This window comes from Faecalicatena contorta (assembly GCF_022835095.1).
In the GTDB taxonomy this organism is placed as follows: Bacteria; Bacillota; Clostridia; order Lachnospirales; family Lachnospiraceae; genus Faecalicatena; species Faecalicatena contorta.
In genome coordinates, this window is record NZ_BQNQ01000001.1 from 1038089 (window position 1) to 1268774 (window position 230686).

The following is a 230686-nucleotide window of genomic DNA, read 5'->3' on the forward strand; positions in this document are numbered from 1 at the left end:
TTTATCTCTGTGCCCAGAAACATATTGTTAAGGGCGTGGTGGCAGGAGCAGTAAAATAGAAAGTTAGGCGGTGTAAAGATGCGGCATTTATATAAAGCGGACTTTAAAGAGGCGGATAATGAAAAACTGCTGTTGCAGGAGACCATATTCCATAATGCAAATGGCTATATTGGAGTCCGGGGATGTCTTGAGGAAGGGACACGAAAAAATTATGACACGATCCGGGGAACCTATATCAACGGATTTTACGATTTTACCAAAATGAATCAGGCCGAAAAATTGTGCGGGCTGGTGGAAGAAAAACAGACGATAGTAAATGTAGCAGATACCCAGACAATACATCTTTGTATTGATGGAGAAATGCTTTCACCTGATACAGGAAAATTCCTGGACGGTGAGAGGGTGCTGGATATGGACGGCGGTTTTACGCTGCGCAGGTTCCGATATGAAACTTCCCGGGGCAAGCAGGCGGTTATAGAGATCAGACGCATGACATCCTTTGCTCTGCCGTCCCTGTTTACGATCGAATATAAGGTAAAGGCGGTAAATTTCAGCGGCCCGGTGGAGTTTATTTCCTGGCACAGCGGAAAGGTACAGAACTACTGCAATCCGGATGATCCCAGAGTGGCGGGAGAAAGCGTCCAGTATCTGCGGACAGAGGCCTGCTTTGAAGAGAATGGGGTATCTTATATTCTTTCCCGTACAATGAATTCCGGTCTCGGGGTATGCAGCGCAGCGGCTCATAAGATCAATGGGATACATGTCAGGGAGAACGGGCATGTGGACATGGAAAAGGGGCAGGCTAAAAAGACCATTCCTGTTTTTCTGGAGACCGGACAGGAGGCGGTACTTGAGAAATACAGTATTTTTACGGATTCCATCCGTAATCCGGACTGTCTGGAAACAGCGAAGCAGAATATGCAGAAGGTTTTGGAGACGGGACTTGCATACTATAACCTGGAGCAGGAACGCTACTTAAAGCATTTCTGGGAGAATTCTGCTTTGGAGATCACGGGAGATGCGGAGCTGTCCAGCGCAGTTCATTATAATTTGTACCAGCTGGTTCAGTCAGTCAGCAAGGATAAGTACGGTAATATTGCGGCAAAAGGATTAAGTGGAGAGGGGTATGAAGGCCACTACTTCTGGGATACGGAAATGTATATACAGCCCTTTTTTGTACTGACAAACCCTGAAATTTCCAGAAACCTGCTGTCATACCGTTATGAGATACTCCGGGAAGCCAGAGAAAATGCCAGGATTTTGGGGCATAAGAAGGGTGCGCTGTATCCTTGGCGTACCATTATGGGGAAGGAATGCTCCGGATACTTTCCTTCGGGCAGTGCACAGTACCATATTAACGGTGATATTGCCTATGCTGCCGCAGCCTATTATCTTGCCACGCAGGATCTGGAATTCATGGCAAAAAAGGGTGCGGAGATCCTTTTTGAGACTGCCAGGCTGTGGATGGATGTCGGGAACTATTATAATGGGACTTTCCAGATCCATACAGTGACAGGACCGGACGAGTACACCTGCCTTGTAAACAATAATTATTATACCAATGTTTCGGCGCAGTACAATCTGCACTGGGCGGTTGCCATATACCAGCTCCTTAAGGAAGCCGGGCTAGAACGGGACGTTGTGGACCGAATCGGCCTGACAGAGGAGGAACTCCGGGAATTCCGGGAGGCGGAGGAGCATATGTACCTTCCTTATGATGAAATCCTAGGGATTAACCCCCAGGATGACTCCTTCCTTTCAAAAGAAGTCTGGGATTTAAAAAATACAAAGGTGGAGGAATTTCCTCTTTTGCTGCATTACCATCCCATGTATCTGTACCGCTATCAGGTATGCAAACAGGCGGATACGGTACTGGCACATTTTATATTTGAGGATGCCCAGAGCCTGGAAACGATTCGGAAGTCTTTTCTGTATTATGAGAAGATTACCACCCATGATTCCTCTCTGTCTACCTGTATATACAGTATTGTGGCTTCCAGACTCGGCATGAGGGAGAAGGCCTACAGTCATTTTGGTGATTCTGCCAAGCTGGATTTGTACAATACACATAAGAATACAAAGGACGGTATCCATACGGCCAATATGGGGGGGACCTATATGGCAATTGTCTATGGTTTTGCAGGACTCAGGCTGAAAGAGACGGGTTTGCACCTTTCTCCTTATCTGCCTGAAAAATGGGACAGCTACCGGTTTTGTTTCCTGTACCACGGGAGCCAGATTGAGGCGGAGACGGATAAAGAAGGCACGCGCCTGGCACTGAAGAGAGGGGCGCCGGTTCAGATCTTTCTATACGGAAAAGCTTATACAGTACGGTAATGCACCTTTTCTATTATTAGATACAGGGCATCTCAAAGTTAAGAAATGCCCATGAACAGCAGGAAAGACAGAGGACTGGTGAATAGGTAAATTTTATAAAGGGACAGATCAGAGGATATTATAATATGGAGCATATTAAAGCGGTTATATTTGATTTAGACGGGGTCATCTGCGATACGGCAAAGTATCACTATCAGGCATGGAAACAACTGGCGGTTAAACTCGGCATTGATTTTACACAGAAAGATAACGAAAGGCTGAAAGGCGTAAGCCGTATGGAGTCGCTGGAAATATTGTTATCCATCGGCGGTTTACAGGCAGGGGAAAGCCAGAAGAGGGAATGGGCAAAACAGAAAAATGAGTGGTACATAAAGTACATATCCGGGATGACAGAAGATGATATATTACCGGGGGTAAACGAATTTATGGAAAAGCTGTGCCTTGCGCGGGTTAAAACGGCCCTTGGTTCCGCAAGTAAAAATGCCGGGATGATATTGGAGCTTTTGAAGATCAGGCAGTATTTCGACTGTGTCGTGGATGGAACAATGGTAAAAAGGGCGAAGCCGGATCCGGAAGTATTTTTAAAAGCAGCAGAAATGCTTGGCGTAATGCCGGAAGTCTGTCTGGTATTTGAAGATGCGGAAGCAGGAGTAGAAGCAGCAAAAAGGGCAGGAATGAAATGCGTGGGAATTGGAAGCGCTGCTGTTCTGGCGGGGGCAGACTGGGTCATAGACGGATTCGGAGACAGCAGGTTGGAAGAGATTTTCAGTTATTTAGCAAAATATTAATTGCAAGCAAAGAGGAAAAGTATAGGACTGCGGCAGAATAGCGGGCAATCAGCTATCTGGCGCAGTCCTGCTTTTAAACGGTAGAATAAGAAAGTGCTGTCCGCTCATCAGCGGACAGCACTTTCTTTTTGGTAGAAATAGCAGAAAAACAAAAGAAAAGATTAGTAAAAAAGACGAATTGACAAAAGTAAAGAAAATCACTATAATACATTTATAAAATAATTTAAACAAAGTATTTTGCTTTATGCGGAGGTGTATAATGAGCGGAACATCGAGAGAAAGATTTCTACAGACAATTAACCACCAGGATCCGGGAGATGTGGTGGTGGATTTGGGCGCTGCTTCTACTACTGGCATTCATGCAGAGGCTCTCTCTAATCTGCGGAGATATCTGGGGTTAAGTCCTAAAAGGGAGCGGATCAGCGAACCCTTTCAGCTCTTAGGCGAGGTGGACGAAGAGATGAGGAAGGCGCTTGGAATTGACATAGTGGGGATCGGCACGAACTGGACCATATATGGATTTGAGAATACAGGGTGGAAAACCTGGCATCTGCCGCAGGGACTGGAGGTGGAGGTGCCGAAAGATTTTGTCTATACGGTGGATCATAAGAATAATACATACATGTACCCGTGTGGAGACATTCATGCAAAACCGGTGGCTAAGCTGCCGGCGGGCGGATATTTTTTCGATAATGTGGATCACACTGCGGGAGAATTTGACGAAGAGACAGCCAGTGCCAGAAAGGACTTTAGAGATGATTATGCGGTTTATACAGACAGCCAGCTCCGGTTCATGGAAGAACAGATAAACTATTATTACAAAAATACAGATTACGCCCTCTTCGGCGCCGCTGCGCTTACGGCTATGGGAGACATGGCCTATATCCCGGGGCCGGCGCAGAAGCTTCCCAGGGGAATCCGTTCCCCGGAGGACTGGCTGGTAGCCCATTACACCGTTCCGGAGTATGTACATGAATGCTATGAGATGCAGTTAGAGACTGCCATGAAAAATGTGAAGCTTTTGAAAGAAGCTGCGGGGAATAAGATCCAGGCTGTGTTCGTCAGCGGAACAGATCTGGGTACACAGAGGTCACAGTACATATCCAATGATATGTACCGGGAGTTTTACCTCCCTTACCATAAAAAACTGAATGACTGGATTCACCAGAACACGGAATGGAAGGTCTTTTTCCACTCATGCGGTGCAATTGAAAAACTGATGCCGGAATTATATGAGGCGGGCGTTGACATACTGAATCCGGTACAATGTTCTGCCGATGGCATGGATCCTGTGATGCTGAAAGAAAAATGGGGAGATAAGTTTGTTTTCTGGGGCGGCGGAGTCGATACACAAAAGACACTGCCGTTCGGAACGCCGGAAGAGGTCTATGCGGAAGTGCTGGAGCGGCTGAAGATCTTTGCACCGGGCGGCGGATTTGTCTTTAATACAATACACAATATCCAGGGGCCAACCAAGCCTGAAAATATTTATGCAATGTTTGAAGCCGTCCGGGACTACAACCGGATGACGAAATAGGGAGGATGGCACATGAATGAGCAGTCAAATGTCCAAAAGAAAGAATCAGTCAATAAGTTTACAAGTACAAGCGAGTTTGGAGTCATAATCGCACTGGCATTATTATGTATTGCGATGTCATTTTTAAGCTCTTACTTTTTAAAAAGCTCTAATATTATAAACATTTTGTATCAGGTTTCCCAATATGCGATTCTGGCAATCGGCATGGGTTTTGTCATACTTACAGGCGGAATCGATCTGTCTGTCGGCTATACTGTGGGTATCTGCGGCTGTATGCTGGCCAGCATGATCAGCAAGGGCGCCAATATGTGGCTGACGCTGATCACCGTGCTGCTGACGGGAATTATAATTGGCGCAGTAAATGGCGTACTGGTTACCTATATGAAGCTGGCCCCTTTTATTGTCACACTGGGAACAGGGAAGATCATGCAGGGGTTGATCTTATTAATCACGAACGGAATGCCGATCAGTGCGGATACCCCCCTGAACTGGCTGGGAAACGGAAAGGTAGGGCAGATCCCGGTCGCGGTTATTATCATGGCGCTGGTAATTATAATTGGAACAGTTTTTTCAAAATACACATTGTCCGGAAGGAATATTTATGCGGTTGGAAATAATGAGAGGTCAGCAAAGATTTCCGGGATCAGGGTGGAGCGCATAAAGGTACTTGTCTATATCATTCAGGGATTTCTGGCAGCCTTATGCGGTATTATTGCGACCGGGAAGCTGAGAAGCGCAGACTCTCAGCTTGGAAACGGTTATGAGATGGATGTCATTGCTGCCGTAGTGATTGGAGGCTTCAGCATGAGCGGAGGTGAAGGGAAAATCTGGAGCGTTATGGTAGGCGCAGCAATTATGGGGGTTCTGAAAAACGCCTTTGTATTATTGGGGCTGCCCTCATACTGGCAGACCGCGAGCATTGGGATCGTAATTATTATTGCGGTGTCAATTGATCCGGTAAAAGCATTTTTTAAACAAAGGAAAATCAACAAAGGAAATTAAAGGGAGGAAGTTTTTATGAAGAAAAGAATGTTAGGATTCATTTTGAGTGCAGCTATGGTAATCTGCCTGTGTGCGGGATGCGGAGCAGATAAGGCGGCAGAGGGAAAGGACACTAAAACAGAGAAAACGGAAGAGACAAAGGAAGAGGCAAAGAAGGACGATGCAGAGGAAGAGGCAGGGGATGACAATATTCTGGACGATGTTGTTGTCGATACTTCCAGAATCACAGTAAAACCGGTGGAAAATACTTCCGGGGATGAGATAAAAATCGCAGCATTATGTGTTCCCTACGGGCCATTCTGGCTGGAGGTAGTAAACGGCATGGAATCTGCAAAGAAATTACTTGCCGATTACAATTGTACGGTAGATCTGATACCCCTGGAATCTCTGGACGGCCAATTGTTCTATGATGCGATCCAGACCTGCATTGTAAAGGAATACGATGTTATCAGTACATTTGGCGTGTCTGATTCGATCTGTCCGATCGTGGATGAGGCAACGGATGCCGGCATCGCAGTCTATTTCTATAATTCCGATACGGCTCAGGAATGTTCAAGGGTAGCCTTTGTGGGACAGGACTTATACGCAGCGGGACAGAAAGCGGCGGATCTGATGGCTGATATTCTCGGTGGAAAAGGTACCGTGGGTATTATAACGGGACTTTTTAGTGTTAACGCCCATGAACTGCGCAGAACGGGAAGCGAAGACCAGTTTAAAGAAAAATATCCGGACATCAAATTACTGGAAACAGTAGAATGCAGCGATAATGACCAGGTAGCCTATAATGTGGCAACAGATCTTCTGACAGGAAACCCGGATCTGAGCGGTATTATCTGTACTGCAAACGGCCAGATCGGAACAGCCCAGGCAATCGAGGATCTGGGGCTGGAAGGGAAAGTAAAAATTGTCTGCTATGACTATATGGATGAAGTCATTGAATTCCTCAGAAAAGGTACAATCAATGCGACGATCAGCCAGGGTCCGTTTGACCAGGGAGCAAACCCGATTGTTTATGGCTACAATCAGGTAATTACAGGGAAACCGGAAGTGGCAGGAAATGTTTTCACTGCTTTAGATGTAATTACACCAGAGAACGTAAACGAATATTTTCCGGAGTAAATAATATGGCAGGTGATAAGAATACTGAAAAGCTGGAGGAGTACAATGGAGCAGAAAGCAATCTATAAAATTCAGAATATCTGCAAGTACTTTCCTGGTGTCAAGGCGTTGGATGACGTCAGTTTTGATATTATGGAGGGGGAGATCCATGCTATAGTTGGAGAAAATGGGGCGGGCAAGTCTACACTGATGAATATCATGTCAGGAGTATACCAGCCTTCATCGGGCAGCCTGATATTTGAGGGGGAAGGCTTGGAACTGAAAAGTGTAAGCCACGCGCAGGACATAGGGATATCCATGATCCATCAGGAACTTTCACTGTCGCCGGCACTGGATATTGCCGAAAATATATTTGCAGGCAGGCTTCCCAAAGGCAAGGCCGGTTTCCTGAACATCCGGAAGCTGTATACCGAGACCGAAGGGGCGCTGAGAGAAGTCGGGCTGGATTATTTGAATGCCCGTACCCTTATCAGGGATATTAGTACATCCCAGCAACAGTTGGTGGAGATTGCAAAAGCGCTGGCACTGAAATCGAAATTGATTATAATGGATGAGCCCACGAGTTCTCTCACGGCCAGTGAGGCAGATTTTCTGGAAAAAATCATACGCGGGCTGAAAAAATCGGGGGTGACAATTCTCTATATTTCACACAAACTCGATGAAATCATGAGGCTGGCTGATAAAATAACTGTACTCAGGGACGGACGCCATATCATTACAGATGACAAAAGCAGCATGACGATTGAAAAGATGATCTCATATATGGTAGGCCGGGAATACAGCCAGATAACAGTGCGGGACAGCTTTATTCAGGATTATGAGAGCCGCAGAGTGATTCTGGATGTAGAGGATCTGTGCGTGGGAAATAAAGTGAAAAATGTCAGCTTCAAGCTCTATGAGGGAGAAATACTGGGGATAACCGGGCTTGTGGGAGCCGGCAGAAGCGAAGTTCTGCAGGCGGTATATGGGGCTGACACAAGACGGAGCGGAACCATAACAATTCAGGGAAAGAAATGTCCTCTGCACAAAACAGGTGAAGCCATCGAACAGGGAATGGGGCTGGTGCCTGAGGGGAGAAAGACCCAGGGACTGTTTTTGAAGCTGAGTGTTCAGGATAACGCAGCGGTAATGTACCTCAGGAAACTAAGGTCAAAGACGGGGCTCCTGAATATAAGGAGATGCAAAAGCCTTACGGAGCAGTATATTAAGAAGCTGAATATCAAAACTCCTTCGCAGGGACAGATCATTGAAAACTTAAGCGGCGGCAATCAGCAGAAGGTTGTGATTGCAAGATGCCTGATGAATAATCCTAAAATACTTTTTATGGATGAACCTACCCAGGGAATCGATATAGGCGCTAAGGAAGAGATCTATCAGATTATGAATGAGCTTGTAAAAGAGGGAGTCAGTATTGTAATGGTGTCATCCGAAATGCAGGAAACCATCTCACTCTGCGACAGAGTTATTGTAATGTATGAGGGGCAGATTACTGGTGAGCTTCTGCATAAGGATGTCAGCGACGAAAAAATTCTTGCCCTGGCATCTGATAAAAAGGTATACCCAAAGGGCACCACGTAATTCATGCCCTTGCGGGCGGGTCTGCAGCACAGCTGCAGAAAAAGGTATACCCAAAGGGCATCCCGTAACTCATGCCCTTCGGGCGGATCTGCAGCTAAGCTGCAGAATAAGGTATAGGAGGTTACTATGAAGGCAGCAGTTATGAAGAAAGTAAAAGAGGTAGTAATTGAAGAGCGGGATATCCCCGAAATCGGGGATAACGAGGTCCTGATTAAAGTGAAGCACTGCGGAGTCTGCGGTTCTGATATCCATTATTATGAACATGGACGGATAGGCGATTTTGTTGTAAACCAGCCGATGGTATTGGGGCATGAGTGTGCGGGAGAAATCTGTAAAGTCGGAGACTCGGTAAAGAATCTTAAAATAGGAGATATTGTGGCAGTGGAGCCGGGATATACATGCGGAAAGTGTGAATACTGCAAAAGCGGTAAATATAATCTGTGCCCTGATGTCGTATTTCTGGCAACTCCTCCCTATGACGGGGCCTTTACAGAATATCTGAAATATCCGGCAGATATGGTTTTTAAGCTTCCGGAGGGCATGGATACAGTAGAGGGCGCGCTGATTGAGCCGTTTTGTGTGGGAATGCATGCAGCGATGCAGGCGGAAGCCAGAGTGGGGCAGACCGCGGTGATTCTGGGAGCAGGCTGCATTGGACTGTGTACGCTGATGGCCTTGTCTACAATGGGCGTGAAACGGGTTTACATGGCGGATATTATTCAGAGCCGTCTTGATATGGCGATGGAATTAGGAGCCGTTAAGGCAATCCGGGCAGATAAAGAGGACGTTGTACAGGAAATCATGGAGGCGACCACAGGCCGAGGCGTCGACCTGGTTTTTGAAACAGCGGGAAGCCAGCAGACCGCGCAGCAGACAGCTGAACTGGCGGCAAGGGGCGGCACTATAGTGATGGTGGGGATGGCAGCAGATCCGGTCTTCCAATATGACTTTGGGAAAATCATGAACAAAGAAGTAAAGCTGCATACTGTATTCCGCTATCGGAATCTGTATGAAGCTGCGATACATACGGTAGCCGACTGCCATCTGCCGATCAAAAAGATTGTAACAAATATGTATGCATTCGAGCAGACAGGACAGGCGCTGGAAGACAGTATCAGTCACAAATCAGAGATGGTAAAATCTGTAATAGAATTTCCATAAGAGAAGGCCGCCGGATCTCCTGCGGCCTTTAACTTAGAGGAAAGCTTCCTAAATCAGCCTCCTAAGCTGCTGATGTTCACACCCTGCGGGCACGCACAGTAACCCGGAGTTAACGAATGACTGGTTCTGCCATGGAATAGGGATTGTATTGAATAAAAAAATATGTTAAAATTAATACATTACTAAAATACTTTTATAAAACAGGAGAATGATATGACGGAAAACATGCTGAATAATATGGATGTAAAGCGCAATAACAGAAGCAGGGTTTATCACCTCCTTTATGAGCACGGTCCGGAATCACTAAAGAATATTGCAGGGATTTTAGACATGAGTATGCCGACACTTTTACAGAATGTAAAAGAACTGAAGGCAGAGAATCTGATCATGGAGTTCGGAGTAAAAGAATCTACAGGAGGGCGCAGGCCAAAAGTTATCGGATGTAATTTTAATGCTAAAATTTCGGTTGGCCTGGATATAACGAGGAATCATGTGGTTTTTATGCTGATCGACCTGAAAGGCAATATCCTTCAATACAGCAGAATCCGTTATACCTTTAAGAATGACAAAGAATACTTTGACAACCTGGTTTTAAAACTGGAAGATTTTTTAGATAACTGCAATGCCTCCCGTGATATGATCCTGGGTGTCGGAATCTCGCTGCCAGGTATTATCGATGCTGACTCACGGTATATGCTGGGAGGAAAGGTGCTTGACTTTGACGGCGGAAATCTCGAAGAATTCCGGAGCCGGATACCTTATCCGTGCCTGTTCAGCAATGATGCCAATGCCGGCGGATTTGCAGAGCTCTGGCGGGCAGGGAACCTGGAAAATGTGATTTACCTTTCCCTGAGCAACACGGTAGGAGGCGCGATTTTGATCAATGGGCAGAATTACTATGGAGAGACCCAAAAAGGCGGAGAATTCGGACATCTCATCATCCAGCCGGGAGGGCGGGAATGTTACTGCGGGCGCAGAGGATGCGTGAACGCATACTGTTCTGCCAATAATCTGCGTTTGGACGGGGAGACTCTGGAAGATTTTTTTGAAATGCTCTCAAAGGGCGGAGAGGTTCAGAAAAAGGTGTGGATTGAATACAGGGAGTATCTGGTGCTCGCGATTTTAAATCTCAGGACTTCCTTTGACTGTGATATCATCCTGGGCGGCTATGTGGGAAGCTTTCTGCGGGATTATGTGGATGAAATCGCGCAGGAGGTACAAAAAAACAGCCTGTTCGGCGAAGATGTAAATTTTATCAAAACATGCCACTATCAATATGAGTCCGCGGCAGTGGGGGCCGCACTGATGCATGTAAAAGAATTTTTGTCGGGGATATAGAGAGGGGAAAGTATGGCCTCAAATGTGCAGGCTGGAAGGGAATTTGGAAAATGCAAAGAATAGAAGACTGCATATAAACATGAAGGAAGGGGTCCGCTTCTGCAGAATCCTTCCTTCATACTATCTGGTAAAATTCTTTTAAACTTATTATGTACGTGGATGTGGCTCCTTTAACCTGACGGCTGTTTATCTTTGGTTATCGCGTATTTCCTGCTCTTTTGCAAGCTGCTTGCCGCATGCTGTTGTACATAGTCCTCCTTTACACGTGCAGCGCAGTTCTCCGGGCAGCTGCTTTCCGACACGAAACATGGTTTCGGCGGCCTGATCCAGCGGGATTAAGGGGTTAAAGCCTCCCATGACCAGGTTTGCGCTCACAACAGCATTGGCTGCGGACAATGCATTCCTGTTGATACACGGGATTTGGACTAAGCCTGCTACGGGATCGCAGATTGTGCCTAATATGGGAGGTTGCTGGTTATGTGGATATCCCGGTCTTCATGTCAAGCCTTTTGCAGGTTCCGATGATACAGCAGACGATTGGTAAGAACAGAAGCGTGGGAATTGTTGCTGCTATGGGCAAATTCCTGACAGAGACACACCTGAAAAATGTAGGCATTGCTCCGGACAGTAATTATTTTATTGCCGGCGCACAGGGAATATGGCTGCACCGAATTTGATAATCTCTGGAATGCACAGGTGCGTAAGGAGGTTCCGGAGGCGTATTACTCAAAAGCAGAGAAGCAGATGATTGAGATGTGCAGGGATCTGGCGGATAAACATCCAGAAATGGGAGCAATTATGCTGGAATGTACGGGTATGCAGCCTTTTGCCAGAGGAATTCAGCGGGAGCTGGACCTGCCGGTATATAGCTGGGGGACACTGCTTGATTATGCTTACTCTGTTGTAAACCATAGAGATTACTATGGGCATGTCTAAGAACACTTCAGGTCAAAAAGAAAGGGATATGTAGAGAAGCAGATGGTGTTAACTGATGCAGAAGCAACCATGCTGCATTTGTAAAATGGCTCAGGGGCAAAGCCCCCGGAGCCATTTTATATACTGATTAAATAAATAATTCGTTTTTCTTCGGTACTTCCAACATTTTTTGCATCTTTTGAACGAGCCCGTTTACCATATCAGGGTTAACCTGCCTTGCATTCTCGGGACAGACCTGGATACACCGCATACAGGAGAAACACTTTTCCGGATCCGTAGTATACGGAGCTTCCGATGAGATGGCCTCTGCCGGACAGGCTTTTACACATATGCCGCAATTACTGCATGCTTTGGTAGTGAAAGGTTTCATCGGCGAACCATTGAATACTTTATAAGGACGGTTTCCCGGTACCTGAATCTCTTCTCCGCCTTTTGGACCGGCTAATTTTTCGGAAAGCTCTTTTGAAAACTCTTCTAATTCTGTTATGTCCTGTTCATCGGGCCTGCCCGCAGCAAACTGGCGCATAATGGAATGTTCCGCGATTGCAGCAACGGCTCCAATGCATCGAAAACCGCAGTCCTTTAAGGTATCGTATAATTCGATAAGCGTATCCTCATAGGCTCTGTTGCCATATACAGCCGCTAGTACCGCCCTTGCTTGATTGCCTTCCAGCTTTTTGATCCGTTCAATCGCAAACGCCGGCACTCTTCCCCCAAAAGCAGGAGCTCCAATAATACACACGTCCTGCTCCGTAAATACAGGCAGCGTGCTGCCGTCATCTGCCTTGCATAACTCGATTTCCCTGTAGCCCTCGAAGGCGCTGGCTAATGCGTTTGTAACCTTTTTGGTTCCCTGTGTGGGGCTGAAGTAAATAGAATATGTACTCATAACAGTATCCTTTCCTTTCTAATCTTTCTGCATAGTTACAAAATCCTTTTTAATAGTATTCTTGTTTCACGTTGTGGTATGTTAACTATTATAAACCTTTCCAATAATCAAAACAACATTGATATGGAACTTCCATATATAAAATCCGAAAAACATCCCGCCCGACATTAAAAATTTTTGCGGCAGCAACCCATAGAAAAACTGCATCCGAAGCACCCCGCTGAAGATTATGGAAAATCTTAAATTGCGAAATATGACATTATATAGTATAATGTCTGAACAGATACTATTCCAGGAGGGAATTAAGATTATGAATTTGTACTTAAGACGAAGGTTACATAAGGGACTTGCAATTGCATGCACACTTGCAGTGGTATGTCCTCTGATCCCTGTCCGGGCAGAAGATTCCGCATCCTTAAGCCAGAAGACCGCTGAGCTGCAGACAGAGCTGGAGGGGATCAACCAGGAGATGCTGTCGATCAGCGATGAGATTCAGTCCATCGAGATGCAGTCAGCCATTATGTCAGGCGAGATCCTCCGTACGGAAGAAGCTCTTTCTAGTGCGAAAGCCAACGAGGAACAGCAGTACGAGGATATGAAAGCGCGCATTAAGTATTTATATGAGACAGGCAATGCGTCCTTGTTAGAATTACTTTTCTCAGCAGAGAGTATGACCGATTTCCTGAACAAAGCGGAATTTATCCAGAATATCAGTGATTATGACAGAGAGATGCTGGAATCCTTAAGCGCAGTCAGGGAAGACATTGCCACAAAGCAGGAGACACTGCAGAACCAGCAGAAAGCATTGGGTGATCTCCAGGGCAGGCTGACAGCCCAGCAGGATGAGTTGAGGATAAAAGCGGAGGCTACGTCAACGGATCTGGAGGCGTATACTGCAAGGCTTCAGCAGGTACGCGCCCAGGAGACGGCGGCACTGGGGTACCCGAGCGGTACGGACGGATCAACCGTGCGTGCAGAGGCGCTTCAGGTATCTGAGGAGGAGGAACGGTTGCTGGCGGCGATTATCGAGTGTGAAGCGTATCAGGATTACAATTCATTGCTGGCGGTTGCCACGGTGATTCTGAACCGGGTGAATGATCCCCGCTTCCCCAATAGTATTACAGAAGTAGTCTATGCATCCAATCAGTTTGAACCGGTAACTAAGGGGAGCCTGGATGCGGCCCTGGATAGAGGTCCGAGGGCGCTTTCCTGTCAGGTGGCAAAAGAAGCGCTGAGCGGAGTCAGGCTGGCAGCGGTGGCGGATTGTTATTATTTCCTCTATGCCGGATCAACGGACAGGCCCGGGGTGAATATCGGCAATAACTTATTCTTCCGGAGCTGGTAATATAACTGAATATAGAAAAGAGATGCCTCAGAGCCATCAAGAAGACTTTGAGGTATTTTTATGCTCAAAATATCAACGTGGATATCTGGGGGATGCAGATATTATTCTGCAGGAAGACGTCTTAATGGATATCTGCTGGTTACAACATATATGAAACTGAAAAAGGCTGTATAAAGTAAAAAACATGTCCGGATTTATCAAGACAGATTCCTTGCAGACACAGTATGATTATGAAGTAAAGGATATAGCATAGTATGGATGAAATTAAGGCAGTAAGACACATGCAGGATTATATAAAGGAACATTTTCAGGAGGAGGACTTTACCGCGGAAAAGGTATGCAGGGCAGCCGGATATTCCAGGCGCCATGCCGACCGTATTTTCAAGCATCAGACTGGCAGGACGCTGCAGGAGTATGTGAATGCGGTATGCCTGACCGAGAGCGCCAACGAACTGGCAGGCACAGGCAACAGTGTGCTTCAGGTTGCGCTGAACAGCCATTTCTCTTCACATGAAGGGTTTACCCGTTCTTTCAGCAGGCGTTTTCACGTAACCCCCTCTGAATACAGGGAAAAGTTGCTCCCTATTCCTCTGTTTGTTCAGTACCCGGTTAACCATTACTATGCATTACTGAAATATAAGGAGGAAACAAATATGAGCAAAGATCTGAGTCTGTGTATGATAACTGCGAAAGAAAGGCCCCAAAGGAAATTGATCTGGCTTCCCTCCCGAAGCGCAGAAGACTATTTCTCTTACTGTGAAGAAATGGGATGTGAGTGGGAAGGGCTGTTGAACAGCATCGATGAGAAATTCGATACAGCCGCCCTGATGGAACTGCCCAATTTTCTGGCAGAGGAAGGTTTTTCAAAAATGGCGGCAGGAATAGAAGTTCCCCTGGACTTTGACAAGCCACTGCCTGCGGAGTACAGAACCGCAGAACTGGAGCCATGTGTTATGCTGTATTTCCAGACCGAACCATACGAGGATGAGGAAGACTTCTGCGCGGCAATCGAGAGTGCATATGCGGCGGTGGGAAGATATAATCCTGAAGTATACGGCTACAGGATGGCCTATGATAAAGCGCCCAGCTTTAATTTTGGAGCTGATACAGGTATGGGGGCAAAACTTTCCGTCCCCGCAGTAAAAATCTGAGGATGCTGCTGCGGATATCGGAGTCAAAAGGAAAGCCGGCATTGCAAGCGGGAGCGTGCCGGAAGGGGAACAGCAGCTAGTTCCCTTTCCGGCCGCTTTTTCTCTGATTTTAATCTTGACATTTTTGGTCCAGTATGGTAGTCTAGCACTATAGAAAAGAGGTGTTGCGATGCTTATCACAAAGGAAGCTGATTATGCGATTCGTATTATGCGTTCTCTGAAGGATAAGGAGAAGCATACAGTAAAGGATATATGCCAGGCCGAGGAAGTGCCGGAGTCATTTGCATACAAGATTATCGGCAAGCTGCAGAGGGCCGGATATATTATCGTGGAGCGGGGCGTGGCCGGAGGGTGCCGGCTGGCGGTAGAATTGAAAGCCCTTACGCTCTATGATGTGGTGACCGCAGTGGATGAGGAACCTATGATTACGCCGTGTATGAGCCAGTCATGCAGCAGGAACGAAGGCGGAGATGCCTGCAGAGTACATGCGGAACTGAAAAAAGTGCAGAAAGTACTCGTTGATGCACTCAAATCCACCACATTGTATGATTTGTTCTGATCCATCATATAACGAAGAGTCTTTAGATGTACTCTGAAAAATATTCCTTTCAGGAGGAAAGGGATTTTTTTATAAAACTAAATTAGACTAAAATAGTCATGTATTAAGGAGGAAAAGATTATGAATCAATGTTATGGATGCAATACCTGCAAAAGCGCTGATAAGCCGCTGGAGGACTTTATTGCAAAACTGCCCGTGGAGACATCCCATCACAGAGTGGATGCACAGAGTACAAAGTGTGGATTCGGACTGCAGGGTGTGTGCTGCCGTCTGTGCGCGAACGGCCCCTGCCGTATTACACCCAAAGCGCCTCGCGGGATTTGTGGAGCGACCGCAGATACGATCGTGACGAGAAATCTTTTGAGGGCTGTAGCTTCCGGTTCCGGATGCTATATCCATGTAGTGGAGAATACAGCTCTGAACGTAAAGAATGTGGCAAAGAGCAAAGGCGAAATCAAAGGTGTTGAGACACTGGACCGTCTGGCTTCCCTTTTCGGTATTGAGGAGACAGACTTACATAAAAAGGCAGAAGCGGTCGCAGATGCAGTTCTGAGAGATTTATACCTGCCGGAGTATGAAAAGATGCAGCTTACAGAGAAGATGGCATATAAACCACGCTTTGAGAAATGGAAAGAGCTGGGGATTCTTCCGGGAGGCGCAAAGTCCGAAGTGTTCCATGGAGTCGTAAAATGTTCAACCAACTTGAATTCCGACCCGGTCAATATGCTGCTTGATTGTCTCAAGCTGGGGATTTCCACAGGAATGTACGGGCTTGTGCTTACGAATTTACTCAACGATATTGTGCTCGGAGAACCGGAAATCCGTTTTGCACCTGTAGGGCTTAGAGTCATTGACCCGGATTATATCAATATCATGATCACCGGACATCAGCACTCCATGTTTACCTTCCTGCAGAACAGGCTGACCGATGAGGATGTGATTGCAAAAGCAAAAAAAGCAGGTGCAAAAGGATTTAAGCTGGTTGGATGTACCTGCGTGGGGCAGGATCTGCAGCTGAGGGGCGCACACTATACGGAGATTTTTGACGGCCATGCCGGCAATAACTTCACAAGTGAAGCCATTCTGGCAACCGGAGGAATTGATGCCGTTATCTCAGAGTTTAACTGTACTCTGCCGGGAATCGAGCCGATCTGTGATGAACTGCAGATTAAGCAGATCTGCATTGATAATGTAGCGAAAAAAGCCAATGCGGAGTTAAAAGAATTTGATTTTGAGAACCGTCCGGCTGTAACGGAAGAAATTATTGACGAAGTAATCGAGGCTTACAGTGCACGCAGAGGCAACGTGTCTATGAATCTGATGGAAGATCACGGTTACGAGAACACACTGACCGGTGTCAGCGAAGTCTCCCTGAAAAAATTCCTCGGCGGAAGCTGGAAACCATTGATCGACCTGATCGTATCAGGCGATATCAAGGGAGTTGCAGGAGTAGTCGGATGTTCAAACCTGACTGCAGGAGGTCATGACGTACTTACTGTCGACCTGGTAAAAGAATTGATTTCAAGAGATATTATTGTACTGACCGCAGGATGTTCTTCAGGCGGTATCGAAAATTGCGGGCTGATGACACCGGAAGCAGCCAAATATGCAGGCCCGAAACTGCGCGCAGTCTGTGAATCACTGGGAATTCCGCCGGTGCTGAACTTTGGACCGTGTCTGGCAATCGGGCGCCTGGAAATCGTGGCAACCGAGCTGGCAGAGGCACTGGGAGTCGACCTTCCTCAGCTTCCGCTTGTACTTTCCGCGGCACAGTGGCTGGAAGAACAGGCGTTGGCAGACGGATGCTACGGCCTGGCGCTGGGACTGCCGCTTCATCTGGGACTGCCGCCGTTTGTTACCGGAAGTCCGGTAGCGGTTCAGGTACTGACAGAAGATATGAAGACTCTGACCGGAGGACAGGTCATCATCAACGGAGATGCAAGAGAATCCGCAGACATTTTAGAAAAGATTGTACTGGAAAAACGCCAGGGACTGAATATTTGAGAGAGGAGCCTTAGTTTATGAAGCGTATCATGATTGAGTATGAAAAATGCGATGGATGTAAAAACTGCTCCGTAGCCTGTATGCAGGCTCACAGAGAGGGCGAGGGTACAGTCTATGACTTGGATCTGACAGACCCGGTAAATGAGTCCAGAAACTTTATATTAAAGGATTCCAAAGGAAGATATAAACCGCTGTTCTGCCGTCACTGTGACGACCCGGAGTGCGTCAAATCCTGTATGAGTGGTGCGCTCAGAAAAGATCCCGAAAGCGGTCACGTGTTCTATGACGAGGACCGCTGCGGTTCCTGTTTTATGTGTGTGATGAACTGTCCTTTTGGAGTACTGAAGCCTGACAGTGTTACGAACAGTAAAGTCATCAAGTGCGATTTCTGTGTAAATGCAGGGGGCGAGCCATCCTGTGTGGCGGCCTGTCCAACGAAGGCGATTTATGTGGAGGAGGTATAGCGGATGAAGTATGTAATTATCGGCGCCGGAGTTGCAGGCGTAGAAGCTGCAAAGGTCATAAGAGCGCAGGAAGAATCAGCGGAGATTGTCATGATTTCTGCGGACACACAGATTCATTCCCGCTGTATGCTGCATAAATATATTGCCGGGGAGAGGGACGAGAAGGGCCTGGATTTTACAGAGGAAGACTTCTTTGGCAGATATAACATCCGTTGGATGAGCGGCGTCAGGCTGTCCAAAGTCTGTCCGGATCAAAAGGAAGCCGTTCTGGATAACGGAGAAACCGTCCGTTACGATAAACTTCTGCTTGCAACGGGGGCGAACAGCCTGATTCCTCCTGTTGGGGAACTCAGGAAAGCGTCCAATGTATTCGGGCTTAGAGATCTGCCGGATGCCCAAGCAATTGTCAGGGAAGCAGGGCAGGCACAGGAAATCCTGATTATCGGCTCCGGGCTGGTAGGCCTGGATGCGGCATACGGACTTCTGGAGTTGGGAAAGAAAGTGACCATCGTAGAGATGGCGCCTCAGATCCTGCCGGTTCAGCTCGATGAACACGGAGCAGCAGCCTATCAGGAATTATTTGAAAAGGCAGGGGTACGTTTTTTCCTTGGAAGAAAGGCGGATCAGGCGGTATGTGAAGCCGATGGCAGGATTCATAAGGTGATCCTCGATAACGGTGAAGAAGTGGCCTGCGACATGATCATTGCTGCGGCTGGTGTGCGTCCATGTACAGCATATCTGGAAGGCAGCGGCATTGCCTGTGAGCGGGGTATCGTGGTAGACAGCCATTTGCAGACCACTTCTGCGGATGTCTATGCGGCAGGAGACATGACTGGTCTTTCAGGAATCTGGCCAAATGCGGCGGACCAGGGGCGTATAGCCGGAAAAAATATGTGCGGCATTGAAACAGAATATACGGATACATATGCGGCTAAAAATACAATCAATTTCTTTGGGCTTGTCACACTCTGCATCGGGAAAATCCGTGCAGAAGAGGGCGACGACGTACAGGTCAGAGAAGACAGCGGGCATTATGACAGAGTGATTCTGCGGGATGGCAGAGTAGAGGGGATTCTCCTTCAGGGAGACATCTCCAACGCGGGAATCTGGCAGTATCTGATCAAGAATAAGGCAGATATCAGCGGAATAGAAAAAGATGTATTCCATATTAATTATGGGGATTTCTATCAGGTTGGAGAACGCGGAAAGTATCTTTGGGCAGGAATATAAGAGATAATGCTGATGGACGTGAGGAATCGTCCATCAGCATTCATTTTGCAGCATTCATTTATATATGATGCACCGCAGAAACCGTTTTTTAGGTGTTACGATCTCCGCGGCTTCCGGCAGTCCGCATGTGACCATGAATTCCCTGACCACATTCAGGACATGGCAGTAACATTGGGCAAGCTGCATAGAGAAATCCCTGCAGTTTCGGGCTTCCAGGGTTTCAAATGCTTTTAATCCCATCTGGTTTACAGGATTGGATAATTGATTTCCTTCGGGATAAAAGGAAAAATAATAGCCCCACTGGAGGATGCTCCGGACTTCCTGCATGATGATCCTATAGGGGCGCAGAGGCAGCAGCCTTATAATCTCATCCATGATAATGTCCAGGGGAATTGCGCCTGGCTCACGGAATCTGCTGCGCATACTGTCCTGCATAGAGGGCGTAATGTGCGAAAATGCCAGAGCTGCTGCAGATGGTGCGGAGAGGGCCATAAACTGCAGGCCGCTCAGGTAAAGCAGGGTATCTCTTTTGAACCTTCTGATCTTCATACATGCTTGGGTTGCCTCAGCGGTATCGAGCATGACACGGGTACCTTTGGGGGTGAATGTCTGTCCGAATCCAAGCTGGTTCAGGGTGGCAATGGCTTTGCGTATCGTGGAACGGGAGGTGCCGTACTGATCTGCAAGTACCTTTTCGGAGGGCAGAAAATCCCCGTCTTTGTATGTTCCCAGGCCGATTTTGTCAATTAGATCCCGAACAATCTGCATATAATAATGATCTCTGCCAAGTTCTGCGCACCAGGTGTAAATATCCTCACTGTGATCCGAAACCATCGGATATTCTCTGGAAAGCTGATCCAGATACTGGCTGACGGTCTCTGCCGACAATTGGTAGGAATAGGTAAAATGCCGGTAGATTCCTTCATGATTTCTGGCTTTTAAAGTTTCAATGTTCCAGAATTGTCTCCTGCAAGCCTCATATGCCGGGGTGGTCGGGAATTCTGCCCTGTGCTCCCAGAAGAAGGGTACCTGGGCATAGATTTCGAGACTTGTATACAGATCTCCGAACAGCAGGTTGTGCGAAGCTGCCAGCAGACCACGGAGATAGTCAGAATGGCTCTGCCATAATTCCCGCTTCTCATGACGTTCATGGATAAGCGGCCAGAAGCACTGCTCCAGTTTCTGTGGGCTGCATAGGCTGGCTGAAAAGGAAAAAAGCGGCGGCATCAGTATGGACATAGTTTGATAAACCGTGAGAATAGAGCTGCGCTGTCCCAGGACAGCATAGACGGGATTGTCTGTGCCGGTCTGCGGATGCCGGTATATAACAATGGACGGGCGCCTTTGCTCTGTATGGATAAGCCCCTCCTTCTTTAGGGCTTTGACCACATCTTTTGAGGTTCTCACTCCCACATTGTATATATCACAGAGCTGAGTTATGGAAGGAAGATGGGCTCCGTAAGGCAGGATACCTGTCAGTATCTGCTCCCTTAGGTTCTGGTATAAGTAATCAAATAACGTTCTTTTCTGTTCCATAGCCGGAACTCCTTTTTATTTTTTGCAATAGTATATCATAAATCATATTATTTCATAAAGACACTATCTGTATACGTACACAAATATTGGTTTGCATTGCAAAAAAACTCCATAGTAAAATGAATAACAAAGGTAAAAGTATATATTTTTGTAAACAGGAGTATTTGTCATGAAGAAAAAGTTGAAAGCTGTTACGAATGATCGGCGGCCGTTGAGGTTAAGAGGAGTCCAGATCGTTTTTATATCTGCGGTTGTTATTATTACATTACTTATTTCCATATGGAATGCAGCGGATCTAAGGAGTGTATTGAGCCGCAGCACAAAGCAGTATCTGTACGATGTTACTACACAGACTACAAGAGAAATTAGCAATACCATGAATCACAGGATGGAAGATCTGAAAGCAGTGGCAAATTCCGCCTCCAGGATGCAGGTGGACACCGACATTGTTGAATTGGCAGAATTTTTGAGAAGCAAGGTGGATATATTCGAATTTTCTTTTCTGTTTATTGTTGACAATGAGGGAAAACTGGTCTCCTCCAGTCTGACCCATAGTTTAAATAAAAAGGAATTGGATAGGCTCAGCAGTATTCCTGTTGTAAAGGAAGCCTTTGAAGGTAAGGTGGGGGCAAGTTACCTTGGAGGACAGGAGATCATCTATACTGCGCCGGTTACTATCAATAAAGAGATAAAGGAAGTAGTGGTAGGCATCAGGAATAAGGAAAAGATGCAGGAGATGATCGCAGCCAAAAGCTTTAGCGGAAACAGCCTTAGCTGCATTATCGACAGCGGAGGGAATGTAATTCTCTCTCCAACTGATGTGGAGACCTTTATGCAGCTGGATGATATTTTCAAAAATGACAGGGACTCAAAGGTTGTCGATGATATTTACGAGATGAAGGCCGATTTAAAGCGTGGTAAAAACGGGATTTTGGAGTTTACGTCCATCAAGCAGGAGGAGCTGTATCTGTCATACAATCCTTTGAACATAAACGATTGGTTTCTTCTCACGCTGATACCGGCAGATATCATATCAGAGGGGCTGGATCGGTATGTATTTCGTTCATTTCTGATCCTGGGGTTTGTCGCCGTTGCCTGTTTCGTGCTTTTGCTGAATGTTTACCGACTGTTTCATGAGAGCAGAAAGAGGCTGGAACGTTTTGCATTTATGGATGAAGTGACCGGCGGAATGAATCAGGCGGCCCTCCGATTGAAATTTCTCGAAATAGGGCCGGACATAGCGTTGTCTGACTACTACTTAGTGCAGCTTAACGTGAAGGGATTTAAACTGATTAACGAGCGTTATGGCAGTGAAGAGGCAGATGGGATACTCCGTTACATCTATCAGGTTCTAGATAGAAACATTGACAGGCATAAGAATGAGTTTGCAGCCAGAAGCGGATCCGATCACTTTACTCTCTGCCTGAAAGAGAGCAGGCGTGAAGATATACAAATGCGGCTTGATAAAATGTTTGCAGATATTCATGCATTTGAAGATACAGATATCCCGCGCTGCGAGCTGATTTTCCAGCAGGGGGCATGTATGTTAAACGATCAGTTACAGGATATTACGATTCTGCAGGACCGTGCCCGCCTGGCATATCAATATGCAGAGCCAGGGACGGAGAATGTCTGTGCTTTTTACAGCGGCGATATAGCAAAACAGGTGAAACAAGAGCAGGAACTGAACGATTTGTTTCAAGATTCCATTACAAACCATGATTTTCAGGTTTATCTTCAACCCAAAGCAGGGCTTGAAAGTGGCCGGATCGAGGGCGCAGAGGCGCTGGTGCGCTGGAACCACCCGAAGAAAGGCGTGATTTTTCCATCGGACTTTATCCCGCTGTTTGAAAAAAGCGGCAAGATCTGCCAACTGGATCTGTATATGTTTGAAGAAGTCTGTAAATTGCTGAAGCGATGGACCGAGGAGGGCAAGAATACGGTGCCGGTTTCAGTGAATCTTTCCAGGCTCCATTTTCAGGGCAGCCAATGTTTAGAGCCTTTTATTGAAATGGCAGATAAATATGGCATTGCACATGAGATGATCGAATTCGAACTCACGGAATCTATTTTCTTTGACGACGGACAAATCAGCAGGGTTAAAAATGTGATACGCCAGATGCATGAGCACGGATTCAGCTGCTCTCTGGATGATTTTGGTTCCGGATTCTCTTCGCTGGGGCTGTTGAAAGAATTTGATGTGGACGTGATCAAGCTGGACCGCCTGTTCTTCCTGGATATGTCCAGTGATAAGGCAAAGGCTGTGATTGCCTGCCTGCTCGAACTGGCCAAAAGGCTGCATGTGAAAACGGTGGCGGAGGGGATTGAAGAACCTGCGCAGCTGGAATATCTGCGCTCACTTCACTGCGATATGGTGCAGGGATACGTGATTTCCCGACCTTTGCCGGTGGAAGAATTTGAGAAATGGTCTCAACGGTATGGAAATTAAACTTTGTGAAATACTGATAAAAATAGCTAACTATAATTAGTGAAAATTAATAAAATAAAGCATATTAACCAAAAGCAATTGACAAATAGAAAATGGTGTGAGTATAATACAGTTACAACTTGAGAACGTTCTCAAGTTTTTAAATTCAGAGAAATGAGATCGTTCTCAAAAATGTGAGAGCAGAGGTGTAAGGATGGAACAGAACATTACGATAACAGATGTGGCGAAGCTGGCAGGCGTGTCCAGAGCGACGGCGGGGCGTGTAGTCGGCGGTTACGGCAACGTATCGGAAAAGAGCAGGGAAAAAGTTATGCAGGCTGTGGAAGCTTTAAACTACAGGCCCAATCTGGTAGCGCAGGGCCTTAGGGGCCAGAGCACAAAGACAATTGCCGTGATACTGGGCAGCATTAAAAATAATTACTGCAATAAATTGATCTATGCAGTTGAAAAAGAAGCACAAAAGCAGGGGTACAACGTCATTGTCTGTAACACTCATGAGAATGTGGCGCAGGAGATCGGGCATCTCCAGAATATGTATGGCAGACAGGTGGACGGTGTGATCTTGATGTCTACGGTGAAAAGAGAAGAGGAGATCCGGGAACAGTACAGAGAACTGTATCAGGGCAGCGTACCCGTTGTATTTGTGGACAGAAGAATCCGTGGACTGGATTCCAGGGTAATTCAGAGTAATAACGCGGAGGCATCCTATCAGGCGGCCAGGTATCTTCTGGAATTGGGGCACAGAAAGATCGGGGTACTCGCAACCGACGATTATTCTACTGTAAATGAAAGAATCAAAGGCTATAAAAGAGCACTGGAGGAGTACGGCGCCGAATACCGGGAGGATCTGGTGATGTTTGCCGCACACAATGATAAGGAAAAGATCCGGGAGAAGACGGCGGAGCTGCTGAACGGGGAAGGCCCCACCGCTCTTTACGTGCTGAATAACAGCCTGTGTATCGGTGTACTCATGGAATTGAAGAAAAGACAGATGCACATTCCCAAGGATATTTCGCTTCTCGTCTGGGACGATGAAGAATTAAATGAATTATTGGATATTACGACCGTGGTTCAGCCGATCGAAGCGATCGGAAAGGCAGCAGTGCAGGAGCTGATCGCGCAAAAAGAAAAAGCCCCCGGAGAGCAGGGGGAGAAACGAGAGGTACTGGAGGCCTCCATTGTATTTCGGAAATCCTGCAGAAAAGCCGACTAAACTGGTAGCAGCACCGGAGGGTGTTCTATAAATATCAATTCAAGGAGGGAACAAAATGGATTTAATTATGGGTATGAACAGTGGTTCGTCCTTTGATGGAATCGATGTGATTTTGGCAGAGATCGAGATGGACGGCGATGGTTTTCCCAAAGCGCCCCGCTTTATATGCGGAGGTTCCTACGACTGGCCCGAGGAGGTAACGCCGATCGTGAGGGATGCCTTTGAGAACCGCGTGGATATGGTGGGGATCAACAGGCTGAATTATATCTGCGGAGCAGTATTTGCTGAAAAAGCAGTACAGTTTATGGAAGAGAATCATATCAATCCGTTGGATATCAAAGTGCTGGGGCTGGACACACAGACCATATACCAGGAGCAGCCTGACCACGCGAAGATCGCGTCCATGTCTGAAGAAGAAAAGGGGGACTGGCTTCACAGATGGCTGGACGGACCGTATCCGGCCGGACTTCAGATGGGAGAGAGCTCTGTAATCGCAAACCTGACGAATATTGATACTGTGACGCATTTCCGCCCTGCAGATCATGTATGGGGAGGAGCGGCGGCTCCGTTGATGCCGTATCTGGATTACATTTTATTCCGGAATGAGGAGAAGCCGGTTATGACACTGAATATCGGCGGAATTGCTAATCTGCATGTGGCAGGTAAAGACAGAAGAGACATGTTTGGGTTTGACACTGGTCCGGGGAATGCAGTATCCAACTATCTGTGCAAGAAACTGACCGGGAAGGATTACGACAAAGACGGTGAGCTTGCTTCCAGAGGAAATATCAACGAAGAGCTGCTGGATTTCTTTATGCATCATCCGTTCTGGGACAGACCGGTGCCAAGATCAGGATGGGTAGGAGATTACAATGAACAGTACATAGACAGTGTTTTGGACAAATTCGGACATCTGCCGGCGGAAGATATTCTTGCAACGTCATGCGCATTTACAGGGGCGGCTGTTGCGAAAAGTATGATTGACAATATACCTGCGGAGATCATAGAGAAGACGGACAAACTGTATACAAGCGGCGGGGGAGTAAAGAATCCTCAGATTATGAAAGAGATACGGGAAAGAATTCCGGGAAATATCAAAGTGACGACCTCTGCTGAAATCGGCATCCCGCCGGAATATAAAGAAGCGATTAAGTTTGCGACCATCGCTTATTCAACTATCCACCGTATACCGGGAAATATTCCAGCAGCAGGTCATGCGTCACAGTACTCAATCCTTGGAAAGATTGCTCTGGCTCCCCGCAACATAGCAGGCGGCCCGCAGATCTAATTGAATACGATTTAAATATACCATGAAAACATATAAAATGCCAGTTATAATGGAGGGAATAGATTATGAAAAAAAGAATAGCAGCTCTGCTTTGCGCAGCAATGATGGCAGTCACACTGGCTGCATGTACAAGTGAAGGACCAGGAAAAGAAGCTTCTGAACCGGCGGCAGATTCCGGGCAGGCAAAAACAGAGGAAGGCAAGTCAGCGGAAGAAATTACACTTGGAGTCTCATTCGGACAGAATGTGCACCCCTTCTTCGTAGCGATGCAGAAGGGAATTGAGAAGGCATGTGAAGATTACAACGTGAAAAAGTGTAACGTCCTGTCAGCCGACAGTTCTCTGGAAACGCAGAATTCCCAGCTCGAGAACCTGGTGACTATGGGATGTGATGCAATCCTGCTGAACCCCTATGATTCGGAGGGCGTTGTCAATGCCGTAAGCGATGCCGTGAATGGAGGAGTCGGCGTATTTACAATGGATGTGGACTGTGAAGGTTCCCTTGCATTCGTTGCCTCCGATAATAGAGAAATCGGAAAAATGCTGGCAGAATACGTAATAGAAAAACTCGACGGTAAAGGGAAAATCGCTATCATCGATGGGATAACGGTCAGCTCATTGAAGGACAGGACCGAAGGTTTCATGGAAGTACTCAAAGAAAGCGGGATTGAAATTGTGGCAGAGCAGCAGACCGCGCATGCAAGAGATACGGCCCTGGCTTCCGCAGAGAATATTCTGCAGGCAAATCCGGACATCGATGCGTTTGTAGGGATTAATGAAAATTCAGGTATGGCAATCTTAAGCGCGGCAACCTCCGCAAATCTGAAAGACCTTCTGATCACCACCGTGGATGCAACATCCGAGAACATGGCGGCGATCCGGGACGGTAAAGTGGCAGTAGGCGTATCACAGGATCCATACCAGATGGGATACAAAGCGGTAGAGCAGGCGCTGGCATGGTGTGAAGGAAAAGACGTTGAGAAGTTTATTGAAGTTCCTGTTGAGTATATGGACAAAGATAATATCCAGGAATTCATCGACAGAGAAAAAGGATATGGCGTTGAGGTAGAATAAGTATTCATCTTGAAAGCCGCAAGTACGCCTTGGCGTACCTGAATTGGAACCATCTGCGTATGTGGATGGTTCCTATCATAAATGAAGAGGTGAAGATATGTCCGATGTAATAGTAAAAATGGAAGGAATATCGAAGGCATTTGCAGGAATTAAGGCGCTGGATCATGTACAGATCGAGCTGCGAAAAGGAGAAGTCCATGCACTCATGGGAGAAAATGGGGCAGGGAAATCTACTTTGATGAAAATTATGACAGGGGTATACTCAAAAGACGAAGGCAGCATGTATCTTTTGAACGAAGAAACCGGACAGATGGAAGAGGCAGAGATGAAATCACCGCTAATGGCACAGAAAGCAGGATTAAGCATGGTTTTTCAGGAACTGAACCTCTTGGAAAATATGAATATAGCAGAAAATATTTTTATCGGCAGAGAGCCGGTCGGAAAAAGCAGGCTGCTGGACAGGGACACACTGAATAAAAAGGCAAAGGCAGAACTTCAAAAGGTCAACCTGGACATAGATCCGGGCATCCCGGTATCCGAGCTGAGCTGCGGGCAGATGCAGTGCGTGGAGATTGCGAAGGCATTGTCCTTTCAGGCCAGAGTGGTGGTGTTTGACGAACCTACGGCCAGCCTGTCAGAAAAGGAATCTCAGGTGCTGTTCCAGATCATAGAGGAGCTGAGAAAACAGGGCGTGTGCATCGTATACATTTCCCACAGAATGGAAGAGGTGTTCCAGCTATCCGATCGTATTACCGTCTTCCGAAATGGTACATATATAGATACGGTAGAGACAAAACGGGTGACAGAGCCAGATCTGATTAAAATGATGATTGGGCATGAGTTAGATGGGAGCAAGGCATGTGGAAGTGAATTTGTGAATCGGGAGCATGTAATCATGGAAGTGAAGAACGTGCGGGTATATCCCAAAAGCAGTCCGGTTAGTTTTCAGCTCTATGAAAAGGAGATTCTGGGATTCTTTGGCCTAGTAGGCGCGGGGAGAACGGAATTGATGAGGAAGCTGTTTGGCATCGACCCCATTGGGGAAGGTGAAATATATATAAAAGGGAGAAAAGTCTGCGTCTCTTCTCCAAAGGATGCAATCGGCGCAGGAATCGGCCTTGTCCCCGAAGACAGAAAGGGGCTGGGCCTCATCCTGGGAATGAGTATCCGGGATAATATGCTCATCTCCAAGCTTGGACAGCTGAAAAGCTTCTGGCTGAATCGCCGGGGGCTTAAGCAGATCACGGGAAACTACATCAGCGATCTTGGCATATCCCTGAGAAACGAGGAGCAGGAGGTCAAAGAACTGAGCGGAGGCAACCAGCAGAAAGTGGTGATTGCAAAGTGGCTGGCCATGACGCCGGATATCCTGATTATGGATGAGCCTACAAGAGGAATTGACATCGGCGCAAAAAGTGAGATCTATGCATTGATGCGTAAGCTGACCCAGTCGGGAAAAAGCATTATTATGATTTCATCGGAAATCGCAGAAGTCATGCAGGTAAGCGACAGGATTATCGTCATGCATGAGGGCAGCATTTCCGGCGAAATTGCTGCGGAGGAAGTTTCAAAGAATAGCATAATGCAGGCTGCATTTGGCGGAGGTATGGAAAATGGATAAAACAAAAAAGATAAATCTCAGATCCTTCAGGGAACTGCTTTTAGTTGGCGTAGTAATCGTATTATGTATGATCTGGACGATCATGAACTCACAGTTTTTGTCCGCCAACAATATATCTAATATTCTGCGGCAGGCTTCCTATACGGCGATCGCGGCGGTGGGGATGACCATGGTCATCATCATAGGGGAGATAGACCTCTCAGCGGGTTCCCTCGTATGCGCCGCAGGCCTGGTAGGAGCCGTTGTCTGCAAGAATACGGACAATGTATTCTTTTCCGTGATTGCGGCAATTGCAGTTGGCGCGGTAATCGGAACTGTGAACGGAGTGCTCTGCGCGGTAGGAAAGCTGCCGGGATTCATCGCATCCCTTGCAAGTATGACCGTGCTGCGGGGTCTGGCCTATATTGTAACCGGCGGTAATTCCGTGGTATGGAGCAATGAAAGTTTTACGATGATAGGAACCGGATACATCGCTGGAATTCCAGTCCCTGTTATCATTATGGTAATTGTCATCATATTCGGCGTTATTCTGACATCGAAGACCCGTTTCGGACGCTACATCTACTCCGTGGGCGGAAACATGGAGGCAAGCCGCTGGTCAGGAATCGCAGTAGAAAAAGTAAAAATCCTCGTCTACATGATCATGGGAGTCCTGATCGCCATAGCTGGTCTGATCATCACCACCCGCCTCGGTTCCGGACAGCCCTCAGCCGGCCTGAACTTCGAGATGGACTGCATCACGGCAGCCGTAGTCGGGGGAACAAGCATGTCCGGCGGACGCGGAAAAGTCATGGGAACAATCGTGGGGGTACTCCTGCTTACCGTTCTTACAAATGGAATGACACTGGTGGGAATGAATACATATTGGCAGCAGGTGTTCAAAGGAGTCATAATCGTTATATCCGTACTTGCGGATACTCATAGCAAAAAGTAGGAATTTGGGGGCAGTAAGAGGGATGAAGGGTCGCCTGCCGGAAGGTGGATGCTCCGATGCTGTCCCGGGAGGCTGGGCGCATCAAGACGGTTACTCTAGCCTCGGTGGGGTTCCGGCGGGTGAGGCGGATGGGAACTGGGTGGGCGGGGATGAGAAGGCAGTGTCTGTTATTGCGAGAGGGACTGTTCAGGAGCAATCATTGTATCACCAGTACTGTTTCATACGATGCTCCCGTCTTAATTCCTCCCGGGATAGGGGATTTTGACTTCTGACTGGATGAGTCCAGCTGTGCGGAATTGGAACAGGCATCTCCTGGATGCGTCTTTTAGGGCATAAGCGCCGCTAATCAAAATCGGAACCGGCATGTGAACTTCCTTCAGGCCCACAAGGCCTGAAGGAAAGCAGACCCGCAGCGAGAATTCATCAGAATTCTCGTGAGTGTCTGCGGTGTTCACCATGCCGGCTCCGATTTTGATTAGCGGCGCTTATGCCCTAATTCCGTATCCAGGAGATGCCTGTTCCAATTCCACACAGCGTCCCCTCTGCCAAACTCCCCCCCTAATCAACCTTGATTACGCTGACGGGGCAGTTTTCTGCTGCTTCTTCTGCGGTATCTTCTGCTTCCGGGGTTATTTCGCTGTAGACTTCTGCCAGGCCATCATCTGCCATGCGGAATACTTCCGGGCAGGTAGCGGCACAGAGTCCGCATGATATACATCCTTCTCTGTCAATTTCTGCTTTCATGTAAATAAGGCTCCTTTCATTGTCAGTCTGCATGGCGCCCTCTGGAATTAATGGTGGGGTGGTCCAGCGGACGTGCATGAATATAGTATTGCCTTGTTATTGGAAGTAATACAGTGTTTGCAGGAAAATTATTACAGAGAAGTGCGGTTTTTGGATACCATCCGGTATGCGGAATTTTTTAACGTTTTTATGATAAATGGTAAGCGGATTCCACGGACAATAATTTCTTCTACAATACCCCTGGCGGACATATCATAATAAAATAATTCATCAAACATCCCCAAATCTTTGGACAGGCGTCCCCCTCTTCCACAAAAAGTTACTTACTTGAAAAGAAAAAGTTACTTCCCCTATGCTAGGATTATCTTACAAAAGGTTACTGCAAATGAAAAGTTCATATACAATGCGGGCCATAATTTATAGAGGAAGGGGTTACAAGAGGTGAAAAGAAAAACAAACAGAACTTTATATTATTTTCTCATACCGGCGCTTTTATTGTACGTGATTTTTTGGGTGCTGCCGGTTCTGATGTCATTTTTTTACGGCCTTACGGATTGGTCAGGAGTGGGGGATTACAATTTCGTGGGGCTTAAGAATTTTAAGTACTTATTAAAAGACGGAACGCTGATCAATACGTTGAAAAATACTGGGGTTTATACGGTTTTTACGGTAGTGTTCGGCAATGTCCTGGCGTTAACGCTGGCATTTATCCTGAACATGAAGATGCGCATGAAGGGGGCCTTCCGGACGGTGTTCTACATACCGGCGTTATTTAGTACGGTGGTTGTAGCTTTTATATGGAGTTATGTTTACGCACCATATTATGGAATGATTTACAATGTTTTTGATATCTTCGGAGCAGCGGAAGCTGCACCAAATCTGCTGGGAAGTACAAAGACGGCACTGATTGCCTGTGCATTTGTGGAACAGTGGAAGACCTCCGGAACCATGACCCTGATCTATCTGGCGGGACTTCAGAACCTTCCGGGCGAAGTAATTGAATCCTGTAAGATTGACGGCTGCAAATGGCATCAGGAAATGTTCCGTGTGAAGATTCCTATGCTGGCGAATACGATTGCTGTTAATGTGATGCTTGGGCTGATCAACGGATTTAAATCTTTCGACTATGTATTTACATTGACGGGAGGCGGACCGGGTTCCTCAACGAGCACTTTGATGTACAGTGTCTACAAACTGGCATTTGTGGAATATCAGTACGGCCTGGCGGAAGCGCTGGCGGCCTCGGCATTTATCCTGATTCTGGTAATATCGTGCGTGGTTCTGTTTTTCTTTAAGAAGAGGGAGGTGGAAGCATAATGAAAAAGTCCGTAAAAAAAGAAATTATATTCAGCATTATTATAGTAATCTTCTTTGCCGTCATGTTGTCCCCGCTTTTAATAGCACTGTCCGGATCTTTCCGTTCACCGGATAATGGAACCTCTTTTTTACAGCTGTTCAATGAGTTTTCTCTGGAGAGTTACAAAGAAGCCTTTGAGAAGATGCATTATTTCCGTTCCCTGAAGAACAGCGTGATTACGACCTTCAGCAGTGTGGCAATCCTGCTTGTAGTGGCGGCTCTGGCTGGATATGCATTGGCACGTCTTAAGACGAGAATGGGAGGTTTTTTGCAGATCTTCTTCCTTGCAGGGATGATGATTTCCGCGCAGATGTCGATTATACCGATTTATAATATCATGCGCTATTTTAAGATCAATAACAGCTACATAGCGCCGATCGTAATGTACGTCACCATTTCGATACCATTTTCCATCTTTGTTTATACTAATTTCGTGAAATCGGGTGTGCCTGTAGCCCTGGAGGAAGCTGCCAGAATCGATGGAGCAGGCAGACTGGGAACATTTTTTAAGATCGTAATACCTCTGACCAAACCGGTTTTGGCATCTATTATTATTACCCAGGGTGTGCCGATCTGGAATGACTTTTTCTTATCTATGCTGTTTTTATCCTCGTCCACGAAAAAGACGCTGCCTCTGGTTATGCTGTCTTTCCTCGGGGATATGCAGAAACCGACGCAGTGGACCATGCTGTTTGCCGCATGTTTCCTGAGCGCTCTTCCGATGCTGCTTGCCTACGCTTTCCTGCAAAAACAGTTTGTGGGTGGCCTGACGGTGGGCGCGGTGAAAGGGTAATACTGCGGCCTGGCAGAAGATGAGGCCTGCCAACAGAATGGCAGGAGGGGAGCGGAAACAGAGTTAGGGTATGGAAATAAAGTAAGGATATGGAAACATTGATGAGCAGTGCAGTGTTTTCCGCCGCGTGTACACATGCTACAATAGGGGCATGGTGAATTCCCGGAGGTATAAAAAATGAAAAAAAGTCTAAAAACAAAATTTACGCTGGGGCTGCTGTGTGTTTCTATCATACCCGTCCTGATCCTGTTTTATCTGCACATCAAGAGTTTTTATAAGTTCTACGATGAGAGGACAAGCATCATTGCATCCGGCGAGATGGAAAAGGCGGTTTATCAGATAGATTCCGCCTTTCAGGAGGTGGACGAGCTGGTTGCCTCTCTGATTCACAGCAGATACGATAACAAATACTGCATACAGTCTATTGCAGGCATGGAATATGCGGATACAGATATAACCGCTATGCAGAGGCTTACGAACTACAGGGAGTTTATCTATATTTGCAGCAACCTGATCTGTAATAATAAATATGTGGAAGGGGTATATCTGTTCACTGAGAGCGGATATACCTATTCTTATACAAAGACAAAAGAGTTCTATCTGGAGAAGGATTACCAGGAAAGCAGCTGGTACAGACAGATGTGTGATGAAAATCTTTATCAGCTTGTTACCTTTTGGGACTCCCCCAGTAAACGGGTGACAGAAAAAAATATACTGGAGGTCCGTCCGGTTGCAGATGAAAGAGGAAGGAAGACAGGATATATAGCCGTTGTCTGTAACAATAACATGATGGAAGAGATAGACAGTGATTCTGCGCTGGACAACGAAGCCGTGATTCTCGACGGCGGGGGTGGGTTTCTGTACAGAATTATGGGGGATATGGATTTGACTGCGGCGGAGAAGGAGCGGATCAGAAATGAAGACAAAGGGATTATTGGTATTAAAGACGGCGGTATCATTTTCCATACACTGAGTTTAAATAACTGGAAGATTGTTTCCAGATATGGTGTAGACGAGCTGAGTGAGTTGTATCAAAAAAATATTATGAATCTGGTGATGCTGCTCCTGATCTGTGTCGGTTTTATTATTGCTTCTGTTTTTGTAATTGGCAGGCATTTTATAGAACCAATCGTGAAATTATCGGCCATGATGCTGAAGGTACCGGACGAGGAGCCTGTTTTATCCCCGGCCTTGCAGAAAAGGGATGATGAGATTGGAATTCTTTATAACAAATTCCAGCTGATGGTCATTAAGATTAATGAGCTGATCCAGGAGCAGTATGTCAGCCAGATCAATCTGCTGCGTGAAAAACTAAACGGCCTGATGTCCCAGATTAATTCGCATTTTCTCTTTAATACACTGGAAAATATCAACTGCCTTGCGGATCTGGACGGGAACCGTAAGATTGCGATGATGTCAAAATCGCTGGGAGATATGCTGCATTACAGTATGGAATTCGAGAGGACAGAGGAGACCTTGGAGGCGGAGATGGAAAATATCCGGAAATACGTAGAGATCCAGGAGATCCGCTTTGATAATAAGATTCATGTTATAGAAGAAATACCGGATGAACTGCGGACATCCAGGGTATTGAAGTTTATGCTTCAGCCGCTGGTAGAGAACTCTATTGAACACGGTCTGATCGGTGAGGAGGATGTATGGTGGATCAGAATCCAGGCATGGGCAGAACAGAAGAAGCTTTGCATCCGTGTAGAAAATGCCGGCATGTATATTACACCGGAAGAACTGGAGGAAATCCGGGGCAACATTACCAGGGATAAAATCCGGGAGGCTGCGGAAGCTGAAGAGCTGAAGCGAAGGAGAAACAGTATCGGCCTTGTCAATATCCAACGGAGGATCAAGCTGGTGTATTCGGACAGATACGGACTGGAAATTTATAACAGGGAAAGCGGCGGCCTGGAAGTATTGATCCGCCTGCCGCTTCAAACGGAATAAGGTGGTGGTCTGATGTATTCTTATATAGTAATCGATGATGAAGTAATTATCCGTAAAGGGCTGATTAAGAAGATCAGCGACATAAAAGACAGCAATTACGAATGTGTGGGCGAGGCTGAAAACGGGCTGCGAGGTTTGGAACTGGTAAAAGAGAAGAACCCGGATATTATTATTACGGATATGAAAATGAACAAAATGGACGGGGTGCAGTTTCTCGAGACACTAAAAGACAGCAGGCTGAAACAGCCTGTGATTGTCATCAGCAGCTTTAAGGATTTTGAGTACATGCATAAGGCAATTGAATCCAGGGTGATCGGATATGTGCTGAAACCATTTTCATCGGAAGAGATCGGTAAACAGCTGGAAAAAGCCGTAAAGGAGATCGAGAGCCGCTGCCAGTTAGAAACAATCGAAGCAAAAATACAGTTGCTGGAGCAGGAGGACAAAAACCGGGCCCTCCAGGATTTAATTATGGGAAATCCGGACGGCCTGGCTTTGAATGAGGCGGATTACCCGGTATGTCTTTATGCCCGGCTGGTTTCTGTGAACCATAAAATCATAGGCGCCTACGAAACCTGTTTTTCCATTTGCCAGGAGCATGCACAGAGTATGCGGTGGGCGGTTATAAAAAATACGGTACAGAAATCTCAGTTTTTTATACTTTTATACACTGAAAAGGAGCGGGAGAGCTATCTGAGGCTGAAAACCAACCAGATTGTGAAGTCCCTTGCGGATAACTTCCAGGAAGAAGAAATGGTCTGTGTAATCAGCAGAACCACGAGAAGTATTCACAAATTAAATTCTCTCAGAAAAGACAATGACAAAGCGCTGCACACATTGCTTCCTGGTGTTAAGAGGAGAATTCTGAATTCCGGGGAACCGGTTGAGAGCAGGATGATTTATTCGGCGGAGTGTATGGACAGCTGGTTCGGCAGAATGAAGTACGATCCGGCAGAGGTGACGGCTGTGATGGACAGCTTTTTTGATAATATTGACATTACACAGTTTACAATGGGAGACGTGCGCAAGACATGCGGATACATGGTGAAAAAGGTGAATGAATATGCAGAAGAGCAGAGTATAGAAAAAGATGATATCATGAGATATTTTGACACCAGATATCTGTTTGATGAGAATCTGGACAGAATGAAACGGGAGAATGCAGGTTATATCACACTGATTTTCCAGTCTGTCGATGGGAGAGAAGAACGCGGGCAGGATTTATTCGAAATGATCGACAGTTACATTCACAAAAATTATAACAAAAAGATAACGCTGTCCATGATAGCGGAAAGTATCTATGCCAATCCGGCCATTTGCCGGAATATACTTAGGGAGAAGGGCATCAGCTTTAATGAATATCTTACAGAGATTAGAATTGAGCATGCAAAACTGCTACTTACGGATTCGGATGCCGGCATTGAATATATTTCCAGTGAGATCGGATACACGAATCCAAAGTATTTTTTTAAGGTATTTAAAAAGTCTGTGGGTGAGACTCCGCAGGAATACAGGAAGAACAGGAGGGGAAGCTCTTGATATTGGATGCACACTCCCATTTGGGGGAGGACGTAATATTCGACTGCAGGCATACGGAAGAAGACCTGCTGGAGAATAACCAGAAATACGGAATTGCGGGCGGAATCGTACAGCCTTTCATCGGCAGGCCATATATGGAGGTCACAAGGCAGTACCATGACAGAATAGGACAGTTATGCCGGAACAACAGGAATTATTGGGGGATGGCTTCGATAAATCCTCATTTCAGGCACGAAGAATATGCAAAAGAAGCCAGACGCTGTATAGAGAAATTGGGATTCATTGGCCTGAAGCTCACACCGGTCAGCCATGCAGTGAACCCGGAGTCCAGGGACGGGCTGTTTGTTTTTGAGACGGCCAGGAAACTGGGGGTGCCGGTTATGGTACACACAGGGTATGGAATTCCCTTTGCCGACCCGGAAAAATTAAGAAAAGCGGCCGGGTTATATCCGGATGTGAAAATGGTGATTGCCCATCTGGGCAGCAGTTTTTATGCGTCCCAGGCAATTCATCTGGCGCAGGAGTATGAGCAGGTCTACCTGGAACCAAGCGGCTGCGGGATTGGGGAGACCTACGAGGCGCTTCGCGCGCTGGATGGGAAAAAAGTGATGTTTTCCTCGGATTCCCCTCTTCAGATTCCGACCGAGCTTGCCAAGTACCGCACGATACTGGAGAGGCATCCGGAATGGGAGGAAGATATCTTCTGGCGGACTGCCTGCGGAGTATTTGGCATCCGGCCGGAGGGATGCACTGCACAGTAAAAAAGTTACTCAGATTCATCAAAAAAGTTACCGGTCCCGTGCTAGGATAAACTTAACAAAAGTTACCTGCAGATGTAACAGTTCAGACAAGCTTGAACTGTTACCTGCGGATAGCTGAATATAAAATGAAAGGGAGAAATCGAATGAGGAAAAAGCTAGTCAGTTGTTTATTAGTATTGAGTATGGTAGGAACGGCCTTCTTAACAGGCTGTTCAGGAAACGAAAAGAAAGAGGATGCGGGGGACAGTCAAGAGACCGAAAAGACAGAGCAGGCTTCTTCAGGCACAGATCCGGCATTCACCTACGACGGGGATGACGTAACCCTTAACTTTATGTTTATAACGGGCGGGGAAAACGAATTTTATAATAAGACACTTCCTGAGATGGTAAATAAGCAGTTCCCGAATATTGAAATTGAGGTGGAGGAGCTCCCGAGCGATAACTATAAATCTACAATCCAGATGAAGTTTGCAAGCGGCGAGGGCCCGGATATGTTTGAGTGGTGGCCGGATAAGCAGGCGGAACCTTTAGTAGAGGCGGGCTACTGCCTGGATCTGAGCGACTTAGAATGTATCGGGGATTTCAGGGAAGATATGGTGGAGTCCTTTACATTTGACGACAAGAATTACGCAGTCCCTTTGGGATCCAGTTTCCTGACAACCTGGTATAACCAGGAGCTTTTCAAAGAAGCAGGGATATCGGAGGTACCGATGAACTGGGAGGAATTTATTGCGTGCTGTGACGCATTAAAAGCGAAAGGTATCACGCCAATTGTTATGGGTGATAAGGATGCATATGTGATCCAGTTCGGCACATACATGATGGGGGCATCCTGCATTTACAATGAAAACCCTGACTTTGATGACCAGCTTTATACAGGAGAGACAAAGTTTACAGATGCCGGATGGGTTGAAACGATTGAAAAATACCAGTATTTGTATGACAAAGGATACGTGATGGCGGATACGCTGGGGCTGTCCCATGATCAGGCAAGACAGGCATTTATCGATGGCAGAGCGGCAATGACATTTGACGGAAGTTTTGGCTGGGAGGCGCTGATGGCAGATGGCGCGTCAGAATTTGATAGAGGTATATTTATGCTTCCATCTAACGAGAAGGACGAGGAGCTTGTATACAACCTGACTCCGGCAGAAGGAATCTTTGCTGGCGCCAACGAAGGCCATGAGGATGCGGTAAAGGCAGTGATGAGCTACTGGTTTACAGAAGGCACCCCTCTGTTCGAGGCATGGGCAGAGTCAAACGATAACATTCCTGTACACAATAGCCTCTCTGACGAACGTGAAATGATACAGGAATATATGACAAGATACGACGGTCTTTCCACCATTTACAATCTGAACAATGCATGGCCGAGCGGTGTCAGTGATGAACTAACAGCCAAATTCCAGGAAGTGATTGCAGGAGAGGCTGACGCGGCGGACGTTACCAAGGCTATGGAGTCCAAATTTGAGCAGGTAAAATAAAAGACTGGAATGGGCGTGTCATATTGCAGCAATGAATTCTCAAGCATGCTCTAATACGAGGAGGACGTCCCAAAAGATCTTGAGACGCCCTCCTTTATAAAATGGCGAGGTATGGAAATGCTTTATAGTAGATCAATTGAAGATACACTGGATCCGGAATTATTCGAAAATCCTCCTGCGCAGTACCGTGGGGCCCCTTTCTGGGCATGGAACTGCAGGCTGGATAAGGATGTTCTCCTTTCCCAGATCAGCCAGTTCGGAGAAATGGGAATGGGAGGCGCACATATTCACTGCCGGGTAGGGCTGGATACCCCCTATCTGGGAGAAGCGTTTTTTGATGCGGTATCGGCCTGCAAAGATAAGATGAAACAGGAAGGGCTTCTGTGCTGGCTGTACGATGAAGACCGCTGGCCTTCCGGTACGGCAGGGGGAATCGTTACAAGAGAAGAAAAGTACCGCATGCGTTTTCTTGTTTTCGAGCCTTACGAGATGGAGGAAGAGCAGCAGGACGGGTATATGGCTGCAGCAAAGGCGGTCAGGAGCCGAAAGCGGAAACTGCTGGGATATTACAGGATCACACTGGACTCCAAGGGAATGCTGGAATCTTATGAATGTGTGGAAGACTCTGCAGGCGGGGAAATCTGGTGTGCATGGCTGGAAGTTTCCGGAAATACCCCCTGGTTTAATAATCAGTCCTACGTAAATACGCTGGACAAGTCAGCCATCGACAGATTCCTGGAAGTTACCCATGAAGAATATTACCGGCGCTTCCAGGATGACTTTGGGACGGTGATACCGGCCATATTTACGGATGAACCGCAGACTGCACACAAAGAAAGACTGGAAGATCCCTTTCAGAAAAAAGCGGTCATCCTGCCTTTCACAGATGACTTTGAGGAAACATTTAAGAAAGAATACGGGATCTCCATATTGGCAGGTCTTCCGGAACTAATCTGGGAGAAAAAAAGTAATGGTTACTCTCAAATCCGGTATCTCTATCACCGTCATGTATGTGAACGGTTCTCGGAAGCGTTCGGGGATCGTGTGGGGGAATGGTGCCGGAATCATGGAATCGCGCTGACCGGACATATGATGAATGAATGGACTCTGCATTCACAGACCATGGCAGTGGGAGAGGCCATGCGCCCTATGATGAATTTCGGGATACCGGGAATCGATATGCTGTGCGACAGACGAGAACTTTCCACGGCAAAGCAGGCCCAGAGCGTAGCCCGGCAGATGGGGCGCAGGGGGGTGATGAGTGAGATCTACGGGGTGACCGGGTGGACTTTCGATTTCCGAAACCATAAACTGGCCGGAGACTGGCAGGCGGCGCTGGGGGTGACATTGAGAGTTCCCCATCTGACATGGGTTTCCATGGAAGGGGAGGCAAAGCGAGATTATCCGGCAAGTATTGGATATCAGTCTCCGTGGTACAAAGAATACCGCGAACTTGAGAATCATTTTGCAAGGTTAAATACGGCATTGACCAGGGGAAAAGCAAAGGTAAGAGTCGGCGTCATACACCCCATTGAGTCCTACTGGATCTACTGGGGATGCCAATCCCACAATGCGGATGTCCGCGAGACGCTCGACACACAATTTGAAAACCTTATATCGTGGCTGCTGTACGGACTGATAGATTTTGATTTTATTTCGGAGTCCATGCTGGAGGATCTTGACGGGCAGTTAAGAGATGCTGCTGAGGCAAAAGACGGTGAGCAGATTATAGAGACTGCAGATATTTACAGCCATACTTTCCATGGAGGCTGTCATGCAGCAAACTTTCAGGTTGGAGAAGCCGCATATGAGGTGATCGTGGTGCCAGGTTGCGTAACATTGCGGGAGCATACCTATAAAAGACTGCAGAAATTCCATTCTCAGGGTGGCAGAATTCTTTTTCTGGGAACTGCGCCCTCCTGTATGGAAGGAAGAGAATCTGTGGACATCCGACGGCTGGCGGAAGAATGCGGAGTCATTCCCTTTCAGCGGGAAAGCCTTCTGAATTCCCTGGAGCCCTGCCGCGACATTGATATGTTTACAGAAAATGCAGAGGGGTCAGACCCCTCCAGGATGAAACACCGGGAAAATCAGAAGCGGGCAAAAAACATGTTTTACCAGATGCGTGTGGACAAGGGTGCCGAATGGCTGTTTCTATGTCATGTCAACAAACCGGCAAACGAAGATATTACTTATACCGAAAGACTGACAATTGAGATAAAGGGAGAGTACCGCCCCAGTTTGTATGACACGGTAAGCGGGAATATCACGGAGTGCGCAGCCTGCTATGAAAACGGAAAAACGATGATAACAGCGTATGTTTCAGCCCATGACAGCCTTCTATACCGGTTGGCGCCGGGAAGATACATGGAGGCAGGCGCGGCGGAGACACCCTCATTCCTGAAAAATAAGTGCGGTATCTGGCCTGATGAGGCAAAGAAACTGCTTCCGGAGCCGGAGCATTTTTCATTGGAAGAAGAAAACTGCTGTCTACTTGACCTGGCTGAGTATGCATTTGACGAGGGGGAATGGCAGCCAGAGGAGGAACTGCTCCGGGCCGACAACCGCTTCCGGAAGGCGCTGGGCTATCCACTCCGCATGGAGGCTCTGGCGCAGCCATGGCTGAAGCAGGAGGAAGACGAAGAAGTTCACAGACTGAGGCTGCGTTTCCGGATAGATACAGAGATTGCGATAGAGGATGTATATCTGGCACTGGAGCATCCGGAAAAAGTACAGATCTACTTGAATGGAAACCTGTGCGGCAATGAAGAACGGGGCTGGTACGTGGATCAGAGCATCCGCAGGATCTATCTTGGCCGAATACAAAAAGGAAAAAACCTTCTGGAGCTGTATATGCCCTTTGGCGAGAAAACAAATGTAGAATGGTGCTGGCTTCTGGGGCGGTTTGGCGTAAAGGTGTCAGGAAGGAAAAAACGGCTGACGGCATATCCGGGAGTAATATATTATGGGGATTATGTAACACAGGGCCTGCCTTTTTATGCAGGGAATCTTGTCTATGAAACCTCTGTGGAGACAGAAGCGGGAGAGTTATGGACAGAGATTTCGAGATACCGAGGCGCACTTCTGCAGATTAAAGTAGATGGAAAGAAAAAAGGAAACCTGATATATGCACCTTACAGGATGAACCTGGGAAAGGTCAGAGCAGGGAAGCATAAGATATGCATCCGGGTGTTTGGAAACCGAGCCAATGCATTTGGCCCGGTACATAACGCAGACCGGACAGAAACGTGGTACGGTCCGAATCTGTGGAGGACCCGTGGAAATAAATGGACATATGAATACCGGCTGGAGGAGATGGGCGTTCTGTCGGCTCCGCTGTACTGGCTGGTAAAAGATGAGGAGGAATAGAAAATGAACAAGAAATTTCCAGATGGAGTGTATCCTGTGATGCTGACTCCGTTTACAGAAGAGAACAAAGTAGATTATGAGTCACTGGGGAGGCTGGTAGAATGGTATATCGCCAGCGGTGCGGCAGGCCTGTTTGCAGACTGCCAGTCCAGCGAAATGTTTTTCCTGTCTCTGGAAGAACGAGTGGAGATTGCGCGTTTTGTCAAAGAAAAAGCAGCGGGCAGGGTGCCGGTGGTGGCATCCGGCCATATATCCGATACCATAGAGGCGCAGGCAGAGGAGCTTAACAGGATCGCAGAGACAGGCGTGGATGCGGTTATCCTGCTGACAAACCGTCTTGCTGCGGAGGAGGAGAACGATAAAGTATGGCTTGAAAACCTCAAAAAACTGCTGGAAAAACTGCCGGTAGATATGGCGCTCGGATTCTACGAATGCCCATACCCGTACAAACGGATTATCTCACCCGAACTTCTGAAATGGTGTGCAGACAGCGGAAGGTTCTACTTTATCAAAGACACAAGCTGCGATAAGGAAATCATCAGAAAGAAGTTGGAGGCCGTGAAGGGCAGCAGCTTGAAACTGTTCAATGCCAACTCGTCCACACTGCTGGAAACGCTGCAGATGGGGGCAAGCGGATTCAGCGGAGTTATGGCCAACTTCCATTTGGATCTGTATGCATGGCTTTGCGGCAATTATGAAACGAACCCGGAGAAATCCAGGGAAATCGCCGATTTTCTTACAACCGCCTCTTTGATAGAACGCCAGGTCTACCCGGTGAATGCGAAATATTGCCAGAAGCTGCTCGGAAACTTTACCTCTATACATACAAGAACAAAGGACGCCTCTCTTCTGAATGTAACGGCAATATCAGAGACAGAGCAGCTCATGCGCCTGACGGATTATATCAGGCGGAGTATATTGGGGGAGGAGCAGAGATGAAAGTATTAGTAACAGCAACCAATTATTCGAGGTATTGCCGGCCCGGAAAACAGATTCTGGAGGAAGCGGGCTGTGAGATTATAGAAAACCCCCATGGAAGGCCGTACACTTCTGAAGAATTGAAAGCCATAGTGGGGGATGTGGACGGGGTCATTGCAGGAGTGGACACATGGAATGAAGAAATCTTTCAGCTTGCTCCACGCCTAAAGGTATTAGCCCGGTTCGGAGTCGGCGTGGACAACTTTGACCTGGAGGCAGCGAAAAAACATGGGATTACCGTTTGCAATTGTCCGGGAATTAATTCTTCGGCCGTAGCGGAACAGGCCATGGCGCTGATGCTGGCGCTGCTCAGACGGGTTCCTGAGCTAAATAAATCTATCAGGAGTGGAGAATGGACCCGCCCCATGTTCCACGAAATGAAGAGCAGGACTGTCGGCTTCCTGGGGTTTGGAGCAATTGCAAGAAGTACAGCAGAAAAGCTTGGAGGTTTCCATCCGTCAATGCTGGCGTATGATAAATATCCAAACGTTGAGGCGGCTGAAAAGCTCGGCGTAAAAATAGCTACTCTGGACAGAGTACTGGCTGAATCAGATATCCTGTCCATACATCTGCCGGCTGCGGAGGATACGTTTCATCTGATCGGAGAAGAAAATATCAAAAAAATGAAAGACGGCGTACTCATTGTGAATACCGCAAGAGGCAGCATCGTAGATGAAAAAGCCGTGGCAGATGCAATGAAGAGCGGGAAAATCGGAGGATTGGCAACAGATGTGTTTGAAAGCGAGCCGGTAGACCTGCAGAATCCGCTCTTTGGATTCGACAACTATATCGCAGGCCCCCATATAGCGGCTGAGACATATGAAAACTGTGAAGAGACATCGATCATGACCGCAGAGTCAGTCCTAAAAGTTTTTCGGGGGGAAGCACCGCATAATCGAATGATATGCGGCTAAGATCCTTAGGGTACAGAATAATGCCTGTAGATAACTACATTGTTCTGTATCTTGTTGATAAGGATAAAACAGAGATTCAAATAGATGGAATATTCTACAGCAAATATAATGATAGAAATGACAGGTAAGACTAGAGCGTGTCTGAAAATTTACTGCCGTAATATCCCCTAAAGCGGGACGACATCTTACGGCAAGATATTTTCAGACACGCTCTGGTACATCCAAAAAGGTGCTTTGAAGTGTGAGGGAGCACCCGGGCCAGCGGATTTCCCGCCCAAAATAAAATGCGTACGCATCCAACCTTGCATTAGTTTGCGGCTTAGTGCAATTTGTTACGTGTTTTGTTTTTAAAGAGAACTCTTTACCTTCGTATAGATCCCGTCGGCATCAAGCCCATATTTTGCAAGCAGTTTTACCGCTGGGCCAGATTCCCCAAACACATCGTTCGTACCTATTTTTAGTACACTGGCGGGATAGTTTTCGCTCAGGCAGTCGCATACCGCGCTTCCAAGCCCACCGATGACGGAATGTTCCTCTACTGTGACGATCTTACCGGTTTCCTTTGCAGCTTTGATGACAAGTTCTTCATCCAGGGGCTTAATTGTGTGGATATTGATGACCCTGGCCTGAACACCTTCCTGGGAGAGTCTTTCAGCGGCTTCAAGTGCAGCAGAGACGCACAGTCCGGTAGCGATGATGGTGACATCCCGGCCGTCCCTTAGTGTGATTCCTTTTCCAAGTTCAAATTTGTAGTCAGGCCTGTCATTAATTACGGGGACTGCCAGGCGTCCGAAGCGGAGATATACGGGACCTTCGTATTCATAAGCGGCCTTTACGGCGGCGCGGGCTTCTATGTCGTCGGCCGGATTGATCACAACCATACCCGGGATCGCCCTCATTAGCGCGATATCCTCATTACATTGATGAGTGGCGCCGTCTTCTCCTACGGAAATGCCTGCATGGGTGGCGCCGATCTTGACGTTCAGGTGCGGGTAGCCCACGGAGTTTCTCACCTGCTCAAAGGCACGGCCTGCCGCGAACATGGCAAAGGAGCTTGCAAACGGTACTTTTCCGGCAGCAGCAAGACCTGCGGCCACACCGATCATATTACCTTCCGCAATCCCACAGTCGATAAATCTTTCAGGGAAAGCTTTTTTAAAAATGCTTGTCTTAGTTGCGGCAGCAAGATCTGCATCTAAAACTATGATTTCGTTATGTTCTTTGCCGAGTTCAACTAGTGCGTTTCCATAACTTTCTCGGGTAGCGATTTTCTTTACTTCTGACATAATGTCTCACCTGCCTTTTCTAATTCTTCCATCGCCATTGCGTATTGTTCATCGTTTGGTGCGGTTCCGTGCCAGGAAGCCTGATTTTCCATAAAGGAAACGCCTTTTCCTTTTATGGTTTTCATAACGATTGCGGTTGGCATTCCCTTGATAGTCTTAGCCTCATCAAAAGCAGCTTTCAACTGGTCGAAATCATTGCCGTCGGCTACGTTGATTACATGGAAATTAAAGGATTCAAATTTCTTATCAATGGGATACGGAGAGCATACATCATCGATTGCCCCGTCAATCTGAAGGCCGTTGTTATCGACGATTACGACCAGATTATCCAGCTTATGGTGTCCCGCCAGCATGGCAGCCTCCCATACCTGGCCTTCCTGAATCTCTCCGTCACCCAGCAGTGTATAAATGCGGTAAGACGCATTGCTTAATTTTGCCGCAAGTGCCATGCCAACGGCAGCGGATACGCCCTGCCCCAGGGAACCGCTGGACATATCCACTCCGGGGATGTGTTTCATATCCGGATGTCCCTGTAAGATCGAGCCGATCTGCCGGAGTGTGTTAAGTGTGGTTACCGGAAAATATCCTCTGTGTGCGAGGGTGGCATACAGGCCCGGAGCCGTGTGCCCTTTGGAAAGAACAAAACGGTCCCGGTTCGGCTCCTTTGGATTCTCGGGATCAATGTTCATCTCTTCAAAGTATAAATAGGTAAACAGGTCTGCGGCAGAAAGAGACCCGCCCGGATGGCCTGCTTTCGCACTGTGAACAGAAGTGACGATACCCTTGCGCACTTCGTTTGCGATCTGCTGGAGTTTTTGTTTATTCATGAGTTGCCTCCTTAAATTTTTTATAAAAATTCTCAATATTCATGGAAATATCTTCGTTGAATACTGAGGAGCCGGCCACAATTACGTTTGCACCGGCTTGTATGACCTCTTTTACATTGTCCAGTTTGATGCCCCCGTCAACTTCAATATCTACGGAAAGCCCCATCTCATTGATCATGCTGCGGAGCCGCGCTATCTTGGGCAGCACATTGGGGATAAAGGCAGCGCCGCCGAATCCTGGGTTTACAGTCATAAGAAGCACCATATCCACATCTTCCAGTACATATTCTATAGAAGAAAGAGGGGTAGCCGGATTCAGGACAACACCGGCTTTTATTCCGTGATTTTTAATGGCCTGGATGGTGCGGTGCAGATGGCGGCATGCCTCTGCGTGCACGGTAATAATGTCGGCGCCGGCCCTTACAAAGTCGTCTATATAGCGGTAAGGCTCCTCGATCATCAAATGGACATCAAAAGGTTTGTCGGTATATCTTCGTATAGACTGGATGACGGGCAGGCCGAGTGAAATATTGGGTACAAACATACCATCCATAACGTCGATATGTATATAATCTGCGGGAGAGAGATGTAGGACCGTGATCTCTTTCCTGAGTTCTGCAAAATCAGCAGAAAGAATTGAAGGTGCTAATTTTATCATGAGTTATCTCCCCGGTTTTCTTATTTTTAGTTAGAAAATGCCGCAAAATTGCTGAAGTATTATCTTGTGTAATCGTTTAGAAAGGTCTGCGCATTTACTGCGCAGACCGTACGAAAACATAGTAGCTGCAGTCATCCAGCCTGTCGCCGTGGGCGAATTACAATGGGCTGGATGTGCAACAGTTCAGGCTTGCATGAACTGTTGCAATCTTGCAATTTTGCAGCATGATTTGGTCGGATACCTGGCAGCGGCTGCTAGCGGGCTGCCGGATATCTGACCCTGCACCAGGTTCCATATGTGATACAATACCCATATGGTTCACTGACTGCAGAATTCTAAAGTGAAGGAGTCAATATGTCTATTTACCAGCGATAAAGTCTTCCAGCATTGCGCGGCACTGGTCGTCCGGATGCTGTACCGGTGGGTGTTTCATAAAGTAGGAGCTTGGCTCTTCGATTGCGCCTGCCATCCCTCTGTCTTTTGCGAGCATGCAGCATCTAACGGCGTCAACGCTGATTCCACCGGAGTTCGGGCTGTCGATAACATCCAGTTTCAAGTTCAGGCTTACAGGCGCTCCGCCAAACTTCTGTCCTTCGATGCAGATAATTGCGGTCTTCTGATCTCCCTGGTTGTCAACAAAAGCGAATCCGGGAGCAATCGGCACATCATGTTTCAGAATACTTGCAATCGCGTCATGCTTTGTGACATGTTTTGTCTCACCGCGCATAACCAGGTTGATAAAGTCTGTATTTCCAGCGTAGTTGAGCTGATAAGACTTTGTAATCTTAATTCCTCTGTCCTCAAACAGTTTTGCAAGCGCTCTATGTACGATGGTTGCGCCTAACTGGCTCTTCCAGTCGTCACCGATAACCGGGATGCCAGCCTTTTTGCATTTATCAGCGATGGCTGGTGTGCTGGCGATCAGTTCCGGAATTCCGTTGACAACGCCGCATCCTGCTTCACATGCTGCATCCACGTAAAATCTTGCTGCATCGTGGGAACCTGTAGGAAGGTTGATAAGAATGACATCAACTTTGTAATCTTTGAGTGCCTGAACTACGTCTACCGGCTCTTGAGAGTCATCAATTGTAAAGTAGTCTTTGCCATAGTAATGCTGCAGATGATCCGGTGCTCCGTCCAGGACTGGTCCTTTTAATACCGGCGCCCCGAGTTTCGGAACATCGCAGATCTTGTATGTACAGTTTGGCCATTCCAGAATTGCTTCGCTGACATCCTTGCCAACTTTCTTGGAATCAATATCAAAACCCACAACAACTTCGATATCGGAAGGAACATATCCCCCCAGGTTATAATGCATAAGTCCGCCGGCTTCTTCTGCAATCTCCGGTGTCTTATAGAACTCGATTCCCTGAACGAGAGAGCATGCGCAGTTACCTACTCCGACGAGTGCCAATCTGATTTTTTTCTCTGCCATAGTTTTTTCCTCCTGAGATAATTTGGATTATTATGTATTTGATGCTGGAGCAAATGTTAAAGTTAACGTTTAAGTAATCGGACAAAAAAATTTTTATGCTGTCCTCAGTATGAAAATGTGAAAAGATAAACAAAATGATAGTTAACGTTAACTGTATCATTTGATCTGCTTCATGACCCCATTCTAAATCCAAAAAATAAAAAAGTCAATTGGCATATATGCACAAAAAGTTTATAGAAAATTAGTCAATATTCTCAAAAAGCCTAATACTGAATGAAAAAACGGCTGAAGGAGCAGAAAAAAGCGGATTTTTTTGTATAAAATGTTGGACAATGTTTGAATAGTAAGCTATACTAAAAATTAAGAAAATACAGTTACTGTACCGATAACTTAAATGTTACTTATTATTTTAGTTTATTTCGTTATAGAAAGGCTGTACATAGAAAAATCTCTGCTGTTAAGGAGTGATACTAACTGCCGCCAGCAGACTGAACGGAGGGGATACTCAGTGAAAAATGAAAAGGTAGATATTGTCACCATAGGCAATATTGTAAAAGAGACAATTTTTCTGACGGATAAGATAGTGGGGCCGGTTCTTGGAAGCCCCTGTGCATATACAAGCCTGGCTCTTGCGAAAGCCGGAAAGAGTACGGGGATTGTGACCTATTGCGGCGAGGAGATGCAGAAGATAATAGAAAGAGAACTGCGCATGGTGGATACAACGGGATGCATTCCCTATATGTATACGACAGAGAATCATTTGATTTATCAGGAAGATGCGAAAAACAGGGTAGAGTATTTTAAAGTAGCTCCTGTGATCAGTTATGAAGTAATACCGGAGACATATCTGGATGCCTCTACATTTTTCATCTGTCCCATGGATTATGAAGTGGATATTGAGATATGCCAGAGGCTGAATGCGGCTGGAAAGCGCATTATCGTGGATCTGGGCGGATACGGCGGAACCACCTCCTACAATCATTTTCCGGTAGGAACATACCGGGGAAGAAAACTGGTGGATGATTTATGTGCAAATGCATTTATTATAAAAGCCAGCCAGGATGACCTGCGTTATCTGATGCCGGATCAAAGTGTGGAAGACTGCCTGGAGTATCTGACTGCCAGAGGCCCCCAATATGCCGTTGTTACCATGGGAGAACAGGGTGCGGCATTCCAGGGGGCAGGCGGAAAAGTACTGTTTTCGGACAGTTACCCTACGATGGAAGGAAAGGAAAAAAACCTGACGGGAGCCGGAGATGCATTTTCGGCAGGTTTAATGGCGGCTTTAGATGAAAAACCCGATGATATAGCTTATGCAGTAGAGTATGCCAATAGTATGGCATCACTGATTCTGGAAGAAAACGGCGGATGCGTGGAGAGCAGGATGCCGGTTGAAAGAATGGTCAAGCTGCGGATGGAGGGAAAATTATAGTATGAAAAAAGTAACAAGATTGAAGGATTTGGCAGAGGGGCTTGGTGTAAGTATTACGACGGTATCTAAGGCGCTGAATGACCATCCGGATATATCCGCTAAGAGGAAAAAAGAGATTCTGGACTATGCAAGAGAAGTAAACTATGTGCCGAATCAGGTTGCCCGAAGTTTCCGCCAGCAGCGGACCAACATGGTTGGTATTATTATCAGTGATAACGCCAACCCATTCTACGCAAGGGTGATCCGGGGTATCGAGGAGACGTTATCGGCCCACGGCTATCATTGCGTCGTGATGAACAGCCATGAGGATGTGGATAAGGAGATTCAGCTGGTAGACGAGCTGAGGGGTCTTAACGTGGCAGGTGTAATCCTGACACCGGCGGCGGGAAATAAAAAGAGCTGTGAATTACTGCGGAAATATGATATCCCCTATGTTCTGGTGAACCGTTACCTGGAAAAAGACGAGGACACCTATGTGGTTCTGGATGATTATCAGGCCGCATATATGACAGCAAAGCATCTCTGCAGCTACGGCAATGAAAAGATTTTTTTCCTGAATTTCCTGCCCAGTGTCTCTTCCGCGCAGAACAGGCTGGAGGGCTACAAGAAGGCGCTCGAAGACTGCGGCATCCCGTATGAGCCGAACATGGTCGTATCCGGCTGCACGGATCAGGCGGACGGATACGAGAGCATGAAGCGCATATTGGAGCGCAATAAACCCCCGCTGTCCGTGATGTGTTACAGCGATTATATCGCAATAGGCGCGATCTGTGCAATCCAGGAGAGGGGATTCAACCTGCCCCATGATATCGCACTTAGCGGCAATGACGACATCGGAATACTGTCCTTTGTAAAACCCCGTCTGACAACCATCGGCTCGCCCAAACTAAGAATGGGCATTGAGAGCGCCAGGCTGCTGATAGAATTAATGGATGCAAGGGCAAAGATGGAGGATGAAGAGGAGGAGACAGAACCGGAAGAGAAAAAGCATGTAGTAATGAAACCAGAACTAATACTGCGGGAGACCTCCTAAAAATTGGGATTTAGTCGGCAAGCTTTAGACTTGTCGACGGACGGGGACGCTTCATGACAGGGAGGCCAGGGAGGCGCTGGGGCTGTATATGCCGTTGCGATATGCACCCGTGCTGCTAAGTGCTTCTAGAACAGCCGATGCCGGATAGACGGGTACGCTGAACACATCACGGGAAATCTGATGATTTCCCGCGCTGGGTTCAGCAAAAACTTGATTTGGAGATCAAGTTTTTTCCCGCCTATCCGGCATCGGCTGTTCAAGAATCACTAAGCGCACTCCAGCATATCGCAACGGCATATACAGCCCCAGTGCCTCCCCGGCCTCCCTGTCATAAAGCTGGCTCATCCAATCGGCAGGAAAGCTCGCCAACCGGGTGGGATCTCGGACCAGGGCAGCGGATGTGGATTGGCTATGCGTATCTTTTCATCTTCAAGATGTGTATTGAATTATTTTGATACTGGAACCGTATCCCATTGCTTATGTACACCTGCTGGGGACATAAAATTCCCGCCAATTCAATACCATACGCTGCCCCCGTTTGAGGCCCCACCTTAGGAACGAGTCCTTTTCCTGCCGGTTGGATGCGCCAGCTCCATGAAGGGATAGCTGAAAACCTCCCGGAGAACATCCATGTCCTTTCAAAAACGCTCAAAGCGGATCTTAGAAATTCTTGGTGGGAAACAGCCCGGAAAATGGAGAGATTTTTGGATTCCGAATCCAAAAATCAGCTGACCCAGCGCGAGAAATCATCGGATTTCTCGTGATGTGTCAGTGGTGCTCCATTTTCAGGGCTGTTTCCCGCCTAGAATTTCTTAGGTCCGCGGCCGCGTTTTTGAAAGGACATGGATGTTCTCCGGGAGGTTTTCGGCTATCCCTTTATGGAGCGCCCCCATCCGTGCCGAGACTAAAGCTCGTCACTAAATCCCGATTTGGTAGTTTTGGATAAATTGTGGGGGATGTCTTTGTTGAAAAGTGACAATTGACATTTAGTATTTTTACGGGTACAATTTGAAGCAGATAAGAAGTTAACGTTAAAGTAAACGTTTTATTTTTTATGGTTTAACTTTAACGTTAACTTTATCGGTTGCTTAAATTTAACATTACATTTAGGAGGAAAAGACTATGGCAGGGAAAAAGATCAGACTGGCGCTTGTGGGAGTGGGGAACTGTGCATGTTCTCTTGTTCAGGGAATTGAGTTCTATAAGACTCCGGAGATTGCGGAAGAGGCCGGCGGGCTTATGCATTATAACCTGGGGGGATATGTTCCTTCCGATATCGAAGTTGTTGTAGGATTTGATATTGATTCCAAAAAGGTTGGCAGGGATGTCAGCGAAGCAATTCTGGAATGGCCGAACTGTACATACAAGATCTGCGATGTTCCGAAACTTGGGGCACCGGTATTAAAAGGGCCAGTCCTGGACGGAGCGCCGGATCATCTGCGGCACTATTACGGCAAGGACTACTTTACAATCGATGATGCCCAGGAGCCGGTAGATGTTGTGAAAGCTTTGAAAGATTACAAAGTTGATGTGATACTTATCAATCTTCCGACAGGTTCCCACGATGCGGCAAGATTTTACGTAAACGCGGCTTGTGAAGCAGGATGCGGCGTTGTCAACGGAATCCCGGAACTGATTGCCAGCACACCGGAGATTGCTGACAAGTGTAAGAAAGCCGGTATTCCGGTGATTGGAGATGACTGGAAGAGCCAGTTAGGAGCAACCATCGTACACAGAGCGCTAGCAAAATTGTTCGAGGACAGAGGAATCAAGATCACAAAGTCCTATCAGCTCAATTATGCGGGTAATACAGACTTTATTAACCTGGTTATGCGTGGTGAGACAAAACATGTCACAAAGCATGATGCGATTGCAAGTATTCTGAAGCATGACGTGCCGATTGCTCCCGGATTTGCTTTTGTCGACAACCAGGGTGACCAGAAGACCGCGATTATCTGTATCGAAGGACAGAAGTTTGGCGGGGCTCCTGTAAGCCTGAACCTGAAACTGGACGTGATTGACAGCCCGAACTCCGGCGGGATCAGTGTTGATGCCGTAAGATGCTGCATGCTGGCAAAAGACAGGGGAATGGCAGGTGCAATCGAAGAGCCAAGCTCCTACTTTATGAAACACCCACCGGTACAGCATCCGGACGACCAGTGCCGTGCGATGCTGGAAGAATTTATCGATGGTAAATAAATTAAACTGACAGATAGGCGGGAAGAAAAATGGAAAATAATTTAGATATCGTTGTAATTGGCACAATTATCAAAGAAACCATACAGTTCCCAAACAGGACCATTGGTCCTGTCCTGGGAAGCCCGGCTGCATATTCAAGCCTTGTTATGGCGGCTCAGGGAAGAAATGTTGGAATTGTCACTTATTATGGCAATGATATGGAGGACATTATTTCAGAAATAGATGTTCTGGACAAAAGAGGCATTCTGCCATATGAATATACGACAACAAACCTGCTGGTGTACAGAAATGACGGCACCAAATATGTAGAGTATCAGAAGGCGGCGCCGAATATCGGATTTGGAGATATTCATAAGGACTATCTGGAGGCGGATTATTTTAAAATCTGTCCGATGAACTATGAAGTTGAGCTGGATCTTGTAAAAAAACTCTATGAGAGAAATAAAACAGTCTTTGTAGACCTGGGAGGATACGGAGGCGCAACGAGTGACATCCGTCACTCTGTAGAAGAGACGTATGGGAGAATGGTGATTGACACCTTATGTAAAAACAGTACCATTATCAAGGCAAGCGAGGAGGACCTGCAGTCTATCATACCGGGAAGAACAGCGGAGGAGGCGGTCAGGTATCTGGCAGACGCGGGGGCTTCAAATGTAGTGGTAACGCTTGGCGGCAACGGTGTAATGTTTAAAGAAGGCAAAAAAGAGATCGTCCATATTAAACCGTTTTCTGGATAAAGTCCGTATAATTGTGTAAAAGTAAAAAGGCCATATAACAGTCCTTTTACGGTACAATGTTTTTAACGACAAAAACATACCCAGGAGGACTTTTACATGACCCAAGTACATTTTACACTGAAAAGCGAAGAGATTCAAAGCATTATTGAATATTCTGTAAAGGATGACGTTTCTAAAAATATTTTAACAACGGTATTTAATCAACTAATGGAAAATCAACGAACAGAATATATTCAAGCAAAAGAATATGAACGAACAGAAAACCGACAAAGTCAACGAAATGGCTATTATGAGCGCAGCTTTACGACACGTGTAGGCACGCTAGAATTAAAAGTACCCAGAACACGTGATGGCCATTTTTCACCCACAGTGTTTGAACGTTATCAACGAAACGAAAAAGCCCTCATGGCTTCAATGTTGGAAATGTATGTATCAGGCGTTTCAACTCGTAAAGTATCAAAAATTGTGGAAGAACTTTGTGGTAAATCCGTCTCTAAGTCCTTCGTTTCTAGCTTAACAGAACAGCTAGAACCTATGGTTAACGAGTGGCAGAATCGTTTATTATCAGAAAAAAATTATCCTTACTTAATGACCGATGTACTCTATATAAAAGTACGAGAAGAAAATCGAGTACTCTCAAAAAGCTGTCATATAGCGATTGGAATAACCAAAGATGGCGACCGTGAAATTATCGGCTTCATGATTCAAAGTGGCGAAAGCGAAGAGACCTGGACAACATTTTTTGAATACCTAAAAGAACGCGGTTTACAAGGTACGGAACTCGTTATTTCTGATGCGCACAAAGGATTAGTCTCTGCCATTAGAAAATCCTTCACCAACGTAAGTTGGCAAAGATGCCAAGTTCACTTCCTAAGAAATATCTTTACCACCATTCCTAAAAAAAATTCAAAATCTTTCAGAGAAGCTGTTAAAGGAATTTTTAAGTTCACAGATATTAACTTAGCGCGTGAGGCTAAAAATCGATTGATTCATGATTATATCGATCAACCAAAATATTCAAAAGCTTGCGCATCATTGGATGATGGATTCGAAGACGCCTTTCAATATACCGTACAAGGAAATTCCCACAATCGACTAAAGAGTACCAATCTAATTGAACGACTGAATCAAGAAGTACGCAGAAGAGAAAAGATTATTCGCATCTTCCCCAATCAAACATCAGCCAATCGCTTAATTGGAGCCGTTCTTATGGACCTACATGATGAATGGATTTATTCTTCAAGAAAATACATCAATTTTGATAAGTAGAAATGGTAAAAACATTGTATAGCATTTTACACAGGAGTCTGGACTTGACTGTTTTCTGCGAAGAGCGAAGTAGAAGACGGAAGCCTGGATTTTACCGGTGCAGGCGACTCATTCGGCGCAGGATTTATGGCATCTTATGTAAAGGAACAGGATATGTATAAGGCTGCACTTAACGGAAATGCGACGGCATCCCTGGTAATACAGCGGTCTGGCGGCTGTACATACGGACGCATGCCGTCAAAGGAGAAAGTACAGTTGCGCATCGCGACAGGCGCTTAAAGGGCAGTGACATATTAGTTAGGAAAACACGAATACAAACAAAAGGGGTCAGACCCCGATTGCAAAGGGGTCAGACCCCTCTGCACAGAAAGCAGGAGGATTATGCAATGAAGAATTATACAGATGCGGAACTAGTAAGTAAAGCAAAAGAAAAAATATTGGCCGAAGCAGAGGCTTTAAAGGCAGTTTCTGCTGAGGTGGACGAAGCCTATGCCAAGACGATTAAAGCAATTCTGGAGTGCAAAGGCCGGGTGATTATTACGGGACTCGGTAAGACGGGCCATATCGGGAAGAAGATCGCAGCATCATTTGCGAGCCTGGGCGTGCCGGCTTTTTTCGTGCATAGCTGCGAATCCCTGCACGGGGATATGGGGATGATAACGAAAGACGATGTAGTGATTATGATATCGAACAGCGGAAAATCACAGGAGATCCTGAATATGCTTCCGCCGCTGAAGATCATAGGGGCTAAGACAGTATCTATTACAAAGGATAAACAGTCTCCTCTGGCACAGCAGACTGACATCGCAATACTGGTAGATGCGGGAAAGGAAGTAGACCATATGGGGCTCGCTCCGACTTCGAGTTCAACAGCGGCATTGGCGGCCGGAGATGCGCTTGCTACCGTAGTCTCTGAGATTAAGGAATTTAAGCGGGAGAATTTTGCGCTCAGCCATCCGGGCGGTGCATTGGGCCAGCAGCTGATCAGGGAATATCATGAGAAAATAGGGAAGTAATATAATACACCGGGCTCGTCAGGAAAACCTGATTCAAAAAATGATCCTTTGGCATTTGATCGGGCCAGAGGGTCGTTTTTGTTTAAAAGCGCAGTGGTTAAGGAGGCTGAATGGCAATGAAAAAAGCAGTAATATTTGATATGGACGGACTGATGATTGACAGTGAAAGACTGACCTGGGAAGGGTATCAGAAAGAGTGCCGCAGCAGGGGGTATGAGATGACGCTGGATTTTTACATGCTCATGCTGGGACACCCCATGGCAGCGGTGAGAAAGATGATGCGGGAACATTTCGGGGATTCATTTCCCATGGAAGAGATTATACACTGCGTCCATGACAGGATGGAATTTCTGTTTTCGGCGGAGGGGGTTCCGAAGAAGCCTGGCCTGATGGAGATTTTACGCTTTACAAAGGAGAACAGGTATCTGACGATGGTGGCGACATCCAGTGACAGGGCAAGGGTGGAACGTATCCTGCGCTATGCGGAGATAGAGGCGTATTTTGATGACATCATCTGCGGCGATGAGGTGGTACATGGCAAACCTAGCCCGGATATTTTCCTGAATGGCTGCAATAAGCTGGGGGTACGCCCGGAGGAAGCTTATGTAATCGAGGATTCTGAGATGGGAATACTGGCGGCACACAGGGCAGGGATTGCTGTGATCTGTGTCCCGGACATGAAACAGCCGGAGGAAAAATACAGAAATATGGCTCTCTGCGTGGTTCCTTCGCTATCCGAGGCGAAAGCCGTGCTGGAGTCAGGGGGGCCGCTTATGAACTACCCTGCTGATTAAGAGGCAAAGGGGAAAATCAGCAGCCGCAGTGCGGAGAATTCCAATTTGTTTTGAGTTCTTTCTAATTGGAAAAAATAGATAAATTTATAATCAGCTATTTGTGGAAATATGACAATTGACTTTTTTCGACTTTGCGCGTAAAATTTAGGTTAGAGAACAAGTTAACGTTAAAGTAAACGTTATATTTTTTTAAAGGAAAACTTTAACGTTAACTTTATCGATGCGAAACAGACATGAAGGAGGAAATAAGATGATGAATATGAAAAAGGTTTTAACATTAGTATTGGCAGGCTGCATGGTGTTCGGATTAGCGGGATGTGAGAAAGAAAAAGCTACATCTGCTGCAGACAATGCAGATAACGAAAGTGGCAAATCAGATGCAGAGATCACGATAGGATATTCTTTCCCTGGTTCCAATAATGAATTCTGGGGTACCAATGCTTTAAACTCTGCGAAGCAGGCTGCAGAAGCACTGGGATTCAAGCTGATTGCAGATGATTGTAATTATGATCAGGCGGAACAGGTATCGGATGTCGACAGTATGATATCTTCCGGTATCGATGCTCTTGTTTTGGCGCCCCAGGACGCCTCTGTATGTGCAGGGATCACAGCAGCATGCAAAGCGGCGGATATCCCGGTAGTCATCATAGACAGATGGCCGGGAGACGACCTGAAGGCCGGCGAAGATTATGTATGCTTTATCGGGCCGGATGACGAACAGGCCGGATATGACATCGCAATGTCACTAATTGACTCCGGATGCAAAAACCTACTCGGCGTTGGCGGTGTTCAGGGAACATCCGTTGGTGAAGGCAGGAAAGCCGGACTTGACAAGGCGCTGAAAGAGAACCCGGACGTGAAACTTTTACAGTATGAATATGCAGGTGACACATGGGATGACGGAGATAAAGCGTTCCGGAACCTGTATCAGGCACACCCGGAAGTGGACGGAGTATGGTGCTTTAACGATTCCATGGCTCTCGCGTCCGTAAACATACTGAAAGAAGAAGGAAAGCTGGATACGGTCAAAGTCGGCGGCATGGATCTGCTCAGCAATTCGGTGGAGTCCATGGAAGCCAAAGAGCTTTGGTTCTCAACAGGCGGACATTATATGGAAGCTGGATTTGGTGCAGTTGTAGCCTATGATGTTGCGAAGGGCGTGGAGTATAACGGCCCGGCCAAGGTCCAGATGAGCCTGCTGTGTGTGGATCAGAACAATGTGGGAGACTTTAAAGAACAATTTCTTGATAAAGAACAGTCCTATGACTGGGCAGGAGCCAGCAGGGCAGAGGATCCCGATGCAGAATATAACTTCAATCTGATACTCGAGTAACAGCGGATCATTTCTCCTCCGGTATTGGGCCGGAGGACGATATTTCTAAAATGGAAGGAGGAAAAACATTGGCTGAAAAAAGAAATGCGGTTGTTCTGCGCGGGCTCAAGAAGTATTTCCCAGGGACAAAGGCACTGGATTGGGGCGCTGATGATGCGATTGAGATCAAAGAGGGCGAGATTCACGGTCTGGTAGGTGAGAATGGCGCAGGCAAATCAACGACCTTTCAGATCCTGATGGGGATATATGATAAGACGGACGGTGAGATGGAGCTTTTTGGAAAACCATACAAGCCAAGAAACGTACATGATGCGGAAGAGGCAGGCGTAGCAATCATAATGCAGCAGCCCAATTTTGCCAATAACCTGACGGTTGCCGAAAATATATTTTTGGGACAGGATAAAAGGTTTACAAATAAAGCCGGCCTGATCGACTGGAAAAAACAGTTTGCAGCCGCAGGAGAGATCCTGCACAGATTTAAATATGACCACATTAAGCCTACGGATTTATTATCGGATCTGGGATTTGAGGAGACAAAACAAGTTGAGATCGCCCGTGCACTGTCAACGAATCCAAAGGTACTGCTTGTGGATGAGACTTCGGCAGCCATTTCCAAAAGTTCCGTAGAAAATCTGTATCAGCTGCTTCGGGAGCAGCGGGACAAAGGATGCGCGATTATATACATATCCCATTTTATAGAAGAAGTGTATGACCTCTGCGACAGGGTCAGCATTCTGAGGGACGGGAAACTGATCACAAAGATGGAGGTCAACGAAACGGTCTCTCCGGACATGATTATACAGAATATGGTTGGCCGTGACGTCTCGGATGCGGTTTACAGAAGCGATGACAGCAGTTCTATAGGGGACGTCATGCTGGAGACTAAGGAATTGACGAGAACGGGTGAATTTGAAGATATCAGTATACAGATCCATGCCGGAGAGATCGTAGGGATCGCGGGCATCGGCGGATGCGGTTCGGAAAGCTTTGGCAAGGCACTGTTTGGATACGACCAGGTGGACAGGGGCGTGATTCTTTTTAAGGGCCAGCCGGTGAAAATCAATTCTCCTCTGGAAGCGATGAGAAATGGCATTGGCTATATACCAAAGGACCGGGATAAAGAAGGCCTGTTTCTGATATACGATTCTACTATGAATATTTCTTCTGGCAACATGAAAAATGTCAGCAGGCGCGCGATTATCAACCATAAAAAAGAAAAAAAGATTGCGGTAGACTCTATAAAGAGATTCCTGATCAAGACGCCGTCGGAGGCGACACCCGTATCTGACCTGAGCGGAGGCAACAGGCAGAAGGTAGCTATTTCCAAGTGGGTTGTAAATGAATCGGAGTTTCTGATCGTGAACTCGCCGACAAGAGGTGTTGATGTGGGCGCTAAGTATGAGATATATAAAATCCTGGAGGATCTGAAGAATCAGGGCAAGGGAATCCTGCTGATATCGGATGAGCTTCCGGAGCTGATCGGAATGAGTGACCGGGTGTACTGTTTCAGGCGGGGGAAAGTGTCCGGAGAATTCTCGAGAGATACTTTTACAGAAGAACGGCTGGCAGTACAGATGGTCTGATCCTATAAAGAAAGGAATATTGAAAAATGGAAAATAAAAATGTAGTAGTTAGCTTTATTAAAAAGAATATTTCCTTGGCAGCGTTTGTGATTTTATTTATTCTCTTTTCATTTACGACAGCCGGCAAGTTTTTGAAAATCAACAATCTTTTGAGCGTATTGACCTCCTCCACAGACCTGTTGATCTGTGCGCTGGGCGGAACATTTATTATCCTGATGGGAAGCATCGACCTTTCCGTAGGTTCCATGATCAGTCTCTGCGGTGTTATTGTGGCGAAGATCTACCTGTCGACAAACAGCCTGATTGCGGCACTTCTTGCTACGATAGCAGTGTCACTTGTGTGCTATCTCTTCATGGGTGTGATACACGTGCAGCTGAAGGTCCCCACATTCATTGTAACTCTGGGTATGCTCTCCATTGCCAGGGCGCTTGTTACGATGATCAGCGGCGGTTCCATCACAATGGTGGATTACAATGGGGCCATCAAGCAGGTATTTGGCCTGAGGCCCTGGATACTGATTATTGCAATTGCAGCGTTTGCAGTTGTATTTCTGATCGAACGTTTCACGCTTTTCGGGCGCTACACCAGACTGGTAGGCGGGGAAGAAAATGTAGCCAGATTAAGTGGAATTAATGTAAAGAAACAGAAGGTACTGGTATTTTTATTTGCAGGAGTTCTGACAGCGCTCGGTGGTATTGTAATGGCGGCACGTATTGGTTCCGGCTCTCCCTCTGTTGGAGTTGGTTATGAGCTGGATGTCATCACGGCAGTCGTACTCGGCGGCACATCACAGACCGGAGGTGTCGGCGGGGTAAGAGGCACACTGATCGGTGTATTGACGATCGGGATACTCGCCAATGGCCTGGTACTCTGGGGAATGCCGTCAGAAGTACAGCTGCTGATCAAGGGTCTGGTTGTAATCTTTGCTGTTGCGGTATCGACCGAGAGAAAACCGAATATGATCGTCAGATAGTGAGAGACTGGAGGAAGAAAAAATGATAGCTTTAGGCAGTGACCATGGCGGTTTTGCACTAAAAGAAGAAATCAAAGCATATCTGGCGGAGCAGGGCATCGAGGTCCGGGATTTTGGAAGCTTCAGCCCCCAGGCCGTGGATTACGCGGATATTGCGTATCCGCTGGCAAAAGCGGTAGCGGCAGGAGAATGCGGGAAGGGAATTCTGTGCTGCGGTACAGGGATCGGAATCTCCATAGCAGCCAACAAGGTAAAGGGAATCCGCGCAGCCTGCTGCTCTGACTGCTTCAGTGCAAAGCTGACAAGACAGCACAATGACGCCAACATCCTCTGTATGGGGGGCCGTGTTGTGGGCGCGGGACTTGCGCTCATGATGACCGACCTGTTTCTGAACACGGAATTTGAAGGCGGAAGGCATCAAACGCGGATTGATAAAATAGCGGAGATTGAAAGGAAACAGTAGAAGGAGGAAGCATCATGGCATTGGTAACAACAGCGGAAATGTTCAAAAAGGCATATGCCGGCGGCTATGCAGTCGGGGCATTTAATGTGAATAACATGGAGATTATACAGGGCATTACAGAGGCAGCCCAGGAGGAACAGTCACCGGTTATTCTGCAGGTATCGGCTGGGGCAAGGAAATATGCAAAGCATATTTACCTTATGAAGCTGGTGGAAGCCGCGGTACTGGATGTGGACATCCCGATTGCGCTTCATCTGGATCACGGGGAGGATTTTGAGATATGTAAATCCTGTATTGACGGGGGATTTACCTCCGTTATGATTGACGGATCAAAACACAGTTTCGAGGATAATATAGCGCTGACTAAAAAGGTCGTGGAATATGCACACAGTAAGGGCGTTGTTGTAGAGGGCGAGCTGGGAAAGCTGGCAGGGATAGAGGACGATGTGAATGTAAAGGCAGAAGACGCATCTTACACAAATCCCGATGAAGTAGAAGAATTTGTGTCCAGGACCGGTGTCGATTCTCTGGCGATTGCAATCGGAACAAGCCACGGGGCTTTTAAGTTTAAGCCGGGACAAAAACCACAGCTTCGGTTTGATATCCTGGCAGAGATTGAAAAACGGCTTCCGGATTACCCCATCGTGCTGCATGGCTCTTCATCCGTAAACCAGGAATATGTAGATATGATACGCAGATACCATGGAGTATTGGATGACGCCATCGGAATACCCGAGGAGATGCTCAGGCAGGCAGCGAAATCGGCGGTATGTAAAATCAACATAGATTCCGATGTACGCCTGGCTATGACAGCGGCAGTAAGGAAAGACATCATGGAGAACCCGTCCCATTTTGACCCCAGGCAGTATCTGCGTCCGGGCAGGGACAACGTAAAGGAACTTGTAAAACATAAAATACAGTGTGTGTTAGGCTCATCAGGAAAAGCCTGATTCGGATACGCGGTATCCGGGATAACAACTCTCCGGCTTTGTAAGGGCCGGAGAGTTGTTTTATATAATAGGAAAGTGCCTGGCACTTTCCTATTATATAAAACCCTCCGGGGGATGCACACCCTGTAATGGGGGATATAGCCGCAAGGCGGCATCGCGGCGGCGCCAAAGTGTGCAGGCCCCTTATGAGTGGGGGGGGGAACGTTGAAGTGGGCTTGTCCACTCTATTTTACAGGAGGATCGCATGGAAGAACAAATGACGCGTGGGAAAGACTGCCAACCAGAGTCTGGAAGCTCTGAGAAGAATAGAAAGACTGCACTGGAATTTCACCATATATGCCTGCTTGCGCCGGACTATGAGGAAGCGGTAAGGTTTTACGTAGATTATATGGGATTTGACCTGTACAGAGAGTCGTTTTCCAGTAATAAAAATGCAAGAAAGCTGGAACTGTACAGCGGTGGAAGGTATATTGCCGAACTGTTTATAAAAGAAGGATCTGCAGGCACAGACGGGCAGACAGATGCAGATTTACCTGTACCGGGATTCAACCATCTTTCTTTTCTGACGGAAGATGTGGAACTGATGCTGGAGAAGATGTCGGAAAACGGAGTGCCTGTAACGGAAGTAAAAATAGATCGGTTAACCGGAAAGAAGTACGGTTTTTGCTGGGATCCCATGGGGATAAAAATAGAATTTTATGAAAGGTAGGGTTCGAAAAAATGGAGACATGGAAAGAGGCTTATTTAAAGCTGCAGAATGGAAGCGATGTACGTGGAGTTGCGTTGGAAAGCGCTGTGGGAGAGGAGGTGAACCTGACCGAGAATATCGTGCGCGATATTGCCATGGCATTTGCCGAATATCTGATGGATAAGAAAGAGGACGGAGTCCTGAGAGTTGGTGTGGGGCATGATTCCAGGCTGTCTGCGCAGGAATTAAAAAGAGGGGTCATCAACGGGCTGGGACGAAGAGGATGCCGTGTATATGACTGCGGGCTGACCTCTACCCCCTCCATGTTTATGTCTACGGTATTGGAAGGGTTTGAGTATGACGGGGCCGTTATGATCACGGCGAGCCATCTGCCGCCCAACCGGAACGGCCTTAAATTCTTTACCAGAGACGGGGGGCTGGAAAGCAGTGATATCAAGGCTGTGCTGGAGCGGGCGGCGCTCATATCGAGAATGAATTATGAGACGGAATATCACAGAGCAGAGGACGCGGATCTGACAGGCGCATATACGGAATATCTGAGAAATCTTATTTGTAAGGAAGTAAATGCCGGCGATTATGATCACCCGCTGGAAGGCCTGCATATTGTGATCGACGCATCCAACGGGGTGAGTGGTTATTTTAAAAACGTACTGGAACCGCTGGGAGCCTCGACAAGGGGCAGCATCTGCATGAATCCTGACGGGACTTTTCCGGTACATGTGCCCAATCCGGAAAATGAAAAGGCCATGGAAGTGTTAAAGAGAGCGGTGCTGGCTGCAAAAGCGGACCTTGGCGTTATATTTGACACAGACGGAGATCGGGCAGCCTTCGTATTTGCGGATGGAGAAGAAGTAAATAAAGACGGGGTCATTGCTCTTATGGCCGCAGCACTGTCTGAGAAATACCCCCATACAACGGTGGTGACGGATTCCGTAACCTCAGACTGTCTGACGGAATTCCTGGAGAACCGGCTGAAAATGAAACATCACAGATTCAAGCGGGGATATAAGAACGTAATCAATGAAGCCATACGTTTAAACCAGGAGGGGATAGAAACCCATCTTGCAATCGAGACTTCCGGGCACGGTGCGGTTAAGGAAAATTACTTTCTGGATGACGGGGCTTATATGAGCGTGGTTATCATCAGCCGTCTGGCCGTCTGCCTGCGGGAGGGACGGAGACTGGAGGATCTGACGGCGGAGCTTAAAAAACCGGCGGAGAGCAGGGAAGTGCGTCTGCGGATACTGGCTCCGGATTATAAAGAATATGGAAGAAAGATTCTGGAGGACTTCCGTATTTTTGCGGAGCAGGAAGAGAAATTCCACATTGCAGAACCGAACTACGAGGGCATACGCATCAATTTCCAGGATGATGAAGTGAAGGGATGGATGCTGATCAGGATGTCGCTTCATGACCCGATCCTCCCGCTGAATTTCGAGGCCGACAGAGAGGGAGGCGTGGATGTAATGGCAGAAAGGCTCAAGCCTTTTCTGGAGAGGTATACCGAATTAAGGGGCTGAGATTTGTGCAGATTACAAAAATAGTAACCGACGAGACTCTGAAGGAGCTGAGAGCACACGGGACGGAAAAATTTCCTTTCCAGTACAATCGGGAGGAAATGCAGCAGTTTGATGAAGAAAAGATAGAATGGCACTGGCACCGGGAATTTGAATTTGTAAAAGTCATGTATGGTTCGGTCTTCTGCCTGATCGGAAATCAGCAGATCCAGCTGGAAGCGGGGGAAGGGTTATTCATCAATGCAAGGGTAGTTCACAGTATAGAAAACTGTAAGGACGGGGCCATTGCCAATATCTTATTTTCCTCGGATCTGATTGCGGCGGAAACGTCGGTCATATATGAAAACTGCATCAGGGATTTTATCGAATCCGAATGTTCCCATATTGTTCTTCGGGATGCTTCGGCCTGGCAGGAGAAAATACTTAAGAAGCTGGAGGAAATCTTTGAAATATGCAGCCATGCATCGTTTTGCGAGCTGGATATGCACATCAGAGTCTGTAACCTATGGCTGCTGTTCTGCGGACACCGGGAGGAACTGGTAAAAATGGAGAAGCTGGGAATTTCACTGAGATCCCAGTCCCGTCTGCGTAAAATGATGAGATACATAGAAGCAAATTATTCACAAAAGCTATATCTTGAAGACATTGCCCAGGCTGCAAATATCAGTAAAAGCGAGGCGATACGCTGTTTTCAAATGGGAATGCAGATATCGCCGGTAGAATATCTTAACCAGTACCGCCTCTGTCAGGCAAGGTTTGAACTGGAGACAACGGAGGATTCCATTCTACATATAGCAGTTGCCGCAGGCTTTGATAACAGCAGTTATTTCACCAGAATTTTTAAAAAGACTTATGGGATTACGCCCAGGGAGCTTCGGAAAAAAAAGGAGGACGCAGACAACAGCGGATACTGAACGAAATTGGGCATATTGTGCTAATATATGGATCGATTTTATGGGAATTTGGATAAAAATAACAGTATAATGGAGCTAAGCTTAAGGTTAAGGGAAAAGTTGACAAGCATCCGGAGGGATTACTCTTTTTTTTAAGCAAAACATACAACGTTAACTTGAACTTTAACTGCCATATTACAAATAAGGAGGTAACAATTATGAGACAAATTGGAGTTGGTATTGTAGGAGCCGGTTCCATCGCTGAGATTGGACACTGCCCGTCAATTGCGGCACTTCCAAATGCAAAGCTGGCAGCACTGTGCGACACGAATACCGGGATACTGGAATCAATGGCAAAGAAGTGGGAACCTGAAAAAACTTATACTGATTATGGCCAGATGCTCGAAGACAAGAATGTAGAAGTTGTAATCGTAGGTACGCCGAACCGCTTCCATGCACAGCAGGCGATTGACGCCATGAGAGCGAAGAAACATGTCATTGTTGAGAAGCCGTTTGCCTGCACACACAATGAGGCGTGGAAGATGGTGGAAGTATCCAAAAAAGAAGGCGTCTTTCTTATGGCGGGTACGAATCAGCGCTTCTGGGAGCAGAACAGGATTGCCAGACAGCTGATGGACGAGGGCTTTATCGGGAAACCGATGATGGGCCGTTCTTCACTGCATGAGGGCTGGAACCTTTATCACGAACAGCTGTCTTACACTCCGTTCCGTTCCGACCCGAAGCTGGCAGGAGCCGGCGCTTTATTCGATCTGGGGGCACACAGAGCCGACCTTCTGATGTTCCTGATGGGAAGCAGGCCGAAACGCGTAATGGGTATTATAAAAAGACTGGGAACCCCGGAAGAGTACACACAGCTGGACGACTCCTTCTGGATTACCATCGAATTTGAAAACGGAGCAACCGGCGTGATCAGCGGTGACAGGTATTCACCATGTGTATCCAATATTTCTGAAGTATATGGAACCGAGGGAACCATTTTTACGGGGTCTGAGGCAACCAATCCATATCAGACGGCTCCCCTTGCAGTCTATACAAGCAAAGACTTTAAGCAGAGTGAGCTTCCGGAGATTGTGAAAGAGTATCGCTATCCGCAGTTATTCTGGTCAGAAGATATTATGCAGCCTGACGGAAACGTTCCAAAGCGCTGGGTGCCGATTTATCCGAAGCGGGGGTGGGCTTACAAATCCATGCTTGAGCACTTCCTTGACTGCATAGAAAAGGATGTGCCGCCGTCATTGACACCGGAGGACAGCGCAATTGTCACGGATGTGCTTGTCGGGGCTTATAAGTCCATGGAGACGAATGCATGGGTGGATCTGCCGCTTACGGAGGAATATATTGTGCCTCACTATGATGCACCGGTCATCAAGTAGTTGGAAGACATTTGTGTAATGTAAACCGAGAATCGGGAGGAAAAAATATGAAAAAGGTAATTGCAATACTGTTAACAGGATGTATGATTTTTGGGCTGGCAGCATGCGGTACGGATAAGAAGGCAGAAGGGGAGACGAAAAAAGAGGAAACCACGGATACAGCAGAGAAGACAGAAAGTAAAGAAAAAATAACAATCGGCTATTCTTATCCAACGGCCAACAATGAGTTTTGGGGAAATGCATTAACTTATGTGAAACAGGCAGCAGACGAACTCGGCTTTAATGTTACGGCAGACGACTGCAACAACGATCAGTCAGAACAGATCAAAGATGTGGACAGCATGATTTCAGGCGGTATCGACGCTCTGGTTCTGGGGCCTCAGGATGCTTCCGTATGCGCGGGGATCTCCGCAGCATGCAAAGAAAAAGGCATTCCGCTTGTTATTATTGACCGCTGGCCGGGAGACGATCTGAAGGCAGGAGAAGACTATGTATGCTTTATCGGGCCGGATGATAAAGAGGCCGGATATCAGATTGCAATGTCACTGATTAATGGCGGCAGCAAGAAACTTCTGGGAATCGGCGGATTTCAGGGAACTTCTGTTGCTGAGGGCAGAAAAGAAGGACTGGATAAAGCACTGGAAGAGAATCCTGACGTTGAACTGCTTCAGTTTGAATATGCAGGTGAGAATTGGGATGACGGAGATAAGGCATTCCGCAATCTCTACCAGTCACATCCGGAGGTGGAAGGCGTATGGTGCTACAACGATTCCCTGGCTCTGGCTACCGTAAATGTGCTCAAGGAAGAAGGCAAGATAGATGATGTCAAAGTAGGAGGTATGGACCTCTTAAATCCCGCAATCGAATCCATGCAGGCAGGGGAACTGTGGTTCTCTACCGGAGGCCATTATCTCCAGGCAGCATTCGGTGCTGTGGTAGCTTTCGATGTTGTGAACGGCAATACATACAACGGAGAGAAAAAAGTTCAGTTGGAACTGCCGGCAGTTTCACAGGAAAACATTGCACAGTTTGAAGAAAAATTCATGTCTGGTGACGCTCCGGTAGACTGGAAGAGTGTATCCAAAGTAACCAATCCGGACGCGAAGTATGATTTTGAAATATCGATTGACTAACATATAGATTTCAAGTTGGTCGTAACATGATACAAGGAAAAAAGCAGCAGGCGGCTCTTACCAGGAGCCGCCTGCTGTCTTAATGAATTGAGCTGTTTTGATTTACAGTGTTTTTTTATAATCCGTTCCCCATGCGACCATAGCATCCAGAACCGGCTTTAAACTCAGACCCGTCTCGGTAAGGGAATATTCCACCTTGGGCGGCACCTCGGGGTACACCTTCCTGTTCACAAGGCCTGCGGCCTCCATGGCGCGGAGATGGCTTGTGAGTACCTTCTGGGTAATTCCTTCCACGGAGCGCATCAGCTCATTAAAACGTTTGGTTCCTTCCAGCAGATCTCTTATAATCAGCACTTTCCATTTATCTCCGATCAGCTGCAGGGTTATTTCCACAGGGCATTCCGGAAGTTTCTTTTCAGCATCCATAGCAGGACCTCCTATTAAAAAAATATTTAATAAATATGTTTTCCTTCTATTATAAAATAGGTTAAAATAGTAGTGATATCAACATGGCTTTATCCCGAAAGAAAATCATGATGCAGAGTATGACGCGCGTCCGCCTCATGTACGTCAAGGCGTACTTGAATAAAAAAATATATGCAAAATTTACTTTCCCCAGTTTGTGAATAGGTGTACAGTATTGAATATCCTCTATATTGTTCGGTATCACGAACAGATACGTCCTTCTTAGTATTTATTATATACTGTTAAGATGAGGAAAAGCAAGTACTGACAAAAATGTAACTTAGTATCATTTTAATACTAAAGAACTTTGAGGTGCGTACTTTACATTGTGACTCCAACCGCTTATTATGACTGTATAAAGAAACGAGGGTTGTCATATTTGGAAAGGGATGGGAAAAGCATGAATGAAAAAGCGCGAAAGTACGTCGATATGTTCCGGGAAGTAAAGGTTGCGTCAGCTGCAACCGTTGATAAAGAACGACATCCACACAGCCGGATTATCAATATTATGATAGCGTCAGATGAGGGAATGTATATTGTAACATCCAAAGGGAAACCTTTTTACGAACAGCTGATCCAAAGCGGAGAGATTGCGCTGAGCGCGATGTGTCCGGACTGCCAGTCTCTGAAGTTTACGGGCAAAGTGAAGCTGGCAGATAAGGCATGGCTCCCTAAGGTGTTTGAGGATAATCCGGGAATGAACGAGGTATATCCGGGGGATACGAGAAATATATTGGATGTTTTTCTGATCTATGAGGGATGCGGAGAATGGTTTGACCTTCTTCACCACCCGGTCAGCAGAGAATCTTTTGCCTATGGGAGAGAGGTGGAGAAAGCGGGATTTTTCATAGAGGAGACGTGTATTGGCTGCGGTGCATGTACATATGTCTGTCCCCAGAACTGCATCACAGAAGGAAGCCCGTATCGGATCGATCCGGTGCACTGCCTGCACTGCGGGGCGTGCATGGAGACGTGCCCAGCGGATGCGGTGAAGAAGCTTCACAGATAGCGAAAGGATTCATGGATAGCGTAGAACTTCATGGGCGCAGGATGTACAGGCAACATACAGGAAGAAAAGAAAGGCAGGAAGAACAACAAGATGTCCGAATTATGGATGAACATACAAGCATATTTTACCAGCCGTCTGGATGAATATCTGATCTGTCTGTGGCAGCACATCAGTATCAGCATCCTTGCGCTTCTGGCTGCCGCACTCATAGGAATCCCATGCGGTTATTTATGTATCAGATATGTAAAATGTAAAAAGTGGCTGGTTGGGATATTTCAGATACTGCGTATTATCCCCAGCCTTGCTATACTGATTCTTCTGATTCCAATCATGGGGACAGGGATAAAACCGGCGATGACAGCGCTTGTGCTGATGGCTGTGCCCCCGATTCTCATGAATACGGCGGACGGTTTTGAGGAGGTGCCGGAATTTATGCTGGAGACAGCAGCCGGTCAGGGGATGAAGGAATGGCAGATATTCTGGAAGGTGCAGGTACCGCTTGCCGTACCCTATATGCTGACGGGCACAAGGACAGCAATCATTGAGATCGTTGCCAGTGCATCAATCGCAGCGAAAATCGGAGCCGGAGGGCTGGGCGGGATCATCTTTACCGGATTGGGCCTGAACAGGACAGATCTGCTGCTGATTGGCGGCGTTTCGGTAGCGCTTCTTTCACTGACGGCAGGAATGATTTTCAGCGGGCTGGAGAAAATATTTATACCATGGCGGCTGCCTGGCAGACAAAAGAAACACAAATCTTAAAAACAAGGGAGAAAAGTATTATGAAATTGAAGGTGAAAAAAGCAGTAATCGCGGCAGTGTGCCTGGCGATGATGACATCGTTGGCAGCCTGCGGCAGCAAAGAGAACAAAAAAGCAGGAGACGAAGGAAAGAAAAAAGATGCGGTAATCCGGGTAGGATCGAAAGATTTCACCGAAGGGATGATTGTATCAGAGGTATATTCCCTGGCACTGGAAGATGCGGGGTATGAGGTGGAGCGTATATTTGACATTGCGGGATCTATTATCCATACATCTCTGATCAATGATGAGATCGATATGTATCCGGAATATACCGGAACTGCGCTTCTCTCAATACTTGGCATGGATGTGATCACAGATCCTCAGGAAGTGTATGACACTGTAAAGGAGGAGTATGAGAAGCAGTTTCAGCTTACCTGGCTTGACTACTCTCAGGCCAATGACGGACAGGGGCTGGCAATCCGTACTTCGGTTGCAGAAAAACTGGGGATTAAGACAATATCCGATCTGCAGAAGCATGCCAGTGAGCTGCGTTTTGCGTCACAGGGAGAATTTGACGAACGCGAGGACGGAATTCCGGCGCTGGAAAAAGCCTATGGAAAGATGGACTGGAAATCTTCCAAAGTATATGACAATGGCCTCAAGTATGAAGTTCTGTCAAATGATGAGGCAGACGTAACACCTGTGTATACGACAGAGGGACAGCTGGCAGATAAGGAAAAGTTTACACTTCTGGAGGATGATAAAAATGTATGGCCTCCTTATAATCTGGGGCCGGTAATCCATGATTCCGTGCTGGAGGCACATCCGGATATTGCGGATGTCCTGAACAAAATCAGTGCGGCAATGGATACAGAATCTCTGACAGCATTGAATGCCAGGGTAGATATGGACAAAGAAGAGATCGAGGATGTGGCACTGGAGTATTATGAATCTATTAAATAAGTCAGCCAGAAAGGGGCAACAGTTATGTCAGCAGCAATCACCTTCAGTAATGTAAGTAAACAGTTTCCAGGAACCAGTTATTATGCGGTGGATCAACTGTCCTTTTCCGTGGTGGAAGGGGAATTTGTGACCATCCTGGGGTCATCCGGGTGCGGTAAGACAACATTGCTGAAAATGATTAACCGGCTGTATGAGCCGGATGAAGGAAACATCTATCTGTTTGGTGAAAATACGGCAGAAATAGATGTTGTTCAGCTGAGGCGTGGAATTGGGTATGTCATACAGCAGACGGGGCTGTTTCCTCATATGACAATAGCAGATAATGTTGCGACTGTTCCGAAACTTTTAAAGTGGGATAAGGAGCGGATACAAAAACGTGTCAGGGAACTTCTGGAGCTTGTTAAGCTGGACCCGGATGAGTTCCAGGGACGCTACCCCTCCCAGCTGTCCGGCGGGCAGCAGCAGAGGGTCGGGCTGGCGAGGGCGCTGGCAGTGGAGCCGGAGGTCATGCTGCTGGACGAGCCCTTCGGCGCCGTTGATGCCATTACGCGCACCGGCCTGCAGGAAGAACTGCTTGGCCTGCACCGGGGACTGGGCAAGACCTTTCTGCTGGTAACCCACGATATCCATGAAGCGTTTAAACTGGGAACAAGAGTCATGATTATGAACGAAGGTAAAATCAGCCAGTTCGATCAGCCTCAAAACATCATCGCGAACCCTGCTGACGATTTCACTGCAGCACTGATCCGATCCGCAAAGGAGCAGGAGAAAATGTGGGAGGGATACATATGAGCAAATTGACGGTGTATCTGGCCAGACATTATGATGATCTTTTGGAGGCTTTACTGGAACACCTGCAGATTACTGCGGTCACGCTGCTGTTTTCCCTGCTTATTGCCTCTGCGCTGACGATACTTGCCATATACTCAAAAAAAACCGGTGAGATTCTGGTTCACATCTTTTCCGTACTGTATTCCGTGCCGAGCCTCGCCATGTTTGCATTTTTGATCCCGGTTACAGGACTGGGAAAGACAACGGCAGTGATCGTTCTTGTAGTGTATAACCAATATCTGCTTCTGCGGAACTTTATTTCCGGACTTTACGGTGTCGAACCGGCTGTGGTTGAAGCCGCTGAGGGTCTGGGAATGCGGCGTATGCAGGTGCTGTGTCAGATCCGGATCCCGCTGGCAAAAAGGGCGCTTTTTACCGGGATTCAGCTGGCAGTGGTTTCCACGATTGGTATTGCTACGATTGCCGCAATGATCAATGCGGGCGGCCTTGGCACCATACTGTTTGACGGGCTGCGGACGTTGAATGTCTATAAGATCGTCATAGGCAGTATTCTTTCCGCGGGGCTGGCTGTGGGGATAAATGCTTTGTTTAAGGTGGCGGAGAAGAGGATGTAAAATCTAACCGGGAATCCGGAAACGGCCGTTCTGACCTGATCGGTTTAAAGTGAAATAAAAGTGGGCTTCCGGTTTAGATTGAATCGGTGGTCAAAATATCGGATTCCAGAATTCGGGTAAGCAGTTCCCGGGCTTCTTCAATATTTTTCTCCCTGGAGATATTTTCCGCATGCCCTTCGTTAATAAAACCTACAATGCCATAGCATAAGAATCCTGCGATTTTCTTCGGGGAATACCGGAGGCTGAGGACCCGGCTTTCTTTATTTGTGTGCGTTTCTACGGTTTCCAGTACATAGTTGTAAAAGGCAAATGCCAGATAGGGGTTCTCATCCGGGATGGTATGGCGGAAAAAGTTATGGTTCTTGTAGTATAGCTTCATAATGCTGTCCAATACATTGCAGTAGCTGATGACCGGACTGGCTGAAGGGTTGTTGGCCGCCTGCATTTCTTCATAAACAGCGGTTCCCTCCCGGATCATATCCTGGAAAATATCGTCAACCAGGGCGTACTTATCGCTGTAGTGGGTATAAAAGGTGATCCGGCTTGTGTCCGCCCGGCTGCACAGCTCTGTGATGGACACCTGCTCAAAGGGCATGTCTGACAGCATGGAAATAAGGGTGGTTTTCAGATTCTTTTTGGTTTTTCTGATTCGTCTGTCTTCCATAATAATTTACAATTTCTCCGATCTGTATAAATAACTAACAAAAATAAAATACTGTAAGTTGTTATCAAATTCCGCATTTGCTATAATTTTAACACGTGTTAAAATAATGGTCAACGTGTCAGCTTACCGTATATCAGTGTATCTGTTACTCGCTGTTACTGTTCACCCTGCGGGTGTGCACAGTAATTTAGGTAATGCAACAGATATCTTGATTTGGTGTATGGGCTGGCTTATAGTTGTGAAAAGATTTGAAAGGATGAAGATTATGCCGGATATTGCAATTATGACAGACAGCAATTGCGGAATTCTGCCAGAAGAGGGTAGGGAGATGGGAATTACGGTTGTTCCGATGCCCATCCAGATTGACGGAAAGACATATCTGGAGGGGGTGGATATTACAGCGGACACATTTTACGATCTCCAGGCGAAGGGCGCGTCTGTGACATCCTCCCAGCCCGCGCCCGGAGAAGTGATGGAGATGTGGTACCAGCTTCTGAAAGAACATGAGGAGATTGTCTATATTCCGATGTCCAGCGGCCTTAGTAATTCCTGCCAGAGTGCAAGTATATTCGCACAGGAATTTGAAGGCCGGGTACATGTTGTGAATAACCGCCGGATTTCTATTACACAGATTCAGTCAGTGAAAGATGCGATGTGTATGGCAGAGCAGGGGATGAGCGGGATACAGATTAAAGAGATTTTAGAGGCCGAAGCCATGGATGCAACGATTTATATTGCCGTGGATACCTTGGAATATCTGAAAAAGGGCGGAAGAGTAACGGCAGCGGGAGCAGCGATCGGAAGCGTGCTCAATATCAAACCGGTGCTTACTATCCAGGGGGACAAATTGGATGCATATGCAAAGGTAAGGGGCATGAAGACGGCATTTCGCACCATGTGCAAGGCGTTACATAACGATGTATCTACCAGGTTGAAAGGACTGCACGACAGCCATCAGCTAATGTTTGGAATTGCTAATACGGCTATGGAGCCGGAAGTACTGCAACATTGGATCGCTCAGATGCAGGAGGAGTTTCCGGGAGAGGAGATTACTCACAGTCCGCTGATGCTCAGCATTGGGTGTCATACCGGTCCTGGAGCACTGGGGATTGGGGCATATAGAAAGCATTGATATAAATCTTGATTCTCTGATATCGGGAGCAATTAACAAAAGTTTACAGTCTGATAGCTGATAGAGAGTCTATTAAGAAAATAGGCCGTAGGCATCCTGCGGTAAGGCGGCTAAAATCCGATCTTACCGGCGAGATGACCTGCGGCTTATATTTGCCAGGCTGGTTTCCTAGCCCCTTGCGTTATACCGCATCACAAAGAGCATACTGTTTTACGGCCTCAAGAGGGAACATGGTCCGCTCGGCAATTTCTTCTGCAGACATTCCCTGGCTGAAAAAGCGTTTGAAAACTGTATTCATGTCCTCTGCAATCTCCACGATGTGCAGGTCCGGATCATAGATCCGGATGTTGCGCTGTCCCCACGGGTATTCTTTAATCTCATGGACCCACTGCAGGCCGGGGATGTCTCTCGTCTCGGCGTACACTTTGTCTAAGTCTTCCACTTCAAAATAGACTTGAAAGTTGTGAGATCTTTCTTTCACGCTTTCGGTATCGATACCAACGAGTTCGGCATACCCTTGCTGCAGCGAAAAACCTTCATAGGTTACATGTACGCCAATATCCATTATGGCGTTTTGATGAAGTACCTTTTCATAGAAGTTTTTAGAGACGGAAATGTCCCTGACTGCTAATAAACAACCTTGATATTTCATGATTTATTCCTCCTTTGAGGACATTGTATGATACATCTCCATTCCGTCATAGTAAAAATCAGACATAGTTTTTATATAAGATTGCGGGGGAAGTCCACTGATCGCTTTGAAATCTTTATCAAAGTGGGCCTGGTCGAAATATCCTGCTTTCTGTGATAATTCCGCCAGAATACAGTGAGATTTATGTATGTGCTTTAGCACATAGTTGAAACGGGTTAATCGCGCATAGTTTTTGATACTCATTCCGATTTGTGCAAGAAATAAGCGGTTCAGCTGACGTTCACTATAGCCGGACTGCCGGGCAGTTTCATTCACCTGTACTTGTCCATGGCTGCCGGAAATTACTGATGCTGCTAACAACAAAGCATCAGATATAACGCACTTATCCATGCGCCTATAAAAAATATTATCACAGGCATTTACCAGATCTATGATAGTCTTTGACATGACAAACGCCTGATGCAGCGAATGGAACAGTTCACAGTCGATGTCTGCAAGCGGCATCCGTTTGCCGGCAAACTCAGCCTGGCTTTGGCGGGTGATCTGATACAAACCACAGGGGGACAGCTGAACAAGCAGCATGACACGGTACCGATTTGGCTCCGTCCCTAATGATACAGGAGCCACGGATGCTCCCCATAGTTCGGCTATGACATCGGTTCCATCGAAAGTAAGCGACAACGTCCCGCAGGCGTTGGGCATAAGCGTATACCGTGTTGTGAACGTATCATTCTCCGGAAATACAATGTTGTAATTCAGTATGTATTCTCTCAGTACCGCATGAGCGGGGAACATATTAAACTGCTTATTATTATGAATCATTCTACTTTTTCCTCTGTATTTTGATGTTGAAACTTATTAGATAACAGCTTTCATTATAACACAGGCTCTCTGATGTATCATAGTTCTTTCCGCAGGATAAACCATGTCTTTCGTTTGAAATTTTGGTTAATTTTGGATCAACTATTGACATCTCAATTACAAAGCAGTATTATGTTCTATGTCAAACAGTTGCAGGTAGGACAGTTGATGATAGAACTATACCTAAAGGGCACCCCGTAACATATGCCCTGCGGGCGGATCCGCAGTAAACTGCGGAATAAAGTATACCCGAAGAGCATCCCGTAATGTATGCCCTTCGGGCGGGTCTGCAGCTTAGCTGCAGAATAATGTATGAGCAGGGGTTATAATGAGAACAAAAAGATATATCGGAATCGAGATACGGGCACTGGATAATCAGATCAAAAGACTGATTGACAGCAAGATACAGAAGTCGGCTTTTTGCCGTCTTACGGGTTCGAACGGCTGGATTATTGATTATATTCGGAAGAAGTCTCCGAAGCCAGTCTACCAGAAAGATCTGGAGGCTGAGTTCAATATCACCCGATCCACGGCCTCCAAGGTATTGAACCTCATGGAGGAAAAGGGGTTCATTGTCAGGGAGAGCGTACCCGAAGATGCCAGACTGAAAAAGTTGGTTCTGACGCCGGAAGCAATCGAAATCTCGAAAGGGATGGAAGCAGACAGGGATGCCATAGAGCGTCAGATTACAAAAGGCTTTTCTGAAAAAGAACTACAGCAGTTCTACTCCTATATTGAACGAATAAGAAAAAATGTAACTGATATCTAAGCCGGCCTGTGCCGGCTTATTCTAACCACCAATTGTTTGATGTCTGACAAATTGGGACGAGGAGGTTTAGACATGGTAAAAATATTGGCAAAAAGTATCAGAGAGTATAAAAGAGATTCCATTCTGACACCCATTTTGGTTTCGCTGGAAGTCTTACTGGAAGTTATTATTCCGCTGATGATGGCAAATCTGATTGACTATGGGATTGACAAAGGGGACATGGGCTACATTGGAAAAACGGGGGTTTTTCTTCTGATTGCAGCATTTCTTTCCTTGTTTTTCGGGGCGGCGGCCGGAAAAACGGCGGCACATGCTTCTGCGGGGCTGGCAAAGAACCTCCGGAAGGATATGTACTATAATGTTCAAAATTTTTCGTTTTCTAATATTGATAAATTTTCCACATCTAGTATTGTAACAAGATTGACAACGGATGTCACAAACGTGCAGAACGCCTATCAGATGACCATACGTATGGCCATGAGGGCGCCGGTTATGCTGGTTTTTTCCCTGTTCTGTGCAATCCGGGTAAGTGCAAAGCTGTCTGTCGTATTTCTCATCTGTGTTCCGGTATTGGGAATCGGGCTGTATCTGATTATGACGAGAGTGCATCCCATTTTCAGAAGGGTATTTAAGACATACGACAAATTGAATAATGTGGTACAGGAAAACGTGCGGGGGATCCGAGTTGTAAAATCCTTTGTGCGAGAGGATTATGAAAATGGGAAATTCCGTAATATTTCCGAGAAGATATACAAGGATTTTTCAAAAGCTGAGAAAACACTTGCTTTTAATATGCCTCTGATGCAGTTCTGCATGTATGCCTGTATGCTGGTCTTTTCCTGGTTTGGCGCCAGACTGATCATAGCAAGCGGCGGCAATCCAGATGCAGGCCTGAGTACGGGCGGCCTGATGAGTCTGTTTACTTATACAACACAAGTATTAATGAGCCTGATGATGCTTTCTATGGTATTTGTTATGATCACGATGTCTAAAGCATCGGCAGAACGAATTGCAGAAATTCTGACGGAAACAAGTGACCTTCACAATGGGGAAAATCCGGTTATGGAAGTGCCGGACGGTTCCATTGAATATGAAGACGTTTCCTTCAGTTATTCCAGGAAGGCTAATAAGCTGTGCCTGAGTGACATTAACCTGAAGATAGCCTCGGGAGAGACCATCGGTATTATCGGCGGCACCGGGGCATCCAAGTCCACGCTGGTTCAGCTCATCCCGAGACTATATGATGTGACAGAGGGCGTGCTGAGAGTCGGAGGCGTTGATGTCAGGGATTATGACATTGAAGTATTGCGGAATCAGGTGGCTATGGTGCTGCAGAAGAATGAATTGTTTTCCGGTACGATTAAGGAAAACCTGCGCTGGGGAAATGAACATGCGTCGGATGAGGAACTGATCCATGCCTGTCAGCTTGCTCAGGCCGATGATTTTGTACGGAGGTTTCCGGATGGATATGACACGCATATTGAACAGGGCGGCTCCAATGTATCCGGCGGCCAGAAGCAGAGGCTTTGTATTGCAAGGGCACTTTTGAAAAAGCCCAAGATATTGATTCTGGATGATTCCACCAGCGCAGTGGATACAAAGACGGACGCATTGATCCGGAAGGCCTTTAGGGAAGAGATACCGGACACTACAAAGGTCATCATTGCGCAGAGAATTTCCTCTGTCCAGGATGCGGATAAGATCATCGTATTGGATGACGGGAAAATCGACGGATTCGGCAGCCACGAGGAGCTGCTCCGAAGCAATGCAATCTATAAAGAAGTCTTCGAATCTCAGCAGAAGGGAGGTAGTGAAGATGAATAAGAGCAAGAAAAAACAACAGCTGGATATGCAGACGCTAAAACGTCTACTCTCTTATCTGAAACAATATAAGGCCAGGTTTATCTTTGTACTGATCTGTATATTGGTGAGCGCCGGGGCAAGCGTACTGGCCGCCCTGTTTTTAGAGACCTTAATCGATGATTATATTACCCCTCTGCTTGTGCAGGCAGTGCCGGATTTCAGCGGGCTGCTCAGGGTGATGATTATGATGGGCGGCATCTACCTGATCGGTGTGCTCGCCACGCTGTTTTATAACCGGCTGATGGCAGTGATATCTCAGAGCATATTAAAGGATATCCGGGATGAAATGTTTTCCCATATGCAGACCCTGCCGATCAAATATTTTGACACGCATTCCCATGGGGATGTGATGAGCCATTATACAAATGATACAGACACACTGCGCCAGATGATGTCGCAGAGCGTCCCGCAGCTTTTTTCCTCTGTCATTACCATCGCAGCCGTATTTATTGCCATGCTTTCCATCAGTATATGGATGACACTGTTTGTGCTGGTATTTGTGGTGATTATTCTTCAGGTGGTTAAGAAGGTGGCCGGAAACAGCGGTAAGTATTTTGTGAGACAGCAGGAATCCATTGGAGATGTCAATGGTTATATCGAGGAAATGATTAACGGGCAAAAGGTTGTAAAGGTATTCTGTCATGAAGAGAAGGCAAAGGAAATGTTTGATGAAAAGAACGAAAAACTTTTTGGAGAGGCATCTCAGGCCAATACCTATGCCAATATCCTTATGCCGATCATGAACAACCTGGGTTATATTCTGTATGTTCTGATAGCGATTGTCGGCGGCGCCCTGGGAATATGGGGAGTGACAAATATCAGCCTGGCCGGCGTGGGCGTCATTACGCTGGGAATGATCGCCTCCTTTTTACAGCTCTCCAGAAGTTTTATACAGCCGCTGGGGCAGGTGTCACAGCAGCTGAGCGCGATTATCATGGCGCTGGCGGGTGCAAGGCGTATCTTCCAGCTGATTGATGAGGAGGGTGAAACAGACAATGGGTACGTAACACTGGTAAATGCAAAATACGAGAATGGCGTTCTTACAGAGACGCCCGGGCGCACCGGACTCTGGGCATGGAAGCACCCGCACGAGGACGGCACGCTGACTTATACCGAACTCAAAGGGGAGGTGCGGATGTTTGACGTGGACTTTGGCTACGAAGAGAATAAGATGGTTCTCCACAATATAACCCTGTATGCCGAACCAGGCCAGAAAGTCGCATTTGTCGGCGCGACCGGCGCAGGCAAGACCACAATCACAAATCTGATCAACCGGTTTTATGATATTGCAGACGGTAAGATCCGTTATGACGGCATCAATATCAACAAAATCCGTAAGTCCGATCTGCGACGCTCCCTGGGTATCGTACTCCAGGATGTCAACCTGTTCACCGGAACCGTCATGGAGAACCTAAGGTACGGCAAATTAGATGCAACGGATGAAGAGTGCATCGCGGCTGCAAAACGCGCCAACGCGGATGGATTTATCCGTATGCTGCCGGAAGGATACGACACCGTACTTTCCGGGGATGGAAGCGGCCTGTCACAGGGCCAGCGCCAGCTGATCTCCATCGCAAGGGCGGCCGTAGCAGACCCGCCGGTCATGATCCTGGATGAGGCCACCTCCTCCATAGACACCAGAACCGAAGCCATCGTACAGCGCGGCATGGATGCGCTCATGAAAGGACGCACCGTATTCGTCATCGCACACAGACTTTCCACCGTGCAGAACTCAGACGTAATCATGGTACTGGAACTGGGAGAAATCATAGAAAGAGGAAGCCATCAGGAACTCATACAAAAGCATGGTAAATACTATCAGTTGTATACCGGGGCTTTTGAATTGACTTAGGGTTACATTTCACACCCCGGGAATTATCAGTAAATCGGGATTTAGTGGCGAGCTTTAGTCTCGGCGCGGATGGGGACGCTCCATAAAGGGATAGCCGAAAGCCTCCCTTCATGGAGCTGGCGCATCCAACCGGCAGGTAAAGGCTCGTTTCTAATGAGGAGCCTCAAACGGGGGCAGCGTATGGTATTGAATTGGCGGGACTTTTATGTCCCCATTAAATCCAGTATATTTACGGGTAACAAGGCGATCTAACACTTACACTTATATAAACGAATCACCAATTCTGTTCCATCCGTTGCTACCGTACGAGAGCCCCTCTGGGGAATGAGCTCTTAACTACCGTTTGGATGCAACAGCGAATGACGAGGTGAGTCCGGGAGCTGGCGGGGCAATGTCTGCTGGTGAAAAGTCCATAAAGCGAGCGATTAGAAGCTGTTGAAGAAAACGGAACGGGAAGGGAGGGCAGAATTTGCCTTACCAGGCAAATTCTGATGCCGCCTGCGGCGCGAATGCATCGGCATTCGGGCCAAATGCGGCATGTACCTCCCTTCCCGTTCCGTTTTCTTCTACAGCTTCTTCGCGAAGTGTCAGGACATTTCACCAGCAGACATTGCCCCGCCAGCTCCCGGACTCACCTCGTCATTCGCGTCCGCCATTCGTCAACGAGTCTAAAGCTCGTTAACTAACTCCCGATTTAGATGTTGGCTGGGGTGTGAAGCGTAACGGCTTAGGAGCGGTTCCCATAGTGCATTCACAAATACTATTGTGATTCTTCCAGTCTTCACTTATAATAATAGAAAACAAAGGATGCCTCAGGCAGCTGCAGAATTTCCTGCAGTTTCAGCCGGGTACGATAGGAGAGATGAATGGCAATTAATAATACGGCAAGAATGATACTAAAGGCGCTTTCTTTTGATGGAATTGAAGTGGAGGCTTCACGGCATCTGGCGGATCTGAAAAGGCTGGATCCGATGAAGATTTTTTATAAGAAGATTGACTATAAGATTTATAATGACGGGTACGAGGTGCCGACGAGGATATTTTTCCCAAATGAAAAGGCCTTTAAGAATACAGGCCCCATACTGCATAAGGTGATGCTGCTTATCCACGGCGGCGGCTGGGTGACAGAGAGTGTGGATAATTATGACCGTATCTGCGCCAGGCTTGCGAATGCCACGGAGCATGTTGTGGTCTCTGTGGATTACAGGCTGGCTCCGGAGAATAAGTTTCCGATTGGTCTGGAGGACTGTTATGCGGCGGCAAGGGCTGTATTTATGAAACAGTTTATTCTGAATGTAAACCCGGATGATATTACACTGATCGGGGACAGTGCCGGGGGGAATCTGGCGGCGGCGCTGTCTCTTCTGGCGAGGGACAGGGGCGAATTCCTTCCCAGGCGCCAGGTGCTGATCTATCCGGCAGTCAACAGCGACTATACGGAGAATTCGCCGTTTGAGTCCGTGCGGGAGAACGGGACGGATTATCTGCTTACAGCGGGGAAGATGCGGGATTATATTGAATTATATGCTTCATGCGAGGAGGACAAAAGGAATCCTTACTTTGCACCGATACTGGCGGAGGATTTGACAAATCAGCCGGATACGCTTGTGATTACGGCCGAATATGATCCCCTGAGAGATGAGGGGGAGGCATATGGGGAGAAGCTGAAGGCGGCCGGCAACAAGGTGGAGATCTGCAGGATCAAGGACGCCCTGCACGGATATTTTGCTCTGGGCATCAAAAACTTTCATGTGCAGGAGAGCTTTGACCGTATTAATCAATTTTTGGGATATGAACCAGCTCAGGGGGTGTAAAGTGTGCAGCAGAAACGGGCGTATTGGAGAAAGCTGGATAATGCGGCAAAATTATTTTCAGCTACGAGTAATAAAAAGGACACCAGAGTGTTCCGGTTCTATTGTGTTCTGAAGGAAGAGATAAACGGGGAGCGGCTTCAGGAGGCGCTGGACAGAACGGTTGTTACGTATCCTGTATTTTTATCAGTTATGCGCAAGGGGCTGTTCTGGCATTACCTGGAAAAGAGCAGGCTCAGGCCTGTGGTGCGTGAAGAGTATAAGGAACCGTGCAGCTGCCTGTATGTGCGGGATAAAAAATCACTGCTGTTTGAAGTGACCTACTATGGACGCAGGATTAATTTTGAAGTGTTCCATGCGCTGACAGACGGGACGGGTGCTACGGAATTCTTAAAAGAGCTTGTGAAGAATTATTTGTATATAACCTATAAAGAGGAGGGGCTTGCGGATGTTCCTCTTTTAGATGAGAACGTCACGATCCAGGACCAGGAGAGCGACAGCTTTTCACAGTATTATACGGAAGTAAAAAAGAAAAAGGTAAAAAAACCAAAGGCGCATCAGCTGAAGAAACCCAGAAAAGAAATCGGGCGGCTCCAGGTGAATGAGGCGGTGGTCTCGGTGAAAGATTTGCTTGGACGATCGAGAGAGCTCGGGGTATCTATGACCGTATTTCTGACAAGTGTTTTTCTAATGGCAATTCACCAGGAAATGTCGAAACAGCAGGAAAACCATCCGGTCGTATTGATGGTGCCTGTAAATCTGCGGAAGTTTTTCCCTTCTGATTCCATGCTGAATTTCTTTAACTGGATTGAACCGGGATATCATTTTGGAAACGAAAAGGGGAGTTTTGAGGCTGTACTGCAGCGTGTAAAGGAATATTTCGCATCGGAACTTACGACGGAGCGTGTGGCGGAGCATATGAATGAGCTGATCGCCCTGGAGATGCACCCGATTCTCAGGCTGGCGCCTCTGGAACTAAAGAATCTGGGCATCCGGGCCGGGGCCAGATATGCGGAGCGGGATGTGACGGCTATCTTCTCCAATATGAGTGCAGTCAGGATGCCAGGGGAGTATGAGCCTTATATAGACCGCTTCGGAGTATATACAAGTACGCCTAAACTGGAGTTGTGTGTGTGCTCTTTTGGAGACAAGCTTTCTCTTGGATTTACATCCAGGTTCGATACTTTGAATATTCAGAGGAACTTTTACCGGATACTAAAGGAACAGGGAATCACTGTGGAGAGGATAGAACCGGAATTCCCGCAGCCAGACGTGCCGGGAAAGATGGAACTGAAGGTTTTCCGCTTTTTCTCTTTCCTATGCCTGGCAGCAGCGGTAGGCTTTGTGGCCGCTGATTTTAATTTCCATCCGGATATCCGCTGGCCTATCTTTACGGCGGCTGGAATTGCCAGTATGTGGCTGGCTCTGGCGATTGGTTTCGTGAAGCGGTATAACCTCATGAAGAATGCTACGTGGCAGTTGATTATCGTTTCGGTGGGCTGTATTTTGTGGGATGTTTTTACGGGCTGGCACGGATGGTCTGTGGATTATGTGCTTCCAGCCGTCTGTATGGTGATACTGCTTTCTATGTTTATTATTACAAAGGTGCAGAGGAACACGGCAAGAGAATATATGATCTATTTCGTGATGGCAGCCGGGTATGGCGTGCTGCTTCCGCTGATTCTGCTGCTGACTGGCGTGGTGAAGTTCCAGCTTGTGTGTTCCATCTGTGTGGTGGTGTGCTTTTTGTTTCTGGCGGCCCTTGTTATCTTTAAAGGAAAAGAATTCCGGGAAGAGATGCATAAAAAGTTCCATGTGTAGACAAGGATTGTACTCTCTGCGCCGTTTGTGGTATTATAAATCCGTATGCAGTATTGCAGCAATTATTGATAGGAAGGACAAGACTATATGAAACTTTTGATTCAAAACGGACATGTATTAGATCATCTGACAGGACTGGACAGTATCAGTGATGTTCTGACAGACGGTGACAAGATCGTGAAAGTTGCAAAAGATATCCGGGACACTGCGGATCAGACGATTGATGCATCCGGCTGTTATGTCATGCCAGGCTTCATAGACCTGCATGTGCATTTGCGCGATCCCGGACTGACCCATAAAGAAACACTGGAGACAGGCGGCCGGGCTGCAGCCAGGGGCGGAGTGACTACCGTATGCGCGATGCCGAATACAAAGCCCATAACAGACACAAAAGAGATGGTTGCAGACGTGCATCAGAGAGCTGTGAAAGAATCTCCGGTTCATGTGATCCAGCTTGGGGCTGTTACAAAAGGAGAAGCCGGAAAGGAACTGGCGGATATCAAAGGAATGGCCGAGGCCGGATGCCATGCGATCAGTGAGGACGGCAGGTCAGTCATGAATGCCTCTTTGTACCGAAAAGGGATGAAGCTGGCCAAAGAAAATAATATATCTGTTTTTGCACATTGCGAAGACATTACGATGGTAGAAGGCGGCGTTATGAACGCCGGATCCAAGGCGGATTCACTTGGAGTGAAGGGAATTACGAATGCCGTTGAAGATGTCATCGTAGCCCGAGACATACTTCTGGCAAAGGAAACAGGAGTGCGTCTGCACCTCTGCCATTGTTCCACGGCGGACAGCGTCAGAATGATAGCCGCTGCCAAAAAAGACGGGCTGCCGGTAACAGGAGAAGTATGCCCGCATCATTTCATTCTATCTACAGAGGATATCCATGAGAATCACGGACAATATAAGATGAATCCCCCGCTGCGTGCGCCGGAGGATGTAGAAGCTCTGAGAGAAGGGCTGAAAAACGGCATCATGGATGTGATTTCTACCGATCACGCTCCCCATGCGGAAAAAGAGAAAAATCTCCCCATGGAAAAAGCCGCATTCGGGATCGTCGGATTGGAGACATCCGCCTGCCTGACATACACAGAGCTGGTCGAAAAAGGCGTTCTGACGCCCATGCAGATGGTCGAGAAGATGAGCTATAATCCGGCCCGGATACTGGGATTGGAGGACAAAGGCTCCGTGTCTGAGGGAAAGACCGCAGACATTGTCATCTTTGATCCTTCTACAGAATACAGAATTGATAAAAACACGTTTCTATCTAAGGGGAAGAACACTCCGTTTGATGGATATCCGGTCAAAGGAGAGGTATGTTGTACCATTGTTGATGGAAGAATTGTATATACAAGATAAAAAACGGAGGGCAAAGGGGTCAGACCCCGGTGCACCGGGGTCTGACCCCTTTGCTCATCATTTTCAGAACATTCAGATAATTGAGGAGGTTTTTTCATGATTAACAAGCTGGTAAGTAAGATTAAGAAGACAGGCGCTCCGATCGTGGTCGGACTGGATCCTATGTTGAACTACATTCCGGAACATATCCAGAAGCGTGCTTTTGAGGAGTTTGGTGAGACTCTGGAAGGGGCCGCGGAGGCGATCTGGCAGTTTAATAAGGAGATTGTGGACAAGACGTATGACCTGATTCCGGCTGTGAAGCCTCAGATTGCGATGTATGAGCAGTTTGGCGTTCCGGGATTGATGGCTTTTAAGAAGACGGTCGATTACTGTAAGGAAAAAGACCTGGTCGTGATCGGGGATATTAAACGGGGCGATATTGGATCTACTTCGGCAGCCTATGCCGTGGGGCACCTTGGTAAAGTGAAGGTGGGAAGCAGGGAATATCTGCCCTTTGATGAGGACTTTGCGACGGTGAATCCCTACCTTGGCTCCGATGGTGTGAATCCCTTTATAGACGTATGTAAGGCTGAGAAAAAGGGCCTGTTTATTCTTGTGAAAACTTCCAATCCGTCCAGCGGTGAGTTCCAGGATCAGCTGATTGACGGCAGGCCGCTTTACGAACTGGTCGGCGAGAAGGTTGCCGAGTGGGGCGCACAGTGCATGGGCGGGGAATACAGCTATATTGGCGCGGTAGTGGGCGCTACTTATCCAGAGATGGGTAAAGTGCTCCGTAAAGTGATGCCGAAAGCCTATATCCTGGTGCCGGGATACGGTGCTCAGGGAGGGCAGGGCAAGGATCTGGTTCACTTTTTTAATGAGGACGGGCTGGGCGCGATTGTGAATTCTTCCCGTGGTATTATCGCAGCATATAAGCAGGCGGCCTATGCAGCATATGGCGCAGAAAACTTTGGGGATGCGTCAAGGGCTGCGGTGGAAGCGATGACAGCAGATATTCAGGGAGCTTTACAAGGCAGATAGTAAAGAATATATGAAGTAATACAAAAGGTGGCAGGCCCTGAAATAATAGGGGCTGTCCGGAGAAGGGTAACAGTTCAGTCCTGTCTGAGCTGCTACGGAAAAGGAGTAAAAGAATGTCTAATAAACAAAAAGAATCGGCCTTGATCGTATCTCAACAATGTATCGCCGCAGATATCTACAGTATGTGGATACAGACAGAAAAGATTGCATCTCTGGCAGTGCCGGGGCAGTTTATTTCTATGTATACAAAGGACGGGAGCAAGCTTCTGCCCCGCCCCATCAGCCTGTGTGAGATAGAAAAAGAAAAGAAGCAGATCCGTGTTGTTTACCGTGTAACAGGAGATGGTACAGGGACACAACAGTTCTCAAAACTATCAAAGGGAGACCGGATTGATATTCTGGGTCCTCTGGGAAATGGTTTTCCTGTCGATGAGGCGGCGGGCAGAAAAGCAGTCTTAATCGGAGGCGGTATCGGTGTGCCGCCCATGTTGGAGCTGGCAAAGCAGATGCCTGGTGAAAAAGTGATGGTCATGGGATACCGTGACGAGCAGTTTCTGACAGAGGAATTTAAACGTCAGGGCCGCCTGTATATTGCCACAGAGAATGGAAGTGCGGGAACGAAGGGAAATGTCATGGATGCCATTGCCGAAAATGCTCTTACTGCGGAGATCATATACGCATGCGGACCGTCCCCAATGCTCCGGGCAATCAAACAGTATGCCGAAGAAAATAATATCGTATGCTATGTATCTATGGAGGAGCGTATGGCCTGTGGAATCGGGGCGTGCCTGGCATGCGTATGTCAGTCAAAAGAGATCGATGGCCACAGCCATGTACACAATAAGCGTGTCTGCAAAGATGGGCCGGTATTCTTATCGACGGAGGTGGAAATCTAATGAATACAACAGTGAACCTTGCCGGTGTGGAATTGAAGAATCCGGTTATGACGGCTTCCGGGACTTTCGGCTCAGGGGAAGAGTACAGCGAGTTTGTAGATCTGAACCGCCTCGGCGCGGTGGTAACAAAGGGCGTGGCAAACGTACCGTGGCCGGGAAATCCAACGCCCAGAATCGCAGAGACGCATGGGGGCATGATGAACGCAATCGGACTTCAAAATCCGGGGATTGATGTCTTCTGCGAGCGGGACATTCCGTTTTTAAAAAAGTTTGACACTAAGATTATTGTAAACGTATGCGGAAAGACAACGGAAGAATACTGTGAAGTCGTGGACAGGCTGGCAGATGAGCCTGTAGACCTTCTGGAAATCAATATATCCTGCCCGAACGTAAAAGCGGGAGGTATTGCCTTCGGACAGAATCCAAAAGCAGTCGAGGATATCACGAGAGAAGTGAAAAAACGGGCCAGGCAGCCTGTTATCATGAAGCTGAGCCCGAATGTGACAGACATCACAGAGACGGCAAAAGCGGCAGAGGCAGGCGGGGCGGATGTGCTCTCCCTGATCAATACACTGACAGGTATGAAAATCGACATACACAAACAGGCCTTTGCCCTTGCCAATAAAACCGGGGGCGTATCGGGACCTGCGATAAAGCCCATCGCCCTGCGCATGGTCTATCAGGCGGCCAATGCCGTGAAAGTTCCGGTAATCGGAATGGGTGGAATTGCTACTTATGAGGACGCTATTGAGTTCATCCTGGCAGGCGCTGCGGCTGTATCCGTAGGAACAGCCAACTTTTTCAATCCGGCGGCTACAGTGGAAATTGTAGAGGGGATTGAACGGTATATGGAAAAATACCACTTCCAGAACATCAGCGAGATGGTTGGACTCGTCAAATAAAAGGAGGGGTCTGCCCCTTCTGCAAAGGGAAGCAGACCCTCTGCAGAAGGGGCAGACCCCTTTGCATCTTCATTCTAGAAAAGTATAGGACGGTAGCTATCTTAATTCTATTATGATATACTTTATTTTGTGGCTTAACTGTAGATTTGTGTGTAAGTACGCGCTCTAAGGCAAGCCCATTGTTTCCTATTATAAACTGATTAAAAGAGGTGTAATCTAATGGAAGATATCATGGTACATGGGCTTACTCAAAACAATTTGAAACATGTTACATTCAGGATACCAAAAGAAAAAATCACGGTGTTTACCGGAGTATCCGGTTCGGGGAAATCCAGCATTGTTTTCGATACGATTGCCGCCGAATCGCAGCGGCAGATGAACGCTACCTATCCGGCATTTGTGCGGTCCAGGCTGCCGAAGTATCCAAAACCGGCTGTGGAACGAATAGATCATTTAACTGCTTCTGTGGTAGTAGATCAGTCGCCCCTGGGCGGTAATGCGCGGTCAACGGTGGGAACGATCAGCGGGCTGTATTCCAGCCTGCGGCTGTTGTTTTCGAGAATCGGACAGCCCTATGCGGGGACGGCGTCCTACTTTTCTTTTAATGATCCCAACGGAATGTGTAAAACCTGTTCCGGCCTGGGAAAGATCACAAAGGTGGATATCGAAGCCATGATTGACCCTGATAAGTCGTGGAACGAAGGCTGCATTAAGGATACGTTATATGCACCCGGCTCCTGGTACTGGAAGCAGTATGCAAAGTCAGGGCTGTTCGATCTTGATAAGCCTGTGAAGGAATATTCCCGGGAGGAGTACAACCTTCTTATATATGGTTCCCGTGATGGAAAAGGGAAGCCGGAAAATCCGAAAGTAACCGGATTGCACCACAAATATACAAAAACACTATTGAATAGGGACATCAGCAGCAAAAGCAAACACACTCAGGAAAAGTCGCAGACTCTGGTAACGGAGGTGGATTGTACCGACTGCCGCGGAAAACGGTTGAATGAAGCGGCCCTGAGTTGTAAGATTAACGGATATTCGATAGCGGATATGTGTGAGATGGAGCTGACCCAGCTTCGGGAAGTACTTACGCAGATCACGGATTCAACAGTAGGGCTGCTGGTTCAGACGCTTATAGAAGGGCTGGACAGGTTGATAGAGATCGGGCTGCCTTATCTGCATCTGAACCGGGATACGCCATCCCTGTCCGGCGGGGAGGCCCAGCGGCTGAAGCTGGTCCGGTACATGGGCAGCAGTCTGACCGGAATGACATATATCTTTGATGAACCAAGCGCCGGGATGCATCCGCGCGATGTTTACCGCATGAATAACCTGCTGAAGCAGCTTCGTGATAAGGGGAACACGGTTCTTGTGGTTGAGCATGACAAAGATGTCATATCAATTGCAGACTATGTGATAGATGTTGGCCCGCAGGCGGGACAACATGGAGGAGAAATCGTGTTTGCCGGCAGTTATCCGGATTTATTGAAGTCCGGTACCCTGACAGGCGATGCGATGCTTGCTTCCCTCCCCGTGAAACAGGAACCGCGCCGGCAGTCGGGAAGCCTGCCGATCCGGGGGGCATGTCTGCATAACCTGAAGTATGTGGACGTGGACATACCGCTGGGTATTATGACCGTTGTGACCGGAGTGGCCGGTTCGGGCAAGAGCACCTTGATTTCCCAGGTATTTGCGAAGCGGTATGAAAAGGATATCGTGATGATAGACCAGGGGCCGATCACGGCAACAAACCGATCTACCCCGGCCTCATTTCTTGGTTTTTTTGACCGGATAAGAAAGCTGTTGGCGCAGGAAAGCGGCAAACCGGAAGGGCTGTTTAGCTTTAATTCTGCCGGTGCCTGCCCGGTGTGCAGCGGCAAAGGCGTCATTGTGACCGAGCTTGCATATATGGACCCGATTGTTACAGAATGCGAGGCATGCGGCGGACTACGATATAACGAAGAAGCGCTTGCCTGCACTTATAAAGGAAAGAACATAGTTGAACTGCTGGGACTGACTGCTTCCGAGGCAATGGAAGTATTTGAGGATGCCAAAATCAGGAAGCACTTAAAAGTCATGCAGCAGGTGGGATTATCCTACCTGAAGTTAGGACAGCCGCTTAGCACACTGTCCGGCGGCGAGCGCCAGAGAATCAAGCTGGCGAAGAACCTGGGGAAAAAGGGCAGTATTATCGTAATGGATGAGCCGACCACAGGCCTGCATATGTCAGACATCCAGAATCTGTTAAAACTATTTGATACCATCGTATCCCGCGGTAATACTCTGGTGGTCATTGAACACAATCTCGATGTAATGAAGCAGGCGGACTGGATCATCGATATCGGACCAGACGGAGGAAAAAATGGCGGTGAGGTCGTATTTACCGGAACGCCTATGGATATGATAAAAAATGCTCATACACTGACGGCGGTCAGCCTGCGGACATCATGTCCCAAATGAAGCAGGAGGCCGCTGAATCTATAGCCCGTATGCAGCGGTTAAGTGCCCGGATTGCAGGGGAAGGCATGGAACGATATGTCTGTTTTATTTTCGTGCACCAATGATTCCTTAATTGAAAATATATGGAAGGTGTGGTAAAATTGTAAAGAAATTTACTTGCACTTATTCCGCTTCTGAGGAAAAGGCATCGATGAGAAAACGCAGAGCAATTTTTAAAACACTGGAGCAGTAGAGTTAAAACCATGCGGCTGAGATTAAAAAATCATGAAAGGGGCAGCAAGCCCTGTAAATACGGAGGTTAATAACATATGGAACAGTACAAGCAGGAATTTATTGAGTTTATGATCGACTGTGAGGTTCTAAAATTCGGAGACTTTGTAACAAAGAGCGGCAGGAAGACGCCGTTTTTTGTAAATACAGGATTTTACCGCACAGGTACACAGCTGAGAAAGTTAGGTGAATACTACGCAAAGGCAATTGAGCAGAAGTTTGGCTTTGATTTTGATGTATTATTCGGACCGGCATACAAAGGAATCCCGCTGACCGTGGCTGCAACGATGGCTATCAGCGAGCTTTACGGAAAAGAGATCCGCTACTGCTCAAACAGAAAAGAAGTGAAGGATCACGGGGACAAGGGAATCCTGCTTGGCAGCCCGATGCAGGACAAAGACAAAGTTGTGATTATCGAGGATGTCACTACTGCGGGAACTTCCATTCAGGAGACACTGCCGATTATCAAAGCACAGGGAGACGTATCCCCAATCGGGCTTGTTGTTTCAGTAGACCGCATGGAGCGCGGACAGGGAAGCAAGAGCGCACTGGCTGAGATTCAGGAAACATACGGGCTGGAGACGACGGCGATCGTGACGATGGCCGAGGTTGTAGAGCACTTGTACAACAGGCCTTACAAAGGAAAAATCATCATAGATGACACATTAAAAGCAGCAATTGATGCATATTACGAGCAATATGGCGTAAAGTAAGGAGGTAGTATTATGGAAAAAGCCTACAAGACTATGCAAAGCGCAGGTGTGGGGAGCATCGTGCTGGGGATCATTATGATTGTGACAGGAGTGGCAGCGGGGATTATTTCTATTATTAACGGCGCCCGCCTTCTGAAAAACAAGAATCAGATTACATTTTAACCGAGAATACTCAGTAAATTAAAGGGGTAAAATTTTGAGCCAGAAACAAGTAAAAAAGATCCGTACCCTGGGGAAAGTGTTGTTTGTTCTTTACATTTTCTTTCTCCTTTATTTTCTGATCTTTTCAGACTGGTACGGGCGGACTGGTGTTTCAAGGGAATACCAGTATAATTTAGTACTATTCAAAGAGATAAAGCGATTCATCGAATACCGGGAAGAATTGGGAGCCTTCGCGGTATTCACTAATTTATTCGGAAATATTCTTATATTTATGCCTTTCGGGTTTTTTATTTCCATGGCAAGCAGGGCCAGAGGTTTTTTTATGACATTGTTTTACAGTTTTGGACTGAGCCTGTGCGTGGAGGTTTTCCAGCTTTTGACTAAGGTAGGCAGCTTTGATGTGGATGATCTTCTGCTGAACACGATTGGCGGCGTGCTGGGATATATTTTGTTCTCAATTTGCAATACGATAAGGAGAAGACATTATGGGCATGGCAAAAAGTACTAAAGACAGACAGAAGGAAAAGGAGAAGGACCGCAAGAAGCGGGGTTCCAGAAAATACGGGCAGGCCAAGTTCAAGCACTCCCGCATGGGGATCTATTCCTGCGTCTATGCAGGAGGCGCGCTTACGATCCTTCTGATCTGCATTCTGGCGGCGTTTGTCATGCGCGGCAATACATTCGGGCTGATCGGAGGAATGGGCATTGTCTCTATCGTGCTGGCGGCGCTTGGAATCCGGGCATCGGTAAAAGGAATGCGGGAACGGGAAAAGCGTTATATAACCTGTAAAGCAGGCATGGCGGGAAATATCGTAATTCTGCTGGGCCTGGCAGCGATATTTTTAGGAGGTCTAATGTAATATGGAAGAGAAAGAATGGCAGGCAGAAAGAAACAGTGAGTTCGGAGAACGGCATGAGCTTACAATAGACAGGATCAGAAGGATGGCCGTGGAAGAATCGGTTGGTGTGGCTTTCCAGCCCTTTTTTCAAAGTACGGCGGCATTCTTGCTTCAGCTGGAGGACGTCCGTCAGCTGATCGAAAGTGGAGAGTGGGAGCATTTAAGCCTCAGGCAGATGCAGGATATCAACCAGACTCTTTACGCGGATATTTTGGAGGAGAATTACGGGCACAGTTATGCGGATCCGGCATATGCGGTAAAGAAGCTGGGGGAGGAATACGGGCAATTATTGAGTCTTCTGTACACAGAGCTGCGGGGCGGAATACCTTTTGTTTTTGAGAACCGCCTGGATTATCTGACCATACAGAATGAACTGTTTATTGAAATCTATAACAGTTTTGAAGCTGAGGAACTGCCGGAATATAAGACACTGAAAGACATAATTTACTGGTATGCCAGCGATTACTGTGACGTATTTTTGGCTGACCGGATTGAGGAGCAGATTTGTCCCTGTTATTCCTTTGCGGCGGATATCATAATGGGGGCGGATCTGGATGACGAGAGGTATCTGTACCGCTTTGGAGAATATATTACGGAAAATGAGCTGGGAACAGCCAGACACCTGAACGGGCTGCCCGAGGAGACTCTGCGGAAGATGGCGGATGTGTATACGGAGGGGTACCGTGTCGGATTCATCAACACCGGAAAGGATCTGTCCATAAAATCAGTGGTCAATATCCGCTATTCTCTCGGATTTGAAAAGGTCGTGAAGCTTGCTATTGAGAATTTTGCGAAAATGGGGCTTAAGCCGGTGATTTACCGGGCATCCTCCAGTGTCATAACCAAGAGGGAACATCTGAAGATCGGGTACTGCGGGGCTATTGCCAACAAGCAGTATGAATACGACCACCGCCATGATCAGGCATTATTTATGGACAAGCGCTACATCGAGCGGAAGCTGGATGTCATTAGAAATACTTATGAAAAGAATAAAGAGCAGGCCGCACAGTTTGCAGGCCCGGCCGTGATGGAAATCTTCGGAGAGAAGCCATTTTCTCCAAAGGCGAAGCCGGAGGCAGTAAGCTGTAGTGAGGCACAGCGTTCCCTGGCCCTTCTCTTTGACAGCAGGTCCGGGCAGATGACAAACCAGTATATCAAAGGGGAAGAGAGAAGTTTTACCATTATCGCTTATCCGGTTCCCGAGATCGGGGAGGATTATGCTGCCATTTTTGATGAAGTGATCCGAATCAACACACTGGATGCCGGGCTTTATGAAAAAGTCCAGCAGGTTATGATTGATGCCCTGGATCAGGGCGAGTGTGTCCGCATTCTTGGAAAAGGAGAGAACCAGACGGATCTGACAGTGCAGCTGCGACGCCTGGCAGACCCGGAGAAGGAAACCTTATTCGAGAACTGTGTGGCCGATGTCAATATTCCGGTCGGGGAGGTATTTACCTCACCAGTACTGGAGGGGACAAACGGTGTCCTGCATGTGGGATGCGTCTATCTGAATGAACTGCAGTATTCGAACCTGAAGATTACATTCAAAGACGGTATGATATCAGATTACACATGCACGAACTTTAAGCTAGAGGAAGATAACAGAACGTATATCTATGAAAATATTCTCCATAACCACAAAACCCTGCCCCTCGGAGAATTCGCAATCGGCACCAACACAACGGCGTATGTGGCGGCGAAGAAGTACGGGATTGAAGACAAAATGCCCATACTGATTGCAGAAAAAATGGGTCCTCACTTTGCAGTTGGGGACACCTGTTACAGTTGGAGCGAGGACATCCGGGTGTACAATCCAAACGGCAAGGAAATCGTGGCAAAAGACAACACCGTCTCTATACTGAGAAAAGAAGACGTGGCAAAGGCATATTTCCAGTGCCACACAGATATAACCATACCTTATGAAGAGTTAGAAGAAATAAGTGTAGTGACAAAAGAAGGAAATAATATTATACTATTGAAGGATGGCAGGTTCGTACTTGAAGGAACAGAGGCTCTCAACGAGCCCTTTAATTAAAGAGCGTATCTGCTCGGATGGAACAGATACGGAAGCGTACAAAATGAGAAAGGTGGAAGAGACATGCCAAAAGTAGGAATAGTAATGGGAAGCGACTCTGACCTGAAGGTTATGAGTAAGGCTGCAAGTATGCTGGAGAAGCTGGGAATTGATTACGAGATGACCATTATCTCAGCACACCGCGAGCCGGATGTATTTTTCGAGTGGGCAAAGGCCGCAGAGGGTAAAGGAATAAAGGTAATCATTGCAGGAGCAGGTATGGCGGCACACCTTCCGGGGATGTGCGCAGCGCTGTTCCCGATGCCGGTCGTAGGCGTGCCAATGTCTGGGAAGAACCTGGCTGGAGAGGACGCTCTGTTTTCAATCGTACAGATGCCGCCGGGAATTCCGGTTGCGACTGTGGCAATCGACGGCGGAATGAATGCAGCAATCCTGGCAGCCAAGATCCTGGCTACTTCGGACGAGGCGCTTCTGGAGAAGTTGAAAGCATACTCCGTTGAGATGAAGGAGACTGTGCAGGGAAAGGCAGCCAAACTGGATGAAATCGGATACGAAGCATACCTTGAAAATAAATAGAAGCGGCAGATTGGAGAGAAATAATATGGATTATAAGAACGCAGGCGTTGATATAGAAGCTGGCTACAAGTCAGTGGAACTCATGAAAAAGCATGTGCAGGAGACCATGAGATCAGAGGTACTGACGAATCTGGGCGGGTTCTCAGGCGCATTTTCCCTGGAGAAGTTTAAAAATATGGTGAAGCCCACACTGGTATCTGGCACAGACGGTGTAGGTACAAAGCTGAAGCTGGCTTTTATTTTAGATAAACATGACACAGTCGGCATTGACTGCGTGGCAATGTGTGTCAATGATATTGCCTGTGCGGGAGGGGAGCCCTTATTCTTCCTGGATTACATTGCATGCGGCAAGAATGAACCGGAGAAGATTGCAACCATCGTCAGCGGTGTTGCAGAGGGATGCAAGCAGTCCAATGCGGCCCTGATCGGCGGGGAGACGGCGGAGATGCCGGGCTTCTATCCGGTAGATGAGTATGACCTGGCTGGATTTGCAGTGGGTATTGTAGATGAAAAAGACCTGATTACAGGCAAAGACCTGAAGGCCGGGGACGTGCTGATCGGCATGGCATCCTCAGGTGTTCACAGCAATGGATTCTCCCTTGTGAGAAATGTATTTAACATGAAGAGAGAGGCGCTGGATACATATTATGACAGCCTTGGAAAGACATTGGGAGAAGCGCTCCTTGTACCGACAAAGATCTATGTAAAGGCACTGCGCAGCATCAAAGAAGCAGGGGTAACCATTAAGGCATGCAGCCATATTACAGGCGGCGGATTTTACGAGAATGTTCCGCGTATGCTCAAGGATGATACCCGTGCGGTAATCCGAAAGGACAGCTATCCGATTCCGCCGATCTTCCATATGTTATCCGTGGACGGCGAGATTGAAGAGCAGATGATGTACAACACGTTTAATATGGGACTCGGCATGATCATGGCAGTGGACGAGAAAGATGTGGATAAGACTATGGAGGCCATTAAGGCTGCCGGAGAAGATCCGTATGTAGTCGGCAGGATCGAAGCCGGAGAAAAAGGAGTTACCTTATGCTAAAGATCGTTGTTCTGGTGTCAGGCGGCGGAACCAATCTGCAGGCGGTGATCGACGGCGTCAAAGGCGGCGCCATATCGAATACGGAGATCGTGGGCGTGGTCAGCAATAATAAAAATGCCCGTGCGCTGGAGCGCGCCAGTGCGAATGGGATCAGCGCCTGCTGCATATCCCCAAAAGATTACGAATCCAGAGAGGTGTTCAATGCAAAGCTTTTGGAGGCTGTGGATTCATATGAGCCCGACCTGATTGTATTGGCCGGATTTCTGGTTGTGATACCTCCGGCTATGACTGCAAAATATAAGAACCGCATGATCAACATTCATCCGTCTCTGATACCGGCTTTCTGCGGAAAAGGATATTACGGGCTCAAGGTACATGAAGCGGCCCTGGAGCGCGGCGTAAAAGTGGTCGGTGCAACGGTGCATTTTGTGGATGAAGGGACGGATACGGGGCCGATCATCCTGCAGAAGGCGGTAGAAGTAGAGCAGGGGGACACCCCGGAGGTTCTGCAGCGCAGAGTGATGGAACAGGCAGAGTGGAAGATCCTGCCCATGGCGATCGATTTGATTGCCAATGATAAAGTAAGAGTTGTGGACGGAAAAACAGTAATTACGAAATAGAGGAGGCTGCTATGAAGGTATTGATTGTAGGAAGCGGTGGAAGAGAACATGCGATTGCGGCAAGTGCGGCAAAGAGCAGCAAGGTGGAAAAGATGTACTGTGCACCCGGAAACGCAGGAATTGCGGAGTATGCAGAGTGTGTGGATATCGGAGCCATGGAATTTGACAAGCTGACAGCTTTTGCGAAGGAGGCAGAGATTGACCTTGTGATCGTGGGCATGGACGACCCGCTGGTGGGCGGTCTTGTGGATGAACTGGAAGCCGCTGGAATCCGTACATTCGGGCCGCGTAAAAATGCGGCAATTCTGGAAGGCTCCAAAGCATTTTCAAAAGATCTGATGAAGAAATATAACATACCGACAGCAGGTTACGAGAACTTTACAGATCCGGACAAGGCGCTTACTTATCTGGAAACAGCAAAGTTTCCGATCGTCCTGAAGGCGGATGGGCTGGCGCTTGGTAAGGGCGTTCTGATTTGCAATACCCTGGAGGAGGCGAAGGAAGGCGTGAAGACCATCATGCTGGATAAGAAGTTCGGCTCCGCGGGAAATGAGATGGTAATCGAGGAATTCATGACGGGCCGTGAGGTATCTGTACTTTCTTTTGTTGACGGAAAGAACATTAAGACGATGACCTCCGCGCAGGACCACAAGAGGGCCGGGGACGGAGACACCGGGCTGAATACCGGCGGCATGGGAACATTTTCCCCAAGCCCGTTTTACACAAAGGAAGTAGAAGTGTTTTGTAATAAATATGTCTATCAGGCCACGGTAGATGCCATGGCGGCAGAGGGAAGAGCATTCAAAGGCGTGATCTTCTTCGGGCTGATGCTGACGGAGGATGGACCGAAGGTGCTGGAATACAATGCCCGTTTCGGGGATCCTGAAGCCCAGGTCGTGCTGCCTCGCATGAAGAATGACCTGATCGAAGTAGTTGAGGCTTGCATCGACGGTACATTGGACCAGATTGATCTTCAGTTTGAGGACAATGCGGCAGTATGCGTTGTGCTGGCTTCGGACGGATATCCGGTTCAGTATGACAAGGGATTCGAGGTTACCGGGTTGGAAGAGTTCAAAAAGCATGAAGGGTATTACTGCTTCCATGCAGGGACAAAGTTCGACGGAGATAAGATCGTTACTAACGGCGGACGCGTGCTGGGAATAACGGCAAAAGGAAAAGATCTCAAAGAGGCAAGGGCGAATGCTTATGCCGCAGCCGAATGGGTAAAATTTGACAATAAATACATGCGCCATGATATCGGGAAAGCGATTGATGAAGCGTAATAAAATAAACAGCAGGGTTTCAGGGGAACAGCACCGGGAATCCTGCTGTTTTTATAATATATGATGACTTACCAAAAACTACGGACAGTCCCATTTAGAAAATTATGCTAAGGGGTGCAAAGGAGGAAGAAGCCTCTTTGAAAAGATATTGACAGGGCAGGATTACAAATGTAATATTAAGAGGTAGGTGATGGGTATTCATTAAGCAGTAGAGGATCATAAAGGGTTCACAGAAAGGCAGGGAATTGATATTGGCAGACAGAAAAGCATACAGGCGCAGGAAAAGAAGGCAAAAACAGGGGAACAAGAAGATCATTTTGGCAGTGGCGGCAGCAATTGTTCTGCTGGTACTGGCTGGGGTTTTAGCATGGTGGCTTCTTCGGGTTAAGACAACGCCCCAGGATGCAGCCGGGCAGTATTTTTCTCTGCTGAACGAGGGCAAGTATAAAGAGATGTATCAGCTGCTGAGTGAGGACACAAAAAAAGACATTTCCCAGGAAGATTTTACGGAGCGGAACCAGAATATTTACGAGGGAATAGAGGCAAAAGACATAAAGGTGACTGTTCAGGGAGAGCCTGATTATAAAGAAGGCAAGAAGAAGGCAGTGCTTTCTTACTCAACTGCAATGGATACTCTGGCAGATGAACTTACATTTGATAATAAGATGCAGTTTGTAAAAGAGGGGAAGGATTACCGGATTGTCTGGGACTCTACTCTGATTTTTCCCTCTTTGCAGGATGGTTATAAAGTGCAGATCAGCACCCAGACCGCAGCACGGGGATCCATACTGGACAGGAACGGCCAGATGCTTGCCGGCCAGGGGATTGTATCGGAAGTGGGAATCGTCCCGGGCAAACTGGGGGAAGACAAAGCGGGATCCGTGAAGAAAATTGCGGAAATCCTGGGGATGACTGAGGATAATATCAATGAAAAACTGAGCGCTTCTTATGTGCAGGACGATTCGTTTGTACCGGTGAAAGAACTTGCCAAAAATGACCCTGCCGAACAAGAGCTTTTGCAGATACCGGGAATCATGATTAATGATAAGGAGGAGCGGGTATATCCGCTTGGCGCGGCAGCAGGCCAGCTTACGGGATATGTGCAGGCCGTGACTGCGGAAGAACTTGAAGAATTGGGACAAAAGGGGTATCATGAGAATAGTGTGATTGGAAAGTCAGGCCTGGAAAGGGCCCTGGAGGATGAACTTAAAGCCGTTGACGGATGCAGCATTATGATCGTGAACGAAGAGGGGACGGAGATCGAAACGCTGGCCCTGAAACCGGCGGAGAATGGGAAGGATGTTCAGGTAACAGTGGATGCCGGGCTGCAGACTACAGCATATGAACAATTTGCATCAGATCCGGGCACAGCCGCAGCCATGAATCCCAAGACAGGAGAAATACTGGCATTGGTGAGTACTCCTGGGTATGATCCCAACGAATTTATCATGGGCATGTCCCAGAAGCGCTGGGAGGAACTGAATAACGATGAAAATAAGCCGTTGACCAATCGATTTAATACGTCATGGGTTCCGGGCTCCACTTTCAAAGCGATAACAGCCGCAATCGGTGTGGAATCCGGGAAGATCCAGCCGGATGCCAATATGGGGTATGTGGGATTAAGCTGGCAGAAGGATGGAAGCTGGGGCGATTATCACGTAACCACGTTGACGGATTATGGTTCTGAGGTGAATCTGGAAAATGCCCTGGTTTACTCAGACAACATTTATTTTGCCAGGGCCGCGCTGGATATAGGTGCTGACACGATCAGTGAGTATTTTAAGAACATGGGATTTGATGAACAAATGCCGTTTGAGCTGACACTTTCCGAATCCACATATGACGATGATGACAATATCGATTCCGAGATCCAGCTTGCGGACACCGGCTACGGCCAGGGGCAGCTGCTGGTGAATCCGGTTCATATGCTGTCCATGTACAGCATGTTTACGAACAGCGGAAATATGCTTCAGCCCGCAATTCTGTATAAAGAGCAGGCAGAGAGCAAAGTATGGAAGGAAAAGGTGGTTTCGCCGGAGACGGCTGAACTGGTGAAAAATGACCTGATCCAGGTCATCGAAAATCCTTCCGGCACGGGAGCAAGCGCAAAAATAGACGGCGTATTGATGCTTGGTAAAACCGGTACTGCGGAAATCAAAGAGAGCCAGGACGATACGGACGGAGTAGAAAGAGGCTGGTTCGTCTGCGGAACGACAGAGGATATCGCAAAGCCGGTGCTTGCAGTCGGTATGGTAGAAGATGTAAGGAGCAAGGGCGGCAGCGGATATGTGACAGCTAAAGTGAAGGAATTTGTGGCGTCTTATGTGCAGTAATGCTGTAGGGGAAAGTGAACAATTTACAAGAAGAGTTTTTGTTTATTATTAAAAGGCAAAATATGTAATAATATATAAAGATATTTGGATTAAGGTATAAATATTGAGATGAGATGAGACTTATGCTAGAATCATTGCAAGAACAACCGTAAACAGGGTGGTTGGCCTCCCGTTCTTATTACATAGAAGGGAGGTGGTGCAAATGGATAAAAAACCGTTTGATTTTAAGGATCTCATGCAATTTGGAATGTTCCTGATTGCACTGCTGACCTTTATTTATCTTATGAGCCATTAGCATAAGAAAATCCACCCTGCTACTTTGACCGGTACTGGGTGGAGTTTCTTATTCCATTATTTTAAAGGTCAACCATTACGGTTGTTCTTACTATATAAATAATATATCACAAAAATAATGGGTGTGCAATCCAAGGATTTATTTTGAAATAAAAATTTAGAATATGACAGGTGGGACCGTTTATTATGAAGGAATTACTGAAAAGGACGCTTCCCTTTTGGGATGACTTAACAAAAAGGGAACAGGACGCACTGGCGCAGCGGGTAGTAGAAAGTACATATGAGAAAGGCACAATCCTTCATTATGGAGGACGGGAATGTGCCGGTGTGCAGATTATCAAATCCGGTCAGGCCAGAGTCTATGTGACTTCCCCCGGCGGGGGCGAGATTACGCTGTTCAGGCTGGTGGATGAAGACGTCAGTATCCTGAGCGCGGCATGTATGATGAAGGGACTGGATATTGAACTGGATATGGAGCTGGAGCAGGATTCTGTCATTTGTACAATTCCCAAAGGAGCATACAGGGAGATCAGCGAGCAGAACGCGAAGGTTAAGGACTACACTCTGGAAATGATTTCTGAAAAATTTTCGGATATCATGTGGCTGTTTAACCAGTACGTATTCTCCAATGTAGCCTCCAGGCTGGCGGATACAATACTCGAACACCGCTCACTGGCAGGTTCTGATACCCTCAAAATCACCCACGATGCCCTGGCACGCGATATCGGAACCGCCAGAGAAGTCGTGACCAGGCTGCTAAAACAATTTCAGACAGACGGTCTGGTAAAACTTACACGCGGCCACATTGAAGTATTGGATGCGGCAAAATTGGGCAAAGTATAAATAAGAAGCCTGTTTTGTGATTATGTCACAGAAAGAATAATAGATTATGTTATACTTACAATATAAACAAAGCAAACAATTCTTACTCAACTAAAATAGTGAGCATCTAAATTAAAGGAGGAAACAAATTATGGCAGTTATAAAACTTACAGCACAGAATTTCGAGCAGGAGGTAGTAAACTCAGAAAAGCCGGTACTGGTAGACTTTTATGCAGACTGGTGCGGCCCATGTAAAATGATGGCTCCTGTAGTAGAAGAAATCGCAGAAGAAAAAGAAGATGCAAAAGTGTGCAAGCTGAACATCGATGAAGAGATGGAAATTGCACAAAAATATGGAGTAATGAGCATACCTACACTCATGGTATTCAAAGACGGAAAAGTTGTAAAAAAAGATTTGGGGGCAAAACCCAAAAGCGCAGTCCTCTCCATGTTCGAGTAGAGGGGGATGTGAAGGAGAGGATGGCTGGTATGGGGACGCTGTGGGGAATCGTGACAGGGGTCTCTGGGATGCGGCATTACGGCATAACAGCCTCTAATCAAAATAAAAGCCAACATGATGAACACCGCCGACAAACACGGGAATGCCGGATGCATTCCCGCTTGAGTCGGCTTGACAGCAGGACTGGCAGTCCTGCTGTCAGTTCATATGTTGGCTTTTATTTTGATGAAGAGGCTGTAATGCCATAATGAAGCATCCCAAAGACCCCTGTCACGATTCCCCACAGCTGGCGCATCCGGCAGACAGAAACCCTCCTTCACGGGGGTGCCCCGGCAGACGGGAGCTGCGGATGTGTACGGGATACAAGGCACTTACAGAAAGCAGACGTTCGTATTACATAACATAGCATAATACATAACGGAAAAATAAAGCACCTTGCATCCAGCCAACATCCGCTGCCCCCGTCTGCAACCCTCCCTGGTGGTGATCTTCCGGCTGGATGAAGCCAGCCTGTCTGGAATGGGGAGGGAAAGCCCGCCGGGAGAAAAGGTGAGGGGGCTGGAAGCATAGAGCGCACGGTTAGAAGTCCTTACGCAAAAGAAGCCGCCCGCGAGGGATGGAAAGTGATTTTCCAAAATCACTTTCCAGGACAACCTAAAACGAGAAAGCATCAGGCTTTCCCTCCCCATTCCGGACAGGCGTCCCCTTATCCCCCTCCAGATCCACCACCAAAGTTGCCACCTTATTTTGGAATGCCTCGTCGTGTTCTACGAAGATCATTGTCGGCTGATATTCCCGCAGAAGGTTTTCAATCTGCATACGGGAGAATACGTCGATGAAGTTCATGGGTTCGTCCCAGATGAACAGGTGGGCGGGCTCGCAGAGGCTTTTGGCGAGCAGGACTTTCTTTTTTTGGCCCTCGCTGTACTCATCTATGTTTTTTTCAAATTGTATTCTGCTGAAATCCAGTTTTCGCAGGAGTGTTTTAAATAGGGTTTCATCCAGGTTCCATTGCGCGGCAAAATCAGTGAGGTTACCTTTTAGCCAGGAGGTGTCCTGGGAGATATACGATAGTTTCACCTGGTTTCCGAGATGCAGGCTGCCGGTATATGGAACAGGCTCCCCCAGGATTAACCTGATCAGGCTGGTCTTGCCGCATCCGTTTTTTCCTCTCAGGCAGATGCGGTCTCCCTGACGTACTGTGAAATTGATATTCTGGCAGACGGGCGTATCTTTGTAGGCGATACAGATGTCTTCCATAGAGAGCAGTACGCTTGTGTGGTAGCGCAGCGGATTGAGTTTAAGATCATCGGCTGTCTCGATGTTTTTCAGGAGATGCTCTTTTTCGGAGATCGCGTTTTGCTGCCGCTTTTGTGTGGACTTGGACCGCTTCATCATCTTGGCAGACTGGCGGCCGATATGGCCTCTGTCCGGGCGAAGGCCGGCTATACGGGTTCCGGTTTTGGTACCTTCGATTTTATCTGACCAGCGTTCGGTTCGCCGGGAAGCCTCCTCCAGGCGCCGAATATCCTGCTTTAGCTGGACATTGCGTTCCAGTTCCATTTTATCCTGCGCTTCTTTATTGGCAAACCAGGAAGTAAAGGTTCCTTTCTGTATCTCGATGTCCGCTTTATTGATGGAGAGAACATGGTCTATGCATTCGTCCAAAAAGGCACGGTCATGGGAGACCAGGATAAAGCCGCTTTTGCTGCTCAAGTACCGGGCAACTTTTTCCCGGGCTCTGATATCCAGATGGTTTGTGGGCTCATCGATGAGTAAAAATGCATTTTCTTTTAAGAACAGTGCCGCTAAAAGTACTTTTGTGCGCTCTCCGTTGCTGAGGGAAGAAAAGGGGCGGTACAGGATTTCGGGATCAGCGTCCAGCAGGTTAAGTTCTTTGCATATCTGCCAGTTCTCTGCAAGGGGATTGACATCCTCTATGATTGAAAGCGTCATTTCCTCCGGATGTTCTACCGGATAGGGAAAATATTCAAAATCTACACTGGCTGAAATCGTGCCGCTGTAGTCGTATTTCCCAAGCAGAAGATTGAGAAATGTGGTCTTTCCGCGTCCGTTTCTGCCGATAAATCCCAGCTTCCAGTCTGTGTCTATCTGAAAAGAAACATCTTCGAAGATAGGATCAAAGCTTGTATCATATGAAAAAGTTAAATTTGTTATTTGAATTCTTGACATAAGGCATACCTCCGTATCTGTGTTCTGACATATGTGATGTTCTCCCCCTCCTGCGGCGGGCAGGACAGGGATACGTAAAAAGAAAGCCGCAGAAAAGTTAATTCCTGCGGCTTCTGATCCAATATGGCAGTTCAGATACTCTGTTAAAACGCCAGTCCTCTAAACGGAGCGCGCTGAGAGCATGCGAGTCAATGACTGCTGTCTATCAAGTGAAGAGAAGCAAATGAATGAACCTTTCTGCGATTGCACAACAAAAAAACGGACCAAGTCCCCGTGTCAGCACATTTTGTTATGCGGTATAAATTAGCAGAAAAAATTCTTCATCTTAACATCTCCTATCTGTGATTTTAATCTGAAATTATCGTAGCAGATATCAATCTAAAAGTCAACGATGGGATTTTTCATGTATCATACATTTACGGGCCAGAATCTCATTTATTTTTTCTGCTGCGTGTATTTTGAAGTGCCAATAGAGATTTGGAAATATTATTTCTATGGCAATTGTTTTATAAAGGCTTTATAATATACCTACGGAGATTGAATAATACCCGTGATTGTAAAATAGCAATATATAAAATGATCAAGCGGATAAGCCAATGGTACATATAGATGCTGAATAGGAGAAGATAGAGATGAAAATGGAGAACAGTGGAAAACGGGATCAGGAACGAGACGCTATTCTGAGGCTGGTTCCCGCGGGTATGATACGGCTGGATGCACGGGATCTGTGTTCGATTTTATGGTATAATGACATTTTCCTGGAAATGATCGAATATACCAGGGAACAGTTTGAAGAGGAGCTCCATAGCCAATGCACCTATCTGCATCCGGAGGATTTCAAACGTGCAAGCGTATTGGCTGGCAATCTGACAGAGTCCGGAGAGCATGTTGTATTCGAGGTAAGGGCATATACACGCTCCAAAGCAGAAAGAATCTGGACCATATCGCTTTGTTATGTTAGTGGGGAAGACTGCGGGGACGGTATTCCGTCTTACTATAGCATCGGCCTGGACATTACGGGTGAAAGAAAGAAGATAGAGCCGCTGCAGCACATTGCGGAGAAAGATTCTTTGACCGGGATTTATAACCGTGCGGAGACAGAGAAGCAGATTAAGAGGTATATTGTGGAAAACAGTAATGCCATGGGCGCATTATTTATGATCGATACAGATAATTTTAAACAGATCAATGATACGAACGGACATATGGTCGGGGATATCGTCCTGGCTGAGATGGCGGCTGGGATGAAGGGACTGATGCGGGAAAGCGATATTGTGGGCAGAATCGGTGGAGATGAGTTTATCATTTTTATGAAGAACATTGTAACACCTAAGGATGCGGAGAAAAAGGCGGAGGATCTTCTGCGCATGTTCCGGCACTTGTTTGAGAAGGAGAAAAGTCCGGTGTGTATCACATGCAGCATCGGGGCAGCGATTTACCCCAGGGACGGGCGGACATTTAAGGAAATGTACAGAAAGGCCGACCTGGCCTTATACCAGGCAAAAAGTCAGGGGAAGAATCATTATGTCATTTATGACTGTAATAAGGCATATGAGCTGGGAATGATGGAATACAGTTCACCCAAGACAGCGATTGAATCGGAAAACAGATATGCTAAAAGCGGTGATAATCTGGCCAGGTATGTATTCCGGATTCTATATCAGGCGGAGAATGTGGATCAGGCGGTTAATGCGGTCTTAGAAGTTGTAGGGAAACAATTTGATGTAAGCAGGGCCTATGTATTTGAAAATACCAGCGATGGAAAGTATACTACGAATACTTATGAGTGGTGCAGCAAAGGCATTGAGCCTGAGATTGACAATCTGAAAAATCTTGAGTTTAAAGATTATGGTGATTATGAGAAGCTTTTTGGGGAAGATTCCATTTTTTACTGCCGTGATATTCATACCCTGAAACCTGAACAGGAAGAGCTGCTGGCCAGACAGAAAATACATTCCACCCTGCAGTGTGCCTACTGGGATGAGAAGGTTTTCAGTGGGTTTGTCGGATTTGATGAGTGTACCGGCCTGCGTTTGTGGACGCAGGAAGAGGTGAGCACACTGTCGCTGATATCCCAGGTTCTGTCCATTTTCCTGCAGAGTAAGAAGGTAAAAAAAGTAAATCAGGAGATGCAGCAGTATCAGACGGTTTTGAACAGCCTGGACGAATGTATTTACGTGGTTGAAAAGGAAGAGGGGGTATTACTGTATGGAAACAGGAAATTCAGAGAACTGTATCCGGAGTGTAAACTCGGACATTCCTGGAGTTCCGGTGGTCCTAGCTTTGAAAATCTAAATAAAATGTCAATAGTATGGGAACAGAAAGCTGCTTTTCTATGTATTGAGTGATAACAGTTCAGGCCTGCCTGAACTGTTACATTGAGTAAGCGGTGAGCGCAGGCGAGGTGACTAGAACATAGAAGGGGACGCAGACGGCGTCGGAATAAGGGGAGGCGGATTGATGGCAATGTGGAATCCGTGGCGTGGATGCCACAGAAAGAGCGAAGGATGTAAGTACTGTTATATTCATAAAGGAGATAGCAAAAAAGGGGTTGATACGGATCAGGTCGTGCGGACGGACAATTTTTATGCTCCGGTCGAGAAGAAGAAGTCCGGTGATTATAAGATGAAATCGGGTCAAACGGTATATGTCTGTTTTTCGTCGGACTTTTTGCTCGGGGATGCGGATGAATGGCGGGCAGAATGCTGGGATATGATCCGGGAGCGCCAGGATCTGCATTTTTTGTTTCTGACAAAGAGAATTGAACGGTTTCTGCAGTGTATTCCAAAGGACTGGGGAGACGGCTATGAGAATGTCACGGTGGGATGTACCATAGAGAATCAAGAGATGGCAGATGCCAGGCTGTCCATATTTTCCGTTCTTCCTATCAGGCATAAGAACATCATCTGCCAGCCTCTTATTGGCGGTATCCGGCTGGAGCAGTACCTGGAGGGCGTGGAGCTGGTCGTGGCGGGTGGGGAATCCGACAAAAATGCGCGGCCGCTGGATTATGAATGGATACTTTCTCTGCGGGAACAGTGCATCAGGGCAGGAACACATTTCGAATTCAGACAGTGCGGCACACACTTTATCAAGGACGGAAAAATGTACAGATTGGCGGTCCGGGATCTGGGGAGCCAGGCCAGGAAAGCCGGAATCAATGTATAGGGGGCAGACCCCGCCGCAAAGGGGACGGACCCCTTTGAAGTTTTTAGATATTAGGAGGTATGGATGGCTTTACAATTTATTTTTGGGAATTCCGGTTCAGGAAAGTCTCATTACTTATATCAAAAGGTGATTGAAGATTCTATGAATCACCCGGACCTGAATTATCTGGTACTGGTGCCCGAGCAGTTTACGATGCAGACGCAGAAGGATCTGTGTACACTGCATCCCCGGCATGGAATCATGAATATTGATGTTCTGAGCTTCGGGCGGCTGGCGCACCGGATATTTGAGGAGACCGGGCAGGATACGAAGCGGGTTCTGGATGATGAGGGAAAGAATCTGATTCTGCGTAAAATTGCGGGGGACTATGAAAACGAGCTGAAGGTGCTGCGCGGAAATCTGAAGAAGCAGGGCTATATCAGCGAGGTGAAGTCAGTGATCTCGGAGTTTACCCAGTATGGGATCGGGTTTGAAAAGCTGGATGAGTTTATGGAAGGGCTGGAACCGGAGAGCTATCTTTATTATAAGCTGCAGGATATCCGCAAGGTATACGAGGGATTTGAAAATTATCTTGCGGACAAGTATATCACAAAGGAAGAGCTGCTGGACGTGCTGAGCGGAGCGGTGCCCCATTCGGAACTGCTGAGACACAGTGTTGTGGTGCTGGATGGATTCACCGGCTTTACTCCGGTACAGAATAAGCTGCTGGGGGAACTGATGAGGGTATGCAGAACAGTCGCCGTCACGGCGGTGATGGATTCGCGGGAGGATCCCTATGTGTATAGCCATCCCTATCAGCTGTTTGCCCTGAGCCGTCAGATGGTGACAAGCCTTGTGCGCACCGCCCGGGAGAACCGGGTTGAGGTTGAGGATGCGGTCTGCCTGTATGAGCGGCCGTTTTACCGGTTTAGAGAGAACGAGGTGCTGGGATTTTTGGAAGCAGAGCTGTTTCGGTATTCCAAAAATCAGTATGATAAGGCACAGGAGGTTCTTTCCGTCCATATCACGCGTAATCCGAAACAGGAATCAGAATATGTGGCATCACAGATCCGGTATCTGGTGCGGGAAAAAGACCTCAGATACCGGGACATTGCGGTGATTGCAAGCGATATGAACGCTTACGCGGCCTATCTGGAGAAAGCCTGTGACACGTATGATATTCCGATATTCATGGACCATAAAAAGAGTATCCTGCTGAATGCCTTTGTAGAATATGTGAGGAGCCTTCTCGCAATGGCGGAGCAGAGTTTTTCCTATGAGAGCGTCTTCCGGTATCTCAGAACGGGGCTTGCAGGATTTACCCGCCGGGAAATAGACCGGATGGAAAATTATGTACTGGCCCTGGGGCTGAAAGGCTATAAAAAATGGCAGTCTGTCTGGGTGCGGCGTACCGCTGGAATGGAGGAAAGCGCGCTTGCTGAGCTAAACGGCCTGAGAGTTCGTTTTGTAGAACAGCTGGATTCTCTTGTATCTGTACTGAAGCAGAGGAACAAAACGGTAAAAGACGTGACGGAAGCAGTATATAATTTTCTTGCAGAGCAGCAGGCGCAGATCCGCCTCAAAGAGATGGAGAACCGTTTTCAGGAGCAGGGAGAACTGGCACTTGCTAAGGAATATGCCCAGGTCTACCGTATTACAATAGAACTGTTTGATAAATTCGTTGAGCTGCTGGGGGAGGAAAGAATATCACTGAAGGAATACTGCGAACTGCTGGATGCCGGGCTTGAGGAGGCCAAGGTGGGGGTAATTCCGCCGAGCCTGGATCAGGTGGTTATCGGGGATGTGGAGAGAACCCGTCTGAAGGATATCAAGGCTCTTTTTTTTGTAGGGGCGAATGATACACTGCTTCCCGGTAATCTTGGGCAGGGAGGTCTTTTGTCCGAACGGGACCGGGAGCATTTTGCCAGCCGGAAACTCAGTCTTTCCCCGGGAGCAAAAGAAAAAACCTATATTCAGAAATTTTACTTGTACATGAACCTGACAAAGCCGACGGACTATCTGTCCATTTCATTCAGCAGGGTATCAGCCGAGGGAAAAACGCTCCGTCCGGCTTACCTTGTACAGGATATACGGCGTCTCTACCCGCAGCTTAAAATCGTGGATGAAGAAATGAAAGGCGTTGCGGATATGGAGCTGACGGGCAGGACCGCTGTGGATCATCTTATCCGGGGCCTGCGGGATCGGGCGGCAGGGGTGACTGATGAGTGGAAGGAACTTTATACCTGGTATGTGAAGCACGGAGAGGACACCGGAAAAGTACTGGATGCCGCCTTCTTTGTAAAAAAACCGGAGCGCCTCTCCCCGGCGTCTGCGGAACTGATGTACGGGGATGCCTCCCGCTTCAGCGTAACCCGGCTGGAGCGGTTCGCCTCCTGTGCATATGCGCATTTTCTGAACTATGGACTGCGCCTTTCGGACAGGGAAGCATATCAGTTTGAGGCTATGGATCTGGGAAATATTGCCCACCAGTCAATGGAACGTTTTGCCAAAAAAGCAGAGATGAACCAGGTCTTGTGGACGGAAATGCCGGAAGATATGCGTGCAGAATTGATCGAGGAAAGCGTGGAGGAAAGTATTGTGGATTATGGCAACACGGTTCTTTACAGTACAGCGCGCAATGAATATATGATCACCCGTATTAAAAAGCTGATCCACCGGTCGGTGTGGGCTCTGACAGAGCAGCTGAAAAAGGGGGACTTTGTGCCGAGCGATTATGAGATGAAGTTTGGCAGCGGGAAGATTGACCGGATCGACATCTGCGAGGACGAAGAAAAAATCTATGTAAAAGTAACGGATTATAAAACCGGCTCTAAAAGCTTTGACATTACTGCATTTTATCACGGGCTGCAGATGCAGCTGCCCGTGTATTTGAATGCGGCCATGGACATAGAACAAAGAAAGTATCCCGGGCGGGAAATTCTGCCTGCCGGCATCTTTTATTACCGCATGAAGGATCCGATCGTGGAGAAGGAGAAAAATGAAGCGGTCCTGCAGGAAAAACTTCTGAAGGAACTGAAACTGGACGGCCTTGTCAATGCGGATGAGGCAGTGATCCAGCACCTGGAAAGGGGGCTGTCGGGAACATCAAATTTAATTCCGGTAGGGAAGAATAAAGACGGAAGCCTGAACCGGTATTCCAGAGTGCTTGCTCCGGAAGATTTTCATACGCTTCTGGTTTACACAAAAAGAAAAGAGCAGGAGCTTAAGAGAAGAATCCTGTCCGGGGAGACACAGGCCCTGCCCTATGAACTGGGGGGAGATACGGGCTGTGATTACTGTGCGTACCGGGATATCTGCGGCTTTGATGTACGCGTTGAGGGATGTGAATATCGGAAAATGGAAAAGCTGGACAGGGAAGAAGCGGTAGAGAGAATGAGACAGGACGGAAAGGAGCAGCAGGAAAATGGACGTGAGATGGACCAGTGAACAGCAGAAAGTTATTGATTTGAGAGAGCGGAACATTCTGGTCTCGGCAGCAGCAGGCTCCGGAAAAACGGCGGTTCTTGTTGAGCGTATCATCCGGATGCTGACAGATCCGGAGAAACCTGTAGATGTGGACCGGCTTCTGATCGTGACATTCACAGAGGCGGCAGCTGCGGAGATGAAGGAACGTATCCGCGGGGCGATCGAGCAGGCGCTGGAGGAACGCCCGGAAGACGTACACCTGCAGCGGCAGGCAACCTTGATCCACAGCGCGCAGATCACAACCATTCACAGCTTCTGTCTGTCCGTTATACGGGAGCATTTTCATATCCTGGATATTGACCCGAGTTTCCGCATCGCTGAGGAGGGAGAACTAAAGCTCCTCAGACAGGATGTTCTCGATGAATTATTAGAAGCATGCTATATAAATGCGGAGACTTCGTTTCTCGAGTTTGTAGAGAAGTTCGGCACGGGCAGAAATGATAAAAAAATCGAAGAGATTATCTTAAAGCTATATGATTATTCCAGAAGTTATCCACAGCCGGAACTATGGCTGGATGCATGTGTAAGGAGTTACCGGACCGGGCAGGGTGACGGCGCCAGTACGGAGCCGGCCTGCATGGAGCGCGTGAAAGTACTGGTCCGTCAGAAAACAGGGGACATGCTGCTGATCCTGGAGGAAGGTCTGCGCCTGTGCGGGCTGCCCGATGGTCCTTATATGTATGGGGAGATGCTGGAATCTGACAGCGCAGGCCTGGAAAATCTTTTGAATCAGGAGTCTTTTGCTGGGATGCACGAAGTCGTGCAGGGTATTACGTGGAAGCGTCTTTCAGCAAAGAAAGATGATTCTGTGGATGTGGATAAAAGGGATCAGGTGAAAGCTCTGCGTGAAAAAGTCAAGAAAATGATGAAGGATATTACCGCAATGTACTTCTATGAAGCGCCGGAAGAAATCCTGAAAGACATGGAGGAATCTGCGGATTCCATGCAGGTGCTGACAGATCTGGTGAAGCAGTTCTCCGAAGCATTTTCCCGGAAAAAGCAGAGCAAAAATATGATAGACTTCAGCGATATGGAACAATTTGCCCTGCGAATTCTGACTATTGAAGAAGAGGGAAGGCTTGTGCCTTCACTTGCGGCAGCGGAATATCAGGAACAGTTTTTGGAAGTTATGATCGATGAGTACCAGGACAGCAACCTGATACAGGAAGCTATTTTGACCAGCGTGTCTACGGTAAGCAAGGGCAGAAATAACATTTTCATGGTGGGGGATGTAAAGCAGAGCATCTACAGGTTCCGCCTTTCCAGGCCGGAACTGTTTATGGAAAAATATGAGACATACAGCCAGGAGGATAGCGACCGGCAGCGGATTGACCTGCATAAGAATTTCCGGAGCAGGGAGGAAGTGCTTGGGAGCGTCAACTTTATCTTTGAACAGATCATGCGCAGGGAGCTGGGCGGCATCTGTTATGACGAGCAGGCTGCGCTCTATCCAGGAGCTTCCTTTGAACCGCAGCTGGACGGGCAGAAAAGGAGTATTAATCGGGCGGAGCTGATCCTGGTAGATACGTCTGATGACGGCGTGGCCAGAGAAAATAATTCAAAATCAGGGCAAGGACCGGGACAGGATCCCGGGGCAGAAACAGGGGAAAAACCGGCTTCGGGAACTGTGGCTGCCGGGACAACCGGAGAATCCGGCAGAGAGAGGGAGGCCCGTGCTGTAGCACGCCGGATAAAAGAACTTCTGCTAAGCGGCCGGGTTCTGGACAAAGCATCCGGAACTTACCGGGCGCCCCGGTATAAAGATATGGTGATTCTGACCAGAAGCATCAAGGGATGGGCCGATGTCTTCGCGGCAGTGCTGGGGGAGGAAGGGATTCCCGCCTATGCCGGCAGCCGCGAAGGATATTTTGAAACTTATGAGGTGAGCGTCCTGCTGGATTACTTGAGAATTCTGGATAATTTCATGCAGGAGCTGCCGCTGACGGCTGTACTGACCTCCCCGTTTGCAGGGCTGAACGCGCAGCAGCTGGCGGACATCCGCAATGCATATCCGGAACTTCCCTATTATGAGGCAGTCCTGGAGTACGCACATGCCGAAGAGCAAGGCGGAGATCTCCGAAAGCTTCTGCAGGCATTTCTGGAAAAATTGGAATATTTCCGGGAAATGGTTCCTTATACTGCAATACATGATCTGCTCTGGAAGATTATCGAAGATACGGGCTACGGCCTTTATATCGCATCCATGCCGGGCGGGGCGCAGCGTGAAGCAAATGTGGAAATGCTGGTCGAAAAGGCGTCTGCATTTGAAGGCACGAGCTATAAAGGGCTCTTTAACTTTGTACGCTACATTGAACAGATGAAGAAGTACGATGTTGACTTTGGGGAAGCCAATATAGCCGATGAACAGTCTGATACGGTGCGGATTATGACGATCCACAAGAGTAAGGGCCTGGAATTTCCCATTGTATTTGTTTGCGGTATGGGGAAACAGTTCAATACCCAGGATGTAAAAGGAAGTATCGTAATACATCCGGAGTGGGGCGTTGGTATAGACGCAATTAATCTGGAAAAAAGAACCAGGATTTCTACTATATTAAAGAAGGTAATCCAGGAAGAGATTACCAGAGAAAATCTGGGGGAGGAACTGCGGGTACTCTATGTGGCCCTAACCAGAGCAAAGGAAAAGCTGATCATGACGGGTGGGCTGCCCCATGCCGGAGAAGTGCTTGAGCAATATCGGGCAGAGCAGGCTGCAGGCGGTAAGACCCTGCCCCTGCCGTATTATGTGCTTTCTGGTGCGCGCACCTATTTGGACTGGATACTCCCGCTGATTCCACGGATTACGGACGAGGTCCCGCTGGAAGTTACGATTACAGACTGTCTGGACACCGCCGCCGCAGATACGGTGGAACAGCAGGCAGAAAGCCTGGCGAGAGATGTCCTGGAGCACTGGAACACGGAACATATCTATCACAAAGCACTTCATGAGAGACTGCCCGAACAGCTGGAGTATACGTATCCCTATGGGCAGGAGCAGAAACTAAAGCTTAAATTCACGGTATCCGAGCTGAAAAAGCGTGCCTATCTCTCGGAGGAATCGGGAGAAGAATTATACGAAGAACCGGATATCGTGCCGCTTCTTCCGGAATTTCTCAAGGAATCAGCCGAGCTTACGGGGGCATCCAGGGGAAGTGCATATCATAAACTACTGGAATTACTGGACTTTTCCCTGGATTACGATGCGGATACTCTGGAAAAAGAAATTACCGACCTGCAGGCGGAGGGAAAACTGTCGGACGAGATGGCAGAATGCATCCGCATTCCGGACATATTGGCCTTTTTACACTGTGAGAGTGGACTGCGTATGCACAATGCGGCCCGGAATCGCCAGCTGAAAAAAGAACAGCCATTCGTCCTGGGAGTGGACGCCCGTGAAATCTACCCCGGCCAAGCCACTGAAGAGACGATCCTGGTACAGGGTATCATCGATGTATACTTCGAGGAAGCCGGAGAGCTGGTCGTACTGGATTACAAAACAGACAAAGTAAAAACAGCCCGTGAGCTGCAGGAAAAATATCATGCCCAGCTGGACTACTATGCCCAGGCGCTGGAACAGCTTCTGGGAAAAAAAGTAAAGGAAAAAATCATCTATTCCTTCACACTGGAAAAAGAGATACAAGTATAAAAATAAAGAAGGAGTGTGCCATGAACTATCCTTATATTACAACAGCAATCATCATCATAAACGTCATCGCATTCCTTACCTATGGGGATGATAAAAGAAGGGCGCAAAAAAACAAATGGAGGATCCCGGAAAAAACCCTGATCCTCCTGGCGCTGCTTGGCGGATCCCCGGGAGCGCTGCTAGGTATGCAGATCTTCCATCACAAAACAAGAAAACCCCTATTCCGAATCGGAATCCCCTGCATTATGATGCTGCAGGCAGCGGGAATAGTAATATATTGGAGCAGTGCAGCATAAATAGCATACCTAAAAAACTATCTCCTCCCAGCACTAAACGCAACCGCCATTCTCCATCCACCGCGCCCCCAATACCTCCCACAAAATTTTTTCCCGATCGGATGAGCCAGCCGCGGGAACCGGACATAGGGGTGGCGGAAGCATGGGGATGGCTGTTAGAGGCAGTTAAGTAAAATAGAACGAAAACCGGGGTGATTCTTTTGATACCGAATCAAAAGAATCCCTGGACCCAGCGCGCGAAGCCCCCATAAGGGCTTCGGGTGATGTGTCCAGGCTGCCCCGGTTTTCGTTCTATTTTACTTTACTGCATCTTACAGCCATACCCCGCCTCCACCACCCCTATGTCCGGTTCACGCGGCGTCCCCATACCATCCCAAAAATTCCCCCGAAAGAATACAATAATGGTTGACAGGTGATATTATATATCGTATAATATAGAAAAGTTAATAATATTGATGAAATAGTAATATTAACAGTATCATAATATTATAAAAAGGAGTGATAACATGGTATTTAACACCGGAGCAGCACTGCTGGATGCAATTGTGCTTGCAGTTGTATCACGGGAGAAAGAAGGGACGTATGGTTATAAGATAACCCAGGATGTCCGCCGGGTTATTGAAGTATCGGAATCTACACTATACCCTGTGCTCAGACGGCTGCAGAAGGACGAATGTCTGGAAGTATATGACAGGCAGTTTGATGGGAGAAACAGGAGATACTACAAAGTAACAGAAAAAGGAATGGCTCAGCTGAATTTATACAGAATAGAGTGGAAGAATTATTCCAGTAAGATTAACGAGATATTTGAGGGAGGTGTTACGGCATGAATCGAAACGAATTTATGGAAAAACTTGAAAGATTGCTCACCGGCATTCCTGTAGATGAGCGGGAAGCAGCGTTGCAGTATTATACCGATTATTTTGAGGATGCCGGAGAGGAGCACGAAGCGGAAGTCATCAGCGAACTTGGCAGCCCGGAAAAGGTTGCAGCTACGATCAAAGCGGATTTAAAGGGCGGAAGCAGTGAAAACGGTGAATTTACAGAGAACGGTTACAGCGATTCCAGATTTGAGAAAAAAGAGAATCCCGCAACAAGAGAGAATACTTATAAAAAGGCTGAGAGCGGTTACAGCTATCGGAGTACATCCGGGAATGAGTCCTATGGAGGATCTTCCTATACAGACTATGATGATGGTAGTGAGAGACCCAGAACCAGCAAGACGCTTAAGATCATACTGGTGATTCTGATTTGTCTGGTAGTGATTCCGTTTGCATTCCCTGTACTGATCGGGATTGCAGCTTTGATTATCGGAATCGTGTGCGCCGCATTTGGATTGTTCGCAGGCCTTGTTGTCGGCTCCGTTGCCCTGATGCTTTCCGGTATTGTTGTTTTTGTATTCGGCCTGGCAAAGCTGCTGATTGCTCTTCCTACAGCACTTTTGACCTGCGGTTCCGGATTAATTATATTTGTACTGGGACTTATTGCTACCGTGGCAACCGTAAGACTTTGCATGGTTATTTATCCGGCTATGTGCAGAATCATTGTAAATATCTGCCGCTGGCCATTTCACAGAAGGGTGGTGTCTTAAACAATGAGAAGAGGGTGGAAGATTTTTTGGATCGTATGTGCGTCAATTGCAGGTATTGGACTCGTACTTTGTGTGACGGGCGCCGGAATGGGGGCGACTCTTTCGGGCATCGGAGAGGTGTATGCTTCAGACCGTTGGTTCTACTGGGATGACTGGCAGAGATGGAATGGTTATGATGATAATGACTTGGAAGATCTGGATGACTTAGAGACGTCCGGAGAGCATTATACTCAGGGCAGTGAAGAATATGTATCTAATTTTAAGGAAATACAGTCCATTGATATAGAGGTAACCTATGTGGAGATCGATATTAGAAGATACAGCGGGGATACTATTACAGTAGATACCAGCCAGCTGAACAGCAAATTGAGAAATAATCTGATCATGGGGACAGAGGATCACGAACTCTTTATTGAAACAAAGAATCATAGTATATGGAAACAGATTGGAAGACATAATTCCGGAGCCGTGGTCATTCAGATTCCGGAGGACAGCGGTCTTACAGAGGCCTCCTTCGATATCGGGGCAGGATTGTTGAAAATTGAAAGCATTGAGGCAGGAGAGCTGGATATCAATGTAGGCGCAGGCCAGGCTGTGATTAAAAGCTTTGAGGCAGGAGAGCTGGACGTGGAATGCGGTGCAGGCCAGACGACCCTAAAAGGAAAAGTAAATCAATCTGCGGACATTCACTGTGGAGTTGGCGAACTTAAAATGACACTGTATGGTAACCAGGACGATTACGACTATGATCTGAAATGCGGAATCGGTGAACTTACCGTTGGAGATTACAGCTATGCAGGTCTTGGAAGTGAACGTAAATTAGATAATGGAACAGGCAGACCGATGAAGATCGACTGCGGCATCGGAAGAGTGGAAGTCAAATTCAACGAAGATTTTTAAAAAGTAACGCTAAGCATCATTTAGACCAATAAGGCAGTAAATCTATATTAAAATAGGAGGAATTATTATGGAACCAAAAAAATTATACCGTTCAAGAAACAACCGCATGATTTGCGGAGTGTGCGGAGGTGTCGCAGAATATTTCAACATAGACGCAACTCTGATACGTTTGCTTTTGGTACTCTTAGGCTGCACAGGCAGCGGTATTGTGGCATACTTTATAGCTGCAATCATAATCCCTGACGAGAAGTAAAGATAGAATATCTATCGTAACAGTTCAGGTCTGCCTGGACTGTTACGATCAATTAATGAGCCATACAAAATAAAGCTGGATTTATAAAAGCAGCCTTATTTTGTGTGGCTTATTTTTTCTCTTATAGGAAAGTTCGCCTATAAGAGAAAAAAGCCTTCCAGGCGGGATGCACACGCCGCCACTTCCGCTGCCTGTCCGTTTAGTTATACCACTGAAAATCTTTTATGACATAAACTTTCTACATAAACAATCTGTGAATCCTTCATGTGAATCCGTTTCGGCTGCGTTTATACTAAAATTAATCTTTTATCTTTTAAAACAAAAATGCCTTAAATATACCGCAAAAGTGGTAGAAAGGTGAAAAAAGAAGAAGCAGAGGAGGAAAAGTTATGAACAAGACAGCTATACCGCCGATTTCCTTTGGCGTGGATTATTACCCAGAGCATTGGCCGAAGGAGCGCTGGGCAAAGGATATCAGGCTGATGAAGGAGATGGGGATCCAGGCAGTGCGTATGGGCGAGTTTTCCTGGAGCCGTTTTGAGCCGGAACCCGGAGTCTACCAGTTCGGATGGCTGGATGAAATCATTGAAATGCTGAAACAGGCAGGCATCTATACCATACTGGGCACCCCTACTGCGGCGCCTCCGGCCTGGCTGATCGGGGAGGATCCGGAGATACTTCCCATGGACTCCCGCGGGGAGCGTAAGGGATTCGGCGGCCGCCATCACGACTGCATGAGCAATCATCATTATCGTAGTGCGATCCGGTTATTAGTGGAGAGAATGGCCGGGCAGTACAAGGATGAGCCATGGGTAATCGGCTGGCAGATTGATAATGAGCTGGGAAACAGCCATGAAGATCTGTGCATGTGCCCAAGCTGCGAGAGAAGCTTCCAGCGCTGGCTGAAAGTAAAGTATAAGAATGTTTCGGAGTTGAATGCTGCATGGGGTACCGTGTTCTGGAGCCAGGAATATAACGACTTTTCCCAGATCCCCGCGCCAAGGACAGTGCCGACCATGCACAGCCCATCTCTGGAACTGGACTGGAAACGGTTCACCTCCGACCTGGTCAATGATTTCCTGAAGATGCAGGCAGATATCATCCGGGAGATCTCCCCGGATAAGATGATTACCCACAATCTGATGGGATTTTATGATAAAACGGACTATTTTGAAATGGCAGAGAACCTGGACATTGCGGGCAATGACCAATACCCGACGGGATACTATTTTGAGCAGCCGGGGCAGCCTGCATGGGAAGTGGCAGCCTGTTATGATTTTATCCGCAGCGTCAAAAAACAGCCTTTTTGGATGCTGGAGATGCAGGCAGGGGCCACAGGGGGCAAACTGATCGGCAGGACTCCGCAGCCTGGGCAGTTGAATCTCTGGACTTCGCAGAGCGTAGCGCATGGAGCGGACGCAATTGTCTATTTCCGATGGAGGAACTGCCTTTATGGAACGGAACAGTACTGGCATGGGATTCTGCCTCACAGCGGTGTTCCGGGCAGAACTTACCGGGAACTGCAGGAAACGATCCGAACGCTGAAGCCGGTGATGGAGGAGATGAAGGGAAGCATGCCGGTGAGACAGGCGGCGATACTCTTCTCCTATGAGCAGGACTGGGCGCTTCAGGTGCAGCCCCATCACCCGGAGTATTCTTACCTGTACCAGGTGCAGCAGTTCTACAGATGGTGTTACGAGGCGGGCATAGCGGTTGACTTCATACGGGAAGGCGAGCCAATGGAGACGTATCCTTTGGTATTTGCCCCGCTTCAGTATCTCTCGTCCCCGGAGCAGGCGGAGAGGCTGGAACGCTATGTGGAATCCGGGGGAAACCTGGTAATGTCGGTGCGTTCGGGAGTGAAAGACCGCTGCAACGCATGCCTTCCCGATATACTTCCCGGGCCGTTTAGAAAGCTGCTGGGAATTACGGTTCCCGAGTACGACTGCATGTGGGCGGAAGAGTCCGGTCTGGCAGCAGCGCCCCGGGCAGGGGATAAACAAGAAAACCGGAAAGAACAAGACAGAGAAAGCAGGGAAGGTTCTGTTGGAAAAGGCGCCATCTGGTGTGACTGTATCTGCCCGGAGGGAGCGGAGCCGGTTCTTCTGTATGAGACAGGGATGTACAAAGGGAAACCTGCAGTCACCGTACATACGTACGGCAGTGGTAAAGCATGGTACATCGGATGCGTTCCGGATGAAGCGGCGGGAGAATGGATCATGAAGCAGGTTGGCAGGGAATGCGGCTTTATGATCAGGAATACCTGGGGCGGGCCGGTTGAATATGCGGTGAGGCAGAATGACAGGGAGGCCTTTTTGTTTGTGATGAATCATTCAGGCAGGGAACAGACAGCTGACATACCTGAGGAATGGGGGGCGCAGAGCCAGTGCTGTCTGCAGCCTTATGAAGTAAAAATATGGAAAAGGGGCAGGGATCATGAGTAATAACAGATTAGAGCAGGTATTGCAGGGCAAAGCGGGTAACACAATCTATCCGTTTTTCTGGATGCACGGTGAGGATCATAAGGTATTAAGGGAAGAACTGGATAAAATCTATGACTGCAATATACGCGGAATCTGCATTGAAGCCAGGCCCCATCCGGACTTTGGGGGGACGTCCTGGTGGTCAGATATGGATTTTATTATGGAATATGCAAAAGAGCATGACATGAAGCTATGGCTCCTGGATGACGACCATTTTCCAACAGGGCATGCAAACGGTGCATTTGAAGGCGGATTGAACGAGTTGTCAAATCAGTTTCTTACCTGCTGGTCAACGGATGTCCTGGGGCCGGTAAGACAGGCTGCGCTTCCTGCGGGAGCGGTGCTGAAAGAAGGAGAAGAGCTGGTTGGGGCAGTGCTTTCGCCCCGGACGGATTCCGGCAGTACGGAACTGGACTTGTCCAAAAGCCTTGACGTGACGGGGAAGATCAAAGACGGATGGCTTCGGATCGATGTGCCGGAAGGGCTTCACCGGGTGGTTTTGTTCTATACAACCCATGAAGGGAATGGAAAACTAAATTATTTTAATATTCTGGATTCGAAATCCGTAAAAGTGCTGATAGAGCAGGTATATGAGCCGCATTACAGGCATTATGGAAAGGAATTCGGCGGCACCTTCGAAGGGTTCTTTTCGGATGAGCCGGAATTTGGCAATCTTCCGGGGTATGATTTTCAGGCAAGGCTTGGGGAAAAGATGAAATTTATTCCGTGGAGCGGAGAACTTTCCGACAGGCTGCGGGAAAAATGGGAAGTGGATTTTGTGAATCATCTCCCGGCTCTTTGGTACCCGTGCGGTGACAGGACAAAAACCATACGGTACGAATATATGGATGCGGTGACAAAACAATTAAAAACCGCATTTTCAGATCAGATCCAAGACTGGTGCAGTGAGAGGGGTGTTCTGCATGTCGGTCATATTATCGAGGATGACAATTCCCACGGGCGTCTGGGATGCAGCACCGGCCACTATTTCAGAACCATGTCCTCCTTTGATATGGGAGGGATCGATGTCGTGCTGCTGCAGGTAATGCCGGGGATGGATCAGGAAACCCATCAGTGGGTGGCTTCTGACCGGGATGGAGAGTTCTTCCATTACGGACTTGGAAAGCTGGGGAGTTCTGCGGCGCATATTAACCAGCTGCATCAGGGCAGGGCGATGTGTGAGATATTTGGCGCGTTTGGATGGCAGGAGGGCGTATCCCTGATGAAATGGCTGGCGGATCATATGCTGGCCAGGGGGATTAATTACTTCGTACCGCATGCATTTTCACCGGAAACATATCCGGATCCGGACTGCCCGCCTCATTTCTATGCAGGAGGCAGACATATGCAGTACCCGTATTTTCAGAAATTAATGGAATATGTGAACCGTATGGGGCATTTGCTGAGCGGAGGGAGGTATCCTGCGCGGGCCGCGGTATTGTATCATGCGGACGCGGAATGGTCCGGAGAGGATGCGCAGTTGTACCAGAAACCGCTGCGCAGCCTGATGGAGCACCAGATCGATGCAGATGTGATTCCATGCGATGTATTTTCCGGTACGGGCGGGTATGAAACACAGTATGGGAACACATTGAAAGTGGGTTCACAGGAGTATGAATGCCTGGTAATTCCGGCCATGAAATTTCTGCCCGAAGAGACTTTAAAAGGGTTGGAACAATGGATGCGGCTGGGAGGCCGGGTACTCTGCATCGACAGGGCGCCGGATGCGGATAATGCCTTTATCAGCATGGTGGAGACAGTTTCGCTCACGGAACTCCCCGGGAGGGTGATGGAACTGATTCATCCGAGTCTGGTCATACAGGGAGGGAATAAAAAGCTCCGAACCTATCCATATGAAAATGATTACGGGACAGCCCTTCTTTGTTTTAATGAAGCTGTGGCAGAGAAACAGAAATTCACAGTCTGCCAAAAGGGGGAAGAGCCGGCATATGCTGTGCGCTATGACGGACTCGAAAACAAATGCTATGAGTTGAAACGAAATGCGGAGGGAAATGTAGTTCTAAGCCTGGAGCCAGGTGAGGCAGCGGTCTGCCTTTTCCTGCGGGAAGAAATCCCGGCGGAAACACAGGGACAATGGGAAGAAAGTGAAAGAATAGAAAGCATATGGGAGATCTATGCGGCGGACAGCAGGGCAGAAGAGCCGGTGCTGCTCAGGCGTGGGAATTCTGGGGTGCTTGAGGATCTGAATCCATGGCTGGCGTCAGAAAAATTCAACGGCCAGATCATTTACCGAACCGTGGTATCTGCGGATCAAGCGGTACAGAGAAAAATAACCATACCGCAGCCAGTGGATGTATGTGAAATCCAACTCAACAAAGAACCGGTGAAAATGCTGATCGGCCCGCCCTACACGGCAGAACTGGAGCTTGCAGAGGGAGAGAATGTGCTGGAACTTTATTTTCCGGTGACACCGGTATATGAGAGCGGGGATGCATGGTCTGCCCTGACAGTGCTGAAACCATTTGGCCTGCAGGAAACACCGGTACTGTCTGAAAAGGCGGGAAAGGGGTCAGACCCCTCTGCAAAAGGGTCAGACCCCTTTGCACAAAAAACGGGGAAAGGAAGAGACTATGAAAACTAAAAACCAGACATTATGGTATACAAAGCCGGCAAAAGATTTTACCCAGGCGCTGCCGCTCGGAAACGGACATCTTGGGGCTATGGTATACGGGGGATTTCCCCGGGAGCGCATCTCTCTGAACCTGGATACTTTGTGGTCCGGCTGCCCGGGACATTGGCGGGGGCAGCAGAAGATCCCGCAGGAAATGCTGGGGGAGGCCAGAAGACTTTTAAAGGACGGCGCGTACTGGGACGCGCAGAAGCTGATCCAGGAGCATATGCTGGGGTGTAATAATGAATCCTATCTGTCGGCAGGGCGGCTGGAGCTGCAGTTTGGGACTGATGAAAAATACGATGCCTGTGACAGGCGTCTGCACTTGGATGAAGCCATAACGCGGACGGTCTGGGAGTTCAAGGGGCAGAAGGTAAGAGAAGAGGTTTTTGTCTCGGCAGTACAAAACGGGATGTATATCCGGATTCATACAGAAGGCGCGCCGCTCTCAGTTACGATCTCCCTGCATACCCCATTAAAAGTGATAAAGAATGAGGCAAAGACGCAAGGGCTGTTATTATTGGCACAGGCGCCTTCCCATGTAGAGCCAAACTATGTATCCAGCAGCGACCCGATTCAGTACGACGAAGAAAAGCCGGGCATGAAATACGGCCTTTTTATTGGGGTTAATGAATGTGACGGCCTGATCAGGGAGAATGAAGGGGAGATCTGCATTCAGGATTTTACCTGCCTGACCTTGTTCTTATCAGGTAAAACTGGATATGAAGGTTACGGAAGCCCCCTGTGCACACAAGACGAACTCTTGGTCCATTGCCTGGAGGAGCGGTGGGAACAGGCAAAGCTTACATCCTATGAGGAGCACTTCCGGGAGCATACGCGGGAACATCAGCGGTTTTATCTTCGGACTGTCCTGGAATTAGAGGGCGGGGAAGAGGCGGAGCAGCGGCCGACGGATGAGCGCCTGGAGATGGTAAGAAGTGGAAGCGTCGATTCGGGCCTTTCCGTGCTATTATTCCATTACGGAAGATACCTGATGCTCACTTCCTCAAGACCGCTGGACGCTATGGTACAGCCGGCGAACCTCCAGGGTATCTGGTGTGAGGACGTGCGGTCCGTGTGGAGCAGCAACTGGACCGTGAATATCAATACCCAGATGAATTACTGGATCTGCGGGCCCGGAAATCTGCCGGAGTGTGAGATCCCGCTGATTCAGATGATAAAAGAACTTGCAGACGCGGGACAGGAAGCGGCGGCGAACTTAAACTGCCGCGGCTTTGCGGTCCACCACAATATCGATCTGTGGCGGCAGTGTATTCCGGCGCTGGGAGAAGTAAAGTGGGCGTACTGGCCTATGGGAGGTCTTTGGCTCACAACCCATCTTTACCGGCACTATCTCTATACAGGGGATCCGGAGTATCTGGCGGAGATCTATCCCGTATTTCAGGCATGTGCGGCGTTTATCTTAGATTATTTATATCAGGAGGACGGGGTATACCAGTCATGTCCCTCCACCTCTCCGGAAAATACATTTTATGATGACCAGGGAAGAGAATGCGCCGCCTGTGTGTCCTCCACGATGGACATTGTTCTGATCCGGGAAGTTCTCTTGGACCTGCTGGAAATCGAGAAGATCCTGCGGGGAACACAGCCAGTAAGCAGGCAGTGCCAGGAGGCCGGACATGTACTGGATGCGCTTCCGGAATTTCAGATCGGCAGCAAGGGACAGCTGCTGGAATGGAGGGAAGAATACAGGGAAGCAGATCCGGGCCACCGGCATTTTGCACATTTGATTGGTTTTCATCCCTTCAACCAGATCAATAGTGAAGATACTCCCGGGCTTGTGGAGGCTGTTAAGAAGAGCCTGGAGATCAGGCTGAATGGGAGAAAGCAGTATATCGGCTGGAACTGCGCCTGGCTGATCAACTTTTCGGCAAGGCTGAAGGATCCGGACGGTGCATGGGAATACGTGGAACAGATGTTGAAATACTCGGTTTATGATAATTTATTCGACCTGCACCCGCCTCTGGGAGAAAATGAAGGGGAACGTGAAATCTTCCAGATCGATGGAAACCTGGGAGCGGCAGCAGGGATGGCCGAATTCCTTGTTCAGTGCCTTAGCGGAAAGATTTATCTGCTCCCCGCACTGCCGAAAGCATGGAAAAGCGGCCGTGTAAAGGGAATTGGCGCACCGGGCAGCCTCGGGATATCCTTGGAGTGGGAAGAGGGGGCTCTTACAGGCGGCGGCCTGTGCGCTGGAAGAGATGGGCGGGCCGTGATCGTATGTTCCATTCCTTTTGTAATTCGTGGGGAGAATGGCAGCGCTTTGGGACGTGCCCTGCCGGTAACGTCAGGCTGGGAGGCTGAAATTGATCTGAAAGCGGGCGTAAAATACAGCATTGTCCGGGAGTATATTTGAAAAGTGCAAGTTGTTCCTGTGAAAAGTGCATGTGAAAAAGAAGGCAGCCCGATTATAATCTAATCATCAGTAAAGGAAAGGTACAGGAGAAGAAAGGAGAAGGTTATGAAAAAGAGAAGAGTAATGCCAATGCTGATGGCAGGAATTTTTACAGTATCAGCAATCCTCGGAGGATGTTCCCAGGGCGGGGACGATAAAGGTGCGGACGCACAGAAAGGTTCCGGGAGCAGCAAACAGGAAACCGATGCCAATATTTACGAGTACACCAAAGACGATCTGGACGGAAGAACCATTTCACTGGTTACTTCACAGGATTGGTGGAAAGACGGAATGCAGGCGTTGGTGGACGAATACAAAGAGGAGTTTGGAGTCAAGATCCAGGTGGAGATCCTGCCAAGCGATACCGCATCCGAGGTCATCAAATCCAAGTTTACCACAAAAGAACTTCCGGACATCATCATGAACTCCGCATCACCGGCCGAGCTGACTTATATGAACGCCTCCCAGAATCTGGAGGATCTGACGGAGGAACCATGGGTGGAAAAACTGAACAGCATCGACGGATTTGTGGACACAGACGGAAGACTTTACGGCTGCCCGCTGGCAGCACAGGATTATTGGGGCTTCTGTGTAAACAGAGAGGTGTTCGAGAAATGCGGGCTGGATATCCCGGAATCCAAAGAAGATCTTGTAGATTCCTTTCAAGTGCTGCAGGAAAAAGGCTATACCCCATTTTACTTTGGCGCAGGAGATTCCTGGATGTGCGGCAATATCACAAGCTCAGGTGTCTATGCGGACAATCAGAAGGATCCTGATCTGATCAAAAAGTTTAATACAAACGAGATGAACTACGGTGACAGCGAAAGCTTCAATGCAATGCTGCAGGATTTGTATGACTGGTCGAAAGACGGCTATTTTGGAAAAAATCCAATGGCACAGTCCTGGGACGGACAGTTTGCGGCGGTTGCAGACAATGAATGCGGCGTTCTGATCGGACTGACATCCTGGTTCAATGAGATCAATGCAAAATATGGAGAAGGAACAGCGGACAAACTGACCATGATCCCCTATTACATTGGAGAGAACGATACGATCTACCAGTCCACCAGCACACAGTTCTATATTCCAAAGGGTGGGAAAAATATAGACGTGAGCAAGCACTTTATTAACTGGTGTGCAAAAGATGAAAATTTGCAGGCATTCTATGATTCCATCGGAGCGGTTTCTCCGTTCAACGGTATAGAGCCAAGCCAAATGACGGCGCCGACGAAAGAGCTCCTGGACAAATTAAGCGACGGAACTTATGGCGTGCATGTATCACACAATTCCGTGATACAGGGGCAGGATTGGGACAGCTTCTGCCAGCTGCTTCAGGAAGTGGTAATGAACCGGTATACGCCGAAACAGTTCTGTGATGAATATGACGGTATCCGTGAGGGAATCTGCCAGTCCCTTGGTCTGGAAGGATTCTAAGGAACAGCGGCATTGGGGTAACAGTTCAGGCTTTCCTGAACGGTTACATTCGGGGCACAAAAACGGGATGGTTTTTGTGCCCCGTTACTTTAAGAAAGGAAGGCTCGTAAATGAATTATAAAAAAATGTATCCCAGGTATCTCTGGATGATCCCCCTGATTATTTACACATTATTTTACATTCTGCCGGGGATTCTGGGTATCTATTACTCTTTTGTGAACTACACGATCTATAATGATTCCAAGGAATTCGTCGGATTTGCCAACTATATCCAGATGTTTTCCCAGAACCGGTTCCGGGTGGGGCTTGGCAATACGCTCCTGTTTGCCGTACTGACAACGGTATGCAAGAACCTGATCGGCCTGGCAATGGCGGTTGCGCTGAATACCAGCATCCGTTCCAGAAATGTGCTCCGCACCATTTTTTATCTGCCGGTAATCTTAAGCACCCTGATCGTTGGGCAGATCTTCCAGGCAATGCTCCAGCCGGATACGGGGCTGATTAATCATATTCTTTCTGTTTTCAGCTCCTCGGCCTTAAGCTTTGACTGGCTCGGCAACCCGAATACTGCCATGTGGATGGTCATTCTGGTAGAGATATGGAAAGGGGCCGGCTACTGCATGGTAATCTATCTGGCAGGGCTTCAGGTGATCTCCAAAGAATACTACGAGGCAGCTTCGATCGACGGCGCAACGGCATGGACCAGTTTTAAAAATATCACGCTGCCGCTGATCGTGCCTTCTATCAGCATCAATGTGCTTCTGAGCGTAGTCAACGGACTGAAGGTATTTGATATCATCATCGCCCTGACCGGAGGCGGGCCGGGTATGTCCACCCAGGTCCTAAGTACAACCATATACTCCTATCTGGGCAGCGGCGCACTCTCCACGGGCTGTGCGGCCAATGTGGTACTGACGGTGTTTGTCATTGTAGTATTCTTTGCCCTGAATAAACTGTTTGCAAAACTGGAGGTGGATCACTAATGAGAGCACAGAAAATAAAGCGCACTGTTTTGGCGGTATTTATGTGGATACTGAGCCTGATCGTTCTGATCCCGCTGCTGCTGATTATCATCAATTCATTTAAAACCTCCGCGGAGGCAGATATCATGACGCTGAAGCTGCCGGAAGTGTGGCAGTTTGCAAACTTTGCCGTGGCGGTTGCGGAGTCCAATATTTTCAGGACCTTCCTGAATAGTGTCCTGATTACCGGCGTTTCGGTTTTGGCATCCTCCATATTGGGGACAATGGCCGGATATTCCCTAAGCAGAAACCGGGATAAGATTAACAGAGGCGTATACTCTTATTTCCTGCTTGGGCTGGTGGTTCCGGTACAGGTCATTGCACTGATACAGGTCCTGCAGAAATTCAGGATGATGGACTCTTATGCGGGGATTATATTTGTCTATATCGCAATGTTTGTACCGCTGAGCGTATTCTTGGCATACAGCTTTGTCAGTTCCGTGCCGAAAGAGCTGGATGAAGCAGCTGTAATGGACGGGGCGACTCCCCTGCAGCTTTTCTTCCACATCATACGCCCGATGCTGACGCCGGTAATCGTGACATCGTTTATTACGCAATTTGTATTTATCTGGAATGATTTCCAGTATCCGCTGTATCTGCTGTCCAGCAGTTCCAAGTGGACCATAGTCCTCGGCGTTTACAAGTTTATCGGCCAGTTTGGCAGTGACTGGAATATCGTATGTGCATACATCCTGCTTTCCTCCCTGCCGGTAGTAATTGTATATCTGGCGGGACAAAAATATATCATTTCAGGCATGGTGGCAGGCGCAGTGAAAGGTTGATAACGAATTTGCTGTGTGATATAGTGGGGAAAATGCTGCAGAAAATGAAACAGAAAGGGGATGGAACGTGATGATCAGGGTAAAACAGCTTAGTTATCAGAAAAAGGCAGTCCTGTTGTTCTCTCTTTTAATCAGTCTGCTTATCCTTATATTCCTCGCTATATACACGAACTCCCAGAGCAAATCCATAAAGGAAAAGGAACAGGACACAATGGAACAGCTTTCCGTCAGGGCGGTCACCCAGTTTGGAGAGCTGCTGGAGAATATGCACAGAATCTCGCTTGGCGTGGCTTCTGACAAGCATGTGCTCCGTGTTCTGGAACAGGCAGAAAATTATAATGGGGAGGAAAATTATTTCCAGAAATATCCCCAGGAGCGAAAGACCATACAGATGGTTCTGATGAACCTGATCGGAGAGGATTTCCGGAACCGCAGCTTCCACGTGATTTCAGCGCGTGACGACTGGCTGAATCTGGATATCTATAACGAGGCCTACATGAATAAAGAAGGGATTGAAGCTCTTCCCTGGCGGGAAAAGATGAGAGATGATGAATACATCAAGTATATTACGCCCTTTGCGGAGGATGGATACGGGCGCACGAAAGAGGAGGTCTTCTCTTATGTCAGGCAGATTCAGGATGAATACCAGAAATTGGGATATATTGATATCCAGTATGAGAAAAAGCTTCTCGATGATATTTTCACTCTGCAGATGAATAATTATCCTGTTCAGGTAGCTGTTTATCATGGAGGAGAACTGTTTTACGGGAAAGATCTAAAGAATAAAGAACACCTGGAATCCATATGGCGGGAGATGGAATTCACGGAAGAGGGGCACATACAGGAAGTAAAAGCCGGCAGCCGCAAATATCTGGTATATGGTGCGGACAATACTGCCTTTGAGATGCAGGTCTGCCTCTATGTAGATGTAAACAGCTATATGGGCGTCATCTATCAGAATCTGGCATGGATTATCGTGCTGGGCGTGATTCTGCTCTGCATTATGATTCTGCTGGTGACCCTTGTGACAGAGAATCTTTACCGGCCGATCCGGCAGCTCAGGGACAGCATTCAGCACATGAATTATGGGGAACTGGCCTTAAACCGGAATATAGAAGATACGGACGACGAGATCCAGATGCTGACCTCCGCCTTTTATGACATGCTCGATAAGATGAAAAAGTCCAGAAATGAACTGGTAGAGGCGAAGACAAGGGCTGTACGGGCCAGATATGAAGTGCTTCAGGCACAGATCAATCCTCATTTTATGCATAATATACTGTCGGTAATCGGGCTGATGGGGTATCAGAAAGATGCGCCGGAGATCATGGACATCTGTTCAGACCTCACAAAAATGCTGCAGTACACGACAGATACCGGAAATTCTACGGTACCTTTGAAAGAAGAAATAGCACATGTTGAGACCTATCTGAAATTAATGGGATACCGCTATCTGGACCGCCTGCAGGTGGACATAAAAGTGGATCTGGCGATGGAGGAGATAAGGGTTCCAAAATTCATACTGCAGCCCATCGCAGAGAACTGTTTTCAGCACAGTTTTGCCAACAGCAGGCAGAAAAAATACGAAATACAGGTTCTGGGTATGGGGACAAGTGAGGAGTGGCGGATTCAGATCCTGGATAATGGGACTGGTTTTACGGGCGAGGCCCTGGCAAAACTTAAAGAACAGTTCGCAGAAATAGATGCAAATATCAGAGAAGGAAGTTCGATTCCTGAGATGGGGATCGGTGGAATGGCGCTGGCAAATACGTATGCACGGCTGGCAATCTATTCAGAGGGCCGGATTGGGCTGGAGGCAGGAAACAGGCCCGAGGGCGGTTCCTGGGTAAGCCTGATGCAGCGGACAGACCGCGGGAGTATCGAAGCGTGACATTTCATAAGGAGTACAGGGACGGAACTGTTACGGGGTGGAAAAGGAGAAAACAATGTTGATGAAGATACTGGTTGCAGAGGATGAACCGGCAATCCGACAGGGGATTATTGCTCTGATCGGAAACCTGGGGCTGTCCGTTGAAATTACAGGCGCCGCAGAGGACGGTATGGAAGCGCTGGAACTGATGGCAGCCACGAGGCCGGATGTTTTGATTACGGATATCAGGATGCCGGGGATGAGCGGCCTTGAATTAATCGGAAAGGCAAAGGAGCTGTATCCGGGAACGGAATACGTGATTCTCAGCGGATATTCTGAGTTTGAATATGCGAAGCAGGCGATGAGATACGGCGTACAGGATTATATCCTCAAGCCGCCCAGGAAGGAGGAGGTCGGCAGCGCGCTGGAAAAGATCTATACCAGGATGGTGAATTCAAAAAAAGCCGGAAGGAAGCAGAACGTATACGATTATGTGGTCAATGGGGTACAGAAAGATACCGCGCAGCTCGAGACAGAGGGCTGCTGTTATTACCTGATTCTATTTTCCATCGGTCCGTTTACTAATCGGACGGAAAACCTGATTCAGGTGGGAATCAGCGGCTTTTCTTCAAAAGAACTGCAGGAACAGCTCTGCCAGGGGCTTGGGGAGGGGGAGGATTGTCTGGTGTTCGATATGAAACAGCAGAACGAAAAACTGATCCTCCTTTCTGTAAAGAAGCGGGAAATCAGCCCCATACAGCGTGTGGTACTGAAACTTTCCTCCTACGAGAAGAAATTCTCCATGCCGGTCCATATGATTTTGTCGGATGAAATGGATCATACCGGGCTGCTTCCCGGGACTTATGCTAAACTGCACAGAAGTCTTGCGAGGCAGGTGCTGATTGGGAAGAGTGATGTTGTATTTCTGGAGAAAGAATCGAATCAGGAGAGTGAACTGGCGCTGGATGAAAGTGAGAAATGCCAGATCGCTTCTTTGCTGGAGCAGGGGGACGGCGATGGGCTGTGCTCCCTTTTTGGGCTTTTATGTACAAAGTGGAAGAAAAAGAGGATACCGCAGATCAGCTGCGAATTCAGTGTGAAATATATTCTTATGGAAGTTTATCAGAGAAATCCGGTTCTGGAGGCCGAGGCTGCGGTCGAAGATTTATTTTACCAGGCCGAGGAGGTCATTGGGAAGGCCAGGACTTTTGAGCAGTTCGAGGAGGGAATCTGTGGGCTGTTTCAGGATGTTTTTGGCAGGATCAAAGAGGGAAAGGCAAATAAAAAAATCGAGGACGTGGTTGAGCTGCTGAAACAGCATATTTACCTGCACTACAACAGCAATTTGTCTCTGGAAAAGTTTGCCGGCCAGTTTGGCTATAATCCTACGTATCTGTCGAATCAGTTTACCAGCCTGCAGCGCATCTCGCCAAGCAGGCTGCTCACCAATATCCGGCTGGAGAAAGGGAAGGAACTGCTTTTAAATACGGATTACCTGCTGAAAGATATTGCGGAAATGATCGGGTTTCATGATGTATCATATTTCAGCCGTTTTTTCAAGGACAATGTGGGGCAGAGTCCCAAACAGTTCCGTGAAGCGGCGGGCAGAGAGAGGAAAGAATGAAGAATTATATCGAGACAGAACCACAGTTAAAAGCAATAGAGGTAAAGGATAAATTCTGGTCTTTTTATCAGGAACTAATCCGGGATGTCGTTCTTCCTTACCAGGAGCAGATCCTGAAGGACGAGATTCCCGGCGCGGAAAAAAGCGGGGCAATCAGGAATCTTCGTATTGCGGCCGGTCAGGAGGCGGGGGAGTTTTACGGACAGGTATTCCAGGACAGCGATGTATCGAAATGGCTTGAGGCGGTCAGCTACGTCTCTAATATGGAAGGAACTGGAAGATTGGAAGAAAGTGCGCGGCAGGTGATTCATCTTATGGAGCTTGCACAGGAGGACGATGGCTATCTGAATACTTACTTCCAGCTTAAGGAGCCGGAGCATAAATGGCAGAACCTACTGGAGTGCCATGAATTATACTGTGCAGGACATTTGATAGAGGCCGCTGTGGCTGATTACGAGATGTCCGGCAGGAGCACCTTCCTAAACCTGGCCATGCGCCTGGCGGACCTGATTGATTCTCGTTTCGGTCCCGGAAAAGTGCGCGGTATCCCGGGACACGAGGAGATCGAACTGGCGCTTCTGCGTTTGTGGAGAGTGACAAAGGAGCAGAGGTACTTTGATCTGGCAGGATATTTTCTTGAGGAACGGGGCACGGACCCAAATTACTTTGCGCAAGAAAAGAGCCGGAAGGCCTGGATGGACCCCGCGGAGCGCAATTATACCCAAAACCACCGCCCCATCCGGGAGCAGGATACGGCCGAGGGGCATGCTGTCCGTGCCATGTATCTCTACACAGCAATGGCGGATCTGGCGGCATGGACAGCGGATGAAGAACTGAAAGCAGCCTGCGTAAGGCTGTGGAAAAATGTGACGGAAAAAAGGATGTATATAACCGGAGGCGTAGGTTCTGGCGCTAAGGGCGAGACCTTTACTGTGGATTATGACCTTCCCAACGACAGGGCATATGCGGAGACCTGCGCGGCGGTGGGACTTGTGTTCTGGGCAAGGAAGATGCTGGGGCTGGATCTTAGCGGAAAATATGCGGATGTGATGGAGCGCGCGCTGTATAATGGAGTATTGGGAGGAATGGGAAGGGACGGCAGACATTTCTTCTATGTGAATCCTCTGGAGGTTGTACCCGGCATATCCGGTGAGGTGCCCGGGTATGAGCATGTGCGGCCGGTAAGGCCAAAGTGGTATGCATGCGCCTGCTGCCCGCCCAATATAGCGCGTCTGCTCGCATCGCTTGGAAAATATGCATGGGGAGAATCAAGGGGCTGTGTTTACTCGCACCTCTATCTGGGAGGTGTTTTTCATTCCCTGCAGAATGGAATCAGCTGGAAGACGGTCACGGACTATCCCTGGGAGGGTAGGATCCAGTATGAAGTCTGTGATCATGAAAAAAGGGAGAAGAGTGCCCTGGCCGTCAGAATACCAGGGTGGTGTTCCTCCTACAGCCTGCTGGTAAATGGAAGGGAATGTACGGAGGAATATGAGGTTAAAGACGGTTATGTCTCAATAATAAGGGAATGGACTAAGGGAGATACCGTCAGCCTGCATCTGTGTATGGAGGTGAAACGGATCTACGCGAATCTTTGTGTGCGGGAAGACGCGGGATGTACAGCGCTGATGCGGGGGCCTCTGGTGTACTGCCTGGAAGAGGCTGACAATGGAACGGGGCAGAACGCGCTTCTGCTTCCGGCAGGATCTGAGATAATAGAAAGACAGAAGTCCGATGAGCTTCTGGGGGATTATATAGGGCTGGAAGCCGCCGGCCTTAGATTGAAAGGGGACAGCGAAGCTTTATACAGTGAAACGCCTCCACGCGCCGGCGGGACAATGATTTATGCAGTGCCATATTTCCTGTGGGGAAACCGGACGGCAGGGGAAATGCGGGTATGGATCCACGAGACCTAAGAAATGTGACAACGGTGCATCTGAATGTGAAATTCTTACTCATTTTGAATGTCGTACGTATTTTAGGCAATACTCCTACCAAAAAGAAAGGTAGGTATCAATATGTCTGAAAAGAAATCAAAACCAATTGACTTGAAAAATCTGGAGCCTGAAGAGAAGGTGAAGTATGAAATTGCAGAAGAACTGGGCCTTTTAGATAAAGTTATGGCAGAGGGATGGAAGTCTTTATCCTCAAAAGAAACAGGACGGATCGGAGGTCTGATTACGAAAAGAAAACGAAAGAGTTGAAAAATCTGCAGATTTTTGATACAATTGTACGACTGGGGAGAAGAAGCACAGGTGGTGTAGATGAAAGAGAAGATTAATATCTTTGATGTGGAGATTGACGGCTTCACAGCAAAAGCCGCTATGCAGGCGGCTGTGCAGTATATGCAGAGTGAATCCATCAATACGATTGAAATTATCACGCTGGATATGCTCATGCAGGAAAAGGACAATCCTGCATGGAAAGAAGATACAAAAGCAATGGATATGGTGCTTCCGGGAGAGAAAGAGATACTGGAAGCGGCGGAAGTACAGGATAGATATTTACTAAAGGATGTAGCAAATAAAGTGTTTCTTAAAATGTTCCTGCGCTACCTCCAGAAAAATCGAAAGAAGATCTTTCTGATGGTGCAGTCCGAGCAGGAGATGATAAGCCTCAAAGAGGCTGTGGAAACATACAACAGAGGAATTACGGTGGCGGGCTATGGCGCCCTGGACGTAGAAGGAAAGTCCGAGGAGGATGTCATTAACAACATCAACGGTGCGGAAATTGATTGTATACTTTCTGTACTGCCCTCACCGCAGCAGGAGGATTTTATTGTCAGAAATGCCGCGCTGCTCAATGCCCGTGTATGGCTGGGATGCGGCAGGGCTCTGGAACAGAGCTTCAGCGAGAAAAGCGGAGATGGAGTACGCCGTTTCTTTTTGAAAAAGGTATTCCGTTATCGGGTGGGAAAACAGAAGAAGGAGAATTGAGCATGCATAGATATCGGGAAAAACCCGTGTATATAAAGTATGCATACATCGCTGTGGGGACAGGAATCGTATCTTTTGCCATCAAATGTATTTATGAACCCAACAGCCTGGTAGTCGGCGGATTTTCAGGGCTGGCTATCATCATTAAGAACCTTACGGAAGGGATTCTTCCTGGCGGTATTCCTCTCTGGTTTACGAATGCCGCCCTCAATGTGCCTGTATTTCTTGCGGCACTGAAAGTAAAAGGCAGGTCATTTATCGGCAGGACCTTATTTGCAACCGCCATGGTTTCGGTCTGGCTGGGAGTTCTGCCCGAGTTTTCCTTTATTCAGGACAACCTCCTGCTGGCCGCCGTGTTCGGCGGGGCGCTGCAGGGGGTCGGTATGGGCCTGGTATTTTCAGCCAGGGCAACGACCGGAGGAACAGACATGGTCGGGGCAATTATCCAGAATTATCTGCGGCAGTTTTCCGTGGCGAAGATTATGATGGTGCTAGACGCTGTGATTGTCATAGCCGGTGGATATGTGTTTGGTATTGAACGCGCGCTTTATGCAATCATTACCATTGTGGTGGTCAACCGAATTGCGGACGCAATGATAGAAGGGGTGAAATTCGCAAAGGCTGCTTTTATTATCACAGACCGGTACGATGAGGTGGCAGAGACGGTCATGCACGGAGTGGACCGCGGACTTACCGGTATATATGCAAAAGGCATGTATACAGGGAAGGACCGATGCCTGCTCTACTGTGTGGTTACAAAGAAAGAACTGGTGCAGTTGAAGGAACTGGTGGGCAGAATCGATGAAAATGCGTTCATTATTGTGAGCGATGCCCGTGAGGTTATGGGTGAAGGATTTTTCCCCGTAGAATAAGATTTGTGAACAATGTATAATGACGAAAATATGAATTTTTTGTAAAAAATATGAGGAAATGCATAAAAAAAGTGGATTTCCTCTTTATTTTTTTGACGTTATGCATTAATATATATCTTGTATATGTACGTTCTTCACATTTTTTGATGCCGGAATTTGTGAAAAATGCACATGAATAGAGTCATAAAGCGGAGGAGAGAAAGTATGATTTCAAATCAGATACTTCAAAACACAATTGAGGGCCTTAAGAATATTTCCAGGATTGATTTCAGTGTTCTGGATACGGAAGGCAAAGCGCTTGCAGCCACATTTGAAGATACAAAGGATTATGAAAGTGCAGTCCTGTCTTTTGTGGAATCTCCGGCTGACAGCCAGGTTATTCAGGGGGATCATTTTTTTAAGATTTTCGATGAACAGCAGCTGGAATATGTTCTGCTGGCCGGCGGTGAGAACGAGGAAGTATACATGGTCGGCAAGATTGCGGCGTTTCAGGTTCAGAGCCTGCTGGTAGCATATAAAGAGAGGTTTGATAAGGATAATTTTATCAAAAATCTTTTGCTGGATAATCTCCTGTTAGTGGATATTTACAACAGGGCCAAGAAATTACATATTGACACAGAGATAAAACGTGTTATCTTTATTATTGAAACATCTCACGAAAAAGACAGCGTAGCGCTGGACAATGTTAGGAACCTTCTCGGAGGAAAATCAAAAGACTTTATTACGGCTGTGGACGAGAAGAATATCATTGTGGTCAAGGAACTTACTGATAAAGACGGCGGCAAAGAGCTGGAGAAGATGGCAAAGGATATGCTGGAAATTCTGCGCAATGAATGCGGGGAAGAACACATCCATATTGCATACGGAACCATCGTAAATGACATCAAGGAAGTTTCAAAGTCCTACAAAGAAGCAAAGCTCGCACTGGATGTGGGCAAGATCTTCTTTGACGAAAAGGACATTGTGGCATACAGCACGCTGGGTATCGGACGCCTGATCTATCAGCTGCCGATCCCGTTATGTAAGATGTTTATCAAGGAGATCTTCGAGGGGAAATCTCCGGACGATTTTGATGAGGAGACATTGACGACTATCAACAAGTTCTTTGAAAATAGTCTGAATGTATCAGAAACGTCCAGACAGCTGTACATTCACAGAAATACTCTGGTATACCGGCTGGATAAGCTGCAGAAGAGCACCGGGCTTGATCTGCGCGTTTTTGAGGACGCGATTACGTTCAAGATTGCTCTGATGGTGGTAAAATACATGAAGTATATGGAGTCATTGGAATACTAATGAGTATGAATAATTAGGAGGAGCATATGATTGAATTAAGAAATGTAACGAAGGAGTACTCTAAGGGCAATGCCGCCCTGAACGGAGTTTCCGTCAAGATTGAACAGGGGGAGTTTGTGTTCATCGTGGGAGACAGCGGTTCAGGAAAGTCTACTCTGATTCGTCTCATTATGAAGGAGTTAGATCCGACGGAAGGGACGATCATAGTGAACGGGCAGAACCTAAACAGAATGAGGCATCGTCACATTGCGAAGTACAGAAAAGGCCTGGGGGTTGTATTTCAGGATTTCCGGCTTTTGAAAGACAGAAATATCTATGAAAATATTGCTTTTGCACTGCGTGTGACAGAGACACCGACAAGAGTTATCAAGAGGAAGGTGCCGGCGGCGCTGTCGCTGGTGGGACTGGCCCAGAAGTATAAGTCATTCCCAAAAGAGCTGTCAGGGGGAGAGCAGCAGCGTGTTGCGATTGCGAGGGCGATTGTAAATGAACCTGCTATTTTGTTGGCCGACGAGCCGACTGGTAACCTGGATCCAACAAACTCATGGGAAATCATGAGTCTGCTGAAAGAGGCGAATGAGAGAGGGACAACAGTATTGGTTGTTACTCACAACCAGGAGATCGTAAACGAGATGAACGAGCGCGTCATAACGATGAAACAGGGCGTTATCGTCAGTGATGAACAAAAAGGTGGGTATTTCGATGAGAATTAGTACATTAGGATACGTAGGAAAACAAGGGGTTAAGAATATCGGGAGAAACAAGATGTTTTCGCTCGCATCAGTTGCGACAATGTCAGCTTGTATTTTCCTGTTTGGATTATTCTTTTCTATCCTGCTGAACTTTCAGTATATCATAAAGTCAGCGGAGGAAGGGGTGGCTATCACCGTATTTTTTGACGAGGATGCCACACAGCAGCAGATCGATGATATCGGGGAAGCCTTAAGAAGCAGGGACGATGTATCGAAAGTTAACTTTGTGTCAGCGGATGACGCATGGGACAAGTTTAAGAGCGACTATTTTAAAGACAATGCAGATCTGGCGGACGGATTTAAAAATGACAACCCGCTGGCCGGATCCGATAACTATGAAGTATATATGAAAACAGTGGAGAAAAATGATGCGAACCTCTCTGTCAGGAGCAAGTCGCTTGCTTCCACTCAGCAGGATCTTGTCAAGTTTGCCAAGGGCCTGGACGGGGTACGGAAGGTGAACAAGTCTGATGTTGTGGCAAACACGCTTTCCAGCGTAAATGTACTGGTAGGGTATGTATCCATCGCCATTATTATCATACTGTTTGGGGTATCGATCTTCCTGATCAGCAATACGGTAACCATGGGTATTACGGTGCGTAAGGAAGAGATTGCCATTATGAAATATATTGGGGCCAAGGACTTTGTCGTCCGGTCACCGTTTGTTATTGAAGGTCTTCTTATGGGACTTGTGGGCGCGATTATACCGCTGGCCCTGCTGTATGGACTTTATGGCAAGGCGGTCGAGTATGTATTGACCAAGTTCCAGATTTTGAACAATATCATTAATTTCCTGCCGGTTACAACGGTATACCGCCTGCTGCTCCCGATCGGGCTGCTGTTAGGTGTGGGAATTGGTTTTGTCGGAAGCTACTTCACTGTACGTAAGCATTTGAAAGTATAGGTGGCGCCTATGAGAAGACGAAAGAGGAGTATAATAAGTACAGTTTTGGTCATTGCTTTGAGTTTGGGCATGGTGCTCAATGTAAACGCGGCTACTGTGGATGAAGCACAGAAAAAGGCGGAGGAACTGGAGAACCAGAAAAAGGCCGCCGAAAAAGAAAAGGACTCCCTGGCATCTCAGCTTAACTCGATCATTGCAGATATGAACGACACAAAAGAAAAGCTGGAAAAGAAACAGGATGAGATCCAGAAAGCGGAAGACGAGCTCGTTCAGGCAAAAGTGGATGAGAATGACCAGTATGAAAGCATGAAGAAGCGTATTAAATTCATGTATGAGAATGGGAACTCCCAGTTATTGGAGATATTGGTTTCCAGTGACAGTATTGGGGATTTATTAAATAAAGCGGAGTATGTTTCGCAGATTTCTGCATATGATAGAGATATGCTTATTGAGTTCCAGGACGTAGTGAAAGACGTAGAAGAGAAAGAGGCTTCTCTCAAGGATGAGTATGAAGTGCTTTCGGGCCTGCAGGAAGAACTGGTTGCCAAGCAGAATGAAGTTCAGGCACTGCTGGACAGCAAAAAGATACAGCTCGCCGATCTGGAGAAGCAGATCGGAGATAATGCGGCGACCCTGCAGAAGCTGATAGAGGAAGCGGAAGCAGAACGCATCAAACAGGAACAGCAGCAGGCGGCCCAGCAGGCAGCACAACAGCAGCAGCAGTCATCCGGCGGGGGCAGTTATACACCGCCAAGCACCACGCCTGTTGTCAGTGGAAGCGGCCAGTTTACCAATCCATGTCCGGGGGCAGTTATATCCAGTACGTTTGGATACCGGGATTTTGACGGTGCCTTCCATAAGGGGCTGGATCTTGCGGCAGGAGAGGGAACACCTACATACGCAGCGGCCGACGGTACGGTTGTGATAGCGGGATGGAGCGACAGTGCCGGGAACTGGGTAGTCATCAACCACGGCAATGGATTAACGACAAAATATATGCATCATTCTGCACTTTGCGTGACAGCCGGCCAGACCGTTGTGAAGGGACAGCAGATCGGATATGTGGGCAATACCGGTAATTCATTCGGCGCGCACCTGCATTTCCAGGTGGAATCCGGCGGCGTGGCAGTGGATCCCTTGGGCTATCTGTAAACATACAGAATAATTTCAAAGGTTGGACATGAAATATGGATCATAAAAAGAGTTTTATTAAGGGGGCGCTTTCCGGCGCCCTCATTATGCTATTAATTGTGATTTTGGGTTCCGGAGTGTGGAAGGCGGTCTCAGTCAGGATGGCAGGGGGAGAGGCAGAAGCTGCACAGATCTCTGCGGAGAGTGAGACCGATAAGAAGCTGAATATGTTAAGCAATGTTATAGACCAATATTATCTTTATGGAGATGATATAGATGAAAAAGCCATGCAGGACGGCATATACAACGGCTATGCCAGTGGTCTGGGGGATCCTTATACGGTTTACTACAATGAGGAACAGACCCGGGATCTGCTGGAGTCAACAACCGGGGAATACAGCGGGATCGGCGCCACGCTGCTGCAGAATTACCAGACCAGGCAGGTGACGATCGGCAATATCTATAAAGATTCTCCCGCGGAGGAGGCCGGACTTAAAACCGGAGATACTCTTTACCAGGTAGATGATCATGTGATTGACAAAGAAGATCTGAGTGAGATTGTGTCCTGGATCAAAGGAGAGGAAGGCACGGAGGTGGCTCTGCACGTCTACAGAGGCGAGAACGCGGAGGAGGTCGTCTGTACAGCTACCCGCCGTAAGATCGAGACACAGACTGTCGAGTATGAGATGAAGGAAGACCAGATCGGCTATCTGCGGATCCTGGAGTTTGATACAGTCACATTAAAACAGTTTGAGAATGCCCTAACCGACCTGGAAAACCAGGGCATGAAGGGCCTGGTTATTGACCTTCGCTCCAATCCGGGCGGCAATCTGGATACAGTGGTAGATATGCTGAGGATGATTCTCCCGGAAGGGACGATTGTATCTACCAAAGATAAAGACGGCAACGTTATAGAGGAAAAAAACGAAGAAGATCATGAATTCAAGAAGCCCCTGGCAGTTCTTGTAAATCAGGCCAGCGCCAGCGCTTCTGAGATATTCGCAGGAGCGGTGCAGGATTATGGCGTGGGTAAAATCGTCGGCATGACCACATACGGCAAGGGGGTTGTACAGCAGTTGGTGAATCTGGGAGACGGAACCTGCCTGAAGGTGACCATAGCCGAATACTTTACGGCGGCAGGGAGAAGCATAAACAAAAAGGGGATCACGCCGGATGTAGAGGTCGAGTATGTGGCGGATCCTGATCATGAAGATGCGGATAACCAGCTGGATAAGGCAATTGAAGTAGTAACAGAGGGGCTTTAGAAGGCAAGCTGTGGGTTTGGGGGGATATTGGGACGCTGAAAAACCGGGAAGCCAGCCCCACGACGGGAGCATCTATGCCATTTTAAAAATCCGCTCCGTTTACGTAAGAGGCCCTAAATAAAAAAACATAGAAAATGAAGGTCCAGCGGCATGCAACCCGAAATCTGATAATTTCGGGTTGCATGCCGCTTCAGAATTTGACGTGATACGTCAAATTCTGCCCTCCATTTTCTATGTTTTTTTCTTAAGGGCCTCTAACGTCAACTCTAGGACCTTTAAAATGGCATAGATGCTCCCGGCGTGGGGCTGGCTTCCCGGTTTTTCAGCTGGTACATCCGACCGGAAGGAAAGGCTTGCCTGCCTGGAGGGGTCTGTAAGCGGGGACGGTGTATGAATTCGTTTGAGGGTACGTATAAGTACCGGTAAGCGGTGGAGTGGTTGTGTTATTGTTGACTTAACTATTGACATATATGGAGATACCATACATTCTGATGAACTATATAAAAATTATTTGGATAAAAATTATTTGAAAAAAACTCCTTGCAATCGAAAAAGAGCTGTGCTATGATTGTTAACAAGTTTTATCAGAGTAAACTGTGAAATGGAGAAAGGCTGTGAACAAGACTCTGATTTTCAGAAACTGACAGGAAGTTGGCGTCACCGACTGAGAGCGCCGGACAGTGGAGAAGATCAAGGGAACACTTGGGAGCTGATCAGCTGAACCTATGAGTAGGCTGGTACGTATGGCATACGTTACATGCGCAAAAGTGGGGCAGACATAGATACATTACGTTTGTCCAATGCGGGTGGTACCGCGGATTATATTACGAATCCGTCCCGGGATGCAGATGCATCCCGGGGCTTTTTGTTTATATGGGATTTCCTGTATATTTCAATTGTTTTAGTATCCGGGATGCAGTCATAAAGGAGCAGAAAGGAGAAGAAACATGGAATTTGTAACAGGAGTTAAACAGAAGGACACATTGGAATTGAACGAATTGCTGAGAGAGGGAATGACTGGGAATTGTGTCAGATTGAATGGTGCAGTCCATGCTATCCGGAATATGGGGACGGTGGCATTTGTGATTTTGAGAAAGAGAGAAGGCCTTATCCAGTGCGTTTTTGAGGAGGGAGTTTCAAAATTTAACTTGAAGGATTTGAAAGAAGCTGATACAGTCGAAGTAACAGGAATACCTGCAGAGTCTGAAAAAGCACCTCATGGCATTGAGATCAGAATTGAAGAAATAAAAGTTCTGAGTGAACCGGCGGAACCGATGCCTCTGCCTGTTTCTAAGTGGAAGCTTCATACTTCGCTGGAAGCAAAACTGAACTATCGGCCGATTTCGCTGCGCAACGTCAGGGAGCGGGCGAAGTTCAGGATACAGGAAGGCATTGTCCGGGGATTCCGTGATTTTCTGTATGGAGAGGGGTTTACGGAAATCCACACGCCTAAGATCGGCGCTAAGAGTGCTGAGGGCGGGGCGAACCTTTTCCGTCTTGAGTATTTTCACAGGCCGGCTATCCTGCAGCAGAGCCCGCAGTTCTATAAGCAGATGATGGTCGGGGTGTTTGACAGGGTGTTTGAGACGGCGCCGGTCTTTCGGGCCGAGAAGCACAATACAAAACGCCATCTGAACGAGTATACGAGCCTGGATTTTGAGATGGGCTACATTGACGGGTTCGAAGATATTATGGCGATGGAAACAGGATTTCTCCAGTACACTTTTGAACTGCTTGAGAATGACTATGCAGGGGAATTAAAAATTCTTGGAATTGAACTCCCGGAGGCGGAGAAGATACCGGCTGTCAGATTCGATGATATCAAAAGAAAAGTATCTGAAAAGTACGGGCGGGGCATAAAGAACCCCTATGATCTGGAGCCCGAGGAGGAGCAGCTGATCAGCCAATATGCAAAAGAGGAATGGGATGCAGATTTTGTGTTTGTCACCCACTATCCATCCAGAAAGCGGCCGTTTTACGCGATGGATGATCCGGCGGACCCAACCTTTACACTGAGTTTCGACCTGTTGTTTCGGGGAATGGAAATCACAACAGGGGGCCAGCGGATCCATGACTACCATGATCTGAAAAAAAAGATGGAAGCAAGGGATATGGCAGAGGAAGGAATGGAACAATATCTGAGTGCATTCAAACACGGTATGCCGCCCCATGGAGGCCTGGGAATCGGGCTGGAGCGTCTGACCATGAAAATACTGGGCGAAGATAATGTGCGTGAGGCAGCACTATTTCCCAGAGACCTGAGCAGGCTGGAACCATAAACCTCAAAGGGGTCAGACCCCTTTGATTTTCGAAAATTACGGATGAGAAATGAGAGGGGCCTATGTCAAGGAAAAGTTGTTATCTATGTGGAGGAAAATTAGTAGAAGGACGTTGTCAGGATTGTGGTCTGGACAATACAAGAAGTGAGAGGAAGACCTACCGGCTGAACTACAGCCGGACGGAAAACAGGATAAAAAGCCGCGGAGAAGTAAAGGATACCTGGGATTTTGATAACCGGGATGAGGAAGTTATGAAACGGGCGGCAAAGAAATCGAAAGATAAACCGGAAAGAAAGGCATATCAGACAAATGATTCCGGACCATCCGTTCAGAGGACCGCACATCCAGATGAGTACAAATACAGCTATACAAAGCCTGTTATGAGGCCGAGAACAGGGAAATCAACCGCAATATCTAAAAAACAAGGTAAAACATTTTTTGTGATTATCATTATTGTTTTTCTTTTCATTGCGTTTATCGGTGACTTTTCTAAAGATAAATTCAACGACGTTGAAACGGGGAGCATCCAGGTAACCGAGGAACCCGGGCCGTCAGATCCCTATGAATTTGTAAGCCGTGAATTGTCTGATACCGGTGAACATTTTGAGAATGTTCTGGAACCAGGGCTGTATATAGGCGGCATCCATGTACCTGAGGGCAGATATGATATATATCTGGAAGAAGGACAGGGGGAAGCATGCGTGGATGACTATGAAAATTCTATTTATTTATGGCAGTTTTTCGGGGATGAAGAGTCAAACGGAGATTTAAAAGAATGGAATGACGTCAGAATTTATGAGGGCGCTGTCCTGGAAGTATCGGGGGATGTCAGGCTTTTAATCGTCACAGAAAACGGGCAGACATCTGATATGAAAGGAATGAGCAATCCGCTGAAGGATGAAGTTGCGCTCACTCAGGGAAGAAAACTGACCGTAGGAGAAGATTTCCCGGCAGGGGTATACGATTTCCAGGCGGTTTCAGACTGGACGACGATCAGTTACAGTATTCCGCTGAATACGAACTATGAGGATCCGGAGTTGAACTATTTGAATAAAAGCAAATGGCTGGCGCGCGATGCCATGAATACTGTCTTCCGAAACGTCGTGCTGCCCGAAGGCTCAACCGTATGTGCGGATGATGGGGACGCCAGAATGATTCCAAGCAAGTTGATTGAATCAGAAGACTATGATTCATATTACGATGCGTATAGATATTAAAGGGGTCAGACCCCTGTGCAGAGGGGTCTGACCCCTTTGCAGAAAAGGAGGATATGATGTCTAATAAAATTTCTAAAGAAACGATTGAGTATGTCAGTATTCTTGCCAAGCTTGAACTGTCTGAGGAGGAGAAGGGAACGGCCCGGACGGATATGGAGAAGATGCTGGATTATATAGATACATTGAACGACCTGGATACGAGCGGTATTGAACCGATGTCTCATGCATTTCCTCTGCATAATGTGTTTCGGGAGGATGTTGTGACGAACGAAGATCATAAAGAAGATATTTTAGCAAATGCTCCCCAGAGGAAAAATGACAGCTTTGAGGTGCCTAAGACGATCGGATAGGAGGAAGCAGAAAATGGATATATTGAGCCTTACAGCTCTTGAGCTGGGGAAAATGATAAAAGATAAGAAAGTGACGGCAGGTGAGGCGGCGAGAGCGGCAATTGAGCGGGCGAAAGCGCTGGAGCCGGAGATACACAGTTATGTGACTCTGGATGAAGAAGGGGCAATGAGGCAGGCGGCTGAGGTGCAGAAGCAGATTGAGAATGGTACGCTTACGGGCCCGCTGGCGGGCGTGCCGGTGGCAGTGAAAGACAATCTGTGCATAGAAGGCCAGCTTACAACCTGCAGTTCCAGAATCCTGTCCGATTTTAAACCGGTATACACGGCGGAAGCAGTGTTGAATCTGAAGAAGGCAGGGGCAGTGGTACTCGGGAAAACGAATATGGATGAGTTTGCAATGGGCAGTACGACAGAAACCTCATATTATGGTCCAACGAAAAACCCGCATAATCCAGCCCATGTACCGGGCGGGTCATCGGGCGGGTCCTGTGCTGCGGTGGCTGCACAGGAGTGCTGGTTCTCACTGGGAACAGACACCGGCGGTTCTATCCGCCAGCCCAGCTCATTCTGTGGAGTAGTGGGATTAAAACCCACCTACGGCACCGTGTCACGCTATGGCTTGATTGCGTATGGCTCTTCCCTCGACCAGATTGGGCCGGTGGCAAAGGATGTATCTGACTGTGCGGCCATACTGGAGGCTGTCTCTTCATACGACCCAAAAGACAGCACGTCAGTAAAACGGCAGGACTACGATTTTACCAGTGCTCTTATGAATGATGTGAAGGGATTGCGGATTGGTATCCCTGCGGATTATTTAAAAGAAGGGCTGGACAAAGAAGTAGAAAATGCTGTCATGGAAGCGGCAGGCGTTCTGAGAGAAAGAGGCGCCATAGTAGAAACCTTTGATCTGAGTCTTGTACAGTATACAATCCCCACTTATTACGTGATAGCTTCTGCAGAAGCCAGCTCTAACCTGGAACGCTTCGACGGCGTAAAATACGGGTACCGCACGCCGGATTATGACGGGCTTCACAACATGTATAAAAAGACGAGGTCCGAAGGTTTTGGCGCAGAAGTAAAACGCAGAATCATGTTGGGGGCTTTCGTTTTGAGTTCAGGTTATTACGATGCCTATTATCTGAAGGCACTGCGCACAAAAGCATTAATAAAACAGGCCTTTGACCGTGCCTTTGAATCATACGATGTGATACTTGGGCCGGCTGCACCCACGACGGCGCCGGAACTTGGTAAATCCTTACGCGATCCGATGAAAATGTATCTGGGCGATATTTATACGGTTGCAGTCAATCTGGCCGGCCTGCCGGGGATGTCCGTACCGGTGGGCAAAGACAGCAGAGGCCTCCCAATCGGAATGCAGCTCATTGGAAGCTGTTTTCAGGAGAAAACACTGCTGCGTACCGCATACACATATGAATGTGCAACAAACAAACGGCATGAAGCGCCGGCTGTGGCAGGAAAGGAGGCGTAAGGGATGGCAAAGCAGTATGAGACCGTAATCGGACTTGAAGTCCACGTAGAGCTGGCGACAAAGACAAAAATCTTTTGCGGCTGCAGCACAGAATTTGGAGGCGCCCCCAATACGCACACCTGTCCCGTCTGTACCGGAATGCCAGGCTCCCTCCCCGTGTTAAATAAGCAGGTCGTGGAGTATGCCATGGCAATCGGACTGGCTTTAAACTGTGAAATAACAAGGCTGTGTAAGTTTGACCGTAAAAATTATTTCTATCCCGATAATCCGCAGAACTACCAGATCTCCCAGCTTTATCTTCCAATCGCAAGAAACGGCTGTATCGAGATTGAAAGCGGCGGCGGAAAAAAGAAGGTCCGTATTCACGAGATGCATATGGAGGAGGATGCCGGTAAACTAATTCACGATGAATGGGACGACACCTCACTGGTAGACTATAACAGAAGCGGCGTCCCTCTGGTGGAAATTGTATCTGAGCCGGATATGCGTTCAGCAGACGAGGTGATCAGTTACCTGGAAAAGCTGCGTATGATCATTCAGTACCTGGGTGCTTCCGACTGTAAGCTGCAGGAAGGCTCTATGAGGGCGGATGTGAACCTGTCTGTGAGGGAAGCGGGCTCGGATAAGCTGGGAACCAGAACCGAGATGAAAAACCTGAACTCCTTCAAGGCCATTGCAAGAGCAATAGAGGGAGAACGGGCACGCCAGATCGAGCTCCTGGAGGCAGGAAAACAGGTGGTTCAGGAGACCCGGCGCTGGGATGATAACAAAGAACATTCTTATGCAATGCGCTCCAAAGAAGATGCACAGGATTACAGGTATTTTCCGGAGCCGGATCTGGTACCGATCGTCATCAGCGATGAGTGGATTGCCGGGATTAAAGCGAAGCAGCCAGAGCTTCGCACAGAAAAGCTGGAACGCTATCAAAAAGAATTCGATATTCCGCAGTATGATGCGGAAATTATCACAGAGTCCAAGAAAATGGCGGATATTTTTGAAGCAGCAGCTGCAGTCTGTGGAAAGCCTAAAAAAGTTTCCAACTGGCTGATGGTGGAGACGCTCCGCCTGCTCAAAGAAAATAATATGGAGCCGGAGGATATCAGATTCTCCCCCGAAAACCTTGCAAAGCTGGTAAATCTGACAGAAGCCGGGACAATCAACAGTTCTGTGGCGAAAGAAGTTTTTGGGAAAATATTTGAGGAAAACATCGATCCTGAGGTCTATGTGGAGGAAAATGGTTTAAAAACAGTTAATGATGAGGGCGCATTAAAAGCAGTGATAGATAAAGTAATAGAAGCAAATCCGAAATCTGCGGAAGATTATAAGAACGGGAAAGAAAAAGCAATTGGGTTTCTGGTCGGGCAGACAATGAAAGCTATGAAGGGGAAGGCTGATCCGGGTTTGATTCATGAGTTGTTGAGGGGGAGTTTAGATTAGATGGGGGGCGCCTGCCCGGGATATCGTGTACGGCAGCGGCGGGAATGTCTGCAGGTGCCGTACACGATATCCCGGGCAGGTTGCGTTCATCCGATCGGAAGTATAAGATCGGTGGGGCAACTGACGGGGGAGACGGATGGGAGATGGCTTTGCGGTTTTTTAGGATAGATATGCCAAATGAATGGGTAGTGCTGGAAAATTTAAAATACATATTGACATTAATCGATGTGTTATGTATAGTATAAATTGAGCAATAAAAAGGGGTGTTGATGAGTGAACGAGAATGAAAAAAACGCAAGGATATTCAAAGCTTTTTGCGATGCAAATAGACTGACAATTTTAGGTTTGCTGCAAAGTGGTGAAAAGTGTGCGTGTAAGTTGCTGGAAGAACTTAATATTGGCCAGCCGACTTTATCACATCATATGAAAATATTATGCGATGCGGAAATTGTTGTTGGACGTAAAGAAGGGAAATGGACGTACTATTCTTTCAATCCAGAGGGCGTCATCCGGGCACGGGAACTTCTGAATCAGATTACAACAGTAACGGGCAATACAAAAAAATCTAGCTGCACAGACTAATGAGCCGCCAGAACAGATGGCGGCTTATATATCAAATAACACATCGATAAATTGCAATATATAAATGGAAAGGGGAGAGTTTATTGGAAGTTACTCGAATGATTTGGGACTTTTTTCAAAATCAGATTTTGGGCATGAGGTGGCTTAATGAATTAATAGGCGGCGGCTTATCTGCCGTAGGGCTTAACATTGAAAGCAGAATAGGTGCCAGTATTCAGTTTTTCCTTTACGATACAATTAAAATCACAGTTCTGCTTTGTGTTTTAATCTATCTGATTTCCTATATTCAAAGCTATTTTCCACCCGAAAGAAGCAAGAGGATTTTAGGGCGTTTTCATGGTGTGGGCGCAAATATCGCTGCGGCACTGCTTGGAACAGTCACCCCATTTTGTTCATGTTCCTCTATCCCTCTGTTTATCGGCTTTACTAGTGCAGGGCTGCCTTTGGGTGTAACATTTTCATTTCTTATATCGTCTCCAATGGTTGATCTCGGCTCTCTTGTTCTGCTAATGAGTATATTTGGTTTGAAAATTGCGATTGTCTATGTTCTTGTTGGTTTGGTTATCGCGGTTGTGGGCGGCACAATTATTGAAAAACTACATATGGAAAAATACGTCGAACAGTATATCAAAACAGCAGGAAGTGTAGATATTGAAGCCCCGGATTTGACAAAACGTGATAGGTTCAAATATGCGTGGGAACAAGTAGCAGCTACTTTCAAAAAAGTATTTCCTTATATTCTGATAGGTGTCGGGATAGGTGCTTTCATTCATAATTGGATACCACAAACATGGATTGAAACTGCGCTCGGAAGCAATAACCCGTTCTCTGTAATCTTAGCTACTCTTGTAGGTGTGCCCATGTACGCGGATATTTTCGGAACAATTCCTGTTGCCGAAGCACTATTTGCCAAAGGGGCCCAACTTGGTGCAATTTTATCTTTTATGATGGCGGTTACTACTTTATCCCTTCCCTCAATGATTATGCTCCGAAAAGCAGTAAAGCCCAGATTGCTTGCCTTGTTTATAGGTATTTGTACAGGCGGCATTATCATTGTTGGTTATCTGTTTAATATATTCCATTCTTTTCTCATATAGGGTGTTTTAGAAAATATGTTGTTAGCAAATAAAAAAATTACATTAAAAGGAGATTATCATAATGGCATTATTTGGAAGAAAAAATAAAAGAGAAGGAACTGCCGCCTGCTGTGGAGGTAACTGCAATGAAGAAAGTATGGCCAAAGCCGAACAAGCAAAAAAAGAGGGGGCAAGCGTTAAAATATTGGGAAGCGGCTGCGCAAAATGCAATCAGCTTGAAGCCGCTACAAAAGCGGCATTAGAACAGCTCTATATGGATACAGCTATCGACCATGTATCCGATTTTACACAGATTGCAGCTTATGGCGTAATGACTACACCTGCCCTCGTTATTGACGGAAAAGTGGTATCTTATGGAAAGGTACTAAAAGTTGACGAAATAATAAAAATTCTGAAAATGAGTAGAGGATAATTCTTCAAAAAGGAGGTAATATAAAGTGAAGTGTCCAAACGTCAAAAAATGTGCCTGCCCAAAAAAGACCTGCCCGAATAATGGAAAATGTTGTGCCTGCGTAATTAAGCATAAAGAAACAGATAGCTTACCTTACTGTCTCTTCCCTGATAATGAAGGCGATAAAAGTCTTAGTAATTTTTATAAAATGCTTAAGACAAGATTTGAAAATGAATAGCAGTACCACATGGTGAGGCAGCGGATGAATTAGCAAGGAGTTGGGAATTTAGCAATATCCGCAGTAAATGGTAAAGCAAAAGCCAGACTCCCCGCCATCCACTCAGAGAGTATACTCCATAATATAGTCATCCATCACAAATCCATTGCCGATATCTGCTACCTGCGTATCAATGGTTTTAAACCCGAAATGGCTGTATACGGCCAGAGAGCCATCGTTGTGTTTATTACAGGTCAGCCAGATTGAGGAGAGGCCCCTCTGGCGGCAAAGGTTCTTCAGAAATTCGAATGCCTTTGTGGCCAGATGGCGTCCGCGGCAGTCTTTTCTAATATAGATTTTACTCAGAAATAACCGGCCATTCTCGGGGTGAATGCCGCAATATCCGCAGAATTCCCCCTTGTCAAAAAGCTGATAGTATTCGTAGCCATCTTTCAGCTGTGTCTTCAGTGCGGGAACAGACTGGAACTTGTCTATCATATATTCTACCTGGCTGGTTCCGATGATAGGGGTAAAATGTTCGTGCCAGATCATTTCTGCCAGTTCAGCAACTTCCTGAATCTGCCGGTCATTGTCTACTTTTAATGTTTCAAATGTTTCGGTCATAATCGTACTCCTTTTTTATGTAATTCCTGGGTGTCTACAAAATCAAGTATACCACTTTTCGTAAAATAGGAAAATAGTTTAGCACATACATCTTATTACTGCACTCTTTTCAAAAATTTCCGGGTGAAAAAAGCAATCCATAAGAAGCAGGATATTACGCCAAATGCAAAGGTAAATACATTTACTCCGTCCATCAATATTTTTCCAATCCAGAACGAAGGCAGAAAAGCCATGAAGTAAGAATAGGGAGCAGGAATAAACCATATTAAGATAAGCCCTAGGAAGCTGATCCCCATTAGTTTTGAAAGCGCAAGTCCCTCAACACGGTTTCCGGCAACCGATACAATCATCATTGCTAAAAATATACTTGTAAAACTGCTGATCAGAGAGCTTGAGAGAATGACTCCAAAAGATAGGGAGGAAAGATTGAAAGCTGCAGCGACGAGTATCGTGATTATGAATGCCCCTGTCATTGGTAAACCAATACGCGCCACTAAATAAGAATATCCTTCTGCCGGGGTAATCTGATAAAATGCATTTAATCCTTCATCTCTCTCTTCTAGCAATAAAAATGCGGATATCATTGCCGTAAACAAGGGGGCCAGACAAATCAGCATACCGTCGGCAAGGCCATACCAGGCTGTTAAGGGGAACGAGAATTCAGATGTCAGAACTGTGTTGAAAAAAGGAATAGCAAGCTTAAAAAATATGCCTGCTAAAAATGGCGCTGGTATCAGGACAATTAGCATTCCGTCTTTTGATATTTGTTTCAGGCCAATTTGGAAGAGCTTCACGGTATGTTTCATAAATTCTTGCCTCCTTCTGATTGTAATGCATTACGAATCCGTTTATATGCTAGTACTAAAAGCACTACAAGCCATAGAACCAGAACAATTCCCGGCAGTACATTTATATGTCCTGCTGCATCAATTGAACTGACGATCATATGCCACAGCGCTGTCCCCGGAAATATCTTTAAAAGTGGATGAGTCATTCCGAATGCAGTCAGAACAGGAGGAATTGATAATAATACTGTGGGGAGGGCGGCAATGATCATATAATGGTTTACGGAACGTGCATAGGAAGCCGCAATCAGCCCAATGAGATTAAACGCTACGGCTCCAATGAATACACTGAAAGACAAGGATACGAAGCGGACGATACTTCTCATACTGATCAACACAATAAGATCAGCCGATATCGTTGACAGAATTGCCAGTGATATAGATTTTGACAATATATACTCGCAGGGACGAAGAGGGGAAACACTCCAAAAACGATGTAAGCCCTCTCCCTTTTCCAGCAGCCAGATGCCGCCTGTGAAGAATACACCAAGCATGGCAGGATCCGTCAATATGATAAGGGAAGCTGCCATTATCTTGTATTGGGAGGGGATTAAAAGCAGCACTGCAATATAAACCCCACTGAAGAATGCGTACAGAAAATAAAAACCATATTTTATTTGAAACCGGATATCATTCTTTAAGGCGTGAAAAAATCTCATTGTAAGCCCCTCCCTGTCAATGAAATAAAGATATCCTCAAGCGTCGGTTCTTTTGAATGAATACTGGTCAGTGTCCCATTTTTCATTGCGGTTTGAAAGTCCCGGGCATCGGCCAGACTGGAAAGAGTACAAACACTTTGTCTTTCTTTTCCATGATCGAAAAAACAATATTCAACCTCTGTATCAGATCTGCTTTTACGCAAAGCATGCGGCGAATCTATCGTTTTCACCGTACCGTCAACAATAAAAGCAACACGGTCGCAGAGTTCCGCCGCATCATGCATGTTATGGGTCGTTAATATGATGGTTTTCCCCTTCTTTTTCTGTTCCAATATCATATCCTTCAACACCCTTGCATTTGCAGGATCAAGGCCGCTGGTGGGCTCGTCCAGAAAGAGCAGTTTGGGATCATGCAGCAATGAACGTACAAAACCTAGCCGCATTTTCATACCTTTTGAATAGCTGGAGACTTTTTTGCCGGCATCAGGGCGAAGGCCAACCTTTTCTAAAAGTTCCAATGGATCGGTTGTTCTGCCGGAATAAATCGAAGCAAAATACTTTAAATTTTCGAGCGCAGTAAATTTTTCATAAAAGTTGGGAAACTCAAAATCCACACCGATATTTTCATAATAATCGCTGGTTCTGTGCCTGATTTCGTCACCAAAAACACGGACACTCCCGCGATAATCGCGGAGAGTTCCTGTTAATATTTTCTGTACGGTACTTTTTCCAGCCCCGGACGGGCCGAGAAAGCCAAATATTTCGCCCTGCTTCACATCAAAACTAATCCCCCGTATAGTATCATCCTTTGAGGCAGGATATTTTAGATAAACATTCTGGACATCAATTACTTTCATCGCTTACAATCTCCTTTAAGACACCATCCAGGATGATTCCCATAATAGTCTGCTGATCATCTGTCTGATCCTGCTGCAGGCTGAGAAAACTAATCGCCAGTGTCTGCAGTGTTTTTGTTGCAATTTCAATGCCGCATGTAAAATGCACCCCATATTCCTGCAGCTTAATAAGTTCATGACTGTCGTCCCGGGTATGCGCTTCAATCACTTCCGGAGGAAGTTTGCGGAACAGATATTCGGCGATTTCACTGTTCGTCTGGCTCAGCATAGGATAGCGCTCCAGTTCCCCAAACATCCAGAGAAAGCACTGTTTACAAAGATCCCTTGGCGGCAAGGAACGGTGATTATTCAAAAATGCATCCATGTCACCCCACATTTTTAACTGCAGATTTGCAGAAATATCCATGTAGAGGTGTTCTTTATTCGAGTAAAAAGAATAAAAGGAACCTTTCGCAATACCGGCGGCCTGTACAATCTCATCAATGGATACTTTTTTGATACCATATGAAGTAAATAAACGTTCACCTTCCTGCAGTAATTTTTGCTTAATCATTTTTCTTTCAGTATCGCTGAACTTTGGCATAATTAATCCTCCGATCAATATGACTAATTAAAATTATTTGGTCATATTGATCATAACGCCAGCATTACACTTTGTCAAGAGAAAATCGGGATTTAGCGACGGGCTTTAGTCCCGGGGCGGATTGAGGGGGACGCTTACCGTGAGCCGGGAGATGCTGCGGCAAGTGTCTGCCCTGTTGGAAATACAGCCCGCTGCGCCAGGCAGCAGTAAGAGGAAATCCGCAGAGCCAGCCGGAACCGAACACATTCACCGCTTAATCTAATGATTAAGCGCCTCAGGTGTTCTAAAAAGCTGCTTCGGGAGCAGCTTTTTTCCGGCTGGTTCTGCGGATTTCCTCTAACTGCTGCCAGGCTCGCTAACATGCATTTCCAACAGGGCAGGCACTTGCCGCAGCATCTCCCGGCTCACGGTAAGCTGGTTCATCCGGCCGGTAGGTTAGAACCCGTTACTAAGATGGGGCCTCAAACGGGGGCGGCGGATGGTAACTGGCTATGCGTATCTTGTATCTTGCATAGGATTGTCGATGAGTACCAGCAGATTGGCCGCCCTGACTATTGCATGATTAAAAAACTACTGGCACTGAAACACCTCCGGTAAGTTTTCTATCTGCATTCATACAGGGAGGGATTAAATTCACTTTTCATATATATTTAACCCTGTTTTCAAAAAACTTACTTGGGACATAAAAGTCCCGCCAATTCAATCCCATCCGCTGCCCCCGTCCGGGCTCCCACCAGGGAACGAGCCCTCCCCTGCATCCCTGTCATTAAGCGTCCCCATCCGCGCCGAGACTAAAGCTCGCCACTAAATCCCGATTTATAAAGTTTTTATTTTTTTTATTATTTTATTAGCACTCATCTATAAAGAGTGCTAACTTTTTATTGACTTTTGAAATCCAGTGTATTAGAATATCTTCTAGGTGGTAATAAAGGCTTACGAAACAGCTATTATAATGAAAAGGAGTGTTATATATGGGAACAAAAAAAGGTAACTTATCCATTGACAGCGAGAATATATTTCCGATTATTAAGAAATGGGTATATTCTGACCACGATATTTTTATGCGCGAGCTTGTATCTAATGGCTGTGACGCCATCACAAAGCTGAAAAAGCTGGACATGATGGGGGAATATGAACTGCCGGATGATTACAAGGCAAAGATTCAGGTTATTGTTAACCCGGAGGAGAAGACATTAAAGTTTATTGATAATGGCTTGGGTATGACAGCGGGTGAAGTAGAGGAGTATATTACACAGATCGCATTCTCCGGTGCTACCCAGTTCCTGGAGAAGTATAAAGATAAAACGACTGAGGATGAGATGATTGGACATTTCGGTCTGGGATTCTACTCTTCTTTTATGGTGGCGGATGAGGTTCATATTGATTCGCTGTCCTACCAGGAAGGTGCGGTTCCGGTACACTGGGTAAGCGAGGGCGGCACAGAATATGAGATGCAGGACGGTAATAAAACCGATGTAGGTACCGAGATAACCCTGTTTTTGAATGAGGAGAGCCTACAGTTTGCGAATGAGTACAAGGCAAGGGAAGTTCTGGAAAAATACTGCTCCTTTATGCCGGTAGAGATCTTCCTTTCCAAGGAAAATGAAGCGCCGTCTTATGAGACAATTGATGAGGAAGAACTGCTTGATACGGACGAAGTCGTAGAGCATATCACGGAAGAGCCAAAAGAGGGCGAAGAAGGCGAACCGAAGAAAAAAGTCAAGATTGTAAAACGCCCGGTATCCATCAGCGATATTCATCCTCTTTGGGCAAAGAACCCGAGTGAATGTACAAAAGAGGAGTATATTGACTTCTACCGCAAGGTATTTATGGATTATAAGGAACCATTGTTCTGGATTCACTTGAACATGGACTATCCGTTTAATCTCAAGGGAATTCTTTATTTCCCGAAAATCAATACAGAATACGATTCCATCGAGGGAACCATTAAACTGTACAACAACCAGGTATTTATTGCGGACAACATCAAAGAAGTCATTCCGGAATTCCTGATGATATTAAAAGGTGTCATTGACTGTCCTGACCTGCCGCTGAATGTTTCCAGAAGCGCCCTGCAGAATGATGGATTTGTGAATAAAGTGGCGGATTATATTTCCAAGAAAGTTGCAGATAAACTCAACGGAATGTTTAAGACCGACAAGGAAAACTATGAAAAATACTGGGATGACATCAGTCCATTTATCAAGTTTGGCTGCCTGAAGGATGAAAAGTTCGGTGAGAAAATCAAAGATTCTATTTTATTTAAAAACCTGGATCATAAATATTTAACACTGGAAGAGTTAATCGAGGCTAACGGCGGTTCCGTCGTAACTCCGAATGATCAGGAGGAAAAGGCAGAAGATAGTGCTGACGAAAATGAAGCAGAGAACAAGGCCGAGAATGAAGTAGAGGAGATCAAGACCGACATTTACTATGTAACAAATGAACAGCAGCAGAGCCAGTATATCAATATGTTCAAAGAACACGACCAGGATGCGATTCTGCTGACACACAACATTGATTCCGCATTTATCACTTATCTGGAGCAGCGCAACCCGAAGGTGAGATTCCTGAGAATTGATGCGGATGTGCATGATTCCCTGAAAGATGAGGTTTCAGAGGAAGAAAAGGAAGAGTTTAAGAAAACCACAGACAGCCTGATTGAAATCTTCCGAAAAGAGCTGAACAATGATAAGCTGGATGTGAAAGTCGAAAAACTCAAAGACGATAATGTAGCTTCCATGGCAGTGCTTTCTGAGCAGTCCAGACGTATGGAAGAGATGATGAAGATGTACAGCATGGGTGGTATGGATGCCGGTATGTTCGGAAGCCAGGCAACCTTGATCTTAAATGCAAACCATCCGCTTGTCAAGTTTGTTTTAGAGCATAAACGCAGTAAGAGCGTACCTATCATCTGCAGACAGCTTTATGATCTGGCTATGCTGGCTCATAAACCGTTGAGTCCGGCTGAGATGACGGCATTTGTACAACGCAGTAATGAGATTATGATGCTGCTTACTAAGTAAGGGGGCTGGATTGGAGAAGGGGCGCCATTCCCGTCCGGCATAAGGGATTTTGCGGGACTGGATTTGGAGATTGATTTACTAAATGAAAAAAGAGCCGTGACTGGGGCAACCTGGACACGGCTCTTTTTTCATTTAGTAAATCTAATCTCTAAATCCAATTGTCCCGCAAAATCCCTTATGCCGGACGGGAATGGCTGGGTTCATCAAATTGGCAGAGGATTACTTAGGGGGGAGGCAGTTCGGGGACGAGAGGGGGACGGGGATGGGCTGTTTTTGATTGACCAGTCAGGAGATAGGTAAGTCTTTTGTTTCAGGAGATAGGTAAGTCGATTCAACAGGTGGTAAGTCGAATTGTTAATTAGTATCAGTTTAAAACATCCATTGCCGTTATACAAGCGGTTTTTGTATCAAGCATTCCAAGTGGAAAGTCGTGAAGCCAAATGATATATGTTTTATCACCGTTTGGCTGCACTCCTACCTGTAAGCCTCGAAGTGATAAACTTACAGAATACAGTGTTTTGTTGATTTTTACTTCTCCATGTTTGTTAATCTTTCTTGGCAGGTAACCAATCGGATATTCCAGTTCTGCTAACGCTTCTTCGTATAGCAGGGTAGATTTTTTATAAAAATCGGAGGGGGTACTCATTTGTAAGGCTTCATGTGGGCGGATGTTGTTGTATTCTTCCACCCACAAATCAATGGCGGCTTGATTGGCCTCTCTGCCACCAGGTATTTTTCCTTGAATCTCCCTGCTTATATCTGCATGCATGCGTTCGTGGGCACCATTTTGCGTTGGACAGCCTGGATCGGTACGATCCGGAAGAATGCCAAGAGACATCCACCATGCGCTTAAGGTTGTCAAACCAAGGAAGCCATTTGAGGAAGCAAAAGGAGTACCATTATCACTGCGAATGATTTTGGGAAGTCCGTAGTGATAGAATAATTCTTCAAATACAGCTTTGACAGCATCCGCAGTTGTTCTCTCCATCAGGCGGATGGTAAGAATGTATCGGCTGTGCAGATCACGGACGGTCAGTGGAACACAGCGTTCCCCCTGGGACATCCACCAGCCTTTAAAATCAACGGTCCAGACATCATTGGGTTGAAGAGCTTCCAACTTATTACGCAGTTTGGAAGCAGTTGGATCGGGATGCCGAAAGCGTCGTTTGGGAATCAACCCAGCTTTTCCCAAAATGCGATAAATACTACTCTCAGATGGTGTTGGCGACTCTGGATAAGCGCTCTTGTAAAGAACGGCCAGTTTCTTAGGCCCCCAGGCCGGATGAGCGGAACGCATTTTAATTAAACGAATGACGGTATCTTCATCCAGCTGATTCGGAGAATTAGAAGGGGCCTTGCTCTGATCCGCGAGGCCGGAGAAGCCAAATTCCAGAAAGCGGTTTTTCCACTTATGTCCAGTTTTTTCTGCGATTCCGAACTTTTGACAGAGAGCCTTAAAGCTATCAGTTCCACATAGATATTCTGTAATAAATTGTTTACGTTGTTCCATAACAGAGGTCTCCTTCCATGGCATACAGAAACACCTTCTTTCGTTGGTTATTTCTGTATAGTTTAACATTTGGACTTACCTATGTCCTGAAACTTTTTACTTACCTATGTCCTGAAACTGGACATGAATGGAGAGGTGGTTTGCATTCTTATTGCTGGAGGCTGTGGATGTGTACCTCCTTGCGTCGTAGGGGGAAGGCTGAAGTAGTGGAAGCTTAGGCTTTGCCTAAGCTTCCAGGTCGTAGGGGATTTGTTTTTGGGTGAAGAATTTTTGGACCATGGTGTCCCAGGATTTTTCGAGGGATTTGTCCATGGTGAAGGTTTTTAGGGAGGTGCCTGTTATGCATTGGAGGGTTGTGCCGTCATAGCGGATGTTGAGGTATAGGCCCTGGATTTGGTCGGGGGTGAAGTCCAGGCGGTTCTGGGCTATGAGGCGGGCGGTGTTCTGGGGGGACAGGCGGAAGATGAATTTGAAACTGAGTGGGGTTTTTCTGCCTTTGATCAGGGTGAAGCAGTACTCTCTCAGGGTTTTCCAGAGGGAGTATTCCGGAATGTTTTCTTCTTCGGGGTAAAAGGGCTTTTGGACGAAACCGTCTATTGTGAATGTGTTGAAGGTGACGATTTCTCCTTCTATGAATTGGAAGCTGTCGAATGTTTCGGATAACAGAAGGTGTGACATAAAGTCTTTAATACTGGTTAGGCGCAGTGCGATCATATTGTTTTCCTCCGCGATGATTATCAAATAAAGCCTGTTTGTTATTGTAACATAAAATCCGGGCGGCGGGTAGGAGAAAAATGGCTCTGTCAAAACAGTAATGAAAAATGAGGCGAATCAGGTGGAAAGATTGACTTTTAAGGGTAAAAAAAGTATTATAAAAAGTACGGAAACAGGATAAAGCGAAAGGTCTTAGTAACATATGATGAAAATGAAAAGACGAAAGTCGATTATATACTGCTGTGCGGCGGTCGGTTTGGTGATTGTCATTATACTTGCAGCGGAGGGAATCAACAGCCTGACCAGGAATAAGGTGGATACTTCCGAGGGCCTGGAGATTATAAAACAGGCGTCCTCAGCGGATGTGAAGAATATTGAGAATAAGATGGAAAAGCTGGAGGAGAAGGACAGAGAGAATCAGGAAGTTCAGGAGGAAATTAAGAACAGAAATTATAAGGCTGTTTTTGCGAACGCTGTAATTATGGGGGATTCCATCTCTGAGGCATTTATGGAATATGATCTTCTAAATGCTTCCAGTGTTGTGGCAAAGATTGGCGTGGAACTGGATCAGCTGGATGAGCAGATCGAAAGTGTGGCGCAGATTAATCCCCAGGTTATTTTCCTTGCCTATGGGATGAATGATATTATTGCAACCAGAGGGGATACGGATGAGTTTGTGAAGCAGTACGATGAGCTGTTTAAGAAACTTCAGGAGAAACTACCAGATGCCAAGATTTTTGTGAACTCGATCTTTCCTGTGCAGGAACAGGAGATTGAACGCGAACCGGCTTATAAGAACCTGGATCAGTATAATGAAGCTCTGCATTCCCTGTGCGACAAGAGGCAGATCGCCTTCATCGATAATACGGAACTTGTGTCAGACAGTTATTATGAGGAGGATGGTGTACATTTTAAAGCGTCTTTCTATCCCTTCTGGCTGAACAGGATGGCGGAGGTGGCCTCACTATGATGAACAGAGAATTAGACCATGTGGAGAGCAGAAATGGGGCGGGAAGCACAAAACGTCCTGGTGTTGCGGAGATCGCCAAGTATGTGGTAATGGCTGTGATTCTTGTCTATATTGTTCTGCTGATGATCTATACGAGCGGCAGCACCAAGTCTTTTGAAACCATACAGAAGGCGGTGGAGTCTGTCCTGGATACCGGGAATCTGAAAAAAGCGGAAGGACAGGGCCTGAAGCGTTACTATGGCCTTAACAGTGCGGATTATGACGGAGTGATGCTGTATACTTCCGAGAGCAGTATGTCTGCGGAAGAAGTGCTTTTGATAAAGGTGAAGAACGAAGGACAGATGAAACGGGTAAAGGAAGCTGTCGAAAAGAGAATCGCAAATAGAAAAAATGATTTCGAGGGCTATGCACCAAAGGAAGTCCAGCTGCTGGAACAGTCGGAATTGTCTGTAAGGGGAAAGTTCCTTTTTCTGGCCATAGCACCCAAAGCGGCGGAGTATAAAGAAGCATTTGCAAAAAGTCTGTAAAATACGGGGAGAGGAAGCTGGAAAATGTTATTTAGCAGTATCACGTTTTTGTTTATATTTCTGCCGGTGACACTGGCGTTATATTTTATAGTGCCGCACAAGTTCCGGAATATAATCATGCTGATTGCCAGCCTGATTTTTTATGCGTGGGGGGAGCCGGTTTATATTATATTGATGCTTCTTTCCATCCTGTTGAATTATATCTGCGGACTTGACATATACCACAAGAAAGGCGATCCGCAGAAGGCCCGCAGGAGTCTCATTTTTGCTGTTGTATGCAATTTGCTGCTGCTGGGGTTTTTTAAATATTATGGATTTGTACTGGACAGCCTGAATGCTGTACTGCCGGTGGATATACCGTACAGGGAACTTCCGCTGCCAATTGGGATTTCATTTTATACATTCCAGGCGTTGTCTTATATTATAGACGTCTACAGAAAAGAGGTCAGGCCGCAGAAGAATATTCTGTATTTTGCAATGTACATCAGTATGTTCCCACAGCTGATCGCAGGGCCGATCGTACGTTATATTGACATCGAGGAGCAGCTGAAAAACCGCACGGTAACTATGAGGAAGTTTGGGCAGGGGGCCGAATACTTTATCATCGGCCTTGCAAAGAAAGTCATACTGGCAAACTCCGTGGGACAGGTTTTTGACCAGATATCAGGCCTGCAGATGGGGAGCTTTTCCGTGTTGACGGCCTGGGTCGGCTGTGTGTCTTTTGCCTTTCAGATCTATTTCGATTTCAGCGGATACTCTGATATGGCGGTAGGACTGGGAAAAATGTTTGGATTTGAATTCCGCAGGAACTTTGACTATCCCTATACTTCGTCCAGTATCACGGAATTCTGGAGGCGGTGGCATATTTCTCTGAGCACCTGGTTCCGGGAGTATGTTTATATTCCTCTGGGCGGGAACCGCTGTACGCAGTCCAGGCAGATTATGAATCTCCTGGTGGTATGGATGCTGACCGGTCTCTGGCACGGATCCGCATGGAATTTTTTGTTTTGGGGGCTGTACTATGGGCTCCTGCTTGTACTGGAAAAGTTTGTCTGGGGAAAGGCGCTGGAGCGGCTGCCCGATGTTGTGAGACACATTTATTCTATTGTGCTTGTCTTGATTGGGTGGGTCTTTTTCTTCAGTCCGAGCCTCGGCTATGCAGTGCGGTACCTGAGCGCGATGTTCGGAGCGGGGGCAAGCGCGTTTATAGATAAGCAGGCTCTTTACTTTATACTGACCCATTGGCTCCTGTATGCTGTTGCAGTCCTGGGATCCTCCGCAGCTGGATATTCACTCATTCGGAGGTTTGTCGGGGTTTTTGATGATAACAGGGCAAAGAAAACGGCGGCAGGGATCGTGTACATCGGAATGTTTTTGATCTCCATAGCATATCTGGTGACGGAGTCATTTAATCCATTTTTATATTTTAGATTCTAGGTGGGAATATGAAGAATAACAGAAGGAAAAAGAAGCGGTGGGTTGATGGCTTTATTGGAAAAGCATTTATCATCTGCCTGCTGATACTAATATTAGGTAATCTGCTCGTTCCGGATAAGAAAAAGTCTGACGAGGAGAACCGCATGCTGTCGGAAAAACCAAAACTGACAATAGGCGCACTGACGTCCGGCAGCTATATGGAACAGTATGAAAGCTACCAGTCCGACCAGTTTATCGGAAGGAATATGTGGCGGAAGCTGAAGGTTACGCTGAACCGGTTTGGCGGAAGCAAAGAAGAAAATGGTGTATTTATTGGGAAGAAGAATCAGCTTCTGGAAGATATTGCGGCGCCGGATAAAGATTTGTTACACAGCAATGTGGCGGCCATCAAGGCATTTTCAGAGCGCTACAGCGATATTCCGGTTACGATGCTGCTGGTACCAGATGCTGCAAACATACTCAGCAGCAGCCTGCCTTCCCTTGCCACGGTTGCGGATCAGAGTACCAGCATCGGCCTTGTAAAAAAGGAGCTGGGAGACTCTGTACAGTGGGTGGATGCGGTTAAGGTTCTGAATAAGCATAAGGATGAAAAGATATACTATAAGACAGACCATCACTGGACAACACTGGGGGCATTTTACGCCTTCCAGGAGGCGGCGGGGAAGCTTGGCATCTCGGCGGATGTCTCAAGTGTGTATGCGTCCTATCCGGTGACCACAGACTTTAACGGGATTCTGGCGGCAAAAAGCGGCTGCCGTATGAATGTCAGGGAAGAGATCGACATCTATGTGCCGAAAGACACAGATAATGACGTGACAGTGAATTATGTAGACGAACAAAAGAAGACCACCTCCCTGTACGAGGCGGATCAGCTGGATACAAGAGATAAGTACGCCGTTTTTCTGGGCGGCAATACCTCGGTGATCGATATTAAAACCATGGCGGAGAACCGGGACAGGCTGCTGGTGGTTAAGGATTCTTACGCCAATTGTTTTGTACCGTTTCTGACGCCTTATTTCCGGGAGATTGTCATGATTGACCCAAGGTATTATACCGGAAATATCCAGGATGCTATGGAAACATATCAGATTACTGATGTGCTGTTCCTTTACAGCGGTAACACATTTTTCCAGGATAATAACATAAGCGGAGCGTTGGGCAGTGAGCAATAAGATTAAACAGGAATTTATGAGCAAGAAGGAACCGGTCAGGCTGAATAAATATTTGAGTGAGGCCGGGGTCTGTTCCAGGAGGGAAGCCGACCGCCTGATTGAGAGCGGCAGGGTAATGGTCGACGGGAAAACAGCCGGCATGGGCATGAAGGTATTGCCCGGCCAGGAGGTGCGCGTCGGCCGTAAGGTGGTTTCCCGCAGCGGGGAGATGGTTGTGCTGGCAGTGAATAAGCCTGCAGGAATCGTCTGCACGGAGGAGCACAGAGAGCAAAACAGTATTATAAGGTTTTTAAATTATCCCGCTAGGGTTACTTATGTCGGGCGTCTGGATAAGGATTCCAGGGGCCTGCTTCTTATGACCAACAACGGGGACATCATCAATAAGATGATGCGTGCGGGAAACCGCCATGAAAAGGAATATAAGGTGAGAGTGGATAAGGCAATCACGCCGGACTTCCTGGAAAAGATGTCCGCAGGCGTGCCGATTTTGGATACGGTTACAAGGCCCTGCAGGGTGCAGAAGATCGGAAAGTATACATTTACCATTATTCTGACCCAGGGGCTGAACAGACAGATCCGAAGGATGTGCAGGGCACTGGGATATGAAGTGAAAGATCTGGTGAGAACCAGAATTATGAACATAGAATTGGGAAAGCTAAGAGAAGGAGAATACCGAAAACTGACGGATCAGGAACTGGACTGTCTCTATGAACAAATCAGGGATTCCTCCAATGAAACTGTGATCAGCTAGAAAACGCCGCCCGGGACAGGGGGGAGTATATTATAATGTAAAAACAGGCAGGAGAGTATTTATGGCAGACAAGAAGAAAAGAATGCAGGAGCTGGTCGAGCTCCTCAACCGCGCGCGCCGTGCATATGAGCAGGAAGACACGGAGATTATGAGCAATTACGAATACGATAAATTGTATGATGAACTTCTGGGACTGGAACAGGAATTGGGAACAACTCTTGCATCCAGTCCTACCATTAATGTAGGGTATGAAGTGCTCAGCGAGCTTCCGAAGGAGAGGCATGAGCGGCCCATGCTTTCGCTGGATAAGACGAAAGATGTGGAGCAGCTGAAGGCATTTCTCGGAGAGAAGGAGGCGGTGATCTCCTGGAAACTGGACGGTCTGACAATCGTACTGACCTATCGGGATAAAACGCTGGTCAAGGCAGTTACAAGAGGCAACGGGGAAGTCGGGGAAGTGATAACTAATAATGCGAAAGTATTCAAAAATCTTCCCATAAACATTCCCTACTCTGGGGAGCTGATCCTGAGAGGAGAGGCCGTGATCGGGTATCAGGATTTTGAAAAGATCAATGCAGAGATTGAGGACGTGGATGCAAAGTACAAGAATCCCCGGAATCTCTGCAGCGGCTCTGTACGCCAGCTGAATAACGAGATTACAGCAAAACGCAATGTCCGGTTTTTTGCATTCAGTCTTGTGAGCGCGGAAGGAGTGGATTTTCATAACTCCCGGGCTGAACAGTTTGACTGGCTGGAGACACAGGGGTTTGAAGTGGTGGAACACCATTTGGTTACAGCGGAGACGATTGAGGAGCAGGTAGAGTGGTTTGCACGGCAGATTGCGGAAAATGATTTTCCGTCGGACGGGCTCGTTCTTGTCTACGATGATATTGCCTATGGGCAGTCGCTGGGTGCAACCGCAAAGTTCCCAAGAGATTCCTATGCTTTTAAATGGGCGGATGAGATCCGTGAGACGAAGCTGCTGGAGATTGAATGGAGCCCTTCCAGAACCGGATTGATCAATCCGGTTGCCATATTTGAGCCCGTAGAACTGGAGGGGACTACGGTCAGCCGCGCCAGCGTGCATAATCTTAGTATCATGGAAGACCTGGAACTCGGCGCCGGTGACAGGATCCAGGTGTATAAAGCCAACATGATTATCCCGCAGATAGCGGAAAACCTGACCCGAAGCGGTGTGAAGGGCATTCCGGATGCCTGTCCCGTATGCGGGCATGATACCAGGATATCTATGGAAAATGACACCAAAACGTTGTACTGCACAAATCCGCTCTGCCAGGCAAAGCAGATCAAATCCTTTGCTCTTTTTGTCAGCAGGGATGCCATGAATATGGAAGGGCTCTCAGAAGCGACGCTGGAAAAGTTTATAGCAAGGGGGTTCATAAAGGATTATACAGACATTTTCCATCTGGACAGATACGAAGAAGATATCAAAACAATGGATGGATTTGGTGAAAAATCCTATGTCAATCTGATCAACAGTGTGGAAAACTCCAGGAATACAACGCTGCCCAGGCTGGTATACAGCCTGGGAATTGCCAATATCGGAGTGGCGAATGCAAAAATGATCTGCAAGGCGCTGGACTATGATCCCGGAAGGCTGACAGAGGCTACGGTCGAGGAATTAAGCGGGATTTCAGGAGTGGGTGGTGTCATAGCAAAGGCTTTTGTGGACTATTTTGCAGATCCTTTACACAGAGAACTCTTTGAAAGGCTTCTCAAAGAAGTAAAGATTCCAAAGGAAGAGGTACAGGCGGGAGCACAGGTTTTTGAGAATCTGAATTTTGTAATAACAGGCAGCGTGGAACATTTTGCCAACCGGAATGAGGTGAAAGAGGTGATTGAGTCCCGGGGCGGGAAAGTAACCGGATCCGTTACCTCAAAAACAAACTATTTGATTAACAACGACGTGCAATCTGCCTCCTCCAAAAACAAAAAAGCAAGGGAGCTGGGAATTCCGATCATATCAGAGGAAGAATTCTTAAGAATGCTTGAATAATAAGGGATGGTTTAGAAAAAGTTCATTTGTAAATCACATAGAACTGCGTTATAATCATTTAGAAGGAATGTGAGAAGGTACAGAGCCCCCAGAGACCCTGTACGAGGGAGAAATGCGTAAGTGAAAGAAGGGAGAGCTATGTCAGATAAAGATTTTGTCATTATAGATGAAGAGGACCACAAGGAGGATGGAAAAGACAGCACCATTGTGGAGGAGCAGAAGGAGACATCCGTGACTGCCCAGGGAGAGGACAGCGGGGATGATGATGAGTATGAAAAGTACTGCCTGATGTGCCACCGTCCGGAGAGCGTTGCCGGGAAGATGATCGAACTTCCCAACCACATCACGGTATGCCAGGACTGTATGCAGAAGAGCTTTGACGCAATGACCAATGGCGCCATTGATTACAGTAAGTTTATGAATGTGCCGGGCGTACAGTTTATGAAGATGTCAGACCTGGAGGACAAGATTCCGAAGAACCAGAAGGTCAAAAAGAAAAAGGATAAACCAAAAGAAACGCCAAAGATCAATATCAAAGATATTCCGGCTCCGCACAAGATCAAAGCGCAGCTGGACGAGTATGTGGTAGGCCAGGAATATGCGAAGAAAGCAATGTCTGTGGCTGTTTATAACCATTATAAAAGAGTTGCAACGGACAGCATGGACGACATCGAGATCGAGAAGTCCAATATGCTGATGATCGGGCCTACCGGAAGTGGTAAGACCTATCTTGTGAAGACGCTTGCCAAGCTTCTGAATGTGCCGCTGGCGATCACGGATGCCACCTCTTTGACGGAGGCAGGCTACATAGGCGACGATATTGAAAGCGTCGTATCCAAACTGCTGGCGGCCGCAGACAATGAAGTGGAGCGGGCGGAACAGGGGATCATTTTCATCGATGAGATCGATAAGATCGCAAAAAAGAGAAACTCCAGCCAGAGAGATGTGAGCGGTGAGTCTGTACAACAGGGACTGCTCAAGCTTCTTGAAGGCAGTGAGGTCGAAGTGCCGGTGGGGGCAAACAGCAAGAATGCCATGGTGCCGCTTACCACCGTAAATACAAAGAATATCTTATTTATCTGCGGAGGGGCGTTCCCGGATCTGGAAGATATTATTAAGGAGCGATTGTCCCACAAGACATCCATGGGATTCAACGCTGAACTGAAAGACAAATATGAGCATGACGAGGATATCCTGTCCAAGGTTACGATGGAGGATCTGCGGACATTTGGAATGATCCCCGAGTTTATAGGGCGTCTGCCTATCATCTTTACACTGAAGGGCCTGGATCGGGGGATGCTTGTTAAGATACTGAAGGAACCAAAAAATGCGATCCTCAAGCAGTACAAAAAGCTGCTGGCACTGGATGAGGTTAACCTGGAATTCGACGAAGGGGCACTGGAAGCGATTGCCGAAAAAGCGATGAAAAAGAAGACTGGTGCAAGGGCCCTTCGTGCAATTATAGAAGAGTTTATGCTGGATATTATGTATGAGATACCGAAGGATGATAATATCGGGCAGGTAACTATAACGAGAGAATACATAGAAGGAACGGGAGGGCCGATTATACAGCTCAGGGGACAGGAAACACTGCTGCTGAGTTAGGGAGACATTTGTCTGTCCCGGAAGGAGCACACAACGCCGGCAGGGATGCCTGCCGGTGATGATAGATACTGGCCGTTCGGCCTGTTCTCCGTAAAGATTCAATAGAAAAATTTGATGGAACCGACGACATACAGCCTCAAATCTGATGATTTGAGGCTTTTGTTGTCCTGGACTTTGCCTGAGGAAGCAAAGCCTGTCCATCAGATTTTTCTATGTTTTTTCTGCGGTAATACGAGATGTTTCATATATCCAAAACCATCGGCAGTTGGATTTAAATGTAAAGTAAAGAATGCACAAAATGACTGTGAAATTTGATCAATTTTAATGGAAATGCTTGAAAATCTTATGAGAAGGGTGTATTCTTTTATCTGTTCGGGATAATTTAATGTGAGAAATGTGAGGAGAAAGATATGAGCGGCTACAGGTTTTTACTAGATTTGGCTATTATTCTGTTATTCACGAAGGTTCTCGGGCTTTTGACCAAGAAAGTCCAGATGCCTCAGGTGGTGGGGGCGCTTCTGGCCGGGCTTTTGCTTGGGCCGGCAGGTATCGGGATTCTTGAGGAGACTTCTTTTATTCAGTCTTTGGCTGAGATTGGGGTCATTGTACTGATGTTCTGCGCCGGAATGGAGACTGACATTAAGGAATTGAGGGCGAGCGGGAAAGCGTCTCTGGTGATTGCATTGTGCGGGGTTATTGTTCCGCTTCTGGGGGGATTCGGCGCGGCTTATATTTTTAACAGGCCGGGGATGATTGCTTCGGATGTTGACACGAGTCTTCTTTTGCAGAACATTTTTATTGGGGTAATATTGACCGCTACTTCAGTAAGTATTACTGTCGAGACGCTGAAGGAGTTGGGAAAACTGAAAACCCGCTCTGGAAACGCAATTTTAGGGGCGGCTATTATAGATGATATTCTTGGCATTATTGCGCTGACTATTGTGACAAGCCTGGCAGACTCTTCCGTAAAGATCGGTACGGTTATGCTGAAAATTCTTGGTTTCTTCGCCTTTGCTGGTGTGGTTGGCTTCCTCTTTTACCGCCTGTATAAAAACTGGGTGGACAAGGCCAGGAAGGAATTGCACCGACATACGATCATAGCATTTGTGTTCTGCCTGCTGATGTCTTATATCGCGGAAGTGGTATTTGGAGTTGCAGATATTACGGGTGCGTTTATCGCGGGTCTGATTATTTCGAATGTGAGACGTTCTACATATCTGGAAAGTAAGTTTGATACAATTTCCTACCTGCTGCTGTCGCCGGTATTTTTTGCCAGTATTGGACTTAAAGTTGTACTGCCGGATATGTCGGCTGCGATTGTAGGATTTGCAGTTGTTTTGACAATTGTGGCAATTCTCACGAAAGTAGTGGGGTGCGGTTTGGGCGCAAAGCTGTGCGGATATCAGAATTACCAGGCCAGGCGGATTGGTGTGGGGATGGTATCCAGGGGTGAGGTTGCACTAATAGTGGCGAGTAAGGGAGCAGGCCTGGGGCTGCTTGGTTCGGCTTTTCTCGGGCCCGTGATCATCGTTGTGGTGATTACGACGATCATAACTCCTGTATTGCTGAAGATTGTATTTAGAACAGGTGCGGCGCCGGCCCAGGAACCGCCGATTCCGGAAAATGAGATAGTTACAAGTTACTATGAAAATGCCGATGAGATACGTGGAGAAGGACGCTGATTAAGCGTCCTTCCTGTTTTTAGTGAGGTTTGCATAGTTGTATAAATTCTGCCGGTTTCAAAATCTACGTGCCTGTTCAAATGTATTATACAGGTTTAGCTGTCCGAATCCCCATTCCCTGTTTGGGAACGTCATATTAGGCGGGCGCACGGCACCGAGAATCAGAACGCTCTTAATCTGGTAGGAATCAATCCGCGGGCTGCCAAGCTGGTAAATGATCCATTCTAGAAGCAGAGCTGTGGCGCCTGCAGAGATGGCTGTGGATATGCTGGAACCTGAACGGACGGCATAACGGCCGCCGGGAAGCGCCCCCCTTATATTAATACCCGGAGCCGTGAGATCAGGATTGAGCTGTTCGTATCTTGTGTATCCTCTTCCGGAACTAAGTGCGATACTGTTATTGGCTCCATCATAATAGGAAACAACAATTGTGCTGATCGTGTTGCCGGGATTCGTTAGCGTATAGTAGGGATCTGCGTTTAAGAAGTAGACCTCTCCGCCTATAAATTCTTTGACAGGAAGCCAGATATGGAACCTCCCGTCTATGGTCTGAACGGGAGTAACATTTACTTTCCATATTCCGGGAACAGGAGACCTGAAGCTGAAAAAAGCCAGTTCAGACGTGCTTCTTTCTACGATGAGCCGGTAACTGACTGTTACCTGTGTCCTTTCAAATATAAAATTATACTCCGAGGTAGCGTTGCTCTCAACAATGACCGGCGTGGTTGTCTCTCCGGAGGGAGAGGTCAGGGTAATGGACAGTACATTTGGAATATCTGCCCATAATTCCATCACAAAGCCGGGGACATTTTCCCCAACCCGGATCTCCACAGAATTAGTAGATGCTCCGTCGTGTAATTCGTTAGAATAATGGTGCCTCTGGTCGGCCTCGTTTCCCCCGCCGATGACGGGAATACGGCTGTTAAGAATACTGTACCCTTCCAAGACCTGAGAAAGGGGTGTCAGGCTGATATGCCCGCCCAAGCTGGTTCCCAGTGCAATGCACAGCACGAGAGGCATGTTTTGGGCTGTAGCCAGATCGTTTAAGTACCGCAGGCCAAGCAGGATATCGGTATCCTGGTAACAGGGAGCTGAAGATGGAATAAAATAATAATCACGTAAGTATTGTTTGGCCTGCTTCAGTTTGACAATGCCGATTGTGCATTCCGGCGCGGCTCCAAGAAACTGTTCCTCAGGGTTTCCACTGCCCGCTGACAGGCTGGCGATGAAGGTGCCGTGACCTATTTCATCCACTGACGGTACGATTGACTGGGGGTCATCGGATTGCAGCGCTTCATTAATCCTTTCTCTCGTGTATTCGGTTCCGTAGGAAAAGTTCTCCGGCGGCGCGCCGGACTGCACTGTCTGATCCCAGATTCCGGCAATCCTAGTTGAGCCGTCCAGGCTGCGGAAAATGGAATTTACGTAATCAATTCCGGTATCAATGAATCCGATCATGACATTATTCCCTTTTAGCTGCAGGGTGGGATAATTCTGAATTGCCAGAATCCCGGACTGATTCAGCGCCTCCATGCTCAAAAGAGAATAGCATTTGGGGATGGATAGATATGTATATCTTCCCAGGTTGACCGGATCAGCCTGTATTGCGGGGGCGTAAATACACCGGTACCCAAAATCGGCTTCCTGCTCGCATAACTGATCCAGCGGAACATTTACAAGAGGCTGAGGAATTGCGTCGGATACGACAAAATCACGGTAATCTTCAGACAAAATGCGTTCTCTGCATATATTAGGATCCATTTCAATTATCCATTCTGTTTTTTAATATGTATATGAACATCCGATAGCAGAATATGCGGGGATCTTATGGGATGCTATAATCAGGATCAGTACTTAAAATACTATTAAATAAAAGGAAATCGGTTGAAGTTGGCATATTATGGGGTATAATGTATATAAATATGAATCCGTATGTGACAGGATTTAAATACGAAGGGAGATATACAGATATGAAATCATTTTTTGAAGACTTGGGCAGAAAAATCGGTGAAACAGCGGAAACAGTGACAAATAAAGCGGGGGAGGCAGTAGAGGTCCAGAGGCTGCGCAATCAGATCAGAGCGCTGGAACGCGGCAATGAGAGAGATTATGCTGAACTTGGAAAGATGGTTTATAACCATTATAAAGACGGTGAGGTAGTGGATTCAGAGGCCATCGGTATCTGTGATGCGATTCAGAACAGAGAGGAAAGCATCGGTAAATATGAGCAGCAGATTTCGGATGTGAAAGGTGATGTCACCTGCGGAGGATGCGGCAAGTCGGTTGCAAAAGATATGGCGTTCTGTCCGCACTGCGGATCAAAAGTTCCGGAGCAGGCTGCGGCTGAGGGAGGGGACTATGCAGACGCTGTGAAGGAGAAGGTCGTGGATATGGCCGGGAAAGTGAAAGAAAAAGCAGAAGCCGCCGCTGAAACCGTGAAGGAAAAAGCAGAGAGCACTGTGGAGGCTATGAAAGAAAAAGCAGGTACTACAGCTGAAAATGTCAGAGATAAGACGGAAGAAGCGGCAGATACTGCCAAAGAAAAGACAGAGGATGCTGCAGATACGATAAAGGAAAAGACAGGAAATGCAGCAGATACGATAAAAGAAAAGACGGAGAATGCAGCGGATACCGTAAAAGAAAGAACCGCGCAGGCTGCTGATGCAGTGAAGGAGAAGACTGCTGAGGCTGCCGGTACTTTAAAGGAAAAGGCAGAGGATGCGGCCGAGGCCGTCAAGGAAAAGGCAAAGGAAGCGGAAGAAAAAATAAAATCCATGACTGAAGAGTAGGGGGAGCCCCATGATTATTTTGGTTTTAATGAGTCTGACGCTGAGCCTTGCGCTGATTGATATTGCGATAAAGTCTTATGTGGAAGGATATATGAATAAGGGCGAAGAGCGCACCGCATGCAAGGGCAGGATTCTGATCCGGAAAGTATATAATAAAGGGATGTGCCTGAATCTGTTCGAAGACCATCAGGACTTCGTGAAGGTATCCTCTGCCATCGTGACGATGCTGCTTACGATCTATCAGTGCATTACACTGGTCAGAAAGAGACATTACCTGAAAAAAGCGGGTCTGTCCCTAATGACAGCCGGAGCGTGGAGCAATACCTTTGACAGATGGATACGCGGCTATGTGATTGATTACGTTGGCTTTAAAACAAAATGGGAAAAAATCACCAGGATTACGTATAATCTCGGTGACTTTTTCCTGGCTGCGGGGGCCGTGCTTATGATGCTGTCTTCGGTGTTTCATTTTAAGAAAAGAAAGAACTGATCTGTCCGGCAATGATTTCCATAAGGCGGGTGCGGGATTCCACGCTCGCCCAGCCAATGTGGGGCGTGATGAGCAGCCGCCGGCTGTCCTGGATGGAACGCAGAGGACTGTCTTCGGACATAGGCTCTTTTGCCAGCACATCCAGGCCGGCGGCAGCGATCTGATTCTGGTTTAGTGCGGCGGCAAGCGCATATTCCTCCACAATCTGGCCCCGGCCCAGGTTCAGGAAGATCGCATGGGGCCGCATTTTACGGAAAGCGGCCTCGTCCATCAGCCTCTCGGTATACTGGTTCAGAGGGGCATGTACGGAGACGATATCCGAGGACGCGAGGAGTGTCTCAAAGTCCACCTGCGAATAACCGGGCTGCGGCTGCGCGCCGGACGGGGAACAGTAGATGACATGAGCGCCGAAAGCTTCCGCAATGGATGCCACCCTGCGGCCGATATTGCCCAGCCCGATGATACCCCAGGTCATACCCTGCAGTTCATGGAAAGCCTCTGCAAAATGCGAGAATGAGGTGTCATTCACATAGCGGCCGCTTTTTACATAATTGTCATAGTAACTCAGTTTTTCCAGCAGATAGAAGAGCATGGCAAAGGTATGCTGGGCGACGGATTCCGTAGAATAGTCGGCAACGTTGCGCCAGGCAATGCCTCTCTTTTCGAGATATTTTTTATCCAGAACGTCCGTCCCCGTGGCCGTTACACAGATAAGCTTCAGGTGTTCTGCAGTGTGGATAGTCTGTTTGTTGATGGTAATTTTGTTTATAATGAGGACGTCTGCATCCTTCACACGTTCCGGTACTTCTTCGGAGGTGGAAAAGGGGTACTTGACAACTTCACCTAACTGGTCAAAACGTGAGAGGTCAATATCCTCCCCGATTGTTTTGGCATCCAGAAATACAATTTTCATAGTAAGCTCCTTTCTTTTTGCGGATGGTCTGTATTTAAACTCTAAAATTCCTTTTGTTACAGAAAAGAAACAGGTTCGTACGGCGAATGTACCGCAGAGCACGGATCGTAACACTATTATTTAACAGTTTTTGGGAGAAGTCAATATCCGGGGTGCAGCAAGGGGAAAAATGTGCTATTATAAATACGATAACTGGGAAAGCAGGTAAGACAAATGATACAGGATATTGCACCACACCAATACGATAACGGGTACAACCCGGTCCCCCCGGACAGGGACAGTATTGCCTTATATTATGAGGAACATACCGCATTGATAAAGAATACGGCGGAGGGAATTGAATTCCCGGGATTTGCGGATCTGGAGCGGCTTAATGAGGAGATATACGAAGAGTATACATATTTATTTTCCATAGATGAAGAACGCTACTATCTGGTAGAGGAGATCAACAGAGAACGGCTTTCAGCATTTACCATGGAGAATACGGAGATTTTCCGCAGGGCAGATCCTCAATACCGCGCATTTGCGGGGATAACCGGATATCAGCTGTATAGCTGGTACAAGAATCACAGGTATTGCGGGCACTGTGGTTCGTCGATGAAAAAAGATAAGAAAGAGCGGATGCTCTATTGTGAAGAGTGCCATAATATGGAGTATCCCAAGATATGCCCGGCGACGATTATCGGCGTGACCGACGGCAACCGGCTGCTGATGTCCAAATATGCCGGAAGGGCATATAAAAAATACGCACTTCTTGCAGGCTTTGTGGAAATCGGGGAGACCGTGGAGGAAACCGTGAAAAGAGAAGTCATGGAAGAGGTGGGGCTGAAGGTAAAGAATGTCAGGTACTATAAGAGCCAGCCATGGTCGTTCAGTGACACTGTGCTGATGGGTTTTTACTGTGATCTGGACGGAGACGATTCCATTACGCTGGATGAGGAAGAACTGGCCCTGGCAGAATGGTTTGAGCGGGAGGAGATTCCTGCGGGCCCCCAGAGAGACAGCCTGACAAACGAAATGATCATGAAGTTTAAAAATGGTGAGATTTAGGAGGAAAACAAGATGAGAGCAGAATTTGATGACAGCTTAGTAACAGGAAATGATATGATTGATTCACAGCACAAAGAACTGATTGATAAGATCAATAAGCTTCTGGAAAGCTGTGAGAGCGGAAAGGATAAGCTGGTGGCAATTAAGACGCTGGATTACCTTGCAGACTACACCGATTTCCACTTTTCAGCGGAGGAGAAGCTCCAGGAAGAGATTGAGTATCCGGGGATTAAAGAACATAAGAAGGAGCATGAGAAGCTCAGAACAGTTGTAAAAGAACTTTACGAGATGCTGGAGGAAGAAGAAGGGCCTTCCAATGCTTTTGTGGAGCAGGTGAATAAGAATGTGATTGAGTGGCTCTATAGGCATATCAAAGGGTTCGACAGATCGGTTGCTGAGTATAAATTCATGGCTGCTAATAGCGAGAGACTCTAGGGAACCTTTCAAATCGGGATTTAGTGGCGAGCTTTAGTCTCGGCGCGGATGGGGACGCTCCATAAAGGGATAGCCGAAAGCCTCCCTTCATGGAGCTGGCGCATCCAACCGGCAGGAAAAAGCTCGTTTCTAAGGAGATGCCTCAAGCGGGGGCAGCGTATGGTATTGAATTGGCGGGACTTTTATGTCCCCAGTAGGTGTACATAAGCAATGGGATACGGTTCCAGTATCAAAATAATTCAATACACATCTTGAAGATGAAAAGATACGCATAGCCAATCCACATCCGCTGCCCTGGTCCGGGATCCCACCCGGTTGGCGAGCTTTCCTGCCGATTGGATGAGCCAGCTTTATGACAGGGAGGCCGGGGAGGTGCTGGGGCTGTATATGCCGTTGCGAAATGCTGGAGTGCGCTTAGTGATTCTTGAACAGCCGATGCCGGATAGGCGGGGAAAAACTTGATCTCCAAATCAAGTTTTTGCTGAACCCAGCGCGGGAAATCATCAGATTTCCCGTGATGTGTTCAGCGTACCCGCCTATCCGGCATCGGCTGTTCTAGAAGCACTTAGCAGCACGGGTGCATATCGCAACGGCATATACAGCCCCGGCGCCTCCCCGGCCTCCCTGTCATGAAGCGTCCCCGTCCATCGACAAGTCTAAAGCTTGCCGACTAAATCCCGATTTTGTTGACAAAAGCCAGCAGATGGATTAGACTAATAGACAGAGAAGAGCACAAGCGAATTATATTTTATAATTTGTAGGTGTTCTTTTTTGTGCTTATTTGGGAATGCTATAGAGAATGAGGTGAAGCTTATGAAAAAAATGAATTTAAAAAAGCTGGCTTACGATATTATGATTGATGTTGTAGGCGGCATACTGATTGGGCTAGGAATTTATAACTTTGCAGCAAATGCCGCTTTCCCGTTGGCAGGTATTTCAGGTATTGCTCTCATTTTTTATCATTTATTCGGAATGCCGATCGGGTGGGTGACTATGCTGCTGAATGTGCCGATCGCCATCGGGTGCTACAGAACCCTGGGAAAGGAGTTCTTTGTGCGCTCCGTGAGAACGGTTATTATTACTTCCCTGATTATAGACTATGTGGCTCCGCTTTTCCCGGTATATTCTGGGGACCGGATGCTGGCGGCTATCTGCACGGGGATCTTTTCCGGGCTTGGTTATGCAATGATTTTTATGAACAACTCTTCGACAGGGGGGATGGATTTTATCACGGTCTCGATCAAAGTGAAACGGCCGCATCTAACCCTGGGGAGAATTGTATTTATTACGGATGCGATCATTGTGGCAGTCGGCGGATATATTTTTAAGGATGTAGACGGGACGATTTATGGATTTATTATTACTTATCTGCTGACATTTGTTATTGATAAGTTTATGTACGGTATTGATGCCGGCAAGATGACCCTGATTGTGACGGAGAAGGGGCAGGAAGTTGCGGATAAGATTGACCATTACTCTGGAAGAGGATCTACCCTGCTAAAGGGAAGAGGGAGCTATTCGGGTATTGAGAAAGAAGTCGTGATGTGTGCCTGCAATAATAAGCAGATGTACGCGATCCGGAAAATGATCAGAGAGGTGGATCCCACTGCATTTACGGTCATAATGGAATCGAATGAAGTTGTCGGGGAAGGGTTTAAGGAAGAGTAATTAATTTACTCTTCCCGGATCTTCTTTTTCAGCCGGTTCTCTTCTTTTCATGGAGATCTTATTTTGATACATGGATTCATCGGCTCTTTTGAATACGTCGCTGACCGTGAGATCTATATTTTCCTCATAGATTGCAATTCCACGAGCGATGGATACTCTTCCGTCCGGAGCTGCAAACTCGTTGAACTCATCAAGCGCGTCCTGAAAACGTTCCAGGAGCTGTTCATAGTTTTCCAGATCTGTTTTTTCCAGTATTACTGCAAATTCATCGCCTCCGATTCGGAAGACAGGACTCCGTTTAAATACTTTGCAGATGATTTTGCAGGCATTCATAATCAGGATGTCGCCAAAGTCGTGGCCGTGCGTATCATTGACCGTCTTCAGATTGTTTATATCGAATACCAGGATTGCAAACTCGGGCCTTCCGGTCCTGGTTATGGCCTCCAGACGGTCAACCGCTTCCTGGTAGGCTGTTTTGTTTTTGACTCCGGTCAGTCCGTCCCGGTAGGCCAGGCCGTTAATATAGTCTATATACTTCCGCAGATGGTTTACCGTCTGCTGAAAGCTGTCTGCAAGCATGCCGACCTCATCTTTTGTCTGATGAGTCAGAGAGACGGACAGGTCGCCGTCTGCGATTTTCTTTGCAGCATCATTTAATTCCTTCAACGGCCTGATCAGGCGGCGTGTCATAAAAATTGTCAAAAGGACTGCCAGCGCTGCGATCAGAACCATGGAGATACAGCTCTGCAGTATCAGAGCATTCTTGGACTCGTGGATTTCTGCGGTGGGGGCTGTTATGACCAGCCTCATGTTATTTCGAAGCGTGTTGAGTGCCATTTCTTTTTTCATACCGTGCCATTCATAAGAAAAAAGATAATTGCCGCTTCCGCCGTTTTGAAGTTCTTCGACGATTGGACGCAGGCTCTTCTCCAGGCTTCCCATGGAGGAGCCAGCATCAATTGTCTTGTGGTACATAATATTTGCCTTTTCATCGGTGAGAAAGGCATATCCGGTGTCGTAGATGCTTATGTCTCCTACGATCTCTTTGATCACACTGAAGTCAATATCCATGCCCACCACCCCTATTGCCGTGTTGTCTGCATAGAGAGGAATCACATAGGATATCATCTCGACATTGATATTTTTGTTCATATATGGCTTCATCCAGGTGGCTTTACCGCTGTTAACCGGGATGTAGTACCAGCCAACATGTTCTGTATCATCGGGATCATAGCGGGAAAAATCCGTGGGAGCCAGTTGCTCAAAATGCCCCTCCAGGGCTGTCCTGCTCCAGAACAGACCGGAAGCAGGATCAGAAAAATCTGGATTATACCGGACATAGACGGCCAGTGAGCCTTCGGTATTGCCGGCTGCATTCACAGCCACGTCTTGTATACGTTCGGTGTATTCTCTGACTACGTCGGGGGAAGTCTTAAACTGACTGATATCCGGAAGTTCCTGGTCAGCGTACATAGCAAGGGTGTTGACGGACTGTTCAATGCGTGAAAAAAGTCCGTCCAGCTCCCTTGCCTTTTCCCTGCACATAAGATTCATCATTTGTGCAGAATCCTGATTCACTACTTTTTGTGCGCTGAGCACGCCTGCACCGCCGATTATGATGGAAGAGAGCAGAACACAGCCTAGTATCAGAGTGATAAATTTTGTCTGAATCGATCTCATAAATTATTCTCCTTACTCTGTGAAAAATCATGATACTATACAAATAGTATAACAATGTGATAGCAAAGAAAGTGCAAAGAGAATAACTGGGCCGAGGTGTAAAGACTGCTGCTTATTGCAGAAGTGGATTTGTGGTTTTTTGCTCAAGTGCTGCCAGTGTCATTTCTGCCCAGGGATACTGTTTCATATATTCACCCATATATTTATTGATCGCATCTGGTTCCCTGTGCAGGAAGCTGTATAAATCACAGTCCAGTTTACTGCAGTCTACGGCAAAACTGTTGCGGCTTTTTACCAGAATACCTTCCGCACCAGCATTGGAAAGGCTGCGGGACAGGTCAGATAAGAGCGTGCGCAGATGACTTTTTACAGAGGGGCCATATGGCTTGTGTTCCCACAAGATATCACAGAGTTCCGCAGTATTTACGGATGCGCCGCGGCGGTCGATAAGATAGGCCAGCAGTTCTTTTGTTTTTGCAAGGCTGAAATGCACGGGTTTTCCGTCTACGAAGATTTCAAAATTGCCAAATGTCTGAACCCGCACGTAGGAATCCTCCTGGAGCGGCATGCTTCTTAGTTCCTCCATTTCTTCTCTGATTTTCTGGGCATTCACAGGTTTCAGAAGATAGCCTCTGACATGGATAGAGTATGCCTCCAGGGCATATTGAGAATAAGCGGTTACAAAAATAATTTTCGTTCTGCAGGACAGCTCCCGGATGTTTTTGGCCAGTTCCAGCCCAGTCATGCCGGACATTTCTATATCCAGAAAAGCAATATCCGGATGCAGGCCTTCCTTTATAGCATGCAGCGCTTCTCCCGCACGTTCAAAAGGATACACAGTACTGCCTGGCGCAGCTTCCGATATGGCATCTGCCAGAACGCGAAGTACAATAGGTTCATCATCTACAGCCAGAATTATCATATAATAAGCTCCTTTGGAATAGTAATTGTTACGGTTGTACCCAGCCCGGGCATACTTGCGATTGTAAGACTGCCGCGGCACTGGGCTTCGAGACGACTGCGCACATTGCTGAGCCCGACGTGATCTCCTGTGGATGCAGTCAGAATATCCGCATCAAAACCGACGCCGTTATCTTCGATTGTGACGGTAAAGGAAGCGTCGGTTTCCTCGGAAGAGATCCGAATTGCGCCGCCGTCCTCACGCTTCATAATGCCGTGGCGCACTGCATTTTCCACAATGGGTTGAAGGGTCAGCGGGGGCAGAAGGAAATTGGCGCAGGATATCGCGTATGACACACGGAGCCGGCTGCCGAAACGCATCTGTTCCAGTTCGAGAAAATGTTTTGTATGAGAAAGCTCCTGGTCGAACGGGATAAGTTCCGTATCAGTCAATGACTTGAGGTTCCCCCGGAGAAAATCTGAAAAATGATCCACCGCCTTTTCTGCCAGCTTCGAATCCGTCCGGCACAATCCTTTGATGACGGACAGCGTGTTATATAAAAAGTGGGGCTGTATCTGTGAAAGCATAATAACGGTGCGGTTTTTTTCAAGTTCTAGTTCTTTGGCGGCCATATTCCTGGAATGCTCTATCTGGATGCTGAGATAGATGCACAGGGCAGAGACCGTAGTTGCCAGATATAGGACAGCGACACCATATATGAGCATTTGTATGAGCATGGCGAGAATCGGCATAAAGATACAAAGCGAAAATGCTGCCAGTTCTCTTTTTTTCATACGTTTGCGATAAAGGAACAGTACGCTGCCGTTTATTACCATACACAGAATCCCGAATACCTGAGACAGCCAGAACAGATGCTGGCGCTGATAGATATTATCTGAATCAATAAAATAGTACATATGATTCCATTGAGAGAGGACAACCAGGAGAATTGCGGCAAATGAAATCCCCCACATAATACGGGCCGGAAGTCTTGGGAGTCTGGGACCCTTCGAGGAAATGAAGCAGACCAGATATTCGGTGAACACTGCCAGCAGGATATAACCAAAATTAAATACGCAGAAGTTGGCAATTCGTACAAGATAATAACTGGCTGTGTCTGGTCTGCCCTTAAACAGCCAGGCGGCTGCATCACTGAACAGAACCAGGGTATTGACAGCAAGAACGCAGATATATAATTTTTCGTAAGGTTCTTTTTTATGGCCGGTTAGAATCAGGCACAAAATGAAAATCAGCGAAAGCAGGCCGCCAAAAGTTTCTAAAGAAATGTTAATGTATCCTATTGTGCTCATTTTTTGTGACCTCTTTCGTATGCCGGCCTATACAGGCCGGCAGTAATTTAAAATATACAGAAGGTTAAAGCCAGCAAATACAGTACTTAGATGAAGGTTTTATCAGATATCTGCATAGATCCTGATGAGTTCAAGGACGATATCTGCCGCCAGATCCATTCCCTCTGCAGTAATATGCTCATAAGGGCCGTGGTATCCATGTCCGCCTGTTCCCAGGTTCGGGCAGGGCAGTCCCTTAAAGCTGAGCTGGGCGCCGTCTGTACCGCCCCGGATTGGAAGAATCAAGGGTGTGACACCTGCATTTTCGCAGGCTTTTTTGGCATGGTCTATGAGGTGCCTGCAGCCGTCTATAATCTCGGCCATATTGCGGTACTGCTGGGTGATTGTCAGTCTGACCGTATTGGGGCCCCACTTCTCATTCATCAGCTTTTCGATATGGCGCAGTGTCTGCTGACGCACCTCAAAGGAGGCTGCATCGTGGTCGCGTACAATATATTGGAGTCTGGCATGCCCTACCTCGCCGGACATGCTTACCAGATGAAAGAAGCCTTCGTAATCTTCCGTATCCCGGGGCGTATCCCCGGATGGAAGCATGGAGTTGATCTCCATGGCAACCAGGCTTGCATTGACCATGGTATCCTTGCTGGAACCCGGGTGGACATTCACTCCTTCTATCATAAAATCAGCTTTACATGCATTGAAATTTTCGAACTGGATCTCGCCTTCTGTATCTCCGTCCAGCGTGTAGGCATAATCCGCACCGAATTCCTCTACTTTAAAGAGGGAGGCGCCGGCTCCGATCTCTTCATCGGGGGTAAAGGCAATGGAGAGCGGACCGTGGGGAATCCTCTCTGTATTCAAACGTTCGACTACCGTCATAATTTCTGCAATTCCGGCTTTATCGTCCGCACCAAGTATGGTTGTCCCGTCACTGGTAATCAGAGTACGGCCCTTAAGGTCCGGCAGATAGCGGAACGTATCTGTTCTGATTGTTCTGCCGCTTGTCCCCAGAACAAAATCTTTTCCATCGTAATTTTCAGTAACGATGGGAATGATATCGTGGTCACAGAAATCGGAAACGGTATCTATATGCGCGATAAAACCGATCTTTGTTTTATCTTCATAGCCCGGTGAGGCGGGGAGATGCGCATAGACATAACCATGTTCATCCACCTTTGCATCAGACACCCCCAAGTCTTTCAGCTCCTGTACCAGCAGGCGGGCCAGATTGAACTGGCATTCACTGGACGGCACGGTTTTGCTGTTCTCATCGCTCGGGGTGCGGATGACAACATATTTCAAAAGTCTTTCATAAGATCTCATAATAACAGATCTCCTTTCCTGGTTCATGGGGGTTATTATAACACTTTTCTGAGGAAATATAAAGTTACTGTTAAGACCGTGCCGTGCACCCCGCTGCACGGCATCGGAGCCAACAAAGTAATGGTCTCGGGGCATCTGCCCATTTAAAGCCATTCTATAAAGAATTGACGGCGGTATTCAAAGAAGGTAGAATGAAATTAGATCTTGTCGGACAGGAGCGTGGAGTTAAGGCTGTTCCGATATAATATGAATTTGGAACCCTGAGATTTTGGTAGATTGTTCTGGTGTAAGGCACGGGATGATTGGCGGGAGGTGGCTGCATGGAAAGAATGGCCCGCATGATTACAGGGCATCGGAAGCTGGTGGTGGGAATATTTCTTGTACTGGCTTGTTTGTGTGCTGTTCTTATGACGCAGGTGAAGGTGAACTACACATTGATCGACTATCTGCCGGAGGATGCGCAGTCAACGACGGCGCTTACTCTTATGCAGGATGAGTTTCACGAGGCAGTGCCCAATGAGAGAGTCATGGTGGAAAATATCACTGTAGTGCAGGCGTTGGAGTACAAGGCAGCGTTTGAAGCGATTGACGGGGTGGATTCTGTCATGTGGCTGGATGATGTGGTGAACTTGAAAGAACCGCTGGAGATGGCGGATCCGGAAACGGTGGAGGCCTACTATAAAGATGGAAATGCGCTTTTTAACGTGACCATTCATAAGGGAAAAGAGATGGATGCCACCCTTGCCGTCCGCGAACTGAGCGGAGAAGAAAATGCGCTGGATGGAGATGCGGCATCGAATGCATTTTCTCAGGAGATTTCGGTGAAGGAATCCATGAATGCCATGCTGATTCTGATTCCTATTATTATTGTGATTCTTCTGCTTACTTCTTCCTCCTGGATTGAACCGGTATTGTTTCTTGCGGCCATCGGGATTTCGGTGCTGGTCAATATGGGCAGCAATGTATTTCTGGGGGAGGTATCCTATATTACACAGGCAATCAGCCCAATCCTGCAGATGGCCGTCTCTCTGGATTATGCGATCTTTCTGCTGCATAATTTTGAGGAACAGAGAAAGCATACAGAGGATGCAAAGCTTGCGATGATGAGGGCCGTGAAACTGGCCTTTCCTTCCGTTGCAGCCAGTGCGGCCACAACCCTGTTTGGTTTTATGGCCTTGATGTTCATGCGGTTTCGGATCGGATCAGACCTGGGGCTGAACCTGGTTAAGGGGATTGTACTCAGCTATCTGTCGGTCATGGTATTTCTGCCCGCGCTGACGCTGTTATGCTGCAGGATGATCGACAGGACGAAGCACAGGAAACTGCTTCCGGAGCTGAAAGGAGCAGGAACTCTGCTGCTGAAGATCCGCGTGCCGGCACTGATCCTGGTATTGCTGCTCGTCATTCCCTGCTATAAGGCGCAGTCTAAGTCCAGCTTTATCTATGGAATGGGAGAGGCGAATGCAGCCATGAAGCTGGGGCAGGACAGCCGAAAGATCAATGAGGTGTTCGGAAGGTCTGCTTCCATTGTACTGCTGGTTCCCAAAGGAGATCCGGCCAGGGAGCTTCTGCTGTGTAATCAGCTTGAGGAACTGGAACATGTAAACAGTGTGGTTTCCTATGTTACCAGCGTGGGAAATACAATTCCGTCCGGGTATCTGGATCGTGAGATTGTAGAGAATTTTTATTCGGAGCATTTCGCCCGGATCATTGTAAACGCGGATACAAGTGAGGAAGGGGAAGAGGCATTTTCACTAGTGGAAAAAGTGCGGGATACCACGGCTGCATACTATGATGAGGCGTATTCCTGCGGACAGAGTGCAAACCTTTTTGATATGAAACAGATCGTGTCCAGTGATACAAAGCTGGTTAACGGGCTGGCAGTAGCCGCAATAGCACTGGTACTGTTCCTGACATTTAAGTCCCTGCTCCTTCCCCTTCTCCTTCTTTTTATCATAGAAGCGGCGATATGGATCAACCTGTCCGTACCATATTTTGCGGGAAATTCGCTGGTGTATATCGGGTTTCTCGTCATCAATACGGTGCAGCTGGGAGCAACGATAGATTATGCTATTTTTATTACCAATAATTATTTGGGCAGGCGAAAGACGATGGGGAAAATGGAAGCCATCATAGAGGTGCTGAACCGGAACCTGATCGCGATCATGACCTCGGCGCTGATTCTTGCATCGGCCGGCTTCTGTCTGAAGCTGACGTCCTCCAATCCGATTGTTGCGGAGTTAGGGCTGCTGCTCGGGAGAGGCACGTTTCTTTCACTGGCGATGGTTGCGGCGATACTGCCGATGCTTCTGCTCTTATTTGACAGGGCAATCGAAGCGACAACATATCATGCCGCATTTTACAGGGAGGTAAAGCGATGAGAAGATGTAAGGAACAGATACACAAATTCGCAGTTTACTGTGGAACCAACGCCACGGCCTGTATGCCGGGAGCTTCTGTGAATATACGGAAATCTCTGTCATACGGCAGGAGATATGCAGCTGTATTTGCTGTGCTGACACTTGTGCTGTGTTCAGGGCCAAAGGAAGTGAAGGCCGCCGGAGAACAGAATGTGACAAAGGAGGAAGTCGTGTATGCATCCTTGGCGGCAGACGGAAAAGTAGATGACATCTATGTTGTGAATGCCTTTGATCTCCAGGAGGCTGGGCCGGTGGCTGATTATGGCGAGTACTCTCTGGTAGAAAATCTGACGGATACGAGGGAACTGGAATATAAAGGAAGCAGGGTGAGTGCGGATGCAGACAGCGGCAGATTCTATTATCAGGGCAATCTGGTCAGTAAAGAGCTGCCCTGGAATGTCCGTGTTACGTACAGGCTGGATGGAAAAGTGACTCCGCCTTCTAAGATGGGGGGAGCGGATGGACGGGTGGGTATTACCATCCTCACCTCTGAAAATCCGAAGACAGAGGCATTGTTTTATGAAAAATATATGTTACAGGTTACCGTAACACTCGATACTTCCGTCTGCGATCACATTACCGCAGAGAATGCAACGATTGCAAATGCGGGAACGGATAAGCAGGTGACATTTACCGTGATGCCGGAGAAGGCCGGAAAGATGGAGGTGAATGCCAACGCTGCCGACTTTTATATGAAAGGAATCTCCATAGCGGCAGTACCGTTTTCAGCCGGGGCGGACATGCTGGATCTAAAAGAGATTGATAAACTGACGGAGGGGCTGGGAGAACTGGCGGAAGGGATAAAGGAACTGAACGGCGGGGCGGATCAGCTGATGAGCGGAGTGGATGCCTTTCAATCAGGAACGGCCGGGCTGAAGGCCGGCGCAGCACAGTTCGGCGACGGCATCCGGCAGTTAAAAGACGGGGCCGACGGACTTAGCAGCGGCGCGGGACTTCTGCAGTCTGGCTCAGGGGAATTCAGAAGCGGCCTGGAACAGGCGGCAGCAGGTTCAGATGAACTGTTAGGCGGCTCTGCGCAGGTGAATCAGGCCCTTCAGCTGTTAAAAAGCGGAACCTCAGAGCTTAAAAGCCTGGATCTGGCACAACTCCAGGCACTGCCGGACGGGCTGACGGCGCTGGCCGACGGTCTTGAGGCCATACAGGCGGGATATGCGGGGATGTTCGCCGCAATAGACCAGGTGGTGAATGCTTATCCTGTTACGGAGATACCGGATGCAGAACTGTACGCGGCACTGGGGGAACTGCAGCAATCGGAGAACATTTCACCGGAGACGCAGGCTGTCATCGGAAAGCTTGCAGGAAACTATGCTGCAGCCGCCGGATTATCGCAGACGTATGCCGGGGTCAGGCAGAGCGTTGAGCCTTTGCAGGAGAGCACGGCCCAGGTGATTCAGAGTATGCGGGATATGGCGGCAGGGCTTGGACAGCTTAAGGATGCGGATCCCGACAGCCTGAAAGACCTGGCAGGAGGAATAGCCGGGCTGTCAGACCAGTATGCCCAATTCCACCAGGGGCTTGAAGACTATCTGGGCGGTGTAAAGGATCTCGCCGGGGGCTATGGGCAGATCGACGATGGGATCCGGGGCGTAGCAGAAGGGAGTGCAGACCTGGCAGGAGGCATGAAGCAAACGGAAGAGGGCGCGTCAAAACTTCTGGGGGGCGCAGATGCACTGGACAGCGGCGCGGCTGCACTGGCGGACGGGATGTCTCAGCTGAACGGAGGATTAAAGGTTCTCAGGGATCAGACATCGGGAATGCCGGATGAGGTGAAAAAAAGTATAGATGAGATGCTGGAGACCTACCGGAATTCCGATTTCACACCGGTTTCTTTTACCTCGCCTGAAAATAAGAATGTAAAATCCGTACAGTTTGTATTTGCAGCGGACGGGATACAAAAGCCAAAAGCGGCAGCGACACAGAAGGAAGAGGCAGAGAAAGAAGGATTCTGGGAAAAATTACTGGGATTATTTAAATCGAGATAGTGTAAGCAGGTACAGCCGGCTCCGGTTGTAGTAGGAGATAACGTGTGGATAGGCGTCGGGGCAATCATTATGCCTGGGGTGGTTATTGGGGATAATGTAGTAATCGGAGCGGGCAGTGCCGTAACAAAAGATTTACCGGACAATGTGATTGCGTATGGTGCGCCATGCAGGACCATCCGTGAAAACAGATAGCGTACGGAAATGAGAAAGGGGATTTGCGGATGAAAAGATATAATTGGGCGGTACTGGGATGCGGCGATATCGCAGGCCAGATGGCCGAGGCGATGAAGAGCCTGGGCAGGGCATTTTACGGGGCCGCAAACCGTACACAGGAAAAAGCAGTGGAATTTGCAGAGAAATATGGCGTAGAGAAGGTATATGGCCGGATCGATGAGATATTTGAGGATGATCGTGTAGATATTATCTATATTGCCACTCCTCATAACACACACAGCCAATATATGCAAAAGGCGCTCCGTGCAGGAAAACACGTACTCTGTGAGAAATCAATTACCCTGAACTCAAAGGAGCTGGAAGAGGCGGTGAAACTGGCTGAGGATAATCATGTTGTCCTGGCTGAGGCGATGACAATATACCACATGCCGGTGTATAAGCGGCTCAATGAGATCATTGCATCCGGCCGGCTGGGAAGTTTGAGGCTGATCCAAATGAATTTTGGATGTTATAAGGAATATGATATGAAAAACCGCTTCTTCAATCCTGACCTTGCAGGCGGAGCAATGCTGGATATTGGAGTCTATGCACTTTCTTTTGTCAGGTGGTTTATGTCATCCAGACCAGAAGAGATTGTATCACAGGTGAAATTGGCGCCTGCCGGTGTGGACGAACAGGCCAGCATATTGCTGAAAAACAAGGAAGAAGAGATGGCTGCTGTTATTTTATCTATGCATGCCAGACAGCCCAAGCGGGGAATGGCGGCATTTGACAAAGGGTATATTGAAATATATGAGTATCCCCGGGGAGTGGAGGCGGTCATTACTTATACGGAAGACGGAGCGGCGGAAGTGGTCAGGACAGGCGAGAAGGAACATGCTCTTGTATATGAGGTGGAGGACATGGAGGCGGCTGTATCTGGTGAAGAAAATGTCATGCATTTAGATTATACGAAGGATGTTATGGAAATGATGACTGCCGTGCGGAATGAATGGGGGATGAAGTATCCGGAAGAAGAGTGAAAGCTTCTGCCAGTTTTCTGGCTGCAGTATTAAAAGACCTATCATTTTCCCACCTATGAAAACAACGAATTCTTTGATGAATTGGAGAGAAAATATAAGCATGCATAAAGATCGGATTATCATGCTGCCTTTGGCAGAAGAAGATATTGCGCGGAATACCGATTACATTGCATATGATATGAAATCCCCTGAAACAGTCTTGCATCTGCTCTGGGGATTTCGTGATGTAATCTCCAAACTGGATCAAAATTCAGACAAACATGAGCTGGATAAAGATATGGAACTTGCTTTATATGGTATCCGCAAACACTACGATAATAAGTTAATTGAAAATATAGTTATTATTAGCACTCGCATCTTGATAATGGAAGTCGATTTTTGTCCTGTCTTGTGTATCCCGGAAGTGCCTGTTTTACAGGCTTTCTGGGGCATCAGTCATTTTGTCTGGTATTGTAAAGCAGTGTCAGATTTGTCGTAAATGTCGTAAATTTGTGGTCAAAAAATGATGAGAAATGGAGAGTGCTAATAAAATGAAATTAACGTATACAAATGTAAATGGATATCTGATCCCGAATCTCACCTATAAATCCGGAGAACAGATGGAGCAACTTGGCAAGTATGGTTTTCTTCGCAGAGATTATCTGAAGAACCATCGAAATTCAACCTATCAGGTGATGCTTTTACAGGATACAATTGGAGAACACCTTCTGGAAGTAGATAAGGCAGCAAGAGAACGGGAAGAAGTGATCCTGAAGCAGCTGGAAGAAAAAGAACCATTACCGGATAAAGAAGCAGATCAGATGGCCTGGGTAAGTGCTGCTAATCAGCACAGAGCGATTGCGGAAGAGATTATTCTCAAGGAATTGATTTATGTTTAAATGATGGAAAAGTTGCGACGGTGTCGCAACAATTATTGAAAAGGGTGGTTTTGCTTGAGAAAAACAATCTGAAAAAGAAAAAACAAGTTTGGATTCGCCGAGTCCAAAATTAAATAAAGATTTTGCAAATATGAGTAGAGAAAGGCGTGAGTCATAAAAATATGGCTTGCGTCTTTTTCTGTCTGGAAAGGAAGTGGGGGAGCATGGCACAGATTTTTCGTGTAGAGAGAACTAAGAATTTTACGGTAATGAGTAATCACCATTTCAAGAATAAGAATCTGACATTGAAAGCGAAAGGTCTATTGTCACTGATGTTAAGTTTGCCAGAGGACTGGAATTACAATATGCAAGGACTGGCAACACTGAGCAGAGATGGGATTGATTCTGTTCGTTCTGCAATTAAGGAATTAGAGCATCATGGATATGTGGAACGCCATAGATTGCGTAATGAATATGGCTTTTATGGCGATACCGAATATATTATCCGGGAAGTTCCATTAGGAGAAGAAAATGATTAAGCGAAGGAGAAAATGCCTAATGGTGGACAGTCCAATTTTGGACAATCAGGTCATAGGAAATTCCTATTTCCGGACATCAGAAAATAGGAAAACCAGATATGATAAATCCCATATGGGACAAACCGTCGCTATTAATAACCAATGTTATCAAATATGAATTATTAAAGAACCAGTAAATAAAATATCCATCTTATCAATTCACGTAAGTATTAATAGGATTGGATAAGAAAAGAAAGTATGAGGTATGATTATGAGAATGATGAAAAACAAAAATAATGAGACAGTTACAGTGATCGGGATTGATCATGGTTATGGAAACATGAAAACAGCTACCAGATGCTTTCCATCCGGTGTAGCCAGATATGACAAGGAGCCAATTTTTCAGAATAATCTTCTTGTTTACAATGGCATGTATTACCAAATCGGAGAGGAACACAAGGAGTTCTGTGCAGAGAAAACGCAGGATGAGGACTATTATGTGCTGACACTGGCGGCTATCGCAAGAGAACTTGATGGGAAAGGAATGAATCGGGCAAAGGTACACATTGCAGCCGGACTTCCGCTTACCTGGGTAGCTACACAGAAAGAAGATTTCCAGAAATATCTTCTCCAGAATGAAAGTGTGGATTTTATATTCCGCAATAAAGAGTATCATGTAGAGTTTGCAGGAGCTGATATTTACCCACAGGGATTTGCAGCAGCCTTTTACCGCTTACAGGATTTCAAAGGAATCAACATGCTGGTGGATATTGGAAACGGAACTATGAACATCATGTATATCAATAATTCCCGTCCATTAGAGAAGAAATGCTTTACAGAGAAATATGGAACACACCAGTGTGTGCTTGCAGTCAGGGAATCCTTGTTGAAAGAACTTGGAACAGTGGTAGACGATCTGGTGATTGAGCAGGTGATCCGTACCGGGACAGCAGATATTGGTGAGAAATATCTGATAGTCATTCGTAAAGCTGCCGGAGATTATACGAAAGAAATCTTCCATAAGCTGAGAGAACGGGAATATAATCCAGAACTGATGCGTCTGTATGTGGTCGGCGGTGGCGGTTGTATGATCCAGAATTTTGGAGAATATGACAAGAGTCGGGTAACGATTGTACGGGATATCTGTGCCACAGCGAAAGGTTATGAAGCAATGACCGTAAGGAAAATCCAGAGAAACGGAGGGATGCTCGTATGAGAAAAGAACGGAAAATCATCAATACAAATATCCGTTTAAATCTTTGTGATGAACAGGACAGGCAGGCATGGGAATATTTGCAGACGATGGACAGGGAAAAATATAAATCGTACACCAGAGCTGTTGTAGTTGCTTTGAATGATTATTTTTCCAGAGAGTACAGGAATGAAGCAGATCCGTATCTGGAAACCAGAGAAAAGGAAGATGCGTTTCTGGAAAGAGTAGAAACAGCTGTACGGGATGGAGTAAAGGAATCCGTCCCGATGGCTATAGCGAAGAATCTGATGGAAATGCTTGTACCATTTGTAAAAGAATCGGTAGGAGAAAGTAATCTGTCGGACAGAACACTAACAATGGAGAAGACGGATGGAGAGATCGCAAAGGATAATCTGGACTGGGAAAAAGAAGCTGATATGGATGCAGCATTGGATTTTGCAGACAGTTTTTAGATAGTTATGAAATAGCAGTAACAGGAAAACAGACTGACAGTAAGAAATAGCTTTACAAAAACAGAATAGCAGAAAAAGACAATGGCAGTGGTGACATTTCAGACATTATAAATTGGAGAAATGTTTATGACTGCTATTTTTATGTCTTTTAGCAGAAATGGAAAGAGATCCAGAAAAAGAAAGACAGAAATAACAGGAAAATATAACAGAAAAGCGTTGGCAGATGGGTGGATGGAACAAGCAAGGCGAAGAAAAGAATAGAGTGCCGGATACGGCATAGGATTGTCCGATACTTCGCATCGGAGTGATGCATGAACAGTCTGTTTCAGAAAGAGAAAACCTATCGAAATGGAAGCTTTTCTATTTTTTCCACAGTCTGTCCATGCACCACAAAACCACCGTCATCTCCATTTTGATCTGATAACGTAGGGTGGAAAATATGGCTTGGTGGGTGTCGCAAAGTGGCAAGCCACTCTGCACCGGAGCCAGCCTTTGGGCTGTTCCTAAACTTGCCATGGGCGTCTGCCCCTTGGAACCCCGGCACGCCAATGGTGACAATTCTGTGTTAGAAATATCCACTGGATACTTCTTCTCAGATTGCCACGGATTGGCTAAGACGTTGTCTTGCATCTACCAAAGGGGAACGTTACACATCCCCTTATGGAATCCCCTGTTAATTTAGACATAACGCTATGGTTGTAAATATAGAGCAGAAATCAAGCAGAGAAAGGAAATAAAAGCCTATGAGAAAACGAAATCATACAGTAACTATACGGATGAATAAAGCGGAATATGAGCTACTTCAAAGCAAAGTAAAGGAATCCGGAAGAACACAGCAGGAAGTTGTGATAAAAGCAATTGCAGACTTGAAGATAGCTTCTACAGAGGAAGTGGAAGAACTGAAAAGATTGAACCAGATGTTTGCAGATATTCTCAGTCAGCTTCGTGGAGCTACTACAAATATCAATCAGATTGCAAGAAAGCTGCATACAGATGGAGAAATTCCGAATGACAGTATGCTGTATTTCCTTAATAAAAATATTCTTAAGTACAGGAAGGAGAGTGAAAAGATATGGCTATTAATAAGACGATTAATAAGCGGACAAATACACATGGAGCAATGAGAAACTGCATCGAATATGTGCTGCGGCAGGATAAGACTAGTGAACAACTTACCTATGTGACTGGACCGTATTGCCATGATGAGATCAATTATGATCTGGTGTACAGAGCATTTTTAGAGGAAAAGAAGGTGTGGGATAAAGATTCTGGGAGAATGTACGCTCACAACATTATTTCCTGGCATAAGGACGAGCAGATTACTCTGGAACAGGCATTTGAATTTGGAAAAGAATTCGCAGAAAAATGGTTTCAGGGATTTCAGACCTTAGTGGCAGTCCATAAGGATAAAGACCATATTCACTGTCATCTGGTGACAAATTCTGTGAGTTATGAAGATGGGAGAAAACTGCATAACACCAAAAAGGATCTGGAACGTATGAAACAGCTTACCAATCAGATGTGCCGAGAACGTGGACTGACAGTTGTCGAGAAAGGAAAGCACTTTGATGGAAGCCAGATTGAAAAAGGGGAAGTCATTGCATGGAGCAAAGATAAATATAACCTGTTCCGTCAACAGGTAAAGGACAGTTTTGTAGCGGACTGTGCAATGGCGGTATTAAAGGCACTGGAAAATTGTATCAGCGAAGAAAAGTTTATAGAAAAAATGAAACAGTTCGGATGGAGGGTGAACTGGACGGAAAAGCGAAAGCATATCACATTCCAGAATCAGGATGGGAAGAAAGTGCGTGACAGCAATCTGTCCAAAACGTTTCATCTGAATATCAGTAAGGAGGTGTTGGAGCATGAATTTAATGGAAATTACGAAAGGATACGAGCCGAAGCAGAGCGAACAGCAGGAGCAGACGAAGAACTCATTGGGTACTACCGACAGGTGGAAGCAGCTTGTGAAGGAACAGGCAGAAACACTGGAGAAAGTGACGGAAGAGAGGGACGAGTTACAGGTGAGAAATCAGAAGATGAACGAGTTTATCCTGGAATTTCAGAAAAGAACACACAGTCTGAAAATGGAAAAACAGAGGCTATTCTTCGAGAATCACGAAATGCAAGAAGAAATGCAGAAGTCGAATGCCGAAATTCAGCAGATGACAGAAGAATTGTCCGAAATGCGGAAACTCAATCAGTCTTTACAGCAGAGCAACGACGACTTGAGGAACAGAAACGGCTTGATGAGAAGGAACGAGCAAGAGCAGCTCGAAAAAGAAATAAAAGACGTTCGGGACCGGAACTCTAAATTAGTAATGCAGGTGAACCAATCATCGGTGGAAGCGGTTGAACAGGCAAAAAAGAAACAGGAAGAGGCAGAAAAACAGGCAAGGCAGGCAGAGTACCAGATTGAAAGGGAAAAGAACCGGGCAGATATGGAGATACAAAGAGCCAGGAGAAAAGCAAAATCGGAAATTGCTGATATGAAAGAAAATCAGTTCTTTTGGGACTGGGGATATCTTTGTGTAATTTTCTTTTCGTTTCTTCAAAATGGAGCATTTCAACAAGATGTGCTGCAACTAATAATGATACCGATAAATTGGTGCAAAGAATATATAGCATGGTTTGAACGGTTGGAATATATAAGCGATACTGCCGGAGAAATGCTCTTTAAAGGGTTTTTCTCTATGCTTATGATTACTGCTGGGATTCTCGGATGTGTATTCCTTGTTTGGGCTGGAGTTGAACAATATAAGAAGATATGGGATGACCTATATAAAATGGTTTTAATATCCAGTATTTCATTTGTAGCAGTATTGGGAAATTTGATAAGAGAATATCTTCCGCTTAATCTGATACTTGTGATTCTGTTTATAAATATTGGGACTATTTTGCTCAGAGCATATTTGAAAAAGAAATATCCTCAAATGTATGATTGAATAAGAATGTATAGGAAAAGCAGCGGAGTGCTGGAAAGGGTAACATATAGTTATTTTATTCCATTTGTTGCCAATAGTGCAGCCATAGTCTTAGCGGATTCCTGCATACCTCTGCCTATCCATTCTTCAATCCATCCGAAAGTTCCATAAGTGATAAAGGATGCGTTAGAAGAGAATGGTGTTACACATGATTATTTTGAATTGGCTTTTGCCGGATGATGGATAAGGCCCGGAGAAAAGAAAAAAGTCTGTCGAACAAAAAAATACCGCAATCCCCGTAAGGACTGCGGTATGTACGAAATACGGTTTTTGTTCGGTTTTGGGCGGACAGCCGCCCGGCTTTTTTCTTTCAGGCTCCATACTATCCCCTTATGGGGATAAGCTGACAGACATCACCACCTTTCCCCAAACTGAATTGTTGATAGGGGTAGTATAATGTATAAAAAAGAGGAAACAGCGAGGTTTCAAAGAGGACTTGTATAGTTTCATCGCAAGTTCAGACACGCCTTGTGTGTGATTTGTCAAACACAAACGACAAGGTGTGAAATTTGAAAAATCCTCCCGAATAGCCTCACCTTGAGAAAAAGAAAAGCGCAGCCATTCAGACTGCGCTCTGTGAATATTTAGGAAGTTGTTTAAAAGCGATACCCAACCTCGCGGACACTTTCTATAATAAAAGGGTGGTGCGGATCAGCGGAATAGAGCTTTTTGCGTAGGTTTCGTACATGGTATCCTATGGTGCCTCGTTCATTTATTGTTAGAGCTTCACCCCATACCTTTTCATAGATTTGGGAATAGGTCAACACTCGTCCATTATTAACTGTCAGCAGGCATAGGAGACTATATTCCTTTGCTGTTAGGCCCACTTCTTTTTGATTACAGCGCACCAGCCTTTGGCTGGGGTCAATCTCAAGATCGGGGAGAGATAGCACCGGTTCCGAGGAAAGCTCCCATTTTTTTAGCTCTGGATGGAGCTGCAAAAATGAAAGGAAATCTTCAAAAATCTTTTTTTCTTCCTCGTTCAGTTTCATAATGATTATTTCTCCGATGGTATCACCTCCCGGTCATTTATCCAAACGGCCTCTTTCAATTTCTTAAAACTTATCTCACTAATAACATACTCCAGCTTGCAAGCGTCTTGTGCTGCAATATCCTGTGGAACACCAGCTTCCACGAGTCGTTTGGTAAAGAACTGGTGCTTTTCATAGATTTGCTGGGCGATTTGCTGGCCCTGCTCTGTGAGGGAGAGTGTGCCATCGTCCTTTTTTATCAGGCATTTCTTTTTAGACAGTTCTTTGACAGCCCGGCTCACAGAAGGCTTTTTTACATCCAAAAGCTCCGCCACATCTACGCAGCGAACATAGCCCTTTTGTTGCTGAAGCACCAGCACAGCCTCTAAATAGTCCTCCATAGATGATGTTAAGGGCATAATGGCACACCTCCTTCTGACACATATAATTACTTCATTTACACCATACCTGCTTTTTTGAAATGCTTCTTGAGCAGTTTCTTAGCGTTGAGCGCGCCAACAAAGGCGCAAATTGCAACAACGACAAGCATTATGATAGCTGTTACAGGTGATACTAACGTTTGCAAAATTCCCAAATAACTTTCGCCAAACATTCCCGCATACTGCTCAAGTGTTTGATTTGAGAAAAACAAGAAGGGAATATATGTACCACTGAATGCTGCTAAAACCATATAAATGATATAACTGATCGTAAGTGTTTTTCCATTAGTGCAACCTGTTTTCCACGCGATCAACGCAGAAATAATGCCAGCAATAATGCAGCAAATTATCATGGGCGGATAAAATCCATAAATGCCTGTTATCGCACAAAAAATGAACAGTGTCCACGGTTTCTTAGTCTTAGCTGCTACAAGGAAATATGTAATAGCTGCCAATAGTGACCACAATGGGCTTACCACTAACATCGTGTAGGGAGAAAAAGATAGGAACGCACAAAGGATATAGATAACAAGTGCGCACAAAGATAAAAGAGCTGTGACAATCAAATCCTTTACTTGAAAGCCTTTTTTGTTTTCGGTTTGCATGAAATAAATCCTCCTTAAAATGATATTGGTTGGAACGATGTCCATATGACAACCGCAAAAAGAGCAAGCATACCTATCAACAAAATACTATCTCTTAAGCGGAAATCAACTAATATATAGTGAGTTTTTTCACAAGGATAGCTGATGCCTCGCGTTTCCGCTGATGCGGATAATTCTGTCGCCGTCATCAGAAGGCGCATAAGTATAGGGATTAAAAAGCCTTCGTATGTCTGCGCCGGATGACTTACTATTCTCCAAAAAGACAATCCCACGCCCCTCGTTTTCATCCCTTGTTTTATATAAAGCACATCTTGTTTCAAAGATGGAAGAAATCTCAATATGATAGCCACTGGTATCACAATTGCTTGAGGGATATGACTTGCCTGAAGCGCTGCTATCAATTCCGATATTTCCGTAGTCTGAAATAGAATATTCAAAGCAAGTGCAATAGTCAAAATTCTTAGTAAAAAGAATGTTATCACGGAAGATAAATGAATTGGAAGGACTTGCGCCAACACAAGCAGAACTATATAAACTATTGCAAATTTGATACTTGTTTTCCAAAGTCCACTTAGCAAAGCAAACAGGCAAACGACGCCAAAGAGTAACAAGCCTGTTAAGCCTCCACCCAAAGCAAACGCCAAAGCTGATGTCAATAGAATCAACAGAAGTTTTATGCGAGAATCGTAATATACTCCATGCTTTCTCAATTTATTCACCACCTTCCTCAACCATAAAATTCTTTACGATTTTGAAATTGTTTTGTTCCGTCATTTGTAAATCATCTTTAATAATCCCTTCCTTCAAAAGCAAAGCGCGCGAGGCGGTCAGGCTGATAAACTCCAGATCATGCGTAATAATAAAGACCAGCTTTCCAGCCTCACGCATATAATTAACAGCATTGGCAACAGCGCACATATTATCCCAGTCTAACCCGCTTGTTGGTTCATCCAAAACGATGATTGGTTTTTCCGAAAGCATTGCCGCTCCTATTGTCAGTCTCTGTTTTTGACCGCCTGATAAAGCATACGGATGGCAGTCTTTGAAGTTTTCCAGATGGAGCATTTTCAAAATTTGAGACACTTTTTCATCTATGCTTGGAATCCTTTTATTTCCTAACCTCAATTCCTCCGTCACACTGTCTGTATAAAGCTGGTGATCTGCCTCCTGCATAACAAAGTACACATAGTCGGATAATTTTTGTTGCTTCACATTCTTTCCATCAATGTAAAACGCACCTTGGCGGCAGCGAATCAAGCCAGACAGGATTTTCCCCAATGTTGTTTTCCCGCAACCATTTTCTCCAATCAAGGCAATCGTTTCGCCTTTGTAGGCTTCTAATGAAATGTTGTGAAGAAGTTCCGGCATGGCTTTATGCGAAAAGCTCAAATTTCTAATTTGGAGAAATACTTCCGAGCGGCAAATAGATTCTTTCCTTTCTATTTGTATTAAATCCAAATTTAACGGGCGAAGCCTTCTGTTGTGCATTTGGACAGCAGATAATTCTGCCATTTCCTCACCTGTTAATTCTTCGCAGATTTGACCATCCTCCATAATTAAAAAGCGATCTGCGAGTCCGTATAAGTAAAACAATCTGTGTTCTGAAACAATAATCGTGTGTCCAGCGGCTTTCAAAGCAGAAAGAATCCCTCTTACCTGTAAGATTGTATGAATGTCTAAATTAGCCGAAGGCTCATCCAGCACATAAATTTGTGGATTAAGAGTAGTCGCTGCGAGAAAAGCAACTTTTTGCCTTTCTCCACTGGACAGGGCAAAAATATCTCTGTCTTTTAGGTTCTCCATATTCAGTGACTGAAAGGCGCTGTTAACACGTTTAACGATTTCTTTATGTGGAATTCCATAGTTTTCGCAGGCAAACGCAACTTCGCTGGAACTGTTTGTAGTAAAAAATTGACTGCGGGGATCTTGAAAAATTGAAGCAATCTCTTTACCAGCCTCACCGGCGTCCGATTCTTTTATGGAACGTCCCGATACAATGACTTCGCCGGATAATCTGCCTTCAAAAAAGCGGGGAATCAAATTATTGATACACCTGGTTAATGTGGTCTTTCCACATCCGCTCTGCCCAGTAATAACAAGAAATTCTCCCGATTTTATGATAAGCTTTACATCCTTTAGACTTTCCTGAGACTGTCCTTCATACTGAAAAGAGGCATGTTCAAAAGATATAATTGGAAATTGTTTTTTCATGGCAACACACCTCATAGCTTCCAACTGATGGATTTCTCCCTGCACTTCAAAAAAGTACGATAAATCCCTTCTTTTTCTGCTAATTCCTTATGGGTTCCCTTTTGAACAATATGGCCTTGATCAATGACAATAATTTGATCTGCCGTCCGAACAGTAGACAGCCTGTGAGCGATAGAAATTAGTGTTTTATTTTTCGTCAATTCAAAAATTGCGTCCAAAAGAGCTTTTTCATTTTCCGGGTCTACGCTGGATGTCGCTTCATCCAAAATAACGATGGGCGCGTCTTTCAATATCGCCCTTGCTATTGAAATTCTCTGTTTTTCTCCCCCAGACAAAGTGGAACCTGCTTCTCCTATCATTGTTTCATAGCCTTGCGGGAGCGCCTCTATAAAATCATGGCAGCGGGCCCTTTTAGCGGCCTCTACCACCTCCGCATGGGTCGCGTTAGGTTTTCCGAATTTGATGTTATTTTCAATCGTATCATTAAACAGATACACCTTTTGGAATACCATACTTACATATGATAAAAGGCTATCACAAGTAAATTCTTTTACATCGTGTCCTCCAATTTTAACACTTCCAGAATTTACGTCCCAAAATCTTGCAATCATATTACACAAAGTTGTTTTCCCTGAACCTGACGGCCCAACGATAGCACAAGTAGAGTTCTGTGGGATTTTCAAGGTGATTCCATCTAAAACCGGACGGCTGTCATAAGCGAAAATAACATCTTTCAGTTCAATCTCATATGATTTCAGGACAATATCCTTTCCGTCTCCATCTAAAACCGGTATATCTGAGATGAAATCCAGCCGATCCAACTGCGTAGCGAGCATTTTACTCAAAAAGGCCCCGTCATTCATCAATTCCAATTCCATGAACATTAAAAATGCACAGATGATAAATAAAAGGCAATAGGGCAATGTGATAACTCCCCACAAATAGAGCAAAGCTGACAATAAAAATAACAGGCAACTTGTAATCTTAAATACGGCTTCATACAGCTTCATAATTCCGGCAGTAGAAATTGTAACCGCTATATCGCTGCGACACTTATTTTCAAAGGCTTGATCCACTTTTCCTTTTCCTTCTTTGCCTTTTCCGAATATGCGCAGAACAGAAATGCCTTTTATGTATTCTAATGCACTTCCCACCAACAATTCCTGAGCATTTTGCATATCTTCCGTATGCGCGCCGGCCCGCTTTTTTATCTGGCCCAGTACAAGAATTCCCGCTAAAATTCCTGTTAAAGCCAAAAACCCAATCTGCCAGCAAAATATACCCAACATTAGCGTCATGGCAAGCGCCTGTACAAAACCTCCTACCAAAAATGTTAGTGCAAGCATACAATTCCCTTCCAGATCGGAAATTGTTGTTGTCAATACTGTTTGTACGGTGCCGAGATTATTTTCTGTAAAATAGCCCATTGGTGCCCTTTTGAGCTGATTTCCAATCTCAAGACGCTTTTCCCGGAAAATCTCATATCCAGACGCACTCATTAGCACATCGCTTAGGTACTGAAACAAAAAGCGGCCCAAAACACTAAGTGCAACAATTCCAAATGCCTGTAAAATGACAGTCTCTGTTAAGTGTTCGATATTCAACATTACCAATAGCACAGCAAAAAATACAAAGGCGGCGCAGCAGGATTTCAGAGCATTGAAGATCAGTCCGGCAATTACACGGGGACGATATTTCCCAGATAACCGTAAAATCCTTTTTATAATTGAAAACATATTAAAATGTCCCTCCTTCCACTTGATCAGCTGAACTCACATAATCACTCCATAATCTTTGATAAAGTGGGCATTCTGATAAAAGCTCTTCCTGCCTGCCGCAGCCAACAATCTTTCCATTTTCCACCACAAGGATTTGATCAGCCTTCTGGATGGTCGCAAGACGATGAGCTACTACGATGAGGGTTTTTCCTTTTACAAGTTTACTGATAGCGTTTTGAATGAGATACTCATTTTCTGGATCAGCATAGGCCGTGGCCTCATCAAGAATAATTACTCTTGCATTTTTTAGAATTGCCCTTGCGATAGTAATTCGCTGACGTTCTCCGCCAGAAAGTTTTCCTCCTGCGTCTCCGGCATTTGTATCATATCCGTTTTCCAACTTTACAATAAACTCATGACAGCAGGCAGCTTTTGCAGCAGCTACCACCTCATCGTCTGTCGCATCCGGTTTTCCGAGCCGGATGTTTTCACGGATACTTTCATCGAACAGAAAATTGTCCTGTGCAACATAACTGACTTCACCCATCAACTGTGCGAAAGGAATCTCTTTAATATTCTTTCCGCCAAAAATAACTTTTCCTTTTGTGGCGTCCCAAAAACCAGCCATGAGTTTTGCAATCGTTGATTTTCCGGAACCGGAAGGGCCGACAATTGCTGAAACAGTACCTGGTTTGATTTCAAAGGATACATTCTTCAGAACTTCCGTCTCGTTATAAGCGAAAGAAACATTTTCAAAGCGATAGGCTGTTTCATCCAGTGCAACATTTTTTTCTGGACGTTTCAGTTCCGGTTTTTCAATAAAATCCCGTATTTGATCGAGGCAGGCTTTCACCATATTAAATTGTTCAGAATATTTTCCTACTCGCATAAGCGGGGCAATAAATCCAATAGGAAGGATAATGCAAGTGATAAAATCTGATAATGGTAATGTTCCAGTCATATAAAGCCATGCGCCAATCGGAAGCGTTCCCAACAATGTTGTCGGCATTACAGCCTGAATGACTGCTGACCAAAGCCAACTCTGCTTCCACCATGCCAGAGTACTGTCATGGAAGAAGTTAATTGCACCTGTAAATTTACTATAAGAAGCACTTCCTTGATTAAATGCCTTAATAACCTCTATACCATTTACATACTCAACCAGCGTACTGTTCATCGCATTTTGTGATTTCATATAAGTGGTACTTTTATTCACATAATCGTTCATCATTCCAATGTAACCCAAAAGTCCGAGGGGAATTGTAATCAATGCAGCTAATCCCATGCGCCAGTCAAGAATAAATACCAGTAGTATACAGCATAGGGGAGCCACTACATTAGAGGTTATTTCAGGCATAAAATGAGCCATCGAATCCTCTAATTTTGAAACTGTATCTGCCATCAAATTTTTGAAATTTCCGGTCGGCGTATCCAACATGATGCCCATTGGAACCCGAAGCATTTTATCTGCGATTTTGCTACGGATATTTTTCAATATTTTATATGTAGCCTTATGCGACATAAAAGAGGATTGATATGTAAGCCACAGTTTTAATATTTGCCCGCCCAAAGCGACTGCAAACAAGATACATACATTTTGAATAGTAGCTGTTTTGTTAAATAGTTCCGCGACTAATAATGACACTGTAATAAAGGGGGCCATCCCGAATAGTTCGCCCAGCGTTGCAAGAAAGGTTGAAAGATATAGTTGCTTTTTATTATTTCCTGCATAACTCAACAATTGCTGAATTGCTCCAGGTTTCGTTTTTTTCTTCATGAAAAAATCCTCCTTAAATAGGTTAGCAAAAACTAACTATTTGGCAAAAAATAAATGGCAAAAGCCACTTATTTTAGCGGAAGCCCTAATACACCATACCAGCCATAGTGCTGGAATTTTATGATGTTTTTTACATAATCCTCCGCCTTTTCATAAGGAACATCGTGCAAAATACACTCACATAGTGCAGTAATATATCCATGCGTCAAAATGTGTATTTCTATATCGTTTGGCAGACATTTCGCATATCCCGCTTCATATGCCGCCTTTACAAATAGGGCATTCTGTTTCGTATATTGAATTGTAATTTCTTCTATAAAGTTTTCGACGCGAGAACCTTTGCTGCATTTCAGCAAGAGTTGAAATTCCTCCAAATGCTCGTACATATAGTTGACATATGTCATTGCCTGAACATATGACGCTTCAACAGAATCCCTCTCAATAGCTTCTCTAATTCCAACTTTATCGTAAGGTTCTGCATTATCCAGAAAATCTAATGTATAATGGTAAACATCTTCGATTAAGGCAAAAAACAACGCTTCTTTATCCTTAAAATGTCGATATATTGCACCTGTTGTAACCTTTGCAGCGGTAACAATATCTTTAAGCTGCGTTGCCTGAAAGCCTTTTTTTAGGAATTCCACTTTCGCACATTCCATAATTCGCTCTCTTGTCAAGTCGGAACAGTAACTCAAAATATTTCCTCCCTTCTCGGATAATTACTTTATTTAAGATAATCCAATTATCAAACAAAAGTTAGGATAGCATATTTTTGTCTTGCTGTCAAGGGGACGATGCTTTTGTTATTATCATTATGTACCCAGCCGCCTGCGCGGCTGGGCTTCTTCTTTTTTGGGGCTGTTAATAGGCGGGTGTGCCATACCCGTAAATCTCATAGTATCCCACGGGGTAGCTGTTCTGACGCACAGAGTCGCCAGAGTTGCCCTCCACCGTGTAGACGCGGCCATTCTCCACCTTCTCCACAATCCCCACATGGTCGGAAGAACCGTCCTGGCCTCCATCATCCCAGTCGAAAAAGATGATGTCGCCGGGGCGCGGCTCATAGCTGTTATCCTGCCACAGCCCGCGCTCCTTAAACCACGGGACGCCTTGGGACGCACAGGCTGCAAACTTTGGAATAACACCAGCGTCGATATAGCCGCACTCATTGGCACACCAGCTCACAAAGCAGGCGCACCATTCCACACGGTTGCCAAAGCCGTACCAGCTCCAATAGGGCGCACCGCCTGTGTTCCCCACCTGAGAGAGCGCCACGGTGACGATCTCGCCGTCGCCTCCGGTAATGCCGTAAAGCACCTGGCTCCAGAGGGAATTGTTCTCATCGGCCAGAAGCTCCGCCATCTGTTCCCGCTGATCTTCGTGAAAGCTGAACTGATCGGCCATTTCCTCCGCCGTCTTGTGGCTGACGGTGATATACAGATAGGTGCGAGTGACGGTGACTTCCGTTTCTACGATGTTCCCGTTCCCATCGTCTGAGGTTTCAATGATGGTTTCCGTCTGGGTAGAGGTGCTGGATGAGATTTCATTCATCTGCCAGAAAATATCCTTTAAGAGCTGCTTTTTGGAATCGTCCATGGTGGCCACTTCCTGGGCAGCGTCCGGGTCGGTGGTGATCTTGACGGCATACACCGCAAGCACCTCTTTCCAAACCGCCCGGCTGCCGGACATCTCCAGCACGTCGTAGGTGTGGGATGTTTTGATTTCCTCCAGCTTTTCCTCGTACTCGGCGTTGATCTCCTGCACCGCAGTCTGCATGGTCTGCCCGGTGCCGGAGTCCTCCCCGGAAAAGAAAATCCCAAAGCAGGAGCCGACAATCATGCCAATGAGGCAGATCACAATAATCACCAGCACCGCAACCCAGCCGCCCGCAGCGATGGCCGCAATCAGCGCCTTCGTTGCTGCTATGATGGCCTTCACCGCCGCGATGGTGGCCTTGACCGCCACCTTTGCCGCAGTCACAGCCGCTTTTGCCGCAGCGCGGGCAGCATGGGCGGCGGCTCTGGCGGCCCTTGCTGTGGCCTGGGCTGTTTTTTGAGCCGTTTTTGCTACTTGCTGGGTAGTCTTGATACTGGCTTTGGCTGTCTTTTCCGCTGTTTTAATGGATTTGCTGGCGGTTTTCACTGTCCCTTTGGCGGTAGAGGACGCCTGCTTGATGGTCTTGCGGCTCCTGTCCACGGTTTTAATGCTTTTCTGGCCCCGATCCAGGGTCTTGACAGCCCCGCGTTCCTGCCGGATGGCTTTCACCGGCTCTGAAATACGGTCTGCGGCCTGTCTGGTCTGCCTTGCCGCCTGCTTTTCCGCTTGTTTTTTCGGCTGTTCGGCTGCGGCCCTGCGCTTCTGGATGTTCTCCTTGACCTTGGAAATGTTCTCTTTGGTGGTCTTAACCCCTTTGCGGCCCTGCTTGTCAAATTGGTGGACAGCTTCACGGGCCGTATTCTCAACCCCGGAAGAAACACGGTCGGACGCATACTCGCCGGGAGAGCCTTCCTCTGCGTACAGGCCATGCTCGGCCTTGTCCTTGGTGCGGATATATGCTTCTTTCATCCGTTCCGAAGCAACCGCAGATTTATCAATCGCCTTGATCGTCTTTTCTGCAACACTCCTTGTCTTAATGCCCTTGCCCATAGGCTTCACCTCCTTCCCAGGGCGGGCGCGCCCTTATGCGTCAAGCAGCTTTGCCACCACAACCATCCTGCCGTTTGTCCGGGAATATTCACAGGTGGAAAGGGTGATGAGCTTGTCGCCATATTCCGCAGTCACGCCCGTATCATAAAGGGCCAGCGCCTTGCACTCTGCAATATACGCCTCAAAAGCCTCGGCGTTTTCAGCCTGGACAAAGTGGTAATACTTGAACCCCTCCCCGGAGTAGGCCACCGTCTTAAAGGCGGCGATCACCTCATACTCGCCAAAGCTGTCCAGCGTGTCAAAATGGATGGTCTTGTGTTCCCGGTAGAAATCCTCGCTTTCATACCTGCACAGGTCGGAGAACATCGAGCCGTTGTTCATGTGGTGGCCGTACAGCACCAGGTTGTCGGAAATGCCAATGTCGCAGTTTTCGGCCAGATAGGGCACGCCGTAGCTGCTGTACGATTTGTCAAAGGCGTGCTTATTTCAAACAGCTCAATATGTTTGTTGTACGTCAGTTTTCCAGTAAGATTAATACGAATTTTGTATCGCTTTCTGTCGTCTGTATTGTCCTGTTACTGGTCATCGGAATCTTTTCCACCGGGTACAGTATGCAGAACATCTTGTCAACGCAGCTGCGTACGGAAATACCATATGAATATTGTGTCATAGACTATAATAATGGTGAAACGGATACGATTTTAAGCCGACTGCCCTCTGAAATTAAGGACAGCAGCCTGATTGCGGACAGCTATGAATGTATGGAAGGGATCATGGCAGAGGGAAAGGCATATTATAAGGATTACGATGTTGAGATACCAGAAACATTGTCTGCTTATGGATATGGAGATAGTCCTCTGACATTTGTAAGCCTGTCAGATTATAATGGCATGCGTAAACTACAAGGCATGGACAGCGTTGATTTATTAGAAAACAATTATAGAATTTTATATAATAAAGAAAATGTTCGTGGACTTGCAGAACAATTTCATGATAAAAGTATCAATCTTACTATTGAGGAAAATGTACTTTCTCCGGTGAATGAAGCTGAAGAATTTACCATGTCAAATAGTGACATGGGCCAAATCATATTTGTAGTCGCAGATACATGGATGAAAAATATGAATGTCGATACGATGATATGGAATGTACAGTGCGTGAGTGAAGACGCAGCAAAAGAATTTGATACATTGCTGGATAATTATCAGGAAAAGAGCAAAAGAGAATGTGCCTTTGCCTATTATGTAGGAAAGCAGCAGGCATATGAATCCTCGGTCACTACAAAGGCAATCATAGCATTTCTGGCAATTTACCTTGGTATTGTATTTATGATAGCCTGTGCAGCAATCCTTGCTATTCAGCAGCTCTCCGAAGCCACTGACAATGTAGAACGATACAAGCTCCTAAAAAAACTGGGTGTAGAACACCGGGAACTGAATCGTGCACTGTTTATACAAATTCTCAGCTATTATCTGCTTCCACTTTTACTGGCTGTGATTCATTCAGTCGTCGGCTTGACGGTGGCAAGCCGTGAAGTTATTAAGGTGTTTGGAGATATGAATGTAGCATCCACGATCCTTGTAACATCAATATTTATTGTGTTCGTATATGGAAGTTATTTCCTGTTGACATATGTGGGAAGTAAAAGCGTTATTAACAAAGGATAGCAGAGGTAACTGTTGCATTGTATCTTTTGACTTGATTGAAAGGGACAAGCTGCGTCGGTATATTGAAAATCCGTATCTTTATTCACGGGTGCAGCATACGCAAACACTTCCACAGGAACAACGTGGGCTTACTATACCAGCGGAAATGAGTTCCTTATTTCCAAAATCCAGTATTCTTTGGCAAAAAAAGGCAGATCGGTATGTAACTTTTTTGCTGAGGGAAGAAGTGACAGAGGGGTTTCCTAATAACCTGCACGAACACTTATCGCATATTCAGGAATCACACCGTACCGGTGCAATCATCAGCCGCTTTTTGCTCTGTGCTCAGGAAAACGGAAAGACATATGATTTCTATAAGACGTTTGTAGAAATCATATGAAAGAGCAACATTTATAGCAACCGTGAAAGTACTGACCGGTTATGAATGAGTTTTAAGAAGACCGAAATTCAAAGCAAGATGGAGAGTTTCGGTCTTTGAATTATTTATATAAATTTCTCCACTGCTTTGACGGTTCCCGTTTACCGCAGTCATCACATGTCTGAGGCCAGTTAATTTTCCATTCAAAATATTCATCTTGGGTAATCTCGCCGGATTTCAGTTCTTCTTTTCTAATTGTCCATTCTTTCAAAAAATCATTAAGAATCCCATAATTAAACCACATGCCAACAGGTGGATGAGCAGGCCAGCTGTCGGAATTATGATAGCGGATAGCTGTATCGTCACTGGAATTTGATTTTTCGCCTGGATAAGTTTCTAGTTGAAAAAGATTGATCATGCCCGGATTAAATTCGTCAATCCAGAACAGGATTTCCATCAGTTCAGAAGCATTCATCGTAGTTGGTTCATGCAGTGTCAGTGGATTCACATCCAAAATCTTAGCCATTTCAGTAACCAGATCTTTACGGGGAACCCGGTAGTTGGTTTCGTATTGGGCAAGGCGGTTTGCCCCTTTATCGCCCCAGCCAAGAGCAGCACCGAGTTCAGCCTGTGTCATATTCCGGAATGTCCGGATTTTTTTTATTTTATCACCAATCGTCATATCAGATTTCCTGCTTTCTATTTGATAATTCCATTTTACTATCAAAATCTCAGAATGTAAACAGAAAGATTCGCAAATAAGCGAATAAAATACTTGACATTAACATTGAAGCGAAATATAATGACAGCATAATCAATATTCGCATAAAAGCGAATAAACAAGGTGGAGATAAAAAAATCAAATTTTTTTATGAAAAATATGACCTTATCGCCTCTGCCACGTGTGATTAGTAGAAGAAGGTTTTGAATAGGAAGTCAAGATCTTTTACGCACATTGAAAATTAAATGAGCTGTATAGGTACCCTTAGGGGATGAAAGGACAACACAGAGTTCCACCGCTGTACCAGAGAGTAGTATGTGGAAATCGAAGATACTCCGGCAACGGCTGGTATGCTCGAGAAGGAGCTGCCAGCATTCAGAAAAATTCTGATAGAGGTCAACTGTAACGTTGACGCCGCCTATACGAACGGAAGCCAACACGCCGAACAGAATGGAAAATCATCGAAAAATGCAATCAAAAAGTAGAATGTACTGACAACGGGCATAACCGCTGTCTGGGAGGTGATGCAGAAGAATACGGAGGAAAGGAGGTATGTGCATCATGAGAAAAACAACAGAGTATAAGGCTGAGAACCGTCTGACGGTAGATATTGAAGGATTAATGGCAATGTTATCCTGCGGAGAAGTAACTGCAAAGAAAATTGCAGATTATGCAGAAGCAAGAGTGATTGTTGGAAGACGAGTTCTTTATAACGTGGATAAGATAAAAAAATATCTTGATGCAATGGCAGTGTAATGAAAGATGAGAAGATAAAATACAACAGCTTTCCTTCGGAATGAAAAGTAAAAAAGGGAAAAATTCCTGTAAAATAGGCAAATAAAAATTAGCATTTTGCAGGAATTTACCCTTGGAAATCATAAAATATTATGTTAATCTGTGAGCAGATATCAGACAGTATATGACTGATACCGACAGGACAAAAATCATTCCGAATAACGAAAAATGAAGTGAAAGGAATGATTGATATGGCAAGAAAAGATAATAAAGGCAGAAATTTAAAAACAGGTGAATACCAGCGCCCGGATGGACGTTATGAGTATCGCTACAAGGATGAAATTACCGGAAAACGTAATTCGGTTTATGCAGCTGATCTGGCGAGTCTGCGAGAAATGGAAAAGAGGATTAATAAGGATATGGATGATCTGCTTATTACAGATGCATCAGTCAAGAAGCTGACCGTAAATACGTTGTTTGAGCGATACATGGCAACAAAGAATATCAAGGAAAGAACGAAAAAGAATTATATCCGTATGTGGGATTACCGGATACGAAATACTTTGGGAAACATTCGTGTTGTGGATTTTAAGACATCTCACGTAAGGACATTCTTTTCCGCATTGTCAGATGAAGGACTGGCACACAGTACGATCAAAGGTCTTTATGGTTTATTGAATCCCAGTTTTGAACTGGCAGTGGAAGACGGGATTATCCGTAAGAATCCGGTAACTGGAACACTTGGAGATTATGGGGCTCCGGCAAAGGAGAAAGAAGCACTGACACTGGAACAGCAGGAAAAACTTCTGAAGTTTGTTGAACAGAGTAATGTGTATAAGCCTCATCTTCCAATGATGCAGGTTATGTTTGGGGCTTGCCTGAGAGTGAAACCATCGGCTTAACCTGGTCAGATGTGGATATGAAGAACCGGGAGATCCATGTAGGTGGACAGCTTGTGTATTATGAAGGTGATGAAGGATATTGTTTCCATGATTCAGAAACCAAAACGGATGCAGGAATCAGAGATATTCCTATGACACAGATGGTATATGACGCGTTCCGTAAACAGAGAGAGCTGAACCTGATGCTTGGTTTACAGAGTAATGTGGAGATCGGTGGACGTAGTGGATTCATCTTCAATACAAAGCATGGACGTCCGATCATGCCGGCGGGAGTGAACAGCTTTCTGAAAAATATTGTCAATGCCTATAATAAGAAAGAAACCAAACTGGCAGAAGAAGAGAAGCGAGAGCTGGAGCTGATGCCTCCTATTTCATCGCATACCCTTCGTCATACGGGATGTACCAGATTGGGTGAAAACAACGTCAATCCAAAGGTCATGCAATATGTGATGGGACATTCAGATGCACAGATTACAATGAATGTCTACAATCATATTGCAGAGAAGTCTCACGTGGAAAACGAGATGTCTAAAATGAATCTGCCGGAAACCATACCTGCTGTGGTATAAACCAGAAGTCGTTGTCGTAAAATGTGGTAAGAAAATCAGACGAATATATTTTTTCAAGAATTTGTCGTAAAAATGTGGTCAAATCAAGAAAATCGAGTGCGAAAGCAAGTGAAAAATCCCTGTGAAGCCCGTAAAATCAAGGCTTCACAAATTCTTCACAAAATAATTAGCACTCACCTCTTGACAGTGCTAATAATAAATGGTATTGTTATATTTGTAGTAGAACAACAAACTCTAAACCGACAAAGGAGGTCTTTCTATGAATATAAATAAATTTACCCAGAATTCTATTCAGGCAGTCCAGAACTGCGAAAAAATTGCGTACGATTACGGCAATCAGGAGATTGCGCAGGAGCACCTGCTTTATGCGCTGGTAACGCAGAATGACAGTTTGATATTAAAATTACTTGAAAAAATGAATATACAGGGCGCCCTCTTTATAAATCGTGTGGAGGAAGCCTTGGCTAAACGTCCGAAGGTACAGGGCGGCCAGGTTTTTGTAGGGCAGGATCTGAATAACGTCCTGATCCATGCCGAGGATGAGGCGAAGCAGATGGGCGACGAGTACGTGTCCGTGGAGCATCTCTTCCTGGCTCTGTTAAAGTATGCCAGCAGGGAACTGAAAACACTGTACAAGGAGTTCGGCATCAACCGGAACAACTTTTTACAGGCGCTGTCCACCGTGCGGGGGAACCAGAAGGTGACCAGCGACAATCCGGAGGCGACCTACGATACGTTGAATAAGTACGGCCAGGATCTGGTAGAGCGTGCCAGGGACCAGAAGCTGGATCCGGTCATCGGCCGCGACGAGGAGATCCGTAATGTAGTCCGGATACTTTCACGTAAGACGAAGAATAATCCGGTTCTCATCGGCGAGCCCGGCGTTGGTAAGACGGCTGTAGTAGAGGGGCTGGCGCAGCGTATCGTCAGGGGTGACGTACCGGAAGGACTGAAGAATAAGACCATCTTCTCTCTGGACATGGGCGCCCTGGTTGCAGGGGCAAAATACAGAGGAGAATTCGAAGAGCGTCTGAAAGCGGTTCTGGAGGAAGTGAAGAACAGCGACGGACAGATTATTCTCTTTATCGATGAGCTGCACACAATTGTAGGCGCAGGCAAAACCGACGGCGCAATGGATGCAGGCAACATGCTGAAGCCAATGCTGGCACGAGGGGAACTGCACTGTATCGGTGCCACCACTCTGGATGAATACCGCCAGTATATTGAAAAAGATGCTGCGCTGGAACGCCGTTTCCAGCCGGTTATGGTAGAAGAGCCAACGGTGGAGGATGCAATCTCCATTTTGAGGGGCTTAAAGGAACGGTATGAAGTCTTCCACGGCGTAAAGATTACAGACAGCGCCCTAGTAGCGGCTGCGATGCTGTCTAACCGCTATATCTCCGACAGGTTCCTGCCCGACAAGGCGATTGACCTGGTGGATGAAGCATGCGCGCTGATCAAGACGGAGCTCGATTCCATGCCCACAGAGCTGGACGAACTGCGCCGCCGGATCATGCAGCTGGAGATCGAGGAAGAGGCGTTGAAGAAAGAGGAGGACCGTCTGAGCAAAGAACGTCTGGAACATCTGCAGGAAGAGCTGGCCGGTTTGAACGAGGAGTATGCGGGCAAGAAGGCGCAGTGGGATAATGAGAAGGCCTCCGTAGAAAGAGTCCAGAAGATCCGCGAAGAGATCGAGCAGGTGAACAAGGATATCCAGAAGGCACAGCGGGAGTATGACCTGAACCGGGCAGCGGAACTGCAGTACGGGCGGCTGCCGCAGCTGCAGAAACAGCTGGAAGAAGAGGAAGATAAGGTCAGGGAGAAAGAGCTGTCGTTGGTACACGAGGCCGTCACTGACGAAGAGATCGCTAAGATCATTTCCAGATGGACGGGAATCCCGGTAGCCAAGCTGAATGAGAGCGAGAGAAGCAAGACGCTCCATCTGGGCGATGAGCTGCATAGGCGCGTCATCGGACAGGATGAGGGCGTGGAACTGGTGACAGAGGCAATTATCCGCTCCAAAGCGGGTATTAAGGATCCGTCAAAACCGATTGGCTCCTTCCTGTTCCTTGGGCCTACCGGAGTTGGCAAGACGGAGCTTGCCAAGGCGCTGGCGGAGAGCCTGTTTGATGATGAGAACAACATGGTGCGTATCGATATGAGCGAGTATATGGAGAAGTTTTCCGTATCCAGGCTGATCGGGGCGCCTCCGGGATATGTAGGATATGACGAGGGCGGCCAGCTGACGGAAGCTGTCAGAAGGAAACCATATTCCGTTGTCTTATTTGATGAGATTGAGAAAGCCCACCCGGATGTGTTCAATGTGCTTCTGCAGGTGCTGGACGATGGGCGTATCACGGATTCCCAGGGGCGGACCGTGGACTTTAAGAATACGATTCTGATTATGACCTCCAACCTGGGAGCCAATTATCTGCTGGAGGGAATCGGGGAAGACGGAACCATAGACGCGGCGAGCCAGGAGATGGTAATGAACGAACTGCGCGCACGGTTCAGACCGGAATTTTTGAACCGTTTGGATGAAATCATTATGTTTAAGCCATTGACGAAAAACAATATTTATGCCATCATTGACTTATTAACAGCAGATGTCAACAAGAGGCTTGCCGATAAAGAACTTTCAATCGAAGTGACAGATGAGGCCAGAAATTACATCGTTGAGGGCGGATATGACCCGATGTACGGTGCAAGGCCGCTGAAGAGATATCTGCAGAAGAATGTAGAGACACTGGCGGCAAAATTGATCCTGGCGGGAAATGTAGGAAGAGGAGATGCTATCTTAATCGATGTTGCCGGCGGAAAATTAGAAGCACGTGTGAAAGGACAGCTGGTTTCATGACACCCATCATTTTCCATATCGATGTCAATTCCGCATATCTGAGCTGGACGGCGGTAGAACAACTGAAACATGGTGCAAAGCAGGACATGAGGCTTGTGCCGGCCATTATAGGCGGTGACCAGAAGGCGCGCCGGGGTGTGGTGCTGGCCAAGTCCATTCCTGCAAAAAAATGCGGCATTCGCACGGGGGAACCTGTTGCGAATGCCTTTCGTAAGTGTCCGAATCTGGTGATGGCGCCGCCTGATCATAAGATGTACAGGGAAAAAAGTGCACGGCTGATGGAGTACCTGAAGGCATTTACAACCGAGATCGAGCAGGTCAGTGTGGATGAGTGCTATGTGGATTTTACGGGGATTGCATGGAAATATCCGTCTCCCATAGATGCGGCACTGGTGATCAAGGACGGGATAAAAGAAAAGTTCGGGTTTACCGTCAACATTGGGATTTCCTCAAATAAACTGCTTGCGAAGATGGCATCCGATTTTGAGAAGCCGGACAAGGTGCACACCCTGTTTCCCGAAGAAATCCGGATAAAAATGTGGCCGCTGCCCATCGGGGAACTTTATATGGCGGGGCGTTCCAGCGTGGAGACACTGAAAAAGCTGGAGATATACACCATTGGGGACCTGGCGCAGGCAGATCCGGAATTGATCAGCCTCCATATGAAAAGCCACGGGCGGATGCTGTGGGAGTTTGCCAATGGAATTGATGATTCCCGTGTACAGTCGGAGCAGGCGGAGGCAAAGGGGATCGGTAATTCCACAACGCTGCCGGAGAATGCCGAGACAGCGGAGGAAGCGAAGGCAGTTCTGCACGAACTGGCGCAAAGTGTGGGGAGGCGCCTTAGAAAAGCCGGCCAGAAGGCCAATATGGTCAGTATGGAGATCAAATACCATGACTTTCAGCGTATTTCCCATCAGATGCAGCTGGACAAGCCTTCCCATGAAGACGAAGTACTGTATGAGGCTGCCTGCAGGCTGTTTGACGAGACGTGGGATGGAGAACCGATCCGTCTTCTCGGAATTCGAACGGCAAAGCTTGTCGTTGCGTCCGAACCGGTGCAGCTTTCCATCTTTGATATTGAGATGCCGAAGCCTCCGGATGAAAAGCACCGAAAGCTGAATCAGGCGATGGAGGAGATACGGGCGAAATACGGAAAAGATGCGGTGGTAAAGGCGAGCCTGATGAAAAAGGGCGGCGTACAGAAAAAAGGAACACGAAAAGACGGAAACAGCGCCGGAGACGGGGAGAACGGCGGCAGGAAGAAAGATACAGGAAGTAAAATATGAAGAACAAGAACTACAACATGGAACTGATCAGAACCGTCTCATTTGTGATGGTTATTATCATACACGTTACCAATTATTTTTGCAGGGCATACACGGAAATAGGCAGGGGAGAATATCTGTTTTCCCTGCTGCTGGATACTGCGTCCAGGGTCAGTGTGCCCTGCTTTTTCATGCTCAGCGGAGCCCTGCTGCTGGGACGGTCGGAAAGTCTGCGTAAGAACGGGAAACGTCTGCTGCGTTTTTTTATCGTACTGGTATTTTGGAGCATTGTTTATTATTTCTTTAATATATATTATATGGAGACGCCTTATGATCTGCGGGATCTGCTTTATATTCCCACGGAGCCGCATCTGTGGTACCTGTATGCGATGATTCCCATTTACCTGGTGCTGCCCTTTTTCCAGATCATGTGCAGGGGGATGAATGCCAGGATGGATAAAGCGTTTTTGCTGATGGGCAGCCTCGCGGCAGTATTTATGTACTTTTCTTCACTTCTGCATGAGGAGCCGTATTATGATCTGCCGATCATCGGGGACAGGGTGTATGCGTTTTATTTTTTTCTTGGATATCTTATCCATAAATACCGGGAAAAACTAAAGGGCAGGGAACCGCTGCTCCTCGGGGTATTTCTGGGAAGTACGGCATTGAATCTGGCGCTGACCGCCTGGAAGTCGTCCGCTCAAGGGGAGCACTTTGAGCGGTTTCTGGAATATGGATGCCCGCTGGTGATCACGGCGGGAGGCGCTTTTTTTGCTTTTATGATCCTGCTTGGCGGCGGAAATATCAGGTTGAAGGAGAGGACAAAAAGGGCGGTGGATACCTGGTGCGCAAGCTCTTTTGGAATCTATCTGATCCATATACTATTTCTGGATACTTATAAAAAATATGTGGATCCGGGGCAGATCAGCGCATGGACTGCCGTGCCCGGACTGACAGCAGGCATATTGATCCTTTCCTTTGTTTGCATACACTTCATACGAAAATTGCCGTTTGGCAAGTATATTTCATAAAGAATTCACAGGAGAATTTTGCAACCGGAGGCTGTTTGTGTTATTCTATGGTAGGTAAGTTTTTTCAGTACATCGTAAAATTACGTCCGGGAAGCGGGCGTCAATTGGACAGACGATGTACCAGTCAGGAGGAGTATACATGAAACTGAATCAGTTATTAGAACGTTTAGAATACGAAGTCGTACAGGGAAGTGATGAGGCAGAGATTACCACATTCATCAATGATTCCAGAAAAGTAGAAGAGGGGTCCGCATTTGTCTGCATCAGCGGAGCCGTTGTGGACGGACACGATTTTATCGGTGAAGTGGCCGGCAAAGGGGCGGCAGCCGTGATTGTGGAACGGGAGGCGGATGCGCCGGAGGGAATGACCGTGATCCGGGTAAGGGATACCCGCTATGCGCTGGCGCTGATGTCGGCCGCTTATTTTGGTTATCCGGCGGATAAGATGAAGATTATCGGAATTACCGGAACAAAGGGGAAGACTACAACAACTTATTTGATCAAGTCCATTTTGGAAAGGGTTGGCCATAAAGTGGGGTTGATCGGAACCATAGAGGCAATTATAGGGGATGAGAAGATCCCGGCCGCGAACACGACTCCGGAATCCTATACGATCCATCAGTACTTTGCAAAAATGGTGGAAGCAGGCTGCGACTGCGTTGTGATGGAGGTGTCTTCCCAGGGCCTGATGCTGCACAGGACCGCTGGGATCGACTTTGAAATCGGAATTTTCACCAATCTGGGCAGAGACCATATTGGGCCCAATGAGCATAAGGATTTTGAGGATTATAAGAGATGCAAAGGGCTTTTGTTCCAGCAGTGCAGGCTGGGTATAGCCAACGTGGACGACGAATATTTTGCAGATGTCTTTTCTAAGGCAACGTGCAGGGTGGAGACCTTTGGGTTTTCCGAAAAAGCGGATCTGCGTGCAGAAGATACGCATCTTGTGTCCAGGCCGGGGTACCTGGGAGTCGCCTATCATGCGGCAGGACTTATGGATTTCGATGTGGAGATCGATATTCCGGGCAAGTTCAGTGTTTACAATTCACTGACTGCCATTGCCGTGTGCAGGCATTTCCAGGTGCCCGGGGAACAGATTCAAAAGGCTCTGAAGGAGGCCAATGTAAAGGGGCGCATTGAGATGATCCCGGTGTCGGATGAGTTTACGCTGATGATCGACTATGCCCACAACGCCATGAGCCTGGAAAGCCTTCTTACAACGCTGAAGGAATATGAGCCGGCGCGGCTTGTCTGCCTGTTTGGCTGCGGAGGCAACCGTTCCAGGGATCGCCGTTATGAGATGGGGGAAGTGTCCGGAAGGCTGGCGGATCTCTCCATTATCACTTCCGACAATCCGAGATTTGAGGAACCCCAGGCGATTATAGATGATATTAAAACGGGGATACAAAGGACTGACGGGAAATATGTGGAGATCTGTGACAGAAAAGAGGCAATCAAATATGCGATTGAGCATGGACAGCGCGGCGATGTGATTGTGCTGGCCGGGAAGGGCCATGAGGATTATCAGGAAATCAAAGGTGTAAAGTATCCCATGGATGAGCGTGTGCTGATCCGGGAAATTCTGGAAGAATTAAAGTAGGTGAATACATTTCATGTATGCGAATATTATCGTAGACATTACACATGAAAAACTGGATAAGATATTTCAATACAGAGTCCCCTCCCGTCTGGAAGGGGAACTTTCTGTTGGGATGGAAGTACGGGTGCCGTTTGGCCGGGGGAACCGGGAGACGAAGGGGTACGTCATCGGCCTGACAACGCGCTGTAATTATGAGGAATCCAAAGTAAAAGAGCTTCTGGATATCTCCAGGAGCGGCGTGGCAATAGAAGGAAAGCTTGTGGCACTGGCGGCTTGGATGAAGGAGCAGTACGGAGGAACTATGATCCAGTCCTTAAAGACCGTGCTGCCCATCAAGCAGAAGGAAAATGCCAGGGTGAAAAAGCGGGTCCGCCTTCTGTTGGACGAGGAGGACGGCAGGAAGAAGCTTGAGCACTATCTCGAAAAGAATCAGCGGGCAAGGGCAAGGCTGATGGCCGCCCTTCTGGATGACCATGTGCTGGACTATGAACTGGTGTCCCGGAAACTGAATATCACCCTTGCTGTTGTACGGGCGTTGGAGGAACAGGGAGTTCTTGCACTGGAGACAGAGCAGGTATACCGCAATCCGGTGAAAGGGAAAAGAGAAGCGTGCAGCATCACTTTTACCGAAGAACAGCGGCATGCGGTGGATGTATTCTGGAAAGACTATGAACAGGAGAATTACGGCACATACCTGCTATATGGGGTGACAGGCAGCGGAAAGACGGAAGTGTATATCGAAATGATACGCAGGGCGGCGGCCCGCGGGAAACAGGCCATCGTGCTGATCCCGGAGATTGCGCTGACCTATCAGACGGTGATGCGGTTTTACCGGAGTTTTGGAGACCGGGTGTCGATCATGAATTCCAGACTCTCGGCGGGAGAGCGCTATGACCAGATGATGCGGGCAAAAGAAGGCGGCATCGATGTGATGATCGGTCCCCGCTCCGCACTATTTACCCCGTTTCCAAACCTGGGGCTGATCGTGATAGACGAAGAGCATGAGACTACGTATAAAAGCGAGCAGGTGCCCCGGTATCATGCGAGGGAGACTGCGATAGAGAGGGCGGCAATGGAGGGAGCCAGTGTGGTCCTGGGATCGGCAACCCCGTCCCTGGAGGCGATGTACCGTGCAAAATGCGGGGAGTTCTGCCTGCTGGAGATGCCGAACCGATCCGGGATGCAGGATATGGCGGAGGTCTCCACCGTGGATCTGCGGGAAGAGATCAAAGAGGGCAACCGGTCGATTCTGAGCAGAAAACTGCAGGATATGATCGCGGATCGCCTGGAGAAGAGAGAGCAGATCATGCTGTTTTTGAACCGCCGGGGATATGCAGGATTTGTCTCGTGCAGGGAATGCGGACATGTAATCAAATGCCCTCACTGCGATGTGTCTCTTTCGTCCCACCGCAACGGGAAGCTGGTTTGCCACTATTGTGGGTACGAGGAACGCAAAGCGCCTGTCTGCCCTGAATGCGGCTCCCGCCATATCGGGGAATTCCGGGCAGGGACACAGCAGATCGAGGAGCTGGTGAAAACCCAGTTTCCGGAGGCGAGAGTGCTGCGGATGGATATGGATACTACGCGGCAGAAGGACGGGCATGAAAAGATTCTGGCGGCATTTGCCAATGAAGAGGCCGATATTCTTGTGGGAACCCAGATGATCGTAAAGGGGCATGATTTTCCGAATGTGACGCTGGTCGGTGTGCTGGCTGCGGATATGTCCCTGTATGCGGATGATTACCGGGCGGGGGAGAGGACCTTCCAGCTTCTGACCCAGGCTGTGGGAAGGGCTGGCCGCGGAAAGAAAAAAGGCGAGGCCGTGATTCAGACCTACAGCCCGGAACACTATGGAATTGTGACAGCGGCGGCACAGGATTACGAGGCGTTTTATGCGGAGGAGATCCGCTACCGGGAGCTGATGGGATATCCGCCCGCGGAGAACCTGCTGGCAGTGCTGGTGAGCTGTGGGGATGAACCTCTTCTGGAAAAGGGATGCGGATATCTCAAGGAGTATGCGCTGCGCATTAAAAAAGGCGGGAGCATGGAGATCATCGGTCCGGCGAGCCCGGGGATTGGAAAAATCAACGATGTGTATCGTAAAGTGCTCTATCTCAAATCAGAAAGATATGATACACTGGTAAAGATGAAAAACTATCTGGAACAATACATTGAGGTGAATCCGGGATTTCAGAAGATGAGGATCCAGTTCGATTTTAATCCGATGAATGTATTTTGAGTTTTAGAGGTTCAAAGAATAGAGAAAAGAAAAAAGAAGAAGAATAGAAACAGGGAGGATATTATGGCAATCAGAGATGTAAGAGTGATTGGGGATGAAATTTTAACAAAGAAATGCAAAGAAGTAACAAAAATGACTCTGCGTACAAAAATGCTTATCGGAGATATGTTTGATACGATGTATGAAAAGAATGGAGTGGGACTTGCTGCCTCCCAGGTTGGAGTTCTTAAGAATATTGTAACCATCGATGTAGGGGAAGGCCCGATCGTGTTGATCAATCCGGAGATACTGGAGACTTCCGGCGAGCAGACCGGTGAAGAGGGATGCCTGAGTGTTCCCGGAAAATGGGGGATTGTGACCAGGCCGGATTATGTGAAAGTACGGGCTTTGAATGAAGATATGGAAGAGTTTGAGATGGAGGGCGAGGGCCTTCTGGCGAGGGCTTTCTGCCATGAAATCGCGCATTTGTCAGGGGAATTGTATGTAGATAAAGTAGAAGACGGACTTCATGATGTGACATATGAGGAGGAAGAAGAGTAAGATGAGAGTGATATTTATGGGGACTCCTGATTTTGCTGTTGGTACTCTGGAGTCGCTTGTCCAGGCAGGACATGATGTCTGCCTGGCTGTGACCCAGCCTGACAAGCCAAGGGGCAGAGGCAAAGAAATGCAGTTTACGCCGGTAAAAGAAGCGGCAGAAAAGCATGGGATACCGGTATATCAGCCGGCAAAGGTCCGGCAGCCGGAATGTGTGGCAGCGCTGCGGGGATACAAGGCGGATGTCATTGTGGTTGTGGCTTTTGGACAGATCCTTCCGAAGGAGATACTGGACATGACTCCGTACGGCTGTATTAATGTTCATGCGTCGCTGCTCCCGAAATACAGAGGTGCGGCGCCGATCCAGTGGTCCATTCTCTGCGGGGAAGAGGTGACGGGCGTCACGACGATGCAGATGGATGAAGGGCTGGATACGGGGGACATGATCCTGAAAACAGAGGTGCCGATTACGGAGGAGGAAACAGGGGAAAGCCTGCACGACAAACTGGCTGCGGCCGGTGCAGCGCTCTGCGTGGAGACACTGGAGGCGCTGGAGGACGGTACCGCAGTTTTCAAGCATCAGGGTGAGAGTCCGACTCCTTATGCAAAGATGCTGGATAAGAAGATGGGAAATATTGACTGGGGCCAGCCGGCCGTCCGGATCGAGAGACTGGTACGGGGGCTGAATTCCTGGCCAAGCGCCTATACGCACTGGGGAGAAAAAGTGCTGAAGATCTGGAAGGCGAAAGCGGAACCGCAGAAAGAGAAGGGCGGCGCTGCTTCACCCGGAACAGTTTTGGAAGTGGGAAAAGACTCTTTCACAGTGCAGACGGGCGGGGGAATTCTGCGGATCAGCGAGCTGCAGATTCCTGGTAAAAAACGAATGGAGGCAAGTGCATTTCTGAGGGGTTATACACTGGAAACCGGCACCGTATTTAACTGCGGTTCAGAATGACCGAACCCATTTTGGCGGATGCCGCATTCGAATTGGAGGGAGTAACATGTATTTTTTTGGCTATGATCCAACTTATATATTAGTGATTATCGGGGCTGTCATCTGTATTCTGGCATCCAGCCGGGTGAACCGGGTATTCAATAAATATGCCCAGGTACGCAGTCATTCAGGGATGACAGGAAGAGAAGCGGCGGAGAAAATCTTAAGGGCAAATGGAATAAACGATGTGACCGTGCAGCATGTATCGGGGAACCTGACAGACCATTATGACCCGCGCAATAAGGTGCTGAGACTGTCGGATGCGACGTATCAGTCGGCTTCGGTAGCCGCCATAGGCGTAGCCGCACATGAATGCGGCCATGCGGTACAGCATAACGTTGGTTATGCACCGCTGAAGATTCGGGGAGCGCTGGTGCCGGTCGCTAATTTCGGCTCCATGGCGGCGTGGCCGCTGATTATCATCGGCCTGTTTATCAGCGGCCAGACATCGCTGATTCTGATCAATCTGGGGATTCTGCTGTTCTCTGCGGCAGTACTGTTTCAGCTTGTCACGCTGCCCGTAGAGTTTAATGCATCCAGAAGAGCGGTGAAGGTTCTGGAGAATACCGGAATGCTTTATCCGGAAGAAGTAAGCGCGACAAAAGAAGTGCTGGGGGCAGCGGCCCTGACGTATGTAGCCAGCGCCGCATCCATGATCCTGCAGCTTCTCAGGCTGCTTTTGATCAGTGGGCGCAGGCGTGACTAACAGGTTACTGTTTACAGGCTTGCCTTTAAACAATAACCACTGACAGGAGGAAATGAGATGGCAAAGCCGTTGAGTGACAGAGAGATTGTGCTGGGTCTTTTGATGGATATTACGGAGCATGATGTGTACAGCCATATTGCTCTGGGAAATGTGCTGAGTAAATATCAGTATCTGGATAAGCAGGAACGTGCATTTATAACGAGGGTGACGGAGGGGACTCTGGAGCACCTGATCGAACTGGACTATATTCTCAACCAGTTCTCAAAAGTAGAGGTGAAAAAGATGAAGCCGGTTATCCGCAATATACTGCGGAGTGCAGTATACCAGCTGAAATACATGGACAGTGTTCCGGATTCTGCTGTGTGCAATGAAGCGGTTAAGCTGGCGGTGAAAAAGGGCTTTGCTCCGCTTAAGGGCTTTGTAAACGGAGTGCTTCGCAGTGCTGCACGTGGGATCGACGCGGTCGAATATCCGAGCGGCCCCGTGGAAGCTCTGTCTATACGGTACTCTATGCCGGAGTGGATCCTAAAGAAGTGGCTGGAGGAATATGACAGGGAGACTGTGGAGATGATGCTTGCAGATTTCCAGAAGGAGAAGCCGTTGACAATCCGCTGTAATACCAGCCGGTGTCAGCCGGCGGAACTGGAGGCCAGGCTGGAAAAAGAAGGGGTGCAGGCAGTGGGCCATCCGTACCTGTCTTATGCCTGCCGCATTACCGGATATGACTATCTGGGCGATCTGGAAAGTTTCCGGGAGGGACTGTTTGCGGTACAGGATGTCAGCTCCATGCTGGTCGGTGAGATTGCAGATCCAAAGCCGGGCGATTATATTATAGATGTTTGTGCCGCTCCGGGCGGCAAGTCCATTCATCTTGCGGACCGTCTGGCAGGAACCGGGCATGTGGAGGCACGGGATCTGACGGAATATAAGACAGCACTGATCCGGGAGAACATAGACAGGATGGGGATGGAGAATATCTCTGCGGTGCAGATGGATGCTTCTGTGCAGGACGCCTCATCTGTGTCTAAGGCTGATATTGTGATCGCGGATCTGCCCTGCTCCGGTCTTGGCGTGCTGGGGAAAAAGACGGATTTAAAATACAGGGTTACTGAAAAACAGCTGGAGGAACTGGTGCGGCTCCAACGCAGTATACTGGACGTAGTGTGCAGCTATGTAAAGCCGGGAGGGGTACTCATTTACAGCACATGTACGATTAACCGGACGGAAAACCAGGAGAATGTAAAATGGTTTTTGGCGGATCATCCGGATTTTGCCCCGGAGCAGATGAAAGAGAGCCTCTGCGCGGAACTTCAGAGCGCTGTGGGGGAGGACGGCTGTCTGCAGCTTCTGCCGGGAGTGCACGACAGCGATGGATTTTTTATTGCCAGATTGAGAAAGAAAGGTTCAGCGTAAATAATGAAGAAGGATATCCGTGCATATACATACGAAGAATTGCAGGAGGAAATGACTGCTCTTGGGGAAAAGAAGTTTCGGGCAAAGCAGTTGTATGAATGGCTCCATGTCAAGCTGGCCGGCAGTTTTGACGAGATGACGAACCTCTCGAGAGAACTCCGGGAAAGGTTGAATGAAACATATATGATTCTTCCTGTTGAGTTGCTCGAACGCCAGGAATCGAGTCTGGATGGGACGAACAAATTTCTTTTTATGCTTCATGACCAAAATGTGGTGGAAAGCGTATTCATGAGATACAAGCACGGGAACTCTGTCTGTATCTCTTCCCAGGTGGGATGCCGTATGGGCTGCAGGTTCTGTGCTTCTACGATCGGTGGTTTGGTAAGAAATCTTTCGGCATCGGAGATGCTGGGGCAGGTCTACGCGATACAGAGAATCACCGGGGAGAGGGTGTCCAATGTGGTCATCATGGGCACCGGTGAACCGCTGGACAATTATGAAAATTTTCTTCGGTTTATCAGGCTTCTGACCGATGAACACGGACTCCATATCAGCCAGAGGAATGTGACGGTTTCCACATGCGGGATTGTACCCAAGATGCGGGAGCTTGCAGAAGAAGATCTGCAGATCACGCTGGCTCTTTCCCTGCATGGAACGACACAGGAGAAGAGAAAAGAACTTATGCCGGTTGCAAACAAATATGGATTGCAGGATGTACTGCATGCATGCGATGAATATTTTGAAAAAACAGGCAGAAGGATTACCTTTGAGTACAGCCTGGTGCACGGCGTGAACGATACGGATGAAGATGCTGCAGAACTGGTCCGGATCTTAAAGCCGAGAAACTGCCATCTGAATCTGATCCCAGTGAACCCGGTCAAGGAACGCTCATTTGTGAGGCCAAGCAGGAAAAATGCCCTGAATTTCAAAAATAAACTTGAAAAAAGTGGAATAAATGTTACTATAAGAAGGGAAATGGGTGCAGATATCGATGGCGCCTGCGGGCAGCTCAGACGACGTTATGTGCAGACAAACAAAGAATAAAGGAGATATGCTATGAAGACATTTTCCATTACCGACGTTGGTATGGTACGACAAGTGAATCAAGATTATGTCTATACGACAGATAATCCGTTAGGACCTCTCCCCAACCTGTTTGTAGTTGCCGACGGCATGGGCGGACACCAGGCCGGCGATTATGCTTCAAAATATACGGTGGAAGTTCTGCAGAGAGAGCTGAAGCAGAGCGACCAGGAAGACATTGAAAAGGCGCTTGTCTCCGCGATTAAGACCGCGAACCGGGAGATCATAAAAAAGGCCTCCCAGGACTCCCATCTGAAGGGGATGGGAACCACGGTGGTCGTTGCAACGATCGTGAATCAGATGATGTATTTTGCGAATGTGGGGGACAGCAGGCTTTATCTGATCAATCAGGGTATTATTCAGCTGACCAAAGACCACTCACTGGTCGAGGAGATGGTACGTCTCGGCGGTATCAAGCCGGAGGAGGCGAAGCACCATCCGGATAAGAATATCATTACAAGGGCCATTGGGGCCAAGGACAGCGTAGAGGTAGACTTTTATGAGCACCGTCTGAAAAAGGGAGACATCATTTTGATGTGTACAGACGGACTCAGCAATATGGTGGAAGATGAAGAATTGTTCCACATCGTACAGGGGGGCAGAGACATTGTGGAATCGGCAGAGTCTCTGGTAGAAACAGCAAAAGAAAACGGCGGTACGGACAATATAGGGATTGTTCTGGTAGATCCGTTTGCGGATGAGGTGAGTATATGTTAAAAGAAGGAGTATTTTTAGGGAAACGTTATGAAATATTGAGCCGTATTGGTTCAGGTGGAATGGCGGATGTTTATAAGGGGAAAGACCATAAGCTGAATCGCTATGTGGCAATTAAGGTTTTAAAGAGTGATTTTCGCACAGATGAGATTTTTATCCAGAAGTTTTTAAGCGAGGCGCAGGCGGCAGCAGGCCTGATGCATCCCAATGTGGTAAATGTCTACGATGTGGGGCAGGACCGCGGCCTGTACTACATGGTCATGGAACTGGTCGAGGGAATCACATTAAAGGAATATATTGAAAAAAAGGGAAGACTCACTGCAAAAGAGACGATCAGCATTTCTATACAAATGGTGACAGGTATTCAGGCTGCCCATAATCAGCATATTGTCCATCGGGATATCAAACCTCAGAACATCATTATTTCCAAAGAAGGAAAAGTTAAAGTGACGGATTTTGGGATTGCGCGGGCCACTACGGCTACCAATACCATAAGTACCAATGTTATGGGATCCGTACATTACACCTCGCCTGAGCAGGCAAGAGGCGGTATTGTAGATGAAAAAAGCGATATTTATTCGGCCGGCATCACCATGTATGAGATGATCACCGGCCATGTGCCGTTTGACGGGGATTCCACCGTATCCGTTGCGATTAAGCATCTGCAGGAGGAGATCGTATCGCCTGCGGAGGAAGTGCCGGATATTCCGTACAGCCTGGAATGTATTATCATGAAGTGTACGCAGAAGAATCCGGAACGTAGATATCTGAACTGCCAGGCGCTGATTCTGGACCTGAAGCGGTCTCTTGTCAGCCCGGAAGGGAATTTCGTCAATATGTCTCCTTACGCATCCGGATCAGACACTACGGTTGTGATGTCCACGGAGGAGATGGAACGGATACAGGACCGTGATTACGGCGAGGACGATGATTATGATGACGACTATGACGGTTATGATGATGACGATTACGACGATGATGATTACGATTATGATAGTGATGAGTATGACAGCGATGATGAGGAGGACTATAGGAGGGACAGCAGGAAGAAGAATGATGTAGATCCGAATACGCGGAAGATCATGAAGATATTGATGATCGTGGCGGCGGTCATTATCGCGTTTATCCTGCTTTTTATGATCGGAAAGGCGGCTGGGCTCTTTAAGGGCGGTACGGGTCTCAAGACGACGCAGACGGAGAGCAAGGTGACGGTGCCCGATCTGGTTGGTATGACGGAAGAGGAGGCGAAGGAAGCCCTCTCCAAAAAGAATCTGGGCTATCACGTATCCGGGCGGGAGACATCCGATAAGTACGATAGTGGTGTGATTATCCGGCAGGAGACAGATGCCAAGACAAAAGTAGATAAGAATACACAGATTAATGTGGTGGTCAGCAGCGGCAAAGAAGAAAAGACCGTTATGGTTCCGAATGTTGTAGGAATGAGTGAAGACGAGGCACAGAGGATGCTGGACGACGCCAAACTGGTGGTGGATTCCACAGCGGTTTATGATAGCAGTGTAGAGGAAGGGAAGGTTATATCTACGGATCCGGCTTCCGGTGTCGAAGTAAAAGAAGGTACCAAGGTTACAATGACTGTCAGCATGGGCGCTGAGAAGGCGACGGTTCCGAATCTGGTTGACCTAAGCCAGGAAGATGCAGAGGCGGCACTGGCTGCTGTGGGGCTTGTGGGAAGTGCTTCTGAGGAGTATAGTGATAAGTATGACGCGGGAATTGTCATGTCGCAGAAGACGAAGGCTGATAAGAAAGTGGATGCGGGGACAACGGTTGAGTATGTTGTCAGTAAAGGGCCGAAGGTGGAGATGGTGACGGTTCCAAACTTAAGTAAAATGAATAAAGATCAAGCGATGCAGGCTTTACATGAAGCTGGTCTTGAAGGTAATGCTACTGAAGATTATAGCTTTGTAACCGAAGGTTTAGTTGCATCTCAATCGGTATCTCCGGGTAGTCTGCTTGAAAAGGGAGAGACGGTAGATTTTGTAATCAGCCTAGGGCAAAGTCAGCCGGATGATCCTGAGAATCCAAATAACGGTAACGGAAATGGAACTGGGGACGGAACAAGCGGCAGTGATCAAGAAGGTTATTAGTTTATGCAGGGAAAGATAATAAAGGGAATTGCCGGATTCTACTACGTACACGTAGTAGAATCCGGTATTTATGAGTGTAAAGCAAAAGGTGTATTCAGAAAAGAAAAGGTAAAGCCTCTGGTAGGGGATGACGTCGAGATCGAGATTTTAGACGAGGAGGAGAAGACCGGCAATATTGTCCGGATTCTGCCCAGAAGGAACGAATTGATCCGCCCTGCTGTGGCGAATGTTGATCAGGCGCTGGTCGTGTTTGCGGTGACAGAGCCAAAGCCTCATTTTAACCTGCTGGACAGGTTCCTTGTCATGATGGAAAGCAAGGAGATTCCGGTAGTGCTTTGTTTTAATAAGAAGGACATAGCCTCACAGCCGGAACTCAAAGAACTGCAGGAGATCTACAGCGCCTGCGGATACCGGGTCATATTCACCAGTGCTTTAAACGAGGAGAATATCGGGACTGTAAAGGAAGTGCTTCTGGGTAAGACGACCGTGATTGCGGGACCATCCGGGGTAGGAAAGTCCTCTCTGATTAATCTGCTCCAAACGGAGATCCGGATGGAGACGGGCAGTATCAGCAAAAAGATTGCAAGAGGAAAGCACACGACCAGACATTCCGAATTAATTACGATAGACGGGAATTCCTATATCATGGATACGCCTGGTTTCAGTTCCCTGTATGTCAATGATTTTGAAAAAGGGGAGCTCAAGTACTATATCAGAGAGTTTGCCCCCTATGAAGGAAAGTGCCGGTTTAACGGATGCGACCACGTGCACGAGCCGGGTTGTGCCGTAAAAGCGGCCGTGGAACATGGAGAGATTCATACCGTCCGGTATGAGGACTATCTGGAAATGTATCAGGAGTTACAGGAGAAGAAGAGGTATTAGCTTATGAAAAATATTTTGGCGCCATCTATTTTGTCAGCAGATTTTAAGGTTTTAGGAGAACAGATACGGATTACATCGGACAATGGTGCAAAGTACCTGCATTTCGATGTTATGGACGGCATGTTCGTTCCCAGTATTTCTTTTGGGATGCCCGTCCTGAAATCAATCCAGGGGGTAAGCCCCCAGGTGATGGATGTGCATCTGATGGTAACAGATCCAGGGCGTTATGTGGATGCTTTCCAGGAGGCGGGAGCAGATATTCTGACAGTTCATCTGGAAGCATGCGAGGATGTGCAGGCTGTGCTGGATAAGATCCACGCATGCGGTATGAAGGCCGGGGTAACGATTAAGCCGGCTACACCAGTGGAGGCGCTTGTGCCGTTTCTGGATCAGGCGGATATGTTTTTGATTATGAGTGTGGAGCCTGGTTTTGGCGGACAGGCATTTATTCCGGAATCATTGGACAAGATCAGAAGCCTGCGTTCTATGCTGAAAGAACGTGGACTGAATACAGACATCGAAGTCGACGGCGGGATTTGCCAAAGCAATGTGAAAGAAGTCCTGGATGCAGGCGCGAATGTAATCGTGGCAGGTTCCGCGGTATTTAAAGGAACAATTGCGGATAATGCGACAGGACTGATGGAGATTTTAAAAGAAAATGAGTAAACGAACAGTAATTGTCAGCGGCGGACTATTGGAGGATGAATTCGCCGTTGATATCTTAAAGGACGAAGAGACTGAGTTTATTATTGGTGTGGACAGGGGACTCCTCTTCCTTTACGAGCATAACATCCTCCCCGACTATATTGTAGGAGATTTCGACAGTGCACCCGTAGAGGTCATTGCGTACTATAAAGAAGAGACAAAGGTTCCGATCCGGGAATTTAATCCTGTGAAGGATGCGTCGGATACAGAGATTGCACTGCGTCTGTGTCTGGATCTGCACAGGCAGAATATTCTGATATTGGGGGCAACCGGCACTAGGCTGGACCATGTGTGGGCGAATGTGCAGACGCTGAAGGTGGCCCTGGATGCGGGGGCTGATGCCAGGATCGTGGACAGGCATAACCAGATACGGCTTCTGAAAGAGGAACTGGTTCTGAAAAAGGAAGAGGCATATGGTCCGTATTTCTCCGTATTTCCCTTGGGCGGTGAAGTGGAGGACTTTAATATAACCGGAGCCAAGTATCCTCTGAGCCATCATATACTGACGCCTTTTGACAGTCTGTGTGTCAGCAATGAAATAGAGGGGGATGAGGTGATAATCTCGTTTCCTTACGGGACGGTTGTCTTGATGGAGACACGGGACTGATGCTGTATGGGTGTGAAGTGAACAGGTATATGTAGAGGTCATGTCTTTACTCATAAAGAAGTCTGTGGCAGGCCGCAGAATAAAGATTAAGATACAGAGAGGATTTAACTTATGAAATTAGGAATTGTTGGATTACCGAATGTTGGGAAAAGCACATTGTTTAACTCATTGACAAAGGCAGGGGCGGAGTCTGCGAATTACCCGTTCTGCACGATTGATCCGAATGTGGGCGTCGTAACAGTGCCGGACAAGCGTCTTGACGTGCTGGGAGAAATGTACCACACAAAAAAGATCGTTCCCGCGGCCATCGAATTTGTAGATATAGCGGGCCTTGTAAAGGGAGCATCCAAGGGGGAAGGCCTGGGAAATCAGTTTCTCGCAAACATTCGCGAGGTTGATGCGATTGTGCATGTGGTGAGATGTTTTGAGGACGGCAACATCGTACATGTGGATGGCAGCATTGATCCGCTGCGTGATATAGAGACGATCAATCTGGAACTGATTTTCTCCGATCTCGAGATCCTGGAGAGAAGAATTGCAAAAACCACAAAGGTTGCAAGAAATGATAAAGCAGCGGCAAAAGAACTCGGCCTTCTGGAGCGGATAAAAGAGCACCTGGAAGAGAATAAAATGGCAAAAAGCTTCAGTACAGACGATGAAGACGAGCAGGGCTGGCTGGAGAGCTATAACCTGCTGACCCGCAAGCCGGTTATCTTTGCGGCAAATGTAACCGAGGACGATCTGGAAGATGACGGAGCCTCCAACGCTGGCGTGCAGGCAGTGCGTGAGTACGCAGAGCGCGAAGAGTGCGAGGTATTCGTGGTCTGTGCCCAGATTGAGCAGGAAATAGCAGAGCTGGATGACGAAGAGAAAAAAATGTTTTTAGAAGATTTAGGATTAGAAGAGTCAGGACTGGAAAAACTGATAAAAGCCAGTTACCATCTTTTGGGCCTGATCAGCTATCTGACGGCCGGTGAGCCGGAGGTCCGTGCATGGACAATCAAGCGCGGCACAAAAGCACCGCAGGCTGCCGGAAAGATCCACACCGATTTTGAGCGCGGATTTATCCGTGCAGAAATCGTAAGCTATGACGACCTGATGGCTTGTGGGACACATGCTGCGGCCAAGGAGAAAGGGCTTGTCAGACTGGAAGGAAAAGAATACGTAGTACAGGACGGAGACATTATTTTGTTTCGGTTTAATGTATAGGGGTCAGACCCCTCTGAACAATCCTACAGGAAGGGAGCATAGGACATGCATTATAATATAAATTTCCCGCATTTGGGAATTCATCTGGAACACGTAGGGAAATCGATTACTGTTTTCGGATTTGAGATTGCTTTTTACGGGATTATCATCGGATGTGCGATTTTAATTGGTTTTTTGATTGCCACATCTGAGGCGAAGCGGACGAGGCAGAATCCGGAGGATTATCTGGATATGGGTATCATCGGCGTTGTCTGCGGCATTGCAGGCGCAAGGCTGTACTATGTTGTATTCTCCTGGGATATGTATAAGGATAATCTTCTCAATATCCTGAACCTCCGTGAAGGCGGGCTGGGGATCTATGGCGGCGTGATTGCGGCGGTGATTACGGTAATTATCTGCGCGAAGGTCAAACGTCTGAACGCGCCCCAGATATTTGATACGGTGGCATTAGCGATTCTGAACGGACAGATGCTTGGACGCTGGGGGAATTTTTTTAACCGGGAGGCGTTTGGAGAATATACAGACAGCCTTTTCGCCATGCAGCTGCCTCTGGACGCGGTGCGGAATAGTGATGTGACGGAGACGATGAGGGCCAATATGCAGGTGGTGGATGGTGTCAGCTATATCCAGGTACATCCCACATTTCTGTATGAGTCGGTCTGGTGCCTGATCTTATTTATTCTGTTGTTTCTTTATAGAAAGCATAAGAAGTACGAAGGGGAATTGTTCCTGCTGTATTTGTTTGGATATGGGCTGGGAAGAGTGTGGATTGAAGGCCTAAGGACAGACCAGCTGTTAATTCCAGGGATTGGGTTCCCGGTTTCACAGCTGCTGGCCGGGCTGATTGTTGTTGTAACCGGCGGTCTTCTGATTTATCTATGGCGGAATCATAAGCGGATGCCTTTTCTGAGGAGCGGGAGGAAATATGAACCGCTGCCGGATAAGCCTGTGGGGAAGAAACGGCCGAAGGCAAAGGACAGGCTGTTTAAATAGGAGTCGCAAAATAAATGAATAGCCGCCAGCCTCCTAAGGGCACATATGCCGTTGCGAATTGCGGACACAGTCCTAAGAAATTCTAAGAAGGAGCCAGCCACGAAAGTGGGGCACGGGATGGCACATCACGAGAAATCCGATGATTTCCCGCGCTGAGCCATCCGCATTTATGATTCGGAATCATAAATGCTCCCCACTTTCGCGGCTGGCTCCTTCTAAGAATTTCTAATGTCTGCTTTAGCAATTCGCAACGGCATATGTGCCCTTAGGAGGCTGACGGCTATCCATATATTTCCCTGCGTAAAAAATTATTACGGGACGAAAGTGTTATGCTATAATTATAAAAAAAACCGGAGGCGGTCATGAAAAAGAAAAGTATCTGGATAAGCGCAGTTATTATCATTTGTCTTTTATTCTGGCTGGTTGTGAATTGCTTTGATTATGGCGCAGAGAAAAGGAAAAAGAGTGTTCAGGTAGCCGTATCGTTCAGCGATACAAAAAATGCAAGGACAACTGCTATATGGCAGGATGTTTTGGAGAATCTGGAAAGGCAGGGCTTTACAGTCGCGTGGAGAGATGCAGAAGCCGATATAGACAAGCAGAAACATGATATACAGGAATTATTAGAATATGAACCGGAATACCTGGCAGTTATGCCTGTGAAAACGATAGGACTCGAAGAAAGCCTGCGCCAGGCAGATCAGGAAAAAGCAAAGATTATCATGCTGGACAGGCTGGCCGACAACTTAGAAGACGTCTCTGTCCTGGCAGAGATCAGAACCGATGCACTGTGGGAAGGGGAAGCCTGTGCGGATCTTCTGGCACGGTTTTTCGACGGCAGAGAAGGAAAGATTCTGGAAGTACGCGGAGAAAATGGTTCGTCCATTAACAGGATGCATAATATCGGATTCAGAAACCAGTTAAGCAAGTACGGCAATCTGGAAATCACGGCAAGCACGGAGGGGAATGGGGACCGGGGAACCGCCAGGAATAATGTCATCAATTTTCTTTTAAACCATCCGGATTCCATCGGCGCTATCTTTGCCAACACGGATGAAGAAGGTATTGGAGCGGTTTATGCCCTGGAAGAGCTGGGGCTTCGGGAACAGATTACGGTAGTCTCTGTGAATGGGATCAAAGATGTGAAAACAGCGATACAGGCAGGTGGATATTATGGCTGTGTCGAGGCATCTCCATATTTGGGGAGAGAACTGGCGGAACTGATCGATAAAGACATGCAGGGGATACAGACTCAGAGCAGCATGGCGGCAAGGGGAGATGTATTTACTGTAAGTAATCTGGATGAAATGCAGGGGTATTAGAAAATGAAGAGAAAATCAATCCGGGACAAGCTGCTGAAGAACTTTGCGCTTTTTTCCCTGATACCGGTCGTACTTTTTTGTATCGTAATGCTGCTTTACATATCTGCAAATGTGCAGGAAAAAAGAAAGGATGAGATAACCACTAATCTGGGGAATCAGGCGGCCCAGCTGGATAAGCTTCTCCAGCAGGCGTATCAGATCGGTCAGACGATAGCGGGGGATGAGGTGGTTAACCGGGAATTGTCGCGGGATTTTTCGGACGCGCAGGAACTTCATGAGAGTGAAATAAAGCTGAACAGTTTATTGCTGGGGACATCCGGGTATTTTGATGAGGCCATCAAGATCTACATTGTTGGGGAAAACGGCGGCGTATATAAGGACAGCCCATACTCACTCCAGGAAAAAGATTATAAATCCCAGGACTGGTATAAGCTGATAAAAGAGATAAAGGAACCAAATTGGTTTGAACTGCACAGCGAATCCTTTTTTGTCAGTACGAATGAAACGGAATTTGTCTCTCTGGCAATCCCGGTAACGGCAGAGAAAACAGGCCGTATGCTGGGCAGTGTGATGGTAGAAGTGGCGGTATCGGATATTCTGCGCAACAGTAAGTATCAGGAGGAACGGGGAGAATTATACTTGTTTTATCCGGACACGCAGATCAGTATCA

Annotated in this window: 200 protein-coding genes and 2 pseudogenes (2 of these 202 cut by a window edge); 163 read left to right on the forward strand and 39 right to left on the reverse strand. The window is 47.0% G+C overall.

From position 1 onward, the window contains the following. From MWG26_RS04725 to MWG26_RS04765, 9 genes are all read left to right on the forward strand, one after another. On the forward strand, positions 1-59 hold the 3' portion of the coding sequence (locus tag MWG26_RS04725) for a carbohydrate ABC transporter permease (RefSeq protein ID WP_244062698.1). 598 nt of this gene lie to the left of the window's left edge; the window shows 59 of its 657 coding nt (coding positions 599-657); the start codon falls outside the window, past its left edge; it ends in the stop codon at positions 57-59. Between the two features lie 19 nt (positions 60-78). Beyond that, positions 79-2337 (forward strand): glycoside hydrolase family 65 protein, encoded by a 2259-nt coding sequence (locus MWG26_RS04730; RefSeq protein ID WP_117441042.1) that lies wholly within the window; start codon positions 79-81, stop codon positions 2335-2337. Positions 2338-2462: 125 nt separating this feature from the next. Next, the gene (gene pgmB / locus MWG26_RS04735) at positions 2463-3125 is read left to right on the forward strand and encodes a beta-phosphoglucomutase (RefSeq protein WP_025654916.1); all 663 of its coding nucleotides are present in this window, start codon (positions 2463-2465) and stop codon (positions 3123-3125) included. Between the two features lie 259 nt (positions 3126-3384). Continuing rightward, positions 3385-4662: a uroporphyrinogen decarboxylase family protein gene (locus MWG26_RS04740; RefSeq protein ID WP_181969585.1), complete on the forward strand. Its 1278-nt coding sequence runs from the start codon at positions 3385-3387 to the stop codon at positions 4660-4662. Positions 4663-4674: 12 nt separating this feature from the next. After that, positions 4675-5664, forward strand: a complete 990-nt coding sequence (locus MWG26_RS04745) for an ABC transporter permease (RefSeq protein WP_117441040.1) — start codon at positions 4675-4677, stop codon at positions 5662-5664. 15 nt (positions 5665-5679) lie between these two features. Beyond that, on the forward strand, positions 5680-6783 hold the full coding sequence (locus MWG26_RS04750; protein ID WP_025654919.1) for a sugar ABC transporter substrate-binding protein: 1104 nt from the start codon (positions 5680-5682) through the stop codon (positions 6781-6783). Positions 6784-6828: 45 nt separating this feature from the next. After that, positions 6829-8361 (forward strand): sugar ABC transporter ATP-binding protein, encoded by a 1533-nt coding sequence (locus MWG26_RS04755; protein WP_025654920.1) that lies wholly within the window; start codon positions 6829-6831, stop codon positions 8359-8361. A gap of 126 nt (positions 8362-8487) precedes the next feature. After that, positions 8488-9522, forward strand: coding sequence for an NAD(P)-dependent alcohol dehydrogenase (locus MWG26_RS04760; RefSeq protein ID WP_025654921.1), 1035 nt, complete (start codon positions 8488-8490; stop codon positions 9520-9522). 213 nt (positions 9523-9735) lie between these two features. Next, complete coding sequence (locus MWG26_RS04765; protein ID WP_025654922.1) at positions 9736-10860, forward strand: ROK family protein; 1125 nt, start codon at positions 9736-9738, stop codon at positions 10858-10860. A gap of 186 nt (positions 10861-11046) precedes the next feature. On the opposite strand, the gene MWG26_RS04770 is transcribed toward MWG26_RS04765, so the two are convergent. Then, entirely contained in the window at positions 11047-11322 is a 276-nt protein-coding gene (locus MWG26_RS04770) for an L-serine ammonia-lyase, iron-sulfur-dependent, subunit alpha (RefSeq protein WP_081733044.1), read from the reverse strand. Here MWG26_RS04770 and MWG26_RS04775 point away from each other — a divergent pair. Together MWG26_RS04775 and MWG26_RS04780 are read left to right on the forward strand one after the other, a co-directional pair. Further along, entirely contained in the window at positions 11310-11537 is a 228-nt protein-coding gene (locus MWG26_RS04775) for an aspartate/glutamate racemase family protein (protein WP_244062699.1), read from the forward strand. The two genes, MWG26_RS04770 and MWG26_RS04775, sit on opposite strands and share 13 nt — an antisense overlap. A 19-nt stretch (positions 11538-11556) precedes the next feature. Continuing rightward, complete coding sequence (locus tag MWG26_RS04780) at positions 11557-11796, forward strand: aspartate/glutamate racemase family protein (RefSeq protein WP_207658941.1); 240 nt, start codon at positions 11557-11559, stop codon at positions 11794-11796. 127 nt (positions 11797-11923) lie between these two features. Here MWG26_RS04780 and MWG26_RS04785 read toward each other — a convergent pair whose 3' ends face one another. Further along, positions 11924-12685, reverse strand: a complete 762-nt coding sequence (locus tag MWG26_RS04785) for a 4Fe-4S binding protein (RefSeq protein WP_025654925.1) — start codon at positions 12683-12685, stop codon at positions 11924-11926. 310 nt (positions 12686-12995) lie between these two features. Here MWG26_RS04785 and MWG26_RS04790 point away from each other — a divergent pair, with 310 nt between their 5' ends. The 6 genes from MWG26_RS04790 to MWG26_RS04815 all read left to right on the forward strand — a co-directional run bounded on the left by MWG26_RS04790 (position 12996) and on the right by MWG26_RS04815 (position 19438). Further along, positions 12996-14030, forward strand: coding sequence for a cell wall hydrolase (locus MWG26_RS04790; protein WP_025654926.1), 1035 nt, complete (start codon positions 12996-12998; stop codon positions 14028-14030). Between the two features lie 254 nt (positions 14031-14284). Continuing rightward, complete coding sequence (locus MWG26_RS04795; protein ID WP_025654927.1) at positions 14285-15181, forward strand: helix-turn-helix transcriptional regulator; 897 nt, start codon at positions 14285-14287, stop codon at positions 15179-15181. Between the two features lie 169 nt (positions 15182-15350). Further along, positions 15351-15740, forward strand: coding sequence for an RrF2 family transcriptional regulator (locus MWG26_RS04800; RefSeq protein ID WP_025654928.1), 390 nt, complete (start codon positions 15351-15353; stop codon positions 15738-15740). A 120-nt stretch (positions 15741-15860) separates the two neighbouring features. Continuing rightward, positions 15861-17744, forward strand: a complete 1884-nt coding sequence (gene cooS, locus MWG26_RS04805) for an anaerobic carbon-monoxide dehydrogenase catalytic subunit (protein ID WP_025654929.1) — start codon at positions 15861-15863, stop codon at positions 17742-17744. Between the two features lie 17 nt (positions 17745-17761). Beyond that, a complete protein-coding gene (locus MWG26_RS04810; protein ID WP_025654930.1) occupies positions 17762-18208 on the forward strand; it encodes a 4Fe-4S dicluster domain-containing protein in 447 nt (148 codons plus the stop codon). A 3-nt stretch (positions 18209-18211) separates the two neighbouring features. After that, positions 18212-19438 (forward strand): NAD(P)/FAD-dependent oxidoreductase, encoded by a 1227-nt coding sequence (locus tag MWG26_RS04815; protein ID WP_025654931.1) that lies wholly within the window; start codon positions 18212-18214, stop codon positions 19436-19438. Between the two features lie 54 nt (positions 19439-19492). On the opposite strand, the gene MWG26_RS04820 is transcribed toward MWG26_RS04815, so the two are convergent. Beyond that, the gene (locus MWG26_RS04820) at positions 19493-20974 is read right to left on the reverse strand and encodes a GntR family transcriptional regulator (RefSeq protein ID WP_025654932.1); all 1482 of its coding nucleotides are present in this window, start codon (positions 20972-20974) and stop codon (positions 19493-19495) included. A 169-nt stretch (positions 20975-21143) separates the two neighbouring features. On the opposite strand from MWG26_RS04820, the gene MWG26_RS04825 reads away from it, so the two are divergent. The 6 genes from MWG26_RS04825 (at position 21144) to MWG26_RS04850 (ending at position 29552) form a co-directional block, all read left to right on the forward strand. Next, positions 21144-23423 carry an EAL domain-containing protein gene (locus tag MWG26_RS04825; RefSeq protein WP_025654933.1) on the forward strand — a complete coding sequence of 760 codons (2280 nt, stop codon included), beginning with the start codon at positions 21144-21146 and terminating at the stop codon, positions 23421-23423. A gap of 193 nt (positions 23424-23616) precedes the next feature. Continuing rightward, positions 23617-24636, forward strand: coding sequence for a LacI family DNA-binding transcriptional regulator (locus MWG26_RS04830; protein ID WP_025654934.1), 1020 nt, complete (start codon positions 23617-23619; stop codon positions 24634-24636). Positions 24637-24691: 55 nt separating this feature from the next. Next, positions 24692-25924 carry an anhydro-N-acetylmuramic acid kinase gene (locus MWG26_RS04835; protein ID WP_025654935.1) on the forward strand — a complete coding sequence of 411 codons (1233 nt, stop codon included), beginning with the start codon at positions 24692-24694 and terminating at the stop codon, positions 25922-25924. 65 nt (positions 25925-25989) lie between these two features. After that, on the forward strand, positions 25990-26997 hold the full coding sequence (locus tag MWG26_RS04840) for a sugar ABC transporter substrate-binding protein (protein WP_025654936.1): 1008 nt from the start codon (positions 25990-25992) through the stop codon (positions 26995-26997). Between the two features lie 97 nt (positions 26998-27094). Then, positions 27095-28618: a sugar ABC transporter ATP-binding protein gene (locus MWG26_RS04845; RefSeq protein WP_117441039.1), complete on the forward strand. Its 1524-nt coding sequence runs from the start codon at positions 27095-27097 to the stop codon at positions 28616-28618. Next, the gene (locus MWG26_RS04850) at positions 28611-29552 is read left to right on the forward strand and encodes an ABC transporter permease (RefSeq protein WP_025654937.1); all 942 of its coding nucleotides are present in this window, start codon (positions 28611-28613) and stop codon (positions 29550-29552) included. Before MWG26_RS04845 ends, MWG26_RS04850 begins: the two co-directional genes overlap by 8 nt. 558 nt (positions 29553-30110) lie before the next feature. Here MWG26_RS04850 and MWG26_RS04855 read toward each other — a convergent pair. Next, positions 30111-30296 carry a ferredoxin gene (locus MWG26_RS04855; RefSeq protein WP_025654939.1) on the reverse strand — a complete coding sequence of 62 codons (186 nt, stop codon included), beginning with the start codon at positions 30294-30296 and terminating at the stop codon, positions 30111-30113. 131 nt (positions 30297-30427) lie between these two features. Further along, a complete protein-coding gene (locus tag MWG26_RS04860; protein WP_244062700.1) occupies positions 30428-30574 on the reverse strand; it encodes a hypothetical protein in 147 nt (48 codons plus the stop codon). 163 nt (positions 30575-30737) lie between these two features. Here MWG26_RS04860 and MWG26_RS04865 point away from each other — a divergent pair, with 163 nt between their 5' ends. The 9 genes from MWG26_RS04865 to MWG26_RS04905 all read left to right on the forward strand — a co-directional run bounded on the left by MWG26_RS04865 (position 30738) and on the right by MWG26_RS04905 (position 43447). Next, complete coding sequence (locus tag MWG26_RS04865; RefSeq protein ID WP_025654940.1) at positions 30738-31613, forward strand: carbohydrate ABC transporter permease; 876 nt, start codon at positions 30738-30740, stop codon at positions 31611-31613. Beyond that, a complete protein-coding gene (locus tag MWG26_RS04870) occupies positions 31613-32446 on the forward strand; it encodes a carbohydrate ABC transporter permease (RefSeq protein WP_025654941.1) in 834 nt (277 codons plus the stop codon). The genes MWG26_RS04865 and MWG26_RS04870 overlap by 1 nt, the downstream gene beginning before the upstream one ends. Positions 32447-32623: 177 nt before the next feature. Next, complete coding sequence (locus MWG26_RS04875) at positions 32624-34402, forward strand: sensor histidine kinase (protein ID WP_025654942.1); 1779 nt, start codon at positions 32624-32626, stop codon at positions 34400-34402. 12 nt (positions 34403-34414) lie between these two features. Beyond that, complete coding sequence (locus tag MWG26_RS04880; protein ID WP_117441037.1) at positions 34415-35941, forward strand: response regulator transcription factor; 1527 nt, start codon at positions 34415-34417, stop codon at positions 35939-35941. Further along, positions 35938-36702 carry an amidohydrolase family protein gene (locus tag MWG26_RS04885; RefSeq protein ID WP_025654944.1) on the forward strand — a complete coding sequence of 255 codons (765 nt, stop codon included), beginning with the start codon at positions 35938-35940 and terminating at the stop codon, positions 36700-36702. The genes MWG26_RS04880 and MWG26_RS04885 overlap by 4 nt, the downstream gene beginning before the upstream one ends. Positions 36703-36845: 143 nt before the next feature. Then, a complete protein-coding gene (locus tag MWG26_RS04890; RefSeq protein WP_240285635.1) occupies positions 36846-38186 on the forward strand; it encodes an ABC transporter substrate-binding protein in 1341 nt (446 codons plus the stop codon). A gap of 117 nt (positions 38187-38303) precedes the next feature. Continuing rightward, positions 38304-41555 carry a hypothetical protein gene (locus MWG26_RS04895; RefSeq protein ID WP_025654946.1) on the forward strand — a complete coding sequence of 1084 codons (3252 nt, stop codon included), beginning with the start codon at positions 38304-38306 and terminating at the stop codon, positions 41553-41555. A gap of 3 nt (positions 41556-41558) precedes the next feature. After that, the gene (locus tag MWG26_RS04900) at positions 41559-42494 is read left to right on the forward strand and encodes a dihydrodipicolinate synthase family protein (protein WP_025654947.1); all 936 of its coding nucleotides are present in this window, start codon (positions 41559-41561) and stop codon (positions 42492-42494) included. Further along, complete coding sequence (locus tag MWG26_RS04905; protein ID WP_025654948.1) at positions 42491-43447, forward strand: phosphoglycerate dehydrogenase; 957 nt, start codon at positions 42491-42493, stop codon at positions 43445-43447. Before MWG26_RS04900 ends, MWG26_RS04905 begins: the two co-directional genes overlap by 4 nt. A 347-nt stretch (positions 43448-43794) precedes the next feature. On the opposite strand, the gene MWG26_RS04910 is transcribed toward MWG26_RS04905, so the two are convergent. The 4 genes from MWG26_RS04910 to MWG26_RS04925 all read right to left on the reverse strand — a co-directional run bounded on the left by MWG26_RS04910 (position 43795) and on the right by MWG26_RS04925 (position 47653). Then, on the reverse strand, positions 43795-44733 hold the full coding sequence (locus tag MWG26_RS04910) for a transketolase family protein (RefSeq protein ID WP_025654949.1): 939 nt from the start codon (positions 44731-44733) through the stop codon (positions 43795-43797). Further along, entirely contained in the window at positions 44721-45560 is an 840-nt protein-coding gene (locus MWG26_RS04915; protein ID WP_025654950.1) for a transketolase, read from the reverse strand. The genes MWG26_RS04910 and MWG26_RS04915 overlap by 13 nt, the downstream gene beginning before the upstream one ends. Then, positions 45553-46218, reverse strand: a complete 666-nt coding sequence (rpe, locus tag MWG26_RS04920; protein WP_025654951.1) for a ribulose-phosphate 3-epimerase — start codon at positions 46216-46218, stop codon at positions 45553-45555. The genes MWG26_RS04915 and rpe (MWG26_RS04920) overlap by 8 nt, the downstream gene beginning before the upstream one ends. 358 nt (positions 46219-46576) lie before the next feature. Further along, on the reverse strand, positions 46577-47653 hold the full coding sequence (locus tag MWG26_RS04925) for an inositol-3-phosphate synthase (RefSeq protein ID WP_025654952.1): 1077 nt from the start codon (positions 47651-47653) through the stop codon (positions 46577-46579). A 508-nt stretch (positions 47654-48161) separates the two neighbouring features. Between MWG26_RS04925 and MWG26_RS04930 the strand changes: the two genes are divergently transcribed. From MWG26_RS04930 to MWG26_RS05015, 18 genes are all read left to right on the forward strand, one after another. Next, positions 48162-49085 (forward strand): carbohydrate kinase family protein, encoded by a 924-nt coding sequence (locus MWG26_RS04930; RefSeq protein WP_025654953.1) that lies wholly within the window; start codon positions 48162-48164, stop codon positions 49083-49085. 1 nt (position 49086) lies between these two features. Beyond that, entirely contained in the window at positions 49087-50118 is a 1032-nt protein-coding gene (locus tag MWG26_RS04935; protein ID WP_025654954.1) for a LacI family DNA-binding transcriptional regulator, read from the forward strand. Positions 50119-51240: 1122 nt separating this feature from the next. Beyond that, on the forward strand, positions 51241-52317 hold the full coding sequence (locus MWG26_RS04940) for an inositol-3-phosphate synthase (RefSeq protein WP_025654955.1): 1077 nt from the start codon (positions 51241-51243) through the stop codon (positions 52315-52317). Between the two features lie 29 nt (positions 52318-52346). Next, the gene (locus MWG26_RS04945) at positions 52347-53054 is read left to right on the forward strand and encodes a carbohydrate kinase family protein (RefSeq protein ID WP_244062701.1); all 708 of its coding nucleotides are present in this window, start codon (positions 52347-52349) and stop codon (positions 53052-53054) included. 96 nt (positions 53055-53150) lie between these two features. Beyond that, positions 53151-54323 carry an IS256-like element IS256 family transposase gene (locus tag MWG26_RS04950; RefSeq protein ID WP_000195429.1) on the forward strand — a complete coding sequence of 391 codons (1173 nt, stop codon included), beginning with the start codon at positions 53151-53153 and terminating at the stop codon, positions 54321-54323. A gap of 84 nt (positions 54324-54407) precedes the next feature. After that, positions 54408-54602: a PfkB family carbohydrate kinase gene (locus tag MWG26_RS04955; protein WP_276519066.1), complete on the forward strand. Its 195-nt coding sequence runs from the start codon at positions 54408-54410 to the stop codon at positions 54600-54602. Between the two features lie 107 nt (positions 54603-54709). Beyond that, the gene (locus MWG26_RS04960) at positions 54710-55339 is read left to right on the forward strand and encodes a KpsF/GutQ family sugar-phosphate isomerase (RefSeq protein WP_025654957.1); all 630 of its coding nucleotides are present in this window, start codon (positions 54710-54712) and stop codon (positions 55337-55339) included. A 116-nt stretch (positions 55340-55455) separates the two neighbouring features. Beyond that, positions 55456-56133 carry an HAD family hydrolase gene (locus MWG26_RS04965; RefSeq protein WP_025654958.1) on the forward strand — a complete coding sequence of 226 codons (678 nt, stop codon included), beginning with the start codon at positions 55456-55458 and terminating at the stop codon, positions 56131-56133. A gap of 250 nt (positions 56134-56383) precedes the next feature. Then, the gene (locus MWG26_RS04970) at positions 56384-57466 is read left to right on the forward strand and encodes a substrate-binding domain-containing protein (protein WP_025654959.1); all 1083 of its coding nucleotides are present in this window, start codon (positions 56384-56386) and stop codon (positions 57464-57466) included. 68 nt (positions 57467-57534) lie between these two features. Continuing rightward, positions 57535-59049, forward strand: coding sequence for a sugar ABC transporter ATP-binding protein (locus MWG26_RS04975; RefSeq protein ID WP_240285636.1), 1515 nt, complete (start codon positions 57535-57537; stop codon positions 59047-59049). A gap of 26 nt (positions 59050-59075) precedes the next feature. Then, a complete protein-coding gene (locus MWG26_RS04980) occupies positions 59076-60023 on the forward strand; it encodes an ABC transporter permease (RefSeq protein WP_025654961.1) in 948 nt (315 codons plus the stop codon). Between the two features lie 22 nt (positions 60024-60045). Next, positions 60046-60486: a ribose 5-phosphate isomerase B gene (gene rpiB, locus MWG26_RS04985; protein WP_025654962.1), complete on the forward strand. Its 441-nt coding sequence runs from the start codon at positions 60046-60048 to the stop codon at positions 60484-60486. Between the two features lie 14 nt (positions 60487-60500). Further along, entirely contained in the window at positions 60501-61436 is a 936-nt protein-coding gene (gene fba, locus MWG26_RS04990) for a class II fructose-1,6-bisphosphate aldolase (protein WP_025654963.1), read from the forward strand. Positions 61437-61680: 244 nt separating this feature from the next. Further along, positions 61681-62145, forward strand: coding sequence for a VOC family protein (locus MWG26_RS04995; protein WP_025654964.1), 465 nt, complete (start codon positions 61681-61683; stop codon positions 62143-62145). Positions 62146-62156: 11 nt separating this feature from the next. Then, positions 62157-63665: a phosphohexomutase domain-containing protein gene (locus tag MWG26_RS05000; protein ID WP_117441323.1), complete on the forward strand. Its 1509-nt coding sequence runs from the start codon at positions 62157-62159 to the stop codon at positions 63663-63665. A 5-nt stretch (positions 63666-63670) separates the two neighbouring features. Next, a complete protein-coding gene (locus tag MWG26_RS05005) occupies positions 63671-64576 on the forward strand; it encodes an AraC family transcriptional regulator (protein ID WP_025654966.1) in 906 nt (301 codons plus the stop codon). Between the two features lie 197 nt (positions 64577-64773). Further along, a complete protein-coding gene (locus MWG26_RS05010; protein ID WP_025654967.1) occupies positions 64774-65949 on the forward strand; it encodes a Gfo/Idh/MocA family protein in 1176 nt (391 codons plus the stop codon). 47 nt (positions 65950-65996) lie between these two features. Then, positions 65997-67082, forward strand: coding sequence for a substrate-binding domain-containing protein (locus tag MWG26_RS05015; RefSeq protein ID WP_025654968.1), 1086 nt, complete (start codon positions 65997-65999; stop codon positions 67080-67082). 102 nt (positions 67083-67184) lie between these two features. Here MWG26_RS05015 and MWG26_RS05020 read toward each other — a convergent pair whose 3' ends face one another. Next, positions 67185-67508, reverse strand: coding sequence for a winged helix-turn-helix transcriptional regulator (locus MWG26_RS05020; protein WP_025654969.1), 324 nt, complete (start codon positions 67506-67508; stop codon positions 67185-67187). 439 nt (positions 67509-67947) lie between these two features. Here MWG26_RS05020 and MWG26_RS05025 point away from each other — a divergent pair, with 439 nt between their 5' ends. From MWG26_RS05025 to MWG26_RS05045, 5 genes are all read left to right on the forward strand, one after another. After that, a complete protein-coding gene (locus MWG26_RS05025; protein WP_025654970.1) occupies positions 67948-68556 on the forward strand; it encodes a 4Fe-4S binding protein in 609 nt (202 codons plus the stop codon). A gap of 105 nt (positions 68557-68661) precedes the next feature. Further along, positions 68662-69318 (forward strand): ABC transporter permease, encoded by a 657-nt coding sequence (locus MWG26_RS05030; RefSeq protein ID WP_244062703.1) that lies wholly within the window; start codon positions 68662-68664, stop codon positions 69316-69318. A gap of 20 nt (positions 69319-69338) precedes the next feature. Next, complete coding sequence (locus MWG26_RS05035; RefSeq protein WP_181969613.1) at positions 69339-70262, forward strand: glycine betaine ABC transporter substrate-binding protein; 924 nt, start codon at positions 69339-69341, stop codon at positions 70260-70262. Positions 70263-70286: 24 nt separating this feature from the next. Beyond that, on the forward strand, positions 70287-71054 hold the full coding sequence (locus tag MWG26_RS05040; RefSeq protein WP_025654973.1) for an ABC transporter ATP-binding protein: 768 nt from the start codon (positions 70287-70289) through the stop codon (positions 71052-71054). After that, the gene (locus MWG26_RS05045; RefSeq protein WP_025654974.1) at positions 71051-71668 is read left to right on the forward strand and encodes an ABC transporter permease; all 618 of its coding nucleotides are present in this window, start codon (positions 71051-71053) and stop codon (positions 71666-71668) included. Before MWG26_RS05040 ends, MWG26_RS05045 begins: the two co-directional genes overlap by 4 nt. 73 nt (positions 71669-71741) lie before the next feature. On the opposite strand, the gene MWG26_RS05050 is transcribed toward MWG26_RS05045, so the two are convergent. Beyond that, positions 71742-72332: a TetR family transcriptional regulator gene (locus MWG26_RS05050; protein ID WP_117441325.1), complete on the reverse strand. Its 591-nt coding sequence runs from the start codon at positions 72330-72332 to the stop codon at positions 71742-71744. 265 nt (positions 72333-72597) lie between these two features. Between MWG26_RS05050 and MWG26_RS05055 the strand changes: the two genes are divergently transcribed. Further along, positions 72598-73464, forward strand: coding sequence for a DegV family protein (locus tag MWG26_RS05055; protein ID WP_025654976.1), 867 nt, complete (start codon positions 72598-72600; stop codon positions 73462-73464). A 181-nt stretch (positions 73465-73645) separates the two neighbouring features. Here MWG26_RS05055 and MWG26_RS05060 read toward each other — a convergent pair whose 3' ends face one another. After that, positions 73646-74116 carry a VOC family protein gene (locus tag MWG26_RS05060; RefSeq protein ID WP_025654977.1) on the reverse strand — a complete coding sequence of 157 codons (471 nt, stop codon included), beginning with the start codon at positions 74114-74116 and terminating at the stop codon, positions 73646-73648. Between the two features lie 3 nt (positions 74117-74119). After that, positions 74120-74938, reverse strand: coding sequence for a helix-turn-helix domain-containing protein (locus tag MWG26_RS05065; protein ID WP_025654978.1), 819 nt, complete (start codon positions 74936-74938; stop codon positions 74120-74122). A 367-nt stretch (positions 74939-75305) separates the two neighbouring features. Between MWG26_RS05065 and MWG26_RS05070 the strand changes: the two genes are divergently transcribed. The 22 genes from MWG26_RS05070 (at position 75306) to trxA (ending at position 101260) form a co-directional block, all read left to right on the forward strand. Next, the gene (locus MWG26_RS05070) at positions 75306-75746 is read left to right on the forward strand and encodes a MarR family winged helix-turn-helix transcriptional regulator (RefSeq protein ID WP_025654979.1); all 441 of its coding nucleotides are present in this window, start codon (positions 75306-75308) and stop codon (positions 75744-75746) included. 72 nt (positions 75747-75818) lie between these two features. After that, positions 75819-77570, forward strand: a complete 1752-nt coding sequence (locus MWG26_RS05075; RefSeq protein ID WP_025654980.1) for an ABC transporter ATP-binding protein — start codon at positions 75819-75821, stop codon at positions 77568-77570. Continuing rightward, positions 77563-79461, forward strand: a complete 1899-nt coding sequence (locus MWG26_RS05080; RefSeq protein ID WP_025654981.1) for an ABC transporter ATP-binding protein — start codon at positions 77563-77565, stop codon at positions 79459-79461. The genes MWG26_RS05075 and MWG26_RS05080 overlap by 8 nt, the downstream gene beginning before the upstream one ends. 866 nt (positions 79462-80327) lie before the next feature. Further along, the gene (locus tag MWG26_RS05085; protein ID WP_025654982.1) at positions 80328-81275 is read left to right on the forward strand and encodes an alpha/beta hydrolase; all 948 of its coding nucleotides are present in this window, start codon (positions 80328-80330) and stop codon (positions 81273-81275) included. Between the two features lie 3 nt (positions 81276-81278). After that, positions 81279-83093, forward strand: coding sequence for a DUF6320 domain-containing protein (locus MWG26_RS05090; RefSeq protein WP_025654983.1), 1815 nt, complete (start codon positions 81279-81281; stop codon positions 83091-83093). Positions 83094-83180: 87 nt separating this feature from the next. Next, on the forward strand, positions 83181-84458 hold the full coding sequence (locus tag MWG26_RS05095; protein ID WP_117441212.1) for a dihydroorotase: 1278 nt from the start codon (positions 83181-83183) through the stop codon (positions 84456-84458). 96 nt (positions 84459-84554) lie between these two features. Next, positions 84555-85481, forward strand: a complete 927-nt coding sequence (pyrF, locus tag MWG26_RS05100; RefSeq protein ID WP_025654984.1) for an orotidine-5'-phosphate decarboxylase — start codon at positions 84555-84557, stop codon at positions 85479-85481. 113 nt (positions 85482-85594) lie between these two features. Beyond that, positions 85595-86377 carry a dihydroorotate dehydrogenase electron transfer subunit gene (locus MWG26_RS05105; RefSeq protein WP_117441213.1) on the forward strand — a complete coding sequence of 261 codons (783 nt, stop codon included), beginning with the start codon at positions 85595-85597 and terminating at the stop codon, positions 86375-86377. Beyond that, the gene (locus MWG26_RS05110; RefSeq protein WP_025654986.1) at positions 86377-87279 is read left to right on the forward strand and encodes a dihydroorotate dehydrogenase; all 903 of its coding nucleotides are present in this window, start codon (positions 86377-86379) and stop codon (positions 87277-87279) included. The genes MWG26_RS05105 and MWG26_RS05110 overlap by 1 nt, the downstream gene beginning before the upstream one ends. A 219-nt stretch (positions 87280-87498) precedes the next feature. Next, positions 87499-89742 (forward strand): ATP-binding cassette domain-containing protein, encoded by a 2244-nt coding sequence (locus tag MWG26_RS05115; RefSeq protein WP_025654987.1) that lies wholly within the window; start codon positions 87499-87501, stop codon positions 89740-89742. 308 nt (positions 89743-90050) lie between these two features. Continuing rightward, entirely contained in the window at positions 90051-90725 is a 675-nt protein-coding gene (gene pyrE / locus MWG26_RS05120; RefSeq protein ID WP_025654988.1) for an orotate phosphoribosyltransferase, read from the forward strand. 12 nt (positions 90726-90737) lie between these two features. Then, positions 90738-90887, forward strand: coding sequence for a hypothetical protein (locus MWG26_RS05125; RefSeq protein ID WP_025654989.1), 150 nt, complete (start codon positions 90738-90740; stop codon positions 90885-90887). Between the two features lie 34 nt (positions 90888-90921). Further along, on the forward strand, positions 90922-91395 hold the full coding sequence (locus MWG26_RS05130; RefSeq protein ID WP_025654990.1) for a VanZ family protein: 474 nt from the start codon (positions 90922-90924) through the stop codon (positions 91393-91395). Beyond that, the gene (locus MWG26_RS05135) at positions 91373-91747 is read left to right on the forward strand and encodes a DUF6142 family protein (RefSeq protein ID WP_025654991.1); all 375 of its coding nucleotides are present in this window, start codon (positions 91373-91375) and stop codon (positions 91745-91747) included. Before MWG26_RS05130 ends, MWG26_RS05135 begins: the two co-directional genes overlap by 23 nt. 1 nt (position 91748) lies before the next feature. Further along, complete coding sequence (locus tag MWG26_RS05140) at positions 91749-93821, forward strand: aminopeptidase (protein ID WP_025654992.1); 2073 nt, start codon at positions 91749-91751, stop codon at positions 93819-93821. Positions 93822-93884: 63 nt separating this feature from the next. After that, positions 93885-94397 carry a 5-(carboxyamino)imidazole ribonucleotide mutase gene (gene purE, locus MWG26_RS05145; protein WP_025654993.1) on the forward strand — a complete coding sequence of 171 codons (513 nt, stop codon included), beginning with the start codon at positions 93885-93887 and terminating at the stop codon, positions 94395-94397. A 25-nt stretch (positions 94398-94422) separates the two neighbouring features. Continuing rightward, positions 94423-95448 carry a phosphoribosylformylglycinamidine cyclo-ligase gene (purM, locus tag MWG26_RS05150; RefSeq protein WP_025654994.1) on the forward strand — a complete coding sequence of 342 codons (1026 nt, stop codon included), beginning with the start codon at positions 94423-94425 and terminating at the stop codon, positions 95446-95448. Beyond that, positions 95442-96068, forward strand: coding sequence for a phosphoribosylglycinamide formyltransferase (gene purN, locus MWG26_RS05155; protein WP_025654995.1), 627 nt, complete (start codon positions 95442-95444; stop codon positions 96066-96068). Before purM ends, purN begins: the two co-directional genes overlap by 7 nt. 11 nt (positions 96069-96079) lie before the next feature. Further along, the gene (purD, locus tag MWG26_RS05160) at positions 96080-97351 is read left to right on the forward strand and encodes a phosphoribosylamine--glycine ligase (protein WP_117441214.1); all 1272 of its coding nucleotides are present in this window, start codon (positions 96080-96082) and stop codon (positions 97349-97351) included. A gap of 251 nt (positions 97352-97602) precedes the next feature. Beyond that, positions 97603-99684: a penicillin-binding transpeptidase domain-containing protein gene (locus tag MWG26_RS05165; RefSeq protein WP_025654997.1), complete on the forward strand. Its 2082-nt coding sequence runs from the start codon at positions 97603-97605 to the stop codon at positions 99682-99684. A gap of 480 nt (positions 99685-100164) precedes the next feature. Further along, positions 100165-100821 (forward strand): Crp/Fnr family transcriptional regulator, encoded by a 657-nt coding sequence (locus tag MWG26_RS05170; RefSeq protein WP_025654998.1) that lies wholly within the window; start codon positions 100165-100167, stop codon positions 100819-100821. A gap of 130 nt (positions 100822-100951) precedes the next feature. Continuing rightward, on the forward strand, positions 100952-101260 hold the full coding sequence (trxA, locus tag MWG26_RS05175) for a thioredoxin (RefSeq protein WP_025654999.1): 309 nt from the start codon (positions 100952-100954) through the stop codon (positions 101258-101260). 654 nt (positions 101261-101914) lie between these two features. Here the strand turns inward: trxA and abc-f are convergent. After that, a complete protein-coding gene (gene abc-f, locus MWG26_RS05180; RefSeq protein ID WP_117441215.1) occupies positions 101915-103453 on the reverse strand; it encodes a ribosomal protection-like ABC-F family protein in 1539 nt (512 codons plus the stop codon). Between the two features lie 632 nt (positions 103454-104085). Here abc-f and MWG26_RS05185 point away from each other — a divergent pair. The 35 genes from MWG26_RS05185 to MWG26_RS05355 all read left to right on the forward strand — a co-directional run bounded on the left by MWG26_RS05185 (position 104086) and on the right by MWG26_RS05355 (position 149271). After that, positions 104086-105801 (forward strand): diguanylate cyclase domain-containing protein, encoded by a 1716-nt coding sequence (locus tag MWG26_RS05185; RefSeq protein WP_049915492.1) that lies wholly within the window; start codon positions 104086-104088, stop codon positions 105799-105801. Between the two features lie 112 nt (positions 105802-105913). Further along, a complete protein-coding gene (locus tag MWG26_RS05190; protein WP_025655001.1) occupies positions 105914-106621 on the forward strand; it encodes a DUF5131 family protein in 708 nt (235 codons plus the stop codon). Positions 106622-106684: 63 nt separating this feature from the next. Next, complete coding sequence (locus tag MWG26_RS05195; protein ID WP_025655002.1) at positions 106685-110047, forward strand: PD-(D/E)XK nuclease family protein; 3363 nt, start codon at positions 106685-106687, stop codon at positions 110045-110047. Beyond that, positions 110025-113732, forward strand: coding sequence for a UvrD-helicase domain-containing protein (locus tag MWG26_RS05200; protein ID WP_025655003.1), 3708 nt, complete (start codon positions 110025-110027; stop codon positions 113730-113732). The genes MWG26_RS05195 and MWG26_RS05200 overlap by 23 nt, the downstream gene beginning before the upstream one ends. A 20-nt stretch (positions 113733-113752) precedes the next feature. Further along, positions 113753-114028, forward strand: coding sequence for a DUF1294 domain-containing protein (locus MWG26_RS05205; RefSeq protein WP_025655004.1), 276 nt, complete (start codon positions 113753-113755; stop codon positions 114026-114028). A 506-nt stretch (positions 114029-114534) separates the two neighbouring features. After that, positions 114535-114858: a PadR family transcriptional regulator gene (locus MWG26_RS05210; RefSeq protein WP_025655005.1), complete on the forward strand. Its 324-nt coding sequence runs from the start codon at positions 114535-114537 to the stop codon at positions 114856-114858. Beyond that, positions 114855-115619 (forward strand): DUF1700 domain-containing protein, encoded by a 765-nt coding sequence (locus MWG26_RS05215; protein ID WP_025655006.1) that lies wholly within the window; start codon positions 114855-114857, stop codon positions 115617-115619. The genes MWG26_RS05210 and MWG26_RS05215 overlap by 4 nt, the downstream gene beginning before the upstream one ends. Positions 115620-115622: 3 nt before the next feature. Then, positions 115623-116519: a DUF4097 family beta strand repeat-containing protein gene (locus tag MWG26_RS05220; protein ID WP_025655007.1), complete on the forward strand. Its 897-nt coding sequence runs from the start codon at positions 115623-115625 to the stop codon at positions 116517-116519. Between the two features lie 67 nt (positions 116520-116586). Next, complete coding sequence (locus MWG26_RS05225) at positions 116587-116772, forward strand: PspC domain-containing protein (RefSeq protein WP_025655008.1); 186 nt, start codon at positions 116587-116589, stop codon at positions 116770-116772. 389 nt (positions 116773-117161) lie between these two features. Then, positions 117162-119216 carry a beta-galactosidase gene (locus tag MWG26_RS05230; RefSeq protein ID WP_117441216.1) on the forward strand — a complete coding sequence of 685 codons (2055 nt, stop codon included), beginning with the start codon at positions 117162-117164 and terminating at the stop codon, positions 119214-119216. Beyond that, positions 119209-121857: a type 1 glutamine amidotransferase family protein gene (locus MWG26_RS05235; protein WP_025655009.1), complete on the forward strand. Its 2649-nt coding sequence runs from the start codon at positions 119209-119211 to the stop codon at positions 121855-121857. The genes MWG26_RS05230 and MWG26_RS05235 overlap by 8 nt, the downstream gene beginning before the upstream one ends. Then, positions 121847-124264, forward strand: a complete 2418-nt coding sequence (locus tag MWG26_RS05240; RefSeq protein ID WP_025655010.1) for a glycoside hydrolase family 95 protein — start codon at positions 121847-121849, stop codon at positions 124262-124264. Before MWG26_RS05235 ends, MWG26_RS05240 begins: the two co-directional genes overlap by 11 nt. 105 nt (positions 124265-124369) lie before the next feature. Continuing rightward, positions 124370-125737 (forward strand): ABC transporter substrate-binding protein, encoded by a 1368-nt coding sequence (locus MWG26_RS05245; RefSeq protein WP_025655011.1) that lies wholly within the window; start codon positions 124370-124372, stop codon positions 125735-125737. Positions 125738-125847: 110 nt separating this feature from the next. After that, positions 125848-126720: a carbohydrate ABC transporter permease gene (locus MWG26_RS05250; RefSeq protein WP_025655012.1), complete on the forward strand. Its 873-nt coding sequence runs from the start codon at positions 125848-125850 to the stop codon at positions 126718-126720. Then, positions 126720-127541 carry a carbohydrate ABC transporter permease gene (locus MWG26_RS05255; RefSeq protein ID WP_025655013.1) on the forward strand — a complete coding sequence of 274 codons (822 nt, stop codon included), beginning with the start codon at positions 126720-126722 and terminating at the stop codon, positions 127539-127541. The genes MWG26_RS05250 and MWG26_RS05255 overlap by 1 nt, the downstream gene beginning before the upstream one ends. 70 nt (positions 127542-127611) lie before the next feature. After that, the gene (locus tag MWG26_RS05260; RefSeq protein WP_025655014.1) at positions 127612-129432 is read left to right on the forward strand and encodes a sensor histidine kinase; all 1821 of its coding nucleotides are present in this window, start codon (positions 127612-127614) and stop codon (positions 129430-129432) included. A gap of 55 nt (positions 129433-129487) precedes the next feature. Next, complete coding sequence (locus MWG26_RS05265; protein WP_025655015.1) at positions 129488-131035, forward strand: response regulator transcription factor; 1548 nt, start codon at positions 129488-129490, stop codon at positions 131033-131035. After that, the gene (locus tag MWG26_RS05270; RefSeq protein ID WP_025655016.1) at positions 131032-132951 is read left to right on the forward strand and encodes a glycoside hydrolase family 127 protein; all 1920 of its coding nucleotides are present in this window, start codon (positions 131032-131034) and stop codon (positions 132949-132951) included. The genes MWG26_RS05265 and MWG26_RS05270 overlap by 4 nt, the downstream gene beginning before the upstream one ends. Positions 132952-133053: 102 nt before the next feature. Then, positions 133054-133239 carry a small, acid-soluble spore protein, alpha/beta type gene (locus MWG26_RS05275; RefSeq protein WP_025655017.1) on the forward strand — a complete coding sequence of 62 codons (186 nt, stop codon included), beginning with the start codon at positions 133054-133056 and terminating at the stop codon, positions 133237-133239. Between the two features lie 60 nt (positions 133240-133299). Further along, a complete protein-coding gene (locus MWG26_RS05280; protein ID WP_025655018.1) occupies positions 133300-133971 on the forward strand; it encodes a WecB/TagA/CpsF family glycosyltransferase in 672 nt (223 codons plus the stop codon). A gap of 2 nt (positions 133972-133973) precedes the next feature. Further along, on the forward strand, positions 133974-134843 hold the full coding sequence (locus MWG26_RS05285) for a YitT family protein (protein ID WP_044926500.1): 870 nt from the start codon (positions 133974-133976) through the stop codon (positions 134841-134843). 204 nt (positions 134844-135047) lie between these two features. Then, the gene (locus tag MWG26_RS05290) at positions 135048-136139 is read left to right on the forward strand and encodes a PucR family transcriptional regulator (RefSeq protein ID WP_025655019.1); all 1092 of its coding nucleotides are present in this window, start codon (positions 135048-135050) and stop codon (positions 136137-136139) included. Positions 136140-136165: 26 nt separating this feature from the next. After that, on the forward strand, positions 136166-136852 hold the full coding sequence (ftsE, locus tag MWG26_RS05295) for a cell division ATP-binding protein FtsE (RefSeq protein WP_009002218.1): 687 nt from the start codon (positions 136166-136168) through the stop codon (positions 136850-136852). After that, positions 136842-137795 (forward strand): permease-like cell division protein FtsX, encoded by a 954-nt coding sequence (locus MWG26_RS05300; protein WP_025655020.1) that lies wholly within the window; start codon positions 136842-136844, stop codon positions 137793-137795. The genes ftsE and MWG26_RS05300 overlap by 11 nt, the downstream gene beginning before the upstream one ends. 9 nt (positions 137796-137804) lie before the next feature. Then, positions 137805-138947: a murein hydrolase activator EnvC family protein gene (locus MWG26_RS05305; RefSeq protein ID WP_025655021.1), complete on the forward strand. Its 1143-nt coding sequence runs from the start codon at positions 137805-137807 to the stop codon at positions 138945-138947. Between the two features lie 35 nt (positions 138948-138982). After that, positions 138983-140191, forward strand: coding sequence for a S41 family peptidase (locus tag MWG26_RS05310; RefSeq protein WP_117441217.1), 1209 nt, complete (start codon positions 138983-138985; stop codon positions 140189-140191). A 947-nt stretch (positions 140192-141138) separates the two neighbouring features. After that, the gene (aspS, locus tag MWG26_RS05315; protein ID WP_117441218.1) at positions 141139-142470 is read left to right on the forward strand and encodes an aspartate--tRNA(Asn) ligase; all 1332 of its coding nucleotides are present in this window, start codon (positions 141139-141141) and stop codon (positions 142468-142470) included. A gap of 62 nt (positions 142471-142532) precedes the next feature. Beyond that, positions 142533-143687, forward strand: coding sequence for a hypothetical protein (locus tag MWG26_RS05320; protein ID WP_117441219.1), 1155 nt, complete (start codon positions 142533-142535; stop codon positions 143685-143687). 56 nt (positions 143688-143743) lie between these two features. Next, positions 143744-144037: an Asp-tRNA(Asn)/Glu-tRNA(Gln) amidotransferase subunit GatC gene (gene gatC, locus MWG26_RS05325; protein WP_025655023.1), complete on the forward strand. Its 294-nt coding sequence runs from the start codon at positions 143744-143746 to the stop codon at positions 144035-144037. 13 nt (positions 144038-144050) lie between these two features. Next, positions 144051-145526 carry an Asp-tRNA(Asn)/Glu-tRNA(Gln) amidotransferase subunit GatA gene (gene gatA, locus MWG26_RS05330; RefSeq protein WP_025655024.1) on the forward strand — a complete coding sequence of 492 codons (1476 nt, stop codon included), beginning with the start codon at positions 144051-144053 and terminating at the stop codon, positions 145524-145526. 3 nt (positions 145527-145529) lie between these two features. Further along, positions 145530-146963, forward strand: coding sequence for an Asp-tRNA(Asn)/Glu-tRNA(Gln) amidotransferase subunit GatB (gene gatB / locus MWG26_RS05335; RefSeq protein WP_025655025.1), 1434 nt, complete (start codon positions 145530-145532; stop codon positions 146961-146963). Between the two features lie 273 nt (positions 146964-147236). Beyond that, the gene (locus MWG26_RS05340) at positions 147237-147545 is read left to right on the forward strand and encodes an ArsR/SmtB family transcription factor (protein WP_025655026.1); all 309 of its coding nucleotides are present in this window, start codon (positions 147237-147239) and stop codon (positions 147543-147545) included. Positions 147546-147643: 98 nt separating this feature from the next. Next, positions 147644-148642 carry a permease gene (locus MWG26_RS05345; protein WP_025655027.1) on the forward strand — a complete coding sequence of 333 codons (999 nt, stop codon included), beginning with the start codon at positions 147644-147646 and terminating at the stop codon, positions 148640-148642. Between the two features lie 61 nt (positions 148643-148703). Next, on the forward strand, positions 148704-149054 hold the full coding sequence (locus MWG26_RS05350; protein ID WP_025655028.1) for a thioredoxin family protein: 351 nt from the start codon (positions 148704-148706) through the stop codon (positions 149052-149054). 25 nt (positions 149055-149079) lie between these two features. Continuing rightward, positions 149080-149271, forward strand: coding sequence for a hypothetical protein (locus MWG26_RS05355; protein WP_025655029.1), 192 nt, complete (start codon positions 149080-149082; stop codon positions 149269-149271). Positions 149272-149373: 102 nt separating this feature from the next. Here MWG26_RS05355 and MWG26_RS05360 read toward each other — a convergent pair whose 3' ends face one another. The 5 genes from MWG26_RS05360 to MWG26_RS05380 all read right to left on the reverse strand — a co-directional run bounded on the left by MWG26_RS05360 (position 149374) and on the right by MWG26_RS05380 (position 152818). Beyond that, the gene (locus tag MWG26_RS05360; RefSeq protein WP_025655030.1) at positions 149374-149874 is read right to left on the reverse strand and encodes a GNAT family N-acetyltransferase; all 501 of its coding nucleotides are present in this window, start codon (positions 149872-149874) and stop codon (positions 149374-149376) included. A 95-nt stretch (positions 149875-149969) separates the two neighbouring features. Next, positions 149970-150680 (reverse strand): hypothetical protein, encoded by a 711-nt coding sequence (locus MWG26_RS05365; protein ID WP_025655031.1) that lies wholly within the window; start codon positions 150678-150680, stop codon positions 149970-149972. Then, positions 150677-151378 (reverse strand): fluoroquinolone export ABC transporter permease subunit, encoded by a 702-nt coding sequence (locus MWG26_RS05370; RefSeq protein ID WP_025655032.1) that lies wholly within the window; start codon positions 151376-151378, stop codon positions 150677-150679. The genes MWG26_RS05365 and MWG26_RS05370 overlap by 4 nt, the downstream gene beginning before the upstream one ends. Then, complete coding sequence (locus MWG26_RS05375; RefSeq protein WP_025655033.1) at positions 151375-152235, reverse strand: ABC transporter ATP-binding protein; 861 nt, start codon at positions 152233-152235, stop codon at positions 151375-151377. Before MWG26_RS05375 ends, MWG26_RS05370 begins: the two co-directional genes overlap by 4 nt. Then, the gene (locus tag MWG26_RS05380; RefSeq protein WP_025655034.1) at positions 152222-152818 is read right to left on the reverse strand and encodes a TetR/AcrR family transcriptional regulator; all 597 of its coding nucleotides are present in this window, start codon (positions 152816-152818) and stop codon (positions 152222-152224) included. The genes MWG26_RS05375 and MWG26_RS05380 overlap by 14 nt, the downstream gene beginning before the upstream one ends. 971 nt (positions 152819-153789) lie before the next feature. On the opposite strand from MWG26_RS05380, the gene htpG reads away from it, so the two are divergent. After that, positions 153790-155844, forward strand: a complete 2055-nt coding sequence (gene htpG, locus MWG26_RS05385; protein WP_025655035.1) for a molecular chaperone HtpG — start codon at positions 153790-153792, stop codon at positions 155842-155844. A gap of 364 nt (positions 155845-156208) precedes the next feature. On the opposite strand, the gene MWG26_RS05390 is transcribed toward htpG, so the two are convergent. Further along, on the reverse strand, positions 156209-157354 hold the full coding sequence (locus tag MWG26_RS05390; protein WP_240285554.1) for a DDE-type integrase/transposase/recombinase: 1146 nt from the start codon (positions 157352-157354) through the stop codon (positions 156209-156211). A 225-nt stretch (positions 157355-157579) separates the two neighbouring features. Further along, on the reverse strand, positions 157580-158068 hold the full coding sequence (locus MWG26_RS05395; RefSeq protein ID WP_025655036.1) for a DUF5721 family protein: 489 nt from the start codon (positions 158066-158068) through the stop codon (positions 157580-157582). Positions 158069-158279: 211 nt separating this feature from the next. On the opposite strand from MWG26_RS05395, the gene MWG26_RS05400 reads away from it, so the two are divergent. The 8 genes from MWG26_RS05400 to MWG26_RS05435 all read left to right on the forward strand — a co-directional run bounded on the left by MWG26_RS05400 (position 158280) and on the right by MWG26_RS05435 (position 168229). Beyond that, positions 158280-159038 carry a GDSL-type esterase/lipase family protein gene (locus tag MWG26_RS05400; RefSeq protein ID WP_240285638.1) on the forward strand — a complete coding sequence of 253 codons (759 nt, stop codon included), beginning with the start codon at positions 158280-158282 and terminating at the stop codon, positions 159036-159038. Next, the gene (locus MWG26_RS05405; protein WP_025655038.1) at positions 159035-159565 is read left to right on the forward strand and encodes a DUF4358 domain-containing protein; all 531 of its coding nucleotides are present in this window, start codon (positions 159035-159037) and stop codon (positions 159563-159565) included. The genes MWG26_RS05400 and MWG26_RS05405 overlap by 4 nt, the downstream gene beginning before the upstream one ends. 24 nt (positions 159566-159589) lie before the next feature. After that, positions 159590-161002: an MBOAT family O-acyltransferase gene (locus MWG26_RS05410; RefSeq protein ID WP_025655039.1), complete on the forward strand. Its 1413-nt coding sequence runs from the start codon at positions 159590-159592 to the stop codon at positions 161000-161002. Positions 161003-161010: 8 nt separating this feature from the next. Next, entirely contained in the window at positions 161011-162174 is a 1164-nt protein-coding gene (locus MWG26_RS05415; protein ID WP_025655040.1) for a DHHW family protein, read from the forward strand. Continuing rightward, entirely contained in the window at positions 162164-162925 is a 762-nt protein-coding gene (locus tag MWG26_RS05420) for a pseudouridine synthase (RefSeq protein ID WP_117440824.1), read from the forward strand. Before MWG26_RS05415 ends, MWG26_RS05420 begins: the two co-directional genes overlap by 11 nt. 61 nt (positions 162926-162986) lie before the next feature. After that, complete coding sequence (gene ligA, locus MWG26_RS05425; RefSeq protein WP_044926514.1) at positions 162987-164942, forward strand: NAD-dependent DNA ligase LigA; 1956 nt, start codon at positions 162987-162989, stop codon at positions 164940-164942. A gap of 138 nt (positions 164943-165080) precedes the next feature. Continuing rightward, positions 165081-166547, forward strand: a complete 1467-nt coding sequence (clpX, locus tag MWG26_RS05430; protein ID WP_025655042.1) for an ATP-dependent Clp protease ATP-binding subunit ClpX — start codon at positions 165081-165083, stop codon at positions 166545-166547. Between the two features lie 410 nt (positions 166548-166957). Further along, positions 166958-168229: a cation:proton antiporter gene (locus tag MWG26_RS05435; RefSeq protein ID WP_117440825.1), complete on the forward strand. Its 1272-nt coding sequence runs from the start codon at positions 166958-166960 to the stop codon at positions 168227-168229. Positions 168230-168286: 57 nt separating this feature from the next. Here the strand turns inward: MWG26_RS05435 and MWG26_RS05440 are convergent, their stop codons facing one another. After that, a complete protein-coding gene (locus tag MWG26_RS05440; RefSeq protein ID WP_025655044.1) occupies positions 168287-169990 on the reverse strand; it encodes a S8 family peptidase in 1704 nt (567 codons plus the stop codon). Positions 169991-170199: 209 nt separating this feature from the next. Here MWG26_RS05440 and MWG26_RS05445 point away from each other — a divergent pair, with 209 nt between their 5' ends. Further along, entirely contained in the window at positions 170200-171018 is an 819-nt protein-coding gene (locus MWG26_RS05445; protein ID WP_025655045.1) for a zinc ribbon domain-containing protein, read from the forward strand. Positions 171019-171028: 10 nt separating this feature from the next. After that, positions 171029-171508: a signal peptidase II gene (locus MWG26_RS05450; protein WP_025655046.1), complete on the forward strand. Its 480-nt coding sequence runs from the start codon at positions 171029-171031 to the stop codon at positions 171506-171508. Here MWG26_RS05450 and MWG26_RS05455 read toward each other — a convergent pair. Beyond that, positions 171489-172421, reverse strand: a complete 933-nt coding sequence (locus MWG26_RS05455; RefSeq protein WP_025655047.1) for a D-2-hydroxyacid dehydrogenase — start codon at positions 172419-172421, stop codon at positions 171489-171491. The genes MWG26_RS05450 and MWG26_RS05455 overlap by 20 nt on opposite strands. Positions 172422-172634: 213 nt before the next feature. On the opposite strand from MWG26_RS05455, the gene nudC reads away from it, so the two are divergent. The 3 genes from nudC to MWG26_RS05470 all read left to right on the forward strand — a co-directional run bounded on the left by nudC (position 172635) and on the right by MWG26_RS05470 (position 175574). Continuing rightward, positions 172635-173471, forward strand: a complete 837-nt coding sequence (nudC, locus tag MWG26_RS05460; protein ID WP_117440826.1) for an NAD(+) diphosphatase — start codon at positions 172635-172637, stop codon at positions 173469-173471. A gap of 12 nt (positions 173472-173483) precedes the next feature. Further along, on the forward strand, positions 173484-173906 hold the full coding sequence (locus tag MWG26_RS05465) for a bacteriohemerythrin (RefSeq protein ID WP_025655049.1): 423 nt from the start codon (positions 173484-173486) through the stop codon (positions 173904-173906). An 813-nt stretch (positions 173907-174719) separates the two neighbouring features. Beyond that, positions 174720-175574 carry a YitT family protein gene (locus MWG26_RS05470; protein ID WP_117440767.1) on the forward strand — a complete coding sequence of 285 codons (855 nt, stop codon included), beginning with the start codon at positions 174720-174722 and terminating at the stop codon, positions 175572-175574. On the opposite strand, the gene MWG26_RS05475 is transcribed toward MWG26_RS05470, so the two are convergent. From MWG26_RS05475 to pepT, 4 genes are all read right to left on the reverse strand, one after another. Next, entirely contained in the window at positions 175575-177254 is a 1680-nt protein-coding gene (locus MWG26_RS05475) for a sensor domain-containing diguanylate cyclase (RefSeq protein ID WP_025655050.1), read from the reverse strand. Between the two features lie 112 nt (positions 177255-177366). Beyond that, complete coding sequence (locus MWG26_RS05480) at positions 177367-178176, reverse strand: response regulator (protein WP_025655051.1); 810 nt, start codon at positions 178174-178176, stop codon at positions 177367-177369. Next, on the reverse strand, positions 178173-179465 hold the full coding sequence (locus MWG26_RS05485; RefSeq protein WP_025655052.1) for a sensor histidine kinase: 1293 nt from the start codon (positions 179463-179465) through the stop codon (positions 178173-178175). The genes MWG26_RS05480 and MWG26_RS05485 overlap by 4 nt, the downstream gene beginning before the upstream one ends. A 102-nt stretch (positions 179466-179567) precedes the next feature. After that, positions 179568-180788: a peptidase T gene (pepT, locus tag MWG26_RS05490; RefSeq protein ID WP_025655053.1), complete on the reverse strand. Its 1221-nt coding sequence runs from the start codon at positions 180786-180788 to the stop codon at positions 179568-179570. A 320-nt stretch (positions 180789-181108) separates the two neighbouring features. Here pepT and MWG26_RS05495 point away from each other — a divergent pair, with 320 nt between their 5' ends. From MWG26_RS05495 to MWG26_RS05550, 12 genes and pseudogenes are all read left to right on the forward strand, one after another. Beyond that, positions 181109-183169 (forward strand): efflux RND transporter permease subunit, encoded by a 2061-nt coding sequence (locus tag MWG26_RS05495; RefSeq protein ID WP_025655054.1) that lies wholly within the window; start codon positions 181109-181111, stop codon positions 183167-183169. Beyond that, a complete protein-coding gene (locus MWG26_RS05500) occupies positions 183166-185211 on the forward strand; it encodes a hypothetical protein (protein WP_117440766.1) in 2046 nt (681 codons plus the stop codon). Before MWG26_RS05495 ends, MWG26_RS05500 begins: the two co-directional genes overlap by 4 nt. A gap of 9 nt (positions 185212-185220) precedes the next feature. Further along, positions 185221-185403 (forward strand): annotated as a pseudogene (locus MWG26_RS23000) (DapH/DapD/GlmU-related protein); the annotation flags it as partial. A gap of 29 nt (positions 185404-185432) precedes the next feature. Continuing rightward, a complete protein-coding gene (locus MWG26_RS05510) occupies positions 185433-186407 on the forward strand; it encodes a Gfo/Idh/MocA family protein (RefSeq protein WP_025655056.1) in 975 nt (324 codons plus the stop codon). Between the two features lie 55 nt (positions 186408-186462). Then, positions 186463-186885: a hypothetical protein gene (locus MWG26_RS05515; protein WP_244062704.1), complete on the forward strand. Its 423-nt coding sequence runs from the start codon at positions 186463-186465 to the stop codon at positions 186883-186885. 52 nt (positions 186886-186937) lie between these two features. Continuing rightward, the gene (locus tag MWG26_RS05520) at positions 186938-187285 is read left to right on the forward strand and encodes a TnpV protein (protein WP_117440764.1); all 348 of its coding nucleotides are present in this window, start codon (positions 186938-186940) and stop codon (positions 187283-187285) included. 203 nt (positions 187286-187488) lie between these two features. Next, positions 187489-187803, forward strand: a complete 315-nt coding sequence (locus tag MWG26_RS05525) for a helix-turn-helix domain-containing protein (RefSeq protein WP_073962779.1) — start codon at positions 187489-187491, stop codon at positions 187801-187803. A 250-nt stretch (positions 187804-188053) separates the two neighbouring features. Continuing rightward, a complete protein-coding gene (locus MWG26_RS05530; RefSeq protein ID WP_181969568.1) occupies positions 188054-188998 on the forward strand; it encodes a ParM/StbA family protein in 945 nt (314 codons plus the stop codon). Continuing rightward, a complete protein-coding gene (locus MWG26_RS05535; RefSeq protein ID WP_025655061.1) occupies positions 188995-189447 on the forward strand; it encodes a hypothetical protein in 453 nt (150 codons plus the stop codon). The genes MWG26_RS05530 and MWG26_RS05535 overlap by 4 nt, the downstream gene beginning before the upstream one ends. A 743-nt stretch (positions 189448-190190) precedes the next feature. Further along, positions 190191-190571 carry a plasmid mobilization protein gene (locus MWG26_RS05540; protein ID WP_055158762.1) on the forward strand — a complete coding sequence of 127 codons (381 nt, stop codon included), beginning with the start codon at positions 190191-190193 and terminating at the stop codon, positions 190569-190571. Continuing rightward, positions 190520-191761, forward strand: a complete 1242-nt coding sequence (locus MWG26_RS05545) for a relaxase/mobilization nuclease domain-containing protein (RefSeq protein WP_181969567.1) — start codon at positions 190520-190522, stop codon at positions 191759-191761. The genes MWG26_RS05540 and MWG26_RS05545 overlap by 52 nt, the downstream gene beginning before the upstream one ends. A gap of 28 nt (positions 191762-191789) precedes the next feature. After that, positions 191790-192392, forward strand: a complete 603-nt coding sequence (locus tag MWG26_RS05550) for a hypothetical protein (RefSeq protein WP_025655064.1) — start codon at positions 191790-191792, stop codon at positions 192390-192392. Between the two features lie 50 nt (positions 192393-192442). Here the strand turns inward: MWG26_RS05550 and MWG26_RS23155 are convergent, their stop codons facing one another. The 11 genes from MWG26_RS23155 to MWG26_RS05600 all read right to left on the reverse strand — a co-directional run bounded on the left by MWG26_RS23155 (position 192443) and on the right by MWG26_RS05600 (position 203246). After that, on the reverse strand, positions 192443-192547 hold the full coding sequence (locus MWG26_RS23155; RefSeq protein ID WP_181969571.1) for a TetR-like C-terminal domain-containing protein: 105 nt from the start codon (positions 192545-192547) through the stop codon (positions 192443-192445). Positions 192548-193027: 480 nt separating this feature from the next. After that, complete coding sequence (locus MWG26_RS05555) at positions 193028-193423, reverse strand: winged helix-turn-helix domain-containing protein (RefSeq protein WP_117440761.1); 396 nt, start codon at positions 193421-193423, stop codon at positions 193028-193030. A 5-nt stretch (positions 193424-193428) separates the two neighbouring features. Beyond that, a complete protein-coding gene (locus MWG26_RS05560) occupies positions 193429-193821 on the reverse strand; it encodes a metal-dependent transcriptional regulator (RefSeq protein ID WP_025655066.1) in 393 nt (130 codons plus the stop codon). A 38-nt stretch (positions 193822-193859) separates the two neighbouring features. Beyond that, positions 193860-194447 (reverse strand): MptD family putative ECF transporter S component, encoded by a 588-nt coding sequence (locus MWG26_RS05565; RefSeq protein ID WP_025655067.1) that lies wholly within the window; start codon positions 194445-194447, stop codon positions 193860-193862. 14 nt (positions 194448-194461) lie between these two features. Further along, positions 194462-195166, reverse strand: a complete 705-nt coding sequence (locus tag MWG26_RS05570) for an energy-coupling factor transporter transmembrane component T (protein ID WP_025655068.1) — start codon at positions 195164-195166, stop codon at positions 194462-194464. Further along, positions 195159-196658, reverse strand: coding sequence for an ABC transporter ATP-binding protein (locus MWG26_RS05575; protein ID WP_025655069.1), 1500 nt, complete (start codon positions 196656-196658; stop codon positions 195159-195161). The genes MWG26_RS05570 and MWG26_RS05575 overlap by 8 nt, the downstream gene beginning before the upstream one ends. Positions 196659-196669: 11 nt before the next feature. After that, on the reverse strand, positions 196670-198394 hold the full coding sequence (locus tag MWG26_RS05580; protein WP_015535505.1) for an ABC transporter ATP-binding protein: 1725 nt from the start codon (positions 198392-198394) through the stop codon (positions 196670-196672). A gap of 1 nt (position 198395) precedes the next feature. Beyond that, positions 198396-200153, reverse strand: coding sequence for an ABC transporter ATP-binding protein (locus MWG26_RS05585; RefSeq protein WP_025655070.1), 1758 nt, complete (start codon positions 200151-200153; stop codon positions 198396-198398). A gap of 68 nt (positions 200154-200221) precedes the next feature. Further along, entirely contained in the window at positions 200222-200812 is a 591-nt protein-coding gene (locus MWG26_RS05590) for a TetR/AcrR family transcriptional regulator (RefSeq protein WP_118670300.1), read from the reverse strand. 202 nt (positions 200813-201014) lie between these two features. Beyond that, complete coding sequence (locus tag MWG26_RS05595) at positions 201015-202799, reverse strand: CHAP domain-containing protein (RefSeq protein WP_117440759.1); 1785 nt, start codon at positions 202797-202799, stop codon at positions 201015-201017. A gap of 33 nt (positions 202800-202832) precedes the next feature. Then, positions 202833-203246: a class B sortase gene (locus MWG26_RS05600; protein ID WP_434062676.1), complete on the reverse strand. Its 414-nt coding sequence runs from the start codon at positions 203244-203246 to the stop codon at positions 202833-202835. A gap of 53 nt (positions 203247-203299) precedes the next feature. Here MWG26_RS05600 and MWG26_RS05605 point away from each other — a divergent pair, with 53 nt between their 5' ends. Next, positions 203300-204466 (forward strand): hypothetical protein, encoded by a 1167-nt coding sequence (locus tag MWG26_RS05605; RefSeq protein WP_181969565.1) that lies wholly within the window; start codon positions 203300-203302, stop codon positions 204464-204466. A 211-nt stretch (positions 204467-204677) separates the two neighbouring features. Next, positions 204678-204845: a hypothetical protein gene (locus MWG26_RS05610; protein WP_242854666.1), complete on the forward strand. Its 168-nt coding sequence runs from the start codon at positions 204678-204680 to the stop codon at positions 204843-204845. Positions 204846-204945: 100 nt separating this feature from the next. Here MWG26_RS05610 and MWG26_RS05615 read toward each other — a convergent pair whose 3' ends face one another. Beyond that, on the reverse strand, positions 204946-205506 hold the full coding sequence (locus MWG26_RS05615; RefSeq protein ID WP_025655075.1) for a helix-turn-helix domain-containing protein: 561 nt from the start codon (positions 205504-205506) through the stop codon (positions 204946-204948). A 356-nt stretch (positions 205507-205862) separates the two neighbouring features. Between MWG26_RS05615 and MWG26_RS05620 the strand changes: the two genes are divergently transcribed. The 22 genes and pseudogenes from MWG26_RS05620 to MWG26_RS05725 all read left to right on the forward strand — a co-directional run. After that, the gene (locus MWG26_RS05620) at positions 205863-206030 is read left to right on the forward strand and encodes a hypothetical protein (RefSeq protein ID WP_162149255.1); all 168 of its coding nucleotides are present in this window, start codon (positions 205863-205865) and stop codon (positions 206028-206030) included. A 76-nt stretch (positions 206031-206106) separates the two neighbouring features. Beyond that, the gene (locus tag MWG26_RS05625; protein ID WP_002578394.1) at positions 206107-206301 is read left to right on the forward strand and encodes a hypothetical protein; all 195 of its coding nucleotides are present in this window, start codon (positions 206107-206109) and stop codon (positions 206299-206301) included. A gap of 230 nt (positions 206302-206531) precedes the next feature. Continuing rightward, positions 206532-207751 (forward strand): annotated as a pseudogene (locus MWG26_RS23005) (tyrosine-type recombinase/integrase). Between the two features lie 259 nt (positions 207752-208010). Further along, positions 208011-210608 carry an ATP-dependent chaperone ClpB gene (gene clpB / locus MWG26_RS05635; RefSeq protein WP_025655077.1) on the forward strand — a complete coding sequence of 866 codons (2598 nt, stop codon included), beginning with the start codon at positions 208011-208013 and terminating at the stop codon, positions 210606-210608. Continuing rightward, on the forward strand, positions 210605-211897 hold the full coding sequence (locus MWG26_RS05640) for a DNA polymerase Y family protein (RefSeq protein WP_025655078.1): 1293 nt from the start codon (positions 210605-210607) through the stop codon (positions 211895-211897). The genes clpB and MWG26_RS05640 overlap by 4 nt, the downstream gene beginning before the upstream one ends. Further along, positions 211894-212907 (forward strand): acyltransferase, encoded by a 1014-nt coding sequence (locus MWG26_RS05645; protein WP_025655079.1) that lies wholly within the window; start codon positions 211894-211896, stop codon positions 212905-212907. The genes MWG26_RS05640 and MWG26_RS05645 overlap by 4 nt, the downstream gene beginning before the upstream one ends. Positions 212908-213046: 139 nt before the next feature. Beyond that, positions 213047-214507: a UDP-N-acetylmuramoyl-L-alanyl-D-glutamate--2,6-diaminopimelate ligase gene (locus MWG26_RS05650; RefSeq protein ID WP_025655080.1), complete on the forward strand. Its 1461-nt coding sequence runs from the start codon at positions 213047-213049 to the stop codon at positions 214505-214507. A gap of 13 nt (positions 214508-214520) precedes the next feature. Next, entirely contained in the window at positions 214521-216746 is a 2226-nt protein-coding gene (priA, locus tag MWG26_RS05655; RefSeq protein WP_025655081.1) for a replication restart helicase PriA, read from the forward strand. Positions 216747-216809: 63 nt separating this feature from the next. Continuing rightward, positions 216810-217286: a peptide deformylase gene (gene def, locus MWG26_RS05660; RefSeq protein WP_025655082.1), complete on the forward strand. Its 477-nt coding sequence runs from the start codon at positions 216810-216812 to the stop codon at positions 217284-217286. 1 nt (position 217287) lies between these two features. Next, positions 217288-218238 (forward strand): methionyl-tRNA formyltransferase, encoded by a 951-nt coding sequence (gene fmt / locus MWG26_RS05665; protein ID WP_025655083.1) that lies wholly within the window; start codon positions 217288-217290, stop codon positions 218236-218238. A 46-nt stretch (positions 218239-218284) separates the two neighbouring features. After that, entirely contained in the window at positions 218285-218983 is a 699-nt protein-coding gene (locus MWG26_RS05670) for a zinc metallopeptidase (protein WP_025655084.1), read from the forward strand. A gap of 57 nt (positions 218984-219040) precedes the next feature. Continuing rightward, complete coding sequence (gene rsmB / locus MWG26_RS05675) at positions 219041-220396, forward strand: 16S rRNA (cytosine(967)-C(5))-methyltransferase RsmB (protein ID WP_025655085.1); 1356 nt, start codon at positions 219041-219043, stop codon at positions 220394-220396. Between the two features lie 3 nt (positions 220397-220399). After that, positions 220400-221440 (forward strand): dual-specificity RNA methyltransferase RlmN, encoded by a 1041-nt coding sequence (gene rlmN / locus MWG26_RS05680; RefSeq protein WP_025655086.1) that lies wholly within the window; start codon positions 220400-220402, stop codon positions 221438-221440. 12 nt (positions 221441-221452) lie between these two features. Then, the gene (locus MWG26_RS05685; RefSeq protein WP_025655087.1) at positions 221453-222196 is read left to right on the forward strand and encodes a Stp1/IreP family PP2C-type Ser/Thr phosphatase; all 744 of its coding nucleotides are present in this window, start codon (positions 221453-221455) and stop codon (positions 222194-222196) included. After that, complete coding sequence (pknB, locus tag MWG26_RS05690; RefSeq protein ID WP_025655088.1) at positions 222190-224298, forward strand: Stk1 family PASTA domain-containing Ser/Thr kinase; 2109 nt, start codon at positions 222190-222192, stop codon at positions 224296-224298. Before MWG26_RS05685 ends, pknB begins: the two co-directional genes overlap by 7 nt. Before the next feature lie 3 nt (positions 224299-224301). Further along, on the forward strand, positions 224302-225180 hold the full coding sequence (rsgA, locus tag MWG26_RS05695; RefSeq protein WP_025655089.1) for a ribosome small subunit-dependent GTPase A: 879 nt from the start codon (positions 224302-224304) through the stop codon (positions 225178-225180). A 3-nt stretch (positions 225181-225183) separates the two neighbouring features. Next, positions 225184-225846, forward strand: a complete 663-nt coding sequence (rpe, locus tag MWG26_RS05700) for a ribulose-phosphate 3-epimerase (protein ID WP_025655090.1) — start codon at positions 225184-225186, stop codon at positions 225844-225846. After that, entirely contained in the window at positions 225839-226492 is a 654-nt protein-coding gene (locus MWG26_RS05705; RefSeq protein ID WP_025655091.1) for a thiamine diphosphokinase, read from the forward strand. The genes rpe (MWG26_RS05700) and MWG26_RS05705 overlap by 8 nt, the downstream gene beginning before the upstream one ends. 111 nt (positions 226493-226603) lie before the next feature. Further along, positions 226604-227701, forward strand: a complete 1098-nt coding sequence (gene ychF / locus MWG26_RS05710; protein ID WP_025655092.1) for a redox-regulated ATPase YchF — start codon at positions 226604-226606, stop codon at positions 227699-227701. Between the two features lie 45 nt (positions 227702-227746). Beyond that, the gene (gene lgt / locus MWG26_RS05715; protein ID WP_025655093.1) at positions 227747-228694 is read left to right on the forward strand and encodes a prolipoprotein diacylglyceryl transferase; all 948 of its coding nucleotides are present in this window, start codon (positions 227747-227749) and stop codon (positions 228692-228694) included. Positions 228695-229056: 362 nt separating this feature from the next. Beyond that, a complete protein-coding gene (locus MWG26_RS05720) occupies positions 229057-230016 on the forward strand; it encodes a substrate-binding domain-containing protein (RefSeq protein ID WP_025655094.1) in 960 nt (319 codons plus the stop codon). Positions 230017-230019: 3 nt separating this feature from the next. Then, positions 230020-230686, forward strand: partial view of a cache domain-containing sensor histidine kinase gene (locus tag MWG26_RS05725; protein ID WP_025655095.1) — the start only. 1154 nt of this gene lie beyond the right edge of the window; 667 of the gene's 1821 nt are visible here — the first part of the coding sequence; its start codon is at positions 230020-230022; its stop codon lies beyond the right edge, outside the window.

What these genes read in the sequence shown, in the direction of transcription:
- MWG26_RS05305 (WP_025655021.1), top strand. Translation starts at nt 137,805, where the DNA reads ATGAGAAGACGAAAGAGGAGTATAATAAGTACAGTTTTGGTCATTGCT.
- MWG26_RS04950 (WP_000195429.1), top strand. Translation starts at nt 53,151, where the DNA reads ATGACCCAAGTACATTTTACACTGAAAAGCGAAGAGATTCAAAGCATT.
- MWG26_RS04880 (WP_117441037.1), top strand. Translation starts at nt 34,415, where the DNA reads ATGTATTCTTATATAGTAATCGATGATGAAGTAATTATCCGTAAAGGG.
- MWG26_RS05705 (WP_025655091.1), top strand. Translation starts at nt 225,839, where the DNA reads ATGAGTAAACGAACAGTAATTGTCAGCGGCGGACTATTGGAGGATGAA.
- MWG26_RS04870 (WP_025654941.1), top strand. Translation starts at nt 31,613, where the DNA reads ATGAAAAAGTCCGTAAAAAAAGAAATTATATTCAGCATTATTATAGTA.
- MWG26_RS05200 (WP_025655003.1), top strand. Translation starts at nt 110,025, where the DNA reads ATGGACGTGAGATGGACCAGTGAACAGCAGAAAGTTATTGATTTGAGA.
- MWG26_RS04960 (WP_025654957.1), top strand. Translation starts at nt 54,710, where the DNA reads ATGAAGAATTATACAGATGCGGAACTAGTAAGTAAAGCAAAAGAAAAA.
- pknB (WP_025655088.1), top strand. Translation starts at nt 222,190, where the DNA reads ATGTTAAAAGAAGGAGTATTTTTAGGGAAACGTTATGAAATATTGAGC.
- htpG (WP_025655035.1), top strand. Translation starts at nt 153,790, where the DNA reads ATGGGAACAAAAAAAGGTAACTTATCCATTGACAGCGAGAATATATTT.
- MWG26_RS05555 (WP_117440761.1), bottom strand. Translation starts at nt 193,423, where the DNA reads ATGAAACTGAACGAGGAAGAAAAAAAGATTTTTGAAGATTTCCTTTCA.
- MWG26_RS04970 (WP_025654959.1), top strand. Translation starts at nt 56,384, where the DNA reads ATGATGAATATGAAAAAGGTTTTAACATTAGTATTGGCAGGCTGCATG.
- MWG26_RS05045 (WP_025654974.1), top strand. Translation starts at nt 71,051, where the DNA reads ATGAGCAAATTGACGGTGTATCTGGCCAGACATTATGATGATCTTTTG.
- MWG26_RS05650 (WP_025655080.1), top strand. Translation starts at nt 213,047, where the DNA reads ATGAAACTGAATCAGTTATTAGAACGTTTAGAATACGAAGTCGTACAG.
- rpe (WP_025654951.1), bottom strand. Translation starts at nt 46,218, where the DNA reads ATGATAAAATTAGCACCTTCAATTCTTTCTGCTGATTTTGCAGAACTC.
- MWG26_RS05480 (WP_025655051.1), bottom strand. Translation starts at nt 178,176, where the DNA reads ATGATAATTCTGGCTGTAGATGATGAACCTATTGTACTTCGCGTTCTG.
- MWG26_RS04730 (WP_117441042.1), top strand. Translation starts at nt 79, where the DNA reads ATGCGGCATTTATATAAAGCGGACTTTAAAGAGGCGGATAATGAAAAA.
- rpiB (WP_025654962.1), top strand. Translation starts at nt 60,046, where the DNA reads ATGATAGCTTTAGGCAGTGACCATGGCGGTTTTGCACTAAAAGAAGAA.
- MWG26_RS04765 (WP_025654922.1), top strand. Translation starts at nt 9,736, where the DNA reads ATGACGGAAAACATGCTGAATAATATGGATGTAAAGCGCAATAACAGA.
- MWG26_RS05025 (WP_025654970.1), top strand. Translation starts at nt 67,948, where the DNA reads ATGAATGAAAAAGCGCGAAAGTACGTCGATATGTTCCGGGAAGTAAAG.
- MWG26_RS05440 (WP_025655044.1), bottom strand. Translation starts at nt 169,990, where the DNA reads ATGGATCCTAATATATGCAGAGAACGCATTTTGTCTGAAGATTACCGT.
- MWG26_RS04850 (WP_025654937.1), top strand. Translation starts at nt 28,611, where the DNA reads ATGGATAAAACAAAAAAGATAAATCTCAGATCCTTCAGGGAACTGCTT.
- fmt (WP_025655083.1), top strand. Translation starts at nt 217,288, where the DNA reads ATGAGAGTGATATTTATGGGGACTCCTGATTTTGCTGTTGGTACTCTG.
- MWG26_RS05260 (WP_025655014.1), top strand. Translation starts at nt 127,612, where the DNA reads ATGATCAGGGTAAAACAGCTTAGTTATCAGAAAAAGGCAGTCCTGTTG.
- MWG26_RS05030 (WP_244062703.1), top strand. Translation starts at nt 68,662, where the DNA reads ATGAACATACAAGCATATTTTACCAGCCGTCTGGATGAATATCTGATC.
- MWG26_RS05085 (WP_025654982.1), top strand. Translation starts at nt 80,328, where the DNA reads ATGGCAATTAATAATACGGCAAGAATGATACTAAAGGCGCTTTCTTTT.
- MWG26_RS05595 (WP_117440759.1), bottom strand. Translation starts at nt 202,799, where the DNA reads ATGGGCAAGGGCATTAAGACAAGGAGTGTTGCAGAAAAGACGATCAAG.
- MWG26_RS05615 (WP_025655075.1), bottom strand. Translation starts at nt 205,506, where the DNA reads ATGACGATTGGTGATAAAATAAAAAAAATCCGGACATTCCGGAATATG.
- MWG26_RS04800 (WP_025654928.1), top strand. Translation starts at nt 15,351, where the DNA reads ATGCTTATCACAAAGGAAGCTGATTATGCGATTCGTATTATGCGTTCT.
- MWG26_RS04740 (WP_181969585.1), top strand. Translation starts at nt 3,385, where the DNA reads ATGAGCGGAACATCGAGAGAAAGATTTCTACAGACAATTAACCACCAG.
- clpB (WP_025655077.1), top strand. Translation starts at nt 208,011, where the DNA reads ATGAATATAAATAAATTTACCCAGAATTCTATTCAGGCAGTCCAGAAC.
- MWG26_RS05350 (WP_025655028.1), top strand. Translation starts at nt 148,704, where the DNA reads ATGGCATTATTTGGAAGAAAAAATAAAAGAGAAGGAACTGCCGCCTGC.
- MWG26_RS05280 (WP_025655018.1), top strand. Translation starts at nt 133,300, where the DNA reads ATGAAAGAGAAGATTAATATCTTTGATGTGGAGATTGACGGCTTCACA.
- aspS (WP_117441218.1), top strand. Translation starts at nt 141,139, where the DNA reads ATGGAATTTGTAACAGGAGTTAAACAGAAGGACACATTGGAATTGAAC.
- MWG26_RS04895 (WP_025654946.1), top strand. Translation starts at nt 38,304, where the DNA reads ATGCTTTATAGTAGATCAATTGAAGATACACTGGATCCGGAATTATTC.
- MWG26_RS04925 (WP_025654952.1), bottom strand. Translation starts at nt 47,653, where the DNA reads ATGGCAGAGAAAAAAATCAGATTGGCACTCGTCGGAGTAGGTAACTGC.
- MWG26_RS05485 (WP_025655052.1), bottom strand. Translation starts at nt 179,465, where the DNA reads ATGAGCACAATAGGATACATTAACATTTCTTTAGAAACTTTTGGCGGC.
- MWG26_RS05020 (WP_025654969.1), bottom strand. Translation starts at nt 67,508, where the DNA reads ATGGATGCTGAAAAGAAACTTCCGGAATGCCCTGTGGAAATAACCCTG.
- MWG26_RS04860 (WP_244062700.1), bottom strand. Translation starts at nt 30,574, where the DNA reads ATGTTTGATGAATTATTTTATTATGATATGTCCGCCAGGGGTATTGTA.
- MWG26_RS05465 (WP_025655049.1), top strand. Translation starts at nt 173,484, where the DNA reads ATGAGAGCAGAATTTGATGACAGCTTAGTAACAGGAAATGATATGATT.
- MWG26_RS05645 (WP_025655079.1), top strand. Translation starts at nt 211,894, where the DNA reads ATGAAGAACAAGAACTACAACATGGAACTGATCAGAACCGTCTCATTT.
- MWG26_RS05220 (WP_025655007.1), top strand. Translation starts at nt 115,623, where the DNA reads ATGAGAAGAGGGTGGAAGATTTTTTGGATCGTATGTGCGTCAATTGCA.
- MWG26_RS04890 (WP_240285635.1), top strand. Translation starts at nt 36,846, where the DNA reads ATGAGGAAAAAGCTAGTCAGTTGTTTATTAGTATTGAGTATGGTAGGA.
- MWG26_RS04905 (WP_025654948.1), top strand. Translation starts at nt 42,491, where the DNA reads ATGAAAGTATTAGTAACAGCAACCAATTATTCGAGGTATTGCCGGCCC.
- MWG26_RS04760 (WP_025654921.1), top strand. Translation starts at nt 8,488, where the DNA reads ATGAAGGCAGCAGTTATGAAGAAAGTAAAAGAGGTAGTAATTGAAGAG.
- MWG26_RS05290 (WP_025655019.1), top strand. Translation starts at nt 135,048, where the DNA reads ATGATTTCAAATCAGATACTTCAAAACACAATTGAGGGCCTTAAGAAT.
- abc-f (WP_117441215.1), bottom strand. Translation starts at nt 103,453, where the DNA reads ATGTCAAGAATTCAAATAACAAATTTAACTTTTTCATATGATACAAGC.
- ligA (WP_044926514.1), top strand. Translation starts at nt 162,987, where the DNA reads ATGGCAGACAAGAAGAAAAGAATGCAGGAGCTGGTCGAGCTCCTCAAC.
- MWG26_RS04945 (WP_244062701.1), top strand. Translation starts at nt 52,347, where the DNA reads ATGGAAAATAATTTAGATATCGTTGTAATTGGCACAATTATCAAAGAA.
- rsmB (WP_025655085.1), top strand. Translation starts at nt 219,041, where the DNA reads ATGGCAAAGCCGTTGAGTGACAGAGAGATTGTGCTGGGTCTTTTGATG.
- MWG26_RS05095 (WP_117441212.1), top strand. Translation starts at nt 83,181, where the DNA reads ATGAAACTTTTGATTCAAAACGGACATGTATTAGATCATCTGACAGGA.
- rpe (WP_025655090.1), top strand. Translation starts at nt 225,184, where the DNA reads ATGAAAAATATTTTGGCGCCATCTATTTTGTCAGCAGATTTTAAGGTT.
- MWG26_RS05240 (WP_025655010.1), top strand. Translation starts at nt 121,847, where the DNA reads ATGAAAACTAAAAACCAGACATTATGGTATACAAAGCCGGCAAAAGAT.
- MWG26_RS05360 (WP_025655030.1), bottom strand. Translation starts at nt 149,874, where the DNA reads ATGACCGAAACATTTGAAACATTAAAAGTAGACAATGACCGGCAGATT.
- purE (WP_025654993.1), top strand. Translation starts at nt 93,885, where the DNA reads ATGCCAAAAGTAGGAATAGTAATGGGAAGCGACTCTGACCTGAAGGTT.
- MWG26_RS05000 (WP_117441323.1), top strand. Translation starts at nt 62,157, where the DNA reads ATGGAGACATGGAAAGAGGCTTATTTAAAGCTGCAGAATGGAAGCGAT.
- MWG26_RS05590 (WP_118670300.1), bottom strand. Translation starts at nt 200,812, where the DNA reads ATGGAATGTGCGAAAGTGGAATTCCTAAAAAAAGGCTTTCAGGCAACG.
- MWG26_RS05195 (WP_025655002.1), top strand. Translation starts at nt 106,685, where the DNA reads ATGGCTTTACAATTTATTTTTGGGAATTCCGGTTCAGGAAAGTCTCAT.
- MWG26_RS05500 (WP_117440766.1), top strand. Translation starts at nt 183,166, where the DNA reads ATGAGAAGATGTAAGGAACAGATACACAAATTCGCAGTTTACTGTGGA.
- MWG26_RS05265 (WP_025655015.1), top strand. Translation starts at nt 129,488, where the DNA reads ATGTTGATGAAGATACTGGTTGCAGAGGATGAACCGGCAATCCGACAG.
- MWG26_RS04825 (WP_025654933.1), top strand. Translation starts at nt 21,144, where the DNA reads ATGAAGAAAAAGTTGAAAGCTGTTACGAATGATCGGCGGCCGTTGAGG.
- MWG26_RS05640 (WP_025655078.1), top strand. Translation starts at nt 210,605, where the DNA reads ATGACACCCATCATTTTCCATATCGATGTCAATTCCGCATATCTGAGC.
- MWG26_RS04830 (WP_025654934.1), top strand. Translation starts at nt 23,617, where the DNA reads ATGGAACAGAACATTACGATAACAGATGTGGCGAAGCTGGCAGGCGTG.
- MWG26_RS05545 (WP_181969567.1), top strand. Translation starts at nt 190,520, where the DNA reads ATGGCTATTAATAAGACGATTAATAAGCGGACAAATACACATGGAGCA.
- MWG26_RS05495 (WP_025655054.1), top strand. Translation starts at nt 181,109, where the DNA reads ATGGAAAGAATGGCCCGCATGATTACAGGGCATCGGAAGCTGGTGGTG.
- MWG26_RS04840 (WP_025654936.1), top strand. Translation starts at nt 25,990, where the DNA reads ATGAAAAAAAGAATAGCAGCTCTGCTTTGCGCAGCAATGATGGCAGTC.
- MWG26_RS05225 (WP_025655008.1), top strand. Translation starts at nt 116,587, where the DNA reads ATGGAACCAAAAAAATTATACCGTTCAAGAAACAACCGCATGATTTGC.
- MWG26_RS05540 (WP_055158762.1), top strand. Translation starts at nt 190,191, where the DNA reads ATGAGAAAACGAAATCATACAGTAACTATACGGATGAATAAAGCGGAA.
- MWG26_RS05435 (WP_117440825.1), top strand. Translation starts at nt 166,958, where the DNA reads ATGAGCGGCTACAGGTTTTTACTAGATTTGGCTATTATTCTGTTATTC.
- MWG26_RS05205 (WP_025655004.1), top strand. Translation starts at nt 113,753, where the DNA reads ATGAACTATCCTTATATTACAACAGCAATCATCATCATAAACGTCATC.
- MWG26_RS05410 (WP_025655039.1), top strand. Translation starts at nt 159,590, where the DNA reads ATGTTATTTAGCAGTATCACGTTTTTGTTTATATTTCTGCCGGTGACA.
- gatC (WP_025655023.1), top strand. Translation starts at nt 143,744, where the DNA reads ATGTCTAATAAAATTTCTAAAGAAACGATTGAGTATGTCAGTATTCTT.
- MWG26_RS05580 (WP_015535505.1), bottom strand. Translation starts at nt 198,394, where the DNA reads ATGTTTTCAATTATAAAAAGGATTTTACGGTTATCTGGGAAATATCGT.
- MWG26_RS04900 (WP_025654947.1), top strand. Translation starts at nt 41,559, where the DNA reads ATGAACAAGAAATTTCCAGATGGAGTGTATCCTGTGATGCTGACTCCG.
- MWG26_RS05475 (WP_025655050.1), bottom strand. Translation starts at nt 177,254, where the DNA reads ATGAGATCGATTCAGACAAAATTTATCACTCTGATACTAGGCTGTGTT.
- MWG26_RS05390 (WP_240285554.1), bottom strand. Translation starts at nt 157,354, where the DNA reads ATGGAACAACGTAAACAATTTATTACAGAATATCTATGTGGAACTGAT.
- MWG26_RS05105 (WP_117441213.1), top strand. Translation starts at nt 85,595, where the DNA reads ATGTCTAATAAACAAAAAGAATCGGCCTTGATCGTATCTCAACAATGT.
- MWG26_RS05370 (WP_025655032.1), bottom strand. Translation starts at nt 151,378, where the DNA reads ATGAGATTTTTTCACGCCTTAAAGAATGATATCCGGTTTCAAATAAAA.
- MWG26_RS05455 (WP_025655047.1), bottom strand. Translation starts at nt 172,421, where the DNA reads ATGAAAATTGTATTTCTGGATGCCAAAACAATCGGGGAGGATATTGAC.
- MWG26_RS04820 (WP_025654932.1), bottom strand. Translation starts at nt 20,974, where the DNA reads ATGGAACAGAAAAGAACGTTATTTGATTACTTATACCAGAACCTAAGG.
- rsgA (WP_025655089.1), top strand. Translation starts at nt 224,302, where the DNA reads ATGCAGGGAAAGATAATAAAGGGAATTGCCGGATTCTACTACGTACAC.
- trxA (WP_025654999.1), top strand. Translation starts at nt 100,952, where the DNA reads ATGGCAGTTATAAAACTTACAGCACAGAATTTCGAGCAGGAGGTAGTA.
- MWG26_RS05720 (WP_025655094.1), top strand. Translation starts at nt 229,057, where the DNA reads ATGAAAAAGAAAAGTATCTGGATAAGCGCAGTTATTATCATTTGTCTT.
- pyrE (WP_025654988.1), top strand. Translation starts at nt 90,051, where the DNA reads ATGGAACAGTACAAGCAGGAATTTATTGAGTTTATGATCGACTGTGAG.
- MWG26_RS05040 (WP_025654973.1), top strand. Translation starts at nt 70,287, where the DNA reads ATGTCAGCAGCAATCACCTTCAGTAATGTAAGTAAACAGTTTCCAGGA.
- MWG26_RS05365 (WP_025655031.1), bottom strand. Translation starts at nt 150,680, where the DNA reads ATGAAACATACCGTGAAGCTCTTCCAAATTGGCCTGAAACAAATATCA.
- MWG26_RS05065 (WP_025654978.1), bottom strand. Translation starts at nt 74,938, where the DNA reads ATGATTCATAATAATAAGCAGTTTAATATGTTCCCCGCTCATGCGGTA.
- MWG26_RS05300 (WP_025655020.1), top strand. Translation starts at nt 136,842, where the DNA reads ATGAGAATTAGTACATTAGGATACGTAGGAAAACAAGGGGTTAAGAAT.
- MWG26_RS05530 (WP_181969568.1), top strand. Translation starts at nt 188,054, where the DNA reads ATGAGAATGATGAAAAACAAAAATAATGAGACAGTTACAGTGATCGGG.
- MWG26_RS04790 (WP_025654926.1), top strand. Translation starts at nt 12,996, where the DNA reads ATGAATTTGTACTTAAGACGAAGGTTACATAAGGGACTTGCAATTGCA.
- pepT (WP_025655053.1), bottom strand. Translation starts at nt 180,788, where the DNA reads ATGAGATCTTATGAAAGACTTTTGAAATATGTTGTCATCCGCACCCCG.
- MWG26_RS05405 (WP_025655038.1), top strand. Translation starts at nt 159,035, where the DNA reads ATGATGAACAGAGAATTAGACCATGTGGAGAGCAGAAATGGGGCGGGA.
- MWG26_RS05110 (WP_025654986.1), top strand. Translation starts at nt 86,377, where the DNA reads ATGAATACAACAGTGAACCTTGCCGGTGTGGAATTGAAGAATCCGGTT.
- gatB (WP_025655025.1), top strand. Translation starts at nt 145,530, where the DNA reads ATGGCAAAGCAGTATGAGACCGTAATCGGACTTGAAGTCCACGTAGAG.
- MWG26_RS04855 (WP_025654939.1), bottom strand. Translation starts at nt 30,296, where the DNA reads ATGAAAGCAGAAATTGACAGAGAAGGATGTATATCATGCGGACTCTGT.
- MWG26_RS04755 (WP_025654920.1), top strand. Translation starts at nt 6,829, where the DNA reads ATGGAGCAGAAAGCAATCTATAAAATTCAGAATATCTGCAAGTACTTT.
- MWG26_RS04750 (WP_025654919.1), top strand. Translation starts at nt 5,680, where the DNA reads ATGAAGAAAAGAATGTTAGGATTCATTTTGAGTGCAGCTATGGTAATC.
- MWG26_RS04810 (WP_025654930.1), top strand. Translation starts at nt 17,762, where the DNA reads ATGAAGCGTATCATGATTGAGTATGAAAAATGCGATGGATGTAAAAAC.
- purM (WP_025654994.1), top strand. Translation starts at nt 94,423, where the DNA reads ATGGATTATAAGAACGCAGGCGTTGATATAGAAGCTGGCTACAAGTCA.
- MWG26_RS05310 (WP_117441217.1), top strand. Translation starts at nt 138,983, where the DNA reads ATGGATCATAAAAAGAGTTTTATTAAGGGGGCGCTTTCCGGCGCCCTC.
- MWG26_RS05575 (WP_025655069.1), bottom strand. Translation starts at nt 196,658, where the DNA reads ATGAAAAAACAATTTCCAATTATATCTTTTGAACATGCCTCTTTTCAG.
- MWG26_RS04845 (WP_117441039.1), top strand. Translation starts at nt 27,095, where the DNA reads ATGTCCGATGTAATAGTAAAAATGGAAGGAATATCGAAGGCATTTGCA.
- MWG26_RS05605 (WP_181969565.1), top strand. Translation starts at nt 203,300, where the DNA reads ATGTTTGTTGTACGTCAGTTTTCCAGTAAGATTAATACGAATTTTGTA.
- MWG26_RS05285 (WP_044926500.1), top strand. Translation starts at nt 133,974, where the DNA reads ATGCATAGATATCGGGAAAAACCCGTGTATATAAAGTATGCATACATC.
- ftsE (WP_009002218.1), top strand. Translation starts at nt 136,166, where the DNA reads ATGATTGAATTAAGAAATGTAACGAAGGAGTACTCTAAGGGCAATGCC.
- MWG26_RS04795 (WP_025654927.1), top strand. Translation starts at nt 14,285, where the DNA reads ATGGATGAAATTAAGGCAGTAAGACACATGCAGGATTATATAAAGGAA.
- MWG26_RS05535 (WP_025655061.1), top strand. Translation starts at nt 188,995, where the DNA reads ATGAGAAAAGAACGGAAAATCATCAATACAAATATCCGTTTAAATCTT.
- MWG26_RS05560 (WP_025655066.1), bottom strand. Translation starts at nt 193,821, where the DNA reads ATGCCCTTAACATCATCTATGGAGGACTATTTAGAGGCTGTGCTGGTG.
- gatA (WP_025655024.1), top strand. Translation starts at nt 144,051, where the DNA reads ATGGATATATTGAGCCTTACAGCTCTTGAGCTGGGGAAAATGATAAAA.
- MWG26_RS05345 (WP_025655027.1), top strand. Translation starts at nt 147,644, where the DNA reads ATGATTTGGGACTTTTTTCAAAATCAGATTTTGGGCATGAGGTGGCTT.
- MWG26_RS05015 (WP_025654968.1), top strand. Translation starts at nt 65,997, where the DNA reads ATGAAAAAGGTAATTGCAATACTGTTAACAGGATGTATGATTTTTGGG.
- MWG26_RS05070 (WP_025654979.1), top strand. Translation starts at nt 75,306, where the DNA reads ATGAGAACAAAAAGATATATCGGAATCGAGATACGGGCACTGGATAAT.
- MWG26_RS05185 (WP_049915492.1), top strand. Translation starts at nt 104,086, where the DNA reads ATGAAAATGGAGAACAGTGGAAAACGGGATCAGGAACGAGACGCTATT.
- priA (WP_025655081.1), top strand. Translation starts at nt 214,521, where the DNA reads ATGTATGCGAATATTATCGTAGACATTACACATGAAAAACTGGATAAG.
- MWG26_RS04980 (WP_025654961.1), top strand. Translation starts at nt 59,076, where the DNA reads ATGGAAAATAAAAATGTAGTAGTTAGCTTTATTAAAAAGAATATTTCC.
- MWG26_RS05275 (WP_025655017.1), top strand. Translation starts at nt 133,054, where the DNA reads ATGTCTGAAAAGAAATCAAAACCAATTGACTTGAAAAATCTGGAGCCT.
- MWG26_RS05060 (WP_025654977.1), bottom strand. Translation starts at nt 74,116, where the DNA reads ATGAAATATCAAGGTTGTTTATTAGCAGTCAGGGACATTTCCGTCTCT.
- MWG26_RS05230 (WP_117441216.1), top strand. Translation starts at nt 117,162, where the DNA reads ATGAACAAGACAGCTATACCGCCGATTTCCTTTGGCGTGGATTATTAC.
- MWG26_RS05670 (WP_025655084.1), top strand. Translation starts at nt 218,285, where the DNA reads ATGTATTTTTTTGGCTATGATCCAACTTATATATTAGTGATTATCGGG.
- rlmN (WP_025655086.1), top strand. Translation starts at nt 220,400, where the DNA reads ATGAAGAAGGATATCCGTGCATATACATACGAAGAATTGCAGGAGGAA.
- MWG26_RS05125 (WP_025654989.1), top strand. Translation starts at nt 90,738, where the DNA reads ATGGAAAAAGCCTACAAGACTATGCAAAGCGCAGGTGTGGGGAGCATC.
- purD (WP_117441214.1), top strand. Translation starts at nt 96,080, where the DNA reads ATGAAGGTATTGATTGTAGGAAGCGGTGGAAGAGAACATGCGATTGCG.
- MWG26_RS05520 (WP_117440764.1), top strand. Translation starts at nt 186,938, where the DNA reads ATGAAATTAACGTATACAAATGTAAATGGATATCTGATCCCGAATCTC.
- MWG26_RS04835 (WP_025654935.1), top strand. Translation starts at nt 24,692, where the DNA reads ATGGATTTAATTATGGGTATGAACAGTGGTTCGTCCTTTGATGGAATC.
- MWG26_RS05510 (WP_025655056.1), top strand. Translation starts at nt 185,433, where the DNA reads ATGAAAAGATATAATTGGGCGGTACTGGGATGCGGCGATATCGCAGGC.
- MWG26_RS04875 (WP_025654942.1), top strand. Translation starts at nt 32,624, where the DNA reads ATGAAAAAAAGTCTAAAAACAAAATTTACGCTGGGGCTGCTGTGTGTT.
- MWG26_RS05140 (WP_025654992.1), top strand. Translation starts at nt 91,749, where the DNA reads ATGGAAGAGAAAGAATGGCAGGCAGAAAGAAACAGTGAGTTCGGAGAA.
- MWG26_RS05380 (WP_025655034.1), bottom strand. Translation starts at nt 152,818, where the DNA reads ATGCCAAAGTTCAGCGATACTGAAAGAAAAATGATTAAGCAAAAATTA.
- MWG26_RS05135 (WP_025654991.1), top strand. Translation starts at nt 91,373, where the DNA reads ATGGGCATGGCAAAAAGTACTAAAGACAGACAGAAGGAAAAGGAGAAG.
- MWG26_RS04815 (WP_025654931.1), top strand. Translation starts at nt 18,212, where the DNA reads ATGAAGTATGTAATTATCGGCGCCGGAGTTGCAGGCGTAGAAGCTGCA.
- MWG26_RS04995 (WP_025654964.1), top strand. Translation starts at nt 61,681, where the DNA reads ATGGAAGAACAAATGACGCGTGGGAAAGACTGCCAACCAGAGTCTGGA.
- MWG26_RS05210 (WP_025655005.1), top strand. Translation starts at nt 114,535, where the DNA reads ATGGTATTTAACACCGGAGCAGCACTGCTGGATGCAATTGTGCTTGCA.
- MWG26_RS05115 (WP_025654987.1), top strand. Translation starts at nt 87,499, where the DNA reads ATGGAAGATATCATGGTACATGGGCTTACTCAAAACAATTTGAAACAT.
- MWG26_RS05450 (WP_025655046.1), top strand. Translation starts at nt 171,029, where the DNA reads ATGATTATTTTGGTTTTAATGAGTCTGACGCTGAGCCTTGCGCTGATT.
- MWG26_RS04745 (WP_117441040.1), top strand. Translation starts at nt 4,675, where the DNA reads ATGAATGAGCAGTCAAATGTCCAAAAGAAAGAATCAGTCAATAAGTTT.
- MWG26_RS05585 (WP_025655070.1), bottom strand. Translation starts at nt 200,153, where the DNA reads ATGAAGAAAAAAACGAAACCTGGAGCAATTCAGCAATTGTTGAGTTAT.
- MWG26_RS05525 (WP_073962779.1), top strand. Translation starts at nt 187,489, where the DNA reads ATGGCACAGATTTTTCGTGTAGAGAGAACTAAGAATTTTACGGTAATG.
- pgmB (WP_025654916.1), top strand. Translation starts at nt 2,463, where the DNA reads ATGGAGCATATTAAAGCGGTTATATTTGATTTAGACGGGGTCATCTGC.
- MWG26_RS05215 (WP_025655006.1), top strand. Translation starts at nt 114,855, where the DNA reads ATGAATCGAAACGAATTTATGGAAAAACTTGAAAGATTGCTCACCGGC.
- def (WP_025655082.1), top strand. Translation starts at nt 216,810, where the DNA reads ATGGCAATCAGAGATGTAAGAGTGATTGGGGATGAAATTTTAACAAAG.
- cooS (WP_025654929.1), top strand. Translation starts at nt 15,861, where the DNA reads ATGAATCAATGTTATGGATGCAATACCTGCAAAAGCGCTGATAAGCCG.
- lgt (WP_025655093.1), top strand. Translation starts at nt 227,747, where the DNA reads ATGCATTATAATATAAATTTCCCGCATTTGGGAATTCATCTGGAACAC.
- MWG26_RS05170 (WP_025654998.1), top strand. Translation starts at nt 100,165, where the DNA reads ATGAAGGAATTACTGAAAAGGACGCTTCCCTTTTGGGATGACTTAACA.
- nudC (WP_117440826.1), top strand. Translation starts at nt 172,635, where the DNA reads ATGATACAGGATATTGCACCACACCAATACGATAACGGGTACAACCCG.
- MWG26_RS05270 (WP_025655016.1), top strand. Translation starts at nt 131,032, where the DNA reads ATGAAGAATTATATCGAGACAGAACCACAGTTAAAAGCAATAGAGGTA.
- MWG26_RS05445 (WP_025655045.1), top strand. Translation starts at nt 170,200, where the DNA reads ATGAAATCATTTTTTGAAGACTTGGGCAGAAAAATCGGTGAAACAGCG.
- MWG26_RS05250 (WP_025655012.1), top strand. Translation starts at nt 125,848, where the DNA reads ATGAATTATAAAAAAATGTATCCCAGGTATCTCTGGATGATCCCCCTG.
- MWG26_RS05320 (WP_117441219.1), top strand. Translation starts at nt 142,533, where the DNA reads ATGTCAAGGAAAAGTTGTTATCTATGTGGAGGAAAATTAGTAGAAGGA.
- MWG26_RS05255 (WP_025655013.1), top strand. Translation starts at nt 126,720, where the DNA reads ATGAGAGCACAGAAAATAAAGCGCACTGTTTTGGCGGTATTTATGTGG.
- MWG26_RS04935 (WP_025654954.1), top strand. Translation starts at nt 49,087, where the DNA reads ATGAAAAAAGTAACAAGATTGAAGGATTTGGCAGAGGGGCTTGGTGTA.
- MWG26_RS05470 (WP_117440767.1), top strand. Translation starts at nt 174,720, where the DNA reads ATGAAAAAAATGAATTTAAAAAAGCTGGCTTACGATATTATGATTGAT.
- MWG26_RS05035 (WP_181969613.1), top strand. Translation starts at nt 69,339, where the DNA reads ATGAAATTGAAGGTGAAAAAAGCAGTAATCGCGGCAGTGTGCCTGGCG.
- MWG26_RS05415 (WP_025655040.1), top strand. Translation starts at nt 161,011, where the DNA reads ATGAAGAATAACAGAAGGAAAAAGAAGCGGTGGGTTGATGGCTTTATT.
- MWG26_RS05515 (WP_244062704.1), top strand. Translation starts at nt 186,463, where the DNA reads ATGAAAACAACGAATTCTTTGATGAATTGGAGAGAAAATATAAGCATG.
- fba (WP_025654963.1), top strand. Translation starts at nt 60,501, where the DNA reads ATGGCATTGGTAACAACAGCGGAAATGTTCAAAAAGGCATATGCCGGC.
- MWG26_RS05235 (WP_025655009.1), top strand. Translation starts at nt 119,209, where the DNA reads ATGAGTAATAACAGATTAGAGCAGGTATTGCAGGGCAAAGCGGGTAAC.
- MWG26_RS04785 (WP_025654925.1), bottom strand. Translation starts at nt 12,685, where the DNA reads ATGAGTACATATTCTATTTACTTCAGCCCCACACAGGGAACCAAAAAG.
- pyrF (WP_025654984.1), top strand. Translation starts at nt 84,555, where the DNA reads ATGATTAACAAGCTGGTAAGTAAGATTAAGAAGACAGGCGCTCCGATC.
- purN (WP_025654995.1), top strand. Translation starts at nt 95,442, where the DNA reads ATGCTAAAGATCGTTGTTCTGGTGTCAGGCGGCGGAACCAATCTGCAG.
- MWG26_RS04965 (WP_025654958.1), top strand. Translation starts at nt 55,456, where the DNA reads ATGAAAAAAGCAGTAATATTTGATATGGACGGACTGATGATTGACAGT.
- MWG26_RS04910 (WP_025654949.1), bottom strand. Translation starts at nt 44,733, where the DNA reads ATGTCAGAAGTAAAGAAAATCGCTACCCGAGAAAGTTATGGAAACGCA.
- MWG26_RS05685 (WP_025655087.1), top strand. Translation starts at nt 221,453, where the DNA reads ATGAAGACATTTTCCATTACCGACGTTGGTATGGTACGACAAGTGAAT.
- MWG26_RS05055 (WP_025654976.1), top strand. Translation starts at nt 72,598, where the DNA reads ATGCCGGATATTGCAATTATGACAGACAGCAATTGCGGAATTCTGCCA.
- MWG26_RS05190 (WP_025655001.1), top strand. Translation starts at nt 105,914, where the DNA reads ATGGCAATGTGGAATCCGTGGCGTGGATGCCACAGAAAGAGCGAAGGA.
- ychF (WP_025655092.1), top strand. Translation starts at nt 226,604, where the DNA reads ATGAAATTAGGAATTGTTGGATTACCGAATGTTGGGAAAAGCACATTG.
- MWG26_RS04940 (WP_025654955.1), top strand. Translation starts at nt 51,241, where the DNA reads ATGGCAGGGAAAAAGATCAGACTGGCGCTTGTGGGAGTGGGGAACTGT.
- MWG26_RS05010 (WP_025654967.1), top strand. Translation starts at nt 64,774, where the DNA reads ATGAGACAAATTGGAGTTGGTATTGTAGGAGCCGGTTCCATCGCTGAG.
- MWG26_RS04915 (WP_025654950.1), bottom strand. Translation starts at nt 45,560, where the DNA reads ATGAATAAACAAAAACTCCAGCAGATCGCAAACGAAGTGCGCAAGGGT.
- MWG26_RS05625 (WP_002578394.1), top strand. Translation starts at nt 206,107, where the DNA reads ATGAGAAAAACAACAGAGTATAAGGCTGAGAACCGTCTGACGGTAGAT.
- MWG26_RS05080 (WP_025654981.1), top strand. Translation starts at nt 77,563, where the DNA reads ATGAATAAGAGCAAGAAAAAACAACAGCTGGATATGCAGACGCTAAAA.
- MWG26_RS05075 (WP_025654980.1), top strand. Translation starts at nt 75,819, where the DNA reads ATGGTAAAAATATTGGCAAAAAGTATCAGAGAGTATAAAAGAGATTCC.
- MWG26_RS05400 (WP_240285638.1), top strand. Translation starts at nt 158,280, where the DNA reads ATGAAAAGACGAAAGTCGATTATATACTGCTGTGCGGCGGTCGGTTTG.
- MWG26_RS05395 (WP_025655036.1), bottom strand. Translation starts at nt 158,068, where the DNA reads ATGATCGCACTGCGCCTAACCAGTATTAAAGACTTTATGTCACACCTT.
- MWG26_RS05050 (WP_117441325.1), bottom strand. Translation starts at nt 72,332, where the DNA reads ATGGAAGACAGACGAATCAGAAAAACCAAAAAGAATCTGAAAACCACC.
- clpX (WP_025655042.1), top strand. Translation starts at nt 165,081, where the DNA reads ATGTCAGATAAAGATTTTGTCATTATAGATGAAGAGGACCACAAGGAG.
- MWG26_RS05375 (WP_025655033.1), bottom strand. Translation starts at nt 152,235, where the DNA reads ATGAAAGTAATTGATGTCCAGAATGTTTATCTAAAATATCCTGCCTCA.
- MWG26_RS05565 (WP_025655067.1), bottom strand. Translation starts at nt 194,447, where the DNA reads ATGCAAACCGAAAACAAAAAAGGCTTTCAAGTAAAGGATTTGATTGTC.
- MWG26_RS05245 (WP_025655011.1), top strand. Translation starts at nt 124,370, where the DNA reads ATGAAAAAGAGAAGAGTAATGCCAATGCTGATGGCAGGAATTTTTACA.